We start from the raw sequence: 230686 nt of genomic DNA on the forward strand, positions 1-230686 counted from the left end.
GCGCGTACGGGGCCGGGCTGCTGCCGCTGATCGACGCCCGCAACTGGCGCTCGGACGCCGACCTCGCCGAGGTCTACGCGGTCTGGGGCGGCTACGCCTACGGCCGCGGCCTCGACGGCCGCGCCGCCCGCGGCGACATGGAGGCGGCCTTCCGCCGCATCCAGGTCGCCGCCAAGAACGTCGACACCCGCGAGCACGACATCGCCGACGCCGACGACTACTTCCAGTACCACGGCGGCATGGTGGCCATGGTCAGACACCTCACCGGCACCTCCCCCGAGGCGTACGTCGGCGACAGCGCCCTCACCGACCAGGTCAAAACCCGAACCCTGGGCGAGGAGACCCACCGCGTCTTCCGCGCCCGGGTGGTCAACCCCCGCTGGATGAGCGCGATGCGCCGCCACGGCTACAAGGGCGCGTTCGAGATGGCCGCGACCGTGGACTACTTGTTCGGCTACGACGCGACGGCGGGTGTCGTCGACGACTGGATGTACGAACGGCTGGCGTCGGCATACGTCTTCGACGCGGAGAACCAGGAGTTCATGCGGAAGTCCAACCCATGGGCGCTGCGGGGTATTTCCGAGCGGCTGCTGGAGGCGGCGGAGCGTGGCCTGTGGGCGGAGCCGTCCCCCGAGACGCTTGAGCGCTTGCGCGCGACGTATTTGGAGCTTGAGGGCGATCTGGAGGGCGAAGCATGACGACGCCCGCGGGGAGCTTGAGGACAGCAGCTCAGCCCGTCCGGCGCTTGAGGACAGCAGTCCAGCCCGTCCGGCGCTTGAGGACCGGGGTCCGGGGCGGAGCCCCGGTTTCGGGAAGGGGCGGGGCTGGGGAGAAAGCCCGCCGCAGGCGCAACCCCACCCCCACCCGCACCCACGAGGAGGCATCGTGAGCACCCCCTACCCCTTCACCGCCCTGGTCGGCCAAGACGACCTGCGGCTCGCGCTGCTCCTGAACGCCGTCAGCCCGGCAGTGGGCGGCGTACTCGTCAGAGGCGAGAAAGGCACCGCCAAATCCACCGCCGTACGCGCCCTCTCCGTACTCCTCCCCGACGTGGACGTGATCCCCGGGTGCAGGTTCTCCTGCGACCCCGCCGCCCCGGACCCGGCCTGCCCGGACGGACCCCACGAGCCGGGCGGCGGCACCGCCCGCGCCGCCCGCGTGGTGGAACTGCCGGTCGGGGCGAGCGAGGACCGGCTGGTGGGCGCCCTGGACATCGAGCGCGCCCTCGCCGAAGGTGTCAAAGCGTTCGAACCGGGCCTGCTGGCCGCCGCCCACCGCGGCATCCTCTACGTCGACGAGGTCAACCTGCTCGGCGACCACCTCGTGGACGTCCTGCTCGACGCCGCCGCGATGGGCGCGAGCTACGTCGAGCGGGAGGGAGTCTCCGTCCGGCACGCCGCCCGCTTCCTGCTGGTCGGCACGATGAACCCCGAAGAGGGCGAGCTGCGCCCGCAGTTGCTCGACCGGTTCGGGCTGACCGTCGAGGTCGCCGCGTCCCGGGAGACCGACGAGCGCGTCGAGGTGGTACGGCGGCGGCTGGCGTATGACGCCGATCCGGGCGGTTTCGCGGCCCGTTGGGCGCCGCAGGAGGACGCGCTGCGTGAACGGATCGCCGCCGCACGGCGGTTGCTGCCGGAGGTGCGGCTCGGCGACGCGGCGCTGCGGCAGATCGCCGCGACCTGCGCCGCGTTCGAGGTGGACGGCATGCGCGCCGACATCGTGATGGCCAGGACCGCGACGGTGCTGGCCGCCTGGGCGGGCCGAACGGTCGTGCTCGCCGAGGACGTACGGCAGGCCGCGCTGCTGGCGCTCCCGCACCGCCGGCGCCGCAACCCGTTCGACGCGCCCGGCCTGGACGAGGACAAGCTGGACGAGACGCTGGAGCGGGAACGCGGCGAGGAAGAGGACGGCGACGGGGGCGGCGACGGCCCGGACGATGATCCGGACCCCGGCGGCGGCCCGGACGGCGGTGGCGCGCCTCAGGACGGCCCGGACCAGGCGCCGGCCGACGGCGCCCCGGCCGACCCGCCGACCGGCTCGCCCGCCGCAGGCGAGCCCGCCCCGGACAGCCCCGCGTCCGCCCCGAGCGGCGAGCGCCCGGCCGCCCGCGCCGCGGAACCGTTCAAGGCCCGCACGCTGACCGTGCCCGGCCTCGGCGAGGGCGCGGCCGGCCGCCGCTCCCGGGCCCGTACCGCACACGGCAGGACCACCGGCGCCCGGCGCCCCCAAGGTCCGCTCGGCAAGCTGCACTTGGCGGCCACCGTACAGGCGGCGGCCCCCTACCAGCGGGCCCGCGGCCGATCGGGCCCCGGCCTTGTGGTGCGGCGCGACGACCTGCGGCAGGCGGTGCGGGAGGGCCGGGAGGGCAACCTCGTGCTCTTCCTGGTGGACGCGTCCGGTTCGATGGCGGCCAGGCAGCGGATGAGCGCGGTCAAGGGCGCGGTGCTGTCGCTGCTGCTCGACGCGTACCAGCGGCGCGACAAGGTCGGGCTGATCACCTTCCGCGGCACCGGCGCCGAACTCGCCCTGCCGCCCACCTCCTCGGTGGACACCGGCGCGGCCCGGCTGGAGACGCTGCCCACCGGCGGCCGGACCCCGCTGGCGGCAGGGCTGTTGAAGGCGCACGAGGTGCTGCGGGTGGAGCGGCTGCGGGACGCTTCCCGGCGCCCCCTGCTGATCGTGGTGACCGACGGCCGGGCCACCGGCGGCCCCGAGCCGGTGGCGCTCGCCGCCCGCGCGGGACGGCTGCTCGGCGCGGCCGGGGTCGCCTCGGTGGTCGTGGACTGCGAGTCGGGCCCGGTCAGGCTCGGCCTCGCGGGCGCGCTGGCAACGGAATTGGGCGGGATCGCCGTCACGCTGGAGGAGCTGCGGGCCGACACGGTCTCCGCGCTGGTCAAGGACGTACGGAGGGCCGCCTGATGCCGCAGGGACAGCCGGCCTCGGTGCCGGACGACGGCCTGACGACTCGTCAGCGCCGCAACCGTCCCCTGACGATCGTCCACACCGGCATCGGCAAGGGCAAGTCGACGGCGGCGTTCGGGCTGGCGCTGCGCGCCTGGAACCAGGGGTGGCCGATCGGGGTGTTCCAGTTCGTCAAGTCCGCGAAGTGGCGGGTCGGCGAGGAGCGCGCGCTGCGGGTGCTCGGCGACTCCGGCGAGGGCGGGACGGTCGCCTGGCACAAGATGGGCGAGGGCTGGTCGTGGGTGCAGCGGGACATCGCCGACAGCGCGGACGCCGCCCGCGAGGGCTGGGAGCAGGTCAAGCGGGACCTGGCCGCGCGGACCTACCAGCTGTACGTGCTCGACGAGTTCGCCTACCCGATGCACTGGGGCTGGGTCGACACCGACGAGGTGGTGGCCGTGCTGCGGGACCGGCCCGGCGTCCAGCACGTCGTCGTCACCGGCCGCAACGCGCCGCCCGCGCTGCTCGACGCGGCCGACCTCGTCACCGACATGTCCAAGGTCAAACACCCCATGGACGCGGGCCAGAAGGGTCAGCGGGGCATCGAATGGTGACCGCCGCGCGCATCCCCCGGCTGGTCGTCGCCGCGCCCGCCTCAGGCAGCGGCAAGACCACCGTGGCCACCGGCCTGATGGCCGCGTTCACCGCCCGCGGGCTGGCCGTCTCCCCGCACAAGGTCGGCCCCGACTACATCGACCCCGGCTACCACGCCCTCGCCACCGGCCGCCCCGGCCGCAACCTCGACGCGTTCCTGTGCGGTCCCGAGCGGATCGCCCCGCTCTTCCTGCACGGGGCCGCCGGTTGCGAACTCGCCGTCGTGGAGGGCGTGATGGGCCTCTACGACGGCGCGACCGGCCACGGTGAGCTCGCCTCGACGGCGCAGGTGGCGAAGTTGCTGCGGGCGCCGGTCGTGCTTGTTGTGGACGCGGGCGCGCAGGGGAGGTCGGTTTCCGCGCTTGTGCATGGGTTTGCCTCGTGGGATACGGAGGTGCGGATCGGTGGGGTGATCCTGAACAAGGTGGGTTCTGACCGCCACGAGGCCCTCTTGCGGGCGGCACTCGACGAGGCGGGGGTGCCTGTTCTCGGCGTCCTGCGCCGGGGCGGCGACCTCGCTGTTCCGGCGCGGCATCTCGGACTCGTTCCGGTCGCCGAGCGGCGGGCGGAGGCGGTGGCCTGGACCCGCGAGCTGGCGGCTCGCGTCGCGGCGACCTGCGACCTCCCCGCTCTGATGGCGCTCGCGCGCAGCGCCCCGCCCCTGGCGGGGGTGACCCCGTGGGACCCGGGCGCGGAGCTGGCGTCTGCCTGCGGCGCTCTTCCCCACCCCACCCCTTCCCGAAGTCCTCAATCGCCGGACGGGCTCAAAAACCTGTCCTCAATCGCCGGACGGGCTGAAGAACCACCCGGTCCGGCAATGGAGGACGGCAGATCAGCCCGTCCGGCGCGTAAGGACAGGAATCCAGCCCGCCCGACGCCCGCAGACACCAACCCAGCCCGTCCGGCGCCTGAGGACACCAACCCAGCCCGTCCGGCGATTGAGGACCGGGGTCCGGGGCGGAGCCCCGGTTTCGGGAAGGGGCGGGGAGGGGAGAAAGCTCGCCGCAGGCGGCCGCTTGTTGCCGTCGCCGGAGGCGAAGCCTTCACCTTTTCGTACGCCGAGCAGGCGGAACTGCTCGCCGCGGCCGGCGCGGACGTCGTCACGTTCGACCCGGTCTCCGCCACCAGCCTCCCGGAGGGAACCTCGGGGCTCATCCTCGGCGGCGGCTTCCCCGAGCTCCACGCCCAGGCCCTCTCCGCCAACGAACCCCTCCGCAAGGAGATCGCCGCCTTCCAAGGCCCCCTCACCGCCGAGTGCGCCGGCCTCCTCTACCTCTCCCGGGACCTCGGCGGCGCCCCGATGTGCGGCGTCCTGCCGACCACGGGCACGATGACCGGCCGGCTCACGCTCGGCTACCGCGAGGCCGTCGCGCTCAGCGACAGCTGTCTCGCCGCGGAGGGCACCCGGGTGCGGGGGCACGAGTTCCACCGGACCGGAGTGGAGCCGGGCGCGGGGGCCGGCCCGGCCTGGGGGTTCGTCCGGCCGGAGCGGCGGGTGGAGGGCTTCGTACAGGACAACGTGCATGCCTCGTATCTGCATGTGCACTGGGCCGCCGAGCCGTTCATGGCCCGGCGCTTCGTCGAGAGGTGTGCGCGGTGGTGACCGACAACCCGAGAGCGCCGATGCGGCTGACCGGCGTCGGGGTGGGCCCTGGCGATCCGGAGCTGGTGACCGTCAAGGGCGTGAACGCGCTCCGGGCCGCCGGAGCCGTGGTGGTGCCGGTGCTCGACACCGGGGAGCGCGGCCGGGCGGAGGCGACGGTGCTGCACTACGTGGCCCCGTCGCGGATCGTCCGGGTGGTGTTCGCGCTCAACGAGCGGGCCGACCGGGCCCGTCGGGAGGCCGCGTGGGACGCGGCCGGGGCCCGGGTGGCCCAACTACTGCGCGAGCACCGCACGGTGGCGTTCGCGACGATCGGCGATCCCAACGTGTACTCGACGTTCACGTATCTCGCCCAGACGATCAGGGAGTCGGTGCCGGACGTGGCGGTGGAGACGGTGCCGGGCATCACCGCGATGCAGGATCTGGCGGCCCGCGCCGGGGCCGTACTGGCCGAGGGGACCGAGCCGTTGACGCTGGTGCCGGTGACCGCGGGGGCCGCGGTGCTGAGGCAGGCGCTGGCCGGTCCGGGCACGGTGGTGGCGTACAAGTTCGGGCGGCTGGCCGTGGAGGTCGCGGCGGCGCTGCACGAGACCGGGCGCACCGAGGGTGCGGTGTGGGGCAGTTCGCTGGGGCTGCCGGAGGAGTCGATCCGTCCGGCGGCGGAGCTGGCGGACGGTCCGCTGCCGTATCTGTCCACGCTCATCGCGCCCGCGCGACGCGACGGCGGCCGGGGAGGGAAGCTGTGAGCGGCGACAGTGTGAACGGGCGCGGGCGGGTGACGATCGTGGGCGCCGGCCCGGGTGCGGCGGATCTGCTGACCTTCCGGGCGGCCCGGGCCATCGCCGCGGCCGATGTGGTGATCTGGGCGGCCAGCCTGGTGCAGGCCGAGGTGCTCGAGCACGCGCGCCCGGACGCGGAGATCATGGACTCGGCGGCGATGTCGCTGGAGGACGTGGTCGCCGTCTACGAGCGGGCGCGCCGCGAGGACCTGGCGGTGGCGCGGATCCACTCGGGCGATCCGGCGCTGTGGGGCGGCACGCAGGAGCAGGTGGACCGGTGTGCGGAGCTGGGCATCGAGGTGGAGATCGTGCCCGGCGTGTCCTCGTTCTCGGCGGCCGCGGCACTGGCCGGGCGGGAGTTGACGATTCCCGAGGTCGCGCAGTCGGTGGTGCTGACCCGGCTCGGCGGCGGCAAGACGCCGATGCCGCCGGGCGAGGAGGTACGGGAGTTCGCCCGGCACGGTACGACGATGGCGGTGTTCCTGTCCGCCGCGCGATCCGGCCAACTGGCGGCAGAGCTGCTTGAGGGCGGCTACCGCACGGACACGCCGGTGGTGATCGCGCACCAGGTGACCTGGCCGGAGGAGCTGCTGCTGCACTGCACGGTCGGGACGCTCGAAGCGACCGTCAAGGCGCACAAGCTGTGGAAGCACACGCTGTTCCTGGTCGGGCCCGCGCTCGCCGCGTCCGGGACGCGGTCGCACCTCTACCACCCGGGGCACTTCCACGGGTTCCGGCGGGCCGATCCGGCCGCCCGGCGTGAACTGCGGCAGTCACGTGGGTAGTTCGGTGGCGGTCGCGTCGATCACGGTGGTGGGGACGGGGACGGGCTCTGGTGGCGTGCCGCCTGAGGTGGCGGGCGCGGATCTGGTGGTGGGCGCCGCCCGGCACCTGGACGCGGCCGAACTGCCGCCCGGCGTGAGGCGATTGGTGCTCGGGCCGCTCGGACCCGCACTCGACGTGATCGAGGAGTACGCGGCCGAGCCCGGCGCCCGGATCGTGGTGCTGGCGTCCGGCGACCCCGGTTTCTTCGGGATCGTCCGGGTGCTCGCGGCGCGGTTCGGCGCGGCGGCGCTCGACGTTCGGCCGTCGGCGCCGTCGGTCGCGGTCGCCTTCGCCCGGGCCGGGCTGAGCTGGGACGACGCGGTGGTGGTGAGCGCGCACGGCCGCGAGCTGCGGACCGCGGTGAACGTCTGCCGGGCGCACCGCAAGACCGCCGTACTGACCGGGCCCGGCGCGGGACCGGCCGAGTTGGGGGCGGCCCTGGCACGTACCGGCGTCGAGCGCGACCTCGTGGTGGGCACGGCGCTCGGCACCGACGCGGAGCGCGTGGTGCGGGTCTCGCCGGAGGAGGCGGCCGGGCGGGAGTGGGGCGCCGAGGTCGCGGTGGTGCTGTGTCTGGCGCCTTCGGCGGCGGACGGAGGCGGAGGCGGGGCGGTGCGGACGATCGCCGGGCCAGCGGGCGCACCGGCCGGATGGGCGCTGCCCGAGAGCGAGTTCGCGCACCGCGACTCGATGGTCACCAAGTCCGAGGTGCGGGCGCTGGCGCTGGCCCGACTCGGACCGCGGACCGGGGAGTTGGTGTGGGACATCGGGGCCGGGTCCGGTTCCGTCGCCGTGGAATGCGCGCGGTTCGGGGCGGCGGTGGTCGCCGTCGAACGGGACGCGGACGCGGCAGATCGGGTGCGGGCGAACGCGGCGGCGCACGGGGTCGACGTCCAGGTGGCGACCGGGTCCGCGCCCGGGGCGCTGGACGAACTCCCCGACCCCGACGCGGTGTTCATCGGTGGCGGCGGCGCGGATCTGGCCGCCGTCGTGACCGCGTGCGCGCGGCGGGCGCGCCGGGTCGTGGTGGTGACGCTGGCGGCGGTGGACCGGGTGCCCGAGGTTCGGGGCGCGCTGCGCGCGGCGGGCCTGGTGGCGGACGGCGTCCTCCTCCAGTCCGCGCGGCTGGCGCCGCTGCCCGGCGAGGTGACCCGGCTGGCCGCGGTGAACCCCGTCTTCGTGCTGTGGGCCACCCGCCCGGCGACAACCCAAGGAGCAGGCTCGTGATCGGACTCATCCACGCGACGGCGGCAGGCCGCACCGGCTGCGAGCGGCTGGCCGCCGCGTGGCCGGGACGGACCCGGCGCTACGAGGGTCCCGTGCGGGACGTTCTGCCAGCCGCTTTCGCGGAGTGCGACCACCTGGTCCTCTTCCTCGCGACCGGCGCGGCGGTGCGGCTGCTGGCCCCGCTGCTGTCGTCGAAGACGACGGACCCGGGCGTGGTGACCGTGGACGAGGCGCACACCTACGCGGTGGCCCTCCTCGGCGGCCACGCGGGCGGCGCGAACGCCCTGGCGAGCGAGGTCTCCGCCCAGCTCGGCGCCGCCCCGGTGATCACCACGGCAACGGACGCGACGAACCAGACCGCCCTGGACGCGCTCCCCTACCCGGTGGAGGGCGCGGTGGCAGCGGTCTCCCGCGCCCTCCTGAACGGCACGCCGATCGATTTCCACGCGGACGCGACGTGGCCGCTCCCCCCGCTTCCGCTGACGCCGGCCGGGGGCTTTCCCGCGACACCGCCTCCGACGGAAGAGGGTCAGCCGGACACCCCCGGCAACCCACCGGCCGAGCCCGGCTCGTCACCGCCGAACACCAGCGTCTTGCTTCCCCCGCACCCGGCGGAGCAGGAGGAGCCGGGCGTCCCCGGCAACCCGACGGACACCCCCGCCTCGCCGTCCCCGACCGGCGGCCCCCGGCCGTCCGGCGGGGATCTCGCAGGCGAAACCGCCCAGCTCTGGGTTACCGATCGGGTCGTTCCCATTCACCCCTCGCGGGTGGTCGTGCGGCCTCCCTCTCTGGTTGTCGGGGTCGGGGCCAGTCGGGGGGTCGAGAGCTCCGAGGTCTTGGGACTCATCTCGGGGGCACTTGCCGGGGCCGGGCTCGCGGCGGGGAGTGTGGTCGCGGTTGCCACCGCGCAGGTCAAGGCCGACGAGGGCGGGATCGTGGAAGCGGCGCGTGCACTCGGGGTGCCGCTGCTCACGTTCGGGGCGGACGAGCTGTCCCGGGTCGCCGTGCCCAACCCCTCAGCGGCCCCGCTCGCCGCCGTCGGCACCGCTTCCGTCGCCGAGGCCGCCGCCCTGCTGGGCGCTCCCGGCGGCGAACTCGTCGTGGAGAAGCGGAAGTCAGCGATGGCCACCGTGGCCGTCGCCAGGCGCAGGCCGCGCGGGCGGCTCGCCGTGGTCGGACTCGGGCCCGGGGCAAGGGACTTGGTGACGCCGCGCGCCGTCGCGGAGCTGCGCAAAGCGTCGGTCGTGGTCGGGCTCGACCAGTACGTGGCGCAGATCCGCGATCTGCTCCGGCCCGGTACCCGGGTGCTGGAGTCCGGGCTCGGCGCGGAGGAGGAACGGGCCCGTACCGCCGTCGCGCAGGCCCGCGCCGGGCATGCGGTCGCGCTCATCGGCAGCGGCGACGCCGGGGTCTACGCCATGGCGTCGCCCGCGCTCGCCGAGGCCGCCGACGACATCGACGTGATCGGCGTGCCCGGTGTCACCGCCGCGCTGGCCGCCGCCGCGCTGCTGGGCGCCCCGCTCGGGCACGACCACGTGTCGATCAGCCTGTCCGACCTGCACACCCCGTGGGACGTGATCGAGAAGCGGGTACGGGCCGCCGCCGCGTCCGATCTGGTGGTGACCTTCTACAACCCGCGCAGCCGTGGCCGGGACTGGCAACTGCCCAAGGCGCTGTCGATCCTGGCCGAGCACCGGTCTCCCGAAACCCCGGTCGGCGTGGTGCACGCCGCGTCCCGCCCGGACGAGCGGGTCGCGGTCACCACGCTGGCCGCGCTGGACGTCGGCACCGTGGACATGGTCACGGTGGTCACGGTCGGCAACACCGCCACCCGTACGGTGGCGGGCCGGATGGTGACCCCGCGCGGCTACCGCTGGCAGGCCGCCGCCCCAACGCCGCAACCGCCACAGGGAGCCGCGAAGTGACCCGCACCGTCCACCCCATCGAGCAGGAGTCGTTCCGGATCCTGCGCTCCCGCCTGGACACCACCGGTCTGCCGCCACTGCGCCGGGCAGTCCTTGAGCGGGTGATCCACTCGAGCGCCGACCTGGCCTACGCCGACGATCTGGTCTGCGACGAGGCCGAGTTGCGGGCGGCGCACGCCGCACTGCACGCGGGCGCGCCGGTGGTCGCGGACGTCGAGATGGTCGCGGCCGGCATCACCGCCAGGCGCGCGGTGTGCCGGCTCGCCGACGCCGCCACGAGCACCGTCAACGGAACCCGGCCGGACGGGCTGACCCGCAGTGCGCGGGCGGTCCGGCTGGCCTTCGCGGAGGTCGGACCGGGCGCGGTCTGGGTGATCGGCTGCGCGCCGACCGCGCTGGAGGAACTGCTGACGCTGGACGCCGAACCCGCGCTGGTCATCGGCCTGCCCGTCGGCTTCGTCGGCGCCGCCGAGAGCAAGGCGCACCTGCGCGCGTCCGGACTGCCCGCCGTGAGCAACGTGTCGGAGAAGGGCGGCTCCGCGGTGGCCGCCGCCGCCCTCAACGCCCTGCTGTACACGCCGTATCCGCTCCCGCCGCACCCGGGAGCGCGCAGCACCGTCGCCCCGGCCGACCACTCCCTGAACGCCCCGCACCCCCCGAAGGAGAACACCCCGTGAATCCCCCCGCCCTGCTGCTCGTCGGCCACGGCACCCGCGACGAGGCCGGCGCGGAAGCCTTCCGCTCCTTCGTCGCCCGGCTCGGCGCCGCCAGCCCCGGGCTGCCGGTCGGCGGCGGGTTCATCGAGCTCTCGCCGCCGCCGCTCGCTGACTCCGTCGCCGCGATGGCCGCCGCCGGCGTGAGCCGGTTCGCCGCCGTGCCGCTGGTGCTGGTGTCCGCCGGGCACGCCAAGGGCGACATACCGGCGGCGCTGACCCGCGAGGAACGGCGGCACCCGGGCATCGCGTTCAGCTACGGCCGCCCGCTCGGCCCGCACCCGGGCCTGCTCGCGGTGCTGGAGCGCAGGATCGACGAGGTGCTGGCCCGGGACGGCGGTGACCGCGCGGCGACCACCGTCCTGCTGGTGGGCCGGGGTTCGACCGACCCGGACGCCAACGCCGAGGTGTTCAAGGCGGCCCGGCTGCTGTGGGAGGGGCGCGGATACGCGGGCGTCGAGACCGCGTTCGTGTCGCTGGCGCGGCCGTCGGTGCCCGAGGGCCTGGAGCGCTGCCGGCTGCTCGGCGCCCGCCGGGTGGTCGTCCTGCCGTACTTCCTGTTTCCCGGCGTGCTGCCCGACCGGGTACGCGACCAGGCGGCCGGCTGGTCCGCCGAGCACCCGGAGGTACCGGTGGGGTGCGCCGAAGTGATCGGCCCCGAGCCGGAGTTGGCCGACCTGGTGATGGAGCGCTACCGCGAGACCGTCGAGGGCGACCTGCGGATGAACTGCGACTCCTGCGTCTACCGGGTGAAGCTGCCCGGCTTCGAGGACCGGGTCGGCCTGCCGCAGCAGCCGCACCACCACCCCGAGGACCCCGCCCACCCGCACGGCGAGGGCCACCACCATGCGCACTCCCACTGAGCACGGCCGCGGCGACCACCGCCCCGGCCACGGCGACCAGCCGGCCGGCCATGAACCGGCCGACATCCCGGCTCCGGACGCCGAGTTCGACCTGCGGCACCACGGCGACACCGAGGTCGGCGACGGCCTGATCGACCTGGCCGTCAACGTCCGGGCGGGAACGCCCCCGGCCTGGCTGAGCGAGCGGATCGCCGCGTCGCTGACCGGACTTGCCGGCTACCCGGACGGCCGCCGGGCCCGGCACGCGGTGGCGGCCAGGCACCATCGGCCCTACGACGAGGTGCTGCTGACGGCGGGCGCCGCGGAGGCGTTCGTGCTGCTGGCCAGGGCGCTGCGCCCGCGCCACGCGGTGGTGGTGCACCCGCAGTTCACCGAGCCGGAGGCGGCGCTGCGCGACGCGGGCCATCGGGTCGAACGGGTGCTGCTGCCGCCGGAGGGCTTCCGGCTCGACCCGGCCGCCGTACCGGACGGCGCGGACCTGGTGGTGCTCGGCAACCCGACCAACCCGACCTCCGTGCTCCATCCGGCCGCGCTGGTCGCGGAGTTGGCCCGGCCGGGCCGGACCCTGGTGGTGGACGAGGCGTTCATGGACGCGGTGCCGGGCGAGGGCGAGTCGCTCGCCGACGCCCGCGAGGTGCCGGGGCTCGTCGTGCTGCGCAGCCTCACCAAGACCTGGGGCCTGGCGGGCCTGCGGATCGGATACGTGCTCGGCGACGCGGAGTTGGTCGCCGCGCTGCAACGCGCCCAGCCGCTGTGGGCGGTGTCCACCCCTGCCCTGGCGGCGGCCCGCGCCTGCATGACGGAAGAGGCGCTGGCCGAGGCGGCGCAGGCGGCCCGGCAGATCGGCGCGGACCGGGCGTATCTGCTGGAACGGCTGAAGGGCATCCCCCAAGTGCGGGTCGCGGGTAGCGCGCCCGCGGGACCGTTCCTGCTCCTGCGGCTGCCGGACGCGGCCGACGTCCGGCTCCGGCTGCGGGCGTTGGGCTACGCGGTGCGCCGCGCCGACACCTTCCCCGGTCTCGGCCCCGACTGGCTGCGGGTGGCGGTACGGGACCGCGCCACGACGGACGGCTTCTGCAACGCGCTGAGCACGGCGCTCGCCGAGCCGTGACGGCTGGCGACGACCGGAACAGGCCGCGGCGGCCCTGTTATTACCCCGAGACGCCGAGCGCCGTCAGATCGACCCCGCCGAGCACCACGTGCTCGTACACATTGGTGAGCCGGCTGCCGTGGTAGACCAGATGCCGCGGGTAGAGCAGCGGCACCAGCGTGGACTCGCCCATCTCCGTCTGGTCGATCTGCTGCCAGGTCTTGGCGGCGTCGCCGGGGTTGGACTGCCCGTCGGCCTTGTTGATCAGGTTGTCGATGCTGGTGTCGCTCAGCCCGGAGTAGTTGTTGCTGCCGTCGGTCTGCACGAGGGAGCGCAGGAAGCCGCCGCCGGTGGGCCAGTCGGCCGCCCAGCTGGTCAGGACCATGCCCCAGCCCCTCGCCTTCACCTGGTCGGGCTTGGCCAGCGTGTCGTAGAGGACCTGCGAGGTCACCGTCTCGATCTTCACGGTGATGCCGGCCTTCGCCAGCGCCGCCTGGATGCTGGTCATGGCGCCGAGCACCTTCGGTGAGCCCGAGGTGCCGACGAGGGTGGTGCTGAAGCCGTTCGGGTGGCCGCACGCGGCGGTCTGCTTCTTCGCCGCGTCGGGGAACGCCGTGCCGTCGGTCCTGCCGTACGGGGTGGCGGTGGCGGTGTAGCCGTCGGTGGTCGGCGGCAGCATCGTGGTGGCGATGTCGCCGCCGTCGTACTGCCCGCCGAACTGGGCCCGGACCGCGCTGCGGTCCACCGCGTACTGGATCGCCCGCCGGCACTGGTAGGCGTTGAACGGGGCCACGTTGGTCTGCAGGCTCAGATAGCGGGTGGCGCCGCTGAAGACCAGGTCGGTGTTCGCCTTCAGCTTCGGGTCGTTGAGCAGCTTGGTCTCCGAAGTGTCGGACAGCAGGCTGCCGTTGAGGTCGAGATCGGCCGCCCCGCTGAACAACTCGTCGTCCACCGCGTCCTGCGAGTCCAGGAACCGCACGTCGATGTCGTCGGGCAGCGCCGAGTGGATCGGGTCGGTCGACTGGTTCCAGGCGGTGTTGCGCACCAGGTGCAGCGACTTGCCCGGATCGTAGGAGGAGACCTTGTACGGGCCGCTGGCCACCGGCGACTTCTGGTAGTCCTTGCCGCCGGCGGTGTCGGATTTGCGTGGCACCGGGGCGCCGATCGACAGGGCGAGCACGTAGCGGAAGTCCGCGAAGGGCTTGGCGAGGGTGAACTTGATGGTCGAGTCGTCGGGCGTACTGACCGAGTTGAGCCCGAGGCCGTCGGGGTCGGAGTCCTTGTACGGGCCGGCGTAGTGCTGTCCCTGGTCGAGCAGGTCGAGGAAGTACGTGGGCCCGCCGGGGAACACCGTGCGGTCGAAGGTGCGGTCGATGCCGTACTTGATGTCCTCGGAGGTGATCGGCGTGCCGTCCTGGAAGGTGACGCCCGGCTTGAGGTGGAAGGTCCAGGTTCGGCCGTCGGGGCTGAGCTTGCCGGTGTCGGTGGCCAGGTCGGGCACCAGCTTGCCGCCGGCCGGACCGGGCGCCGGGGCGTAGTCCACCAGCTTGCGCAGGTAGAGGCGTTGCAGGTCCCAGGAGGACTGGTCGTAGGTGGCGGCCGGGTCGAGCATCTCGTCGGTCCAGTAGGACGACACGATGCGCAGGGTGCCGCCCTTCTTGGTGGACGGCCGCACCACGCCGTCGAGGCCGCCGCCATAGCCGCTGCCCTCCTTGCCGCCGTGCAGCGCGAGTGCTGCGTTCTGCACGACGGTGGTCGGCGGGCGGGTCGGATCGGGGCCGGGGCCGCCGCCGTGCGGTGCGAAGGCCAGCGTCACCGAGACCGCGACCGCCGCGACCACCACGCCGGAACCGGCCGCGATCCAGCGGCGGCGGTTGCGCCGCGGGTGCTCGCCGGTGCCGGCCGGGGCGGCCTGCGCGTTGATGTTCAGCGGCGGCGGGGTGCTCGGCAGGTACGGCGGCGGCAGCGGCACCTGCGGGCTGCGCGAATACGCCGGATGCTCGGGCCGGCCCGACGGCGGCGGGGTGGCGTCGCGCTGGCCGCCCCGGTCGAACGGCGGCGGGGTGCCGGGGGCGGACGGGGTGGACGGCGGCTTCGCCAGATCGGGCGTCATGGCCGGCAGCGCGGGCCCGAACCCGTAGGTGGCGCGCGGGTCCACCGACGGAGCGGGGATCGGTGCGGGCCGGCCCGGGTCGCGTACCGGGGAGGTGGCGGGGCCGGTCAGCGCGCTGGAGCTGGCGGCGGTCAGCCAGCCGCGCAGCAGGTCGCGGTAGGCGCCCGCGTCGCGCGGCCGGTCCTCGGGGTTCTTGGACAGGCCGGCCAGCACCAGCGCGTCCAGCTCCCGCGGCACCCGCGGGTTGCGGCTGGAGGGCACCGGCGGCGCGGTGTGCACGTGCCAGTACATGAGGTTGATCTGGTTGCCGTCGGTGAACGGCGGCCTGCCGGTGAGCAGTTCCATCAGCACGCAGGCGGTGGAGTACACGTCGCTGCGCGCGTCTACGTCGAGCCCGTTGATCTGCTCGGGCGACATGTAGCTCGGGGTGCCGATCGCCGAGCCGGTGGTGGTCAGCCGGGCGTCGTTGTCCAGCACCCGGGCGATGCCGAAGTCGGCGACCTTGATGGTGCCTTCGGGGGTGACCATCACGTTGGCGGGCTTGACGTCGCGGTGCACGGTGCCGTGGCTGTGCGCGTGGGCCAGCGCGTCGAGGATGTCGCAGACGATGCGGACGGCCCGCTCGGGCTCGAACGGGGCCTGCTCGCGGACGAGTTGGGCGAGGGTGCCGCCGAGCACGTACTCCATCACCAGGTACGGCACCACCGCGCCGTCGGCGCCCTGGGTCTCGTCCTGGTCGTGCACGGTGACGATGCCGGGGTGGTTCAGCGCGCCCGCGGCCCGCGCCTCGCGGGCGAACCGGCGGCGGGCGTCGGGGTCGCTGGCCAGTTCCGGGAGCAGCGTCTTGACCGCGACGGGCCGGCCCATCCTGGTGTCCTTGGCCCGGTGCACCCGGGCCATCCCACCCGATCCGAGCAGTCCGGCAAGCTCGTACCGCCCCGCGAATAGCCCGTCAGCCATGCCCGCCCGCCCTGGCGCCCCAGCGCCTGTTGTCCATGCCCAGCGCCGCGCTGAGATGGACGTACGTCACCTCAGATGAACGGTAGTTGAGTCTCCGTTCATACGGAAAGACTAGGGGGCGGTGCCGGTTCGACGGCACCGCCCCCTGTCTCGTTCCCCCCTTGTGACCTTGTCACGGCGGCGTTCCGGGGCGGTCGCGACGCGGTCGGGGAGGTTTGCGGCGGTCAGTCCCGCGTTCGGTCCTGCGGTCAGTCCCGCGGGTCGGCGGCGGCGTTCCGGCGGCGCCGGGAGGTCAGCAGGAAGGTGCCGCCGCCCGCCACGATCAGTCCGACCGCGCCGATCGCCAGGTACGGGGTGGACGAACTGGCCCCGGTCTCGGCGAGGTTGCCGTTGGTGTCGGCGACGGTCTGGGTGTGCGCGTCGGAGCCGGAGGAACCGCCGGTGCCGGCGTGGCTGCCTCCGGCCGGGGAGCCGCCCGACGTACCGGAGCTGGAACCGCCGGTGGTCGAACCGCCGGAGGAGCTGCCGCCGGATGCGCTCGAACCGCCGGACGTGGAACCGGACGTGGAACCCGACGTCGATCCGCCGGTGGTCGAACCGCCGGACGTGGAGCCGCCCGTGGTGGACCCGGACGTGGACCCGCCGGTCGTGGACCCGCCCGTCGTCGAACCACCGGTGGTCGAACCCCCGGTCGTCGAACCGCCCGTCGTGGACCCGCCCGTGGACCCTCCCGTCGAGCCGCCGCTCGTGTGCGGCGTCCGGCAGGTCGCCTTCGCGAGCGTCACCTCCCCGCTGACGTCGGCCACGCCGAGGTTCAACGGGTTGATGTGCACCTTGAGTTCGAGCGCGGTGGCGGCGGCGCTGTCGGAGGTCACGGAGGAGCTGGTCAGCGCGAGGTCGACGCTGCCGACGCCCGGAACGTTCAGGTTGGTGCTGCCGACGGCGTTCAGCGCGATCCGGCGGCCCAGCAGGGTGATGCCGGCCAACTCCGAGTGCGCGGTGGGCCGGTGGCCGACCTCGCAGGTCGCCTTGGACGTGATCGCGTCCGCCTTGACCAGCGCGAGCAGCGGCAGCCCCGGCACATGGACCTGGGCGTGGGTGATGTTCACATAGCCCTCCGCCTTGTGCCGGTCCGCGGTGGCGTCGGCGGTGGCGACGTCGGCGCGCAGGATGCTGATCGCCCGGCCGCCCTCCACCCCGCTGCCGACCTTGACGGTGAGCGCGGTCTCCTTGGCGGTGGCCGGCGCCTTCACGTCGTTCAGCGAGACGTTGACGGGCAGGTCGACGGTGCGGTTCAGCAGCGATACGTCGAGTCCGGCGCGCAGCACCGTGGCCTGGGACGAGCCCTCGTCGTAGTTGTGAGTCGGTGCCGCCTGCGCGGCCGGCGCGAGGACGGCGCCGGACGCAGCGAGAGCGACGGCGGCGCCGATAGCGGCAGCCGAACGACGCGCGGGCAGGCAGAAGTTGATGGTGCGGTACAAAGTGGAAGACCCCCACGAGTGGCATGGAGTCCCCGGCGCGGGCTGATAAGGGGACAGCCGCCGGGGACCTCGACCCGGCAATGTTTACGCACTGAGGGTGAATTGGCGGCTACGTGGAGCTAGTTCACCCATAAGGGTGGTTTCCGTGAACATCTTCGAATCTTGTGGCACGACCGTTCCCTCCCGTCACCCGCTTCACGGGATGACCGCACCGCCCCTGTTGACGTCCCGGGCGAAGCGGTCGGTGCTCAACTCCCGCGGCGGCGACGGCGTTACGGGTCGTCAACCAGCCGACGCGCACGCGGGGGCACTGGCTCAGCCGACCACCGTGCCGCGCAGCACGATCCGCCGCGGCGCGGCCAGCACCCGCACGTCCTCCCGCGGATCGGCGTCGTAGACCACCAGATCGGCGGCGGCGCCCTCGGTCAGCCCGTCCCGGCCGAGCCAGCCGCGCGCGCCCCAGGTGGCGGCCGACAGCGCGGCCTCGGCCGGCAGCCCGGCCTTGACCAGCTCCGCCACCTCCTCGCCGACCAGCCCGTGGGCGAGGCTGCCGCCCGCGTCCGTTCCCGCGTAGATCGCGATCCCGGCGTCGTAGGCGTTCCGCACCGTCTCGTAGCGGCGGGCGTGCAGCCGGCGCAGGTGGACGGCCCAGCGCGGGAACTTGGTCTCGCCGCCGACCGCGAGCGCCGGGAAGGTGGCGATGTTGACCAGCGTCGGGACGATCGCCACGCCGCGCCCGGCGAACAGCGGGATGGTCTCGTCGGTCAGTCCGGTGGCGTGCTCAATGCAGTCGATGCCCGCCTCGACCAGGTCGGCGAGCGAGTCCTCGGCGAAGCAGTGCGCGGTGACCCGGGCGCCCTCCTCGTGCGCGGCGGCGATCGCCTCGGACAGCGCGTCCTTCGGCCAGCAGGCGGTCAGGTCGCCGACCTCCCGGTCGATCCAGTCGCCGACCAGCTTGACCCAGCCGTCGCCGCGCCGGGCCTCCTGCCGGACGTAGGCGGTCAGGACGCCCGGCTCGATCTCGTGGGCGTAGTTGCGGATGTAGCGGCGGGTGCGGGCGATGTGCCGGCCGGCCCTGATGATCTTCGGCAGGTCCTCGCGGTCGTCGATCCAGCGGGTGTCGCTCGGCGACCCCGCGTCCCTGGCCAGCAGGGTGCCCGCGGCGCGCTCTTCGAGCGCCTGCTTCTCGGTGGTGGCCCGGTCCACCGCGCCGTGCGCGTCGAGCCCCACATGGCAGTGCGCGTCCACCAGCCCCGGCAGCGTCCAGCCGGTGATCGTCGCGTCCGCCTCCGCCGCGGGGCGGTCGTAGGTGATCCGGCCGCCGACGACCCACAGCTCGTCGGCCACGTCCTGGGGTCCGGCCAGCACCCGGCCCTTGATGTGCAGCACCTCGCGTTCAGCCATGGACGGCACTGTACGTTCAGGGGTGCGCCGCGTTGTAGGAGGCGCTGGGTAGTCTCGGGTCGTACGGCCCCCGTCTGCCTCCAGGAGCGCTGCACCGTGTCCCACCCCCGGCTCGACCCGTCCGACCTGCTCGATCTGCCGCCGCTGACCGCCGAGCGGTTCGCCTCGGTCGAACGCAAGGTGGCGGCGCTGCTGTCCACCGGGCATGACGTGGTGATCACCCAGGGGGAGGCGCTGCTGCCGCTCGAAGGCTGCGTCCGGAGCGCGGCCCGGCCGGGCTCGACGGCACTGAACGTGATCACCGGCCCGTACGGCGAGACGTTCGGCGGCTGGCTGCGGGACGCGGGCGCGCGGGTGGTCGACCTCGCGGTGCCGTACGACACGGCGGTCGGGGCAGAGCAGGTGGCGGCGGCGCTCGCGGAGCACCCGGAGATCGACTTCGTGTCGCTGGTGCACGCGGAGGCCGCGACCGGGAACACCAATCCGGTCGCGGAGATCGGCGCGGCGGTGCGGGCGCACGGCGCGCTGTTCATGCTGGACGCGGTCGCCTCGGTGGCGGCGGAGCCGCTGCTGCCCGAGGAGTGGGGCGTCGACCTGTGCGTGATCGGCGGCCAGAAGGCGATGGGCGGCCCCGCGGGGGTGTCCGCGGTGGCGGTCAGCGAGCGGGCCTGGCAGCGGATGGCGGACAACCCGGCGGCGCCCCGGCGGTCGTACCTGTCGCTGCTCGACTGGAAGGAGCGCTGGATCGACACCGGCCGGCGGGCGCTGCCGCACGCTCCCGCGCAGTTGGAGATGCTGGCGCTGGACGCGTGCCTGGACCGGCTGGCGGCCGAGGGGCTGCCGGCGGTCATGGACCGGCACCGGGCGGTCGCGGCGGCGGCCCGGGAGGGCGTCGGGCGGCTCGGCCTGGCGCCCTACGTCACCGAAACGCGGCACGCGGCGCCGGTCGCCACCACCGTCCGCACCCCGGAGGGCGTGCACGCGGGTGAACTCGCCGCGCGGGCACTGGAGTCGGACCCCGGACTGCCGCTGTCCGGGTCGCCGGGTCCGCTGGCCGCGTCGATGCTGCGGATCAACCACTACGGCTCGGCGGCCGACCCGTCCGTCCTGGCCCGGACGCTGTCGGCGCTGGAGCAGGCCCTGCGCGGCTGACCCGCGCGGACGACCGGCGTCAGACCGCCGCGGGCAGCCGGCTGAACGTGGCGCGGTAGTCCTTCGGCGTGAGGCCGACCCGGCGCATCAGGTGCCCGCGCAGCGAGTCGGCGGTGCCGAGGCCGGACGCGCGGGCGACCTGGTCGACCGGCAGCGTGGTGGTCTCCAGCAACTCGCGGGCCCGCTCGACGCGTTGGTGCAGCAGCCACTGCAACGGGCTGAGCCCGGTCTCGGCGTGGAACCGCCGGGTCAGGGTGCGGACGCTGACGGCGGCGTGCCTGGCCAGGTCGGTGAGGGTCAGCGGCTGGTCGAGCCGGGTCATCACCCACGCCCTGGTCTCGGCGAACGACGAGCCGCGCTCGGCCGGCAGCGGTGTCTGGGTGAACTGCGCCTGCCCGCCCGGCCGTACCGGCGCGACCAGCGCGAGCCGGGCCACCGTGTTCGCGGTGGCGGCCCCGTAGTCGGTCCTGATGATGTGCAGGCACAGGTCGATCCCGGCCGCGTACCCGCCCGCCGTCAGCACCGGGCCGTCCTGCACGAAGAGCACGTCGGGCTGGATGCGTACGGCCGGATAGCGCGCGGCCAGCTCGCTGGTGTACGTCCAGTAGGTGGTGGCCTGCCGCCCGTCGAGCAGCCCCGCCTCGGCGAGCAGGAACGCGCCGGTGCAGATCGACGCGACCCGCTTGCCTGCCCGTACGGCCTCCCGCAGCGCGTCGAGCACCCGCTGGTCGGGGCTCTCCCCCGCTCCGGTGCCGGCCACGATCACCGTGTCGGCGCGCCGCACCGCTTCGAGGCCGTGCGTGATGACGAGGTCGGCGCCCGCGCTGGTGGCGATGGGGCCGGGGTCCGGCGTGCACAGCACGACCTCGTAGCCGGGCCGGCCGTCCACCTCGACCTTGGCGAAGAGCATCTCCGACACGGCGAGGTTGAACATCGACACCGGCTCCCAGGCGATCACCGCGACCCGGTGCGGGCGGGGGCAGTCGAACGGCATGGCCAGAACCTCCGGGTGTATGGCATTCAGGCCACTACTGTACGCCGCCGGCCCCCGGCAGGCTGAGGATCATGGCAACGAAACGGGTCAGCAACGCAGTTCAGGGCCGCCTGTCCGCACCGGCGGCGGGGCTCCCGGGCCGGAGCGAGGGCCCGGGCCGCAACGGGGATCGGGGCCGGCTCCCGGCCGGGAACCGGGAGCCCGGCCGACTCCTGTCCCGGAGCCGGAAGCCCGGTCGACTCCCCTCCGAGGCCCGCGACCCGGGCCGCCGCCACTCCCCCGGCCTCACCCTGACCGCCTCCCTCCTCGGCTTCTTCCTGATCACCCTGGACGGCTCGGTGGTCAACGTGGCGCTGCCCGCCATCGGCCACGACCTGCACGGCGAACTGTCCGCCCTCCAGTGGGTGATGGACGGCTACACGCTGGCCTTCGCCGCGCTGATGCTGTCCACCGGGGCGCTGTCGGACCGGATCGGCGCCAGCCGCGCCTTCCCGGCCGGGGTCGCGGTGTTCACCGCCGCGTCCGCCGGCTGCGGGCTCGCCCCCACCCTGCCGGTGCTGATCACCGGCAGGGTGGTGCAGGGCGTGGCCGCCGCCGTCGTGCTGCCGTCGTCGCTCGCGCTGATCCGGCAGGCGTTCCCCGACGCGGGCGACCGGGCGCGGGCGATCTCGGTGTGGGCGGCCGGCGCGTCCACGGCGATCGCGCTCGGGCCGGTGGCGGGCGGCGCGCTGACCACCGCGTGGGGCTGGCGGGGCATCTTCTTCGTCAACCTGCCGGTGGGCGTCGCCACCGTGCTGCTGACCGCCCGCACCGCGCGTTCGCCGCGCCGGCCGGCGCCGCTGGACACGGCGGGGCAGCTCACGGCGGTGCTGGCGCTGGCCGCGCTGACCTTCGCGGTGATCGAGAGCGGCCGCCGCGGCCTGCTGGCGCTGGCGGTCGCGGCGGTCGCGGGGGCGGCGTTCTTCGTGATCGAGTCCCGGCACCCGCATCCGGTGGTGCCGCTCGGGCTGTTCCGCAACGCGACCGTGTCGGTGTCGATCGCGACCGGCTCGGCGTTCAGCTTCGCCTTCTACGGGATGATCTTCGCGCTCAGCCTGTACCTGCAGCAGATCCGCGGCCTGTCCCCGCTGACCACCGGCCTGATGTTCGTCCCCATGACCCTGCTGATCTCGACCGTCAACGTCGTGGCGGGCCGGGTCGCCAACCGCTACGGGCCGCGGCGGCCGATGATCGCCGGCCAACTGCTGATGATCGCCGGGCTGCTCGTACTGCTCCTGGTCGGTTCGCACACCCCGCTGCCGCTGCTGGCGGTGGCGATGGTCCCGCTGGCCCTCGGCGGCGCCCTCGTGGTGCCGCCGCTGACCACCGCGACGCTCGAAGCGGTGCCGGCCGAGCGGGCCGGACTGGCGTCCGGCGTGCTCAACTCAGGCCGCCAGGTGGCCGGCGGCCTGGGCGTCGCGGTCTTCGGCACGCTGGTCGCGGACCAGGCCCACTTCCAGTCCGGCCTGCGGATCAGCCTGCTGATCGCGACGGCGCTGCTGGCCGCGACCACGACCGCCACCGTGCTCGCCCTGCGCCCGGCCGCCGTCCGGCCCACTCGCCGGAGCCAGACGCCGGCACCACCGGCTCTGAACACCTGATCGAGCGGCGGCTGCCCGCTCTGGGCCATACAGGACCATGCCGACCCGACCGACCTACCTCCCCACCGGATCGCACGGATGCCTCCGTGCGGCCTGGTGGGGACTTGTGATCATTCCGGTGCTCGCGGTCGCCGTGTTCATCGGCGGCTGGATGATGATCGCGCGCGGGCTCGGCCACCACGCGGCGCCGGTTCACGGCCCCGGGGCCGCGCAGGTGCTGGCGGCCGGTGACGACGCGCGGGACCGGCTGGCGGCGGCCGACGCCGACGGGGTGCTCACCGATGCGGAGATCACCGCGAGCGCGGGCGGCGGCCAGGTGCTCAGGGTCCAGCGCGACCCCGGCTCGGACACCCACATCGTCATGATGTTCACCGCCCCGGCGACCACCGCCAGGGCCGGCGGGTCGCCGGTGGACCTCTGCGTGGACTACTACGTGAGCCCGGGCACCAAGCCGCGCAAGTACTGCACCGGGGGCTGCCCGACCTCGGCGCACCACACGACCCCGCCGGCCGCCGCACCGCGCTGAGCCCGCGGGGGCCGGCGGCTGCTGTTCGCGTCAGCCCGCCAGTTCGAGCACCCCGTCCACCCGGCGCGGCACGCCCGCCGGGTTGCCGTCCCGCAGCTCCGGCGGCAGCAGCGCCTCCGGGGTGTCCTGGTAGGAGACCGGGCGCAGCCAGCGTTCGATGGCGGTGCCGCCCACCGAGGTGGAGGTGGAGGTGGTCGCCGGGTAGGGGCCGCCGTGGTGCTGGGCGGGGGCGACCGCGACACCGGTCGGCCAGCCGTTGACCAGGACGCGTCCGGCCAGCGCGGTGAGCCGGGCCAGCAGCCGCGCCGCGGGCCCGTCGGACTCGGCCGCCTCGGCCGCGCCGAGGTGCGCGGTCGCGGTCAGGTTGCCGGGCAGCCGGTCGAGGACGGCGGACAGCTCGTCGGCCGACCCGTACCGTACGACCACCGTGAGCGGCCCGAAGCACTCGTCCAGCAGCAGGTCGTAGTCGTCCGCGCCGGCGAGGTCGGCGGCCGGCAGGGTGACGAAGCCGGGCCGTACGGCGTGCTCGCCGCCGTCTCCCGCCGGTACGGGGGCGCCGACGGCGGGCAGCGCGCTGCGGGCGGCGGCGCCGGCCAGGAAGTTGTCGCGCATCCGGGAGTCGAGCAGCACGCCGGGGCCGACCTCGCCGGCGGCGGCAGTCAGCGCGGTCAGCAGCCGGTCGCCGTCCTCTCCCGCCGGGGCGAGGACGAGTCCGGGCTTGGTGCAGAACTGGCCGGTGCCGAGGGTGAAGGAGCCGGCCAGGCCGGTGCCGATCTGCTCGGCGCGCTCGGCCGCGGCGGCCTCGGTGACCACCACCGGGTTGAGACTGCCCAGCTCGCCGTAGAACGGGATCGGGCGGGGGCGGGCGGCGGCGGCGTCGAACAGCGCCCGTCCGCCGCGCACCGAGCCGGTGAAGCCGGCCGCCGCGACCAGCGGGTGGCCGACCAGGTCGACGCCGGCCTGGAAGCCGTGCAGCACGATGACGGTGTCGGCGGGCAGCCCGACCGAGACTGCGGCCCGGCGCAGCGCGTCCGCGCACAGCTCGGAGGTCGCCGGGTGGTCGGGGTGCGCCTTGATCACGACCGGGCAGCCGGCCGCGAGCGCGCTCGCGGTGTCGCCGCCGGGCACCGAGAAGGCCAGCGGGAAGTTGCTGGCCGCGTAGACGGCGACCACGCCCAGCGGGATCTTGTAGCGGCGCAGGTCAGGGCGCGGGATCGGCTGCGCGGCCGGGTCGGCGTGGTCGATGATCACGTCGAGGTAGCCGCCCTCGTCCACCACGTCGGCGAAGGCGCGCAACTGGTAGGAGGTGCGGGCCAGTTCACCGGTCAGCCGGGGCACGCCGAGCGCGGTCTCGGCGTCGGCGGCGGCGATGATCTCCGGCCCCGACGCCTCCAGCGCCCCGGCGGCGGCGCGCAGCAGCCGGGAGCGTACGCTGCGGTCGGCGAGGGCGGGAAGCGAGGCGGCGGCGGCACGGACCGCCGCGTCCACCTCCTGGGCCGTGGCCTCGACCGCGACCTGCTCGCGCTGCTTCCCGGTTCGGGGGTCGACGCTCCAGACTGGGACTGCCACCGGAAGAACCTCCAGGATTCCGTACTGCCGTTTCTCCATCGTTCTATATACTGAACGATGTCTTCGCATGTGAATCTGCTGCGAGCCTACGTCCGGCCCTCCCAGCCGAACAACCCGAACAACCCGAACCAGCTGAACAAGCCGAAACAGGAGAGGTCGAGCGCGATGGCAGTTGCCGACGGAGCCGGTTCCCAGGTCAAGTCCGCGGTCCGTACGGTGGAGCTGCTGGAGTTCTTCGCGGGCCGCCCCGGCATGCACAGCCTGGCCGCCGTGCAGGAGTCGGTCGGCTACCCCAAGTCCAGCCTCTACATGCTGCTGCGCACCCTCGTGGACCTCGGCTGGATCGAGACCGACGCCACCGGCACCCGGTACGGCATCGGGGTCCGCGCGCTGCTGGTCGGCACGTCGTACATCGACGGCGACGAGGTGGTGGCCGCCGCCCGGCCGACCCTGGACCGGCTCTCCGACGACACCAGCGAGACCATCCACCTCGCCCGGCTCGACGGCACCAGCGTCGTCTACCTCGCCACCCGGCAGTCGCAGCACTACCTGCGGCCGTTCACCCGGGTCGGGCGCAGGCTGCCCGCGCACTCCACGTCGCTGGGCAAGGCGCTGCTGGCCACGTACAGCGACGAGCAGGTGCGCAAGCTGCTGCCCGAGTCGCTGGAACCGCTCACCGAGCACACCCACACCGACCGCGAGAAGCTGATCGCCGAGCTGGCGCAGATCCGCGAGCAGGGGTTCGCGGTGGACCGCGAGGAGAACACGCTCGGGCTGCGCTGCTTCGGCATCGCGGTGCCTTATCGCACTCCGGCGCGGGACGCGGTGAGCTGCTCGGTGCCGGTGGCCCGGCTGACGCCGGGGCACGAGCAGCTGATCAAGGACGCTTTGTTCGATGCGCGGGACCGGTTGCTGCTCGCGACCAGGCGGCTCTGACCGTTCACCGTCCCGCCGTTGCCGACTGCGGCACCGTTGTGGCTTGTCGCGCAGTTCCCCGCGCCCCTGGTTGTGGCCGGGCGCCGTCCGAAACGTGCAGCGCCCACGGACCTGCCCCGCATAGGGTCGGCGCATGGCTACCGAATACGACCCCGAGGTGATCGCGGAGCGGGCCTCTTCGTTTGGTGCGGCTGCTGCCGCTTATGCGCGGTACCGGCCGGACTATCCGGGCGCCGCCGTCGGTTGGGCGCTGGAGCCCGCGATCGGTGCGCGGGGCGGTGTGCTGGACGTGCTCGACCTCGGCGCGGGGACCGGGAAGCTCAGCGCCTCGCTGGTCGCGCTCGGGCACCGGGTCAGTGCCGTCGAGCCTGATCCGGAGATGCTGGCCGAACTGCGCCGCCAGGTGCCCGGGGTGACGGCCGCGGCGGCCGGGAACGCCGAGCGGATCCCGCTGCCGGACGGCTCGGTGGACGCGGTGGTGGTCGGGCAGGCGCTGCACTGGTTCGACCAGTCGCTGGCGCTGCCGGAGATCGCCCGGGTGCTGCGGCCGGGCGGCGCGCTGGCCGCGCTGTGGAACACCGACGACGACCGGGTGGACTGGGTCGCCGGGCTCGGCAAGAAGCCGGTGGCCCGGGTGTCCTTCATCGACTGGCACGCGGGGCGCGGCATCCAGCCACACCCGGCCTACGCCCCCGTGCAGTACGCCGACTTCGCGCACCGGCAGCCGCACACCATCGAGTCGCTGGTCGCCACCATCGCCACCCACTCCCATGTGCTCGTGCAGGAGCCGGCGGAGAAGGAGCGGTCGCTCGACCTCGTACGGGACTACCTCCGTTCGCGGCCGGAAACCGCCGGCGGCGAGTTCGACCTGCCGATCGTCACCCGGGTGCAGCGCGCCGTACGCCTCGCGACGAGCTGATTCCCGACCTCTGCCCACCGGCTTTCCCCGCTGCTACGCTCGCGCCGCGCCGTGCCGGGGACAACCGGGTGGGAAGAGGTGACCGTGGGCTCAGCCATCGACGACGACGCAGCGGCGTTCCACGAGTTCTTCGAGCGGCATTACGCCGAACTCGCCCGCCTCGCGCACCTGTTGACCGGTGAGGCGGACACCGCCGACGACCTCGCGGCGGACGCCCTGGTGGCCCTGTGGCGGCACTGGGACCGGGTCAGGGAGGCCGACCACCCGGTGGCGTACGCGCGGGGCGTGGTGGCCAACCTGGCCCGCTCCAGGATCCGCAGCGCGGTACGGGAACGGCGCCGGGTGGCGCTGTTCTGGTCGCAGCGGCCCGAGCGCACCGAGGGCCCGGACGTGCCGGCCGTGCTGGACCTGCGGGAGGCGCTGCAGCGGCTGCCGTTCCGCAAGCGGGCCTGCGTGGTGCTGCGGCACGCCTTCGACCTGTCGGAGCGCGACACGGCGGCGGTGCTGGGCATCTCGGTGGGCACCGTCAAGAGCCAGACCTCGCGCGGGGTCGCGGAGCTGGAGCGGCTGCTCGCACCGCAGGCGGCCGGACAGGACCCGGAATCCGCGGGCGTCCAGGACCGGAGTACGGTGCCGGGCGCGGCCAGGGGCCCGGCGGGCGCCGCCGGTCCCGCCGCACACCGGATGCTGGGCACCGCGGGTCCTGCGACGGAGACGGGACGGGGAGTGTGATGGCCGATCTGCCGGAGCGGCTGCACGAGGCGGCCGGCGCGCACCGGCCCGACCGCGAACGGATGCTGGCCAGGGTCGAGCACGCGATGGCCGAGCCCGAGGTCTCGCAGGGCGCCCGCGCCCCCGGTCACGACCGGCCCGGCTCGGCGCCCTGGGTGCGGGTGACGGCGGTGACGGCGGCGGTCGCCGGCGCGATCGGACTGGGCGGACTCGCGGTGGGCGCGGTCGGTACGGCGGGCGACGACCCGGGCTCGCCGGCCGTGGTCACCAGCGCGGGCAGCCCGGCCGGCACCCGGCCGCCGTCCGCCCCGCCGAGCGCCCCCGCGAGCACGGCCGGCCCCTCCGGCGCGTCCGGCGCCGCGGGACACCCGGTGGCGCCGCGGCACGGCAAGCCCGCGCCGGGCGGCAAGCACTCCACCGGGCACCCGCCGGCCTCGGGAAAGGCCGCCACCACGGCTCCGGCGGTCCCGTCCGGCTCCTCCGCCGGCTCCGGCGCCGACTCCGGCGCGGGCCGCGACGCCCCGGCGACCACGGCCCCCGTCCAGCCCGGATACCTGTCCTGCACCGCGTCCTTGGGGGACGGCAGCTCGGCGACCTGGACGGAGAGCCGGGTGGCGCTGACGACCACGGCGCCGGTGACCGCGCTCACCGTGGAGCTGCGGGTGGCCGGCGGCGCGAAGGTGGCGAGCACCGGTGCGTGGACCGACGCGCCCGATCTGACGGCCTCGTCGGTGACCGTGGACGGCGACGACCTGCTCTACCGGTGGACGCTGGACGACGGCCGGACGCTGCCGGCCGGTAGTTACACGTTCGCGGGGCAGTTCAGCCACCCGGACGGCGAACACGGCACGGCCGGCGACCGGTTCACGGTCAGCACACAGGGTTCGGCCGGACCGGCGACGGCCGGCGGTGGATTCTGACCCTCCGGTAAGGAAGACGGCGGGAACATCAGCGTGTAGCCTCCCGGAAATATTGCCGTCATCACGGCAACCTCTCGTGCCCCGGTGGCGACTTGCCTACACAGCACTCCCCCCGGTAATGCTCCGGGGCGCGGCGGTACCCCCATGATCGCCGCGCCCCGGTCATCCGCGCGGCCACCGGGCCGGGGACGACCGGGAACGGCCGGATCGCAGAGCGCCGGGCTACCGGCTCACAGCGCGCCCAACGCCTGCCGTACCGCGGCCAGATCGGCGTCCGAGGCCAGCCCCGCGTGGTAGAGCCGCAGTTCGGTGGCGCCGAGCGAGGCCGCGTGGGCCGCGTCCTCGGCGAGCGTGCCGGGGCTGCCGCCCATGCCGCCGACCACGGTGAAGTTCGCGGCCAGCACGGTGTGTTCGGCGCGGTGCGGCGCCAGCGGGGCGAGCATCGCCTCGCGGGCCGCCGGGCCGCCGGTGCAGGGCAGCACCAGGCCGTCGGCGTGCCGCAGGATCCTCGCCGGGTCCACACCGGCGTTGGCCCCGCAGTGGTACGGCGCCGGGTCGGCGTGCAGCAGCACCTGGAAGCCGGCCGGGGCGGCGGCCCGTACCGCGGCGATGGCCTGCTCCTGGAGCGAACCGGCCGTCTCCATCCGCCACTTGAGCGTCAGCGCGGCGAACTCAGGCCCGAGCAGCCGCCGCACGGCCGGCCAGCCGGCCTCCGCGGTGCCGTTCGCCCAGGCCGGTGCCAGCGCCTCCCGGACGGCGGCGGCGAGGGCGTCGGGGTCGGCACCGAGGCCCGCGTAGCCGTCGCGGCAGTGCGGGCAGAAGCACAGCGACATCAGGTACTGGGCGGCCTCGCCGAGCGGGATGCCGCCGATCTTGTCGTGCGCGTGCAGGTGGGCGAGCCCGTACCAGCCGAGCGATTCGAGTTCCGTGCCGCTCGCTCCCGGCCGGACGGCGGCCTCGGCGGCGAGCGCGACCAGGTAGTCGCGGACCTCTGGCTGGGCGGCGCAGGGCGCCCAGGGGTAGCGGTCGCCGTAGGCATTGACGACGTTGATCCGCGGATACGCCTTGCCCAGCGCGGAGTTGTGGGCGAGCACCACCCAGGTGTGCACGTCCAGGCCCGCGGCGGTCAGCGCCTGCGCGGCGGCGCCCCAGTCGTCCGGGCCCGCGGCCCACGCACCGGCCGGCCGGGGCCGCAACTCCCGTCCCCGCCAGTTGCGTTCGTCCACCGGGTAGAGGACGGCCGAGTGCTCGGCGGTGACGATCCGGTGGCCGGGGTGGCGCGGGGTCAGCGCCCGGGTGGAGTGGTAGGCGGCGGCCAGCGTGACCTGCCGGACGCCGAGCGCGGCGGTGCGGTCGGCGGCGGCGGGGTCGCCGGCCACGTCCCACGGGTAGAGGAAGGTGGAGGTCTTCACGCCGGCGGTCAGTTCTCGCCGAGCAGCGCGCGGCCGCGCTCGATGAGTTCGGCCAGTTCCTTGACGTGTACGGCGGACGGCTCCGACAGCGGCGGCCTGACCTCGCCGACGTCCAGGCCGCGCAGCCGCACCCCGGCCTTGACCAGCGAGACGGCGTAGCCGCGGCCCTGGTTGCGCAGGTCGACCAGCGGCCGGTAGAAGACGTCGATCAGCCGGTTGGCCGTCGCGTCGTCGCCGGTGGTGAGGGCCTTGTGGAAGGCGAGGGCGATCTCCGGCGAGAAGGCGAAGACGGCCGAGGAGTAGAGCAGCACGCCCAGGCCCCGGTAGGCGAGGCCGGTCAGTTCCGCGGTGGGCAGCCCGTTGAAGTAGAGGAAGTCGCCGTCCGGCGCGTCGGCGCGTACCGCGCTGATGATGCGCTGCATCAGGTCGAGATCGCCGACCCCGTCCTTGAGGCCGATGATGTTGGGCACCTTGGCGAGTTCGACCACGGTCTCCGGGGTGAAGACAGCGTTGTCTCGCTGGTAGACGATGACGTCGAGGCCGGTGCCCGCGGCGAGCGCCGAGTAGTGCCGCAGCAGGCCGTCCTGGTCGGCGACGACCAGGTAGGGCGGCATCGCGAGCAGCCCGTCGGCGCCCGCCCGTTCGGCGATCCCCGCGTACTGGACGGCGAGCGCGGTGCCGTAGCCTGCACCCGCGACGACCGGGACCCGGCCGGCCGCCTCCTCGACCGCGGCCGCCACGCAGCGGCCGAACTCCTCGGGAGTCAGCGCGTGGAACTCACCCGTGCCGCAGCAGGCGAAGACGGCCGCCGCTCCGGCTTCCACCCCGGCCCTGACGTGCGCACGGAAGGCGTCGAGGTCGAGGCCGCCGTCCGGGCCGAAGGCCGTGACGGGGAAGAACAGCAGGCCGTCGAGGCGCTCGGCGAGGGCGGGTGAGGGTGAGGTCATCGGGTTCCCCCTGAAAGTCTGTGCGCTCATCTGATCCACGTCTATATTCGTGAACGCTGCCACGCTAAGCGAGTAGCCCCACATGGGTCAAGCCGACCGGCAGGTCGCAGACCCCCGTACGGCCGATGGAATTCGTCCACGTACATGAATCGCAGTCATGGATATACTCGCCTGCAGCTACCGAGGCCAGTGAGACCGAGGAGACCCCGATGACCGCTCCGCGTACCGTCCTGCTCACCGGCGCCGCCGGCGGCCTGGGCACCCTGATGCGCGACCTGCTGCCGGCCCACGGCTACCGGCTGCGGCTGTTCGACGTCCGGCCGGTCGAGGGCGACACCGGCGATGCCGAGGTGATCACCGCCGACCTCGCCGACGAGCAGGCGCTGCGCGCGGCGGTGCGCGGCACGGACGCGGTGCTGCACCTGGCCGGCATCTCGCTCGAATCGACCTTCGACAAGATCCTGCGCGCCAACATCGAGGGCACCCACCGGCTGTACGAGGCCGTCCGCACCGAAGGCGTCCGCCGGGTGGTCTTCGCGTCGAGCAACCACGCGGTCGGCTTCACCCCCCGGCCGCGGGGCGACGACCCGCTGATCCCGATCGGCACCCCGCACCGCCCCGACACCTTCTACGGCCTGTCCAAGTGCTTCGGCGAGGACCTGGCCCAGCTCTACGCCGACCTGCACGGCATCGACACCGTCTCGGTACGGATCGGCTCCTGCTTCCCCGAGCCCCGCTCGGTGCGGAACCTGTCGGTGTGGATGAGCCCGGCCGACGGCGCCCGGCTCTTCCACGCCGCGCTCAGCGCGGACACCAGCGGGCACACCGTGGTCTACGGCAGCTCCGCCAACACCCGGCTGTGGTGGGACCTCTCGGGCGCGCGGGCGCTGGGCTACGAGCCGCAGGACGACTCCGAGGTGTACGCCGCCGCGCTGATCGCCCAGCAGGGCGAGCTCGACCCGGACGAGCCCGCGCACGCCAACCTGGGCGGTCCCTTCTGCACCGACCCGCCGATCTGGCCCTACTGAGCGCCTTAGTGGGCGCCTTACTGAACCCCTTCGCCGACGGGGCCGGTCACCGCGGCCGGCTCCCCCGCGGGCTCCCCGGCAGGTTCCTCGACCGCGGCCGGCTCCGGGTCCGGTTCCTGCTCAGGGTCCTGCTCAGGGATCGGCAGGGTGAACCGGATCCGGGTGCCGCCGGTGTACGCGTTGTCCACCGAGATCCGGCCGCCGTGGTGCTCCACGATCTTCCGGCACATGGCGAGCCCGATGCCGGTGCCCTCGTAGACGTCCCTGCTGTGCAGCCGCTGGAAGATCACGAAGACCTTCTCGCTGAACTCCTCGGCGATGCCGATGCCGTTGTCGGTCACCGTCAGGCTGTACTCGCCGCCGATCACCGAGGACTCCACCGTGACCACCGGCGGGCGCTCCGGGGAGCGGAACTTGACCGCGTTCGCGACCAGGTTCTGCCAGACCGCGGTCAGCAGCGTCGGGTCGCCGAGCGTCTCGGGCAGCGGGCTCGGGCGGCGGATCTCCACCTCGGACTCCTCGATCAGCCCGCCGAGGTTGCGCAGCGCCTGGTCCAGCGTGCCGTCCAGGCTCACCGGCACCGGATCCTCCTGGGTGCGGCCGACCCGCGAGAAGGCCAGCAGATCCGTGATCAGGATCTGCATCCGCTTGGCGCCGTCCACCGCGAAGTCGATGTACTGCATGCCGCGGTCGTCGAGCTTGTCCCGGTAGCGGCGCTCCAGCAGCTGGCAGAACGAGGCGACCTTGCGCAGCGGCTCCTGGAGATCGTGCGAGGCCACATAGGCGAACTGCTCGAGTTCGCTGTTGGACCGGCGCAACTCCTCGGCCTGGGCGGCCAGTTCCGCGGTCTGCTCGGCCAGCAGGGCGCGCTGGTCGTGCGCGTCGGTCAGCGCGCCGGCCAGCCGGCTGCGCATCGCCTCCACGGTCTCGGCGACCACCCGCAGGTCGGCGGGACCGCTGGAGCCGATCCGCCCCTCGAAGTCGCCGGACGCCACCAGCAGCGCGTCGTCCCGCAGCCGCCGCAGCGGGCGGCCGACGATCTGCCTGACCAGCAGCGTCAGCACCGCGGCTGCCACCAGGAAGGTGGCGAGCATGGCGACGAACACGAAGTTGCGCTGCGACTGGACGTGGTTCAGGTCGGCCTGGCTGTGCACCCGGTCGGCGAGCAGGTGCTTGTCCTCGGCGGCGTACAGGGCGCGGATCCGGTCGAAGGCGGTCTTGCTGCCGGCCAGCAGGGCGGCGTCGGAGTCGGCGGGCTGGTCCTGCCGGGCGTGCGCGATCAGCGGCTCGGCGTACTGCGTGCGCCACTCGGCCGCCGCGTCCTGGAGGGCCTTGAGGTCGGCGGTGGCGCTCTGGTTGCCGCGGATCAGCGGGTGCAGCCGGGCGCTGATCGTCTTCTCCTGGGCCAGCCCGTCGGTGTACGGGGCGAGGAACTCGGTGCTGTGGGTGATCACATAGCCGCGGACGCCGGTCTCCTGGTCGAGCAGCGCGGCCTGCAGCCGGACGCCCTCCACCCGGGCGGGCTGCACCCGGTTGCTCAACTCGTCGGACAGGTCGGTGTTGCGGGACAGCAGCTGGGCGCTGATGCCGGCGAAGACCAGGACGAGCAGCACCATGGCGCCCAGCACCAGCTGGATCCAGCCCTGCACGGTGATCCTGCTGTGCCGGCTGCCGGGCGCGGGGGCGGCCTTGGCCGGGGCCGAGGTGCCGGTCCCCGGCGTGGGGGCGGCCGTGGTCGCGGTCGAGGTGGCGGTCATCAGCGTGCCGTCCTTTCGCCCGCGGTGCCGGCGGCCGGCTGACTCGCGGGTGTCCAGCCGACGTGCACCACGGCGGCGTCGTCCTGCAGGCCGCCGTGGTCGGCGGTGGCCTCCTCGGCGGCGCTGATCAGCGCGTCCACGAAGTCGTCCGGCGAGAGCGCCCTGCTCCGCCTGGCCAGGTCGAGCAGGCCCTCCTCGCCGAGCCGGCGCGGTCCCGCGCCGAACCGCCACTCGAAGAGGCCGTCGGTGAACAGCACCAGGGCGGCGCCGTCCAGCGTCCTGGTGGTCACCGGCCAGCTCGCGCTGCCCGGCACCAGGCCGAGCGCCGGGCCGCCCTCGGGCTCCCACCACTCGATGTCGGTGCCGCGGCGCACCAGCAGCCCGGGGTGCCCGGCCCGTACCATCCGCACGGTGCCGCGGTCGGGCGGGAACTCCAGGGCGGTGAGGGTGGCGAAGACGTCGTCGCTGGCGCGTTCTGCGACCAGCATCTGCTCCAGCAGTTCGAGTGCCTCCGCGCCCCGGGTGCCGGCCAGTACGAACGACCGCCAGGCCACCCGCAGGCACACCCCGAGGGCCGCCTCGGCGGCGCCGTGCCCCGAGACGTCGCCGATCACGACGTGCACGGTGCCGTCCTTGGTCTGCACGACGTCGTAGAAGTCGCCGCCGAGCAGCGCCTGGTCGCGGCCGGGCCGGTAGCGGGCGGTGACCGTCCAGTCGTCGGTGCGCAGCAGCGGGGTCGGCAGCAGGCCCCGTTCGAGGCGGGCGTTCTCCTCGGCGCGGATCATGCTCTCGCGCAGCGCCACGGTGGCCCGCTCGATCTGCTTGCGCTGGACTGCGTAGCGGATCGCCCGGCCGAGCGACTGCGGCTCCAGGAGGCGTTTGGACAGGTACTCGTGCGCGCCGGCGGCGACCGCGGCGAGGCCGGCGTCCTCCTCGGACAGTCCGGTCAGTACGACGATGGCCGCCCAGGGGGCCTCGGCAAGCAGCCGGGTCACGGCGTCCACGCCGAAGGCGTCGGGGAGGTGCAGGTCGAGCAGGACGCAGTCGGGGACGGGTTTGGCGGCCAGCAGCTTCCTGGCCTCGGCCATGTTGCGGGCGCGCAGCAGGACGGGGCCGGGGTTCGTGCCCTGGGGTGCGCCGGGGCTCGTGCCCTGGTTCGTCCCGGGGGTCGTGCCCGGGCTCGTGGTCTCGTCGAGATACTCCTCGACCAGCAGTGCGTCCCCGTCGTCGTCCTCGACGAGAAGTACGCAGTCCGGCCCGTTTCCCGCGCGGATCGCCGCCGGGATCCGGGAGCCGCGGGGGTCGCGCGACCGCGGGATCCCCACCGGAAGTCCGGCCGGTGTCCCGGCCGGGCCAATGTGCGCCAAGTTCGTCATCCTCCAGCTACCGCCGCCCACCCACCAGACGTCCGCGCTGAGCGTACTTGCCGCACGTCCCGGGCGGTACGGGCCGGTCGGACCTCTCCTACCCGGTGCGGTGCCCAGTGCCGGGCCAGACGGCGTTCGCAGCCGTGTTCGAGACCGAACCGGTGCAATCCGGCCACCGGGAAAGGGCTGGAACACGGTTCCGGGACCGGTGCCGGAACCAGCGGGGGAACGGGCGGGGGAACCGGGCCGTCCGCGGCGCCGTTTGCTACGAATGTGCGGTGGGTGGCGAGCGCGGTGGGCGGCCTTGCCGGGCGGTTCCGCGGGCGGCGGCGAAGGGAACGGACACGGATGAGCGGCGGCGGGGACCGGGACGGCGATGCGAACCGGGACGGCGGCGGGCGGGGGGACGGCGGCGGGCGGCGACACCGGGTGCTGGTGGTGCGGCGGGACGCGGCCGGGGCCGAGGCGGCCGTGCTGCTGCTGCACGGCGGGCGGGACACCGGGATGGGCGCGCCCTCCGCGCTGAACCTGCCCTCGCGGCGGATGCGGCTGCTGCTGCCGTCGCTGGCCCGGGCGACGGCCGGCCGCAAGGTGCTGCTCGCCGAGGCCCGCTACCGGCACCGCGGCTGGAACGGCGACCGGGCGGACGCGGCCCGGGACACCGTCGAGGCGGTGGCCGAACTCTCCCGGCGGACCGGTGGCGCGCCGGTGGTACTGGTCGGCCACTCGATGGGCGGCCGGGCGGCGCTGCGGGCGGCCGGCGAGCCCGCGGTGACCGGGGTGGTGGCGCTCGCGCCGTGGTGCCCGCCGGGCGAACCGGTGGCCCAACTCGACGGCACCCGGCTGGTGTTCGCACACGCCGGGGCCGACCGGATCACCTCGCCGGCGGAGTCGCTGCGGCTGGCGGTGCGGGCGCGTACGGCGGGCGCCGAGGTGTGCAGGTTCACCCTGGAGGGCGGCGATCACGCGATGCTGCGGCAGGCCGGGCTGTGGCACGCGCTGACCGCGCGGGCGGTCGGCGGGCTGCTCGGGCTGACGCCGCTGCCGCCGGAGGTGGCCTCGGCCTTCGCGCTTCCGGGCGGGTCGGACGACGGGCTGGCGCTGCCGGCGGCGACGACGATCGGGGGCGGATGACGGGCGGCTGGCCGGCCGCCGGTCCGGCGCCGGTGCGAGCGCCGGCCTGGCGCCGGTGCAGGCGCTGAGCGGGGACTCGTTCGGCGCAGACGGGGGCCGAGTAATGGAACCGCAAAGCTCCGTAGGTCGTTACTGAGAACATGACCGCAATGACGCCTGGCTCGAATGTGCCGCTCTCCCTGCCCCGAGTGTCGGTGGACGTCTCCGCACCCGTGCGGCTGGACGTCTCGGGCCTGCTCCTGACCGCCGATGGCAAGGTGCGCTCTGACGACGACTTCGTCTTCTACAACCAGCCGCAGGGGCCGGGGGTGACCTATCGCTCGGGCGGCGGCTCCGCGCCCGACGCCATCGTGGTGGACACCGCGGCCGTGCCGGCCGGCATCGAGAAGATCGTGGTCACCGCGAGCCTGGACGGCGGCGGCGCGTTCGCCGGCACCGTCCCCACCGCCACCGTGCGCGGCGCAGACGACGGCTCGGTCATCGCCACCTTCGCGCCCACCGGGCTCGGCCCGGAGACCGCGCTCGTGGTGGTCGAGGTCTACCGGCGCGGCGGCGCGTGGAAGGTCCGCGCGGTCGGCCAGGGCTACTCCAACGGTCTCGCGGGTATCGCCACCGACTTCGGTGTCAGCGTGGAGGAGCCCGCGGCCCCGGCCGCCGCCACCACCCCGCCGCCGGCTGCGATGCCCAGCGCCCCGCCGCCGTCGGGCCCGGCCGCCGCGCACCTGCCGCCCCCGCCGGCCGCTCCCCCGGCCCCGCCCGCCGCCGCTCCCGCACCGGGCCGGATCAACCTGGACAAGGGCCGGGTGAACCTGCGCAAGAACGAGACGGTGTCGCTGGTCAAGGCGGGCAAGCCGCTGCTGACCTCGGTCCGGATGGGCCTCGGCTGGGAGCCGGCCTTCGGCGGCCGGGACATCGACCTGGACGCGTCGGTGATCGCCTACGGCCCGCAGCGCAACCAGATCGCCATCTGCTACTTCGGCAAGCTGTCGATCCTCAACGGCGCGGTCCAGCACTCGGGCGACAACCTGACCGGCGCGGGCTCCGGCGACGACGAGACGATCACCGTCCACCTCGGCGGCATCCCGCCCGAGGTCACGGCCCTGCTCTTCACCGTCAACTCCTACTCGGGCCAGAAGTTCAACAAGGTGGCCAAGGCCCACTGCCGCCTGCTGGACGCGGGCAGCGGCGAGGAACTGGTCCGCTTCGACCTGACCAACGGCGAGGCCCGCACGGGCGTGCTCATGGCCAAACTCGTCCGGCAGTACTCGGGCGAGTGGGAGATGACGGCGCTGGGCCAGTTCGTGGACGGCCGCACCGCCAAGAGCCTCTCCCGCCCGGGAGCAGCCGCTCTCTGACACCCGCTGGAGCCTGTCCGGTCGATCATGGGCTCTTACCCGGCGGTGTCGGGCCGGCATCGGCCCTGTCTGACGAGTCAGCAGTGACAGAGCAGGTTGATGACGACGGCCTCGGCGTCGAGGCCGTCGAGATAGCGGTTGGCCTGGTCCCAGTAGTCGTCGCTGTCTGCGTCCGTCCATGAGCCGTCGAGGGTGACCAGAGCGAAGCCGGGTACGGCGCACCTGACCGACCTCGATCGTGTTTCTTCGTGTTCCTGTGCGAAGTATCCGACCGGGTCGTTGAGCAGGAACGAGATGTCGAAGTGGGGGTCTCCCGCGACGGCCCGCTGGGCCACGTCCTGCACCAACGGCTGGGCGAGATGATCTCTCTTGGCGTCGGCAAGGGAGTAGCTGCCGGGCTCCGCCTTGTGGCGAGCGACGAAGTCGGTCAGCGGGCTGGCTGGTGGGTGCACCGCGGTCAGCTCCGTCCAGGCGGCGAGCAGGGCATCGTGTGTGATCCCCGCTCGTGTCCGCATGGCGTCGAAGTCGAGCAGCCCCCGCGGTCCGCCGTAGCACTCCAGCGGCCCGAGGGCGTCGAGCTCGGCCTTCCTGCGAGGCACAGTTGAGGCCGTGACGAGTCTGGGGTCGCCGTCGTGCGGAGGCAACACGAGGTAGGCGTTGCCCACGCTGGAGTGGATGGCCCACCAGTCCCAGTGGCCGACCGGACTCCAGTCCTCGGTGAGGTTGGCTTCGTAGGGCGCCATCATGGCAGCTACGACCTGGGGAACCTTTCGAGGTGAGGTCGGCGGCAGGCACACAGTGGCGAAGAACTTGGTCATGCCCGGGAGCGTAAGCCCTGGGATTTGTGGGCCCATATGGCTCTCGCCCCCTCGGATCGTTGTCTCGGCCATGGGGCGGGGCGGTCTGACAGACGCGGGGTGGTCACTCCTCGGTGTGCTGGGGGTTGGGGGCCGCCTCGATCTCGGCCCGCGGCTTCTCGGTGAGCGGCAGCGAGGCGCCGGCCCGGTGGTAGGGCGTGCTCACGAGCACATGCAGCCGCCGCCGGGCCTCGCCGGTGATCGGCCCGGTGAGCGCCTGCCGCAGCTCGGCGAGCGTCCCGGCCAGCGGCCGATCCGCGATCCGCCCGCAAGCGGCTTCCAGCGACCTGACCCGGGGCACGGGCATGGACTCGTCCAACAGCCCCCGCACCGACGGCAGCTTCCTCCTGATGACCGAGCCACCGTGCTCTCGACGAGCAGGTCCGGTTGGGATGACCGTGGTGCACACAACTGCACGCGCCTAGAGGGAGGCTGACATGCCGTCACAGTTCATCGGCATCGACCCGAACACCGGCGATGACGAAAGCCCGACGCCGAGGTGGCGGCGGAGTGTGCCGCGTTCGAGCTGCCGGGGCACGGCAAGGGTGTGCCGGACGGTGAGGCCGTGATCCGCATTCCCGCCAGGATGGTTCCCATGATCCGGGAGGCGTGCGATGCCCTCGAACGTGCCGACGTTCGCTGAGCTGATCACCTCGTGCACACGGTCGGCGGTGCACCTGGAGATGCGGGACAGCTACGCCGTGGACAACGAGAAGGGCCGGTGCGCGGACTGGAGAGCCGGGGTCCGGCATGACCCGGATGACCGCGCCTCGTGGTGGCGGCCCTGGCTCGACCTGATCGTCGAGACGGTCGGGCGCGGTGTCGTCGTGCGGCGCGCCCGGATCGTGTCGGAGCCGGTATCGGAGTACATCCGCTTCGAGCACTCCGGGACGTTCACCAACGTGGCGGCGGGCGAGGAGGTGCGGTGGCTGCCACGGCGCCGGGCCTCGGACATCGCACTCCCGGGCAACGACTTCTGGCTGTTCGACGGGCAGCTCGTGCGCTGGAACCACTTCTCCGGCCAGGGCACGTCCGGCTGTGGGGAGATCACGCGGGATCCGGCCACGGCCGAGCTGTGCGCCAACGCCTTCGAGACGGTCTGGGAGCGTGCCGTGCCGCACGACCTGTACGAGATTCGCCAGCCCTCTAGCATCGGTCGGCCCATGCCCATCTCTCCGTCATCGTCCGCGCAAGCAGTCGGGGCTGACGGTGGTCGAGCTGGCCGGCCGGTGCGGCTGGACGCACTCGAAATCGTCCCGGATCGAGAACGCGCGCACCGCGCCATCGGCCAAGGACATCCGGGCCTGGTGCCGCGCCACCGGGGCGCAGGACCAGACCGACGACCTGATCGCCCAGTCGCTGCATGCCGAATCGCTGTACACCGAGTGGCGCCACCAGATGCGCGGCGGTCTGCTCCAGACCGAGGGGTAGGCGGCGGCGATCCTGCGCACGAGTGCCAAGTTCCAGCACCTGCCCGTGGGCGACAGCGAGAAGGCCGCCCGGGCCCGGATCGAGCGCTCGCGGGTGATCCACGAGACCGCGCGGCGATTCGTCCTGGTGGTCGCTGGTGTCCGTGGAGCTGGTGACCGCCCGGGTCCGGATCAACCAGCCCGCTGAAGTCGCCCTGTACCTGGAGGCGTTCGAGCAGCTGCGGCGGATGGCCATCTACGGGGCCGATGCCCGCGCGTTGGTCGTGCGGGCCATCGACGCGCTGGGCTGAGGCGGTCTCCGGCGGAGCGGGCCGGGCATCCGACGCGAGGGCATGACATGGTCACCTAAAATTTACCGCTCCACGTCTACCCGCATAGAACCCGTGCGGGGACCCTGGGACAAGCACCACTGATACCCCACCGTCCCCCCAGTCACGGGAGCGCTCAGTCATGCCCAAAAACCGTATAGCGCGAGCGATCTGCGCCTTCGTCAGCTCCGCCCTGCTCGCGATGGTCGCGCTGCTGGCCGGCAGCGGCACCGCGCAGGCCGCGCTGCCCACGCCCATCGCCGCGTCCACCGCGCGCAGTTACCTGTCCGGGATGACGGCCACCGCCGAGACGCACGCCTCGACCTACGACCGGGATCTGTTCCCGACCTGGATCACCATCTCCGGGACCTGCAACACCCGGGAGTACGTGATCAAGCGGGACGGCACCAGTGTGGTGACCAACAGCGCCTGCACGGCCACCTCGGGGCACTGGACCAGCGCGTACGACGGCGTGACCACCACCAACGCGTCCAGCTTCGACATCGACCACCTGGTGCCGCTCGCCGAGGCGTGGGCGTCCGGCGCGTGGTCGTGGACGACCGCGCAGCGGCAGGCTTTCGCCAATGACGTGACCCGGCCGCAGCTGATCGCGGTGTCCGCGTCCTCCAACCGGTCCAAGGGCGACGACGACCCGGCCGAGTGGCTGCCGCAGACGTCGTACCAGTGCACCTACGCGCGCGCCTGGGTGCAGGTGAAGCACACCTACGGGCTGAGCGTGGACAGTGCGGAGAAGTCGACGCTGAGCTCGGTGCTCAGCGGCTGCTGAAACGTTCCGTCCAGGTCAGCCGTACCGCCGCGCGGCCAACGGGGTCGTGCAGCCGGTCGTACACCGGACCGGCTGCACGGCCGCGCGGCTCAGTCCTGACCGGGCTCCCCGGCCTGCCCGGACGACTCGGCGCTGTCCCGGGAGCGCGCCTTGAAGGCCGCCTTGCGGGCCTCCTTGGCCACCTTGCGGTCCGGGTGCAGCCGGCCCATCGCCTCCAGCACGTCGGAGGTGGCCGGGTGGGCGACCCGCCAGGCCGCGTCGAAGAAGCCGTCGTGCCGTGACACCAGGTCGCGGACCAGGTCGGCGAGCAGCTCCGGGTCGTCGTCGGCGGCGAGTTGGGCGGCGAGCGTGTCGATGGTCAGCCAGAAGATCATGTCCGCGTCCGGCTGCGGCACGTCGGACGCGCCGCTCTCGGTGAGCCAGACCCGGGCCAGGCCGCCGAGTTGGCGGTCGTCGAGCACCTCGCGCAGCGCGGGCTCGGCCTCCGGGCCGACCAGCGACAGCGTCTGCTGGCAGATCAGCCGGCGGCCCGGCGCGGCCGGGTCGTTCCCGCGGCCCGCGGCGAGCAACTCCCGTGCCGCGTCGGCCGGCTTGCGGCCCGCGAGCCACAACTCGGCCTCGGCGCGCGCCGCGTGGTCGGGGTAGTCGGCCAGCGCGTTGAGCAGGTCGGCGCCCGGGGCGTCGGTGAGGTCACCGAGCACGGGGGCCACCGCGCCCGCGTCGCCCAGCCGTTCGCGCATGCCGTGCACGCCGAGCGGGGTCAGCTTGACCAGGCCGTAGCGGGAGATCTCCTCGGGATCGATGTCGGCGGCCGAGGCCCCGGAACCGCCCTCGGACCCGGCCGGCCCCGCAGAACCGGCCGCCGGCTCCCCGTCCTCCTCCTCGATCAGCGCCTCGTCCACCGGCTGGTAGTCGAGCAGCCCGCTCGGCGCGAGCAGCCGGAAGTGGTCGTCGAGCCGCATCATCACCTCGGTGACCTCTTCGAGGACGGCGTCGCTCGGCTGCTCCATCTCGTCGGGCACCACCAGCGACGCGGCCAGCACCGGCAGCGGCACGGCGCCCGGGACCGCCTCCTCGCCCGTCGCGTCCTGCCCGTCGTCCATCGCCATCAGCGCGTAGAGGTTGACCAGCGCGGTGTCCAGGAACTCGGCCTCTTCCTCCGGGTCCCAGTCGACCTCGTCGAGCGCCACCCGGTCGCCGTCGTCCATCATCTCGCGCAGGCTCTCGTAGTCGGGCGAGGCCGCCTCGGCGAGCGCGGACTCGGCGGCGGCGAGCCAGACCTCCAGCACGTCGCGCGGGTCGCCCGCGGTCACCCGGGCGTACGCCTCGCCCTGCACGGCGTGCCCGGCCACCTCGCCGACCGGGGTGGACTCCTCGGCCTGCTCGTCGATCTCCAGCACCACCAGGCCGGTGTCCACCGCGGTGCCCCACGCCTGCGCGGCCTCGGCGAGTGCGGCCTCCTCCTCGTCCTCGGTGCCGTCACCCCCGCCGGTGAGTCCGAGCTCCACGGCGGCCAGGGACAGGTCGGCGGCCGTCAGTTCGCCCATCGCGTCGACCTGCCGCTGCGGCGCCGCCCACCGGGTCAGCCGCAGCGCGCGGTCCAGCAGCGGCACGGCCAGCGCCAGCCGGGCCAGTTCGTCCGCGGGGAGCAGCCGTACGGGCGGCAGGACGAGGGGACTTGCGGACATGGGTTCTGCTCCTATGCGGCGTGACGGGGAAGGGCGCACCGGTGCGTACCGGCACTCGCCGGTACGCGCCGTCTCAGCGTAGGCCCTGCGCGCACCCGCCCACGACGGCGCGGTGCCCCGGCGCGGCCCCGCCGCCTGACCTCGGCCGGCCCCGTCCCGGAGGCTCAGCCCGGCCCCGCGCCGGGCCTCAGCGCACCCCTTCCCACAGCGCGCGCTCCTCGGCGCGCGGGTCGCTCACGGCCCGCGGCTTCCCCGGGTCACCGGTGGCGCCGGAACCACCCGCGCCGGAACCACCGAACAGCATCGTCGTACGGTCCCGCTCCCCGTACGGCGCCCAGCCTGGATCGCCGGTCGCGGCGAACGCCACCCACGCCGAGTGCATCGCCTCGGCGAGCGGCTGCGGCGGCTCCGGGCCGATCAGCGGGGACTCCTCCTCCGCGCCGAGAGTGTCGAAGACGAACGCGATCTCGGCGGCGTGGCAGGCGCCGAGCCGCCCGTCGAAAGCGGGTGAGCGCCAGCCGAACTCGTACATCCAGGCCCGCGGCGCCGCCTCGGCGAGCCGGATCGCCGGGATCCGGAAGCACCAGTCGCCGATCACGGCGCACAACAGGTCGCCGGGGGTCTCCTCCGGGCGGCCGGCCCGGTAGACGGGCAGCGCGGTGTCCGGGTCGAGGCCGTAACGGCCCGCGGTGGTACGCAGCCGCTGCTCGTCGATGTGCTCGTGCACCCCGGCCGGCACGGTGAACAGCCGGTACTCCTCGGAGTTGGTGCCGACCAGCAGGTCGACCGGCAGGTCGGGACCGGGCAGCGTCCCGCCGCGCGCGGCGACCGGCTCGAAGGGCATCGTGTCGAGCGCCGCCTCGCCCCACTGCTCCGGGTCGGGCCGGGCGAGCAGGTCGGCACGCAACGCCCGCTGGGCGGCCAGCAGTTCGTCGAGCGGCAGCTGCGACAGGGCGGCCGCGGTGGGTTCGACGCCGAGCCGGGCCGCGAAGAGTCCGGCGATCCGGCGGGCGGTCTCCGGGGTGAGGCAGTGGTGGGTGGCGCCGCTCTGCAGGATCGCCCGCCGGAACAGCCCTTGCGCGCCGGGGGCCGTGAGCAGCAGCCCGATGCTCATCGCGCCGGCCGACTCGCCGAACACCGTCACCCGGCCGGGGTCGCCGCCGAACGCCTCGATGTTGTCGCGCACCCACCCGAGCGCGGCGATCTGGTCGAGCATCCCCCGGTTGTCGGGTGCGTCCGGCAGCGACAGGTAACCGTCTGCGCCGAGCCGGTAGTTGACCGTCACGCAGAGCACGCCGTCGCGGGCGAACGCGGCGCCGTCGTAACCGGGCAGCGAGCCGGCGCCGTTGGCGAACGCCCCGCCGTGCAGCCAGACCATCACCGGGGCCCGGCCGCTGGTGCCGGGCGTCCACACGTTGAGGTTGAGGCAGTCCTCGCCCGGTACGGAGGTCTCGTGGAGCAGCACGTCGTACGGCGGTACGTAGGGCGCCTTCGGCGCGGTCGGGCCGAACGCGGTCGCGTCCCGCACGCCGTCCCAACCGGCGTGCGGCTGCGGCGACTTGAAGCGGTTCGGTCCGAACGGCGGTGCGGCATACGGGATGCCGCGGAAGACGGCGCCGCCGTCGGGGGTGGTCTCGCCGCGCACGGCGCCCTGCCGGGTCACGCACACCGGTTCGTCCATACGGTCGGACTCCTTCGTCCTGGGCTGCCTCTTCGCCTTGAGCCGCCACTTCGTCGCGCGCGGCGCGCCTCGATCGCCGGCGGGGATGCCGGTACGATCAACATACCAAGCGGTCGGTCAGGAGGCAGCGGCCCGTACCCGCCCGGTCCGTACCGGCCGCCGATCGGCCGGAACGCGTTGCGCGAGCCCGGCGCGGGACGCCAGTCTTGGCGGATGAGCGGGACCGGGGGGACCACCGACGAGCTGACCGCGCGGTTCCTGGCCGCCACCGGCACCCGGCAGCACTGGGCCGTGCTGGTACCGGTACGGCTGCCGGCCGATCCGCCGTGGGACGCCGGGCCGCTGCCGCCGGCCGGCGCCGACGGCGTGGCCGAAGCCGCGCTGCGGCGGCGGCTGTTCACCCCGGCGGCCGGTCGGGCACTCTACGACCGGCGGTGGCACACCCGCAGCACCGTGGCGGAGGGACCGTTGCGCCTCGACGCCATGGAACTGCTGCGCACCCCGAGCGCACGCTCGCCCCGACAGGCCCTGGCGGTGCTGCACTTCACGGTGGCCGGCGCGCCGATGCTGCCGTTGCTGAGGGCGTTCAGCGGCCGGCGGCGGAACTCGGTGCCCGACCCGCTGCAAGGGGCGCTGGATCCGGCGGTGTTGCTGGCCGGCGTCGCGGATCTCGGCGGGCCGGCCGGGCCGTTCGCCCTGGCCCGCCCGTACACGGTGGCCTTCTGCACGCCGGGCGCCGGACTGCGGGAGGCGCTGCGGGACGGGACGACCGGCGAACTGCCGCTGTCCGCCGACCTGTTGCTGCGGTCACTGGCATCGCGGTCGGCGCCCGCCGACATACCGCTCGCACCGGAGTCGCTGCCCGAGATGCGGGCCGACATCAGACGCGTCTCGTCGGACTGGAGCGTGCTGGTGCAGCGGCAGGGCGCGGCCTTCCTCGGCCACCGCGCCGACACCGGCCCCGGCGACTTCTACGACTACGCGGCGCGCAACGCCCGCGGGGTCTACCTGGACGCGCTGCTGCTCGGCAGCGCCCAGCGCGACCACATCGACGAACTCACCGACGACCTGTCCGCGGTGTTCAGCGGGCCCGGGCTGGCCCGCCGGGTCGGCGCGCTGGAGCAGCGGATCGCGCTCTTCCGCAGCACCTACTGGCGGCAGCACCTCAGCGCCTACGGGCCGGCCAACGACATCCTGCTGGCCTTCCAGGCCCAGTACCGGCTGCCCGACCGCTTCGGCCAGATCCTCGCCGAGGCCGCGGACTACGCCCGGCTGGTGCAGACCCAGGAGAGCCAGCAGATCGCCGGCGCGCTGGGCGTCCTGACCGTTCTCGGGCTGCCGGTGTCCACCGCGCTGGCCGTCCTCCAGGTGCTCGGCGACGCCGATCCCGTCGACCTGGTGATCGCGCTCGCCGCCGCCCTGGCGGCCACGGCCGGGGCCCTGACCACCCGCTACGGCCGGCTGGTGCTGTCCTCGCTGCGCGGCGGGCGAGGACAGCGTTAGCGGCAGGGCGAGTACCAGGGTGAGCAGGCTCATGCGGTGGCGCGGCGCAGGAGGGCGAGCAGCGCCGGGGTGCTGTCGCGGCGGAACCAGGCGATGAACGCCAGTGGGACGAGCAGCACCAGCGGGGTCGCCGCGTTGTGGCCGTCGAACACGGTGAACTGGGTGATCGACGCGCAGACCATCAGGCCGCACAGCGCGATCGCCGAGACCTGGTAGAGGACCGGGATCACCAGGGCGATGCCGCCGGCGAGTTCGAGCGCGCCGGTGAGGTACATGAACCAGTCGCCGAAGCCGATCTTGTCGAACGAGTCGGCGGCGGCCGACGCCCCGAGCAGCTTGGGCGCGGCGCTGGCCAGGGAGTAGAACAGCGCCAGCAGGATCTGCAGCGCGAGCACGGCGGTACGGGCCCGGCGGCCCGGAGTCCGGCGCGCGGTGCGGGCGGTGGGGCGGGTGCTGCCGGGAGCGGTACGGGTGCTGTCGGGGGCGGTACGGGTGCTGCTCTCGTTGAGTACGGTGCTGTCGGCCATCACGGTCTCCTCGGTCGGTTCTCGCGTCCGCTCGGTCGCGTTCGCGTCGTCGTGAGGTAGACGGGGGCGCCCGCCGGAACTCATCGGTCCGGCGGGCGCGGGATGGCGCGGGGCGCCTACTGGGCGCGTCGTTGCGTCAGTTGTGGCTGTGCAGCGCCGCGTTCAGGCCGCCCCAGGAGCCGGTGCGCTGCAGCACCTCCACCTTGCCGGTGGTGGAGTTGCGGCGGAACAGGAGGTTGTCGGCGCCGGACAGTTCGACGGCCTTGACGATCTCGCCGTCCGGCAGCGTGACGCGGGTGCCGGCGGTGACGTAGAGGCCGGCCTCGACCACGCAGTCGTCGCCCAGCGCGATGCCGAGCCCGGACTCCGCGCCGAGCAGGCAGCGCTCGCCGACCGAGACGATCTGGGTGCCGCCGCCGGACAGCGTGCCCATGATGGACGCGCCGCCGCCGACGTCGGAGCCGTCGCCGATCACGACGCCCTGCGAGATCCGGCCCTCGATCATGGAGGTGCCGAGGGTGCCGGCGTTGAAGTTGCAGAAGCCCTCGTGCATCACGGTGGTGCCGGACGCGAGGTGGGCGCCCAGGCGCACCCGGTCGGCGTCGGCGATCCGGACGCCGGAGGGCGCCACGTAGTCGGTCATCCGGGGGAACTTGTCGACCCCGTACACCGACAGGTGCAGGCCCTCGGCGCGGGCCGCGAGGCGCGCCGCCTCCAGCGCGGGCACCGGGACCGGGCCGACGGACGTCCAGGCGACGTTCGCCAGCAGGCCGAACAGCCCTTCCAGGTTCACGGTGTTGGGCCGCACCAGGCGGTGGCTGAGCAGGTGCAGGCGCAGGTAGGCGTCGTGCGCGTCGAGCGGCTTGTCGTCGGTGGAGGCGATGACCGTACGCACGGCGACGACCCGCACTCCGCGGCGGGGGTCGGGGCCCGTCGCCTTCGGCGCGGCGGCCCCGAGGAGTTCCGCTGCGCGCTCGGCGGTGAGGAGCTCGGTGCCCGCCGGGCCGGGGGCGGGGGTGAGCTCGGGGGTCGGGTACCAGGTGTCGAGTACGGTGCCGTCGTCCGCGACGGTCGCAAGGCCGGCGCCGGTGGCGCCGGAGGCACGAGAGTCATTCATGCTTGCACGCTAGCCGCTCAGCGCCCCGGCCAGCCACTTCCCGGCTCCCGCCGGGTCGCAGGACACCCCGCCCGCCCAGCCCCTCCCGGCAGTCGCCGGACCACCCGGCCGGTGGTGGGCTGGCCGCGCAGTTCCCCGCGCCCCTGGTGATGCCGGGGTCATCGCGCCCACGCGGCGGAGCCGCACATCGACAACAGCCCCGCGCCCCTGGTGAAGCCGGGGCCATCGCGCCCCACGCGGCGGGTCAGGGCGTTGCCGGGGAAGGGACGGGAGTGCGGGTGGTGGTCAGGAGGGTTGCGGCGGCGGCCAGGGCCAGGGTGGCGCAGAGGGGCCACAGGGCTGCGGGGGCGGCCGTGTACAGGGCCGTGCCCAGGGGTGGGGCCAGGACCGTGCCTGTGGTTGACGCGCCCGCGTACAGGCTTTGGAAGCGGCCTTGCATTCCGTCCGGGGTCTGGTCGGCCACGTACGCCGTCGCCGGGGTTTTGTAGAGGATCTCGCCTGCCGTCAGCAGCACCATCAGCGCGAGCGCCGTCGCGGTCGCCGCGCCCAGGCAGAGCGCTCCGTAGCCCAGGCCCACGAGCGTCACGCCCGCCGCGATGATCCGCAGCGGCGCGGCCTTGCGCAGAGCCAGCGTCGCCGGGATCTCCAGGCACAGGATCACCCCGCCGTTGACCGCGAGCATCGCGCCGTAGAACTCCGTGCTGAAGCCGTGGTCGGCGAGGAAGACCGGGAGGGTCGAATACTGCTGCCGGTACACCGTGTCGGTCACCACGATCGCCCCGAGCAGCACCAGCACCGCGGGCCGGGCCCGCAGTTCGTGCCATACCCGGGCGGCCGGCGCGGAGCCGGATTCCGGCGCCGGGGCCGGCTTCCTCCGGTGGCCCACACCGTGCGCGGCCAGCAGCCAGGACGCGTACGCCGCGAAGCACAGCGTGCCGAGCCCGTCCGCCACGAACAGCCAGGTGTACGAGAAGGCCGCCGCGATCAGCGCGCCGAGCGGCGGCCCGACGGTGAAGCCCGCGTTGCCGGCGAACCGCAGCACCGCGTAGCCCTGCCGGCGCGCGCCGGCCGGCACGCTGAGCGCGATCAGCGCGGAGTTGGACGCGCGGACGGCGCCCGCGGCGTACTGCGCGACCGGCAGGACGACGAGCAGCGCCGCGACCGGCAGCCCCGGGAGCACGATCAGCCCGCTGCCGCTGGTGACGGCGGCGGTCACCAGAGTGCGCCGGTGCCCGTACCGGTCGCCGAACCAGCCGCCGGTGAAGTTGCCTGCCACCAGGCCCGCCCCGCCGAGCCCGGCGATCAGCCCGGCCTGCGCGACACCCAGCCCGCGCGGCCCGGTCAGGTAAAGCACCAGGTAGATGAACGTGTACGAGACCACCATGTTGACGAACGCGCCGGCGGCCAGCAGCCATACGACCTTCGGTACGTCGCGCACGAGCGCCCTCCCCCAGTCAGTTCCTTTTCGGAACTGACAATCCCAGCCCGGTCGGTTATCGTCAAGGCATTACCGAGGCAGGCAGGCTGACATGACCCGCAGAACCACGCCCACCGACCCGCACTGCGCCATCGCCTCGGCGCTCGACGTGGTGGGCGACGGCTGGACTCTGCTGATCGTCCGCGACACCGCTCGCGGGGTGCGCCGCTTCGACGCCTTGCAGCGCGAACTCGGCGTGTCCCGCAAGGTGTTGACGGAGCGGCTGAAGCTGCTGGTCGAGCAGGGCGTGCTGGCCAGGGAGCGGTATCAGGACCGCCCGCCGCGCTACGAGTACCTGCTCACCGCGCGCGGACGCGCCCTGCTGCCGGTGTTGATCGCGCTTCAGGACTGGGGAGATGGTTGGGTGCTCGGCGACGGAACGACCTCGGCGACGGCCGCGTCGGGTTCGCAGGAGGCGAGCCGGGTGCAGGAGCTCGTCGGCACGCGGGTGCCGTCCGACCTGCGGCTGGCCGGCCCCGGCGGCCCCGCCGACCCGGTGTCGGCGCGGACCCCGTTCACCGTCGTCTACTGCTTCCCCAGCGGCTACGCGCGCCCGGAGTCCTACCCGCCGGGCTGGGCCCGGATCCCGGGCGCGAAGGGCTGCACGCTGGAGTCGTGCACCTACCGCGACCGGCTGGCGGAGTTCGCCGCGGCGGGCGCGACCGTGCACGGGGTCAGCACCCAACGCACCGACGAGCAGGCCGAGTTCGCCGCCAAGGAGGGCCTGCGCTTCCCGCTGCTGTCGGACGCCGACCTCCAGTTCAGCGCGGCCCTGCGGCTGCCGACCTTCCGGGCCGGCGGCACCGTACGGCTCAAGCGGCTCACGCTGGTGGTGGACGCCGAGCGGGTGGTGCGGGCCGCGTTCTACCCGATCACCGACATCGAGCAGAGCGTCGACGCCGCGCTGGCCGCCGTACGCACCGCGACGGCCGCCGCCGCGAGCTGAGCCCGGACGACGGCTCCCGGCCGGCCGTCAGTGCGCCGGCGACGGCGGCGGCGCCTCCCAGGCGGCGGCCTGCGCGGGCCCGGCGCCGAGCACCGCACACCGCAACCAGTGCTCCCCGGGCGGCAGTTCGGCGAGCAAGACGGGCAGCGAGGTGCGCCGCGCCAGCACGTTGGTACCGGACAGCGGCTCGATCACCTGCCCGGCACGGGGTTCGGCCGGCTCCTCACCGGGGCCGTTGGGGCCGTCCGGACCGCCCAGATCGCGCAGCCCGCTGAGATCGCCGGCCTGCGACACCGCCACCGCGCTGCCCGCCGCCGCCTCGCTCACCGCGAGGCCGCCGTCCCGGTCCACCGCGAAGCCGCCCTCGGCGGTGTGCAGCGTGCGGCCGGTACGGACGCGGTGGGTGCGCAGGTGCCAGGGCGCGGCAGCGCTGAGCCAGGTGGTGATCTCGACGTCGGGCCACGGCTGCCAGCTGCTGCGTACGGTCCCGTCGGCCGCCGTCACCTCGGCGTCAGTGGGCTGCTCGCGGACCCGGAAGTGGGTCGGGCCTTCCGGCCCGGTGTCGTCGCTGACCGCGAGCACCGAGTCGTAGGCCCCGTGCACCAGGCCGAGGTCGCCGGCCGGCAGGCTGAAGCCGAACCGGGTGGAGTAGGCGAACTTCGCGTACTTCGCCGGGCCACCGCGCGCCCAGGTGTTGTGCTGCCGGCCGCTGAGCAGCGTCACATCGCCGCCGGAGCGCATCAGCACCGCGCCGGCGTGCGGCTGGGCGGACTCCGCCGGCAGGTCGCCGGGGACGGGGGTCTCGTCGGCCGTCCAGAACGGGTGCCCGTCCGGGAGCGCGAGCGGCAGGAACGCCTTCATCGCCCAGTACGGCGACCCGGGGCTGTTGTACTGCTCGGCCACAGCGGGCTGTGGGTAGCCGTAGCCGATGCTCAGCAGCCCGCCGGGCGAGGTCTGCTCGCCACGCGCCCGCCACCAGCGCAGGTGCCGCATCAGCTGGCCCTTGACCTCGCCGTACGGCAGCGCGTCCACGCCGGCGTAGGGCAGGCCGCCCCAGAAGGCGCCCTGCGCGAAGCGGTAGGTCAGGCTGCGGCCGAACGGCACCGCGGCGCCGTCGTCGGCGAACCAGTGCCGGAAGTCGGCGCCGAACTCGGCGGCCCGCTGCCGGAAGCGCTCGGCGCGGGCGCCGTCCTGCTCGCCGGCCAGTGCGGCGTAGATCAGGCCGTAGAAGTGCATGGCCCAGGGGATGTAGTAGTCGCGCTGCTCGGTGGGGCCGTCGCCGTACCAGCCCTCGCCGAGCGCGTACGTCTCCAGCCGGTCGAGCCGGGCGTGCCGGGCGTCGCGGTCGTGGGCGTAGCCGACCCGGTCCAGGCCGAGGCTGGCCATCACCGGGAAGAAGTTCCAGTTGTTCGGCGGGGTGTCGGCGGTGATGAAGCTCGCCAGCCAGGCGCCGGCCCGGTCGCGTTCGGCGCCGCTGAGCGGGTCCCACAGCCGTTCCGGAGCCAGCGCGAGGGCGAAGCCGATCGCGGCGGACTCCACGGTGCGCTGGTCGAGGCCGACGGCCTCGCCCCAGTATTCGGGGTGCCCGGGGTCGGTGCCTGCCGCCAGGCCGCGGGCCCACAGGTCCCAGTGCGCGAAGTCGCCGCCGCCGGCCGCCAGCGGGGCCAGGCCCCACAGCGGGCGGGCGTATCCCTCCAGGTCGGAGGCCGCGTCGTCGAAGAAGGCGATGCTCAGCCCGGGGCGGATCCGGGCGCCGCCCGGGCTCGCGAACGGCACCAGCGGCTGTGCCAGCTCCGTGACGTACGCCTGGAGCTCGGCGCGCGAGGCGGGCCCGCCGGTGCCACCGCCGGGGACGTTCCCCGTACCGCCGCCCGTGATTCCGCCCGCGCCAAGCCTGCCGCCGCCCGCACCGCCGGCCGTGCCGTCGGCCATGGTGCCCGCCCTTCGTCGTCCGATCGAGATTGCGACAACTTTCGCAACATCGCCCCGGTGCCGTCAATGGATCCCGGCCGCCCCCTCCCGTGCCAATCCGGCTGTACCGGGCAGCGGATTGTGCGAACGTGGAGGGGCCACGGCGCACGCAGGACCCGACCTGCGTACGGATGCTCTCCGAGACGCCCGGCGCGCGCGGTGGCCCGGAGGGGGTGGCTGGTGCGCGAGGACGTGAAGGTGCCGGACGGACGGCAGTTGACGGTGGAGATCAGCGGTGATCCGCATGGCACACCGGTCTTCCTGCTGCACGGCACACCGGGCAGCCGGCTGGGGCCCGCGCCGCGCGGGCTGATGCTCTACCACCAGGGCGTCCGGCTGATCGCCTACGACCGTCCCGGCTACGGGAGTTCGGACCGGCTGCCGCACCGCAACGTGGCCGATGTCGCCCAGGACGTGGCGGCCATCGCCGACGCGCTGGGCGCCGACCGGTTCGCCGTGCTCGGCAGGTCCGGCGGCGGGCCGCACGCGCTGGCCTGCGCGGCGCTGCTGCCCGAGCGGGTGACGCGGGCCGCCGCGCTGGTCAGCCTGGCGCCGCCGACCGCCGACGGTCTCGACTGGTTCGCCGGGATGTCGCCGTCCAACGTCGCCGAGTACACCACGGCCGCGGCCGGCCCCGAGCGGCTGGCCGCCAGCCTCGTGCCGCGCTCCGACGCGATCAGGGCCGATCCCGACCAGCTGCTCGTCCAGCTGCGGTGGGAGCTGACCGAGCCCGACCGGCGGGTGGTCTCCGACGCCGGCATCAGGTCGATGCTGGTGCGCAACTACCGTGAGGCGCTGCGCACTTCGGCCGACGGCTGGATCGACGACGCGGTCGCGTTCTGCAACCCGTGGGGCTTCGACCCGGCCGACATCAAGGTGCCGGTGCTGCTGTGGCACGGCGAGGAGGACGTCTTCTCGCCGGTCGGCCACACCCGCTGGCTGGCCGACCGGATTCCCGGCGCCACCGCGCTCCTCCAGCCCGAGGCGGCGCACTTCACCGCGCTGCGGGTGCTGCCCGACATCCTGACCTGGCTGGTCGGCGACCGCCCGTGGGCGGCGGGCTCGCTCACGGCCTGAGCGGCGGCCACGGGCCCGGGACCGGAAACCCCGGCCCCGCGGAGGACCGACAGGCCCTAGACGACCGGCGGTTCCAGGTCCCGGTAGACCCGCTTGCGGCTGCGCACGCCCACCGTGTACGGGTGATCGGTGCCGAGTAGCCGGGACAGCTCGTCCTCGGCCGCCTGCCGGGCGATCCGCGACTCCTCCAGGTGCCCCAACTGGCCAAGGGTGAAAGCGAGGTTGGCCCGGCAGATCACGCTCTCCGGGTGCCGGGGGCCGAGCCGCATCTCGAACCCGGTGATGGCCTCCCGCTCCAGTGCCTCCGCCTGGTGCGGGTCGTCCAGCTCCGCCACCACGTTGGCGTAGTTCACCATGCAGGACAGCGTGTACGGGTGGGTCTCCCCCAGCACCTCCCGCAGCAGGGTGAGGTTGTTCTCCAGCACTTCCTTGGCCTCGTCCAACTGGTCGACCCCGCGCAGGCAGATGCCGAGGTTGTTGACCGCGGCGAGCGTCATCGGATGCCGCTCGCCGGGCGCGATCCGGTAGGCGGCGATGACCTCCTGGGCCATCTCCAGCGCCTCGTCGCGCTCGTCGGTGGCGTACAGGTCGGCGGCCAGGTTGAGCGTGCAGGCCAGGAAGTCCGGGGTGACCAGCGAGTGGTACTTCTGCTGGTACCGCTGCCGGGTGTTGGTGGTCAGCCGGCGGGCGTCCTCCAGGCGTCCGGCCTTCCGCAGCGACACCGCCAGGCTCTTGGCGGTGCGCAGCGTCTCGGGGAAGTCCTTGCCGAGCACTTCCTTGTACGACTCGTACGTGGTGCTCAACAGGGTCGCCGACTCCTGGTAGTTGCCCGCCTCGCGCAGGTCCCGCGCCAGGTTGCCGGACGAGAACAGCGTGTACGGGTGCTCCGCGCCGAGCACCACCCGCCGCCGGTCCAGGGTCTCCTGGTCGATGTCGCGGGCGTCGTAGCAGTCGCCGACCATCCGCAGGCACACGCCGAGGTTGTTGGCGGCGGCCAGCGAGCGGGGGTGGTCCTGGCCCAGCAGGTCCTTGAAGCCGTTGTACGCCTCGCGGGCCATGTCCAGGGCCTCTTCGAAGCGGCCGAGGGTGCTGAGGTCCGTGGCCAGACCGCTCGCGGTCATCAGGGTGTGCGTGTCCGGCTTGCCCGGCCGGTCCAGGTGGGCGCGCTGCCAGTCCAGGATCCTGGCGTCCTTCTCGTACGCCTCGACGTACTTGCCCTGCGAGCGGAGGATGTTGGCGAGGTGGAAGTCCAGGAAGTAGTTCTGCCGCTCGAAGTAGCGGCGGCGCGCCGGGGTCTCGCCGGACATGTCCCGGCCCCGCCACTGCTCGTCGAGCTGCGCGCCCAGCGCGTAGGCGGCGTTGAGGTCGCCGCGCTTCCACAGGTACCTGACCCGGTCGATGAGCAGCTGCCGGGTGTCGGGCTCATCGCAGTCGCTGGCCTCCGAGGCGTCCAGGTGCGGCCAGATCTCGCCGAACCGCTCCCAGTTGTCGGGGTCGTCGGTGTCGCCCTGGATCGGCCGGGCCCCGACCAGGATGCGGTGCACCTCGTGCATCGCCGACTCCTGCTCGTCCTCGTTGAGTTGGGAGCGCATCACGGTCTGCACCAGCCGGTGCACCTGGATGCTGCGGGTGGCCTGGTCCACCCGGGCGAGCGCGAAGCGGCTCAGCTCCTGGATGAGCTGGCCGAGGTTGAGCCGGTCCTGCAGGCTCTCGTCGTACTGCACCAGCGCGCCGAGCATCTGGTCGCTGTAGAGCAGGTTCCCGGAGATCGGCTCGGGCGCGAAGAAGGCGCACAGCTGGAGCAGCCGGACGGCGGCCGGCGAGCGCTTCTGCAGCCGGGCGATGGAGATGTTCCAGGTGGCGGCGACCGGTTCGGGGTAGCCGGGCGGCTGGCTGAGCGAAAGCACCCTGGTGGCCTGGGCCTTGAGCTCCCTGAGGTACTCCTCGGCCGGGGTGGCGGTCTCGGCGAGCCACGCTCCGGCCTGTTCGACGGCGAGCGGCAGGTCGCCGACCGCGGCGGCGACCCGGTCGGCGTCCTCCCGGCCGAGCGAGGGGACCCGGCGCAGCACGTGCTCGATGCTCTCCCAGCGCTGGAAGACGTCCACTTCAAGGGAGTTGCCGAGCTGCGACCAGTTCTGGTTGCGCGAGGTGAGCAGCACATGGCCCTGCCCGCCCGGCAGGAACGGCCGTACCGCGGCCGGGTCGTCGGCGTTGTCGAAGACCAGCAGCCAGCGCTCGGAGGCGGCGGTGTTGCGCAGGTAGGCCAGCGCCTCCTGGGCGGCGGCGGCGATGTCGTCGCCGACGTGCAGGCCGAGCCGGCCGGCGAGTTCGGCCAGCGAGGCGGTGACCAGCTCGGTCTGCTCGGCGGAGATCCACCAGATCAGGTCGTAGTCGCCCATGAACCGGTGGACGTACTCCAGCGCGATCTGCGTCTTGCCGACGCCGCCGAGGCCGAACAGGGTCTGCGGCCTGGGCAGCACGATGGTCATGCCGCCGCCGAGCTCCTTGCGGATCTGCTCCAGTACGGTGCTGCGCCCGGTGAACGTCAGGTTGCGCGGCGGCACGTTCCACACCCGCGGCAGCGTGCCGGGAAAACGCGGGGCAGGTGTGTCGAGGTCGTCGGTGTTGTCGGGCAGCCGGGCCGGCCGGTCCAGCGCGCGCAGCAGCGTCGCCGTGACATGGCTCTCGTCGCGCCGCACCACGTCCACCGGGCCGCGCTCGGCCAGCGAGGCCGACAGCGGGATCTCGCCGACCCTGACCGGCACCAACTGCCGCCGGGTGCCGGACGGATCGGCGGCGAGGGCGCGTTCCCACACCGCGATCCCGGCGGTCGAGCGCTGGTAGGCGGGCGACAGCAGGACGACGGTACGGGCGTTGTCCGCGGGCTGCGGCCCGGTGTCGGCCGCCGCGCCGTCGGCGCCCGCCTCGGTGGACGGGCCGGCCGTGACGTCGCGGGCCAGGACGTGGAATCCGGCGCGGGTCAGCAGCGCCGCGATCCAGTCGGCCCACATCCGGTCCTCGGGCACGAAGCACAGGTTGACGTCCACCGCGGTCAGCGGCCGGTAGGGCCGGGTGAACATGTCGCGGTAGTACAGCCGTACGTCCTCCGGCATCGGCGTCAGCCTGGTGACCTCGGACTCGCTGATGACGGCCGTCAGCCGCTCGAAGGCGGACAGCAGCGAGGTGGTCAGGCCGGTCTCGTCGCCGAAGGTGGCGAGGGTCTCCTCGTAGTTGTAGTACGACCGGTAGGGGATCTCCACCGAACCCCAGTAGCCGGCGGTCTCCTCCGGGCTCATCCCGCCCGGCAGCCCGTCGAACTTGTTGCGCGCCAGCCAGCGGCCGGCGTCCACCTTCTCCTTCTCGCCCTCGTCGATCCGCATCGGGACCGGCAGGATCCGGATCCGCCGGCGGTGGAACCGGTCGCTGATGTGCCGGGCCACGGTGGCCGCGCCGTCGATGCTCTGGCCGCTGAGGGTGAAGCAGTCCACCAGCACGTCGGGCAGCAGCACCGTGCAGATGTCGGCGATGTCGCTGATGCCGGTACGGCTGTCGATCAGCACGTAGTCGTAGAACTGCTTCATGTCGTCGCGCAGCGCGTCGAAGAACTGGCCGCCGCCGAGCCGGTCGAAGAAGTTGTCCCAGTCGAAGTTGCTGACCGCGGCGGAGTAGGTGCGGTCCTGCCGGCCGGCCGAGACGAAGTCCAGGGTGCCGCCGTCGGGGAACTCCCAGTCCAGGGAGACCGCGTGGGTCCTGATCCTGGCGTAGTCGCGGTGCCAGTCGCCGGCCCGCGGGCCGGGGGTGATGGCCTCCTCGGCGAAGTCCCTGATGAGTTCGATGACGCCGGTGGTGGCGCCCATCATCGACGGGTCCAGGAAGGGCTGGAAGAACCGGTGCAGGCCGGGCGCCTCCAGGTCCCAGTCGACGGTGAGCACCCGCTTGCCCGCCGCGGCCAGGATCCACGCGGTGTTGGCCAGGGCCATCGTCCGGCCGGTGCCGCCCTTGTAGGAGTAGAAGGTGACGATGGTTCCGCCACGGGTGCCGGTCGTCATCGTCAGTCCTCCGTGTCGTCGGGGCGGTCGGTGTCGTCCGGGCCGCCGGTGCGGCGGGGGCCGTCGGTGCCGGGCCGGCCGCCGATGCTCCGCGGGCCGGGCGGCCCGGAGCCCGGCCGGTGCCTGCGGCCCGCTCCGGGCGGGGCCGGCCCGTCCGGCGGGCGGGCGCTGCCGGCGGCCTCCGGCCCGCGCAGCCGGAACCGCTCCCGGTGCGGGCCCTCCGGCGGGTACGCGCGCGGCGCGTGCTTGACGTACTGCGCGGCGGACCACTCCACCACCTCGGGCAGCAGCTCGGTCAGCGCCTCAAGGCTGTGCACCCCGTGCGCCGCGGCCCGGCAGGCCGGCGGCCCCTGCGCGGTGCCGTTGGGCATCAACTCCTCAAGCAGAGCGGTCAGTTCGCCCTCCTTGGTACGGCTCTCGGGATCCTCACGGTTCCACGGCACCACCACTCCGGTCCAGGGGCGGCGGCGCTGCGCGTCGTAGCGGCTGAGCCGTTCGCGCCACACCGGGTCCGCGACGGCCCACCGGTCGACCAGCATGATCTCCGGCCCGCCGGGCTCCGACTCGGGGTGGCCGGCCTCGGACTCCGCGTCGAAGGAGTACAGCGTGGACTCGTAGTCGAAGCTGCGGGCGAGGTCGGCGGCGACCGCGGCCAGCGGACGGGCCGAGGCCGGATGGAAGGGGTTCCAGCCGGTGGGGGTGTCGCCGTAGAACTCCGCGCTGCGCCCGGCCGGCAGCCGGTCGCGGGTGCCGGCGGCCACGGTGATCCGCAGGTTGCGCACCCCGCGCCGGTCGCCGAACGCGCTGGGGATCCGCCGGTAGTCCAGCGGCGGCCCGGGCTCGACGCCGCCGCTCTCGGCCACCTGGACGATCCGCTTGGCCAGCTCGTAGACCGCCACCTCGTAGGCGCTGCGGAACATGCTCAGCTTGATCAGCCCGTACAGGCCCTCGGTGGCGTAGGAGTCGCCGAGCGCCATGTGGTTGAACTGCAGCCGCTCCACCGCGCCGGGCAGCTTGGTGGGCGGCACCGGCACCCACAGGGCCGGCACGATCGCCTCGATCACCCGGTTGCTCCTGGCGTGCTGCTGGATGGCGCGCTGGGCGAACGCGTACCACTCCTTGCCGCACTGGGCGCTGGCGAAGTACCGGGGCGAGAACAGCGGTACGAACACCCGGCAGCCGGCCAGCGAGTCGGCGAGCCGCTCCGACCAGCCCTCACCCGAGCGGATGTCCCGGTCCATGAATCCGACGGTGGAATCCCCGCCGATGTCGGTCAATGCCAGAACGTGGTCGCAGAGGTCCTTGTAGAGCTGCCCCACCCACATATCCGGATCGGGTACGGCCGAGTCTGAACGAGGCGTGTGCGCATAGCTCAGGAAGAAATACGGTGCCCGGTCGTCGGGCCGTCCCGATATGAGCACGCGCGTCCCCCAGCTCCTCCGGTTGCAGACAGTCTAGAAACCATATGGCCCGGCCGGAACAGGAAAGCCTGGAATCGGATCGGCCGTCAGATCGCGGCGCGGGCCCCGAGACGGTTTTCGGCCAGCCAGCGCGCGGCGAAGTCCACGGCGTCACGCAGCCGCACGGCGCGCGCGCCGGCCTGCCCGACCCTGCCGTGCCGCACGCCGGGCTCGGTGCTGCCCGCGTCCGCCCGCTCGAAGGCCGCACCCAGCTCGGCGAAGTCGTCGTCGTCCAGCACGACATCGCGGTAGGTGAACCACTCGGCTCCGCCGGGCCGCCGCACCACGCAGCTGTACTCGCGGCGCGGCGGGTCGGGAATCCGGTATTCGGCAAGATGGAAGGCGGTGCACGCGTCGTAGCCGGTGCCGATCATCACGATCAGCGCGTCCTCGTCGTAGAGCCGGCCGAGCGGGGAGGCGTCGCCGAGATGGCAGTCCTCGTCATGCCGTTCGACCAGCCGGGCCGCCTTCGCACCGAGCGCGGCGAACGAGGTCTGCGGGTGGCCGCTGCGCAGGGCGCCGGGTGCGAGCCGTACCAGCTCGGCGAACCGGCCGATGCCTTCGGAAGGGCTGCGCGCGGGGTCGAACGGCGGCATCGACGAGCGGTAATCGGCCAGTTCACCGGGGTTCATCCCGGCAGTTCGTTCACGATACGTTCGAGACGTATTCGAATTACTCGCCGTGAAGGCGGGTACTACCACTGTCCCATCCGGGCCGAGCACGTCCCGCAGGGCGCCGAGCACCGCCGCGGCCACCGGGGCGGTGTCCGGCCGGCCGCCCCACGGTGAGCGGGGCGGCGCGACCGCGGCCATGGCGGAGTGCACCAGGACGGTCCGGCCGGCCGTCACGCGCAGCGCCGCGAGATCGCGGGCCAGCGCCTCCCGGCCGGGCACCGGCCGCAGGAACCGGGGGTACGGCTGGAGCCGGGCGCGCGGCGGGAGTTCGAGGTCGGGCTCCGGCCAGGTCTGCTGCCGCCGGGGGGCCCATCGGGTCCTCATCTGGGCCGCCTCAGACCCCGACCGCGCGGCCGGCCAGCGCCGCCGAGGCGAACCGCTCGCCCTCGGCGGTGAGCACACCGCTGGTCAGCAGCGTCTCCCAGGCCCGCGCGGTGTCGCCGGAGTGCTGCCCCGGTTGCGCCGCCAGGGCGGCCGTCGCGGAACGGGCGTAGGCGCGGGCCAGCAGGTCGCCGGCCGGCATCCGGTCGTCGCCGCCCGGCACCGGGAAGGAACGGGGGTCGGACTCGTCGTACAGCTCGCACTGTTCGAGCAGCGCGTCGAGTGTGGCGTACTGGAACTCGTACAGCAGCCGGCGGGCGAGGTCGGTGGGATCGTCCGGAAGGACCAGGCCGATCGCGGCCATTCCGCGGCGGCTGCCGGCCAGGCCGCCGAGGCGGCCGGCTCCGGGGGCCAGCGGGGTGACGGTGGACAGGCCGGCGGCCAGCCCGCCGGCGCGGGCCGGTTCGGCCGATCGCAGCCGGGGCCATGCCTGCGCGAACAGCCGCTGCCAGACGGCGACTTGGCTGTCCGGCAGCCGGGGCGCGACCGGGTCGAGGTAGCAGTCCCGGTACGGGTCCAGGTCGTCGAGGGCGAGGTCCACGAGCGGGCCGGCATCGTTCGGTGCGGTCAAGTGCCGTACCGGAAGCCAGCGTTCGTCGGGCTCAGCGTCCGCGGTCACCCGTACTTCCTCGTCGCCGCGGCGGATGACGAAGCCGGAATCGGCCGCCGTCACCTCGGCGGTCGGTGCGCCCTGCGGGCGCAGCCGGGCCTGGCCCAGGGCGGGGAGCCAAACGGTGCCGTCACCGCCGACCGCCACCGGCATCGGGCGGGTGAGCCCGGCGCGCAGCCCGGCGACGGCCACCAGCGCCGAAAGCCGTCCCGCCTGCGGCAGTTCACCCGAACCCGCACCGGGGACCGGCTCGCTCAGCGCGTCCCGGCAGGCCACCGCCCAGGAGCGGGTGTAGGGGTGGCCGAGCAATCCGTCGATGCCGCCCGGGTCTTGTTCAAGTTCGGTCAGCAACTGCCAGGCGGGCGACCACAGTTCGCCGCCGCGGTCTCCGATCTCGGCGTTGACGGTGTCGAGCCAGCCCCGGGTCACCTGCCGCTGGGCCGCGGCCAGTTCCCGCACCGCGCTGCCGTCGCCGGTGCCCGCGGCCAGCTCGGCGAGGCCGGCCAGCGGGGGGGCCGTGTCAGCGCCGTCCAGGCTCACGGCAACGCCGCCACTGCGCCCGAGTTCGGCCTCCGTCGGGCCGCCGATGCGTGAACTCACTTGCAGGACGAGGGACTTGAGGTCTTCGCAGAAAACCGACGGGTTGTCGAAGTCGCTGCCGTCACCCCGGTACCGGTGGGCGTACAGGCCGCCTCCGCAGCTCCTGACCACCGGGCAGGCCCGGCACTCCGCGCTGAGCCCGGCCAGCCCCTGCTGCCTGGCGACCACGCCCGGGTGCCGGGCGGCGGTGTCGAGGCTGTCGGAGAAGACGTCGTATCCGGTGGCCGGGGCGCCGTCGTAGGCGGTCTTGAGGGAGTCGGCCTGCTCCAGGGTGCCGTCGGTCTCGATGACCACCAGGTCAGCCGGGCCGAGGCCCATCGACTCCGTCAGGCTGGGGCCGCCGCCGAGGGTGCTGATCACGGAGTCGAACATCCGTACCGGCATCGGCCTGCCCTGGGTGTCCCAGCGGTCGAAGATCCGCAGCAGCCAGTCGGCGTAGCCGGCCGGCAGATCGTCGGGGCGGGCCGGCGGATCGTCCCACGTGGCGTGCGGCAGCAGGAAGTCGATCCGCGGCGGATCGAGGGCGGCGAGCGCGTCATAGACGGCGATCGGGTCGTTGGCGATGTCGATCGTGCAGAGCAGCCCGGCGAACAGGTGCCGGTAGCGCTCGCGTTGCAGCAGGGCGACCGCGCGCAGCACGCGCTGGTAACTGCTGCGGCCGTTTGCGTAGACCCGGTGACGGTCGTTGGCGGCCTGGTCCCCGTCGAGCGAGATACCCACCTTCACGTCGAACTCGGAAAAGAGGTCGAGGTGACGCTCGCTCAACTGGACGCCGTTGGTGTGGATGCGTAAATCGAGTTCGCTGATTCCGGCCAGGCTGCCGCGCAACTCCTCGCACACCCGGCGCAGTCGCGGAATACCGGCGAGCAGCGGCTCCCCTCCGTGCAGAATGACGTGCACGGAGGGCAGGCCGTGTGATTTCGCGTGTTCCGCCAGTCGGGTGGCCGTCCAGCTGATGGTCTCGTCGGAGATCACCGTGGGACGCGAACTCCAGCTCTGGTCGGCGTGCTCATACACGTAGCAGTGCTTGCACGCCAGGTCGCACCTGCTGTGGACCTTCAAGACCAGCTGGCGAAAGGGAACCAGCGAACCTGTCATCTCCCGATACTAGATGCAGGAGTTGAAGGTCGTCGGCATGTCCTGACGGCCGGTGGGAAGGATACTGGCACGCCGCAGGCTCCGGGCGAGGGTCCGGTCGCCGCGGGCGTCCGGTCGAGCGGCCGGAACACGGAGCCCCGTGGCGGGGGTGGCGGGGCGGTTGTGCATCGGAGTGTTCACGGCCGTCCTAAGGCGCGGGCGGCCGGGCGGAACCGGGCACACCGAAGTGGTGAGCCGACAGCCACCAAGCCGCAAGGGTAGGTATTTCGAGACCCTACCGTCTGCGCCCTTCGCTCGCGAGTCGGCCAGCGGTATCCTCTGCCCGCTCATTCGCGGATTCACCTGGATGAGTTATCGCCTTAACCTGGGGACCCGATATGCGAGCTCGTGACCAGGGATCGCAGCGCAGCGCGGCCTTCGGCGACGCCGACCTGCCACGCCTGTTCCACTGGGCCGACGGGGCCGCCGTCACCAGGCAGCGCCTCACGGTCGAATGGGTCAGACGGCAGTTGGTGCTGCTGGTGGCCGCGGCGGCGTTCTCCGCACTTCCCTGGCGGACGCATATCGGCCATGTCGACCTGCTGGCCCTGGTGAGTGCGGCGGCCTATGTGGGCGCGCTGTGGTTCGGCTGGCAGATGTCCCGTCACCACCACAAGGTGAACTGGCAGTTACACCGCAGCGCGGCGGAACTGCTGCGCTCGCAGTGCTGGCGCTACGCCGTACACGGCGCTCCGTTCGGCCCTGACGCGGCGGATCCTGATGCGCTTTTCGAAGTACGCGTCAATGAGGGCCTGCACCAGATGCGGGCGATCGGATGGCGGGACCCGCGTCCACCCGGGACGTCGGCGTTGGAGCGGGAACTGATCACCCCGACGATGCGCGCGCTGCGCGGGACGCCGTTCTCCGTACGGCGGGATGTGTACGTACGGGACCGGGTGATGGAACAGCGCGACTGGTACCACCGCCGGGCGCAGCAGTCGCGGCGGGCCGCGGCGATGTGGCAGGCGCTGGCGGCGCTCGGCACGGTCGGCGCGCTGCTCGCCGCCGGGGCGAAGGCGTTCCGGTGGGGGGACTCGATGGACCTGGTGGGCCTGGCCTCCGCCGCGGCCGCGGCGAGCGTGGCGTGGAGCGAACTGCGCCAGTACCAGCCGCTGGTGGCCGCGCACTCGCTGGTGGCCCAGGAGTTGAGCGCCATGGCGGTCACCTTGGAGAAGGTGGTGGCGGAGCCGCAGTGGGCCGACGAGGTGGCCGCCGCGGAGGACGCGATCTCGCCCGAGCACACCGCCTGGCTCGCCAGGCACCGCAGTTGACGGACGGCGCGGCTGAGCGGGCACCGCGGTTGTCCCAGGCACCGCGGTCAACCGGCCGGCGCGACGGCCTGCGCGGCTAGTCCCGCTCCACGCCGCTCTTCCAGATGACCGAGACCGGCTTCCCCAGCGAGCGCGTGTAGTGCACGATGTCGGCCGTGCCGCCGAGGCCGCGGGCGGGCCGGCCGTCCCAGATGGCCACCATCCGGTCGCAGTGGTCGGCGATGTAGACCCCGGCGTCGTAGTAGGCGTGGTCGCTGACCTGCTCGTAGTCCAGCACTATGTGGGTGCGGGCCTGCCCGAGCAGCCGGCGGAACCGCAGCAGCTCCGCCGGCGAGAAGGTCGTCTCGTAGTCGGCGGCGGGCGTGACGACGGTGAGCTGGGCGCCGCCCGACAGCGCGATCTCGGCGAACAGCTGGTCGGAGCCGGCCGCCAGGCTGCTCAGCACTTCGAGCGGCTGCGCGCTGCCCTGCCGCCGGCACAGCGCGTCGGTCAGCGCGGCCTGTACGTGCCCGTACGCGGCGGCCGGGATGAGCCGGTGCCCCGTGACCCCGATCCTGGTCGGAAGGGTCACGGGGTTCTCAGGCGTCACGGACGGCTCAGACGTTGAAGCCCAGGGCGCGCAGCTGCTCGCGGCCGTCGTCGGTGATCTTGTCCGGGCCCCACGGCGGCATCCAGACCCAGTTGATCTTCAGCTCGCGGACGATGCCCTCGGTCGCCGAGTTGGCCTGCTCCTCGATCACGTCGGTCAGCGGGCAGGCCGCCGAGGTGAGGGTCATGTCGAGGGTGGCGACGTTGCTGTCGTCGATGTGGATGCCGTAGATCAGGCCGAGGTTGACGACGTCGATGCCGAGTTCGGGGTCCACCACGTCGTACAGCGCCTCGCGGACCTCCTCCTCGGACGCGGGGGTGGTGCTCAGGCCGTTGGGCACGGTGTTGTTGCTCATGCGGTCTTCCCTTCGGACAGCGCCTTCGCCGTCGCGTCCTTCCACGCCATCCAGCTCAGCAGTGCGCACTTCACGCGTGCGGGGTACTTCGAGACGCCGGCGAACGCCACCGCGTCCTCCAGCACCTCCTCCATCGCCTCGTCGGGTTCGAGCTGCCCCTTGGACAGCATCAGCTCCCGGAAGGTCTCCTGGATCTTCTGGGCCTCGCCGAGGTCCTTGCCGACCAGCAGGTCGTTCAGCACCGAGGCGCTGGCCTGGCTGATCGAACAGCCCTGGCCCTCGTAGCTGACGTCGCCGATGGTGTCGCCGTCCATCCGCACCCGCAGCGTGATCTCGTCACCGCAGGTGGGATTGACGTGGTGCACCTCGGCCTGGCCTTCGCGCAGGCCGCGGCCGTGCGGGTGCTTGTAGTGGTCCAGGATCACGTCCTGGTACATCGAGTCCAGCTTCACGAGAACACCGCCATCAGCCGAAGAAGTTCCGTACCTGCTCCAGCCCGTCGACCAAGGCGTCCACCTCGCCGGGCGTGGAGTACAGATAGAACGACGCCCGCGTGGTCGCGGGAATTCCGTACCGCAGGCAGACCGGCCGCGCGCAGTGGTGGCCGACCCGGACCGCGATGCCCTGCTCGTCCAGCACCTGGCCGACGTCGTGCGGGTGGATGTCGCCGATCGTGAAGGAGATCGCCGTGCCGCGGTCCTCGGACGTGGCCGGGCCGATGATCCGCAGGTCGGGCACGTCGAGCAGCCGGCGTACGGCGTAGTCGGTGATCGCGTGCTCGTGCGCGGCGACCTTGTCCATGCCGATCGCGGACAGGTAGTCCACCGCGGCGCCGAGGCCGACGGCCTGGGCGATCGGCGGGGTGCCGGCCTCGAACTTGTGCGGCGCGGGCGCGTAGGTGGAGGAGTGCATCGAGACGGTCTCGATCATCTCGCCGCCGCCCAGGAACGGCGGCAGGTCCTCCAGCAGCTCCTGGCGGCCCCACAGCACGCCGATGCCGGTCGGGCCGAGCATCTTGTGGCCGGTGAAGGCGACGAAGTCCGCGCCAAGCGCCTGCACGTCGAGCGCCATGTGCGGGGCGGCCTGCGAGGCGTCGATCAGCACCAGGGCGCCGACGTCCTGGGCGCGGCGGACGATCGCCTCGACCGGGTTGACGGTGCCGAGGATGTTGGAGACCAGCACGAAGGAGACGATCTTGGTCTTCTCGGTGATCACCTGCTCGATGTCGGACAGGTCGAGCCGTCCGTCGTCGGTCAGCCCGAACCACTTCAGCTTGGCGCCGGTGCGCTGCGACAGCAGCTGCCACGGCACGATGTTGGAGTGGTGCTCCATCTCGGTGATGACGATCTCGGTGTCGCGGTCCACCCGGTAGGGCTCGTCGGCCCAGCCGAGCATGTTCGCCACCAGGTTCAGCGACTCCGAGGCGTTCTTGGTGAAGATCACCTCGTCGCGGCTGGGCGCGTTGATGAACGCCGCGACCTTGTCGCGGGCGCCCTCGTAGAGCGCGGTGGCCTCCTCGGCGAGCACGTGGATGCCGCGGTGGACGTTCGCGTTGTGCTGCTCGTAGTACGCGGACAGCGTGTCGAGCACCTGGCGCGGCTTCTGCGAGGTCGCCGCGTTGTCCAGGTACACCAGCTTCTTGCCGTCGTGGACCAGCCGGTCCAGGACGGGGAAGTCCTTGCGGATCGCCTCGGTGTCGAGGAGGCCGGGCAGCACCCGGCCGGTGGACGAGGGAGACGAGGGAGAAGTCACGCGACAGCGCCACCCTTCACATAGGACTCGTAGCCCTCTTCCTCCAGCTTGTCGGCCAGCTCGGCGCCACCGGACTCGGCGATCCGGCCGGCCGTGAAGACATGCACGAAGTCGGGCTTGATGTAGCGCAGGATGCGCGTGTAGTGCGTGATCAGCAGGGTGCCCACCTCGCCGGACTCCCGGACCCGGTTGACGCCCTCGGAGACGATCCGCAGCGCGTCCACGTCGAGGCCGGAGTCGGTCTCGTCCAGGATCGCGACCTTCGGCTTGAGCAGTTCGAGCTGCAGGATCTCGTGCCGCTTCTTCTCGCCGCCGGAGAAGCCCTCGTTGACGTTGCGCTCGGCGAAGGCCGGGTCCATGTGCAGCCGCTCCATGGTCTCCCTGACCTCCTTCACCCAGGTACGCAGCTTGGGGGCCTCGCCGCGGATCGCGGTGGCGGAGGTGCGCAGGAAGTTGGAGACGGAGACCCCGGGGATCTCCACCGGGTACTGCATGGCGAGGAACAGGCCGGCCCTGGCCCGCTCGTCCACGGTCATCGCCAGCACGTCCTCACCGTCGAGGGTGACGGTGCCGCCGGTGACGGTGTACTTGGGGTGGCCGGCCAGCGAGTAGGCCAGGGTGGACTTGCCGGAGCCGTTGGGGCCCATGATGGCGTGGGTCTCGCCCTGCTTCACGGTCAGGTCGACACCGCGCAGGATCTCCTTGGTGGAGTTGTCCGCTTCGACGGTGACGTGCAGGTCGTTGATTTCAAGCGTTGCCATGGGTGACTCAGGACTCCTGGGTGACGGAGACGAGCACGTCGTCCCCAACGATCTTGACGGGGTATACGGGCACGGGCCGGGTGGCGGGCAGTCCGGACGGCTTGCCGGTGCGCAGGTCGAAGCTCGAACCGTGCAGCCAGCACTCGATCTGGCAGTCCTCGACCTCGCCCTCGGACAGCGAGACGTTCGCATGCGAGCAGATGTCGTTGATCGCGAACACGTCTCCCGAGGTGCGGACCACCGACACCGGGACGCCGTCCAGCTCGACCCGGTGCGGGGTGTCCTCCTCCAGCTCGCTCAGCGCGCAGGCGCGGGCGTAGGACGCTTCTGTGGTCATCCGACGGACGCCTCCAGTTCCGCGTCGATCTGCGCCATCAGCCGCTGCTCCAGGTCGGGCAGGCCGATCTGCTGCACCAGCTCGCCGAAGAAGCCGCGCACCACCAGGCGGCGGGCCTCGTCGGCGCGGATGCCGCGGGACTGGAGGTAGAACAGCTGCTCGTCCTCGAAGCGGCCGGTCGCCGAGGCGTGTCCGGCGCCGACGATCTCGCCGGTCTCGATCTCCAGGTTCGGCACCGAGTCCACCCGGGCCCCGTCGGTGAGGACGAGGTTGCGGTTGAGCTCGTAGGTGTCGGTGCCCTCGGCGGCGGCCCGGATCAGCACGTCGCCGATCCACACCGCGTGCGCGTCCTGGCCCTGGAGCGCGCCCTTGTAGGTGACGTTGCTCCGGCAGTGCGGGGTGTCGTGGTCGATGAAGAGCCGGTGCTCCTGGTGCTGGCCCTGGTCGGTGAAGTACAGCCCGAACAGCTCGGCCTCGCCGCCGGGGGCGCCGTAGATCACCCGGGGGTGCAGCCTGACCAGGTCGCCGCCGAAGGTGACGACCACCGACTTGAAGGTGGCGTCCCGACCGATCAGCGCGGTGTGCTGGGCGACGTGCACGGCGGTGTTCGACCAGTCCTGTACGGAGACCACGGTGAGCTTGGCGCCGTCGCCGACCAGGAACTCCACGTTGGCCGCCAGGGTGGCGTCGCCGGTGTGGTCGATGACGACCACGGCCTCGGCGAACGCGCCGACCTCGACGACCTGGTGGGCGTAGGAGGTGCCGCCCTCGCCGTGCACCGCGATCCGCACCGGCTCGGTGAGCACCGAGTCCTTGGCGATGCTGACGACCGACGCCTTCTCGAACGAGCTGAACGCCTGCGCGGCCACCCGGTCCACCGGCTTGCCGGCCTTGCCGACCCGGGGGTCGTCGCGGTCCACGGTGGAGACGGTCACGCCCTCGGGCGCGGTCACCTCCACCCGCGGGCTGCCGGTGGCCTCGGCGGTGCCGTCGTGCAGGCCGCGCAGCCGTTCCAGCGGAGTGAAGCGCCACTCCTCCTCGCGGCCGCTGGGCACCGGGAAGTCGGCCACGTCATAGGACGGGGCCGCGCTGACCCGGGCATCGGCGGGATGCCCCACCGTGATGGCACCGTCCGTGGTGCTGCCCGCAGGGGTGTTGTCAGCCATGGCTTGTCGTACTGCTCTCTTTCGGGAAGAACGTCGTCGCTGGTCTGTGGAGCGGGTGCCGGGGGCCGGCCGCCGGTGCTAGCCGACCGAGCCCTCCATCTGCAGCTCGATCAGCCGGTTGAGCTCCAGGGCATACTCCATCGGGAGCTCCTTGGCGATCGGCTCGACGAAGCCGCGGACGATCATCGCCATGGCCTCGAACTCGGTCATGCCGCGGCTCATCAGGTAGAAGAGCTGGTCGTCGGAGACCTTGGAGACGGTCGCCTCGTGGCCCATCGACACGTCGTCCTCGCGGACGTCCACGTAGGGGTAGGTGTCGGAGCGGGAGACGGTGTCGATCAGCAGGGCGTCGCAGAGCACGTTGGACTTCGCCCCCGAGGATCCCTCGCCGATCTCGATCAGACCGCGGTAGGAGGTACGGCCGCCGCCGCGGGCCACCGACTTGGAGACGATGTTGGACGACGTGTTCGGCGCCATGTGCACCATCTTGGCGCCGGCGTCCTGGTGCTGGCCCTCGCCGGCGAACGCGATGGACAGCGTCTCGCCCTTGGCGTGCTCGCCCATCAGGTAGACGGCCGGGTACTTCATCGTCACCTTGGAGCCGATGTTGCCGTCCACCCACTCCATGGTGGCGCCCTCGTAGGCGACGGCGCGCTTGGTGACCAGGTTGTAGACGTTGTTCGACCAGTTCTGGATGGTCGTGTAGCGGCAGCGGCCGCCCTTCTTGACGATGATCTCGACCACCGCGGAGTGCAGCGAGTCCGACTTGTAGATCGGCGCGGTGCAGCCCTCGACGTAGTGCACGTAGGCGTCCTCGTCGACGATGATCAGGGTCCGCTCGAACTGGCCCATGTTCTCGGTGTTGATCCGGAAGTAGGCCTGCAGCGGGATCTCGACGTGTACGCCCTTGGGGACGTAGATGAAGGAGCCGCCGGACCACACGGCCGTGTTGAGCGAGGCGAACTTGTTGTCGCCGGCCGGGATCACGGTGCCGAAGTACTCCTGGAAGAGCTCCGGGTGCTCGCGCAGCGCGGTGTCGGTGTCCTGGAAGATGACGCCCTGCTCCTCCAGGTCCTCGCGGATCTGGTGGTAGACGACCTCGGACTCGTACTGCGCGGCGACACCGGCGACCAGGCGCTGCTTCTCCGCCTCGGGGATGCCGAGCTTGTCGTAGGTGTTCTTGATGTCCTCGGGCAGGTCCTCCCAGGACTCCGCCTGCTTCTCGGTGGACCTGACGAAGTACTTGATGTTGTCGAAGTCGATCCCGCTGAGGTCGGAGCCCCAGGTCGGCATGGGCTTCTTGCCGAAGAGCCGGAGCCCCTTCAGCCGCATCTTCAGCATCCACTCCGGCTCGGACTTCTTACCCGAGATGTCGCGGACGACGGCTTCGGACAGGCCGCGCTTGGCGGCGGCGCCCGCGACGTCCGAGTCGGCCCAGCCGTACTCGTACGTGCCGATGCCTTCGAGCTCCGGGTGAGTGGTCTCGGTGGGAGCAGTCATGCGGGGTTCCTCCCGGACGTGCCGGCTGATGGTGCTGACGGTTCGTGGCCTTGCGGGTCCTGCGGGTCGTGCTGGTGCTGCGGGTCTTCCAGGTCCTGCGGGTCTTTCAGGGGTGGTGCTTCCTGCTGTTTTCGCCGCGCCTGGTCTTCCTGCTCCGGCGGCGCCTGCGGCGCCGCGGCGGACAGGTGGGCCTGCGGGATGAACGTGGTGCACACCCCGTCGCCGTGCGCGATGGTGGCAAGACGCTGGACGTGCGTCCCCAGCAGGCGGGAGAAGACCTCGGCCTCCGCCTCGCACAGCTGCGGGAACTGCTCGGCGGTGTGTGCCACCGGGCAGTGGTGCTGGCAGAGCTGTTCACCGGCGGGCACCGCCGGTCCGCCCGGGTGGAGCTGCGGAGGGGCGCTGCGCGCCGTAGCAGCGTACCCGTCGGCCGACAGCGCCCTGGCCAGTGCCTGGGTGCGCTCTTCGGGGTCGGCGGCCTCGACCGCGGCGCGGTAGCGCTCGGCCTGCGCGGCGACCCGGGCACGGGCGAAGGCCGACACCGCGGCCTCGCCGCTCTCGCCACCGCCGGCGGCGCTCGCGATCCACTGCAACGCGTCGGCGGCGAGCTTGTCGTATCCCTGGTCGAAGGCGTCCCGGCCGCAGTCGGTGAGGGCGAAGACCTTGGCGGGGCGGCCTCTGCCGCGGCTGCCGTAGACCCGCTGCTCGCGGGGCTCCACGACATCCTCGGCGGCCAGCGCGTCCAGATGGCGGCGGACCGCGGCCTGGGTCAGGCCGAGCCGCTGCGCCAGGTCGGCGGCGGTGGACGGGCCGTGGTCCAGGATGGACCGGGCGACCCGGTTGCGGGTGCGCCGCTCCCCGGTCGTCTGCTCCTCCGCCGCCCCCTGGGCCGCGCCACGGATATTCACAAGGCCATTGTTGCGTAATTCGCCAGGGCCCGGCAAGCCGCTCCTCCCGCGATCACGGTGTGCTGCGTCACTTAGGGTCACCTAAGCAGCCCTGGCGCTCACCCCGCCCACACGGCTGCCTACACTCGGCAGCATGCGAAACGAGCCCGCGGTCGAGGTGACCGGTCTGGTCAAGCGGTACGGGACCAGGACCGCGGTGGACGGCCTCGATCTCACCGTGGCGCCCGGGAGTGTCATGGCGGTGGTCGGCCCGAACGGGGCCGGCAAGACCACCACGGTCGAGGTCTGCGAGGGCTACCGGCGGGCGGACAGCGGCACCGTACGGGTGCTCGGGCTCGACCCGGCCACCCAGGGCCCGGCGCTGCGGCCGAGGATCGGCGTGATGCTCCAGTCGGGGGGCGTGTACCCAGGAGCGCGCGCCGAGGAGATGCTGCGGCACACCGCCAGCCTGCACGCCCACCCGCTCGACCCGGCGCTGCTGATCGAACGGCTCGGCCTGGAGTCCTGCGGCCGCACCGCCTACCGGCGGCTGTCCGGCGGCCAGCAGCAGCGGCTCGCGCTGGCGATGGCCGTGGTCGGCCGCCCCGAGCTGGTCTTCCTGGACGAGCCGACCGCGGGCCTGGACCCGCAGGCCCGGCACGCGACCTGGGACCTGGTGCGGGAGCTGCGGGCCGACGGCGTCGGTGTGCTGCTCACCACCCACTACATGGACGAGGCCGAGCAGCTGGCCGACCAGGTGACGATCGTCGACGGCGGCCGGTCGATCGCCCGCGGCACCCCCGAGGAGCTGTGCCGCGGCGGCGCCGAGAACACCCTGCGCTTCTCCGGCCGCCCGGGCCTTGACCTGGTCTCGCTGCTCAAGGCGCTGCCGGCCGACACGGTGGCCGCCGAACTGACCCCGGGCGGCTACCGGATCGAGGGCAAGGTGGACCCCCAGCTGCTGGCCACCGTCACCTCCTGGTGCGCCCAGCACGGCGTACTGCCCGACCACCTCGCGGTGGAGCGCCGCACGCTGGAGGACGTCTTCTTGGAGCTCACGGGTAAGGAATTGCGCGGATGACGAGCACTACGTACACCGGGCCCGCCGCCACCGGCGTGTTCGCGCCCGAGCCCGGGGCCGCGCCGCTGCCGGCGATGATCCGGGCGCAGGCGGTGCTGGAGACCAAGATGCTGCTGCGCAACGGCGAGCAGCTGCTGCTCACGGTGGTGATCCCGGCGCTGCTGCTCGTGCTGTTCAGCGCGGTGGACATCGTGGACACCGGCAGCGGCAAGTCCGTGGACTTCCTCGCCCCCGGCATCCTGGCGCTCGCGGTGCTGTCCACCGCGTTCACCGGGCAGGCCATCGCGACCGGCTTCGAACGGCGCTACGGCGTGCTGAAGCGGCTCGGCGCCTCGCCGCTGCCCCGCTGGGCGCTGCTGACGGCGAAGACCTGCTCCGTCCTGGTCACCGAGATCCTCCAGGTCGCGCTGCTCACGGTGATCGCGTTCGCGCTCGGCTGGTCGCCGCACGGCAACCCGTTCGCCGTCCTGCTGCTGCTCCTGCTCGGCACCGCCGCCTTCTCCGGGCTCGGCCTGCTGATGGCCGGCACCCTCAAGGCCGAGGCGACTCTCGCCGCCGCCAACCTGGTCTTCCTGCTGCTGCTGGTCGGCGGCGGGGTGATCGTGCCGATGGACAAGTTCTCCGGCGGGGTCCAGTCGGTGCTGAAGCTGCTGCCGATCTCCGCGCTGTCCGACGGGCTGCGGGACGTGCTCCAGCACGGCGCCGCGATGCCGTGGGGCGACCTGGGCATCCTGGCGGTGTGGGCGGTGGCCGGGCTGGCCGCCGCGGCGCGCTTCTTCCGCTGGGAGTAGCCCGGATCTTCCGGCGCCCGGGATGCTCAGGCGCCCGGGATGCAGTCCACGAACTTCGCGAACTGCGCCGACCGCCCCGAGTCCAGCGCCAGGAACGACGCCTGCGGGTGCGAGGCCAGCCGGCACATGTCGTAGCGCACGCACACCGGCGGGGTGCTGCCCGCGGCCGTCCGGTACTGGTGGGCGCCCACCAGCTGGCAGGAGTCGTACCGCACCAGCGGGCCGTTGCCGGTGAGGGTGTAGCGGTGCGCGCGCATCCCGCCGGAGAAGTCCTTGAAGGCGTTCGCGGTGTCGTCGCAGTCGTTGAAGTGCACGGTGCCGCGGTTCCACGCGCAGTCGATGACCACGACCGACGGGTCGCGCAGCTCGAAGCGGATGTCCTCGGCGTGGAAGCGCTGGGCGCCGTCGAAGTGCGAGGCGCGCGGGAAGCGGAAGAAGGCGCTCTCGAAACCGTAGTCGGGGTGCGGGGTGGGGCGGCGGCCGGTGACGATGTAGCTGCCGGCCCGGCAGGTGACCGAGCCGCCGTAGGGGAACTCCAGGAAGTTGCCCCACTCGTAGGTGACGTTCATGTCGGTGAACCAGTAGTTGAGGAACTGGTCCTGCTGCTCCAGGTTCTTGGAGTTCAGCGACAGCCCGGAGTAGAGGAACGCCTTGCGGTAGGCGCCGCCGACCCGGCAGGCCTCCCAGCGCATCTCGGAGTTGGTGTTGCTGCCGTCGAGCGCGACCCCGTACTCCCACTCCCCCATCCACTCGCAGTCGCTGAAGCGGTAGTTGGCGGCGCCGCCGGTGGAGTAGGAGTAGAAGAAGGACGCGCCCGGCGTGCCCGAGGTGAAGCGCAGGCCCTCGAAGGCGATGTTCTGCCACATGTCGTTGTTGCGGCACAGGTAGGCGTCCGCCGGGTTGTCGGGCGCGAAGACGATCTCGCTGATCCGCAGGCCGGCGCCGCGGAAGCGCAGCCCGTTGACCTGGTGGTCGGGCTTGTCGGCGTTCATGAACGCACCGGGCTTGGTGACCCGGAAGACGCCCGGCGGCACATCGATGACGGTACGGCCGGTGCCGGCTCCCGCGCGGGACTCGGCGTAGGCGTACGCGGCGGCGAACGCGTCGCTGTCGTCGGTCTTTCCGTCGCCCTTGGCGCCGAAGTCGGCCACCACGTCGACGAATCCGGGGTGGCCGGCCGGTGCCGGGTCGGCCGCGGGGGCGTCCCAGGCGCCGCTGGCGATGGCGGCGATGCCGGTGCCCGTCAGCGCGGCGGCGGCACCGCCGTACAGCATCCGTCTGCGGTTCACTGTGTCGCGGTGCTCGCCGGTCATCCGGGGCCTCCTGCTCCGTCGTCCCCGTGCGGTATGACCCACGATGGTAGGGCCGTACGGCGGCCTGGGGGCCGTTTCGCCGCGGCCCGGCTCTTCCGGACGGCCGCGTTCGACCCCTCGTGAAAACGGGCACAAGGGATGCGCCTACCATGTTGCCCGTGCCGAAGCTGCCCGAGATCGCGCGGAACCCGCTCGCCTTCGTCGCCGCCCGGTGGACGCCTGACCCCCGTACGGTGCGGTGGGCGACGCTGGCCGCGCTGGTGATGTCGGTGGTCATCGTGATCACCGGCGGCCTGGTCCGGCTGACGGCCTCAGGGCTCGGCTGCCCGACCTGGCCCACCTGCAACGGGGACAGCCTGCTCGGCACCCGTGAGATGGGCATCCACCACACCATCGAGATCAGCAACCGGATGCTGACGTACGTGCTGTGCGCGGCGGTCGGCCTGGCCATCATCGCCGTACGGGCCCAGCAGCCGTACCGGCGGGGCCTGTCCCGGCTGGCCTGGACGCAGTTCTGGGTGGTGGTCGGGAACGCGGTGTGGGGCGGCGTCACCGTACTGACCAAGCTCAACCCGTATGTCGTCTCGCTGCACTTCCTGCTGTCGGCGGCGCTGATCACGGTCGCGGTGCTGACCTGGCAGCGGGCCGCCGAGGGCGACGAACCGGCCCGCCCGCTGGTCGGCAAGGCGGTACGGCAGCTCGGGCAGCTGCTCACCGCGGCCACCGCCACGCTGATCGTGGTGGGCACCCTGGTCAGCGGCGCCGGGCCGCACCCGGGCGACTCCGACGGGGTGCACAAGGTGCGGCGCATCCCGATCGACTGGCGGACCATCGCGCAGCTGCACGCGGACCTCGCGTGGGTGGTGTGCGCGCTGACCGTCGCACTGTGGTTCGTACTGCGGGCGATGGACGCGCCCGTCGGCCCGCAGCACCGGACCAGGGAGCTGTTCCTGGTACTGATGGGGCAGGGCGTCATCGGCTACGTGCAGTACTTCACCCACCTGCCGTCGGCTCTGGTGGATCTGCACATGTTCGGGGCGTGCCTGGTCTGGATCGCCACCATGCGGCTGATGATGTCGTTCCGGGAGCGCCCGTACTCCGCGCCTGGTGCGCTGGACGAACCGGCCGCCGGGTCAGTGCCGGCCGCCGGGGCCGGCGGTGCCGAGGCCGAACCGGCCGGGACGCTGCTGGGACGGCAGGACACCGGCGGCGGGCTCCGGCAGCCGGTAGACGCGGCGCGCGTTTCCCGCGCCGACTAGCGCCGCCACCCGCCGACCGTCGGCGGCCGACCACTCCCCCGCGTCCACCCGGGCCGCCACCGCCCGGTCCAGCGCCGCCCGGAAGCGGGCCGCGCCGGCCACGTACAGCTCGGGGAGCCCGGCCGCGCCGCCCGCGTAGAGCAGCTTTCCGAACGGCGTCCGGGCCAGCAGCGCGGCCGGATCGCCGCTGACGGCCACATATACATGGGGCAGCGCGGCGGCCAGCTCGGCCGCGGCGTTCTCGTGCGCGGGGCGCGGCAGCAGGACGACGTCGGTGCCCACCCCGGCCACGGCCCGCAGGAAGCCCTCGGCGGCCCGCGGGCCGGCACCGGCGGCTCCGTGGCGCAGCACCAGCGGGAGGCCGGTGGCGACGGCGTGCCAGCGCAGATGGCGCAGCAGCACCGGGTCGGCGGGGCGCTCCCGGACGGTACGTCCGCCGAGCCAGCGGGCGACGGCCCGCCGCACCTGGGCGGGGCCGGGCGGGCGGTCGTCGGGTTCCGGATCGTCGCAGTCGTCGCAGACGAAGCCGGTGACGCTCAGGGCGGCGCCGTGCACGGCCTCGGCGAGGTTGGCCAGGAAGGCGTCCACGGTGCCCGAGGTGTCGGCGACCTGCTGGGCGAGCGGGCCGAGGCGCACCAGCTCGTACGCGGGCGCGCCGGCCGCGGCGGCCAGCTCCTTGGGCGGGGTCAGGTCACCGGGCTCGCCGGTGTCCAGCAGGTAGCCGGCCAGGCCCGCGCCGCGCAGCAGCAGCCTGACCGCCTCGAACGCGCCGAGCTCGCGCCGCCTGGCCAGGTAGCGGGCCGGCGGGCAGTGCGGTTCGAGGCCGAGCAGCGGCGGGCACCAGCGGCGCAGGTCGAAGCCGGCCGGGCTGTCGAAGAGGGTGCTGCCGGGGGCGGCGGCCCCCGGCAGCATGGCCTCGAAGGCCGCGAGGCCCAGTTCGCCGGGGAAGACCCCCCGGCAGTACGCGTCCACCAGCCGTTCCCGCACCCCGTTCCGCCCTTCGGTCACGGACCCGCCGCGGCGCCGAGCGGCCCGCCCCCGGCCTAACGCGGAAGTGCGGCCTCAGGTGTTGGCGTGGGCTCAGGTGCCGGCGCGCCCGCCGAGCTGGATGCCGGCCATCCGGCGCCACTCGTAGGGCCCGGTGCGCATGCGGCCGGCGAACTCGCCGGCGAAATCCTCGTGCACGGTGATGCCGGCTTCCGCGGTGGCCGCGAGGGCGGTGGCGCTGTCCGGCGCGACGAGATCGCCCCAGGCGCCGTCCTGCCCCACCAGCACGATGCGCGCTCCGCGCTGGCCGAGGTACGCGACGTTCGCCTCCGCGCCACCATGCGCCCCGGCGAACGCCGTGATCCGCCGCGCCATCCCCCGCACGACGCGTGCCGCGCGCTTCCCGTCCCGCCCACTCTCCGTCTCACCCATACCCCCGATGCTACCCACGAGTAATCCCCCCGAACACCCGCCCACCCCCGGCTCCGCCGGTCGTTTAAGAGGCGCGGGCCTGTTGCCGATCTGCGGCTGCCGCCGCGCGGGCGCGAACACGGGCCCCGTCAGGGGCGCGAGCCTCTTGCCGATCTGCGGCTGCCGCCGCGCGGGCGCGAACACGGGCCCCGTCAGGGGCGCGAGGAACTGCGCGACAAGCCACGACGGTGGCGCGCCTTACCACCGGCCCGAAGGGGCTGGTCCTGTTGTTTCCCGACCACCGGCCGGTGGTGGGCTGGTGGCGCAGTTCCCCGCGCCCCTGGTGATGCCGGGGAAGTGGCGCCCACGCGGCGGAGCCGCACATCAGACACAGCCCCGCGCCCCTGGTGAAGCCGGGGAAAGTGGCGCCCCCGCGGCGGAGCCGCAAATCAAGCACAGCCCCGCGCCCCTGGTGAAGCCGGGGGAAGCCGCGCCCACGCGGCGGAGCCGCACATCAGACACAGCCCCGCACCCCTGGTGATGCCGGGGGAAGCCGCGCCCACGCGGCGGAGCCGCACATCAGACACAGCCCCGCGCCCCTGGTGAAGCCGGGCTAAGTCGGGGAGCAGCCGTGTGCCTCACGGGCATGTCCTGGCCGGGAGGGCGCGCGCGGCGGCAGCCGCATATCGGGGGGCAGCTCCGCGCAGCGGTCAGTGGAGGAAGGGGTCGATCGCCACCGCGACGAAAAGCAGGGTGGCGTATGTGATCGACCAGTGGAAAAGGCGCATCTCCTTGAGCTTCGGGCCGGTCACGCCCGCCTTCGCCCGGGCGTGCAACCCGTGCGCCTCCTTCAACCAGAAAGCGCCGAGGACCGCCGCCACCACGGGGTAGAACCACGACGTCTCCCCCAGCGGCCACCACAGCGTGAGCGACGTGAGCACCATCACCCAGCTGTAGATCACGATCTGCCGCGCCACCACCTGGTTCCCCGCGACCACCGGCAGCATCGGCACGCCGACCCGCTCGTAGTCGTCCTTGACCTTCATCGACAGCGGCCAGTAGTGCGGCGGCGTCCAGAAGAAGAGGACCAGGAAGAGCACGAACGGCGCCCAGCCCAGCTCGTCGCGCACGGCGGACCAGCCGATGAAGACCTGGAGGCAGCCGGCGACCCCGCCCCAGACGATGTTCTGCGCGGTGCGCCGCTTCAGCCCGAGGGTGTAGACGAACACGTAGTAGAGGATCGCCGTCAGCGACAAAGCCGCGGACAGCGGGTTGACCAGCAGCGCGAACCACACGGTGGAGACCACCGAGAGCGCGATGCCGAAGACCAGGCCCTCCCGCGGCGACACCAGCCCGGTGACCAGCGGACGCTGCTCGGTGCGGTGCATCAGCGCGTCGATGTCCCGGTCGATGTACATGTTCAGCGCGTTGGCGCCGCCGGCGGACAGGTAGCCGCCGACCACGGTGGCGATCACCAGCCACAGGTCGGGCACGCCGCCGGCCGCCAGGAACATCACCGGGACCGTCGTGATGAGCAGCAGCTCGATGATCCGCGGCTTGGTCAGCGCCACGAACCCCATGACACGGGCTCGCAGCGGCCGATGACCTGAGCCCGCCGGGCCTGAGCCCGTCCCGATGACCCCTGCGGGTCGGGATTCGACGGCCGTCACGAACACCCCAAGAGACATGAGAGACAGATCGAGCAAGTGCCGGCCTCCTGCGTAGGAGCGGGGCCGGGCGGGGCTTGCGCTTACCACGCCACTCTAGACGCAGGGAATACCCGGCCCGCTTCCGGGGGTGGATCGTGTTGCCGGGGGCGCTTCACCAGCTGTTCACCGCCGTGGGCTGCCGAAGTGCGGCGTTCGGGAGGCGAAGTACGGCGTACGGAGGCAGGATCGAAAGTGTGGGCGCCCTCGGCGGTAGGCTCGGCAGTGCCGGGGGGACACCTTGTCACCGGCGCTTTTTCAAGATCGCAGCATGTGGAGAGGAGCCCTGACCCAGGGTGAGCAAGCAGCCGACCACCACAGACCTTGAGTGGACCGAACTGGACAAGCGGGCCGTTGACACCGCCCGGGTGCTGGCCATGGATTCCGTGCAGAAGGTCGGCAACGGCCATCCCGGAACCGCGATGAGCCTGGCGCCGGCCGCGTACCTGCTGTTCCAGAAGCTGATGCGGCACGATCCGGCCGATCCCGACTGGACCGGCCGGGACCGCTTCGTGCTCTCCGCCGGGCACACCAGCCTGACCCTCTACACCCAGCTGTACATGGCGGGCTACGGCCTGGAACTGGCCGACCTGGAGTCGTTCCGCACCTGGGGCTCGCGCACCCCCGGCCACCCGGAGTACGGCCTGACGCCCGGCGTCGAGACCACCACAGGTCCGCTCGGCCAGGGCGTGGCGAACGCGGTGGGCATGGCGATGGCGTCCCGCTACGAGCGCGGCCTGTTCGACCCGGACGCGGCCCCCGGCGCCTCCCCGTTCGACCACACCATCTGGGCGATCGCCGGCGACGGCTGCCTCCAGGAGGGCATCTCCGCCGAGGCGTCCTCGATGGCCGGCCACCAGAAGCTCGGCAACCTGGTGCTGCTGTGGGACGACAACCACATCTCGATCGAGGGCGACACGGAGACCGCGGTCTCCGAGGACACCGTGGCGCGCTACGAGGCGTACGGCTGGCACGTCCAGCGGGTCGCGCCGCTGCCCAACGGCGACCTGGACCCGCACGCGCTGTACGCGGCGCTGAAGGCGGCGCAGGCCGAGACCAGCCGGCCGTCGTTCGTCGCGGTCCGCTCGATCATCGCCTGGCCGGCGCCGAACGCGCAGAACACCGGCGCCGCGCACGGCTCCGCGCTGGGCGCCGACGAGGTCGCGGCGACCAAGCGGGTGCTGGGGTTCGACCCGGAGAAGTCGTTCGACGTGGCCGAGGACGTGATCGCGCACACCCGCGCGGTGGGCGAGCGCGGCCGTGAGGCGCGCGCCGAGTGGGAGAAGTCGTTCGCCGCCTGGCGGACCGCCAACGCCGAGCGGGCCGCGACCTTCGACCGGATCGACGCGGTCGAGCTGCCGGCCGGCTGGGAGGACGTCCTGCCGGTCTTCGAGGCGGGCAAGTCCGTTGCCACCAGGGCCGCTTCCGGCAAGGTGATCGAGGCGCTGGCCTCGGTGCTGCCCGAACTGTGGGGCGGCTCCGCGGACCTGGCGGGCTCCAACAACACCACGATCGACAAGAACGACTCGTTCCTGCCGGTGGGCAACCCGCTGCCGGGCGCCGACCCGTACGGCCGCACCGTGCACTTCGGCATCCGCGAGCACTCGATGGCCGCCGAGCTGAACGGCATCACGCTGCACGGCAACACCCGTGCCTTCGGCGGCACGTTCCTGGTCTTCTCCGACTACATGCGCAACGCGGTACGGCTGTCCGCGCTGATGCACCTGCCGGTGACCTACGTGTGGACGCACGACTCGATCGGCCTCGGCGAGGACGGCCCGACGCACCAGCCGGTGGAGCACCTGGCGTCGCTGCGGGCGATCCCCGGGCTGAACGTGGTGCGGCCGGCCGACGCCAACGAGACGGTCATCGCCTGGCGCGAGGTGCAGCGGCGCTGGACCAAGGAGATCGGCAAGGGCGCCCCGCACGGCCTGGCGCTGACCCGGCAGGGCGTGCCGACCTACGAGCGCAACGAGGACGCCGCGCGCGGCGGTTACGTGCTGTTCGAGGCCGAGGGCGGCCCGGCGCAGGTGATCCTGATCGGCACCGGCTCCGAGGTGCAGCTCGCGGTGGGCGCCAGGGAGCAGCTCCAGGCCGAGGGCGTGCCGACCCGGGTGGTGTCGATGCCGTGTGTCGAGTGGTTCGAGGGGCAGGACAAGGAGTACCGGGACTCGGTGCTGCCGCCCTCGGTCAAGGCGCGGGTGGCGGTCGAGGCCGGCGTGGCGCTGACCTGGTACCGCTTCGTGGGCGACGCCGGGCGGATCATCAGCCTCGACCACTTCGGGGCCTCCGCCTCCGCCGAGGTGCTGTTCCACGAGTTCGGGTTCACCGCGGACGCGGTGGCCACTGCGGCGCGGGAATCTCTCGCTGCCGTTGATCGCTGACGCAGGCAACCGACAAATCCAGGAGATGCAAATCCCATGACAGACGCACTCAAGCGCCTCTCCGACGAAGGCGTCGCGATCTGGCTTGACGACCTTTCCCGCAAGCGCATCACCTCGGGCAACCTGGCCGAGCTGATGGACCAGCAGCACGTGGTCGGCGTCACCACCAACCCGTCGATCTTCCAGAAGGCGATCTCCCAGGGCGACGGTTACGACGGCCAGCTGACCGACCTCGCGGCGCGCAGGCTCACCGTCGAGGAGGCGCTGCGGATGATCACCACCGCGGACGTCCGCGACGCGGCGGACATCCTGCGGCCGGTCTTCGACGCCACCGACGGCCAGGACGGCCGGGTCTCGATCGAGGTCGACCCGCGGCTGGCGCACGACACCACGGCCACCGTCGCCGAGGCCAAGCAGCTGGCCTGGCTGGTGGACCGGCCGAACACGCTGATCAAGATCCCGGCGACCCGGGCGGGCCTGCCGGCGATCACCGAGGTCACCGGCAGGGGCATCAGCGTCAACGTCACGCTGATCTTCTCGCTGGAGCGCTACCGCGGGGTGATGGACGCCTACCTGTCCGGTCTGGAGAAGGCCAAGGCCGCCGGGCTCGACCTGTCGAAGATCCACTCCGTCGCCTCGTTCTTCGTGTCCCGGGTGGACACCGAGATCGACAAGCGGCTGGAGAAGGTGGGCTCCGACGAGGCCAAGGCGCTCAAGGGCAAGGCCGCCGTCGCCAACGCGCGGCTGGCCTACCAGGCGTACGAGGAGGTCTTCGGCTCCGACCGCTGGGCGGCCCTGGAGCGGGCCGGCGCCAACAAGCAGCGTCCGCTGTGGGCCTCGACCGGCGTCAAGGACCCGGCCTACCCCGACACGCTGTACGTCACCGAGCTGGTCGCGCCGAACACGGTGAACACCATGCCCGAGGCGACCCTCGACGCGACCGCCGACCACGGCGAGATCACCGGCGACACCGTACGCGGCAACTACGCGCAGGCGCAGGCCGACATCGACGCCCTCGCCGGCGTCGGCGTCAGCTACGACGACGTGGTGCAGGTGCTGGAGGACGAGGGCGTGGAGAAGTTCGCGGCGGCGTGGAACGAGCTGCTGGACTCCACGAAGGCAGAACTCGAACGGCTCGCCCCCTCGGAGGCCTGAGTTGTCCACGAACAGCGATTCCACCACCGAGTCCACGGACTCCACGGACGACGACAACGCCCTCGCCGAGGCGCGCCGCGCCAACCCGCTGCGCGACCCGCTCGACCGGCGGCTGCCGAGGATCGCCGGGCCCTCCGGCCTGGTGATCTTCGGGGTGACCGGCGACCTGTCCCGCAAGAAGCTGATGCCGGCGGTCTACGACCTGGCCAACCGGGGGCTGCTGCCGCCGGGCTTCGCGCTGGTCGGCTTCGCCCGCCGCAGCTGGGAGAACGAGGACTTCGCGCAGGAGGTGCACGACGCCGTCAAGGAGCACGCGCGCACCCCGTTCCGCGAGGAGGTGTGGCAGCAGCTCGCCGAGGGCATCCGCTTCGTGCAGGGCGACTTCGACGACGACACGGCGTTCGAGACGCTGAAGTCGACCATCGAGGAGCTGGACAAGGCCCGCGGCACCGGCGGCAACTTCGCCTTCTACCTCTCGGTGCCGCCGAAGTTCTTCCCCGACGTGGTGCAGCAGCTGAAGAAGCACAAGCTGTCGCAGGGCACCGGGGACTCCTGGCGGCGCGCGGTGATCGAGAAGCCGTTCGGCCACGACCTGGCGAGCGCGCAGGACCTGAACCGGATCGTGCACGACGTCTTCCCGCCCAACGAGGTCTTCAGGATCGACCACTACCTGGGCAAGGAGACGGTGCAGAACATCCTGGCACTGCGCTTCGCCAACACGATGTACGAGCCGATCTGGAACCGGTCGTTCGTCGACCACGTGCAGATCACCATGGCCGAGGACATCGGCATCGGCGGCCGCGCCGGGTACTACGACGGCATCGGCGCCGCCCGTGACGTGATCCAGAACCACCTGCTGCAACTGCTGGCGCTGACCGCGATGGAGGAGCCCGGCTCCTTCCACCCCAAGGCGCTGACCGCGGAGAAGCTGAAGGTGCTCGGCGCGGTGCAGCTGCCCGACGACCTCGGCAAGCACACCGTGCGCGGGCAGTACGCGCACGCCTGGCAGGGCGGCGAGGAGGTGCTCGGTTATCTGGAGGAGGACGGGATCAACCCCAAGTCCAAGACCGACACCTACGCGGCCGTGAAGCTGGAGATCAACAACAGGCGCTGGGCCGGTGTGCCGTTCTACCTGCGGACCGGCAAGCGGCTCGGCCGCCGGGTCACCGAGATCGCGGTGGTCTTCAAGCGGGCGCCGTACCTGCCGTTCGAGTCCGGGGCCACCGAGGAGCTCGGCGAGAACGCGCTGGTCATCCGGGTGCAGCCGGACGAGGGCGTGACGGTCAGGTTCGGTTCGAAGGTGCCCGGCACCTCCACCGAGGTCCGTGACGTCACGATGGACTTCGCCTACGGCGAGTCCTTCACCGAATCCAGCCCGGAGGCCTACGAGCGGCTCATCCTGGACGTACTGCTCGGTGACGCCAACCTTTTCCCGCGCCACCAGGAGGTCGAGCTCTCGTGGACGATCCTCGATCCGGTCGAGGAGTACTGGGACAAGCACGGCAAGCCCGCCCAGTACGAGTCCGGAACGTGGGGCCCGGCAGAGGCGGACGAGATGCTCGCACGAGACGGCAGGAGCTGGCGCCGGCCATGAAGATCGATCTGACGGACACCACGTCCGCACGCATCAACGCCGGGCTGATCCAGGCCCGGCGGGCCATCGGCACCCCGGCGGTCGGGATGGTGCTGACCCTGGTCATCGTCACCGACGAGGGCAGCGCCTACGATGCGCTGCGGGCCGCCCACGAGGCGTCCAGGGAGCACCCGTCGCGGATCCTGGCCGTCATCAAGCGGCCGGGGCGCTCGCCGCGGGACCGGGCCAGCGCCCGGCTGGACGCGGAGGTGGTGGTCGGCCAGGAGGCCGGCACCGGTGAGACCGTCGTGCTGCGCATGCACGGCGAGCTGGCCAACCACGCCGAGTCCGTGGTGCTGCCGCTGCTGCTGCCGGACGCCCCGGTCGTCTGCTGGTGGCCGGACCAGGCACCGGAGGAGGCCGCGGCCGACCCGCTGGGCCGGCTGGCGCAGCGCCGGATCACCGACGCGTCCTCCGCGGAGGACCCGGTCGGCTCGCTGGCGGTACGCGCGGCCGGCTACGCGCCGGGCGACACCGACCTGGCCTGGACGCGGATCACCCCGTGGCGCTCGATGCTCGCGGCGGCCCTGGACCAGAAGCACTCGGTCATCACCGCGGCGGCCGTCGAGGGCGAGGCGTACAACGCGAGCAGCGAGCTGCTGGCGCTGTGGCTCGCCGACCGGCTCGGCGTCGAGGTGGAGCGCAAGGTCTCCGACGGCCCCGGCATCACCGCGGTACGGCTCTACACCGCCGACGGCGACATCTGCCTGGACCGGGCGGACGGGGCGCTGGCGGAGCTGGCCGTGCCCGGTCAGCCCGACCGGCATGTGGCGCTGCACCGGCGCAACACCGCGGAGCTGATCGCCGAGGAGCTGCGCAGGCTCGACCCCGACGACATATACCGCTCGACGGTGGAGTTCGGGGTCAAGCACCTGGTCGGACCGGCCGGCGCGGCCGATTCCGGGCCGGCTCCCGCCAAGAAGGCCACCCCGGCGAAGAAGGCCGCGGCGGCCAAGGCGGGGTCGGGGTCCGGGTCGGGGTCAGGCTCGGGGTCCGGCAAGTGAGCACCCCTCAGGTGGTCGTCCACCGCGACACGCAGCTCATGGCGTGCGCGGTGGCGGCCCGGCTGATCACCAAGGTGGTGGACGCCCAGGCCGCCAGGGGCGCCGCCTCCGTGGTGCTCACCGGCGGCCGCAACGGGAACGCGCTGCTGGCCGCGCTCGCCGAGTCCCCCGCACGCGACGCGGTGGACTGGGCGCGGCTGGACGTGTGGTGGGGCGACGAGCGCTTTCTGCCTGACGGCGATCCGGAGCGCAATGTCACCCAGGCGAGGGAGGCGCTGCTCGACGCGGTGCCGCTGGATCCGCGCCGGGTGCACGCCATGCCGCCGTCCGACGGCGGGTACGGCTCCGACGTGGAGGCCGCCGCGGCGGCCTACGCGACGGATCTGGCCGCCGCGGCCGGTCCTGAGGACCACGCGCGGGTGCCGGCGTTCGACGTGCTGATGCTCGGCGTCGGGCCCGACACGCATGTGGCGTCGCTCTTCCCGGAGCACCCGGGGGTCCGGGAGACCAAGCGTACGGTGATCGGCGTGCACGGCTCGCCGAAGCCGCCGCCGGTCCGGATCTCGCTGACCCTGCCGGCGATTCGCGCGGCCCGCGAGGTATGGCTCCTCGCGGCCGGCGAGGACAAGGCCGGCGCGGTCGCCCTCGCGCTGTCCTCCCCCGGCGAGGTCCAGGCCCCGGCGTCGGGAGCTTTTGGACGCTCCCGCACCTTGTGGCTCCTGGACCGCGCGGCCGCGGCGAAGCTCCCCCCGGAGATGTACCCGCCGTCCATCTCATAACCCCGGCATCACACAAGGGGCGCGGGGATCTGTTCCCCGCGCCCCTTGAAGCGCTCCCCCAGCGGGAGGCGAGGGATCAGCGGCCGCGCAGCTCGCGGTACTTGGCGACCAGGGCCGTGGTGGAGGCGTCGAGGCCCGGCACCGTCGTGCCTTCGGAGAGAGCCGGCTCGACCCGCTTCGCGAGGACCTTGCCGAGCTCCACGCCCCACTGGTCGAACGAGTCGATGTTCCAGATCGCGCCCTGCACGAACACCTTGTGCTCGTAGAGCGCGATCAACTGGCCCAGCACCGAAGGCGTGAGCTCGGTCGCCAGGATCGTGCTCGTCGGGTGGTTGCCGCGGAACGTCTTGTGCGGGACCAGCTCGTCCGGCACGCCCTCCGCCTTGACCTCCTCCGCGGTCTTGCCGAAGGCCAGCGCCTGGGTCTGGGCGAAGAAGTTGGCCATCAGCAGGTCGTGCTGCCCGGCCAGCGGGCCGAGTTCGGCGATCGGCCGGGCGAAGCCGATGAAGTCCGCCGGGATGAGCTTGGTGCCCTGGTGCACCAACTGGTAGTAGGCGTGCTGCCCGTTGGTGCCGGGCGTGCCCCACACCACGGGGCCGGTCTGCCAGGTGACCGGGTTGCCGTCCCGGTCGACCGACTTTCCGTTGGACTCCATGTCGAGCTGCTGGAGGTACGCGGTGAACCGGCTGAGGTAGTGGCTGTACGGCAGCACGGCGTGCGACTGCGCGTCGTGGAAGTTGCCGTACCAGACGCCGAGCAGCCCGAGCAGCAGCGGCACGTTCCGCTCCGCCGGCGCCGTCCTGAAGTGCTCGTCCACCAGGTGGAAGCCGGCCAGCATCTCGCGGAACCGGTCCGGGCCGATGGCGATCATCAGGGACAGCCCGATGGCCGAGTCGTAGGAGTACCGGCCGCCGACCCAGTCCCAGAACTCGAACATGTTCTGGGTGTCGATGCCGAAGTCGGAGACCTTCTCCGCGTTGGTGGACAGCGCCACGAAGTGCTTGGCGACCGCGCTCTCGTCGGCCCGCAGCTCGGTCAGCAGCCAGTTGCGGGCGGCGGTGGCGTTGGTGATGGTCTCGATGGTGGTGAAGGTCTTGGACGCGATGATGAACAGCGTCTCGGCCGCGTCCAGGTCGCGGACGGCCTCGTGCAGGTCGGAGCCGTCGACGTTGGACACGAAACGGACCGTCAGGTCACGCCTGGTGTAGGTGCGCAGCACCTCGTGGGCCATGGCGGGGCCGAGGTCGGAGCCGCCGATGCCGATGTTGACGATGTTCTTGATCGGCCGGCCGGTGTGGCCGGTCCACTCGCCTGAGCGGATCCGGTCGGTGAACACCGCCATCTTGGTGAGCACGGCGTGCACCGCGGGGACGACGTCCTGCCCGTCGCTCTCGATCACCGCGGAGCGCGGCGCGCGCAGCGCGGTGTGCAGCACCGACCGGTCCTCGGTGACATTGATCCGGTCGCCGCGGAACATCGCGTCCCGCAGCTCGAACACGCCGGTGGCGACGGCCAGTTCGCGCAGCAGCCGGAGCGTGTCGTCGGTCACCAGATGCTTGGAGTAGTCCAGGTGGAGGTCGCCGACCTCCAGGGTGTAACGGGTGGCCCTGGCCGGGTCGTCCGCGAACAGCTCGCGCAGCCCGGTCCCCGCCAGCTCCTCCCGGTGCTTGCCGAGCGCGTGCCATTCGGGACGCTGATCAAGCCGTTGGGCGCCCTGCGCATTGGTTTCGGACATCAGTCCACTTCTCCTCGTCAATCGCGACAGGACCAAACTAATTGATGGCGCGCGGGAAACGAGATGCGGCACCCCTGCGCCGCCGTCAGAAGCCGCCCCGGTGCAGCCGGCCCGCGTAGTGCTCCTCCAGGAGGGCGTTGCGCTCGTAGCCGCCGGGCAGGTTCGCGGAGATGTAGACCGGCGCCTGCCTGCCCTCGGCGGTGAGCAGGCCGACGGCCTCGGCGACGACCATCTGCACCAGCAGCGCGGAGGTGATCGTGGACACCCCGCAGAGCGCGCCGCCGTCGGGCAGCGGCAGCAGCGCGTCGCCGGCCGGCGCGCAGTTGTCCAGGACGGCGTCGGCGAGGTCGGCCAGGTGCTCGCCGCTGGGGTGCAGCGCGGGCACCGCCCGGGTGTGGGTCAGCGAGGTCAGCGCGATCAGCGGGTGGCCGGCCTCCTTGACCAGCAGCGCCATGTCGATCACCGAGTTGTTCACCCCGGAGTTGGAGACGATCACGAACAGGTCCTGCGGGTGCGGCGCGGCCAGCTCGTAGAGCCGCCTGGCCAGGCCCGGGGAGCGTTCCAGCAGCGGGTCGGCGAGCACCGACCGGTCCTCGCCGCCGCGCAGTACCAGGTCGGCCAGGCCGATCCGGTTGGTGGGGATCAGGCCGCCGGCCCGGCCGACGATCTCCAGGACGGTGGCCTGGGAGTGGCCGGTGCCGAAGCCGTGGACGACGCCGTCGGCGGCGACGCAGTCGGCGAAGAGCCGGGCGGCGGCGGCCACCGTGGCCTTGTTGGCCTCGATCGCGCGGTCCGCGGCGGCGCGGCTCTCGTCGGCGAACCGAGCGGCGCTGAGCTGTGGTTCGGCCATGGCCGAGCCCCCTTGCTGGAGTGGGCGGTACGGGCTCAGTCAACCACCGAGCCGACGGTTCGATGAAACAATGAACCACCGGTCAGGTCAATACGCTCCCCTATACCGGCTCGCGGACGACCGTTCCCGTACGCCGGGGCTCCCGCACGGGCATCAGTCGCGGCCTCACTCCAGCAGCAGCCTGGCCAGCGCCGCCGCTCCCGCAGCGCCGTCAGGCACCGGGAAGAGCCGCAGACCCAGCCCGTCCAGCCGGTCCGCCACCCGGCCCAGCAGCGGCCCGCCCGGGCCGAGCAGCCCGCCGGTCACCACCAGCGGCTCCCCCGGCCGCGGCCCCAGCGCCCGTACCGAGCCGGCCAGCAGGTCGGCGGCCCGGTCGAGCAGCCGCCCGGCCACCGCGTCACCGGTGTCCGCCGCCGCGAAGGCCACCGGGCTGAGCAGCGCGAGCAGCACCGGGGCCCGGTCGTACGCGGCGGAGACGATCGACTCGGCGAGCAGGTGCCGCTGCACGGGACCGAGTCGGTCGGCCGGCGCCTGGTACTCCGGCGCGCTCAGGTAGTGCGCGGCGACCGCGTCCACCAGCGCGGTCCACGGCCCGCGGCCGTCCAGCGCTTCGAGCGCGGCCCGCACCGCCCGGTCGCCCAGCCAGAAGCCGCTGCCCTCGTCGCCGAGCAGCCAGCCGTGGCCGTCCACCACCAGTTCGCGCCGCCGGCCGGACAGCCGGGCGGCGATGGCGCCGGTGCCCGCGACCAGCACCAGGCCGTCGGCGGGCGCGCCCGGCGCCGCGGCCAGCGCGATGTCGGTGTCGCCGCCGATGGCGACCGCGGCCGGGCGAAACCCGCCCGCGGCCAGCGCGTCCTTCAGGCAGGACAGCGCCAGCTCCTCGCCGCGCTCGGGGCCGAGCCCGGGCGCCGCGCCGGCGAAGCCGCCGTGCACCGCGGCCACCGCGGCGCGCTGCCCGGGCGGCACGGCACCGGCCAGCGCGGCGCCCAGGTGCCGGGTCAGGTCGGCGCGGCCGACGCTCAGCGGGTTGCCGGGGCCGCCGGTGCCGTGGCCGAGCGGGGCGCCGCCGGGCGCGGCCGGCGCGAGGCAGGCCCGGATGCGGGTGCCGCCCGCATCGATGCCGACCACCAGCGATTGGCTGTAAGTTTCAGTCATCGCCCTGCATGGTGGTTGATGGATTCACCGGGCACAAGACCCGGGCCGCCCCCGCTGCCGGCCGAGACCGGCTCCACCGGCGCCGGCACCGTACGAGAGGAGCCCGCCGTGATCACCGCCCTGATCCGCTCCGAACTCCCCCGGATGTCCGGATCGCTGCGCAAGGTGGGCGAGCTGGTGCTCGCCGACCCGGTGGCCGCCACCCACGGCTCGGCGGCCGAGCTGGGCCGCCGTACCGGCACCTCGCAGGCCACCGTGACCCGGTTCTGCCGGGCGATCGGCCTCGACTCGTACCAGCAGCTGCTGATCGAGCTGGCGCAGGAGCAGGGCCGCAGCGAGGTGGTGCCGAGCCCGGCCGCGCTCGGGCCGCGGATCGGCCCGGGGGACGACCTGGAGCAGGTGATCGCGGTGGTGGCGGACGCCGATCTGCGGGCGCTGCGGCACACCGCCGACCTGCTCGACCGGGAGGCACTCGAAAGGGCCGCACAGGCGCTCGCCGGGGCCCGCAGGATCGATGTCTACGGGGTCGGCGGCTCCGGCATCGTGGCCCGCGAGACGCAGGCCCGGCTGTTCGGCATCGGCTGCGCGGCACACGCCTGGACAGAGGTGCACGCGGCCGAGACCTCCGCCGCGCTGCTGACACCCTCGGACGCGGTGGTCGCCGTCTCGCACTCGGGGGCCACCCGGGAGGTGCTCGACCCGCTGCGGCTGGCCGCGGAGCGCGGGGCCGCCACCGTCGCCGTCACCGGTGACCCGCGGTCGCCGATCGCGCAGGCCGCCGATGTGCGGCTGACCTCGTTCTCGGGGGAGACCAGCTTCCGGCGCGGCAACTTCGGAACCCGGCACTCGGTGCTGCTGATCGTGGACTGCCTCTACGCGCGGGTCGCCCAGCTGACCTACGAGCGGGCGACCGCGGCCATCGCGCTCACGGCGCACATCGCGGACCGGCACGCCGCCCGCCCGCGCCGCCGCTGAGCCCTATGGCGAGGTGTACAGGGCAGGGGTGCGCGGGGCGCGGGGCGTCAGATCTCGCCGCGCAGCTTCGCCAGCGCCTCGGCGAGGATCGCCTCGCCGTCGGCGGCCGAGCGCCGCTCCCGTACGTAGGCGAGGTGGGTCTTGTAGGGCTCGGTCCGCGGCGGGGCCGGCGGATTCTCCTCGTCCTGGCCGGCCGGGAAGCCGCAGCGGGGACAGTCCCAGGTCTCCGGGATCTGCGCGTCGCTGGCGAAACTCGGCTGGGTCTCATGCCCGTTGGAGCACCAGAAGGAGATCCGCAGACGAGGCGCGGACTCGCCGCGCTCGGCCTCTCCCATCGGCCCCGCCCCGACCCTGCTGCCACGGATCGCGTTGCCACTTGCCACGGTCGTAACTCCCTGCGTGATGGTGCTGCGAGGTCGCCCAGTGTACGGAGACCGGTCCAGCCCCGCGTCGGCGGGAAAGGGCACCGTATCCCAAGGCGCCGTTCCATGATAAGTCGCGTTGGCGACGGGGCGTCAGCTCTGCCTGGATACGCGGGAGTAGGACGCCGCTGTCAGTTCTGGTACTTCATCACCAGACCGAGCGTGACGATGCAGGCGAACCAGGCGAGGCCGACCACGACGGTGATCCGGTCGAGGTTGCGCTCGGCCACCGAGGAACCGCCGACGGAGGACTGCATGCCGCCGCCGAACATGTCGGACAGGCCGCCGCCCTTGCCCTTGTGCATCAGCACCAGCATCAGGAGCAGAAGGCTGAAAACGATGAGGGCGATGGAGAACCCGATGACCACGGCTGGACCAACTCTCTCGACTACATGACTACAGGCACGGGGCCGGACGGCAGGCTGACGCCGACCCGGCCCCGACAGGGTACTTCCTCAGGGCCTTGTCAGCCCACTGTCCGGTATCGACCGGTCCGCAGGGCTACTGGTCGCGGAACCGGACGATCTTGACGAACTCCTCCGCGTCCAGCGCGGCACCGCCCACCAGGGCGCCGTCCACGTCGGGCTGCTTCATGATCGCCGCGACGTTGCCGGCCTTGACCGAGCCGCCGTACTGGATCCGGACGGCGTCGGCCAGCTCCTGGTCGTACAGCTCCGCCAGCCGGCCGCGGATCGCCCCGCAGACCTCCTGGGCGTCCTCCGGGGTGGCCACCTCGCCGGTGCCGATCGCCCAGACCGGCTCATAGGCGACCACGATGGTGGCGGCCTGCTCGGCCGGCACGTCCTTGAGGGCGCCGTCGAGCTGGGCCAGGGTGTGCGGGACCTGCTGCCCGGCCTTGCGGACGTCCAGGCCCTCGCCGACGCACAGGATCGGGGTGATGCCGTTCCGGAACGCGGCCTTGACCTTGGCGTTGACGATCGGCTCGTCCTCGCCGTGGTACTGCCGGCGCTCGGAGTGCCCGATGGCCACGTAGGTGCACTTCAGCTTGGACAGCATCGGACCGGAGATCTCCCCGGTGTATGCGCCGGAGTCGTGCGCGGAGATGTCCTGGGCGCCGTACCTGATCTTCAGCCGGTCGCCGTCGGTCAGGGTCTGCACCGAGCGCAGGTCGGTGAACGGCACCAGGACGGCGGTCTCGACGACCGCGTAGTCCTTGTCGGTGAGGGCGAAGGACAGCTTCTGCACGTGGGCGATGGCCTCGAGGTGGTTGAGGTTCATCTTCCAGTTCCCCGCCATCAGCGGGGTGCGGGTCTGCTCAGTCATGGCGGGGTCACTTCTCCAGTGCGGCGAGACCGGGCAGGGTCTTGCCTTCGAGGTATTCCAGGCTGGCGCCGCCGCCGGTGGAAATATGGCCGAAAGCGTTCTCGTCGAAGCCCAGGATGCGGACCGCGGCGGCCGAGTCGCCGCCGCCGACCACGCTGAACGCGTCGGAGTCCACCAGCGCCTGCGCCACGGCACGGGTGCCGTCGGCGAAGTCCGGGTGCTCGAAGACGCCCATCGGGCCGTTCCAGAAGATGGTGGCGGCGTCCGCGAGCTTGGCGGCGAACAGCTTGCGGGACTCCGGGCCGATGTCCAGGCCGATCACGTCGGCCGGGATGGCGTCCACCGCGGCGGTGACCGGCGAGGCCGGGGCCTTGGTCTTCAGGTCGGGGAACTCGGTGGCGCCGATCACGTCGACCGGCAGCACGAACTCCACGCCCTTGGCCTTCGCGCGCTCCAGGTACTCGCGCACCACCGGGAGCTGGTCCTCCTGGAGCAGGCTCTTGCCGACCTCGTGGCCCTGGGCCTTGAGGAAGGTGAAGACCATGCCGCCGCCGACCAGGATCCGGTCGGCCTTCTCCAGCAGGTGGTCGATCACGCCGAGCTTGTCGGAGACCTTGGAGCCGCCGAGCACCACCGCGTACGGGCGCGAGACGTCCTCGGTGAGCTTCTTCAGCACCCCGACCTCGGTGGCGATCAGCCCTCCGGCCGCGTGCGGCAGCCGGGCGGGCAGGTCGTAGACCGAGGCGTGCTTGCGGTGCACCGCACCGAAGCCGTCGCCGACGTAGACGTCGGCGAGCTCGGCGAGCCGGTCGGCGAAGGCGCCGCGCTCGGCGTCGTCCTTGGCGGTCTCGCCGGCGTTGAAGCGCAGGTTCTCCAGCAGCGCCACCCCGCCCTCGGCCAGCCCTGCCACGGTGGCGCGCGCGCCGTCACCGACGGTGTCGGCGGCGAAAGCCACGTCCGTGCCGAGCAGCTCGCCCAGCCGCCGGGCGACCGGGGCGAGCGAGAACTGCGGGTCGGGCTCGCCCTTGGGGCGGCCCAGGTGCGAGGCGACGATCACCTTGGCGCCGGCCGCGGCCAGCGCCTTGATCGTCGGTACGGCGGCGCGGATCCGGCCGTCGTCGGTGATGGTCTCGCCGGACAGCGGGACGTTCAGGTCGGCGCGGACGAACACCCGCTTGCCGGCGATCTGCCCCTGGCTGATCAGGTCGTCGATCGTCTTCATCGTTGCGGTCTTCTCCTACGTGCTGGTGACTGCTGGCTGGCCGCCGGCCGGTGGCCGGCTACGCACGGAAAACAGGGCCCGGACCGGCGCGTCATCGCACCCGTCCGGGCCCTGTCACTCACATCGCTGCGGTTCGGCTGAGTCGAGGCGTCAGAGCCGCTCGCCGACGAAGACCGCGAGGTCCACCAGGCGGTTGGAGTAGCCCCACTCGTTGTCGTACCAGCCGATGACCTTGACCGTCTTGCCCTGGACCAGGGTCAGCGAGGAGTCGAAGGTGCAGGAGGCCGGCCAGTTCACGATGTCGGAGGACACGATCGGGTCCTCGGTGTACTCGAGGATGCCCTTGAGCTGGCCCTCGGCCGCCTTCTGGAAGGCCGCGTTGACCTCGTCCTTGGTGACCTCGCGCTCCAGGTCGACCACCAGGTCGGTGACCGAGCCGGTGGGCACCGGGACGCGCATCGCGATGCCGTCGAGCTTGCCCGCGAGCTCCGGGATGACCAGCGCGGTGGCCTTGGCGGCACCCGTGGTGGTCGGGATGATGTTCTCCGCGGCGGCGCGGGCGCGGCGCAGGTCCTTGTGCGGGAAGTCCAGGATGCGCTGGTCGTTGGTGTACGCGTGCACCGTCGTCATCAGGCCCTTGACGACACCGAAGTTCTCCAGCAGCACCTTCGCCATCGGCGCCACGCAGTTGGTGGTGCAGGAGGCGTTGGAGATGATGTGGTGGCTGGCGGCGTCGTACTTCTCGTGGTTGACGCCCATCACGATCGTGATGTCCTCGTCCTTGGCGGGCGCCGAGATGATGACCTTCTTGGCACCGCCGGCGATGTGCTTGCCGGCGTCGGCCGCCTTGGTGAAGATGCCGGTGGACTCGACCACGATGTCGACACCCAGCTCGCCCCACTTGATGGCGGCGGGGTCGCGCTCGGCGAGCACCTTGATCGTCTTGCCGTCCACGGTGATGGAGTCCGCGGTGTGGGTGACCTCGGCCTTGAGGCGTCCCAGGATGGTGTCGTACTTCAGCAGGTGTGCCGTCGTCGCGGTGTCACCAAGGTCGTTGACAGCCACGATCTCGATGTCCGCGCCCTGCTCCAGGGCGGCGCGGAAGAAGTTACGACCGATGCGGCCAAAGCCGTTGATGCCTACCCGGATCGTCACGAACCGATCTCCTCGTTCAGTCGCCGGAGTCCCACTCCGGCTGCGAAATTTGGGATGTCCCCGACCACCCCTGAGCCTACCCGGCCGGGCTGTGGGAAGTGACACCGCCCAGCCACCGCCCGCGACGCGCGGGCGGCCCCGGCCGCGCCCGGGCTGCCGAGGGGGTGCGGGTCAGCCGACCATCTCGTCGGTCAGGTTGGCCTCGGTGCCCGGCAGGCCCAGATCCGAGGCGCGCTTGTCGGCCATCGCCAGCAGGCGGCGGATCCGGCCCGCCACCGCGTCCTTGGTCAGCGGCGGCTCCGCCAGCGAGCCCAGCTCCTCCAGGGACGCCTGCTTGTGGTCCATCCGCAGCCGGCCGGCCGCCGCCAGGTGCTCGGGCACGTCGTCGGCCAGGATCTCCAGCGCGCGCTGGACGCGGGCGCCCGCCGCCACCGCGGCCCGCGCGGAGCGGCGCAGGTTCGCGTCGTCGAAGTTGGCCAGCCGGTTGGCGGTGGCGCGCACCTCGCGCCGCATCCGCCGCTCCTCCCAGGCCAGCACCGAGTCATGCGCGCCGAGCCGGGTGAGCAGCGCGCCGATCGCGTCGCCATCGCGGACCACGACCCGGTCCACGTTGCGCACCTCGCGGGCCTTCGCCGGGATCTGCAGCCTGCGGGCCGCGCCGACCAGCGCGAGCGCGGCCTCCGGGCCCGGGCAGGTGACCTCCAGGGAGGACGAGCGGCCGGGCTCGGTCAGCGAGCCGTGCGCCAGGAAGGCGCCGCGCCAGGCCGCCTCCGCGTCACAGGTCGCGCCGGAGACCACCTGCGGCGGCAGCCCGCGGATCGGCCGGCCGCGGCCGTCCACCAGGCCGGTCTGCCGGGCCAGCTGGTCGCCGCCGGCCACCACCCGCACCACGTACCTGCTGCCGCGGCGCAGCCCGCCGGGCGCCATCACCACCAGGTCGGAGGAGTGGCCGAAGATCTCCAGGATGTCCTTGCGGAGCCGCCGCGCGGCGATTCCGGTGTCCAGCTCCGCCTCGATCACGATCCGCCCGCTCACCAGGTGCAGACCGCCCGCGAACCGGAGGATCGACGAGACCTCCGCCTTGCGGCAGCAGGTCCGGGTGACGGGTAGCCGGGAGATCTCGTCCTTCACCGCTGCCGTCATCGCCATGGGCCGATCCTTCCACGCATACGAAAAATCCGGTCATACGCGGCGGCCAACAGCTCCGGGTCGTGCCGCGGCCCGTCGGGGGCGGCGACCGGGGCCAGCTCGACCGTACCTCCCAACCGCTCCGCCGCCTCGTCGAGGCTTGCGCGGTCGGGTACGGCGGCCTCGTCGGCGAGAACCACGTCGATGGTGAGTTTAGGGGCGTGTCGCCCCAAAACCTCCAAGTGACGCTGCGGAGAAAATCCGTCGGTCTCCCCCGGCTGCGGGGCCAGGTTCAGCGTCAGTACCCGGCGCGCCCTGGTCGTCATCAGGGCCTGCGCCAGTTCCGGTACCAGTAGATGCGGAATCACCGAGGAGAACCAGGACCCCGGGCCAAGGACCACCCAGTCGGCGTCAAGAACAGCCTGTACGGCCTCCGGAACGGCCGGCGGATCGGAGGGCAGCACGCTCACCTGCTGCACCTCTCCGGGGGTCAGCGCGACGGTGGCCTGGCCCCGTACGGTCGAGATCTCGTCCGGCGCGTCGGGGTCGTGGCCGCGGACGGTGGCATGCAGGTCGAGCGGCACCGCGGACATCGGCAGCACCCTGCCGTGCGCGCCCAGCAGCCTGCCGACCCACTCCAGGGCGGCCACCTCGTCGTTCAGCTGCTCCCACAGGGCGACGATCAGCAGGTTGCCGACCGCGTGGCCGTGCAGGTCGCCCTTGCTGACGAAGCGGTGCTGGAGCACCCGGGACCAGGTCTGCCCCCACTCGTCGTCCCCGCACAGCGCGGCCAGCGCCATCCGCAGGTCGCCGGGCGGCAGCACGCCCATCTCGGTGCGCAGCCGGCCGCTGGAGCCGCCGTCGTCGGCGACGGTGACCACCGCGGTCAGGTCGCCGGTGATCCGGCGCAGCGCGGCGAGGGAGGCGGCCAGGCCGTGCCCGCCGCCCAGGGCGACCACCTTCGGCTGCGCCCCGGAGCGGCGCCCCACCGGGCGGCGCCGCCGACCCGTGTTGATCACTCGCGCCCCATGTCCCTGTGTACCGTCACCGTCTCCACGCCGTCGGCGGCCAGCCGGGCCGCGAGCCGTTCCGACATCGCCACGCTGCGGTGCTTGCCGCCGGTGCAGCCGACCGCGATCGTCACATAGCGCTTGCCCTCGCGGCGGTAACCGGCCGCGATGATGTGCAGCAGCTCGGCGTACCGGTCGAGGAACTCCTTGGCGCCGGGCTGGTTGAAGACGTAGGTGGCGACCTCGTCGTTGAGCCCGGTGAACGGGCGCAGCTCGGGCACCCAGTGCGGGTTGGGCAGGAAGCGGCAGTCGACCACCAGGTCCGCGTCCACCGGCAGGCCGTACTTGAAGCCGAACGACATGACGGTGGCGCGCAGCTCCTGCTCCTCCTCGCCGGCGAACTGCGCGTCGAGCTTGGCGCGCAGCTCGTGCACGTTGAGGCTGGAGGTGTCGATCACCAGGTCGGCGTCGCCGCGCAGCTCGCGCAGCAGGTCCCGCTCGGCCGCGATGCCGTCCACGATCCGGCCGGAGCCCTGCAACGGGTGCGGGCGGCGTACCGACTCGAAGCGGCGGACCAGCGCGTCGTCGGACGCCTCCAGGAAGATCACCCGGCGCTTGACGCTCTTGTTCTCCAGGTCGGCGAGCGACTCGCGCAGGTTGTCGAAGAACCGCCGGCCGCGGACGTCCACGACCACGGCGATCCTGGCCACGTTGCCCTGCGAGCGGGCGCCCAGGTCCACCATGGTGGGGATCAGCGCGGGCGGCAGGTTGTCCACCACGAACCAGCCGAGGTCCTCCAGGCACTTCGCCGCGGTGCTGCGGCCCGCGCCCGACATGCCGGAGATGATCACCAGCTCGGGGATGGCCTCCGCGGCCTCTCCCGCTCCGCCACCGGTCATGTGGCCACCGTCCTGTCCGTCCCGCGGTTCCTGCTGCCCGTCGAGCCGGCTGTCCTGCCGCTCGTCGTGCCGCTCCTCGTGCCGCTGATCGTGTTCGTCCTGCTCGCTCATCCGCTGCTCCCCCGTTGGTCGTGGTCGTTTTCGATGATCTCCCCGGTCGCGGTGTTCACCGCGGGGGCGGCCGGCGCCGCGGACGCCAGGGCCGCGGCGACCGTCTCCGCGGTGTGCCGGCCGATGCCCGGGACCTCGCAGATCTCGTCGATGGTGGCCGCCCGCAGCCGCTTCAGCGAACCGAAGTGCTTCAGCAACGCCTGCCTGCGGGTCTCGCCGAGGCCGGGCACGGCGTCGAGCGCGCCGGCCTTCATCGACTTGGAACGCTTGCTGCGCTGGTAGGCGATGGCGAAGCGGTGTGCCTCGTCCCGCACCCGTTGCAGCAGATACAGGCCCTCGCTGGTCCGCGGCAGGATCACCGGGTCGTCCTGGCCGGGCAGCCAGACCTCCTCCAGCCGCTTGGCCAGGCCGCAGACCGCCACATCGGCTATCCCCAGCTCGTCCAGCGCCCGGCGGGCGGCGGCGACCTGCGGCTGGCCGCCGTCCACCACCACCAGCTGCGGGGGGTAGGCGAACTTGCGCGGCCGGCCGGTGTCGGGGTCGATCGGGCCGGACACCGGGGCCGGTCCTGACTCGGCGGCGGCAGGGGCGGGACCGGCGGGCTCGCCGGTCTGATCGGGCCCGGTGGTCTGGCCCTGCTCGGTGGTCTGGCCGGGCCCGGTGGTCTGGCCGGGCTCGGCGGACTCCTCCTGCCACTCCCCCGTCTTCTGCTTCTCCGCCAGGTAGCGGCGGAACCTGCGCGAGATCACCTCGTGCATCGAGCGGACGTCGTCCTGGCCCTCGAAGGACTTGATCTGGAAGCGGCGGTACTCGCTCTTGCGCACCAGGCCGTCCTCGAAGACCACCATCGACGCCACGACGTCGTCACCTTGCAGATGGCTGATGTCGTAGCACTCGATGCGCAGCGGCGCGGTGTCCAGGTCGAGTGCCTCGGCGATCTCCTCCAGCGCGCGCGACCGGGTGGTCAGATCCGACGCGCGCCTGGTCTTGTGCAGGGCCAGCGCCTGCTGCGCGTTGCGCTGCACGGTGGCCATCAGGTCCTTCTTGTCGCCGCGCTGCGGGATCCGCAGGCTGACCTGCGAGCCGCGCCGCTCGGCGAGCCACTGGGCGACCGGTTCGTACGGCGCGGGCAGCGCCGGGACCAGCACCTCCTTGGGTACGCCGCCGCTGCCGCCGGACTGCTCGGCGTCCCCCTGCTCGTCCCCGTACAGCTGCTGGATGGCGTGCTCGACCAGGCCCGCGGTGTCGACCGCCTCGACCTTGTCGGTGACCCAGCCGCGCTGGCCGCGCACCCGGCCGCCGCGGACGTGGAAGATCTGTACGGCGGCCTCCAACTCGTCCTCGGCCACCGCGATCAGGTCGGCGTCGGTGGCGTCGGCGAGCACCACCGCGTTCTTCTCCATGGCGCGGCGCAGCGCCTCCAGGTCGTCCCGCAGCCGGGCCGCCTGCTCGTACTCCATCTCGGCGGCGGCCTCCTTCATCTGCTGCTCCAGGCGGCGCAGATAGGGGCCGGCGTGGCCGGCCATGAAGTCGCTGAACTCCTCGGCCAGTTCGCGGTGGTCGGCGGCGCTGATCCGGCCGACGCAGGGCGCCGAGCACTTGCCGATGTAGCCGAGCAGGCAGGGCCGGCCGATCTGCGCGGAGCGCTTGAACACCCCGGGCGAGCAGGTGCGGACCGGGAAGACCCGCAGCAGCAGGTCGACGGTCTCGCGGATCGCCCACGCGTGCGCGTACGGGCCGAAGTAGCGCACGCCCTTGCGCTTGGGGCCGCGCATCACCTGGACCCGGGGGAACTCCTCGTTCATCGTGACGGCGAGCGACGGATAGCTCTTGTCGTCGCGGTACTTGACGTTGAACCGGGGGTCGAACTCCTTGATCCAGGAGTATTCGAGCTGCAGCGCCTCGACCTCGGTGGCGACCACGGTCCACTCCACGGAGGCGGCCGTGGTGACCATGGTGGCGGTGCGCTGGTGCAGGTTGGTGAGGTCCTGGAAGTACGACGACAGCCGCTGCCGCAGGCTCTTGGCCTTGCCGACGTAGATCACCCGGCGGTGCTCGTCCCGGAACTTGTAGACCCCGGGAGAGTCCGGGATCTGGCCCGGCTTCGGTCGGTAGCTGCTGGGGTCTGCCATGTCTCCCACCCTACTGGCGAGATGTGACAAATCAGGTGCGGGTCCGGGACCTCGGGTCAGCTTGCCGGGCCCGCGGTGAGCTTGCCGCCGGCGGCCTTCACCGGGACCGCGGGCAGCGGCTTGGACGCCGGGCCCTGGACGACGGCGCCGGTGGCCGCGTCGAACTGGCTGCCGTGGCACGGGCAGGTGACGGTGGTGCCCTGGAGCTGGTCCACCACGCAGCCCTGGTGGGTGCAGACCGCGCTGAACGCCTTGAACGCGCCCTTGGTCGGCTGGGCCACGATCACCTTGTCCTCGCGGTAGAGCTTGGCGCCGCCGACCGGCACCGCGCTCGACGCGCCGAGGTCCACCGGTTTGGTGGGCCCGTCGGCGCCTTTCTTGCCGCCGCAGGCGGTCAGGCCGACCCCGGCGGCCCCGGCCAGCGCGGCACCCTGCAGAACGGTACGGCGGCGGGCGGGCGTTGCGCTGGTCATACGTACTCCTGGGCTGGTCTTACGTGCTCCCGGCCGGTCATACGCACTCCTGCGCCGGGGACGCGGGTGGGTCACTCTCGCGACCGAACCCTACGTCCCCGTCCTGTATGTCTGCCGGGCGCCCCGCCGTGCCGCCGCGGGGCGCCCCGCGCTATGCCTTGGCCGCCCGCTTCCGGGGCGCCGCCTTCTTGGCCGGGGCCTTGGCCGCCGTCTTGGTGGCGGCCTTCGCGGTCGTCTTGGCGGTCGTCTTCGCGGCGACCGTCTTGGCGGCGGTCTTCTTGGCCGCGACGGACTTGGCAGCGGTCTTCGCCGGGGCCTTCGTCGCGGACTTCGCCGGAGACTTCGCCGGGGTGCGCTTCTTCTGCGGGGGTACGGCGGCGGCCTCGCTGACCGCGTCCGCGCTCAGCACGTCCTGCAGGAACTTGCCGGTGTGGCTGGCCGGGATGCCGGCGATCTGCTCCGGGGTGCCCTCGGCGACCACCAGACCGCCGCCGTTGCCGCCCTCGGGGCCCATGTCGATCACCCAGTCGGCGGTCTTGATGACATCGAGGTTGTGCTCGATGACCACCACCGTGTTGCCCTTCTCCACCAGCCCGGACAGGACGTTGATCAGCTTGCTGATGTCCTCGAAGTGCAGACCGGTGGTCGGCTCGTCCAGGACGTAGACGGTCCGGCCGGTGGAGCGCTTCTGCAGCTCGGCGGAGAGCTTGACGCGCTGCGCCTCGCCGCCGGACAGCGTCGGCGCGGACTGCCCGAGCCGTACGTAGCCGAGGCCGACCTCGTTGAGGGTGCGCAGGTGGCGGGCGATGGCCGGCACCGCCTCGAAGAACTCCAGCGCCTCCTCGATCGGCATGTCCAGCACCTCGGCGATGGACTTGCCCTTGTAGTGCACCTCCAGGGTCTCCCGGTTGTACCGCGCGCCGTGGCAGACCTCGCACGGCACGTAGACGTCCGGCAGGAAGTTCATCTCGATCTTGATGGTGCCGTCACCGGAGCAGTTCTCGCAGCGGCCGCCCTTGACGTTGAAGGAGAAGCGGCCGGGCAGGTAGCCGCGGACCTTCGCCTCCATCGTCTCCGCGAAGAGCCGCCGCACATGGTCGAACACACCGGTGTACGTGGCCGGGTTGGACCGCGGGGTGCGGCCGATCGGCGACTGGTCGACGTGCACGACCTTGTCCACCAGGTCGTCGCCCTCCACCCGGGTGTGCCGGCCGGGGACGCTGCGGGCGCCGTTCAGCTCGCGGGCCAGGTGGGTGTACAGGATGTCGTTGACCAGCGTGGACTTGCCGGACCCCGAGACACCGGTGATCGCGGTGAGCACCCCGAGCGGGAAGGACACGTCGATGTCCTGCAGGTTGTGCTCGCGGGCGCCGTGCACGGTCAGCAGCCGGTCGCGGTCGATCGGCCGGCGGGTGGCGGGGGTCGCGATGAAGCGCTTGCCCGACAGGTACTGGCCGGTCAGCGACTCGTCGTTGACCAGCAGCTCCTTCAGCGAGCCCGAGTGCACCACATGGCCGCCGTGCTCGCCGGCGCCGGGGCCGATGTCGACCACCCAGTCGGCGGTCTTGATGGTGTCCTCGTCGTGCTCGACCACGATCAGGGTGTTGCCCAGGTCGCGCAGCCGCACCAGGGTCTCGATCAGCCGGTGGTTGTCGCGTTGGTGCAGGCCGATGGACGGCTCGTCCAGTACGTACAGCACGCCGACCAGGCCGGAGCCGATCTGGGTGGCCAGCCGGATGCGCTGTGCCTCGCCGCCGGACAGGGTGCCCGCGGCGCGGTTCAGCGAGAGGTAGTCCAGGCCGACGTCGACCAGGAACTTCAGCCGCTCGTTGACCTCCTTGAGCACCCGCTCGGCGATCTTCCGGTCCCGGGCGTCCAGCTTCATCCCGCCGAGGAACTCCGCGCAGTCGCTGATCGACATCGCCGAGATCTCGGCGATGGACCGGTCCTGGACGGTGACGGCGAGCACGATCGGCTTGAGCCGGCTGCCCCGGCAGGTCGGGCAGGGCACCTCGCGCATGTAGCCCTCGAAGCGCTCCCGGCTGGAGTCGCTCTCGGAGTCCTGGTGGCGGCGCTTGACGAACGGGATCGCGCCCTCGAACTGCGCGTTGTACACCCGCTCGCGGCCGTACCGGTTCTTGTACGCGACCCTGACCTGCGACTTGTGGCCGTACAGCAGCGCCTTCTTGGCGCGCACCGGCAGCCCGGCCCAGGGGATGTCGGTCCGGAAGCCGAGCTCCTGGGCGAGGCCGTCCACCAGGCGCTCGAAGTAGCCCTTGGACATGCCGCCGTTCCACGGCGCGACCGCGCCCTCGTCGAGCGACTTCTCCTCGTCGGGCACGATCAGCTCGGGGTCGACCTCCATCCGGGAGCCGATGCCGGTGCAGTCGGGGCAGGCGCCGAAGGGCGAGTTGAAGGAGAAGGAGCGCGGCTCCAGCTCCTCGAAGGACAGGTCGTCGTACGGGCAGTACAGGTGCTCGGAGAACATCCGCTCGCGCTGCGGGTCGTCCTCCGGCAGGTCCACGAAGTCCAGGATCACCATGCCGCCGGACAGCCCGAGCGCGGTCTCCACCGAGTCGGTGAGGCGGCGCTTGGCGCCCTCCTTGACGGTGAGGCGGTCGATGACCACCTCGACGGTGTGCTTCTCCTGCTTCTTCAGCTTGGGCGGGTCGCTGAGCTGGATCGTGGCGCCGTCCACCCGGGCCCGGCTGTAGCCCTTGGTCTGGAGGTCGGCGAACAGGTCGACGAACTCGCCCTTGCGCTCGCGCACCAGCGGCGACAGCACCTGGAAGCGGCTGCCCTCCTCCAGCTCCAGCACCCGGTCGACGATGGCCTGCGGGGACTGCCGGGAGATCGGCCGGCCGCACTCGGGGCAGTGCGGCTTGCCGATCCGGGCGAAGAGCAGCCGCAGGTAGTCGTAGACCTCGGTGATGGTGCCGACGGTGGAGCGGGGGTTGCGCGAGGTGGACTTCTGGTCGATCGAGACGGCCGGCGACAGCCCCTCGATGAAGTCCACGTCCGGCTTGTCCATCTGGCCGAGGAACTGCCGGGCGTAGGACGAGAGCGACTCGACGTACCGGCGCTGGCCCTCGGCGAAGATCGTGTCGAACGCGAGGGAGGACTTGCCCGAGCCGGACAGGCCCGTGAACACGATGAGCGAGTCACGGGGCAGGTCAAGCGACACGTTCTTCAGGTTGTGCTCGCGAGCGCCACGAACGGTGAGTCGATCGGCCACGCCAGTGCGCACCTTTCATAGAAGCGGTTTCATGGAAGCGGAGAGGGGGGAATGGGGACGCCCCCACAGTCAGCGTAAACGGGGAGCCCCCGGGATTTCTTCCGACGGCGACATCCCGACCTTATAGCACGCACATTCGATTTCCGGCCACGCGCCGCCAACCTCACCCGATCGTGTGACGCGCGGCTAGGCTTGGCGTCATGGCGTACAGCGGACAAGTGACGGTCGGCGGCACCCCCGACGTGCACGAACTCGAAGACCTGATCATCACCAAGGCCGCGGTCGGCCCGATGAACAACAACGCGTACCTGCTGCGCTGCCGCGCCACCGGCGAGCAGCTGCTGATCGACGCGGCGGCCGAGCCGGAGACGCTGCTTGAGGTGGTGGGCGCGGACGGCCTGGCCTCCGTCGTCACCACCCACCGGCACGGCGACCACTGGCAGGCGCTGAGCGCGGTGGTGGCCGCGACCGGCGCACGCACCTACGCGGGACGTCACGACGCCGAGGGCATCCCGGTGCGCACCGACGTGCCGGTGGAGGACGGCGACACCATCCAGGTGGGCCGGGTGGCCCTCACCGCCCGCCACCTGGTCGGCCACACCCCCGGCAGCATCGTGCTGACCTACGACGACCCGCACGGCCACCCCCACACGTTCACCGGAGACTGCCTCTTCCCCGGTGGCGTGGGAAACACCTTCAAGGACCCGGCGGCCTTCGACTCGCTGCTGCACGACGTCACCACGAAACTCTTCGACGCCCTCCCGGACGAGACGTGGATCTACCCCGGCCACGGCAACGACACCACCCTCGGCACGGAGCGCCCCCACCTCGCGGAGTGGCGCGCCCGCGGCTGGTAGCCTCCGGGCCCGGTGGCACGGCGGCTCAGGCCCGGCGGGTCAGGTCCATGACCCAGTTGGTCAGCCAGGTGCTGCCGCCGTCCACCGAGAACGCCTGCTCCCAGCGGGCCGCGCCGGCGGTGATGCCCGACCAGACGAAGCGCACACCGACCGGCTTGCCCTCGTAGCTGTCCTCGCCGGAGAACTCGCCACGGCCGCCGGCGAACCGGCCGGTGACCGGCGGGAAGAGCGTGCCGGTGGTCTTGCTGGCCCAGTACAGCGACCACAGCTCGCGCTCCGGGTCGTAGAGCCGGATCGTCAGCCCGGCCGTGCCCTTGGTGGGAAAGTCGATCTCGTCGAAGTTCGCCGCACCCCCGAAGTGCCGCGAAGCCCGGCTGGTCCCGGGAAACTCCTCCCACCCGCTGTCCCCGTCGAGAAAGTCGAGCAGGCGGCGGTTGGCGACGTCCCAGTCACCGGTGAGGAAGTCGAAGTCGTTCACGCGCGGTCTCCAGTCGTGCCGTCGGGAAGGGTGTCGGCCAGGTAGGCGGGGAGGTCGGGGGTGGTGGGGGTCAGGATGTGGCGGGTCCAGGCGTCGCGTTCGTGGAGGATCGGGGGGAGCTCGTACACGCAGCCGATCAGCGGCGAGTCCAGCCGGACGAAGTTGGTCGGGTCCTGGTCGGGGCAGCCGAGGAAGGGCTGGCCGGCTGCCGCGCCGGCGAACGAGAGCGCGTTGTCCCAGGCCCAGATGTACGCGTTGAGGTAGGCCCCGTCGTCCGCTCCCCTGTGGAGGACGACGAAACCGGCCGGCGGCGTGCCGTCGGGCTCCGGGAGCAGTACCGGCAGCATCTCGTACGCCGCCTTCTCGACCGCGGGTTCGATGCCGGACGGGTCGGCGGTCACGTGGTAACGCTTGACGCTCCGGCCTGCCACTTCGAGTGGCGGCAGGGCGAACAGAAGCTTCTCGGCAAAGGGCATGGGTGGACCGTACGGCCGGTTCGCTGACACCCTGTGTCAGTGAAGTCCAGCCGACTGCTGTCCATCCTGCTGCTGCTCCAGACCCGGGGCCGGATGACCGCCGCCCAGCTCGCCGCCGAGCTGGAGGTGTCCGCGCGGACCGTCTACCGGGACGTGGAGTCGCTGCACACCGCCGGCATCCCGCTCTACGGCGACGCCGGCCACCGCGGCGGGTACCAGTTGCTCGACGGGTACCGCACCCGCCTCACCGGGCTGAACGCGGGCGAGGCGGAGGCGCTGTTCCTGGCCGGGGTGCCGGGGCCGGCCGCCGAGCTGGGGCTCGGCGGGGCGCTGGCCACCGCGCAGCTGAAGCTGAGCGCGGCGCTGCCGGCCGAGCTGCGGGCGCAGGCCGACCGGATGCGGTCCCGGTTCCACCTGGACGCGCCCGGCTGGTTCGCGGCCGACGACGAGGTGCCGCTGCTGCCGCAGGTCGCGGACGCGGTCTGGCACAGCCGGGTGCTCGACGTGCGGTACCGGCGCTGGAAGGCGCCGACCGACGTGGACCGCCGCCTGGAGCCGTACGGCCTGGTGCTGAAAGCCGGCCGCTGGTACGCCGTCGCCCGGCCGGTGCCCGCGGACGCGGCCCCGGCGGATCAGGACCCGCTGTCGGAGGTCAGGACCTACCGGGTGGACCAGATCCTCGAACTCAGCGTCAGCGGCGAGCTGTTCGAGCCGGCCGCCGGCTTCGACCTGGCCGGCTACTGGCAGGCCCACCAGGCCGACTTCCACCGCCGGCTGCACCGGCACCAGGCCGAGATCCGGCTCGCCCCGGAAGCCCTGCACCGGCTGACCGGCGTCGCCGCCCGCGCGCTGGCCGAGACCGGCACCACCGGCCCCGACGGCCGGCTGCACGGCGTCGTCCCCGTCGAGTCCGCCGACCAGGCGCTGGGCATGTTCCTGGGGCTGGGTACGGACGTCGAGGTCGTCGGACCGCCCGAGCTGCGCGCCCGGCTCGCCGAGACCGCCCGCGCGGTGGCCGCGACCCACACCCCGTGACGCGTAGCGCCGTAGCGCCGTACTGCCGCCGTCAGTGCGCGAAGACCGTACTGGCCAGCGCCACATGCACGGCGGTGCCGCCGAGGATCGACAGCAGGACGTTCCGCCGCCACAGGTGCAGCCCCACCGTGCAGGCCAGCGCCAGGCCGGTCGGCCAGGCCGCGTCCGGCACCCGCGGGCTGAAGCCGCGCAGCGTGTAGACGGTGAGAATCACCATCACCCCCACCGGCATCGCCGCGTTCAGATAGGCGGTCAGCGGGCTGGAGCGCAGCGGCGCCAGCACGGCGAAGGGCAGCGCGCGCAGGCCCCAGGTGACGGCGACGGCGACGCCGACCGCGGCGATCAGGTAACCGGTGTCAGGCATCGGCGGCCTTCTTCCTGGCGAGGGTGTGCCGGGCCGTCAGCCCGGCGGTGAACAGCAGGAACGCGACCGGCAGCATCTCCCCCGGCACCGCGAACCTGGCGAGCAGCGCGCAGCCGAGCGCCATCACGGGCGTCGGCAGGTCGCGGCGGGCCCGGAACGCGTCGATGGCCAGCACGGTGAACAGCGCGGTGACCGCGAAGTCCAGGCCGGTGACGGCGGCGGGGATGACCGAGCCGAGCAGCGCCCCGGTCGTCGCGCCGCCCGCCCAGTACAGGTGGACGAACACTTGCAGCCACAGGATCCGACCACGGGAGTACGACTGCGCGTCGGCGCCGGCGGTGACGGCGTACGCCTCGTCGGTGAGGGCGAAGGTGCTGTACGCCTTCGCCAGCCGGCCGTGCACCCGGTGCAGCGGAAAAGACAGGGCGTAGAAGACGTGCCTGAAGTTGACGAGGAAGGCGGTCAGCGCGATCGAGGCGAGCGGCGCACCCGCGAGTACCAGGCCGAGGAAGAGGAACTCCAGCGAGCCGGCGTAGATGAAGCCGGAGAAGACACTCGCCCACCACCAGGCGAGGCCGGAGTGCACGACCAGCACGCCGAACGCCACGCCCATCGGGTACGCCCCGAGCCCGACCGACCCGGTGTCCTTCAGCGCGAGCGCGGGCCCCGACCACCGTCCGGCCGGCGGCGCGGGGTCCACGGAGGCCACGGGGGCGGTGGGGGCGGTGGGGGCGGCAGAGGCGACGGGCGGAGGGCCGGTGCGGTGCTCGGCCTGCGGGGTGACCATGTGAGTAATTCTAGGAAGAATTCCGGCTTATATGGTTTCGAAATATGACCCTAGAATTGACCTATGGGCAATGAACGCGCACTCGATCAGATCGACCGCGACATTTTGTTTCAGCTTCAGCAGGACGGCCGGCTGACCAACGTCGAACTGGCCAAGCGGGTCGGTCTGACCCCGCCGCCCTGCCTGCGCCGGGTCAAGCGGCTGGAGGAGGCCGGGATCATCACCGGCTACCGGGCCAGGATCAACCCGGAGGCGGCCGGCCGGGGCCTGGAGGTGATCGTCTCCATCGAGGTCTCGGTCAGCGACCTGAAGACACTGGAGGGCCTGGAGCGGGCCATCGCCGGCTACGAGGAGGTGGTCGAGTTCCGCCGGATGTTCGGCGCGCCCGACTACTACCTGCGGGTGCTGGTCGCCGACTACACGGCCTACGAGGCGTTCCAGACCGGGAAGATCATCGGCATCCCCGGTGTCGCCCGGGTGATCTCGCAGCCGACGATGAAGAAGCTCAAGGTCACCGACTGAACGGGGACGCCGGTCAACGGGGGCGCCGGCGCGGCTGGGTGCGGCTAGGTGCGGCGCCGCATCCGTTCGCCGACCTCGCCCTGGTCGGTCTCCCACCAGGGCCGGGTCATCTCGGGCACGGCGGCGGCCGCCGGAGCCGCCTCGGCCGCAGCGGGGACAGCCACGGGGCTCACCGCCGGAGCCGCCGGCACCGGGATCGCGGCGGGCTCGGCGAGGGCCGCCTCACGGTCCAGCCGGGCGTCCAGCTCAACGGTCTTCTCGCGCTCCGAGCGCCACCACTCGACGAACACCAGGATCAGGAACGGCAGCCCGACCAGCTCGGCCAGCACCACCATCAGGCCGCCGCCGAGCATCTGGTCCCGCCGCACGCTCGGCCCCCAGGCGCGCGGGTGGCCGGTGTACCAGTGGCCGGCCACCAGAGTGCCGCTGGTCATCACCACGATGCCGGGCACGGAGTCGAAGAGGCCGTCGAAGAAGACCAGCGCCGCCCGGATCGGGTAGCTGCACCAGCGCGGCAGCAGCTCCTGGCGGCTGAGCATGGGCAGCACGAACAGGCAGCCGGTGAGCAGCAGTTGCAGGTGCATGAGCTGCCGCACGGCGTCGTTGCCGAGCGCGGTGCTGAAGTACGGCGTGAAGTAGATCGTCAGCTCCGAGACCAGCACCAGCACCGAACTGACCAGCGGATACGTCAGCAGCCTGACCGGCCGGGAGAGGAACGCGCGGCGCAGCCTGCTGTCGGGGGCGGCGAGCGCGAGCGGGTCGCCGAGGGCCAGGCCGAGCGGGGCGAACAGGTCGAGCAGGATGTTCTGCACGGCGGCCGGCCAGAACAGCACCCGGTCGTAGACGGCCAGCGAGGACATGGTGGCGATCACCAGCGTGCCCAGGCCCATCCCGTAGAACGCGGCCGCCCGCCACAGCGGCCAGCCCTCCCCCGCGCGCCGCCTGCGCCGTACGCCGGCCGCGTAGCAGACGCCCAGCAGGACGACGAAGGCGAGCGCCACCGTGTCGAGCTGCCAGGCGTCCAGGAACCGGGAGCCGGTGAGTTCTGGCAGTGATGTCACTGCCGGGGCCGCCGCCGGGGTGCTGGCCACATCCGCGCCTTTCCGCATGACCGTCCGTTACGTGGCCACGGTAGACCTCGGCGGGACGCGCTCCGCGCGCAGGTGCCCGGCGGGCCTGCCGCGGGCCCGCCGGGCGTGGTGTGACGTGCTGCGGCCTGGGGTGCCGCGGTCAGACGTCGGCGGTGGCCTTGGCCTCCTCGCGCGCCTCCTGCTCGGCCTGCCGCCGCGAGGCGATCAGACTGGTGACGGTGGTGACGGCCAGCACCGCCACGATGACGCCGAGCGAGACCGGGATCGAGATCTCGGGTACGTGCACCCCCGCCTCGTGCAGCGCGTGCAGCACCAGCTTCACGCCGATGAAGCCGAGGATCACCGACAGGCCGTACGACAGGTGCACCAGCTTCTTCAGCAGGCCGCCGATCAGGAAGTACAGCTGGCGCAGGCCCATCAGCGCGAAGGCGTTGGCGGTGAAGACGATGTACGGGTCCTGGGTGAGGCCGAAGATCGCCGGGATGGAGTCGAGCGCGAAGAGCACGTCGGTGGTGCCGATGGCGAGCATCACCACGAGCATCGGCGTCATCAGCCGCTTGCCGTTCTCGGTGATGAACAGCGCGGTGCCGTGGTACTGGTCGGTGGACGGCACCCGCTTCTCGACCATCTTCAGTACCCGGTTCTCCTCGAACTCCTCCTCGTCGCCGTCGTCCGCGCGGGCCTCCTTGATCAGCTTCCAGGCGGTCCAGATCAGGAACGCGCCGAAGATGAAGAAGACCCAGGAGAAGCTGGCGATGATGGTGGCGCCGGCGGCGATGAACACCGCGCGCAGGACCAGCGCTATCAACACGCCCACCAGCAGGACGCGCTGCTGGTACTGGGACGGCACCGCGAACTTCGCCATGATCAGCACGAAGACGAAGAGGTTGTCCACGCTGAGCGACTTCTCGGTGATGTACCCGGCGAAGAACTCGCCCGCCGGCTCACCGCCGGCGAAGAACAGCAGGCCGAGGCCGAAGAGTCCGGCCAGTACCACCCAGACCACGGTCCAGATCCCGGCCTCGCGGATCGTGACGTCGTGCGGATTGCGGCCGATCAGGAAGTCGGCACCGATCAGGGCGCCCAGACCGGCGATGGTGAGCGCCCAGAGGGCGAGAGACACGTCCACTGCTGCTCCTCCGGCAGATCATCTGTACGGATGTCCGGAAATGACCCTCCGGACAAAGAACGGTACAGGAATAACCAAGGAAGAGTAAAGCTAAACCCAAGAATGCAGGTCAGAGGCTTGGTCGAGGCTTTACGTTCCGAACGCGGGACGGGCCGCGGCCACCTGGCGCAGTACCTGGGTGAGCACCTGGCTGCCGACCGGCACCATCGACGGTTCATACGTCCAGGCGTGGCCCACCCAGGGGTCGGCGAGGTGGTCGCTGGGCAGCGGGGTCAGCCGCAGCAGCGAGCGCCACAGGGGGTCGAGCACCGGGCCGTACGCGGACGCGTCCTCCCGGTCGGCCACCAGCAGCAGGTGGACGCCCGCGGCCGGCCCCTCGTCGGCGAGGTAGCGCAGCTGGGTGACGGCACGGTCGTCGAAGCCGTACGGGAACTCGTTGACGATCAGCAACTGCTCGGCGGTGTCGAAGCCGGGCGGCAGCGCGTCGGGGGCGCCCCCGCGGTGGGCCATGTGCAGCAGGTCGACCCGCTCGGTGAGCCGGGTCAGCACCTCGCCGACCTTGCCCCTGCCGCCCTCGGCGAGCACCCCGCCCGCCGCGGCGAGCGGCGCGAGCGCGGTGGCGCCGGAACCGGCCGGATCCAGCGCGTGCACGGCGAAGCCGCCCACCGGGAAGGAGGCGAGCAGCCGGGCGGCGATGGCCACGGCGGTGTCCATCGCCGGGCCGCGGTCCTCGGCGGAGTCGATCCACAGACCGCGTTCGAGCGGCATCCTGACCAGCAGCGGGATCCGGATCTCGGGCACCTCGGGCAGCGAGAGGCTGCCGAGCCGGACGGCGAGCGGCGGCTTGTCCGGCACCCGGTAGCCGTGCCACACCGGGTTCTCCCAGCCCGCGAACGGGGCCGGCAGCGCCGGCTCCACCACCTCGGACTCGGCGGCCAGCTGGGCGAGGTCGCGCTCCAGCACCGCGCGGGCCTGGTCGACCAGCTCGATCTGCCGGTACTCGGCCTGCTCGCGGGCGGCGTCGGCGGCGGGGCCGCCGCGGGTGCGGGGGTCGGCGAGCAGCCGGTCGAGCTCCTGGTCGAGCCGGGACTCGGCGAAGTCGACGGCGCTGCGGTAGGCGGCGACGGAACGGGTCAGGTCCTCGAACATCCCCCAGACCTGGTTGTACAGCCGCTCCTCCATCGACCAGCCGGCCGCGTCGCCGGCCACCGGGACCGGGGGCCGGTCCGGCGCGGGGCCCTGCGCGGGCGGCGGTCCGGCAGGCGGCGAGGCCGCCGGTCCGCCGGCCCCGGCGGGCGCGGCCGCGCCACGGCGCCGCGGATGCCGGTAGTCCACCGGCCCGCTGCCGCCGCCGGCGGCCGCTCCGGACGCCGAGTCCGTGCCGCGGGCGGCGGGCTCCGCATCGGGAGTGCCCGGCCGGGCGGACGGGACGGGGCCGGGCCGGTCGTACGGGGCGGAGGCCGACTGAGGAACCGCCGCCGCGGCTCCCGGTCCGTCGGGCCGGGGGGACGGGGCGGGGCCGGAGCCGTCGGAGGGGGCGGGAGGTGGGGGGCGCATGGCGGTGTCGGGCAGTGCGGAGTGGCGGGTGGCGGTGGTCGGCGGGGCGACTGTGCGGGCCAGCTCGCGGTCGGCGGCGGCGTGGATCTCGGCGGCGACCCGCTCGGGCGACGGGACGCCCTGGTCGAGCAGCAGCGCGGGCAGCCCGCCCTGGTAGCCCTGGCCGACCGCGCGGACCTTCCAGGAGCCCTGCCGCCGGTACAGCTCGACGGCCAGCAGCGCGGTCTCCGCGCCGAGGCCGGTGATGGTGAAGCCCGCTATCGCCGTGCCGTCGGTGGTGGTCACCGCGAGGTGCGGGGCGGGGGCGGCGCCGAAGTCCGCGGGCGCGCCGGGGCGGCCCGCGGCGCCGGGCAGCGCCAGCAGCACGTGCACCCGGTGTGCCTCCGGCGGCATCGCGCCGAGGTCCACCGCGAGCCGGTGCTCGGCCGCGGCCTGCCGTGGCAGTTCGATCCCGGCGAGGTTCGGCGCGCCGGGGTGGGCGAGCCAGCCCGGCTCACCCACCCGTCCCTGCTCGTCCCCCAGGGTGACCGCGGCCACCACCGGAGTGCCCGCCGACACCCGGATCTCCAGCCGGTTGCCGGGCAGCGGATGATTCTGCCCCCGGACCAGTTCGGCTGTCATGTCCGCCGCCCCCTGTTCCCGTCTTCTTGTGTCAGTGCTGCCCCGGCCCGCGGCCGGGGCTGGTGCTCAGAGTGCGGGCAGGATCGCCGGGATCAGGTCCTGGAACGTCCGGCCGTTGGCGGGCGTGCCGATCGCCGTCATCGACCAGCCGCCCTGGCCGCGCTGCACCTTGCACATGATCTGCGCGGTGTACGCGCCGCCGCCGGTCAGCGTGTAGCGGGCCAGCTCCTGTCCGTTGGTCTCGTCCACCAGGCGGCAGAACGCGTTCTGCACCTCGGCGAAGGTCTGGCCGGTGAAGGAGTTCACCGTGAAGACGATCTGGTCGACGTGCACCGGGACGCGCTGCAGGTCCACCAGGATGGACTCGTCGTCGCCGCCCTGCCCCGCGCCGCCGACAAGGTTGTCGCCGGTGTGCCGCACCGAGCCGTCATCGCTGGTGAGGTGGCGGAAGAACACCACGTCAACGGGCTGCTTGTCGGCGAAGAGCACCGCCGACGCATCCAGGTCGATCTCCCGGGTGCGGCTGCCGAACAGCCCGCGGCGCGGTGCCGCCTGCCAGCCAAGTCCCATCCTGACCGCTGACAGAGATCCCCCGTCGGCCTTGCTCAGGCTGATCTTCTGGCCTTTGGTCATGTTGACCGTCACGCGCTGTCCCCTCTCACCCGTCACCATGTGTGCGGTTGTCTCGCACCCTAACAAGACGCCGCGACAAGGTATCCCGGTTCGTCACCGTGTGATTTTCCGGCCGGATCAGGCCACGCCCCCCTCCCGCATCTGCCGCAACTCCTTCTTGAGGTCCTTCAGTTCGTCCCGCAGCCGGGCGGCGACCTCGAACTGGAGCTCGGCGGCGGCGGCGTGCATCTGATCGGTGAGCTGGGCGATCAGATCGGCCAGCTCCTCGGCGGGCACCGTGGCCTCGCCGCGCTTGCCCGCGCCCTTGGCCGACAGGCCCGGCACCGGCGCCTTGCCGCGCGAGCGCTGCCGGCCGGAGCCGAGCAGCTCCTCGGTGTCGGCGTCCTCCCGGGCGAAGGAGTCGAGGATGCCGGCGATCTTCTTGCGCAACGGCTGCGGGTCGATGCCGCGCTCGGTGTTGTAGGCGATCTGCTTCTCGCGGCGGCGGTTGGTCTCGTCGATCGCCTTCTCCATCGCCGGGGTGATCCGGTCCGCGTACATGTGGACCTGGCCCGACACGTTACGGGCGGCACGGCCGATGGTCTGGATCAGCGAGGTGCCCGAGCGCAGGAAGCCCTCCTTGTCCGCGTCCAGGATCGCCACCAGCGACACCTCGGGCAGGTCGAGGCCCTCACGCAGCAGGTTGATGCCGACCAGCACGTCGTACTCGCCGGCCCGCAGCTCCCGCAGCAGCTCGACCCGGCGCAGGGTGTCGATGTCGCTGTGCAGGTAGCGGACCTGGATGCCCAGCTCCAGCAGGTAGTCGGTGAGGTCCTCCGACATCTTCTTGGTCAGGGTGGTGACCAGCACCCGTTCGTTCTTCTCGGTGCGCAGCCGGATCTCGTGCACCAGGTCGTCGATCTGGCCCTCGGTGGGCTTGACCACCACCTCGGGGTCGATCAGGCCGGTCGGGCGGATGATCTGCTCCACCACGCCGTTGCCGCGGGACAGCTCGTAGTTGCCGGGGGTCGCGGACAGGTAGACCGTCTGCCCGACCCGCTTCAGGAACTCCTCCCACTTCAGCGGGCGGTTGTCCAGCGCGGACGGCAGCCGGAAGCCGTGGTCGACCAGGGTGCGCTTGCGGGACGCGTCGCCCTCGTACATCGCGCCGATCTGCGGCACGGTGACATGCGACTCGTCGATGACCAGCAGGAAGTCCTCGGGGAAGTAGTCGATCAGGGTGTCGGGCGCGGTGCCGCTGCTGCGGCCGTCGATGTGCATCGAGTAGTTCTCGATGCCGGAGCAGGTGCCGATCTGCCGCATCATCTCGACGTCGTAGGTGGTGCGCATCCGCAGCCGCTGGGCCTCCAGCAGCTTGCCCTGCTTGTCCAGCTGGGCGAGCCGGGTCTCCAGCTCCTCCTCGATCCCGGCGATGGCCCGTTCCATCCGCTCGGGGCCCGCCACGTAGTGGCTGGCGGGGAAGACGTAGATCTGCCGGTCCTCGGTGATCACCTCGCCGGTCAGCGGGTGCAGGGTGTACAGCGCCTCGATCTCGTCGCCGAACATCTCCACCCGGACGGCCAGCTGCTCGTAGACCGGGAAGATCTCGATGGTGTCGCCGCGCACCCGGAAGGTGCCGCGGGTGAACGCCACGTCGTTGCGGGTGTACTGGATGTCCACGAACTTGCGCAGCAGGGCGTCGCGGTCGATGACGTCGCCCACGTTGAGCCGCACCATGCGGTCGATGTACTCCTGCGGGGTGCCGAGGCCGTAGATGCACGACACCGAGGCGACCACGATGACATCGCGCCTGGTCAGCAGCGAGTTGGTGGCGGAGTGCCGGAGCCGCTCCACCTCCTCGTTGATGGAGGAGTCCTTCTCGATGAAGGTGTCGGTCTGCGGGACGTACGCCTCGGGCTGGTAGTAGTCGTAGTACGAGACGAAGTACTCGACCGCGTTGTTCGGCAGCAGCTCGCGGAACTCGTTGGCGAGCTGCGCCGCGAGCGTCTTGTTCGGCGCCATCACCAGGGTCGGACGCTGCAGCCGCTCGATCATCCAGGCGGTGGTGGCGGACTTGCCCGTACCGGTGGCACCGAGCAGGACGACGTCCTGCTCGCCGGCCTGGATCCGGCGCTCCAGGTCGTCGATGGCAGTGGGCTGGTCTCCGCTGGGCTGGTAGGGGCTGACGACCTCGAAGGGCGCCACGGTGCGTTCGATGTCTGATACGGGCCGCATGGAACCACCGTACGACCCGGCACTGACAATCGTCCGGCGCCGGCCTCGCGGGGCCCGGCCGGAGCCCTGAGAACAGGTCACGGCGGCCGGGCAGACCAACCGGAAGACAGCCCAGCAGGGCGTCAGTCAGACCCCGAGCCACGACCACCGCGACCTGAGTACCAGCATCAATGTCAGACCCCCCGATTACGCTCGCCCACGTGACGAACGCTTACTGGACTGTCCTGGACACCCCGATCGGTCCGCTGCTGGTGGCGGGCACCGACCAGGGGCTGGTTCTCGTCGGCTTCCGCGCCGAGGAGGCGGTGGCCGCCCGCGCCCTGGAGTCGATGGGCCGGCGGCTCGGCTGCATACCGGAACGGGACCCGGCCGCACTGGCCCCGGTCACCGAGCAGCTGGAGGCGTACTTCGCGGGGACGCTGAAGGAGTTCACCCTCGACCTGGACTGGTCGCTGACCACCGGTTTCAACCGGCGGGTGCTGCGCGAGCTGGCGGCGGGCGTGCGGTACGGAGCGGTGGTCGGCTACCAGGACCTCGCGGACCGGGTGGGCGAGCCGGACGCGGCGCGGGCGGTCGGCTCCGCGATGGGCTCCAATCCGCTGCCGGTGGTGGTGCCCTGCCACCGGGTGATCGAGAGCGACGGCGGGATAGGCGGCTTCGGCGGCGGCCTGGAGATCAAGCGGCAGCTGCTGGCGCTTGAGGGAGTGCTGCCGGCCCCGCTGTTCTGAGACAAGCCCCGCAGGCGTGCCTGTCACGGGGGCAGACAAGCCTGCCGGGCTCCCTACGTTCCGGGCGCGCCGTCGCGGTGGCTACCGCGGCTACGGCGTCTCGAAGCGGGCGGCGGCCAGGTAGTCCGGGCGCGGTTCGAGCGCGGCGGCCAGCCGGAAGTGGCGCTGCGCCTCGTCGGCGCGGTTGGACCGCTCCAGCGTGCGGGCCAGCGCGAAGTGGGCGAACGCGTTGTCCGGCTCGCGCTCCAGCACGATCTGGAACTCCAGCTCGGCGGGGCGCAGTTGGGCCGCGGCGAAGAACGCGCGGGCGCGCAGCAGCCGGGCCGCGGTGTTCTCCGGGTGGGCCGCCACCACCGGGTCGAGCAGCTTCACCGCGCCGCGCGGGTCGCGCGCGGCAAGGAGCTGCTCTGCGGCGCGGTAGTCGATGACTAGAGTCTCGGGGCTCCGCTCGGGCACGTCCGCCTCCCTGACCTCGGGCACGGTGACGAGTGATCGTCTGGACAGACATACCCAACGCGGTGGGCGGCAACCGCATTCCCGGCACGTTCGGCGGGAACGGGCGGCACGGCGGCGTGCGCCCCGGTTCAGAGCCGGGCCCGCAGCCGCTCCCACACGGCCCGCACCTGCGGCTCCAGCGCGGCCAGCGGCCCGTCGTTGTCGATCACCAGGTCGGCGACGGCCAGCCGCTCGGCACGGGTGGCCTGGGCGGCCATCCGGGACCTGGCCTCGTCCTCGGCCATGCCGCGCTGCCGGACCAGGCGGTCCAGCTGGGTGGCGGGGTCGGCGTCTACGACGATCACCAGGTCGTAGAGGGGGGCGAGGCCGTTCTCGGTGAGGAGGGGTACGTCGTGGGCGACGATGTCGCCGGGGCCGGCCTGCTTCTGCAGCTCGGCGGACCTGGCGCCCACCAGGGGGTGGACGATCGCGTTGAGCGCCTTGCGCCGGTCTTCGTCGGCGAACACGATGCGGCCGAGCTTCGGGCGGTCGAGCGTGCCGTCCGCGGCGAGTACGTCGGGTCCGAACTCCGCGACGATCGCGGCGAGGCCGGCGGTGCCGGGTTCGACCACTTCCCGGGAGATCCGGTCGGAGTCCACGAGGATCGCCCCGTACGAGGCGAGCAGCCGGGCGACTTCGCTCTTCCCGGCGCCGATTCCGCCGGTGAGGCCGATCTTTAGCATGCTGCTCAGCTTACGGACTGCCGTCCGCCGAGCCACCGCCCCCAGCCCCCGGACCTCGCCCCCGGTGGGGGGCTTGTCGCGCAGTTCCCCGCGCCCCTGAAAAACCCCGGTCAGCCGGGAGCGCCCACGCGGCGGAGCCGCGCGGGCGCGGAAAGCGCAACCCCCGCGGCGGGGGCCGAGGGGCGCGGGGCCGGTCCCGCACGTCGTGCTGGCTCGGCCCGCACGGCGAGTGCCTAGCGGCCGTCGTCGTCGCGGTCAGCGAGGAAGCGTTCGAACTCGGCCGCCAGGTCGTCCGCCGACGGGAGGTCCATCGGCTCGGCGATCAGGCTTTCGCGGGTCTGGGCGCCGGCTACCGCGTCGTACTGGGTTTCCAGGCCGCGGACCACCGAGATGAGTTCGCCGTCGCCCTCGGCCACCTGCCGGTCGATCTCGACCCGAACGGTGTGCGCCTCGGCGCGCAGCGAGTGGGCCACGTCGGGGAGCACCAGGCCGGTCGCGGCGGTGACGGTCTCCAGGACGGCGAGTGCGGCGTCCGGGTACGGGGAGCGGGCCAGGTAGTGCGGCACGTGGGCGGCGACGCCCAGCACGTCACGGCCGGCCTCGGCGAGCCGCAGCTCGATCAGCGAGGCGGCGCTGCCGGGCACCTGCGCCTCGTCGAACCAGGCGCGGTGACCGGGCATCAGGTCCACCCGGTTGCCGTGCGGGGTGACGCCGACCGGGCGGGTGTGCGGGACGCCCATCGGGATGCCGTGGAAGTTGATGGCCAGCCGGACCCCGAGGCGCTCGATCACCTGGAGTACGGCCGTGCTGAAGCGTTCCCACTCCACGTCCGGCTCCGAGCCGGTGAGCAGCAGGAACGGGGTTCCGGTCGCGTCACGGACCAGGTAGAGGTCGATCTCCGGGGCGTCGTAGGACGTCCAGTGGTCGCGCTCGAAGGTCATCAGCGGGCGGCGGGCCCGGTAGTCGACCAGCCGGTCGGCGTCGAAGCGGGCGATCAGCTGGTTGTCGAGGCGGTCCAGCAGCTGCTGGCTGATCTGCTCGCCGACCTCGCCGGCGTCCATGAAGCCCTCGAAGTGGTACAGCAGTACGGGACCGGCGTCGCCGACCGCCTCGTCCACGGCCTCGGCCCCGCCCGGCACGTACTCGTACAGCCCTTGCGGATCCAGCACGATGATCGTCCTCCTCGCTCTCAGTGACATCAACGACCGTCCCGGTCCGACCATTCCCACCGCCTACGTTTTCCCCTCCGGGAGGCAGGGGGAATCGGGGCTCCGCCCCGGCAGGGGGTCCGGGGGCAAGCCCCGAGGGGGGTCCGGGGGCTTGCCCCCGGTAGCAACCAAAAGACCGCGGGCCCGGCGGCCTCCGTGAGGAGGGCGCCGGGCCCGCGGTACGTGGGGCTTGGCCTAGCGGCGAGCGTCTAGCTCTGGCCGCCCGCGAGCTTCTCGCGGAGCGCCGCCAGCGCCTCGTCCGAGGCCAGCGCGCCGGAGGTGTCGTCCGACTCCGAGGAGTAGGAGCCGCCGCCACCGGTGCTCGCACCGGGGGCGCCGCCGGCCGCGGGAGCCGCGGTGGCACCCTCGGCCGCCGCCTGCTCGTCGGCCTCGCGGGACTTGATGACCTGCGCCTGGTGCTGCTCGAAGCGGGTCTGGGCCGTGGCGTACTGGCCCTCCCACTCCTCGCGCTGCTTGTCGTACCCCTCGAGCCAGTCGTTGGTCTCGGGGTCGAAGCCCTCGGGGTAGATGTAGTTGCCCTGGTCGTCGTACGACGCGGCCATGCCGTACAGCGTCGGGTCGAACTCGACCGAGGCCGGGTCGGAGCCGAAGGACTCGTTCGCCTGCTTGAGCGACAGCGAGATCCGGCGGCGCTCCAGGTCGATGTCGATGACCTTGACGAAGATCTCGTCGTTGACCTGGACGACCTGCTCCGGGATCTCCACGTGGCGCTCGGCCAGCTCGGAGATGTGCACCAGGCCCTCGATGCCCTCGTCCACCCGGACGAACGCGCCGAACGGAACCAGCTTGGTGACCTTGCCGGGAACGACCTGCCCGATCTGGTGGGTGCGGGCGAACTGCTGCCACGGGTCTTCCTGGGTGGCCTTCAGCGACAGCGAGACGCGCTCGCGGTCCATGTCCACGTCCAGCACCTCGACCGTGACCTCCTGGCCGACCTCGACGACCTCGGAGGGGTGGTCGATGTGCTTCCAGGACAGCTCCGAGACGTGCACCAGACCGTCGACGCCGCCGAGGTCCACGAACGCACCGAAGTTGACGATGGAGGAGACGACGCCGGAGCGCACCTGGCCCTTCTGCAGGGTGGTGAGGAAGGTCTGGCGGACCTCGCTCTGGGTCTGCTCCAGCCAGGCACGGCGGGACAGCACCACGTTGTTGCGGTTCTTGTCCAGCTCGATGATCTTCGCCTCGAGCTCCTTGCCCACGTAGGGCTGGAGGTCGCGCACCCGGCGCATCTCGACGAGCGAGGCCGGCAGGAAGCCGCGGAGGCCGATGTCGAGGATGAGGCCGCCCTTGACGACCTCGATGACGGTACCGGTGACGATCCCGTCCTCTTCCTTGATCTTCTCGATCGTGCCCCAGGCGCGCTCGTACTGCGCCCGCTTCTTCGAGAGGATCAGCCGGCCTTCCTTGTCCTCCTTCTGGAGGACGAGGGCCTCGATCTCATCGCCCACGGCGACGACCTCGTTGGGGTCGACGTCGTGCTTGATGGACAGCTCGCGGGAGGGGATGACACCTTCGGTCTTGTAACCGATGTCGAGCAGGACCTCGTCCCGGTCGACCTTCACGATGACGCCATCCACGATGTCGCCGTCGTTGAAGTACTTGATCGTCTCATCGATCGCGGCGAGGAAGGCTTCCTCGTTGCCGATGTCGTTGACCGCCACCTGCGGTGTGGTGCGAGGGGCCTCGGTGCTGCTCGTCATTAGGGAAAGGACTCCGGTACGGACAGTAAGTCGTAGGTACTGCTACGCCGTGGGCCCTTTTCGCTCCTGCCGGGTTCCGGACAGCCGTTGGGCCGAGGGGTCTTCAACAAGTGGAGCGCAGCCTGCTATGTCTGAGGCGCGCAGGCTCGCAGCGCAACTTGTAGCATACGGGGGCAGCCGGGCACGGTCAATGCACGAAGAGCACACCAGGCGCGTAACGGACCGTACCGGCACAAGTCACCCGACCGCTGGTCACTTCAGAGAGTACGACGACTGCCGCGATGATCCAAGGACCAGAACCTGAAGCCACCCGGCGTAGTGCCGGGGTCACCGAGAGCAGCCGGGCCAATCGGGGCTGGTGGGACCGCAACGCGGACGACTACCAGGTCGAGCACGGCGAGTTCCTCGGCGACGACCGGTTCGTCTGGGGCCCGGAGGGCCTGGACGAGGCCGAGGCCGAACTGCTCGGCCCCGCCGCCGGGCTGAAGGACCTGTCGGTGCTGGAGATCGGCGCCGGGGCGGCGCAGTGCTCGCGCTGGCTGGCCGCGCGGGGCGCGCACCCGGTGGCGCTGGACCTGTCCCACCGGCAGCTCCAGCACGCGCGGCGGATCGCCGAGGAGATCGCCGACGAGCAGCGGGACTCCGAGAACGGGGACGGGCACGCGGCCGGCTCGGTGCCGCTGGTGCAGGCCGACGCGGGGTCGCTGCCGTTCGCCGACGGCTCGTTCGACCTGGTCTGCTCGGCGTACGGGGCGCTGCCGTTCATCGCCGACACCGCGCGGGTGCAGCGCGAGGTGCGCCGGGTGCTGCGGCCCGGCGGGCGGTGGGTCTTCTCGGTGACGCACCCGGTGCGCTGGGCCTTTCCCGACGAGCCGGGCCCCGAGGGGCTGACGGCGGTGTCCTCGTACTTCGACCGCACCCCGTACGTCGAGCAGGACGACCGGGGCCTGGCCGTCTACGTCGAGCACCACCGCACGCTGGGCGACCGGGTGCGGGAGATCGCCGCGGCCGGCCTGCGGCTGGTCGACCTCGTCGAGCCGGAGTGGCCGCGGTGGAACGACCAGGAGTGGGGCGGCTGGTCGCCGCTGCGCGGCCGGCTGCTGCCCGGCACGGCGATCTTCGTCTGCGCGGCGGAGTAGGTGCCGGCGGCGAAGGACCGGGGCAGGCCGGGCGAGCTGGTGATCCGCCCCGAGGGGCTGGCGCTGCCCGTCGCGGGCGTGGTGCCCGCGCTGCTCGACGCGCTCGGCGGCGACGGGTGCGCGGTGCTGGCCGCGCCGCCGGGCACGGGCAAGACCACGCTGGTGCCGCTGCTGCTGGCCGCCGCGTTCGACGGCCGGGTGCTGGTCGCCGAGCCGCGCCGGATGGCGGCGCGGGCGGCGGCCCGCCGGATGGCCTGGCTGCTCGGGGAGCCGGTCGGCGAGAGCGTCGGCTTCACCGTGCGCGGCGAGCGGAAGGTGTCGGCCCGCACCCGGGTGGAGGTGGTGACCACCGGGGTCCTGCTCCAGCGGTTGCAGCGCGACCCGGAACTGGCCGGGGTGGGCACCGTCCTGCTCGACGAGTGCCACGAGCGGCACCTGGACGCCGACACCGCGATGGCCTTCCTGCTGGACGTACGGGCCCTCCTGCGGCCGGAGTTGCGGCTGCTCGCGGCGTCCGCGACCACCGACACCGCCGCGTGGGCCCGGCTGCTCGGCGGCGGCCCGGACCGGCCGCCGGCGCCGGTGGTGGAGGCCGCGGGCGTCCTGCACCCGGTGGCCGTGGAGTGGGCGCCGCCGACCGTGCCGGTCAGGCCGCCGCACGGCATGCGGGTCGATCCGGCGCTGCTCGCGCATGTGGCGGCGGTGGTGCGGCGGGCCCTGCGGGAGCGGGAGGGCGACGTGCTGTGCTTCCTGCCGGGCACCGGGGAGATCGCCAGGGTGGCCGGGCTGCTGACCGGACTCGGCGTGGACGTCGTCCAGTTGCACGGTCGCGCGCCGGCCGCCGTGCAGGACGCGGCGCTCGCACCGGGCGAGCGGCGCCGGGTGCTGCTGGCCACCTCGGTCGCCGAGTCGAGCCTGACGGTGCCCGGGGTGCGGGTCGTGGTCGACTGCGGCCTGGCCCGCGAGCCGCGGATGGACCACGCGCGCGGGCTCGGGGCGCTGACGACGGTCCGGGTGTCCCGGGCCGCCGCCGAGCAGCGGGCCGGCCGGGCCGGGCGGGAGGCCCCCGGCACGGTCTACCGCTGCTGGACGCAGGCCGAGCACGGCCGCCTCGCGCGGCAGCCGGCCCCGGAGATCGCGCTCGCCGACCTCACCGCGTTCGCCTTGCAGGCGTCCTGCTGGGGCGAGCCGGAGGCCGCCGGGCTGGCGCTGCTCGACGCCCCGCCGCCGGGGGCGCTGGCCGCGGCCCGGGCGACGCTGCACGGCCTGGGCGCGGTCGATCAGGCGGGCCGCGCCACCGGCAGGGGCCGCCGGCTGTCGCTGATCGGCCTGCATCCGCGGCTGGCCCGCGCCCTGCTGGACGCGGCCCCGGCGCTGGGCGCCCGCCGCGCCGCCGAGATCACCGCCCTGCTGTCGGAGGAACTGCCGCACTCCTACGGCCCCGACCTCACCGCCGCCTGGCACACCGCGCGCCGTGCCGCCGACGGCTACGCGTCCCGCTGGCGCGCCGAGGCGTCCCGTCTGCGCGCGGCCCTGGACGCCGACGACACCGCCGCACGGCCCAGCCGGACGGGGGACGACACCGCCGCACGGCCCGGCCGAACAGGCGACGGCACCCCCGCACGGCCCAGCCGGACGGGCGACGACACCCCCGGACGGGCCGGCCGGGCGGGGGACGACGACGGACGGCCCAGCCGGACGGGCGACGACACCGCCGCACGGCCCGGCCGAACAGGGGACGACGCCGCCGCCGGGCTGGTCGCGGCGCTGGCGTTTCCCGAGCGGATCGGGCGGCGGCGCGGGGCCGGGGTGTATCTGATGGTCGGCGGGACGGCGGCCGAGGTCGGCGGCGGGATCGGTGAGGCGGAGTGGCTGGCGGTCGCCGTGGCCGACCGCGGAGTGGGCAAGGCGTCGGCGCGGGTACGGGTGGCCGCGGTGATCGACGAGGACATCGCCCGGCAGGCGGCCGGCGGAGTGCTGGAGCGCTACGAGGAGGTGCGCTGGCGGGACGGCGACGTGGTGGCCCGGCGGGTGGAGCGGCTGGGCGCCGTGGAGTTGACGGCGGCGCCGCTGCGCACCCCGGACCGCGCACTGCTGCGAGCGGCCCTGCTCGACGGCCTGCGGGCCGAGGGCACCGGGCTGCTGCGCTGGTCGCGGGAGGCCCGCGAGACCCGGGCGCGGATGGCGTTCGTGCACCGGGCGGTCGGCGAGCCGTGGCCCGACGTGTCGGAGGAGGCGCTGCTCGACCGCGCCGAGGAGTGGCTGGGCCCCGAACTCGCCACCGCCCGCCGCCGGTCGGACCTGGAGCGGATCGAGGCGGGCGGCGCGCTGCCCCGGCTGCTGCCGTGGTCCACCGGCCGGGCGGGCCGGTTCGGCGAGCTGGCCCCGGAGCGGATCGAGGTGCCCAGCGGCTCCCGGGTCCGGGTGGACTACAGCGGCGAGCAGCCCGTACTGGCGGTGAAACTCCAGGAGTTGTTCGGGCTGCGGGACACCCCGCTGATCGCCGGGGTGCCGGTGCTCTTCCATCTGCTGTCGCCGGCCGGGCGGCCCGCGGCGGTGACTGCGGACCTGGCCTCGTTCTGGCGCGAGGGCTACCGGGCGGTGCGCGCGGAGTTGCGCGGCCGGTACCCCAGGCACCCCTGGCCGGAGGACCCGACGACGGCCGCGCCGACCCGGCGCACCAACAACCCCCGGCGCCCTTAGCCGGGACGGCGCGCCGGGCGCCTCGTCAGGAGGTGGGCGCCGCGCTCGGTGAGACGACGGGGCCGGTGGCGGCGCCGCCGGTGTCCGTGGGTGACGGCGTGGGCGTCGGGGTGTCCGTGGCGCACGGGTCGGGCGTCGGCGAGTCGGTGGGCGTGCCCGTCGGGGTGGCGGTCGGCGTCGGCGTCGGCGAGGCGGTGCCGCTGTCGGTCGGCGTCGGCGTGGGCGTGTCCGTCGGGCAGCCCGGGTCGGTCGGCGTGCCGGTCGGCCCGGTGGTGGGTCCCGTCGTCGGGCCCGTGGTGGGCCCGGTGGTCGGCCCCGTGGTGGGGGGTCCGGTGGTCGGGCCGGAGGTCGGTCCGGTGGTGGGGCCGCCGGTCGGAGTGCCGGTCGGGCCGGTGGTGGGCGTACCGGGCGGGCTCGTCGGCGAGCCGGAGGGGCTGCCCGACGGGGTGGGGCGGCCGTTGCCGTACTGCGACGGGGCCAGCGGCGGGAGCGGCCCGGAGCCGTGCGGGGCCGGCGACTTGACCGGCGCGTACGGGGCGACGCCGTGGTCGGGCACCGCGACGGTGGTTCCCGACATGAAGTGCTCGTACCAGGCCCGCACCAGGTTCAGGTAGTCCTGCGAGTGGTTGTAGCCGAGGATCGCCTGGTCCATGTCGTGCGGGACGGCCAGGTCGCGGCCGTCGGCGCACAGGTAGTGGGCGGCGGCCAGCGCGGCGTCGTACACGTTGTTGGGGTTGCGTATCCCGTCACCGTTGCCGTCCGCGCCCCAGGTCGCCCAGGTGGACGGGATGAACTGCATCGGCCCCACCGCCCGGTCGTGCACCGGGTCGCCGTCGTAGGCGCCGCCGTCGGTGTCGCTGATGTTCGCGAAGCCCTGGCCGTTGAGCACCGGGCCGAGGATCGGCGAGTACGTCGTACCGTCGGCGGCCACCTCGCCGCCGCGGGCCTGGCCCGACTCGACCTGGCCGATGGCGGCGAGCAGCTGCCACGGCAGGTGGCAGCCGGGGTCGCTGGCCGCGACGGCCTCCTGGGCGCGCTGGTACGCGTCGAGCACGGTGGCCGGCAGGCTCGGGCCGCCGCCGGGGACGGTCACGCTGGGGCTGCCGGGGCCGCTGGTGACCGGCGGGGTGGGGCCGGTGGGGGTGTTGAGCGGCGGCAGGTCGGTGAAGTACGGGGAGCCGCCGTCGATCGGCTGGCCGGCCGGCGGAGCGGCCGGCTGGTCCTGGCCGTGGTCCTGCGCGGCGGCCGACGTGGTGGACGCGTGGGCCACCGGGAGGAACCCCGGTGCCTGCGAGGCACCCAGCGCGGCCATCGCCGCCGCCGCCACCGCCGTGCCTGCCGCTCCCCTGCGTAGCCTTCGCCCGTACCGCCGCGCTGCCATTCCGCAGTCCCCTCCGCTGTGCGAGATGTACGCCGTACCGGCGCCACAACTCGGTTGACCCTACGGCAACTTCAGCCCCCGGACCACAGTTCCGGAGGTACCCGAACGGTAGGAAACACCGCAATTCGGTACGCGTTCTGGACTGTTGGAGGAGCCTTCACCGACGGGACGCAGCACGTACACACAGGTCTCGCACAGGGTCGGCTCCCGGCCTCAGTGCGCGGCCGACTCCCAGTCCGCGCCGTCACCCACCGACACGTCGAGCGGCGCCCGCAGCGGATACGCCCCGGCCATCTCGCGGCGGACGATCTCCTCGGCCTTCTCCCGCTCGCCGGGGGCGACTTCGAGCACGATCTCGTCATGCACCTGGAGCAGCAGCCGGGAGGTCAGCCGCTCGGCGGCCAGCGCCGCGTCCACCCGCAGCATCGCGATCTTCACGATGTCGGCCGCCGAACCCTGGATCGGCGCGTTCAGCGCCATCCGCTCGGCCATCTCCCGGCGCTGCCGGTTGTCGCTGTTGAGGTCCGGCAGATAGCGGCGGCGGCCCAGCAGCGTGGAGGTGTAGCCGGTGCCCCTGGCCTCCTCCACCACCCGGTGCAGGTAGTCCCGCACCCCGCCGAACCGCTCGAAGTACGTCTCGATCAGCGCCCGCGCCTCGGCCGCCTCGATGCCCAGCTGCCCGGACAGGCCGAACGCGGACAGCCCGTACGCCAGGCCGTACGACATCGCCTTGATCTTGCGGCGCATCTCGGAGTCCACCGCGTCCCGCGGCACGCCGAAGACCTGCGAGCCGACGGTGCTGTGCAGGTCCTCGCCCGAGGTGAAGGCCGCGATCAGGCCCTCGTCCTCCGACAGGTGGGCCATCACCCGCAGTTCGATCTGGCTGTAGTCGGCCGTCAGCAGCGACTCGAAGCCCCGGCCGACCACGAAGCCGCGGCGGATCGCCCGGCCCTCGTCGGTGCGGATCGGCACGTTCTGCAGGTTCGGGTCGGTGGACGACAGCCGGCCGGTGGCCGCCACCGTCTGGCTGAACGAGGTGTGGATCCGCCCGTCCGGCGCGATCGTCTTGACCAGGCCCTCCACAGTGACCCGCAGCTTGGCCTGCTCGCGGTGCCGCAGCATGATCACCGGCAGCTCGTGGTCGGTCTGCGCGGCCAGCCACGCCAGCGCGTCCGCGTCGGTGGTGTAACCGGTCTTGGTCTTCTTCGTCTTGGGCAGGCCCAGCTCGCCGAACAGCACCTCCTGGAGCTGCTTGGGCGAGCCGAGGTTGAACTCGTGCCCCACCGAACCGTGCGCCTCGACCACCGCGTGCTGCACCGCGGCGGCGAACTGCTGCTCCAGGCCCTCCAGATGGTCCCGGTCGGCGGCGATCCCGGCCCGCTCCATCCGGGCCAGCAGCGCCGACGTCGGCAGCTCCACATCGTGCAGCAGCTCCATCGCGCCCACCTCGGGCAGCCGCTCGGTGAACACCTCGCCGAGGTCGAGCACCGTGCGGGCCTGCACCATCAGCGCCTCGGCCGCCGCGCTCTCCTCGTCCTCGTCCTCCTCGCCGAAGGCCAGCTGCCCGCTGCCGGTGTCGGCCGGCGCCAGCTCGCGGCCCAGGTACTCCACCGACAGCACGTCCAGGGCGAACGAGCGGCGGCCCGGCTTGATCAGATACGCCGCCAGCGCGGTGCACATGGTGATGCCGTCGATCTGCCAGCCGTGCTCGGCGAACACCCGCTCCACGTTCTTCGCGTTGTGCAGCACCTTCGGGCGGGCCGGGTCGGCCAGCCAGGCCGCGAACGCCTTCTCGTCGGCCTCGTCGAGCTGCGCCGGGTCGAACCAGGCCGCCGCGGCGGAGTCCGCCAGCGCGACCTGGGTGACCGTGCCGCTGCCCAGCGCCCAGGTGTCCACACTGGCCAGGCCGAGCGGCCCCTCGGTGTGCTCGGCCAGCCACTGCGGCAGATCGCCGGCCGTCAGCAGCGTGCCGTCCACCGCCACGCCCGGCTCGACGGCCGGCTCGTCCAGCTCGGTGCCCGGGTCGGCGGCGAACAGCCGCTCGCGGAAGTTGGCGTTGCGGAACTCCAGCGCGTCCAGCACCGTGCCCAGCGCGGTGCGGTCGTACGGCGGCCGGGCCAGGCCCTCGGGGCCCAGCGGCAGCGGCACGTCCCGCACCATCTCCGTCAGCCGGCGGTTGAGCTTCACCGCGTCCAGATGCGCCCGCAGGTTCTCGCCGGCCTTGCCCTTGACCTCGTCCACCCGCTCGACCAGGTCGGTGAACGACCCGAACTGGGTGATCCACTTCGCCGCGGTCTTCTCCCCCACGCCGGGGATGCCGGGCAGGTTGTCCGACGGGTCGCCGCGCAGCGCCGCGAAGTCCGGGTACTGGCGCGGGGTCAGCCCGTAGCGCTCCTCGACCTTCGCCGGGGTGTAGCGAGTCAGCTCGGAGACGCCCTTGGTCGGGTACAGCACCGTCACATGGTCCGACACCAGCTGGAACGCGTCCCGGTCGCCGGTCACGATCAGCACGTCGTAGCCGAGCTCCTCGGCCTGGCTGGCGAGGGTGGCAAGCACGTCGTCCGCCTCGAAGCCCTCGACGGCGAACCGGCTGACCGACATCGCGTCGAGCAGCTCGCCGATCAGCTCCACCTGGCTGCGGAACTCGTCCGGCGTCTTGGAGCGGGTCGCCTTGTACTCGGGGAACTCGTCGAACCGCCAGGTCTTGCGCGACACGTCGAACGCGACCGCGAGGTGCGTGGGCTGCTCGTCACGCAACGTGTTCGCGAGCATGGACGTGAACCCGTAGACCGCGTTCGTCGGCTGCCCCGTGGCGGTGCTGAAGTTCTCCACGGGCAGCGCGTAAAACGCCCGATACGCCAGCGAGTGCCCGTCCAGCAACATCAGCCGGGGCCGGTCGTTCTTCGTCTTCGATGCTTTCTCTGCCACGTCCCCGATCCTCCCACGCCGCACTGACAGTGCCGCCGCGTACGAGTTCGCGCCGCACCGCGCCGCTCCGACGTCACACGTGCGTGGCAGTATCGGTTGCATGGCAAAGAAGCCGCCTCAGGGTGACCCCGTTCAGGACGCGCCGCAGGTGCGCGCGCCGAAGCACGCCGCGGCGGGGCTGCCCGCCATCGGGCAGACGATGAAGATCGCCGGGGCCCAGATGGGAGCGCGGCGGGCCACCGGCACGCTGCTCAAGGTCAACCAGAAGGACGGCTTCGACTGCCCCGGCTGCGCCTGGCCGGAGGGCGACCACCGGCACATTTTCGAGTTCTGCGAGAACGGCGCCAAGGCCGTGGCCGAAGAGGCCACCCTGCGCCAGGTCACCCCCGACTTCTTCGCGGAGCACCCCGTCGCCGACCTCGCCCGGCGCAGCGGCTACTGGCTCGGCCAGCAGGGCCGCATCACCCAGCCGATGTACCTCGCGGAAGGCGCCGAACGCTACGAGGCCATCCCCTGGGAGCGCGCCTTCGACCTCGTCGCCGAGGAGCTGCGCGCCCTGGACTCCCCCGACGAGGCCGTCTTCTACACCTCGGGCCGCACCAGCAACGAAGCCGCGTTCCTCTTCCAGCTGTTCGCCCGCGAGTACGGCACCAACAACCTGCCCGACTGCTCCAACATGTGCCACGAGTCGTCCGGCTCCGCCCTCACCGAGACCCTCGGCGTCGGCAAGGGCAGCGTGCTGCTCGAAGACCTCCACCAGGCCGAACTGATCATCGTGGCCGGGCAGAACCCCGGCACCAACCACCCGCGGATGCTCTCCTCGCTGGAGAAGGCCAAGCGCAACGGGGCGCGGATCGTCACCGTCAACCCGCTGCAGGAAGCGGGCATGGAGCGGTTCAAGAACCCACAGACCGCCACCGGGCTCGCCGGGCACGGCACCGTACTCACCGACCTGTTCCTGCCGATCAGGCTCGGCGGCGACCAGGCGCTGTTCCGCGCGCTCGGCCGGCTGCTCATCGAAGCGGACGCCCTCGACCGGGACTTCATCGACGAGCACACCCACGGCTACCAGGAGTACCGGGCCGCGGCGCTCGCCGCCGACTGGGACGAGGTGGAGCGCGCCACCGGCCTCAGCCGCGCGGAGATCGGCGAACTCCACACCCTGGTCACCGGCGCCAAGAGCATCGTCGTGTGCTGGGCGATGGGCCTCACCCAGCACAAGCACGCCGTGCCGACCATCCGCGAGGTCGTCAACTTCCTGCTGCTGCGCGGCAACGTCGGCCGGCCGGGCGCCGGGGTCTGCCCGGTGCGCGGGCACAGCAACGTGCAGGGCGACCGCACCATGGGCATCTTCGAACGGCCGCCCGCCGCCTTCCTGGACGCGCTGCGCGACGAGTTCGGCTTCGAACCGCCCCGGCACCACGGGCTCGACGTGGTCCGCGCCATCGGCGCCCTGCGCGACGGCGAGGCCAAGGTGTTCTTCGCGATGGGCGGCAACTTCGTCGCCGCGTCCCCCGACACGAACGTCACCGAGGCCGCCATGCGGCGCGCCCGGCTCACCGTGCACGTCTCCACCAAGCTCAACCGGTCGCACGCCGTCACCGGGGCCCGCGCGCTGATCCTGCCCACGCTCGGCCGCAGCGACAAGGACGTCCAGGCCGGCGGCGCCCAGTTCGTCACCGTCGAGGACTCCATGGGGATGGTGCACGCCTCCCGGGGCCGGCTCACCCCCGCCTCCCCGCACCTGCTGTCCGAGCCCGCCATCGTCACCCGGCTCGCCCAGGCCGTGCTCGGCCACCACAGCGTCATCCCCTGGGCGGACTTCGAAGCCGACTACGACCTCGTCCGGGACCGGATCGCCAACGTCGTCCCCGGCTTCGCCGACTTCAACACCCGGGTACGGCACCCCGGCGGCTTCACCCTGCCGCACGCGCCGCGCGACACCCGCACCTTCCCCACCGCCACCGGCAAGGCCAACTTCACCGCGGCGCAGATCGAGTACCCGCAGGTGCCCGAGGGGCGGCTGCTGCTCCAGACGCTGCGCTCGCACGACCAGTACAACACCACGATCTACGGGCTCGACGACCGCTACCGCGGCATCAAGGCCGGCCGCCGGGTCGTCCTCGTGCACCCCGACGACGCCGCCGCCCGCGGCCTGGCCGACGGCGACTACACCGACCTCGTCAGCGAGTGGACCGACGGCACCGAGCGGCGCGCGGAAGGCTTCCGCGTCGTCCACTACCGCACCCCGCGGGGCTGCGCCGCCGCGTACTACCCCGAGACCAACGTCCTCATCCCGCTGGACCACACCGCCGACACCAGCAACACCCCGGCCGCCAAGTCACTGGTCATCAGGCTGGAGCCGCCGGTCAACGGGTAGAAAGCTGTGTGCTACACAGAGGCAGCGAGCAACACGGAACCACCGCTGACGCACACAGCACGGACGATCGGAGCCGACCCCATGGGCGAGCACGCCGCCACCACCTTCCCGCCCGGCACCCTGGAGCAGTACGCCGACCTCGGCGTGGACCTCCAGAAGCTCTTCTCCGCCGGACACCTCGGCGAGCGGATGGGCATCCACGTCATCGAGGCCGCCCCGGAGAAGGTCGTCGGCACCATGCCCGTCGAGGGCAACACCCAGCCCTACGGCCTCCTGCACGGCGGCGCCTCCGCCGTACTCGCCGAGACCCTCGGCTCGCTGGGCGCGATGCTGCACGGCGGCCCCGGCAAGATCGCCGTCGGCGTGGACCTCAACGCCACCCACCACCGCGGCCTGCGCACCGGCACGGTCACCGGCACCGCCACCCCCGTCCACCGCGGCCGCTCCTCGGCCACCTACGAGATCGTGATCACCGACGACGCCACCGCCAAACGCGTCTGCACCGCCCGCCTCACCTGCCTCCTCCGCCCCGCCGCCCCGGCAGCCACCACCGCCCCGGAGTAGGCCACTTCGACGTCAGTGCTTGGGCCCGACGTGCCGATCCATCAGCGCGACGGACGCGCGGCGGGCGACAGAGACGTTGTACGCGCGGGCGCCGCTGCGAGCGACCCGCCACTCGACCCCGACCGCGTCGAGGGTGGCGCAGTACAGCCGAAGGATGTCCTCGGACATGTTCGTGAAGAAGTACCGCGGATACTCATAGCGCTTCCGCACCCCGCCCACGACCCGCTCGGTCCAGTTGGTGACCCGACACCCGTCGGAATGGATCAGCCCCCGGACGAACTCCCACGGGTGAGCGTCGACTATCTCCTGCTGCCACGACTCCAGAACGATGGCCCGCTCGTGCTTCTTGCCTGGCCCGTGCTGGGGGAACACCTCAGGCCACTGCTTGCTGGTCGAGGTGACCTGAACGCACCCCTGTTGCTGCACCCTGCAGACCGCACCGCCAGGCCGCACCGCGCGAATAGCCTGCTCGCAGGCGTCTGCCACGCCCGGCCACGCGTCGGCACAGGCGATCCGCAGCGCGTACACGTCCCTATGGGTACGGCTGAGGCAGCCGTCGCCCAGATACAGGCCGAGGAGGTACGGGTACTCCGGGATATCCGTACGTAGCGGGGCGCGTCCGATGCTGACAGGATCCAGACCGCTGGCCAGCCAATCGCGAATCGACGCGCGCGATATGCCGGTGAGGTGGCTGACGGAGTTGAGGCTGCGGCCCTCGGCCACCATCTGCAGGGCCCTGCTGCGCGTTGCGATGTCGTACATACGACCGAGGCTGCGGCACTCTCAGCGTGAACGCGACGGATCGACGTGAGATTCACCATGTGCAGTGATCTTGCTAAAGAGACGCTTACCTTGGAATCGAAGGAGAGTGCCCCGGGTCGGACTCGAACCGACACTGTATGGGTTTTGAATCCATTGCCTGCTGCCAATTGGGCTACCGGGGCCCCTTCGAAACAGAGGATAGCCTACTCCCTCGGTGCCCCAATGTTATCGGAGCTGGGTAGGCTCGGGGTGCAGCACCCCGCCCTGAGAACGAGGAGCACCGTGAGCGCCCCCGAAGAGTTCCCCACGCCGCAGGATGAGCAGGCTCAGGACGAGCAGTCGCATGTGCCGCCGCTGACCACGCGGGTTGTCATCGCTGAGGATGAGGCTCTGATCCGGCTGGATCTCAAGGAGATGCTGGAGGAGGAGGGCTACTCCGTCGTCGGTGAGGCCGGGGACGGGGAGCGGGCGGTGGAGTTGGCGCAGGAGCAGCGGCCGGATCTGGTGATCCTGGATGTGAAGATGCCGGTGCTGGACGGGATCTCGGCGGCGGAGCGGATCGCCTCGGAGAAGCTGGCGCCGGTGTTGATGCTGACGGCGTTCTCGCAGCGGGAGCTGGTGGAGCGGGCCCGGGACGCGGGGGCGATGGCGTATCTGGTGAAGCCGTTCAGCAAGTCGGATCTGGTGCCGGCGATCGAGATGGCGGTGAGCCGGTTCCAGGAGCTGCGGGCGCTGGAGGCGGAGATCGCGGATCTTTCGCTGCGGCTGGAGACCCGCAAGCTGGTGGACCGGGCGAAGAGCGTGTTGCAGACGAAGTACGGGCTGAGCGAGCCGGCGGCGTTCCGCTGGATCCAGAAGACGTCGATGGACCGGCGGATGTCGATGCAGGCGGTCGCGCAGGCCGTCATCGACGAGGTCACCGAGAAGTAGCCCCCCGCCGGCGAGAACGGCGAAAGGGCCCGTACCCCTCCGGGGGGGTGCGGGCCCTTCGCGTGCGTGCGCGGTGCGTGCTCAGTCCTCGCCGAGGTACGCCTTGCGGACCTTCTCGTCGTTGAGCAGGTCGCGCCCGCTGCCGGAGAGCACGATGTTGCCGATCTCCATCACATGGCCCTGGTCGGCGAGGGAGAGCGCGGCCTGCGCGTTCTGCTCGACGAGCAGGATCGTGGTGCCCTGCGACTTGAGCTCCACGATCGTGGACATGATCTTCTGCATCATGATCGGCGACAGGCCCATGGAGGGCTCGTCGAGCATGAGCAGTTTGGGCTGGGACATCAGTGCCCGGCCCATGGCGAGCATCTGCTGCTCGCCGCCCGACAGCGTGCCGGCCGCCTGCTTCCTGCGTTCGCCGAGGATCGGGAAGAGGTCGCAGGCGCGCTGGATGTCCTTGGCGATGGCCACGGTGTCCTTGCGCAGGAAGGCGCCCAGTTGCAGGTTCTGCTCGATGGTCAGCCGCGGGAAGATGTGCCGCCCTTCGGGCGAGTGCGCCAGCCCGAGCGAGACGATCTTGTGGGCGGGGACCCGGGCGAGCGGTTTGCCGTTGAAGACGATGCGTCCCGAGACGGGGTTGAGCAGCCCGCTGAGGGTGCGCAGCGTCGTGGTCTTGCCGGCCCCGTTGGTGCCGATGAGGGTGACGACCTGGCCGGCCTCGACGGAGAACGAGATGCCTTTGACGGCTTCGATCTTGCCGTAGGCGACGCGGAGGTCCTCGACTTCGAGCATTGCGGTCATCGGTCGTTCTCCTGGCTGCTGGGCTCCGACGCGTCGCCGGCTTCCTTGCCCGGTCCGTCCTCCTCGTAGGGTTCGCCGAGGTACGCGGCGATGACGCGCTCGTCGCGCTGGACGACCTCGGAGCTGCCCTCCACGAGCAGTTCGCCCTGGACGAGGACGGCGACGCGGTCGCAGAGGTTGAAGATGAAGCGCATGTCGTGCTCGATGACGAGGACGGCGATGCCCTGGTCCCTTACCGCGAAGACGAGTTCCTCGGTGGCCCGGGTCTCCTGCGGGTTCATGCCCGCGGTGGGCTCGTCGAGCAGCAGCAGGCCGGGTTCGCTGGCGAGTGCCCGGGCGATCTCCAGCTTGCGCTGCTCGCCGTAGGGCAGGTTGCGGGCGAGGTGCTCGGCCTTGTCGGCGAGGCCGGTGAACTCCAGGAGTTCCATGGCCTTGACCCGGGATTTCGCCTCGGCCTTGTGGTAGCCGGGGCCGCGCACGAGGGCGGACAGCAGCCCTTCGCGGGTCCGGGTGTGCCGTCCGACCAGGACGTTCTCCAGCACCGTCATGTTGGCGAACAGCCGGATGTTCTGGAAGGTGCGGGCGACGCCGGCCTTGGTGACGAGGTGCGGCTTGGGCGGCAGGACGTTGCCCTGGTAGGTGACGGTGCCCTCGGTCGGGACGTACAGCCCGGTGAGGCAGTTGAAGAAGGTGGTCTTGCCGGCGCCGTTGGGGCCGATGAGGCCGACGATCTCGCCGGCGTTGACGGCCAGGTCGACGTCCCGGACGGCGGTGAGGCCGCCGAACCGCATGATGACGCCGCGCGCCTGGAGCAGTGGTGTCCCGTCGGGTGTCTGCGCGGGGACGGGTGCGTGGGTGCTCGTGGTGGTCATGGTGTGGTCACGCCCCTGCCTTGCCGACGGGCACGGTGTCGTCGCCGAGTGGGCGCTGCGCGGGGATCAGGGCGTCTTCCTCGTGGAATTCGAGCTGCCTGCGCCGGTTGGGGATGATGCCCTCGGGGCGGAACCGCATGATGAGGATCAGCACGATGCCGAAGGCGAACAGTTCGTACCGGGCCAGGAAGCCGAGTTTCTCCGGGATCAGGTAGAGCAGCGCGGCACCGAGGATGGGGCCGCTGACCGTTCCCATGCCGCCGAGGACGACGGCGGCGAGCAGGAACGCGGAGTTGGGCGGTGCGGCGCCGGAGAACTGGTACGGGTTGGGCACCACGTTGTAGGTGACGTGGGCGCTGACCGTACCGGCCAGGCCGGCGAGGCTGGCGCCGAGCGCGAACGCGATGAGCTTGACGCGGAAGCCGTTGACGCCCATGGCGGTGGCGGCGGTCTCGTCCTCGCGGATGGCGATCCAGGAGCGGCCGATCCGGGAGTCGGCGGCGCGGGTGAAGATCATCACGACGATGACGGTGATCACCAGCATCAGCAGGTAGTAGTTGGCGAACCTGCCGAGCGTGAACGAGCCGATGTCGTGGGTGCCGCCGAAGTTGTAGCCGAAGATCGACAGTTCGGGGATCTGCGAGATGCCGTTGGGGCCGCCGGTGAGCTTGGGGCCGGAGACGCCGTCGAGGTTGTTCACGGCGATCCGGAAGATCTCACCGAAGCCGAGCGTGACGATGGCCAGGTAGTCGCCGCGCAGCCGCAGGGTGGGCGCGCCGATCAGCACGCCGAAGACGAGGGCGGCCGCCATGCCGGTGAGGGCCGCGGCCCAGAACGGGAACTGGACGCCGGACCAGACGGAGAACTGGGAGCCGGAGACCAGCGCCGCGGCGTAGGCGCCGACACCGAGGAAGGCGACGTAGCCGAGGTCGAGCAGGCCGGTGAGGCCGACGACGATGTTCAGGCCGAGGGCGACCGTGCCGAAGATCAGGATGTTGACGCCGAGGTTGGCCCAGTGCTCGTTGTTCTGGGCGAACGGGTAGGCGACGGCGGCCAGGAAGCCCATGGTGGACGCGAACCGCCGGTGCTCGGCGGTGATCCGGGAGAACTGCCGGGTGAGTCCGGCGGCGCTCAGCGCCCACAGGGTGAAGGCGACCAGGATGAGGTAGCCGACGAAGATCTCGGTGTAGCCGGTGGCGAGCCCGTAGGTGAGGACCTTCAGGCCGATGGCGGCGACGATGACGATGATCAGCCACTGCAGCCAGACGTTGAGCTTGGCGGGGTCGGACACCGGCAGGTCGGTGTGGTCGAGCCGGGCTTCGCGCATCCGGCGGTAGCCGCCGCGGACGGCTGTGTTGTCGGCGAACCGGCCGAGCTCGTAGTAGCCGGCCTCCGGGTCCTCGGCGGGCTGCCGGTGCAGCGGCAGCGACAGGGTGCCGATCAGCAGGATGGCGGTGCCGGCGGCGGCGACGAAGCCGCCGGGGTCGAGGTTGGCCAGGCCGCCGAGTTTCTGCGCGATGGCGATGACGGTGTACCAGGTGGTGCCGAAGGTGCCGGCGGCGATGAGCAGCACCGCGTTGTTGGAGCGGCTGGGCACCAGGACGCGCAGCAGTGGCACGCCGAACGCGGCGAGCGCGAACAGCACGGCGAGGATGCCGCCGATGAGGGTGAGCACCTGGAGGCCGCCGGGGTAGCCGGAGACGGTGAGGTCGCCGGGGAACTCGGTGGTGTAGGTCCAGGACATGAAGGTCGCGGCGATGGTCGCGACGGCGCCGACCAGGGTGGTGGCCCTGGCGACGTTGGCGGGCAGCCGCAGGTACGGCTCGACGCGCCGGCCGCCGTCGTTGGCGGTGCCGAGGCCGGGGCCGAGCGCGGCGGTGGTGATGTCAGTCATGGGTGATCACGCCCTGTCCGCTACGCGCTCGCCGAGCAGGCCCTGCGGGCGGACCAGCAGGACGACGATCAGCAGGACGAAGGCCCACACGTTGGCCCAGCTGCCGCCGCCGAGCTGCTGCATGCCGGGGATGTTGGAGATGTAGGCGGAGGCGCAGGACTCGGCGATGCCGAGGACGAGCCCGCCGAGCATGGCGCCGTAGATGTTGCCGATGCCGCCGAGCACGGCGGCGGTGAACGCCTTGAGGCCGGCCTGGAAGCCCATGTCGTAGCGGACCTGGCCGTACTTCAGACCGGAGGCGAGGCCGGCGACGGCGGCGAACAGGCCGCCGATGGCGAAGGCGATCACGATGATCCGGTTGGTGTCGATGCCCATGAGCTTCGCGGTGTCCGGGTCCTGCGCGGTGGCCTGCATGGCGCGGCCGGTGCGGCTGGTGCGGACGAACGCGGCGAGGCCGATCATGCAGATCGCGGCGGCCACCACGAGGAAGATGTCGCCGCGCTGGATGTCGATGTCGCCGACGTGGTACGGGTGCGTGCCCAGTTGCGGGAACGTCTTGGCGTTGTCGGCACCGGGGTACCACAGGAAGATCGCCTGCTGGAGGGCGAGGGAGAGGCCGATTGCGGTGATCAGCGGTGCCAGGCGTGGCGCGGTGCGCAGTGGCCGGTAGGCGAATCGTTCGGCGCCGATGGCGATCAGGACCGAGACGATGGCGCCGCCGAGCAGCATCAGCGGTAGCGCGAGCCAGATGGACGTGCCGCTGGGGAGGTTGGTCCAGACCGCTAGCGCGCCGAAGCCGCCGGTCATGAAGATCTCACCGTGGGCGAAGTTGATGAGCTGGACGATGCCGTACACCATCGTGTAGCCGATGGCGATGAGCCCGTACATCGAGCCGATGAACAGCCCGTTGGCCAGCTGTTGCGGCAGGGTGTGCACCGCATGGCCTCCATGTCGCTGGGGAGCAGGGTGAGTGCTGGGGACGGAGAGCGGGGGGTGTGCAGGGGGGTGCGTGCGGGTTGGCGGGGGGTATAGACGGCGGGCCGCGCGATCGGGGTGACCGGCCGCGCGGCCCTGGGTGCTGCGGGGGTGCGGTCAGCCGTTGTAGGTGCCGCTCTTCACGGCCACCCACGCACCCTTCTTGACCTGGTAGACGGTGAGCTGCTTGTTGGTGGTGTCACCGTACTGGTCGAACGAGACGTGGCCGGCGATGCCGTCGAAGTCGCTCTTCTGCACGGCGTCGACGAGCTTGGCACGGGCGTCCGCCATGGCCGGCAGCTTGCCGCCGTTGGCGTCCATGACGGCCTTCACGCCGTTGATGATCGCGGTGGCGGCGTCGTAGGAGTAGCCGCCGTAGGTGCCGTAGTCACCGGGGTAGCCCTTGGCCTTGTAGGTGGCGATGAAGTCCTTGGCGCCGGCCAGGGTGGTGACGGGGACGCCGACGGAGGTGGCGAGGTCGCCTTCCGAGGCGGTGCCCGCGGTCTTGATGTAGGTGTCGGAGAACATGCCGTCGCCGCCCATCAGCGGGATGTTGACGTTCGCCGCCTTGAGCTGCTTGGTGAGCAGCTCGGACTCGTCGTACTGGCCGCCGTAGTAGAGCATGTCGGCGTGGCTGTTCTTGACCTTGGTGACCAGGGTGGAGAAGTCGGTGTCACCGGTGTTGACGTGGTCGGCGCCGGCGATCTTGCCGCCGAGCTGGCCGAACTTGCCCTTGAAGATCCCCGCGAGACCCGCGCCGTAGGTCTGCTTGTCGTCCACGATGAAGGCGTTCTTCTTCTTCAGCGTGTTGTACGCGTAGTCCGCCGCGAAGCCGCCCTGCAGGGCGTCGGTGGTGGCGGTACGGAAGTACGTCTTGAACGGGCGGACCTTCTTGCCGCTGTTCCAGTCCTTGCCCTGCGTCAGGGTGGGGTTGGTGTTGGCGGGCGAGATCTCGACCATGTTGGCGGTGGCGAAGACCTGCTGCATGGACTGGGCGACGCCGGAGTTCAGCGGGCCGACGGCGGCGATCACGGTCTTGTCGGCGACCAGCGCGGTGGCGTTCTGCTGGCCGGAGGCGGGCAGCGCCTTGTCGTCCAGGGCCTTGAGCTTGAAGGTGACTCCGGGGACGAGGTTGTTCTTGTTGGCGTCGTCGACCGCGATCTGCACGCCGAACTGAAGACCGAGGCCGGTGGCCGAGTTCTGCCCGGTGAGCGGAGCGTCGACGCCGATGACAACGGTGGTCTTCGCGGCGCTGCTGCTGTCCCCGCCGCCCTTCTTGTCGTCGTTCCGCGAGCCGCAGGCGGTGAGCGTGAGGGCTCCAGTGGTGAGTACGGCGGTCAGTACAAGCAAGGAACGGTGTCGCACGATCAGTCCTTTCCCCTGGCACGGCCGTCTCTGATGAGAGGCCGAGTCACGCACTGGAAGCCGAACTGACAAATCCGGTGGCGCGGTGACTGGCCGTGACTCTAGGCGCGTCATGCCCGGTCAGGCAGAGGTGTGGGGAAGAGTGTGACTGTCTTGTTATGCCGCGTGGAAACTCTTGAGGTTTTATTGAGGTTCCGCGAGGGATTTGGGTACTTTGCGCTGGCGTCCGGATGCTGAGAACGCGCACTTCCGGTGCCGCTCGGCGGGCTGGTGGGCGGTCTTGCGGCCCCACCGCCGAGGTCCGTCCGGCCAAGAATACGGGCAGCGATGCGGACCGGGGCCCGCGGGGCGCGCAACCAGGCGAAGAGCACAATCCGTATTGCGTGCGCGTTACCCAGCGTTAATTGCGTTCGTTTGCCATTCGCGAATCACACACCCCCGACGGCGGTTGCCGATCGGGGGCGCGTGTCGTGGTGCGGGCGGTGCGAGTTGTGTCAGTACCAAAAAAGCGCAGATGCATTACCGCTTCGGTGAATCGTCCTCACCGATGTGGTGCACCCTGACCATGTTGGTGGTGCCGGGCACGCCGGGCGGCGAGCCGGCGGTGATCACCACGACGTCGCCCTTCTTGCAGCGGCCGATCCGCAGCAGGTGCTCGTCCACCTGCTGCACCATCTCGTCGGTGGTCTGCACCATCGGGCCGAGGAACGCCTCGACGCCCCAGGTCAGGTTGAGCTGGGAGCGGGTGGCCGGCTCCGGGGTGAAGGCCAGCAGCGGGATCGGCGAGCGGTAGCGGGACAGCCGGCGGACGGTGTCGCCGGACTGGGTGAAGGCGACCAGGAAGCGGGCGCCGAGGAAGTCGCCCATCTCGGCGGCGGCCCGGGCCACGGCGCCGCCCTGGGTGCGCGGCTTGTTGCCGTCGTCCAGCGGCGGCAGGCCGGTGGCCAGCACCGCGTCCTCGGCGGCCCTGACGATCCTGGCCATCGTCTTGACCGTCTCGATCGGGTACTTGCCGACGCTGGTCTCGCCGGACAGCATCACCGCGTCGGTGCCGTCCAGGACGGCGTTGGCCACGTCGCTGGCCTCGGCGCGGGTGGGGCGGGAGTTGTCGATCATCGAGTCGAGCATCTGGGTGGCGACGATGACCGGTTTGGCGTTGCGCTTGGCGAGTTTGACGGCGCGCTTCTGCACCAGCGGCACGGCTTCGAGCGGCATCTCCACGCCCAGGTCGCCGCGGGCCACCATGATGCCGTCGAAGGCGTCCACGATGTCGGCGAGGTTGTCCACCGCCTGCGGCTTCTCGACCTTGGCGATCACCGGGACCCGGCGGCCCTCCTCGCCCATGATCCGCAGCACGTCCTCCATGTCCCGGCCGCTGCGGACGAAGGACAGCGCGATGACGTCGGCGCCGATCCGCAGGCCCCAGCGCAGGTCGCGGATGTCCTTGTCGGACAGCGCGGGCACCGAGACGGCCACGCCGGGCAGGTTGAGCCCCTTGTGGTCGGAGATCATGCCGCCCTCGATGACCATGGTGTGCACCCGCGGCCCCTCGACGTCGGTGACCTCCAGGGTGACCCGGCCGTCGTCGACCAGGATGCGCTCGCCGCGGGCGACGTCGGCGGCCAGACCCTTGTACGTCGTGCCGCAGATCTGCTGGTCGCCCTGGATGTCGTCCACCGTGATCGTGAACTCGTCGCCGCGTTCAAGCAGTACGGGACCCTCGGCGAAACGCCCGAGCCTGATCTTCGGGCCCTGAAGGTCCACAAGGATGCCCACGCTGCGGCCGGTCTCGTCGGCCGCCTTGCGCACCCGGCGGTAGCGGTCCTCGTGCTCGGCGTATGTTCCATGGCTCAGGTTCAGACGTGCCACGTCCATTCCGGCCTCGACCAGTGCTTTGATCTGGTCGTAAGAGTCGGTGGCGGGGCCCAGGGTGCAGACAATTTTCGCTCGGCGCATGTATCGAGCGTATGACTTACTCGTTGGTAGGGAACGCGCTGACGGCAACTGCCCAACGACGTCTGGATTAACGCTTGTTGACAAGTATCGAAGTGTGCAGCCGCGCGCTCTGATGAGCACATCGGTCACACCCGTATCGGCAGAGCGTGACTTACGGTGGCTGGCTCACGGCGCCGACACCCGGGGGACATCTGGCGGTTACGTGGTGGGGGTGTTGCGCGAGGGGGTGGCTGGGACAGAATCTACGCGCGTTGTGCCGTCCAGTCAGGGAGACCGAAATGCCGCTCAATCGCAGGGACTTCATCAACCGCACCGCCGCCACCGGCGCGGGGGTGGCGATCGCCGGGGCGGCGGGCGCCGGGTCCGCGCAGGCGGCCGACCACCGGCACGGGCACCAGCCGCATCCGCCGCACCGGCCCACCACGTTCAGCCTGCGGGTGCTCGGCACCACCGACCTGCACGGCCACGCGCTGAACTGGGACTACTTCACCGACGCCGAGTACGACGACGCCACCCACAACGACGTCGGCCTGGCCAAGATCGCCACGCTGGTCGAGCAGGCCAGGGCCGAGAAGGGCCACGACCGCACGCTGCTGATCGACGCGGGCGACATCATCCAGGGCACCCAGCTGTCGTACTACTACGCCCGGGTGGAGCCGATCACCGGCGCCCGCAGGGGCCCGCAGCACCCGATGGCGCTGGCCATGAACCACATGAAGTACGACGCGGCGGCGCTCGGCAACCACGAGTTCAACTACGGCATCCCGCTGCTGCGCGCCTTCCAGGACCAGTGCGACTTCCCGCTGCTCGCGGCGAACGCGGTGGACGCCAAGACCCTCAAGCCGGCCTTCCCGCCGTACCTGGTCAAGGAGCTCAAGGTGCACGGCGCCCCGCCGGTCAGGATCGGCATCCTGGGCCTGACCAACCCCGGCATCGCGGTCTGGGACAAGGCCAACGTGCAGGGTCAGCTGGCCTTCCCGGGCCTGGTGGAGCAGGCGAAGAAGTACGTGCCGAAGCTGCGCGCGCTGGGCTGCGACGTGGTCTTCTGCACCGACCACTCCGGCCTCGACGGCACCACCTCCTACGGCGACGCGGTGCCCTACCCGGAGAACGCCTCCTCGCTGGTGGCCGCGCAGGTGCCCGGCATCGACGCGATCCTGGTCGGCCACACCCACGTGGAGCGCCCGCAGACCCTGGTGGTCAACGAGCAGACCGGCAAGACCGTGGTGCTCTCCGAGCCGCTGTACTGGGGCATGCGGCTGTCGGTCTTCGACATCGACCTGACCTTCGAGCACGGCCGCTGGCAGGTCTCCTCGGTCACCGCCGAGGTGCGCAACGCCAACACCGTCGCCGAGGACCCGCAGATCGCCCGGCTGGTGCGGGACGAGCACCAGAAGGTCGTCGCGTACGTCAACCAGATCGTCGGCACCTGCACGGTCGCGATGTCGGCGGCGGAGTCCACGTACAAGGACACCCCGATCATCGACTTCCTGAACCTGGTGCAGTCAGACACCGTCAAGGCCGCGCTGGCCGGCACCGCATACGCCTCGCTGCCGGTGCTGTCGGAGGCCTCGCCCTTCTCGCGGACCGCCGCGATCCCCGGCGGCCAGGTCTCGCTGCGCGACGTGGCCGGGCTCTACGTCTACGAGAACACCCTTGAGGCCAAGATCCTCACCGGCGCCCAGGTCAAGGACTACCTGGAGTGGTCGGCGGCCTACTTCGTGCAGACCGCGCCCGACGCGCCCGTCGACGTCACGAAGATCACCAACGCCAACAACACCCCGGACTTCAGCTACGACGTGCTCAGCGGCGTCTCGTACGACATCGACATCGCCCAGCCGGCCGGCTCGCGGATCGTGAACCTCACCGCGGGCGGCGCCCCGATCGACCCCGCCGCGCAGTTCGTGCTCGCGGTGAACAACTACCGCTCCAGCGGCGGCAGCAACTACCCGCACGTGGCCACCGCCCAGCAGGTGTGGTCCAGTTCGGACGAGATCCGCAACACGATCATCGCCTGGGTCCAGGCGCACGGCACCATCGACCCGTCGACCTTCGGCGGCGACGAGTGGCGGCTCACCCGCGCCGGAGTGCCGCTGTTCTCGTAGTGGCCCCGCCGGCCTGCGGGACACCGTCGAGGCCGAAGGTGGTGAACGCGGTCCTGACCGGCAGGGGGTAGTGCTCCCTGCCGGTCAGCAGCCCGGTCAGGTCGTTGAGGACGACCGCGGAGCGCCAGGCGGCGAGCCCGAGGTCGGGGGCGCCGACGCCGTGGCTGTGGCGCTCGGCGTTCTGTACGTAGATCCGGCCGGTGACCGACCGGTCCAGCTCCATCCGGTGCCGGGCGTCGATCCGCGGCCGGCCGGCGGAATCCCGCCGGATGTACGGGTCGAGCGAGCCGAGCAGCCGGTCGAGCGGGCGCTCCCGGTAGCCGGTGGCCAGGACGACGGCCCCGGTGATCAGCCGGCTGCGGGTGCCCTGCTCGGTGTGCTCCAGGTGCAGTTCGATGCTCTGGGTGCCGAGCCGGCCCGCGGTGCGTACGGTCACGCCGGGCGTCATGGTGGCGTCCGGCCAGCCGCCCTCCAGGCTGCGCCGGTACAGCTCGTCGTGGATCTCGGTGATCGTCGCGGTGTCGATGCCTTTGTGCAACTGCCACTGCCGGGGCAGCAGTTCGTCCCGCACCGGCTCGTCGAGGCCGTGGAAGTAGCGGGTGTAGTCCGGGGTGAAGTGCTCGAGTCCCAGCCGGCTGTACTCCATCGGCGCGAAGGCCGGGGTACGGGCCAGCCAGGTCAGCCGCTCCCGGCCGGCCGGGCGGGCCCGCAGCAGGTCGAGGAAGACCTCGGCGCCGGACTGCCCGGAGCCGACGACGGTGATGTGGTCGGCGCCCAGCAGCCGGCTCCGCTGCTTGACGTAGTCGGCGGAGTGCACCACCGGCACGGTGGGGGCGTCCGCCAGCGGGCGCAGCGGCTCCGGCACGTACGGCTGGGTGCCGATGCCGAACACCAGGTGCCGGGCGTAGGTGCGGCCCAGCGCCTCGGCCTCGCCGTGCTCGTCGAGGTGGGTGTGGTCGATCTCGAAGTGGCCGCGCGCCGGGTTCCACCGCACCGAGTCCACCTGCTGCCCGAAGTGCGTGGTGGGCAGCGCCTCGGCGACCCACCGGCAGTAGGCGTCGTATTCGGCGCGGTGCACGTGGAAGCGCTCGGCGAAGTAGAACGGGAACAGCCGCTCGCGGGACCTGAGGTAGTTCAGGAACGACCACCGGCTGGTCGGGTCGGCGAGGGTCACCAGATCGGCCAGGAACGGGACTTGGAGGGTGGCGCCGTCGATGAGCAGGCCGGGGTGCCACTGGAACGAGGACCGCTGGTCGTAGAAGGCGGCGGTCAGGTCGGGTACGGCGTCGGCGAGGGCGGCGAGGGAGAGGTTGAAGGGGCCGATGCCGATGCCGAGGAGGTCGAAGGCGGCGTCGGAGGGGGCGGCGTCGGGGGCTTCGGACACGGCGGCGGTCTCGGGCGCGGCGGCGGTCTCGGCTGCCGGGGCGGGCTGGGCAGGCTGAGCGGGCTGGGCGGCTTGGACGGGTTGGCCGGTGTCCGCTGCGGGCGCCGGTCCCGTCGGGCCCGGTACGGCGGCCGGGCCGGGTGCCGCGACCGGCTCCGGTGCCGCGGCCTGGTCCGGTGCCGCGGTCGGCGGGAGCGGGCCGGTGGCGTCGGGCGCGGGCGCCGGCTGCGTTGTGCCGGCCGGGTCCGTGGGGGCGTTCATCGGTCGGTGCCGCCTTCCGTGGTGAGGTGCAGGAGCGCGTCGAGATCCTGGGGGCGCAACAGCGGGTTGAGCAGCGTGGCCTTCAGCCACAGCCGGCCGCCGGCCCGGGCCCGGCCGAGCACCGCCCGGCCGTCGTACATCAGCCGCCTGCGCAACTGCGCGACCTGCTCGTCGCTCGCGCCGGTCGGCCGGAACAGCACGGTGCTGATCACCGGCGGTGCGTACAGCGTCAGTTCGGGGTGCCGGTCGACCCGCGCGGCGAGTTCGGCGGCGTGCTCGCACACCGCGTCCACCAGCGCGGCCAGCCCGTCGCGGCCCAACGCCCGCAGCGTGACGGCGACTTTGAGGATGTCGGGGCGGCGGGTGGTGCGAAGCGAGCGGCCGAGCAGGTCGGGCAGCCCTGCCTCGGTGTCGTCGGCCGGGTTGAGGTACTCCGCGCGGTGGTCGAGCGGGCGCAGCGCGGCGGTGTCGGGCACCGCGAGCAGGCCGGCCGCGACCGGTTGCCAGCCGAGTTTGTGCAGGTCGAGGGTGACCGAGACGGCCGACTGCAACCCTTCGAGCTTGGCCGCGTGATGCCTGCTGAACAGCAGCGGGCCGCCGTAGGCCGCGTCCACGTGCAGTTCGGCGCCGCGCCTGACGGCGGTCTGGGCCAGCTCCGCCAGCGGGTCGATCGCGCCGGTGTCGGTGGTGCCGGCGGTGGCCACCAGCAGGGGCCGGCCCGGCAGTTCGTCGAGGACGGTGTCCACGGCCGCCGGGTCCAGGACGCCGGCCGGGGTGTCGATCAGCACCGGTTCGGGCAGCCCGAGCAGCCAGGCCGCGCGCGGCACGCTGTGGTGGGCGTTGGCCCCGCACACCACCTGCACCCGGGGGCCGCCGGCCGCCCGTTCCCTGGCGAGCAGCAGGGCCAGCTGGTTGGACTCGGTGCCGCCGGTGGTCACCAGCACGTCGGGGGCCGGCAGGTCGGGGAAGACCGCGGCGGCCAGCGCGGCGGCAGTCCTGGCCTCGATCTCGGTGCCGGCCGGGGCCTGGTCCCAGGAGTCCAGCGACGGGTTGAGGGCGGCGACGGCCAGTTCGGCCGCGGCGGCGACGGCCAGCGGCGGGCAGTGCAGATGCGCGGCGCAGGCGGGCTCCGCCGGGTCCGCGGCGCCCTCCGCGAGCAGCTTGACCAGGGTGTAGACGGCCTCCCGCTCCCCCGTGCCGCTCACCGGCAGCGCCGGGCCGAGCGCGGCCCCGATCCGGTCCGCGGTCGCCGCCGGGCCGCCGGGCGCCAGCGGGCCGCCGCGGGCGGTGGCGCCGTCGGTGAGTGCGGCGAGCACCGTCTCCAGCAACGGCCGCAGTTGTGTCGGTCCTTGGCGTCCGCCTGCCAGACCGGGCATCTCCATGGGCTGTCCTCCCCGCCGCCGGTGCGCTCCCCCTGCACAACGACCTGTGGACCACATGGGTACGTGATCCCCGGCGGCGGCTGTTTCGGCGCGGCGCGCGCGGGGCCCCCGGGTGGCCGCGGGACGGGTTCGCCCGGTGCGGAGTTCGCGGGTCCGTCGCGAGGCGGTCGCCGGCCGTTCCCCGGCCGGTACGGGTCGGTACGCTTCCCCCTGCTGAAGTCCAGTGCGACGCAAGTGAGTTACCGCGACCTACGGGGGACAAGTGACGCGAAACAGCGGACGGATATGGGCGGCGGCGCTGGCCGTGCTCGGGGCGCTGGCCGGCAGCGTGGCCGGCGCCTCGGCGGCCACGGCGCAGGGCGGATTCCCGTACGACAGCACGCAGCGGATCGCTTCCGGCGTGGAGTACCGGGAGTTCACGGTGGCCGCGTCGCAAGGCACCGTGCACGGTGATCTGCTGGCGGTGGACCTGCGCGATCCGCGGGTACGGCTGGACCTGTTGACGCCCGGCGCGGTGGCGGACCGGGCCGCGGTGTCCCAACTCGCCGACGCGCGGCGGGCGGTGGGCGCGGTCAACGGGGACTTCTTCAACATCACCGAGGACCAGCACCCCGGGGTGGCGCCGACCGGCTCGTCGGTCGGCCCGGAGGTCGGCTCCGGGCGCGCGCTCAAGGCGGCGGTGCCGGACGCCCAGCGGTTCGGCCCGGCGATGCCGCCCGGCGAGAACACCGAGGACGTGCTCGGCCTGGGCGTCGACCGCAAGCTGCGGCTCGACCGGCTCGACCTGCGCGGGTCGGTACGGACCGGGCACGGGACGTACCCGCTCGGCGGCTACAACCAGTACGCGCTGCCGGTCGGCGGGATCGGGGCGTACACCTCCGACTGGGGTGTGACGTCGAGGGAGCGCGCGGTGTGCGGGTCCGACACCTCGCGGGCGGCGGGGTGCAGCACCGACACGTACGAGGTGGCCGTGCGGCACGGGCGGGTGGTCTCGGTGGCGGACGCCCCCGGGCAGGGCGCGATCCCGGCGGGCAGCACGGTGCTTCTGGGGCGGGACGCGGGCGCGGACACGCTGCGGACGCTGCGGGTCGGCGAGCGTGTGTCGGTGAGTGCCCGGCTGGCTCCGGAGGCTTCGCGGGTGCCTTTCGTCTTCGCGGTGGGCGGGTTCCCGGTGCTCCGGGACGGGGCGCCGCTGGCGGGACTTGACGCGAAGACCGCGGCGACGCGGACGGCGGCGGGTTTCGGCGACCACGGCCGGACGCTTTATCTGCTGGCGCTTGACGGTTCGGCGGAGACGGGGGCGGGGCTGACGGTGGCGGAACTCGCCACGGTGATGCGCGAGATCGGCGCGGACGCCGCCGTCAACCTGGACGGCGGAGGCTCCACCACCCTGGTGATCCGCACCCCCGGCGCCCCCGCGTCCACCGTCCGCAACCACCCCACCGGCGGGGCGGAACGCCCCGTGGCGAACGCGATCGGCGTCTTCGCGAGCTGACGCCCTCCGGGCCGCAGGCAGCCGACCGCCCAGCCACTTCCGGCAGTCGCCGGACCCCCGCCCGGTGGCGGGCTGGCAGCGCAGTTCCCCGCGCCCCTGTTGATGCCGGGGCACACCGCGCCCACGCGGCGGAGCCGCAAATCAACAACAGCCCCGCGCCCCAGGTGAAGCCGCGGTTGGTCGCGCCCACGCGGCGCCAGCCGCAAATCAACAACAGCCCCGCGCCCCTGTTGATGCCGGGGCAACCGCCCGCCCGGTTCGACCCCGCGCATGCGATGCGCCTCGGTTCGAGCCCCAAAGGGGCGCGGGGAACTGCGCGACCAGCCCCCACCGGGGGGAGGGGCGGGGACGGCGGGAAGGGGCTGGGTGGGCCGGGGCGCGGTCAGGCCGGGTGGGCGGCGCGGATCTTCAGGGTGCGGGACAGGTCGTCCGTGTGGTCGAGGAGGGGGCGGTGGAGGGAGGGGATCGCCTTCGTCTCGGGGGCGTTCAGGGCCTCCTCCGCCTTCGTCAGGAACGATCGCGTGATCGCCGTCGAGGGGAAGGCGTAGCGGCCGGCCGCCTCGGCCATCGCGGCGCCGCGGCGGGCGGCGAGGGCGGTCGCGTCCGGGACGTAACGCGCCGCGAAACCGTCGAGCAGCGCGGCCTGTTCGGGTTGCCAGAAACCCTCCGCCGTCGCCATGAAGAGGTACTTCGACAGCCCGTCGTCGTGGAACATCGACTCCCACGCCGCCGCCTTCGCCGCCGCGTCGGGCAGCGCCGCCCGGCAGCGCGCCGCGCCCTCCTGGCCGGTGGCGCTGGCGTCGCGGGCCAGCTCCGCGTCGATCTCGGCCGGCCCCGCCGCACCCAGCACCGTCAACCGCAGAAGCACCTTCCACCGCAGCTCCGGATCGAACGCCGGCTCCCCCGGCATCGCCCCCGCCTCGTACCACTGCCGCAGCACCGCCGCGTCGCCCGCCCCGGCCGCGGAGTCGATCACCACGCGGGTGGCGGCCAGCCGGGTGCCGTCCCGGCCGGCGGCCAGCAGTTCGCGGCCGGTCGCGGCCAGCGCCGCCAGTGCCTCGGGGCGCGCCCCCGGCGCCAGGTAGTGGTCGGTGAGCCGACCGCGGGCGAAGGCCAGGACGGCCTGGACGATCGCCGGGTCGGTCTCGGCCGGCAGGTGCGCGCGGACCAGCGCGAGGTAGTCGCGGGGCGCGATCCGCCCGTCCCGTACGAGATCGCGCGCCGCGTTCCAGGCCACCGCCCGGCTGATCGGGTCGGGCAGCCCGCTGAGCGTGAGGCTGAGCGCCTCCCAGGAGCGTTCGTCGAACCGGACCTTGGCGAACGTCAGATCGCCGTCGTTGAGCAGGATCACGTCGGGCCGCGGGCCGTCCAGCTCGACGGTCCCGGGCGCGGCCCCGGCCGGCACGTCCAGCGTCAGCCGCTCCCGGAGCACCAGCATGGCCGGGTCGGCGACGGCCCGGTCGTACAGCCCGGCGGCGATCCGGTGCGGCCGGGTGCCGGAGTGGTCGACGTCGAGCCGCCAGCCGCCGTCGGCGCCGGGCGTCACCACGGGGGTGAGGGTGTCGACGCCGCTGGTGCGCAGCCAGGCCGCCGCCCAGCCGGGCAGGTCGCGCTCGGTGGCCGAGGACAGCGAGTCGACGAAGTCGGCCAGGCTCGCGTTGCCGAACCGGTGCCGGGCGAAGTGCTCGTTGATCCCGGCGAGGAAGTCCTTGCGGCCCAGCCACACCACGAGTTGGCGCAGCGCGGAGGCGCCCTTGGCGTAGGAGATGCCGTCGAAGTTGGTGAGCGCGGAGGCGGTGTCGGACGGCGCCTGCGGGTCGGGCGCCACCGGGTGGGTGCTGGGGCGCTGGTCGGCGTCCGTGCCCCACGCCTTGCGGGCCACCGCGAAGTCCGTCCAGGTGCCGGTGAACTCCGTTGCCTCGGACAGCACTTGGAAGCCCATGTACTCGGCGAAGGACTCGTTCAGCCACACGTCGTCCCACCAGCGCAGCGTGACCAGGTCGCCGAACCACATGTGGGCCATCTCGTGCGCGACGACCACCGCCCTGAACTGCGACTCGGTGGGCGTGACCGCCGACCGGTGCACGAAGTCGTCGCGGAAGGTGACCATCCCGGGGTTCTCCATCGCCGCGGCGTTGAGCTCAGGGACGAACGCCTGGTCGTAGGAGTCGAACGGGTAGGGCTCGGCGAACAGCTCGTGGTAGCGGTCGAAGCAGCGCCGGGTGATGCCGAGCAGCTCCTCGGCGTCCCGGTCCAGGTGCGGGGCCAGCGAGCGGCGGCAGTGCAGGCCGAACGGCAGCCCGGCGTGCTCGGCGCGCACCGAGTGCCAGGGGCCGGCGGCGACGGCCAGCAGGTACGTGGGCAGCGGCGGGGTGGTCGCGAGCTGCCAGCGGCCGGGCGCGGTGCGGGTGGCGACGCCGTTGCCGAGCACCGTCCAGGTCTCCGGCGCGGTGACGCTCACGTCGAAGACGGCCTTCAGGTCCGGCTGGTCGAAGGCGGCGGTGACCCGCTGCACGTCCTCGAGGAACAGCTGGGTGTAGAGGTAGACCTCGCCGTCGGACGGGTCAGTGAAGCGGTGCATGCCCTCGCCGGTGTGCGAGTACGCCATGTCGGCCTCGACCCGCAGCTCGTGCTCGCCGGCTGCCAGCCCGGTCAGCGGCAGCCGGTTGCCGTCGAGCAGGCCGGGGTCGAGCTCGGTGCCGTCCAGGACGACGCGCAGCAGGGCGGCCGGCTTGACCTCGGCGAAGGTGTCGCAGTCGCGCTCGGCCCTGAACCGGATCACAGTCCTGGCGCCGAACACCTCGTCGCCCCTGGTCAGGTCGAGATCGACGGCGTACGTGGCAACGGTCAGATCGCGGGCGCGGGTCTCGGCCTCGGCGCGGGTCAGTGCGGGCATGCGGGTCATGCTGCCGTACGCCGCCGGCTCCGCGCACCGGGGGCGCCCGGCCGGGCGGTGCGGGTTCCGGCCCGGCGGGGGGCGGTGGCGCGCAGTTCGCCGTCGGCAGTCCCGGTGGGGCCGGTGGCCGCGTAGGCTCGTCGGCACGGGGAGGTGTTCATGGTCGGACACACTGAGCCGGGCGCGACGACCGCCGGGGGCGGCGCCATCGTGCACGGCTTTCCGCACCTCGACACGGTGCGGGTCGCGCTGACCGCGCTGTACCGGCGGCTGTCCGGGGACGGGGTGGCGCGGTTCGCGACGAGCGTGCATCCGGAGCTGGTGGATTTCCCGGACTCCGAGGACCTGTACCTGGGGGCGCAGCGGGTGGCCCGGGTGATGGTGCAGCACTTCCGGCTGCCGGACGCGCGGATGGTGGTCGGGTTCCGCGACATGGTGCACGCGGGGAACGTGGAGCTGGCGGCGGGCCCGGAGTACTTCATCGAGCTGCACTCGCGGTTCAAGACCGACCGGCGGGACGTCGGGGCGGCGCTCGCGCACGAGGTCATGCACGTGTACCTGCACCGGCTCGGCCTGGAGCTGCCCGGCACCCGGGACAACGAGATCCTCACCGACACGGCGGCGACGTACCTGGGCGCGGGGTGGCTGCTGCTCGACGCCTACCGGGAGGAGGCGGCGATCCGGGGCGAACGGCTGATGATGTCGGCGTACAAGCTCGGGTATCTCACGCCCGAGGAGTTCGGGTACGTGCTGGCGAAGCGGGCGGCGGCGTTCGGGGAGGACGTCGAGCCGTGGTTCCGCAGCGCGCAGGCGCGGGACGCCTACCGCGAGGGCCTGGCCCGCGCGCAGCAGGATCTGCGCCGCGCCCCGCTCGCCGGCGCCGGCTGGGCGGCCCGCCGCCGCTACGCCCGCGATCGCCGCGCGCTGGCCTCCGGCCCTGACTACACGTTCGAGGCCGGCGCCTCGGGCCCCCGGGTCTCCTTCGCCTGCCCCACCTGCTGGCAGCGCGTCCGCCTCCCCTGCCGCGGCCGCCTCCGCGCGCGCTGCACCCTGTGCAAGTCCCTCCTCGACGTCGAGACCTAGCCCCCGGCATCACCAGGGGCGCGGGGAACTGCGCGACAAGCCCACCACCAGCCGGGGGTCCGGCAACTACCGCAAGTGGCTGGGCGGTCGGCCCGCCTGCGGGCGCGCTCCGGCTGATGGCGCAGCCCCGCGCCCCTGACGGGGCGCAACCTCGCCGGGCACTTCGCGGGTCCCGGTGCGCCGGGGAAGAGGGTGCGTACCGGGGCGGGTCGGAGACGAAAAAAGTGCAGCGCTCGCCTCCTTGGTCGGGGAGTGGCGAGCGCTGCGGGTGTTGCGGCGTTCCGCACGCCTTTGTGCGGGAACAATCGGGGGGGTGGGTTACACCGTGAGGGGGCGGTCGGTCGGGCGGATCGGGGCGTGCAGTTCGGACGGGATCCCGGTCAGGTACGCGTCCACCGCCTGTGCGGCGGAGCGGCCCTCCGCGATGGCCCAGACGATCAGCGACTGGCCGCGGCCCGCGTCGCCGGCGACGAAGACGCCGTCGACGTTCGTGGCGTACGAGCCGTCCCGCGCGATGTTGCCGCGGGCGTCGAGCGCCAGGCCCAGCTGCTCGACCAGGCCGTTGGCCTGGTCGGTGCCGGTGAAGCCCATCGCGAGCGTCACCAGCTCCGCCGGGATGACCCGCTCCGAGCCCTCCTGGGGGACGAACTTCCCGTCCTGGAAGGCCACCTCCACCAGGTGCAGCTCGCGCACGTTGCCCTGCTCGTCGCCGGTGAACTTCACCGTGTTGACGGCGTAGACCCGCTCGCCGCCCTCCTCGTGCGCCGAGGTCACCTTGTACACCGCCGGCATCGTCGGCCACGGCTGGTGGTCGGGGCGGTCGTCGGCCGGCCGCGGCATGATCTCCAGCTGGGTGACCGACCGCGCGCCCTGCCGGTGCGCGGTGCCGACGCAGTCGGCGCCGGTGTCGCCGCCGCCGATGACCACCACGTGCTTGCCCTCCGCGGTGATCGGCGGGGCCACGAAGTCGCCCTCCTGCACCTTGTTGGACAGCGGCAGGTACTCCATCGCGAAGTGGATGCCGTTCAGGTCCCGGCCGGGCGCGGGCAGGTCGCGGGAGACGGTGGCGCCGGCGGCGATGACCACCGCGTCGTACCGCTTGGCGAGCGACCCGGCGTCCAGGTCGGTGCCGATCTGCACGCCGGTGCGGAACTTCGTCCCCTCCGCCCGCATCTGCTCGATCCGCCGGTTGATGTGCCGCTTCTCCATCTTGAACTCGGGGATGCCGTACCGCAGCAGCCCGCCGATCCGGTCGGCCCGCTCGTAGACGGCGACGGTGTGCCCGGCCCTGGTGAGCTGCTGGGCGGCGGCCAGTCCGGCCGGGCCCGAGCCGATCACGGCGACGGTCTTGCCGGAAAGCCGCTCCGGCGGCTGCGGGGTCACGTCGCCGTTGTCCCACGCCTTGTCGATGATGGTGACTTCGACGTTCTTGATGGTGACCGGCTGCTGGTTGATGCCGAGCACGCAGGCCGACTCGCACGGCGCCGGGCACAGCCGCCCGGTGAACTCCGGGAAGTTGTTGGTGGCGTGCAGCCGCTCGATCGCGGCGGTCCAGTCCTCGCGGTAGGCGTAGTCGTTCCACTCGGGGATCAGGTTCCCCAGCGGACAGCCGCTGTGGCAGAACGGGATGCCGCAGTCCATGCAGCGTCCGGCCTGCTTGCTGATGATCGGCAGCAGGCCGCCGGGTACGTAGACCTCGTTCCAGTCCTGCCTGCGCTCCTCCACCGGGCGGGACGGCGCTGCGACCCGCTGGGTGGTGAGGAAGCCCTTGGGGTCAGCCATTTGCCGCCTCCATCATCTTCGCGGTGGTCTCGGACTCGGAGAGTCCGGCCTGCTCGGCGGCGTTCTTGGCGGCGAGCACTGCCTTGTAGTCCCTCGGCATGACCTTGCCGAAGCGGGTGAGGGCGGCGCCCCAGTCGGCGAGCAGCCGCTCGGCGACGGTGGAGCCGGTCTCCTCGAAGTGGCGGCGCACGACGTCGTGCAGCCACGAGATGTCACCGGCGTCGAGCGTCTCGACCTCGACCATGCCGGGGTTGACGTGCTCGGCGGCCAGGTCGAGCACGTAGGCGATGCCGCCCGACATGCCGGCCGCGAAGTTCCGCCCGGTGGCGCCGAGCACCACGGCCCGGCCGCCGGTCATGTACTCGCAGCCGTGGTCGCCGACGCCCTCGGAGACGACGGTGGCGCCGGAGTTGCGGACGCAGAAGCGCTCGCCGCTGCGGCCCCGCAGGAACAGCTCGCCGCCGGTGGCGCCGTAGGCGATGGTGTTGCCGGCGATGGTGGAGAACTCCGCGAGGTGGTCGGCGCCGCGGTCCGGGCGGACGATGATCCGGCCGCCGGACAGGCCCTTGCCGACGTAGTCGTTGGCGTCGCCTTCGAGCCGCAGGGTGATGCCGCGGGGCAGGAACGCGCCGAAGGACTGGCCGGCCGACCCGGTGAAGGTGATGTCCACGGTGTCGTCGGGCAGGCCCGCGCCGCCGTACTTCTTGGTCACCGCGTGGCCGAGCATGGTGCCGACCGTGCGGTTGACGTTGCGGATCCGCACCTGGGCGCGAACCGGGGCGCCGCTCTCCAGCGCCTCGGCGGCGAGCTGGATCAGCTCGTTGTCCAGGGCCTTGTCCAGGCCGTGGTCCTGGCCGGTGGTGCGGTGCAGCGCCGCGCCCTCGGGCAGCTCGGGCACGTAGAGCAGCGGGGCCAGGTCCAGGCCCTGCGCCTTCCAGTGGTCCACCGCGCGGCCGGCGTCGATCAGCTCGGCGTGGCCGACGGCCTCCTCGATGCTGCGGAAGCCCAGCTCGGCCAGGATCTCCCTGATCTCCTCGGCGATGAACTCGAAGAAGTTGACCACGAACTCGGGCTTGCCGGTGAAGCGGTCGCGCAGCACCGGGTTCTGGGTGGCGACGCCGACCGGGCAGGTGTCCAGGTGGCAGACCCGCATCATGACGCAGCCGGACACCACCAGCGGGGCGGTGGCGAAGCCGAACTCCTCGGCGCCGAGCAGCGCGGCGATCACCACGTCGCGGCCGGTCTTGAGCTGGCCGTCGGTCTGCACCACGATCCGGTCCCGCAGGCCGTTGAGCAGCAGGGTCTGCTGGGTCTCGGCGAGCCCCAGCTCCCACGGGCCGCCGGCGTGCTTGAGCGAGGTCAGCGGCGAGGCGCCGGTGCCGCCGTCGTGGCCGGAGATCAGCACCACGTCGGCATGCGCCTTGGACACGCCCGCGGCGACCGTGCCGACGCCGACCTCGGAGACCAGCTTGACGTGCACCCGCGCCTTGGGGTTGGCGTTCTTCAGGTCGTGGATGAGCTGGGCGAGGTCCTCGATGGAGTAGATGTCGTGGTGCGGCGGCGGCGAGATCAGGCCGACGCCGGCGGTGGAGTGCCGGGTGCCGGCGATCCACGGGTAGACCTTGTGGCCGGGCAGCTGGCCGCCCTCGCCGGGCTTGGCGCCCTGCGCCATCTTGATCTGGATGTCGTCGGCGTTGACCAGGTACTCGCTGGTCACCCCGAACCGGCCGGAGGCGACCTGCTTGATGGCGCTGCGCCTGGCCGGGTCGTACAGCCGGTCCGGGTCCTCGCCGCCCTCACCGGTGTTGGACTTGCCGCCGAGCTGGTTCATGGCGATGGCCAGCGTCTCGTGCGCCTCGCGGGAGATCGAGCCGTACGACATGGCGCCGGTGGAGAACCGCCGGACGATCTCGGCGACCGGCTCCACCTCGTCGATCGGGATCGGCTGCCGGTCGTTCTTCAGGCCGAACAGGCCGCGCAGCGTCATCAGCCGCTCGGACTGCTCGTTCACCCGGGAGGTGTACTGCTTGAAGATGTCGTAGCGCCGGGTGCGGGTGGCGTGCTGCAGCCGGAAGACGGTGTCGGGGTCGAACAGGTGCGGCTCGCCCTCGCGGCGCCACTGGTACTCGCCGCCGATGTCCAGCGTGCGGTGCGCCGCGGCGATGCCGGAGGCGGGGTACGCCTTGGCGTGCCGGGCGGCGACCTCCCGGGCGATGACGTCCAGGCCGGCGCCGCCGATCTTGGTGTCGGTGCCGTGGAAGTAGCTGTCGACGAACTCGTCGTCCAGGCCGACGGCCTCGAAGACCTGGGCGCCGCGGTAGGAGGCGACGGTGGAGATGCCCATCTTGGACATCACCTTCAGCACGCCCTTGCCGAGCGCCTTGATCAGGTTCTTGAGCGCCGTCTCCTCGTCGGTCCCGCTGAGGAAGGTGCCGGCCCTGACCAGGTCCTCGACGGACTCCATGGCCAGGTACGGGTTGACGGCGGCGGCGCCGTAGCCGATCAGCAGCGCCACATGGTGCACCTCGCGCACGTCGCCGGCCTCGACGAGCAGGCCGACCTGGGTGCGCTGCTTGGTGCGGATCAGGTGGTGGTGCACGGCCGAGGTGAGCAGCAGCGACGGGATCGGGGCGTGCTCGGCGTCGGAGTGCCGGTCGGACAGCACGATCAGCCGGGCGCCGTCCTCTATGGCGGCGTCGGCCTCGGCGCAGACCTCGGCGAGCCGGGCGGCCAGCGCCTGGCCGCCGCCGGTGACCCGGTACAGGCCGGACAGGGTGGCGCCCTTCAGGCCCGGCAGGTCGCCGTCGGCGTTGACGTGGATGAGCTTGGCCAGCTCGTCGTTGTCGATCACCGGGAACGGCAGGGTGATGTTGCGGCAGGACGCGGGGCTCGGCTCCAGCAGGTTGCCCGACGGGCCGATGGTGGAGATCAGCGAGGTGATGAGCTCCTCGCGGATGGCGTCCAGCGGCGGGTTGGTGACCTGCGCGAAGAGCTGGGTGAAGTAGTCGAACAGCAGCCGGGGCCGGTCGGAGAGCGCGGCGATCGGCGAGTCGGTGCCCATCGAGCCGAGCGGTTCGCCGCCGGTCCTGGCCATCGGGGCGAGGATGACCCGCAGCTCCTCCTCGGTGTAGCCGAAGGTCTGCTGCCTGCGGGAGACCGAGGCGTGGGTGTGCACGATGTGCTCCCGCTCGGGCAGGTCCCCCAGGTCGATCAGGCCGGCTTCCAGCCAGTCCGCGTAGGGGTTCTCGGCGGCGATGGCGGCCTTGATCTCGTCGTCCTCGACGATCCGGTGCGAGACGGTGTCCACCAGGAACATCCGGCCGGGCTGCAGGCGGCCCTTGCGGACCACCTTCTCCGGGGCGATGTCCAGCACGCCGGACTCCGAGGCCAGCACCACCAGGCCGTCGTCGGTGACCCAGTAGCGGCCGGGGCGCAGCCCGTTGCGGTCGAGCACCGCGCCGGCCACCGAGCCGTCGGTGAAGGTGACGCAGGCCGGGCCGTCCCAGGGCTCCATCAGCGTGGAGTGGTACTGGTAGAAGGCGCGCCTGGCCGGGTCCATGGAGGCGTGGTTCTCCCATGCCTCCGGGATCATCATCAGCACGCTGTGCGGCAGCGACCGGCCGCCGAGGTGCAGCAGCTCCAGCACCTCGTCGAAGGACGCGGTGTCGGAGGCGTCGGGGGTGCAGATCGGGAAGATCCGCTCCAGGTCGCCGCCGCCGGTGCCGGTGCCGCGGTCCTCACCCGTCCGGCCGAACAGGTCGCTGGCCAGCTGCGACTCGCGGGCCCGCATCCAGTTGCGGTTGCCCTTGACCGTGTTGATCTCGCCGTTGTGTGCGACGAAGCGGTACGGGTGGGCCAGCGGCCAGCTCGGGAAGGTGTTGGTGGAGAACCGGGAGTGCACCAGCGCGATGGCGGTGGCGAACAGCGGGTCGGACAGGTCGGGGAAGAACGGCTCCAGCTGCCCGGTGGTGAGCATCCCCTTGTACACGATCGTGCGCGCGGACAGCGAGGGGAAGTAGACGTCGGCCTCGCGCTCGGCGCGCTTGCGCAGCACGAACGCGGGGCGGTCGAGGTCGAGCCCGGCCCGCTGCTCGTCACCCTCGGTGACGGCGTCCGCGACGAAGAGCTGCGAGAAGTACGGCATCGTGGAGCGGGAGGTGGCGCCCAGCAGCTCGGGGGCGATCGGCACCTCGCGCCAGCCGAGCACCGTCAGGCCCTCTTCGGCGGCGATCCGCTCGATGGCGTCCACGGCCTTGGTGCGGTCGTCCTGCTCCTGCGGCAGGAAGGCCAGGCCGACGGCGTAGCGGCCGGCCGCGGGCAGCTCGAAGCCGGCGGCGGCACGCAGGAAGGCGTCCGGGATCTGGAGCAGTACGCCGGCCCCGTCGCCCGAGTCGGGCTCGGCGCCGGTGGCGCCGCGGTGCTCCAGGTTGCGCAGGACGGTGAGCGCCTGCTCCACCAGCTCATGGCTCGGCTCGCCGGTGAGGGTGGCCACAAAGCCGACACCGCAGGCGTCGTGCTCGTTGCGGGGGTCGTACATCCCCTGCGGGGCGGGGCGCCCGTCCATGAACGCGGAACGCGAACGCATGGCTCTCCCGTCGTCGTCATTGGCTTGTATGCATCGCCTGCGATAGGCATGCGCAACAGGGACGACGTTGGCCCTCTGCGATTTCGTGCAGGTTACATGATGGATGAGTGTTCGAGAAGCGGATACTCAGTTCCAGCATGTGGACATTCTGCGGGGTGCGGCGAACACTTCGGGCCAGCATCGATCCGGGGGGTTTCCGGACGTGTCCGGCGTACGCAGTCCGGCGGATCCGCCGGTGCGCCACCGAGTGATGCCCGGTGCGACGGGTACTGAAACGAAGGGGAAACACCCGACTTGTGGCCACTGGTTTCCCGGGCGTTTCCTGGGCGGCCGGATGGTGCCGGCCGCGGTGCCGGTCAAGGCACCCACTACGAAGGTAACCCCGCCGGCCGCCGCGCCCAAGGCGAGACGCGTCAGCCCGTCGTACCACCGGGATCCGGCGGTGCGGCGGGCTGACGCCGAGGTCAGGAGGGGGTCAGGACGTCTTGGACGCCTTCTGCCCGCTCTTGGCGGTGTCGTCGGACCCGGCGGGCTCGCCGCTCTCGTCCGGCTCCGCCGCATCCGTGCCGGTCGTGCCGGCCGCCTCGTCGGCGTCCGGCTCGTCCGCGTCCGCCTTGTCCAGGGGGACGGCGCCGTCGGCCGGGCCGTCCGCGGTGGCCGGTTCCACGATCTCCTCGCGGCCCGGGAACCGCTTGGCCGAGATCACGAAGTACGCGACCGCGCCGGCGAAGACGACGATCGCCGTCCAGTCGTTGAGCCGCAGGCCAAGGAAGTGGTGGGCGTCGTCCACCCGCATGTACTCGATCCAGAACCGGCCCACCGTGTACGAGGCCACGTACAGGGCGAAGGCCCGGCCGTGGCCGAGCTTGAACCGGCGGTCAGCCCACAGCACCAGCAGGGCCACGCCCACGCACCACAGCGACTCGTACAGGAACGTCGGGTGGTAGGTGGCGATGTCCGGGGTGTTCTCCGGCCGGTGCGCGGGGTCGATCTTCAGCGCCCACGGCACGTCGGTCGGCTTGCCGTACAGCTCCTGGTTGAACCAGTTGCCCCAGCGGCCGACGGCCTGCGCCAGCGCGATGCCGGGCGCGAGGGCGTCCGCCCAGGCGGGCAGCGCGATGCCGCGGCGGCGGCAGCCGATCCAGGCGCCGAGCGCGCCGAGCGCGATCGCACCCCAGATCCCCAGGCCGCCCTGCCAGACCTTGAACGCGTCGACCCAGTCCTTGCCCTTGGTGAAGTAGAGCTCGGGGTCGGTGATCAGGTGGTACAGCCGGCCGCCGACCAGACCGAAGGGCACCGCCCACACGGCGATGTCGGCGACCGTCCCGACCTGGCCGCCGCGGGCGACCCAGCGCCGGTTGCCGAGCCAGACGGCGACGAAGACGCCGATGATGATGCAGAACGCGTAGCCGCGCAGCGGGATGGGTCCGAGGTGGACGACTCCGTGCGACGGGCTGGGGATGAATGCGAGTTCCATGGCAATCACCGACGCTACCCTGCCGGGCGGGCGGAACGGCAACCCGCCCGGCTACGTATGGATAACAGACCGCATTCACAGCAAGCGGTCAGGAGGACTGCGGGGTGGCGGTCACCGTCCCCGGCTGCTTGCCCTTGTTCGCGGTGGCGACCATCTGCTTGAGGCTGTCGGGGGTGAGCGTGGCGGTGCTGCTGCCGTAGACCGTCTTGCCGTTCAGCAGGATGGTCGGGGTGGAGTTGAAGCCGGAGTCGCCGAAGGCGGTGTTGGACTTCTTCACCCAGCCCTGGTGGGTGCCGTTGTTCACACAGGCGGTGAAGGTCGGGGTCTTCAGGCCGCTGACCTTGCCGGCCAGCGTGAGCAGGTTGTTGTTGTCGCCGAAGGAGTCGGTCTGCTCGTCGGGCTGGTTGGTGTAGAGCACGTCGTGGAAGGCGCGGAACTTCCCCGCGTCCTGGGCACAGGCCGCCGCGTTGGCGGCCTTCAGCGAGCCGGAGCCGCCCAGGTTGCCGTCGATCAGGGTCACCAGGTGGTATTCGGTGCGCATCTGCCCGCTGTCCTCCAGCGAGTGGATGGTCGGGGTGAACTGCTTCTCGAACTGGTCACAGGCCGGGCAGCGGAAGTCCTCGTAGATGGTCAGCACGGAGGGCGCGTTCGCGGCGCCGACCGGGATCACGAGGTTGTCCTTGCCGGTGGCGCCGGCCGGTGCGGCGACGGCGCCCGACGGGCTGCTGTCGTTGCTGTCCTGGTGGTCGGCGACCAGCACGCCGACCACCGCCGCGATCGCCAGCACGGCGACCACCCCGCCGGCGACCACGAAGGTCCGCTTCCGCTTGGCGCGGGCCTTCTCTTTCGCCCGCTGTTCCTGGAGCGCCTCTCGGGCGCTGCGCTTTGCCTCTCGGTTCTTCTCGCTCACGCTGGTGGACAACGGAACGGGGAGGCGGCCCGCGCCTCCCCGTACCGCTATTTCGTCCCTGCGGGTGAAAGAAACCCGCCTTCCGGGTGACCCGTCAGCCGCGCTTGCGCACGCCCGCGGCCAGTTCGGCGGCCAGCGCGCGGACCGCGGCCAGGCCGGCCGCCTGGTCGCCGTCCGCGTCCAGCAGCCGCTTGACGAAGGCGGAGCCGACGATTACCCCGTCGGCGAACGCGGCCACCTCGGCGGCCTGGGCCGCGTTCGAGACCCCGAGGCCGACGCAGACCGGCAGGTCGGTGGCCGCCCGGGTGCGGCGGACCAGGTCCGCGGCCTGCTCGCCGACGCTGGCCCGGGTGCCGGTGACACCCATCAGCGAGGCCGCGTAGACGAAGCCGGAGCCGGCCGCGGTGATCTTCACCAGCCGCTCGTCCCGGCTGGACGGCGCCACCACGAAGACGGTGGCCAGGCCGTGCGCCTGGGCGGCCTTGCGCCACCCCTCGGACTCCTCGACCGGCAGGTCGGGCAGGATGCAGCCGGCCCCGCCGGCCTCGGCGAGCTCGGCGGCGAACCGCTCGACACCGTACCGGTCGACCGGGTTCCAGTAGGTCATCACCAGCACCGGCTTGCCGGCCGCCCGGTGCGCCTCCCGTACGGTCCGCAGCACGTCGGCGATCCGCACCCCGCCGCGCAGCGCGATGTCGTCGGCGGTCTGGATGACCGGGCCGTCGAGCACCGGGTCGCTGTGCGGCAGCCCGATCTCGACGATGTCGGCGCCGCCCTCGAAGACGGCCTTGGCCGCCTCGATGCCGCCGTCCACGGTCGGGAAGCCGGCCGGCAGGTAGGCGATCAGTGCGGCCCGGTTCTCGGCGCGGGCGCCGGCGAGCGTCTGCTCCAGTACGTTGATCTGCCCGCTCACTGGACCGCTCCCTCGTGGTTCTCGTCTACCTCGCCGTTGGCCTCGTACAGCCCGAAGTACCGGGCGGCGGTGTCCATGTCCTTGTCGCCGCGGCCGGAGAGGTTGACCAGCAGCAGGGCATCGGGGCCCAGCTCGCGGCCGACCTCCAGCGCGCCGGCCAGCGCGTGCGCGCTCTCGATCGCCGGGATGATGCCCTCGGTGCGGGACAGCAGCCGCAGCGCCTGCATGGCCGCGTCGTCGGTGATCGCCCGGTACTCGGCCCGGCCGGAGTCCTTGAGGTAGGAGTGCTCGGGGCCGACGCCGGGGTAGTCGAGCCCGGCGGAGATGGAGTAGGGCTCGGTGATCTGGCCCTCGTCGTCCTGCAGGACGTAGGAGCGGGAGCCGTGCAGGATGCCCGGCTCGCCGGCGGTCAGGGTGGCGGCGTGCTCGCCGGTCTGCACGCCGTGCCCTGCGGGCTCGCAGCCGACCAGCCGGACGGAGGTGTCGGGCAGGAAGGTGTGGAACAGGCCCATGGCGTTGGAGCCGCCGCCGACGCAGGCGATCGCCGCGTCGGGCAGCCGCCCGGTGCGCTCCGCCAGCTGGGCGCGGGCCTCGATGCCGATCACCCGGTGGAAGTCGCGGACCATCGCGGGGAACGGGTGCGGTCCCGCGACGGTGCCGAACAGGTAGTGGGTGCGGTCGACGTTGGCGACCCAGTCGCGGAACGCCTCGTTGATGGCGTCCTTCAGGGTACGGCTGCCGGACTTCACCGAGATGACCTCGGCGCCCAGGATCCGCATCCGGGCGACGTTCAGCGCCTGCCGCTGGGTGTCGATCTCGCCCATGTAGATGGTGCACTCCAGGCCGAAGAGCGCGCAGGCGGTGGCGGTGGCGACGCCGTGCTGGCCGGCGCCGGTCTCGGCGATGACCCGGGTCTTGCCCATCCGCTTGGTGAGCAGGGCCTGGCCGAGCACGTTGTTGATCTTGTGCGAGCCGGTGTGGTTGAGGTCCTCGCGCTTGAGGAAGATCCGGGCGCCGCCGGCCTGCTCGGCGAAGCGCGGCACCTCGGTGAGGGCGCTGGGGCGGCCGGTGTAGTGCGACAGGAGGTCGTTGAGCTCGGCGGCGAAGGCCGGATCGGCCTTGGCCTTCTCGTACGCGGCGGCGACCTCGTCCACGGCGGCGACCAGCGCCTCCGGGATGAACTTGCCGCCGAAGGCGCCGAAATAGCCCTCGGCGGTGGGGATGGCGCCTTCCGGATCAGGAAGGAAGAACTCGGGTGCTGCTGGCATGGGTGTCCCCTGGCAGGAGTGGCCGGGCGGGTTGCTGAGGAGCCGGCCGATGGACGGCCGGCTGCTGACGGAGATGCTGATGACGGGCGCGGCTCAGCCGCGTCGCCATCGCCTGCCGTTCACCTGGCCGGGCTCGCAGCCGATCACATACCGCACCCGCCGCCCGAGGACCCGCCGCGCGGGCGCGCGGCAGCCGCGCGGGCGGCAGCCGGGGGCGAGGCGGGCGCTAGTCACGGCCGGGGCGCAGGGCCGGGTGGGCGCCGGCGGCGACCAGGTCGGCGACCGCGCCCTTCGGGTTCTTGCCGGTGACCAGGGACTCGCCGACCAGTACGGCGTCGGCGCCGTCGTTGGCGTACGCGATCAGGTCGTGCGGGCCGCGCACGCCGGACTCGGCGATCTTCACGATGTGGTCGGGGATCTCCGGGGCCACCCGGGCGAAGTTGCCCCGGTCGACCTCGAGGGTCTTCAGGTTGCGCGCGTTGACCCCGATGATCTTCGCGCCGGCGTCCACCGCGCGGGCCACCTCTTCCTCGTCGTGCACCTCCACGATCGGGGTGAGCCCGATGGAGTGCGCCCGCTCGACCAGCGAGACCAGCGCCGGCTGTTCGAGGGCGGAGACGATCAGCAGCGCGAGGTCGGCGCCGTGGGCCCTGGCCTCCCAGAGCTGGTAGGCGGTGACGATGAAGTCCTTGCGCAGCACCGGGATGTCCACCTTGGCGCGGACCGCGTCGAGGTCGGCGAGCGAGCCGCCGAACCTGCGCTGCTCGGTGAGGACGCTGATCACGGCGGCGCCGCCGGCCTCGTAGTCGGCGGCGAGGCCGGCCGGGTCGGCGATCGCGGCGAGCGCGCCCTTGGACGGGCTGGACCGCTTGACCTCGCAGATCACCTTCACCGCCTCGCCGCGCAGCGCGGCGACGCCGTCCTTCGCGTCGCGGACCTTGGTGGCGCGCTCCTTGAGCTCGTCGATCGACACCAGTGCCTGCCGCTCGGCGAGGTCAGCACGGACTCCGTCGATGATCTCGTCGAGCACACTCACGCCAGAGGTCCCCTTCCGGGCCGGTCCTGCTGTCGAAACGTTCGAGCCAATGGTGGGAACCATCGCTACTGCGATGGTATCGGCCGGGGGGCGCACTCCCCGCATCCGATGGCCGCTGGTCCCACCACCTGGACCAAAGTTGCCCCGCCGGGCGGGCGCCGCGCGCTGCTCAGGGCGCGAGCGCGGCCCCGAACGGCAGGTTCCGGACAACAGTGAAGACCAGCACCAGACCGTAGACCGCCCACCGGTGGCCGGGGCGCAGCGCCGGTTCGAAACGCCTGCCGCGCATCGCCCGGCCGGCCCAGACCGCCCAGACCATGGCAAATATCACATATCCGGCGACGGCCAGCGCGTTGCAGCCGACGGAGGCGCAGAGCCGGCCGTGCGCGAGGGCGTAGGCCCCGCGCAGTCCGCCGCAGCCGGGGCAGTACAGACCGGTGTAGTAGAGCAGCGGGCAGGCCGGATAGTGCCCGGGGGCGTTGGGATCGACGGTGGCCACGTAGCCGAAACCGGCCGCCACGCCGCCGAGGACGGCCAGCGGGAGGGCGGCCCTGCGCAGGGCGGCGACGGGGCCGGCGGCGGGGGCGGCAGTAGGTGCGGGGGCCGGCGCGGCGGCAGGTGCGGCGGGGTCGGCCTCCGGCGCCGGTCGTGCGGCTTGCTGGGAAATGCCCGGATTGCGGCTCACAGGCCGATTCTGCCCCGGGACGCACGAAGGCGCAGCGCGCGGACCGGCTGGGGTCCTCGGCTGCGCCCGGGTGAGGGTACGGCGTACGGGGTGGCGCGGGCGGCTCGGGTGCTACCGGCCGCCCGTGGGCGGGACGGTCAGGCGCCGGCCGCCGCGTGCGCCTCTTCCTGGCTCTCCTGGCCGCCGGAGGTCTGCTGGGCGGCCGCGTGCTGCCGGGCGTTGTGCGCCGCCGGCTGCTCCTTGGTGCCGAGACCCATCAGCTTCATGACGCCGCCGACCAGCGGGCCGAGCAGGATCACGCCCATGGACACCCAGAAGGGCACCGGCTGCGCGGCGACCATGAAGACGGCCCCGGCGCAGAAGCCGACGAAGGCGATGATCGAGCCGGTCCAGGCGGCAGGGGTGTGTCCGTGGTCGTGGTGTACCGCCATGAGTGCTCCCTGAATGTTCTCGCGCGGAGGCGATTTCTTCGGTCGGAGGCGTCCGTCGCCGCCCACTTCGCCCTCCATTGTTGCGCGTGCGGACGCATTGCCGCGCATGGGGGTGCCCGTCGGCGAGCCCGACGTGACGAGACTCACCCGGAGGGCGACTACGTCGGATCCTCGCCGCGGTCCAGTGCCTTCCATACGTCTTCCGAGCGGTCCAGGTCGACGGGGGCGGGGCCCGTCGTGCGGGCGCGGGGGGTGGAGCGGTCGCTGCCGCGCTCGTAGCGGCCGGACATCGCGGGCCAGGACTGGCCGTAGCGGAGGGCGATCAGGCCGGCGATCAGGAGGAGGACGCTGCCGGCCGCGGCGACCAGTGGCCAGGCGGTGGTCGTGACGTGGCCGGCGGTGGCGTGGGTCAGCCCGGTGGCGTCGGCGGCCGCGCTGTTGAGCGCGCCGTGGTCGGCGCGGCCGGTGATCACACCGGTCAGCGCGCCCGCGCCGCTGAGCGCGAGCAGTCCGGCCACCGCGTAGCGGCCGGCCCGCCGGACGGCGAAGACCGCGACCAGGGCGGCCAGTCCGACCAGCGCGAGCGCGCCGGGCAGTGCGGTCATCTGGCTGCCGGTGGCGTGCACCGGCAGCGGGTTCTGCCCGGAGGCGGCGGTGCCGCGGGTCCAGGTGGCGCGGACGCCGAACAGCACCAGGCAGGAGCCGAGCGCGCCGAGCGGCAGCGCGAGGGCCAGCGTGCGCGTCGCGGTCCTGCGCCGGCCGGCCGCGGCCGGATCGGCGGTGCGCACGACGGGCTCGGTGGCGCTTTCCGCGCTGGTCTGAGGGAGGGGGCTCACCCCTCCACTATCGCCTGTCCCCACAAGTCCGCCACGACCGGGGGGCCGCAGACCGGACACACCGGGGTACCCCGGACACCAAACCGCTCATCAGTGTGAATCTCGCACGGACTTCGCCGACCCGGCCTGCACATATGTAAAGCGGACGTGAGGGTTCCCCTCCAACTGGTTGTTGACGTGGGCCGGTCAGACTAACTTTCCCGCCATCCCACTGCTCACAACAAGAGCACAGGTCACACGCATCACGCCCGCCCCTCCAAGCCCCCCACAGGAGGCAGCAGTTGCGCATCACCCTCACGCCGGCGGTCCGGAACACCGGACTCGCCATCACGGCGGCCACGGGTCTGGCCCTGTCCGGATTCGCCCTCGCACCGACCGCCGGCGCCTCGCCGGTCTCGCACGGTGTGTCCACCTCTCAATCCTGCGCGGTCGCCAAGAAGGCCGATGTGATGGCCTGTAAGGCGCTCAAGGTCACCAGCAGCCTGAAGACGATGGCGAAGTCGTCGGGTTCGGTGAACCCGGCCGCGGCCCCCTCCGGCTTCGGCCCCGCCGACATCCAGGCCGCCTACGGCCTGCCGGCCTCCGGCGGCGACGGCGCCACCGTGGCGATCGTGGACGCCTTCGACGACCCCAACGCCGAAGCCGACCTCGCCACGTACCGCTCGACCTACGGCCTGCCGGAGTGCAGCACCGACAACGGCTGCTTCTCCAAGGTCGGCCAGAGCGGCACCTCCGCGCTGCCCACGCCCGACAAGGGCTGGGCCGAGGAGATATCGCTCGACCTGGACATGGTCAGCGCCGCCTGCCCCGGCTGCCACATCCTGCTGGTCGAGGCGGACGACTCCTCGATGACCAACCTGGGTGAGTCCGTCAACACCGCGGTCTCGCTGGGCGCGAAGTACGTCTCCAACAGCTACGGCGGCGGGGAGTCCTCCGCGGACACCTCGTACGACAGCACGTACTTCGACCACCCGGGCGTGGCGATCACCGTCAGCGCAGGCGACAGCGGCTACGGCACCGAGTACCCGGCCGCGTCCCGCTTCGTCACCTCGGTCGGCGGCACCTCGCTGCGCGCCGACTCCAGCTCCCGCGGCTGGTCGGAGTCGGCCTGGAGCGGCACCGGTTCCGGCTGCTCGTCGGTCGACGCCAAGCCGGACTGGCAGACCGACAGCGAGTGCGACGGACGCACCATCTCCGACGTCTCCGCGGTCGCCGACCCGGCCACCGGTGTCGCGGTGAACGACACCTACGGCGGTGACACCGGCTGGGAGGTCTTCGGCGGCACCAGCGCCTCGTCGCCGATCATCGCCTCGGTCTACGCGCTGGCCGGCACCCCGTCCTCCGGCTCGTACCCGGCGTCGTTCCCGTACGCCCACACCGACGGCCTCAACGACGTGGCGAGCGGCTCCAACGGCTCCTGCTCGGGCTCGTACCTGTGCACCGGCGCCGAGGGCTACGACGGTCCGACCGGGCTCGGCACGCCCAACGGCGTGAGCGCCTTCACCGGCTGACACCGGGCACCACTGCGACAGCACTGAGCGGGGCGGTCCCTCCGGGCCGCCCCGCTCCGCTGTCTGCTCTGCAACTCCTTCAGCGGCCCAGCCGGTTCGCGGTGTCCACCGCCCGCAGCACCGCCGCCGCCTTGTTGCGGCACTCGGTGTCCTCCGCGACCGGGTCGGAGTCGGCCACCACCCCGGCGCCGGCCTGCACATACGCGGTGCCGTCGCGCAGCAGCGCGGTGCGGATCGCGATGGCGGTGTCGGAGTCGCCGGCGAAGTCCAGATAGCCGACGCAGCCGCCGTACAGGCCGCGCCTGGTCGGCTCCAGCTCCTCGATGATCTGCATCGCGCGCGGCTTGGGCGCCCCCGACAGGGTGCCGGCCGGGAAGCACGCGGTGAGCACGTCGAAGGCGCTGTGGCCGTCGGCGACCCGGCCGGTGACGGTGGAGACGATGTGCATCACGTGCGAGTAGCGCTCCACCGACATGAAGTCCACCACCTCGACGCTGCCGGGCTCGCAGACCCGGCCCAGGTCGTTGCGCCCGAGGTCGACCAGCATCAGGTGCTCGGCGCGCTCCTTGGGGTCGGCGAGCAGCTCCTCGGCGAGGTCGGCGTCGGCCTGCGGGGTGCCGCCGCGCGGCCGGGTGCCGGCGATCGGGTGCACCATCGCCTGCCCGTCCTCGACCTTGACCAGCGCCTCGGGGCTGGAGCCGACGATGTCGAAGCCGTCGAAGCGCAGCAGGTACATGTACGGGCTCGGGTTGGTCGCCCGCAGCACCCGGTAGACGTCCAGCGCGCTCGCGGTGCACGGCGTCCGGAACCGCTGCGAGGGCACCACCTGGAACGCCTCGCCCGCCCTGATCCGCTCCTTCACGTCCTCGACCGCGGCCTGGTACTCGGGGCCGCCCCAGCGGGTGGTGTACTCCGGCAGCCGGGACTGCGGCAGCGCGACCGGCGGCTGCCCGGACGGCTTGCCGAGGTCGGCCTCCATCGCGTCGAGCCGGGCGACGGCGTCGGCGTACGACTCGTCCACGCCGGTGGACTTGTCGTTGTGGTTGATCGCGTTGGCGATCAGCAGCACCGAGCCGTCCCAGTGGTCGAGCACCGCGAGGTCGGAGGTGAGCAGCATGGTGAGCTCGGGCAGGCCGAGTTCGTCCTCGGTGCTGTCGCCGATCCGCTCGAGGCGGCGGACGATGTCGTAGCCGAGGTAGCCGACCATGCCGCCGGTGAACGGCGGCATCCCGGCGGCCAGGTCGCGCGGGGTGTGCAGGGCCTCCACGGTGGCGCGCAGCGCGGCCAGCGGATCGCCGTCGGTGGGGACGCCGACCGGCGGGGTGCCGAGCCAGTGCGCCTGCCCGTCCCGCACGGTCAGCGCGGCGGCCGACCGCACCCCGACGAAGGAGTAGCGGGACCAGGTGCCGCCGCCGCTGTGCGAGGTGCCGATGTCGGCGGACTCCAGCAGGAAGGTGCCGACCCGCTCGCCGGCGAGCTTGCGGTAGAGCCCGACGGGGGTGTCGCCGTCCGCCAGCAGCCGCCGGCTGACCGGGATCACGCGGCGGTCGGCCGCCAGTTTGCGGAAGGTATCGAGGTCCATGGCCGCAGACCCTACTGGGCCGTGGCCCTGCCGCTGCGGCCGTCCTCCGCCGACGGCATGCTCCTGCCGCCGGCTGCGGGCGGCAGGAGGGTGTCGGCGTCGAAGCAGGTGCGGTCGCCGGTGTGGCAGGCGGCGCCGACCTGGTCCACCCGGACCAGCACGGTGTCGCCGTCGCAGTCGAGCGCGACCGACTTCACGTGCTGGACGTGGCCCGAGGTGTCGCCCTTGACCCAGTACTCCTGCCGGCTGCGGCTCCAGTAGGTGCAGCGGCCGGTGGTGAGGGTGCGGTGCAGCGCCTCGTCGTCCATCCAGCCGAGCATCAGCACCTCTCCGGTGTCGTACTGCTGGGCAATGGCCGGAATCAGACCGTCGGCGGTGCGCTTGAGGCGGGCGGCTACCGCGGGGTCGAGCGAGGTGGCGGACATGGCTCTATTCTGCCGTCGTACATCTCGAATTCCGAACGCGATAAACGTCAATAACCCGCAAAGAGGACAATCGGCTTGTCTTTACTGCGGTACTTGCTCGCTGATGTCACCCGTATGGGGCATCCTGCCTGCATGGGTTTTCCTCCACCACCGCCGAACGGACCTCCGCCGCCTCCTGACCAGGGTGGCGGATTCGGTCCGCCCCAGGGCTTCGGCCCGCCGCCCCCGCCGCCACCAGGTGACGGCAGCTACGGCTATCCCCAGCAGGGCGGCGGTGAGGGGTACGGCTATCCGCAGCAGGGCGGGGGCTACGGCCCGGCCGGACCGCCCGGACCGCCGATGCCCCCGCAGGGCGGAGGCTACGGCTATCCGCCGCCCGGCGGACCCGGCGGATTCCCGCCGCCGCCGAACAACAAGAAGCGCAACGTCTGGATAGCGGTCGGCGCCGTCGTGGTGATCGGCGCGATCATCGGCGGAGTCGTCGCGGCGAGCGGCGGCGGTGACGACAAGCCGGCGGCCAAGAAGGTCACCGAGTCGCCGCTGACCAAGATCCCGACCGATCTGCCCTCGGACCTGCCCACCGACTTCCCGTCGGACCTGCCGAGCGAGGACCCGACCGGCCTGCCGACCGACGACCTGCCGACGGACACGCCGACCCTGGACCTGCCGACCGACTTCCCGAGCTTCACCCTCGACCCGACGACGCCCGGCGAGAAGATCGTGCCCTACGTCGTTCTCAAGCCGGGCCAGTGCTTCGACGCGCCGACGCTGACGCACACCGTGGACGAGGTGACCAAGCGGACGTGCACCAGCCCGCATGACGGCCAGGTGGTCGCCAACGAGACGCTGACCGGCACGTTCAGCAGCGACATGGACATCCAGACCAAGGCGCTGGACCTGTGCACCTCCGACGCCGAGAAGCACCTGCCGCACGACGGGCGGTCGTACTACCCCTACGCGCTGTTCCCCAAGCTGACCACGTACGAGTTCCAGAAGCGCAACACGGTCACCTGCTCGCTCACCCTGAACAACGGCACCAACGGCAAGAAGCTCTACAGCAAGCTCGGATGACAGCGGGTCCGGACGACCGCGCCGACGCGGCGGGGAGCTGACGTACAGACGGGGGCGGTCGCCGGGTCGTAACCTGGCGGCATGTCCACACATGCCCAGCGTGAACGTCTGCTCCTCGCCGATCTGCTGGAGCGCTCGGGGCCCGAGGCCCCCACTCTCTGCGAAGGCTGGACCGCCCGGGACCTGGCCGCGCATGTCGTGGTGCGCGAGCGCCGCGGCGACGCCGCGGCCGGACTGGTCATCCCGCGGCTGGCCGACCGCCTGGAACGGGTCAGGCAGGAGTACGCCCGCAAGCCCTACGAGGAGCTGATCCAGCTCATCAGGACCGGGCCGCCCCGGCTGTCGCCGTTCAACCTCAAGCAGCTCGACGAGGCGGCCAACACCGTCGAGTTCTACGTCCACACCGAGGACCTGCGGCGCGCCGCGCCGGACTGGACCCCGCGCGCGGTGGACCAGGTCTTCTCCGACGCCCTGTGGGGCCGCCTCGAGCGCACCGCCCGGCTGACCGGCCGCAAGTCGCCGGTCGGGCTGGTGCTGCGCCGCCCGAACGGCCAGACCGTCGTCGCGCACAAGGGCTCCCCGGTCGTCACGGTGACCGGGGAGCCGACCGAGCTCACCGTCTTCGCCTTCGGCCGGCAGTCCGCCGCGAAGGTGGAGGCCGAGGGCGAGGAGTCGGCGGTGGCCAAGCTGTACGAGGCGAAGCTCGGGATGTGACGGGGGCGGGCGGCGCGGGCCGGGCGGCCTGATTCGCCCGGCTCGGGTCAGGCGCTCTCGGTCCGCGCTGCCGGCGTCCTGCGCTCGGCCCGCGGGAGTTCGGCCCGCCGGATCGCCGGGGTCAGCAGCCCGATGACCCCGCCGAGTGCCCCGAAGCCGGCGCTGGCCAGGAAGACCGGGGTCGGCCCCCAGGCACCGACCGCGGCACCGAACAGCGGGTAGGCGAGCGGCGCGAGGCCGAAGCTCGTCAGGCTCATCACCGAGGTGACCCGGCCCAGGTAGCCGGGCGCGGCGGCGGTCTGCACCAGCGAGGCGGACAGGCCGCCGCAGACACCGCAGAACAGCCCGGTGAGCACCGCCATCGCGATCGAGAAGCCCAGCGAGTGGCCGACCCCGATCAGGCCGAGCGTGAGCGAGCTGACGAAGAGCGTGCCGATCTGCACCGCGCCGGCCCGCGGCAGCCGCCCCTTCACGGTCAGCAGCAGCCCGCTGGCTACCGCGCCGACGCCGAACGCGCCGATGATCCAGCCGTATCCGGCCGAACCCCAGCCGCGGTCCTGGCTGAGCAGCACCATGCCGACGTTCAGCGGCCCGACCAGGCCGAGTTCGCAGATCGCGCCGGACAGCACCAGCGGACCGACCAGCGGGTGCCGCCGGATGTAGCGCAGCCCGTCGAGCAGGTCGTGCCAGGCGCCCGACCCCCCGGCGTCCGCCCCGGGATCGTCGGCCGTGCCGGGGTCGGCGGCCGCCGCGGCCTTCGCCGGCAGCGGGGACATCACCGTGGCCACCAGCAGCGGCACCGAGACCGCGAACAGCCCGCCGGCCACCGCGAAGGCCACCTTGGGGCCGCCGGTGCCCATCGCCAGGCCGCCGATCGGCGGCCCGAGGATGGTGCTCGCCCGGATGGCCAGGGCGCGCATCCCCTGCAGCCTGACCATCTGGTCCGGTGCCACGATCCGCGGCGGCAGCGCGCCCACCGCGGGCATGAACAGCGCGTCCACCGTTCCGAAGACCACTTCGAGCGCCACCAGCAGCCACAGGCCGGGCGAGGTGACCGCGAAGGCCGCCGCCGCGCACAGGATCAGCACGCAGCGCACCGCGTCGCTGCCGATCACCACCCGGCGCGGCCCGAAGCGGTCGGCGACCACTCCCCCGCCGAGCATCAGCAGGGCGCGCGGCGCGGCGCCGACCGCCATCACCACGCCCACCTGCGTCGGCCCGGCGACCTGGGCGGCGGCGAAGCCGAGGGTCAGGAAGTAGACCGAGTCGCCGAGCATGGACGCGGTGTACGCGGCGAGCCAGCGCAGGACGTTGCCGTCCCGGTGAGCGGGCCCGCGGTCGGCGGGCCGGGTGGTGGCGGGTATCGCGGTCGCCGTCATCGGGCGGCCCTCCTCGGGTTCACGGATCTCGCGGACGGAAGGCAGGAGCTGGGGGGAATCAGGGGCGGAACGGGAAGCCGTACATCTGGACGGCCACGTGCTCGCGGCCCTCGGTGTCGCCGGCGGCCTCGGCGGCCTTGCCGACGTCCGACCAGCGGGCCATCAGCGCGCCGATCTCGTCGGCCATCTGCTGGAGCTGGGCCGAGGTGAGCAGCGGCATGTACTCGGAGCTGAACGAGGCGTTGGTCCACTCCGCCGGCCAGGCGGCCTGCTCACCGAGGTAGCGCTCGTAGCGCTCCAGCCGGGTCACCAGCAGCTGCCTGGTGACCTCGGCGATCACGGCCACGCCCTCGGGGCGGTCGGCGAAGTCCGAGGTGCGGAAGCTGAATCCGCGCTCGGAGGACACCTTCCACCAGCGCTCCCGGCCGTCGGTGCTGTGCTCGGGGGCCTCCTCGATGAAGCCGTGCGCGGCCATCTTGCGCAGGTGGTAGCTGACCAGCGAGACGGCCTCGTCGACCTGGTCGGACAGGTGCGAGGCGGTGGCGGCCCTGGTCGCGGTCAGCGCCCGGTAGAGCCGGATGCGCAGCGGGTGGGTGAAGACCTTCAGCGCGTCCAGCTCGGTGATGCGCCGCATGCCGCTGTGGTCTGTCTCGGGTACGTCGTTGTCGGTCACGTGTCCCACGGTAGATGTGCAAAATTATTTTCGCAACATATTTGCGCAGTTTCTCTTTCCTATCTGAACACGCCCGTCCGCCGCGCGGGCCCCGGCAGGATGACGGCCATGTCACTCAACGGAACGCGCGCCCATCTGCTCGGCGCCGGCGACGTACCACCGCTGGTCGAGGCGGCCGCGCACACCGCCGACCGGCTCGGCTTCCCGTACTCCTGCCGGCCCGAGCAGGGCCGGCTGCTGCGCACGCTCGCCGCCGGGGCACGGCGGATCGGCGAGACCGGAACGGGGTGCGGGGTGGGCCTGGCCTGGCTGGCCGCCGGGATGCCCGCCGGGGCCACCGCGATCAGCGTCGAGCGGGACCCGGCGCGGGCCGCGGCGGCGGCCGGGCTCTTCGCGGAGCAGGCGCGGGTGACCGTGGAGTGCGCCGACTGGACGGCGCTCGCCGGGCACGGCCCGTTCGACCTGCTGGTGCTCGACGGCGGCGGTCAGGGCAAGGGCGGCGAGGCCGCCGACCCGGTGCGGCTGCTGCGGCCCGGCGGCGTGGTGGTGATCGACGACTTCACCCCGGCGGAGGGCTGGCCGCCGCTGCACGACGGGCAGCCCGACGAGGCCAGGCTGCACTGGCTGGAGCACCCGGCGCTGCGCTGCGTCGAACTGCCGCTCGCGCCGGACCTCGCGGTGCTGGTGTGCACCCGCCGGGCGGACGGCGACGACAAGGGCTGATCCGCGGCGACCGGCCCCTGAGAGAACCGGCCCAGAGAGACCGGCCCGACAGGACCGGCCCTAGCGGACCGGGTGGCCGGCCTCCCGCAGCACCGACTTGACCTCGCCGATCCGCAGGTCGCCGAAGTGGAAGACCGACGCGGCCAGTACGGCGTCGGCGCCGGCCGCCACCGCGGGCGGGAAGTCGGCGAGCCGGCCCGCGCCGCCGGAGGCGATCACCGGCACCGTGACGGCCGCCCGCACCGCGGCGATCATCTCGGTGTCGTAGCCGTCCTTCGTGCCGTCGGCGTCCATCGAGTTGAGCAGGATCTCGCCGGCGCCGAGCTCGGCCGCCCGGTGCGCCCACTCCACCGCGTCGATCCCGGTGCCGTTCCTGCCGCCGTGCGTGGTGACCTCGAACGAGCCCGAGGCGGTGCGCCGGGCGTCCACCGAGAGCACCAGCACCTGCCGGCCGAACCGCTCGGCGATCTCCCTGATCAGCTCGGGCCGGCCGATGGCCGCGGTGTTGACGCCGACCTTGTCGGCGCCGGCCCGCAGCAGCCGGTCCACGTCCTGCGCGCTGCGCACCCCGCCGCCGACGGTGAGCGGGATGAAGACCTGCTCGGCGGTGCGGCGTACGACGTCGTAGGTGGTCTCCCGGTCGCCGGAGGACGCGGTGATGTCCAGGAAGGTCAGCTCGTCGGCGCCCTCGGCGTCATACAGCTTCGCCATCTCGACCGGGTCGCCGGCGTCCCGCAGGTTCTGGAAGTTGACGCCCTTGACCACCCGGCCGGCGTCCACGTCGAGGCAGGGGATGACACGGACGGCCAGGGTCATTCGGGGGCTCCCGCGTACGCTTCGAGTTCGACTTCCACGGTGGCCCGGCCGTCCACGAAGCCGGCCACCACGACCATGGTGGCGGCGGGCCGCACCTCGCCGAACAGCTCCTTGTGGGCCCGGCCGACCTCCTCCGCGTCCCTGGCGTGGCTGAGGTACATCCGGGTCCTGATCACGTCCTGGGCGCCGAGCCCGAAGGGCTCCAGGGCCGACAGCGCGCTGCGGAAGGCGTTCAGGGTCTGCGCGTAGGGCTCGCCCGCGCCGGGCTCCTCGCCCTCGTCGGCGGCCGGCAGGATCCCGGCGACGATCACCCGGTCCCCCGCGGCGACCGCGCGGGCGGAACCGATCGCCTCTTCCCACTGGCTGTCGGAGCGGACACGCCGTACGGCGGGGGAATCGGTCATCGTGACACAGCCTCCAGGGCCTCTTCGAGCGTGAACGCCTTCGCGTAGAGCGCCTTTCCGACGATGGCACCCTCCACACCCTGCGGCACCAGCCCGGCGATGGCCCGCAGGTCGTCGAGCCGGGCGACACCGCCGGAGGCGACCACCGGCTTGTCGGTGGCCGCGCAGACCCCGGCGAGCAGGTCCAGGTTGGGGCCCTGCAAAGTGCCGTCCTTGGCGATGTCGGTGACGACGTACCGGGCGCAGCCCTCGCTGTCGAGCCTGGCCAGCGTCTCGTACAGGTCGCCGCCGTCCCTGGTCCAGCCGCGGCCGCGCAGCGTGGTGCCGCGCACGTCGAGGCCCACCGCGATCCGGTCGCCGTGCTCGGCGATCACCTTGGCCACCCACTCCGGGGTCTCCAGCGCCGCGGTGCCCAGGTTGACCCGGGTGCAGCCGGTGGCGAGGGCGGCGGCCAGCGTGTCGTCGTCGCGGATGCCGCCGGACAGCTCGACCTTGATGTCCATGCTGCCGGCCACCTCGCCGATCAGCGCCCGGTTGTCACCGGTGCCGAAGGCCGCGTCGAGGTCCACCAGATGCAGCCACTCCGCGCCCGCGCTCTGCCAGGCCAGCGCGGCCGACAGCGGGTCGCCGTAGGACGTCTCCGAGCCGGACTCGCCGTGCACGAGGCGTACGGCCAGACCGTCGCGTACGTCGACGGCGGGGAGGAGTTCGAGCCTGTTCATCGCGATGCGTCCTGTGTCTAGGGCGGTCAGGGGGAGACGGGCTGAAATGGGCTGTGCTTGCGGGGGCGCTAGAGGGTGCCGAGCCAGTTGGTGAGCACCTGGGCGCCCGCGTCGCCGGACTTCTCCGGGTGGAACTGGGTGGCCCACAGCGGGCCGTTCTCCACCGCGGCGACGAACGGCTCGCCGTGCGTGGACCAGGTGACCCTGGGGGCGGCGATGGCCGGGTGCCGCACCTCCAGCTCCCACTGCCGGACGGCGTAGGAGTGCACGAAGTAGAACCGGCTGTCCTCGTCGAGGCCGGCGAACGCCTGCGATCCCGCCGCGGCCTTCACCGTGTTCCAGCCCATGTGCGGGACGACCGGGGCGCGCAGCGGCTCCACGGTGCCCGGCCACTCGTCCAGGCCGTCGCTCTCCACGCCGTGCTCGATGCCGCGGGCGAACAGGATCTGCATGCCGACGCAGATGCCGAGCACCGGCCGGCCGCCGGCCAGCCGGCGTCCGGTGATCCAGTCGCCGCGGACCGACCGCAGCCCGGCCATGCAGGCGGCGAACGCGCCGACACCGGGGACCAGCAGCCCGTCGGCGGCCATCGCCCGGTCGTAGTCGGCGGTGATCTCCACCTCGGCGCCGGCCCTGGCCAGCGCCCGCTCCGCCGACCTGACGTTGCCGAAGCCGTAGTCCAGGACGACCACACTCTTGCTCATGACGGCTCCCTCGCCCTAGAGCTGGAGCAGGCCGGCGGCCAGCGCCATCACCGAGCCGACGGCCAGCACCGCGATGATGCTCTTGGACTGCTTCTGCTTCCAGAAGGAGATCACTCCGCCGAGCAGGAACAGCCCCATGAGGATGAAGAGGGTCGAGTAGGTGTTCACAGCGCGCCTTTCGTGGACGGCAGGATTCCCGCGGCGCGCGGGTCGCGCTCGCTCGCGTAACGCAGCGCCCTGGCCAGCGCCTTGAACTGGCACTCCACGATGTGGTGCGCGTTGCGCCCGTACGGCACGTGCACATGCAGCGCGATCTGTGCCTGCGCCACGAACGACTCCAGGATGTGCCGGGTCATCGTGGTGTCGTACGAGCCGATCATCGGAGCCATGGTCTCCGGCTCGGTGTGCACCAGGTAGGGGCGGCCGGACAGGTCGACGGTCACCTGCGCGAGCGACTCGTCCAGCGGCACCGTGCAGTTGCCGAACCGGTAGATGCCCACCTTGTCGCCGAGCGCCTGCTTGAAGGCGCCGCCGAGCGCGAGGGCGGTGTCCTCGATGGTGTGGTGGGTGTCGATGTGCAGGTCGCCCTCGGTCTTCACCGACAGGTCGAACAGGCCGTGCCTGCCGAGCTGGTCGAGCATGTGGTCGTAGAAGCCGACACCGGTGGAGACCGAGACCTGCCCGGTGCCGTCGAGGTCGATCTCGACGACGGTGGACGTCTCCTTGGTGGTGCGCTCCACGCGGCCGACGCGGGTCATGCGGACTCCTCCGTAGTGCTCTGTTCCGTGCTGTGTTCCGTGCTGTGTTCCGGGTGGACGCCGTGGTCCTTGTGGACGTGCTTGGCCGCGTCCAGGAAGGCGTCGTTCTCCGCCGGGGTGCCCGCGGTGACCCGCAGCCAGCCGGGCACGCCGTTGTCGCGGATCAGCACGCCGCGGTCGAGGATCGCCTGCCAGGCGAGGTGGCTGTCGGCGAACCGTCCGAACTGCACGAAGTTCGCGTCCGACGCGGTCACCCGGTAGCCGATCGCCCGCAGCTCGCCGACCAGCCGGTCGCGCTCGGCCTTGAGCTGCTCGACGTAGCCGAGCAGGGTGTCGGTGTGTTCGAGGGCGGCCAGCGCGGTCGCCTGGGTGACCGAGGACAGGTGGTACGGCAGCCGGACCAGCTGGACGGCGTCCACCACCGCCGGGTCGGCGGCCAGGTAGCCGAGCCGCAGCCCGGCGGCGCCGAACGCCTTGGACATGGTCCGGGTCAGCACCATGTGCGGGCGGCCCTCGATCAGCGGCAGCAGCGACGGCTGGTGCGAGAACTCGCCGTACGCCTCGTCCACCACCACCATCGTCGGGCCGGCCGCCTGCGCGGCCTCGTACAGCGCGATCACGGTATCGGCGGCCACCGCGGTACCGGTCGGGTTGTTCGGCGAGCAGATGAACACCACGTGCGGGCGGCGCTCGGCGATCTCCGCGCGGGCCGCGGACACGTCGATGGTGAAGTCGGCCTTGCGCGGGCCGGACAGCCAGCGGGTGCCGGTGCCGCGGGAGATCAGCGCGTGCATCGAGTACGACGGCTCGAAGCCGAGGGCGCTGCGGCCCGGGCCGCCGAAGGTCTGCAGCAGCTGCTGGATGACCTCGTTGGAGCCGTTGGCCGCCCACACCTGCTCGGTTCCGACCCGGTGCCCGGCGGTACGGCTCAGATAGCCGGCCAGCGCGGTGCGCAGCTCCACGGCCTCCCGGTCGGGGTAGCGGTTCAGCTCCCTGGCGGCCTCGGTGACCCGCTCGGCGATCCGGGCGACCAGCGCCTCGGGCAGCGGGTACGGGTTCTCGTTGGTGTTCAGCCGCACCGGTACGTCGAGCTGCGGCGCGCCGTACGGGGACTGGCCGCGCAGCTCGTCGCGGATGGGCAGGTCGTCGATCCCGGTCACCGCGGCGGCACCTGCCCATCGAACCGGGAGGTGACCGCGGAGCCGTGCGCGGGCAGGTCCTCGGCCTCGGCGAGGGTCACCACGTGGTGGGCGACCTCGGCGAGGGCTTCGCGGGTGTAGTCCACCACGTGGATGCCGCGCAGGAAGGACTGCACGGACAGGCCCGAGGAGTGGCAGGCGCAGCCGCCGGTGGGCAGGACGTGGTTGGAGCCGGCGCAGTAGTCGCCGAGCGAGACGGGGGCGTGCGGGCCGACGAAGACCGCGCCCGCGTTGCGCACCCGGGCGGCGACGGCCGCGGCGTCCCTGGTCTGGATCTCCAGGTGCTCGGCGGCGTAGGAGTCCACCACGGCCAGGCCCTGGTCGACGGTGTCCACCAGGACGGTGGCCGACTGCCGGCCGGCCAGCGCGGTGGCGATCCGCTCGCGGTGCCGGGCGGCGGCGACCTGGACGTCGAGCTCCTTGTCCACGGCGTCGGCCAGCTCGGCGGAGGTGGTGACCAGGACGGCGGCGGCCAGCGGGTCGTGCTCGGCCTGGCTGATCAGGTCGGCGGCGACGTAGCCGGGGTCGGCGGAGTCGTCGGCGAGGACCGCGATCTCGGTGGGGCCCGCCTCGGCGTCGATGCCGATCCGGCCCTTGAGGAGGCGCTTGGCGGCGGCCACGTAGATGTTGCCGGGACCGGTCACCAGGTTGACGGGGCGGCACTCGTCGGTGCCGTACGCGAACATGGCGATGGCCTGGGCGCCGCCGGCCGCGTAGACCTCGGTGACGCCGAGCAGGGCGCAGGCGGCCAGCACGGTGGGGTTCGGCGCGCCGGCGAACTCCTTCTGCGGGGGCGAGGAGACGGCGACGCCCTCGACGCCGGCCTCTTGGGCGGGCACGACGTTCATCACGACGGAGGAGGCGTAGGCGGCCAGGCCGCCGGGCACGTACAGCCCGACGCGCTCCACCGGCACCCAGCGCTCGGTGACGGTGCCGCCGGGCACGACCTGGGTGGTGACATCGGTACGGCGCTGCGCCCGGTGCACGAGCCGGGCCCGGTCGATGGACTCCTCCAGGGCGGCCCTGATCGCCGGGTCGAGCCCCTCCAGCGCCTCGGTGAGCGCGGCTTCCGGAACCCGCAGCCTGTCGAGCCTCACCCCGTCGAACCGCTCGCCGTACTCGATCACCGCCGCGGTGCCGCGATGGCGCACGTCCTCACAGATCGGCCGGACGGCCGCGAGGGCGGCCTCGACGTCGAACTCGGCACGGGGCAGGAGGTCGCGGTCGATCCCGCCTTCGGGGAAGGCGGCACCGCGCAGATCGATTCGGGAGATCACGCTCCCAAGTGTAGAGACCCCCACACCCCCGAGGCCGCACGGTCCCACCCTCTGATACGCCCCTCCCGGGGGTTCCCCGCACCCGGCTCCCCCGCGCCCGGCCGGGGACACCTGCGGAAGGGGGTGAGGCGGGGGGCCGGGGGCCGTACGCTGGGCCATTGTGACCGAACGACTTCCGCTGTTCCCGCTCAACACGGCACTGTTCCCCGGCCTCGTGCTCCCGCTCCACGTCTTCGAGGAGCGCTACCGCGCGCTCGTGGGCGATCTGCTGGCGCTGCCGGAGGACGGATCCCGGCGGTTCGGGGTGGTCGCCATCAAGAACGGCCGGGATGTCGCGCCCACCGGGCAGGACGGCCGGGACACAGGCGCCGCCGCCGGGTTCGGGGACGATCCGATGTCCGCCCTGTTCGGCTACGGCTGCGTCGCCGACGCCGCCGGCATCGCGGCCCGCGACGAGGGCGAGGGCGGCGGCTACGACCTGGTCGCCACCGGCACCGTCCGGTTCAAGCTGCTGTCGGTGAGCGCGGACGGCCCCTACCTGACCGGCGAGGTCGAGGAGGTCCCCGAGGTGACGGGGGCCGCCGCCAACACGCTCGCCGGCGACGTCTCGCGGGCCTTCAGCGCGTACCAGAAGCGTCTGGCCGGCTCCCGGGAGCGCACCCTGACCGCCGGGCAGGAGCTGCCCGACGATCCGACCGTGCTGTCGTACCTCGTCGCCGCCGCGATGGTCGCCGACACCCCGGTCAAGCAGCTGCTGCTCGAATCCCCCGACTCCGCGGCCCGGCTGGCCACCGAGGTGCGGCTGCTGCGACGGGAGACCGCGATCATCGAGAAGCTGCCGTCGGTCCCGGCGTTCGAGCTGACCCACCAGCCGATCTGCGCGAACTGAGCCTGCGGCCCGCACCCCGACGAGATTGCGCCCCGGCGAGGTTGCGCCCCGTAAGGGGCGCGGGGAACTGCGCCACCAGCCACAGCGCGCCCGCAGACGGGCCGACCGCCCAGCCACTTGCGGTAGTCGCCGGACCCCCGGCCATCTGTGGCTGGTCGCGCAGTTCCCCGCGCCCCTGGTGATGCCGGGGCACATCAGATAGAGCCCCGCGCCGCCCGGGGGGACCGGGGCAGCCAGGGAAGCGCTGGCCGCCCTGACGGCCGTGAGGATCGCCCGCGGCCCCGGGGGCTGACCGCCGGGCGCTACTGCTGTTGCTGCTGCTCCACCTGCGGCGGAGGAGGCGGCGGGGGTGCCTGCCACTCCACCGGCGGCGGTTCGTCCCGCTCGCCGAATCCCGAGGTCAGCACGAGGTGCGTGAGCATCGCCGCCACCGAGAAGGCGACCAGCGCGCTCTTCGCCCGCAGTTCGAGCGGGCCGTCGAACACGACCTTCGGCCCGACCGCCTTCGCGTGCGCGATGATGTCGCTCGTCGGGCCGAGCCAGACGCCGATCCGCCAGCCCACCACCGACGCGAGCATGCCGCCCGCGGCCAGCCCGAGCACCACGCCGATGCCGCCGCGCCGCCAGCGCAGGAAGACCCCGACGGCGGCCAGGATGCCGAGCCCGAGTGCGATGAAGACGTACGTGCCGTCGCCGCCGATCGCCTCCTCGCCCTCGGTGTCCTTGAGGTAGATCGCCTTGCCGTCGGACACCATCGGGATCCGCGGCGACAGCCACACCCACAGCAGTCCGAGCGCCACGCCGAGCACCGTGACCAGAACCGTCACCAGCAGGCCGCGGCGGACGTCGGCGAGCACCGCGGCCCGCCTGTCCCCCGGCTTCTCCGGCACGGTGTCCCAGTCGGGGAACTGCGGATACTGCGGGGGCTGGCCTTGGGGAGGAGGCAGAGGTGCGGTCACCTGCCCATCGTGCCAGGTCCGCTCACCGGCCGCCCATCGCGGCCGGTCCCGCTCGGCCGGCCTGGCCTCGTCGTCCTCGGCTGTGGTCACCGGCAGGCCGCCCTGCGGTAGGCCCAGGTCGCCACGGCCAGCGAGACCACGCCGACCGCGGCGCAGACCGACAGGTCGCCGGCCACCGCGGCCCAGTCGGTGTCCGCGGTGCCGCTGAAGGTGCGGGCGAACGCCTCCACGCCGTACGTGGAGGGCAGCAGGTCCCTGACCCAGCCGATCGGCGCGGGCATGTGGGAGGCGGGCAGCACGCCGAGCAGCAGCGCGGCCGACATGCCGAGCTGCCCCAGCAGGGTGGCGATCTCCTGGCGGGCGGCGAGCAGCCCGAGGGCGGCGCCGAGCCCGGACAGGGCGGCCCCGGCCAGCGGGATGACCACCGCGAGCACCCACAGGTTGGTCAGCGGCAGGTGGAACAGCACGCAGCCGGTGACCGCGGTGACCAGGGTGCCGGGCACGGTGAAGGACGCGTAGGCGCCGGCCGCGCCGAGCACCACGGCGGCCGGCGGCACCGGCAGCGTCGCGTAGTGGTCGAGGCCGCCGGAGGCGCGCAGCCGGCCGAAGTACTGGGCGAGCAGGTTGAGCGCCACGAAGGCGACCACCAGGACGCTGGACCCGGCGACGACCGCGCGGGCCGCCTCGCCGTCACCTGAGTGCACCACCCCGCGCATCATGACCATGATGCCGACGGACTGGAAGGTCGCCACGAACAGCAGCGGTATCCGCGCCACCCGGGCCCTGGACAGCTGCGCCCGGTAGACGGCCGCGAAGGCCGGCCACAGCCGGGCACGGGGCGCGAGCGGCGCCGCGCCGGCGGCGGTGGTCTGGTCGGCGAGGCGCGCGGCGCGGCCGGGGCCGGCCTGCGCGATGACGGTCATCGACTGCCTCCACGGTGGGTTTCCCGGCGGCGGGCCGCGGCGCGGGGGCGCCCGGCGAAGGACGTCATGCCTTCACCAGTCCCTCGCCGCGGCCGCCGAGCGCCAGGTACACGTCCTCCAGGCTGGGGGTGGCCAGCGTGAAGTCGTCAAGGGCGGCGAACGCCGGGCCGCCGGTGACCTCGGCGACGGCCGCGCGGGCCCGCTCCTGGGTCAGCCGCAGCGTCCAGCGCCGGCCGTGCACGTCGGCCAGCGGGCGCAGCGCGGCGATGGCCGGCAGGTGCGCCGGCGGCTCGTCCCGCCAGACGAGGTCGAGCCGCACCTCGTCGGCGACCAGCGAGCGCAGCCCGGCCGGGCTGTCGCAGGCGATCACCCGGCCGCGGTCGAGCACCGCGACCCGGTCCAGGACGTTCTCCGCCTCGATCACGTTGTGGGTGACGAGCAGCACGGTGGCGCCGTGCTCGGACCTGCGGCGGTCGACCGCGGCCCAGACGGCGCGGCGGGCGACCGGGTCCATGCCGGTGGTGGGCTCGTCCAGCACCAGCACCGGGCGCTCGCCGACCAGCGTGGCGGCGAAGCAGGCCAGCCTGCGCTGGCCGCCGGACAGCCGGCTGACCGGGCGGCCGGCCAGCGGTCCCAGTTCGAGTTCGTCCAGTACGGCGTCCCGGGCGGCGCGGGCCGCGGCGGCGGTCATGCCGCGCAGCCGTCCGGTGGTCTCGGCGGCCAGCGCCACCGTCAGCTCGTCCAGCGCGGTGGACTCCTGGCCGAGGTAGCCGACCAGCCGGGCGGCCCGGTCGGGGTGCCGTACGAGGTCGTGGCCGAGCAGGTCGATGCTGCCGGAGTCCGGCCGCAGCAGGCCGGTGAGCTGCCTGACCAGGGTGGTCTTGCCGGCCCCGTTGGGCCCGAGGATGCCGAACAGCTCGCCGCGCCCGACGTCGAGGTCGATGCCGTCGTTGGCCCGGACCGGTGGCGCGGGCGGCTCACCCTTGCGCCGCCGCGGCCCGCGGCGGCCGCCGCCGGACCCGGCCGGGTACGTCCTGACCAGACCGCGCACGGTGCACACCGCGTCGCGGCCTGTGGCCACCATCGGGGGCGCTGTCTCGTCCGTGCCCGTACTCACGAGGATCGAGCCTACGCGCCGCGGGCCGGCTCCCGTTGATCGGGGCCCGGCTGATGTGGCCGGGATCACGGCGGCCACCCGCGCGGCCGGCACCCCCGGTCACCCCTCCGGGCCCGGGATCGCCCCGCTTCCCCAGGGGCGCGGGGAACTGCGCGCTCAGCCACGCACCGGCCGGTGGCCGGGGAACTACAGCAACTGCCCCTCTGGGACCGGTGGTAGGGCGCGCCACCGTCTCGGCTTGTCGCGCAGTTCCCCGCGCCCCTGGTGATGCCGGGGCCGCCCGCAGGGCTAATCGCCCGCCGGGGCGTGTTCGGAGACCGTGCGGGCGTCGACCTCGCGCCAGAAGCCGGCCCTGATCGCGTACCTGTCGTGCTCGTCGATCTGGTCGTCCTTGTGGGCCAGCAGGCCGAACCTGGCGGCGTAGCGCAGCAGTTCGCCGTCGATGCGGTGCGGCACCCGGGGGTAGTGGGTGGAGAGCTGCTGGAGCTGGCCGGTGTCGGGCAGGCGGGCGATCCAGCGGCGGGCGAAGACCTGGCCGACCTCGTACGGGTCGCCGCTGACCGCGGTGATGTCCGCCTCGCGGTCGGCCCAGCGCTGCTCGGCGCTGGTGAGCTGGGCGAGTGTCGGCAGGCCGCTGGTGTCCGGCAGGTCGGAGCCGGGGCGGTCGGTCCAGCCCTTGTCGGAGGACCAGCGCAGGGTGGCGCTGGGCGCCGGGTGCGCGGGGTGGCTCGGCGCGGCGGCGTGGATCCGGCCGAGGTCGGCCAGGTCCTTCGGGGTGGGCCGGGCGCCCTTGCCGCCGGGCGCGGCCGGCTCCTCGGGCTCCGGCTCCCGCTCGGGGGCGGCACCGTTCTTGGCCGGGCGGGAGGTCTCCTGCGGGGCGCCCGCGTCGGACTCGGGCAGCGGCGCGGACAGGATCGCGGCGATCTCCGGGCGGATCTCGGTACGGGGACCGCTCGGCGCGCAGTTCACCCCGAAGTCGCGGGCCCTGATCGCGGCGGTGATCCACTGCCGGTCGAGCACCCGCCGCTCGTCGGCCTCGGCGACCAGGTCCTCCGACTGGTTGTAGTCGCCGTCGGCGGCCTGCACGGCCCACAGGTGGACGGCCACGCCGTGCTCCTTGGCCGACATCATCCCGGGCAGCAGGTCGCCGTCGCCGGTGACCAGCACGATGTCGGAGCAGGCCCGGTTGCGGGCCAGCTCGGACAGCTCGGCGTGCATGGCCGCGTCCACGCCCTTCTGCGCCCAGCGGCCGTCCGTCCGGGTGAGCGCGCCCAGCCGTACCGTCACCCGGGGCATGACCCGCAGCCGCCGGTGCTCCGGTTGCGGAACCCGGTCGGGTGCGCCGTCGAACCAGTAGATCCGCAGCAGTGGCTGGCCGGTCTCCAGCTCGGCACGTTCGCGCAGGCCAGAGACGACGGCGGCATGATCGACAAGAATCCGGGACCGGGAGGGTTCACCCGCCAGAAGGCTGGCCGCTGCCCCGAGTAGGTATCCGGCGTCCACCAGGACGACGCAGCGGTCCATGTTGCACCTCTTCCGGTCGCCCCCCGGCACGGATATCCCCCGAGTCTGCCCGAATACGCAGGGGTTATGACCCCGGAACGCGATCTTCGGCGTGGCGGTAGGGGTTTTGTACCCACCGGGTCCCGCCAACTGCCCGAAATGCGCGGTTCGTACCGCCGTGCAACTCTGAACCCGGCCCCCATCGGCCGACATCCCCTCACTAGGAGAGACGATCGTGGCTAAGAACAAGAACCAGAACCGCCAGCAGCAGGAGCGCCAGGACCAGCAGCGGGCCGACCAGGCCCGCCGCCAGGACGGCGCCTCCGCCCCGATGTCCGACGAGGCGGCGTCGCCGTCCCCGCAGGACATCGCGCGCAACAAGCAGAAGCAGCGGTTCGGCCACAACTGACCCGCGGTCCCTGCGGATCACCGGCGCGGGGTCTCCCCTTTCCCAGGGGCGGCCCCGCGTTCTCCGCGGCGACGGCGGCCGTTCGCACCGGTGACGCCCGCCCGCCGCGAGCCGTGATTCCCCGCGGTCAGGGGGCCGAAATTCTCATGCACCTCTGAGACAACGGGCCGGTCCCCCATGCCAGACTGTGTGCCCTATGGAACGGGCGGAACGGGCCGGAACCGGTGTGCGGACAGTGCGGGCAGTGGTGTTCACCGCGCTGTGCGTCACCATGTCCGCGACCACCCACATCCTGGTGTCCGGTGCCCCGCTGCCGCTGCCGGTACTGGCCGGCGTGATCGGCACCGTCTTCTGCGTCGCCTTCGCACTGGGCGGCCGGGCCCGCAGCTTCGGCACCATCGCCGCCGTCCTGACCCCGCTCGAACTGGCCGCCGACACCCTCTTCAACGCGGGCCAGCGCACCTGTTACGGCCCCTCCGGCGGCCCGGTCTCCGGCTCCTGGCGGTCGCTGCACCACGCGATCGTCTGCAACGGCGGCGAGGCCGGCGGCTCGCTGGCCCAGCGCACCCCGGTCGACACCGCGCACGGCCTCGGGGTCAGCCCGTGGCTGCTGCTCGCCGCCCATGTCACCGTCGGCATGATCGCCGCGTGGTGGCTGCGGCGCGGTGAGGCGACCGTGCAGCGGGTGCTGCTCGCGGTGGCCGTCGCCGCCTTCCGGCCGCTGCTGATCGCGTTCGCCGCCGCCCGCGGCGCGCTCCCCGTGCCGGCGCCCCGGCCGCGCCGCGCGGCCCGCCGCGAGCCCGGCCCGCCCTCGCTGCGCCCGCTGCTGCACTCCGTCGTACGCCGTGGTCCGCCCGTCCCGGTCGCCCTCTGACCGCAGGACCGGCACGTCCCCACCACTCATCACGCGTACTCACGGAGATCCCCCATGAGCAACAGGAACAGCAAGGCAAGCAAGGAAGCCGCCCGCATACGGCTGCGCGAGCAGCGCGAGAAGGAGGCCAAGCGCGCCAAGGTCCGCCGCCAACTGCTGGTCGGCGGCGGCGTCGTGGCCCTGATCGTGGTGGCCGGCGGTGTCGCCGTGGCCGTCAGCCAGATGAACAAGTCCAGCTCCAGCGAGTGGGACGCCGCCAAGGGCAAGACGCTGGTGCAGCCGGCCAACAGCGACGGCACCACGATCGTCGTGGGCGACAAGAACAACAAGAACAACCTGGACCTGTACGAGGACCTGCGCTGCCCGGCCTGCGCGCAGTTCGAGCAGACCGAGGGGGCGGACGTCCTGAAGGGCGCCAAGGACGGCAAGTACAAGATCACGTACCACTTCGGCACGTTCCTCGACGGCAACCTGGGCGGCACCGGTTCCAAGAACGCGCTCGCGGCGGTCGGCGCCGCCGTCAACGTCAGCCTCGACGCGTTCGAGCAGTACCACACGCTGCTCTACTCCACGGCGCACCACCCGGCCGAGGACGGCCCGGACGTGTTCGCCAAGGACGCCAACATGATCAAGCTGGCGCAGGGCGTCCCGGCGCTGAAGAACAACGCGGCCTTCAACAAGGCCGTCAACGCCGGCACCTACGACAAGTGGGCGATGAACTCCTCCGACGCGTTCGACGCGGCGAAGATCACCTCGACGCCCACCGCCAAGCTCAACGGTGTCGCCTTCAAGGACACCACCGGGATCATGGCGCAGATCGAGGCGAAGCTCATCAAGTAGCGCCGCCGTCCTCATCCGCTCCGGGCCGGGCACGAGTCCCGGGCCCGGAGCGGAAAAGGACGATCGTCACAGTCTGGCCTCCCACGTCGTCGGGTACGCGACCATGGTTCGTGCAAACCCGACGGGCCCTCGCGCCCTGTCGTTGAACCTGACGGAGGACGGAGGCTCGGATGGACAGCGCGCTGCGCCCGGTCCTGGTGCTGTGCATAGCCGTGGGGATCTCGCTGGCCGCGGGTTACGCCCTCGACCGCTCACTGCGGCGGGTGGACGCCCGGCACCCGGAGACCCCGCTGTGGCACCTGCTGCGGCGCTGCGGCATCCCGCTGCAAGTGGTGCTGTGCACCGCGATCCTGCGCGGCGGCTACCGCACCGCGCACTTCTCCGACCGGCACGAGGACGCCGTCGGCCAGTTCCTGGTGCTGGTGCTGATCGCCGCGTCGGGCTGGCTGGTGGTCCGGTCGGCGGCGGCGATCACCGACTCCTCGTACGCCCGCTACACGGCGGTCTCCCGCGACATCGGCAAGATCCGCCGGCTGCGGACCCAGGTCACGCTGATCCAGCGGGTGTTCAGCGCGATCGTCGGGGTGATCGCGGTGGCCTCGATGCTGTTCACCTTCCCCGCGATGCGTACCGTCGGCGCCTCGGTGCTGGCCTCGGCCGGCATCATCGGCATCGTGGCCGGTGTGGCCGCGCAGGCCACCCTCGGCAACCTCTTCGCGGGCCTTCAGATCGCCTTCGGCGACATGGTGCGGATCGGCGACACCGTGGTGGTGGACGGCGAGTGGGGGGTGGTGGAGGAGATCACCCTGACCTTCCTCAGCGTCCGCACCTGGGACGAGCGGCGGATCACGATGCCGGTGTCGTACTTCACCAGCAAGCCGTTCGAGAACTGGTCGCGCGGCGACCCGCGGATGACCGGCACGGTCTTCTTCTACCTGGACCACTCGGCGCCGATCGACCTGATGCGCAAGCGGATGCTGGAGATCCTGGAGCAGGCCGCCGAGTGGGACCGCCGGGCCTGGGGCCTGGTGGTGATCGACACCACACCGAGCGCCATCCAGGTCAGGGCGCTGGCCACCGCCAAGGACGCCGACGACATCTTCACGCTGCGCTGCATCGTGCGCGAGCAGCTGATCGACTGGCTGCGCTGCGAGCACCCGTACGCGCTGCCGCGGATCGCCACCGCGCCGGCGCCCGGCCAGGACGAGGAACGGCTGCGGGAGGCGGCGCCGATGCCGGACTCCAAGGACCTGGGGCCGGGACCGGGTGCCCGCTGAGCCCTCCGCCGGGGAACCGGGTCAGACTCCGCGCACCGAGCGCAGGTCCAGGTGCCGCAGCACCCGGTCCACCACCTCGGGGTCGTAGCCGGGCTCGCTGCGGGCGGCCAGCACCTCGTGCCGGGCCGCCGACATCATCTCCTCCTGGATCCGGCGCACCGACTTCAGCCGCATCACCCGCCGGCTGTGGCTCTCCCGCCGCTCGTCGTCCACGATGTCGGGGCAGATCCGGGCGCCGAGGTCGAACGCCCTGCGGTGCAGCTGCTCCGACAGCTCGTCGGGGAGCGGCTCGGCCGCCTCGATGTCCCGCAGCCGCTGCTTGGCGGCGGTCATGGCGCGCAGCGCGAGCATCTTCTCCAGGTCGTGCTCGGCGTCGATGTCGCTGCGCACGCCGAGCCGCCGCACCAGCCAGGGCAGCGTCAGCCCTTGCAGCACCAGCGTGGTGAGCACCACGGTGAAGGCGATGAAGAGCAGTTCGGCGCGGGCCGGGAAGCCGTCGCCGCTGTCGGTGGTCAGCGGGATCGCCAGCACCAGGGCGATGGACGCCACCCCGCGCATCCCGGCCCACCACATGATGACGGTCTCCCGCCAGGTCATCGGGATGTCCTCGTCCAGGTCCCGGGTCCGGTGCATCCGGCGGGCGATCCAGGCGGCGGGCAGCAGGTAGAGCAGCCGCACCCCGACCACCACCGCGGTCACCAGGGCCGCGTGCCGCACCATCGGCCCCCAGTTGCCCGCGCCGACGCTGAACACGTTGTGCATCTCCAGGCCGATCAGCCCGAACGCGATGCCGGTGACCAGGGTGTCCACGATCTCCCAGAAGGTGTTGCCGGCCAGCCGGGCGGTCACGTCGTCGGCCTCGAAGGCGTACTCGGCCAGGAACAGCGCCGTGGTGAGCACCGCGAGCACCCCCGAGCCGTGGAACTCCTCGGCCAGCGCGTAGGAGGCGAACGGCACCAGCAGCGACAGGCCGATCTGCAACGTGGGGTCGCCGACCGTGCCCATCAGCTTGTTGGCGGCCCAGCCGAGCGCGAAGCCGACCGCGACGGCGACCACCGCGGACAGGACGAGCTCCAGGGCCGCGTGCGGCAGCGAGAACTCGCCGGAGACCGCGGCGGCGATGGCCACGTGGTAGAGCACGATGGCCGTGACGTCGTTGAACAGCCCCTCGCCCTCCAGGGTGGAGATCATCCGCCGGGGCAGGCCGAGGCTGCCGGCCACCGCGGTCGCCGCCACCGGGTCGGGCGGCGCCACCAGCGCGCCCAGCGTGAAGGCGGAGGCCGCGGTGATGCCGGGCACCACCGCGCCGGCCACCGCGGCGACCGCGGCCATGGTGACGAAGACCAGCGCCACCGCGAGCAGGAAGATCGCCCGCCGGTTGGCGGCGAACTGCCGCCAGGAGGTGCGCTGTACGGAGGCGTAGAGCAGCGGCGGCAGCACCAGCGGCAGGATCAGGTCGGGGTCGATCCGCACGTTGGGCACCTGCGGAACGGCCGCGAGCACCGCGCCGACCAGGGTCATCAGTACCGGGGACGGCAGCTTCAGCCGGTCGCCGAGCGGCACCATCACGATCGCGGCGAGCATGAGCGAGAAGAAGAGGGCGAGCTGGTCCACTGCGTCAGCCTGCCATGGCGGCCGTGCCGAGCGGCCCGTCAGCGCCGGTCAGCGGCGAGAAACCTGTCAGCCGGCGGTGGCCTCGCGGCCGGCCGCGGCTCGGGCGGTCACTCGCTGTCGGACCTGATCACGTCCAGTGCGTGCTGGAGGTCGGCCGGGTAGCCGCTCTCGAACTGCACCCACTCGCCGTCCGCCGGGTGCTCGAAGCCCAGCCGCACCGCGTGCAGCCACTGCCGGGTCAGGCCGAGCCGCTTGGCCATGGTCGGGTCGGCGCCGTAGGTGAGGTCGCCGACGCAGGGGTGCCGGTGGGCGGCCATGTGCACCCGGATCTGGTGGGTGCGGCCGGTCTCCAGCTTGATGTCCAGCAGGCTCGCCGAGCGGAACGCCTCGACCAGGTCGTAGTGCGTCACGGACGGCTTGCCCTCGGCGGTCACGGCCCACTTGTAGTCGTGGGTGGGGTGCCGGCCGATCGGCGCGTCGATGGTGCCGCTGAGCGGGTCGGGGTGGCCCTGCACCATGGCGTGGTAGCGCTTGTCCACCACCCGCTCCTTGAACTGCGCCTTCAGCTTGGTGTACGCGCGCTCGGACTTGGCGACCACCATCAGCCCCGAGGTGCCGACGTCGAGCCGGTGCACGATGCCCTGCCGCTCGGCGGCGCCCGAGGTGGAGATCCGGTAGCCGGCCGCGGCCAGGCCGCCGATCACGGTGGTGCCGGTCCAGCCGGGGCTGGGGTGGGCCGCGACCCCGACGGGCTTGGCGATGACGACGATGTCCTCGTCGTCGTACACGATCTCCATGCCCTCGACCGGCTCGGCGACGAGCTGGACCGGCGCGGGCGCCGCGGGCATCTCGACCTCGAGCCACGCCCCGCCGTGCACCCGCTCGGACTTGCCGGCGGCCGAGCCGTCGATGCAGACCTTGCCCGCGGCGGCCAGTTCCGCGGCCTTGGTGCGCGAGAAGCCGAACATACGAGCGATGGCGGCGTCGACGCGCTCGCCCTCCAGGCCGTCGGGCACGGGCAGCGAACGAACTTCGGGAAGCGTACTCACCTGTCGAGTATGCCGGACCGGGCGGCGGCCTCAGTCCCGCGCTTCCCCGTCCCGCTCCTTGGCGGCCTGCGCCCCGGGCTCCGGTGCCTCCCGGCTCGCTTCCCGGTTCCTGGTGCCGTCCGGCTCCACGCCGAGGAAGGAGAGCAGCACGATCAGCACGCCGCCGCAGGTGATCGCGGAGTCGGCGAGGTTGAAGACGGCGAAATGCGCCGGGTCGATGAAGTCCACCACCCGGCCCTTGAAGCTGCCGGGCGACCGGAAGACCCGGTCGGTGAGGTTGCCGAAGGCGCCGCCGAGCAGCAGGCCGAGCGCGATCGCCCACGGCACGCTGTAGAGCTTGCGGGACAGCCGGGCGATCACCACGATCACGCCGACCGCGATCACCGTGAACACGATCGTCATGCCCTGGCCGATGCTGAAGGCCGCGCCGGCGTTCCTGATCACGTCGAGCTGCAGGTAGTGGCCGATCAGGTGCACCGAGTCGTGGTGCTCCAGGCTGTGCACCACCCAGATCTTGGACCCCAGGTCCAGCAGGTACGCCAGCACCGCCACGCCTATCAGCACCGGCACGCGGCGGCCGCGCCGGGGCGCCTCCTGCGCGGAGTCGCCGGCCGCCGCGGATTCGCCGGTGACCGCGGTGTCGCCGGTGGCCGCGGTGACGCCGGTCGCCCCGGTCTCGCCGGGGCCGGCGTCCGCGTCCGGTGTCTCCTCCGGCGTGGTGATGGTGCGCTCCGCTTCCGTCACGTGAGTCCCTCAGCCTTTGTGCTCCGTGCCCGTCAGGCCGAATCCTGACTGATGACGAGGGTACGGCACACCCGCGCGGGGATCAGCTCAGCGGCGCTCCTGCCGCTGCTTGTCGTCCAGGCACAGGGTGGCCCGCGGGAACGCCTGCATCCTGGCCTTGCCGATCGGGTTGCCGCAGACCTCGCACAGGCCGTAAGTGCCCTCGTCGAGCCGGTGCAGCGCGTGCTCGGCCTGCACCAGCGTCTCGCGGGTGTTGGCGGCGAGCGCGAGCTCGGACTCGCGGGTGATGTTCTTCGAGCCGGTGTCCGCCTCGTCGCCGGTGGCGTCGCCGCCGTCGCGCATCAGGCCGGCCACCGCGGCCTCGGACGAGGCGATCTCGGTCCGCATCCGCTCCACCTCGCCGAGCAGCTCGGTGCGGGCCTCCGCGACCTCCTCCGCCGTCCACGGGTCCTCACCCGGGAGCACGGCGAGCACGCCGGGCTCCGCCGCGGTCCGCGCCGCGGGCACCGCGGATCCCGACGCCGTACCCGCGGCCGTACCGACCGCGCTCTTCTTGGCTGCCACCTTGCCGGCTCCTGTCTTCTTCGCACCCGTCCCGGCGCTCTTCGCCGGTCCGGCCCTGCCCGTCGTCTTCTTGGCGGGGGCCGCCTTGTCGGCGGCCCTCTTCGCCGTGCTCTTCTTCGCCGTGCTCTTCTTGGCTGCCGCCTTCTTCGCGGCGGCCTTCTTGGTGGTCGCCTTCTTCGCGGCCGTCTTCTTCGCGGTCGTCTTCTCGGCCGGGCTCCTGACCGTCTCGTCGGCGGGTGCGTCGGCCAGCCGCTGGGTGACCGTGGTCCTCCTGGCCGCCTGGGCGGCGACCGTCCTCCTCCCGGACCCGTCCGGCGCCGGCGCCTGGGTCCTCTTCCCGCCACCTGTCGTGGACGCGCCTTCGCCGGGCGCCTGGCTGTTCGGCGACCGCCCGGCGGCAGCCGGCTTCTTCACGACCATGGCCGCGACCCCTTCACATTCGTGAGCTTCGTCCGCGAATCGTGCCGGAAACGGTAAATCGGCTCCGGACCCGCGGCAACGGGGCACGCGGCCTGCGCCGGTCCTTCCACCGGGGCGGCGGGACCAGACAGGTCTGCATCGGTTGTGCCCAGCTCACCGCCAGGTATTCCGGCACCTTGCGGTAACGATCCGGGAGGGCGGGCGTCCGGGCGCGCGGAGCGGGCCCATTCGGGTCAGCCCCGCACCCGTGCGGCGGCGGCCGTTCCCGTCGGAGGCACCGGCGCCCGCGGCGGAAAAGCGTTCTCCGGGGCCGTCCCCGCCCCCGTACACTGGCCGCAGCGAAAGGCGTGGATGGGACGAGTAGCGCCGCACGCAGCCAGCAGCGACCCGGGGACGGTGGGAGCCCGGGGGTGTGCGCGGTGCGAAGATCAGCCCGGAGCCGCCGGAGGAAAACCCGCGGGCCCAGCCGGCCGCGGGCTAGTAGAACCGGCGTCGCTGCCCCAATGAGGGGGCGGTGCGGTCCGTGAGGACCGGGCAGACCTGGTCCGCGAGGACCGGGAGCCTCCGGTCCGACAGGGCCGGTCCACCGCCAAGGAGGGTGGTACCGCGGGAGCCGCAGCGCTCTCGTCCCTTCGACGGAGCACGACCACGTCCGCCGGAGGAAGGCCCGATGAGCCCGAACAGCCAGCCCCAAGAGAGCCGGCCGCAGTACCGCCAGGTGCCGGCCCAGGTCGATCTGCCCGCCCTCGAACACGAGGTGCTCGGCCTCTGGGACCAGCAGAAGACCTTCGCCCGCTCGGTCGAGCAGTCCCGCGGCCGCCCCGACTGGATCTTCTACGAGGGGCCGCCGACCGCCAACGGCAGGCCGGGCGCCCACCACATCGAGGCCCGGGTCTTCAAGGACGTCTTCCCCCGCTACAAGACGATGATCGGCCACCATGTGACCCGCAAGGCCGGCTGGGACTGCCACGGCCTGCCGGTGGAGCTGGCGGTGGAGAAGGAGCTGGGCTTCACCAGCAAGCAGGACATCGAGGAGTTCGGCATCGCGGAGTTCAACGCGAAGTGCCGCGAGTCGGTGACCCGGCACACCGACGCCTTCGCCGAGCTGACCACCCGCATGGGCTACTGGGTGGACCTGGAGAACGCGTACCGGACCATGGACCCGGAGTACGTGCAGTCCGTCTGGTGGTCGCTGAAGCAGATCTTCGACAAGGGCCTGCTGGTCCAGGACTACCGGGTGGCCCCGTGGTGCCCGCGGGACCAGACCGGCCTGTCCGACCACGAGCTGGCGCAGGGCTACGAGACGATCGTCGATCCGTCGGTCTACGTCCGCTTCCCGCTGACCGGCGGCCCGCTGGCCGGCCAGGCCGCGCTGCTGGTCTGGACGACCACGCCGTGGACCCTGGTGTCCAACACCGCCGTCGCCGTGCACCCCGACGTCCGGTACGTGGTCGCCACCGACGGCAGCGAGCAACTGGTCGTCGCCGAACCGCTGCTGGGCAAGGCGCTGGGTGTGGGGGCACCTCCCGGGCCGCTAGGCCCAGGGGGCGGCTGGACGGCGACCGGGCAGTCGTTCACCGGCGCGGAGATGGAACGCTGGACCTACCAGCGGCCGTTCGAGCTGGTCGACATCCCGGACGCGCACTATGTGGTCAATGCCCGTTATGTCACCACCGAGGACGGCACCGGCCTCGTCCACCAGTCCCCCGCCTTCGGTGAGGACGACCTCAAGACCTGCCAGGCGTACGGCCTGCCGGTGGTCAACCCGGTCCGCAAGGACGGCACCTTCGAGCCCGGTGTGCCGCTGGTCGGCGGGGTCTTCTTCAAGAAGGCCGACGAGACGCTGGTCGCCGAGTTGCAGTCCGCCGGACGGCTGTTCCGGCACCTGCCGTACGAGCACAGCTATCCGCACTGCTGGCGCTGCCACACCGCGCTGCTCTACTACGCGCAGCCGTCCTGGTACATCCGCACCACCGCCGTCAAGGACGCGCTGCTGCGGGAGAACGAGCGGACCAACTGGTACCCGGACTCGGTCAAGCACGGCCGCTTCGGCGACTGGCTGAACAACAACGTGGACTGGGCGCTGTCCCGCAACCGCTACTGGGGCACCCCGCTGCCCATCTGGCGCTGCGCGGACGGCCATCTGACCTGCGTCGGCTCGCTCGACGAGCTGACCGGGCTGACCGGCACCGACCAGTCGGGCCTGGACCCGCACCGCCCCTACATCGACGCGGTCACCTTCGACTGCCCGGAGTGCGGGGCGACGGCCGGCCGGGTGCCCGAGGTGATCGACGCCTGGTACGACTCGGGTTCGATGCCGTTCGCGCAGTGGGGCTACCCGCTGCACAACAAGGAGGTCTTCGAGCGGACCTACCCGGCGCAGTTCATCTCCGAGGCCATCGACCAGACCCGGGGTTGGTTCTACACGCTGATGGCGATCGGCACGCTGGTCTTCGACCGGTCCAGTTACGAGAACGTGGTGTGCCTGGGCCACATCCTCGCCGAGGACGGCCGCAAGATGTCCAAGCACCTGGGCAACATCCTGGAGCCGATCCCGCTGATGGAGCAGCACGGGGCGGACGCGGTGCGCTGGTTCATGGCGGCCGGCGGCTCGCCGTGGGCGGCCCGCCGGGTCGGCCACGGGACGATCCAGGAGGTGGTCCGCAAGACGCTGCTCACGTACTGGAACACGGTCGCCTTCCAGGCGCTCTACGCCCGCACCTCGCTGTGGGCGCCCAGCGCGGCCGACCCGGCGGTGGCCGACCGGCCGCTGCTCGACCGCTGGCTGGTCGGCGAGCTGAACGTGCTGGTGCGGGACACCACCGAGGCGATGGAGTCGTTCGACACCCAGCGGGCCGGGAAGCTGCTCTCCGGCTTCGTGGACGACCTGTCCAACTGGTACGTGCGCCGGTCCCGGCGGCGGTTCTGGCAGGGCGACCCGGCCGCGCTGCGCACCCTGCACGACGTGGTCGAGACCGTCACCCGGCTGATGGCGCCGCTGGTGCCGTTCATCACCGAACGGGTCTGGCAGGACCTGGTGCTGCCGGTCACGCCCGGCGCGCCCGACTCCGTCCACCTCACCTCGTGGCCGGTCGCCGACGCCTCCCGGATCGACCTGGTGCTGTCGGAGCAGATGCGGCTGGTACGGCGGCTGGTCGAACTCGGCCGGGCCACCCGCGCGGAGTCCGGCGTCAAGACCAGGCAGCCGCTGTCCCGGGCGCTGGTCGGCGCGGTGGGCTTCGAGCGGCTCTCCGAGGAGCTGCGGGCGCAGATCGCCGAGGAGCTGAACGTGTCCTCGCTGGCCTCGCTCGCCGATGTCGGCGGGTCGCTGGTGGACACCACGGCGAAGGCGAACTTCCGGGCGCTCGGCAAGCGGTTCGGCAAGGGCGTCCAGGCGGTGGCCGCGGCGGTCGCGGCGGCCGACGCGGCGGCCCTGTCGGCGGACTTGAGGGAGCACGGGCAGGCGACGGTGGTCGTGGACGGCGCGGAGGTCGCGCTGAGCCCCGACGAGGTGATCGTCACCGAGACGCCCCGCGAGGGCTGGTCGGTGGCCTCGGACTCGGGGGCGACGGTGGCACTGGACCTGGAGATCAGCCCGGAGTTGCGGCTCGCGGGCCTGGCCCGTGACGTGATCCGGCTGATCCAGGAGGCCCGCAAGAACAGCGGGCTCGACGTGGCCGACCGGATCGACGTCCGCTACCAGGCCGACGACGAGGAGGTCGCGCTCGCGCTGAGCACCCACGCCGCCCTGATCGCCGAGGAGGTCCTGGCCCGTACGTTCGAGCAGTCCGCCCCGACCGAGGGCTTCGGCTCCCCCTTCACGGAGGAGCCGCTGACCCTGACCTTCCATCTCCGCAAGGTCTGATCCGGCCGGGAGCGCGAAAAGGGCCGGGCCCCGCGGGGGGTTAACCCCGGGGGCCCGGCCCTTGGTGGTGCTGGTGCCTGGTGGCAGACGGCTAGTTGTCGTCCTCGTCGATCAGGAATCCGCGCATCGGCGTCGGCGCCTGCTGCATCGGGGACGGGGCCTGCGGGCGGACCGGAGCCATCGGCTGGGTCATCGCAGGGGACATCTGCTGCTGGCCGCCGTAGGTCGGGCCGGGGGTGTGGCCTCCCATGCCGGGACCGGCTCCGTTGCCGTAGGACGGGGCGTGGCCCATCGCGCCGGCGCCGGCCGGGGCCATCCCGCCCATGGCGCCGCTCATCGAGCCGTTGCCCATCGAACCGTTGCCCATCGAGCCGCCCATGGTGGACGCGGCGGGCAGCGACGGCGCGGCCGGCGGTGCGGTGCGCGGCGGGGCGAGCGAGTCGTCGGCCTGGTTCTCCAGCTGGCGCAGCTGCGACTCCAGGTAGGACTTCAGCCGCGTGCGGTACTCGCGTTCGAAGCCGCGCAGGTCCTCGACCTTGCGCTCCAGCGTGGCGCGCGCGGACTCCAGGGAGCCCATCGCCACGCGGTGCTTCTCCTGCGCGTCCCGCTCCAGCGCGTCCGCCTTGGCGCGGGCGTCCCGCTCAAGGCCCTCGGCGCGGCTGCGCGCCTCGCCGACGATCTTGTTGGCCTCGGAGCGCGCCTCGGCGATCGCCTGGTCCGCGGTCTGCTGCGCGAGCGAGAGCACGCGGGCGGCGCTGTCGCCACCGGGGCCCTGCTGCTGCATCGGGTGGTGCTGTTGCTGCTGTTGCTGCTGCATCGGGTGCTGGCCCATCGGGCCGGGACCCTGCTGCTGCATGGGGTGCTGCTGCATCGGACCGGGGCCCTGCTGCTGCATCGGGTGCTGCTGCATCGGACCGGGACCGTGCTGCTGCGCGCTGGGGCCGGGCGGCAGCTGCGGCATGCCGCCCTGCTGCTGCGGCGGGCCCATCTGCTGCTGCGGCACCGGCTGCGGTCCGGATATGGCGGCGGGTACCGGCCGGTCCTGCGGCTCGGGCTTGCGCATGCCCTGCTGCTGGTTCTGCGCGGCGGCACGAGTGGCGGCGGCCAGCTTGGCCCGCAGATCCTCGTTCTCGCGGAGCAGACGGGTCAGCTCCGCCTCCACCTCGTCGAGGAAGGCATCGACCTCGTCCTCGTCATAGCCTTCTCTGAGGCGAACGGTCGTGAACTGCTTGTTCCGAACGTCCTCGGGGGTCAACGGCATCTCTTCACCTCAACGTGATCGCGACATATCGGGAGCCCGCACCGTTCACATCAACCGTCCAACGACGTAGACCAAGATGTACACGATGATCATCAATACGAAGAAGGACAGGTCGAGCGCCACGCCCCCGAGACGCAGCGGCGGGATGAACCGCCGCAGAAGCTTGAGTGGCGGATCAGTGACAGTGTAGGTGCCCTCCAGGACCACCACCATCGCCTTCCCAGGGTGCCATGAACGCGCGAACTGGAAGACGTAATCCATCACCAATCGGAAGATCAGCACGAACAGGAAGCAGTACAACGCGATGTACAGCACCTGGAGTGCGACACTCATCGCGCTTCCCTCTCCCCTGCTCGTTCGTCGGCCGGTGGCCGGTTCCTGCGGTTACGTCTCGTTCAGCTCTGGTTGAAGAACCCGCCCTCGGCGATACGGGCCTTGTCCTCCGCCGTGACATCGACGTTAGCAGGCGACAGCAGGAAGACCTTCTGCGTCACCCGCTCGATGCTGCCGTGAAGCCCGAAGACCAGACCCGCGGCAAAGTCGACAAGTCGCTTCGCGTCCGTGTCGTCCATCTCCGTCAAGTTCATGATCACCGGGGTGCCCTCACGGAAGTGTTCCCCGATGGTACGGGCTTCGTTGTAGGTCCGGGGGTGGAGCGTGGTGATTCGGTACGGCTCCCGCTCTGACACGACCTTGGGCATGATCACCGGTGCGTTCTTCTCCAGGCTGTGGCGTTCGGGTGTGATGGATGCCACGGGAGCGATCCGCGGTTCGCGGGGCGCCGGGGCGTGTACGAGGCGCGCCGGCTCGCTCGGCGGCGGCTGCTGCTGGTGCGGGCTCGGCGGAACGTGCTGGGGACGGCGAACGGCCGCCCGCTCGGGTTCCGCTGCCGCCCTGGCACTCGGCGGCGTGGCCATCTCGGGCTCGAACTCGTCGTCCGGGTCGAAGCCCGGCCCGTCGTATCCGTCGTCCTCCACGAGGCCGAGGTAGACCGCCATCTTGCGCATCGCGCCGGCCATGCTCTGCGTCCTCTCAGCGGGGTTGCGCGGTCCTCGACCGCCCGGGGACGGCCGCCACACCATATTTATGCTGTGGTCCGACTTGTTTGGTGACGTTACCGGAGCCCGGGACGGACTCCGAGTACCGCCGTACCGACGCGAAGATGTGTCGCCCCGGCAGCCACGGCCTCGTCGAGGTCCTGACTCATCCCTGCCGAGACCATGTTCGCAGCCGGATGCGTCTCGCGCAGGCGGGATGAGATTTCCGTCAACCGATCGAAGGCGGCGCGGGGTTGTCCCGCGTACGCTCCGGCCAGCGGTGCGACCGTCATCACCCCGTCGAGCCGCAGTCCCGGCGCCACCGCGATGGCGTCGGCGACGGCCGCGACGCCGTCAGGCGCCACACCGCCGCGCTCGCCCCGTTCGCCGGACCCGGCGTCCAGGGCGACCTGGACCAGGCAGCCGAGCTGCCGGCCCGCGGCGGTGGCCGCGGTGGACAGCGCGCCGACCAGCCGGAGCCGGTCGACCGAATGCACGTGGTCAGCGTAACGGACCACGGAGCGTGCCTTGTTGGTCTGCAACTGGCCCACGAAGTGCCAGTTCAGCGACAGATCAGCACATTCGGCGGCTTTCCGGGCGGCGTCCTGGTCGCGGTTCTCGGCGACCTCGCGGACGCCGAGCCCGGCGAGCAGCCTGATGTCGCTCTCCGGGTAGGTCTTGGTGACCACGATCAGGGTCACGTCCTTGCGGTCCCGCCCGGCGGCCTCGCAGGCGGCGGCGATCCGCTGCTCGACCCGGGCCAGGTTCGCGGCGATCTCGGCGCCCCGGTGCTCGGCGCCCTCCTCTGCCGGGATGCTCACGGGCGGCCGTCCAGCCATACGTAGCCCGCCAGCCGGCCGGTGGTCCGGTCGCGGCGGTAGGAGAAGTGGTCGGCGGACTCCAGGGTGCAGATCCCCGGCCCGCCGGCGGCCGGCACCCCGGCGCGGGCGAGCTGTGCGCGCACCCCGGCGGCGATGTCGACCGCCGGAGTGCCCCAACTGGTCTCGGCGTACGCCTCGGGCACCACCGCGGCGACCTCGGCGCGCAGCGCCTCCGGCACCTCGTAGCACTTTCCGCAGACCGCGGGTCCGAACACCGCGCTGATCCGGGCCGGTTCCGCGCCCAGGCCGGTCATCGCGGCCACGGCGGCCGGCACCACGCCGGCCACCAGTCCGGGGCGTCCGGCGTGCGCGGCGGCGGCGACCCCGGCGACCGGGTCGGCCAGCAGCACCGGCAGGCAGTCGGCGGTGAGCACCGCGAGGGTCAGCTCGGCGCGGTCGGTGACCAGGGCGTCGACCGCGGGCACCGGCCCGTCGCCCCACGGCCGGTCGACCACCGCGACCTCGCTGCCGTGCACCTGGTTCATCCACACCACTCGCGCCGGGTCGCGGCCCAGCGATCCGGCGGCGCGCTCGCGGTTGGCGGCGACCGCGGCCGGCTCGTCGCCGACCGCCCCGCCGAGGTTGAGGCTGTCATACGGAACGGCGCTCACCCCGCCCCACCTGTCGGTGAATGCGAAGTGCGCGCCGTCCGCGGTTATACGGTGTGCGGTCAACTGCCTGACATCACTTCAGGAAGTCGGGGACGTCGAGCTCTTCGGCCGCGCTGTCCTGGTAGGGGCGGGCCGGCGGCACGACCGGCGGCGCCGCCGGGGCCGAGGGGGCCTCCGCGGCCGGCTCCGGCTCGCGGTCCCGCTCGGTGGAGGACGGGCCCGCCGACGGGACGCTGCCCAGGCCGCCGAAGGACGGCGCGGGCCGCTGCGGCTCGCTCTGGCCGCCGATCCGCGGCGGCGAGGCCGGTGTCGGGTCGAAGCTGGAGCCGCCGGTGGAGGTGCTCGCCCCCATGTCCCGGGTGCTCTTGGTCGGCGGCTGGCCGCCGTCGAAGCCGGCCGCGATGACGGTGACCCGCACCTCGTCGCCGAGCGCGTCGTCGATGACCGCGCCGAAGATGATGTTGGCCTCCGGGTGGGCGGCCTCGCTGACCAGTTGGGCGGCCTCGTTGATCTCGAACAGGCCGAGGTCGGAGCCGCCGGAGATGGACAGCAGCACCCCGCGGGCGCCGTCGATGGACGCCTCCAGCAGCGGCGAGGAGATCGCCATCTCCGCGGCGGCCACCGCCCGGTCGTCGCCGCGCGCCGAGCCGATGCCCATCAGCGCGGAACCGGCCTCGGACATCACCGACTTGACGTCGGCGAAGTCCAGGTTGATCAGGCCGGGGGTGGTGATCAGGTCGGTGATGCCCTGGACGCCGGACAGCAGCACCTGGTCCGCCGAGCGGAACGCGTCGAGCACGCTCACCTGGCGGTCCGAGATCGACAGCAGCCGGTCGTTGGGGATGACGATCAGGGTGTCGACGTTCTCGCGCAGCCCGGCGATGCCGTCCTCGGCCTGGTTCGCGCGGCGGCGGCCCTCGAACGTGAAGGGGCGGGTGACCACCCCGATCGTGAGGGCGCCCAGCGAACGGGCGATGTTGGCGACCACGGGGGCGCCGCCGGTGCCGGTGCCGCCGCCCTCACCCGCGGTGACGAAGACCATGTCGGCGCCCTTGAGCACCTCTTCGATCTCCTCGCGGTGGTCCTCGGCGGCCTTGCGGCCGACATCGGGGTTGGCGCCGGCGCCGAGGCCCCGGGTCAGTTCCCGGCCGACGTCGAGCTTGACGTCGGCGTCGCTCATCAGGAGGGCCTGCGCATCGGTGTTGATCGCGATGAACTCGACGCCCTTGAGACCGACCTCGATCATCCGGTTGATGGCGTTGACGCCACCGCCGCCGATACCGACGACCTTGATGACTGCGAGGTAGTTCTGCGGTGCTGCCACGTCGAAGGCCTCTCGCCTCGAGTTACGAATCGTGTGGGACGGTCGGTACGCTCGCCGGGGCCGTTCCGAACCCTGACCGTGAGGTTTAGGGTTACCAGTATGCCTGTCCCATGTGTTCCTTTGGGACGAGACACTAAGTCGACAAGCGGTAGAGGTTCAACGAACACGCCGAACCTACCGTTTTTCTTTTCACCCTATGTGATCACGCAGGTCCATGTACGGCCAGGGGGCGAACTGGTCGGTACTGGACGTCGCGCACACATCAACTCCCGGACGCGGCAGGGGCGGTGGGGGCACTGACGTCGTAGTGGGTGGCGTGTGGCCTGGCCGTCATCAGCGCGCTGAGCACGGCGGCCTTGCGTGCGCCCTGCTCCGCGCTCCCCCACAGCACGTCGCGCCCCCCGGTGAGTTCGACGGTGATGCCGTCGTAGGACCGCACCCGGATCGCGGTCGCCTTGCCGTGCACGGATTGCGGAAGATCCGCCGAGACCGCAATCGCGGCCTGCAGCAGTCTCTTTGTTCCGAAGTGCTGAACCCCGGCCGACTGGTCGGGGGTCAATTGTACGAGTGGTACTCCGCGCGGCGCCCGGTCCACGGTGGCGAATCGCACGCCGTCGCGGTCGACTTCGGTGAACCGGCTGCCGGTCCTCAGCACCGCGGAGGCGGTCCGCTCGGTCACTTTCACGGTGATGGTGTGCGGCCAGGAGCGCGCCACCTCGGCGTCCTTGATCCGCGGCAGCGCGGCCAGCAGCCGCTTGCGCGCCTTGCCGGTGTCCACCGAGACCAGCGCGCCGCCCAGCGGTACCCCGGCGGCGCGCTCGACCTGAGCGGGGGTCAGCTGCACGGTGCCGCCGACGGTGACCCGCTCCGCGCGGAACCAGGAGGAGCCGTAGACAGCCCAGCTGCCGCCGCCGACCAGCACCGCGAGCGCGGTCACCGCGATCAGCACCGCCCGCAGCGGCAGCCGCTCCGGCAGCGTGATCCGCAGCCGGGGCAGGCCGCCGCGGGGCGGCGGACCGGGCGGGCGCCCGCCGGGGCGCCGCGGCTGCGGCGGCCTGGGGCCGCCCGCCTGCGGCGACTTGGCTCCCGCTGCCGGTCCGGACACGTCGGCCTCCCGTGGTGTTGACGCTGGCTGGGCTTGTCCGCCCTATCGTGCCCGGCCGGCGGCCACCGCCTCGTACACCATGCCGAGCAGCAGCTCGTCCGCGTCACGGCGGCCGAACTCGGCGGCGGCGCGGGACATGTCGTAGAGCCGGTGGGGGTCGGTGAGCACCGGCAGCACGTTGGCCAGCACCCAGTCGGGCGTCAGCTCCGCGTCGTCGACCAGCAGTCCGCCGCCGGCCTTGACCACCGGCTGGGCGTTCAGCCGCTGTTCGCCGTTGCCGATCGGCAGCGGCACGTAGGCGGCGGGCAGTCCGACCGCGGACAGCTCGGCGACGGTCATGGCGCCGGCCCGGCAGAGCATCATGTCGGCGGCGGCGTAGGCGAGATCCATCCGGTCCACGTACGGCACCGGGCGGTACGGCGGCATGCCGGGCATGTTGTCGGACCGCGGCAGCTCGTTCTTCGGGCCGACCGCGTGCAGGATCTGCACGCCGGACTGCTGGAGCCGGGGCGCGACCGAGGCGATCACCTCGTTGAGCCTGCGGGCGCCCTGCGAGCCGCCGGAGACCAGCAGGGTCGGCAGGTTCTGGTCGAGGCCGAACGCGTGCCGGCCCTCGGGGCGGACCGCGGCCCGGTCCAGGACGGAGATCGAGCGGCGCAGCGGGATGCCGATGTAACGGGCGTCGCGCAGCTTGCTGTCGGGGGTGGAGACGGCCACCGCGTGGGCGTAGCGGGAGCCGATCTTGTTGGCCAGGCCCGGGCGGGCGTTGGCCTCGTGCACCACGATCGGCACGCCGAGCCGCTTGGCGGCCAGGTAGCCGGGCAGTGCCACATAGCCGCCGAAGCCCACCACGCAGTCGGCCTTGGTGCGTTCCAGTACCTGCTCGGCCGCCTTGATGGTGCCGCGCAGCCGGCCAGGCACGGTGATCAGCTCGGGGGTCGGCCTGCGGGGCAGCGGTACGGCCGGGATCAGCGCGAGTTCATAGCCGCGCTCGGGCACCAGCCTGGTCTCCAGGCCCTTCTCGGTGCCCAGCGCCGTGATCCCCACGGTCGGGTCCTGCCTGCGCAGGGCATCGGCGAGCGCGAGCGCAGGCTCGATGTGGCCGGCGGTCCCCCCACCGGCGAGTACGACATGCACCGAAATTCACCGCTCTCCGGACGGCCGTCGGGAGACGTACCGCCGCATCGTCCTTGTCATTGCCCCGGTGAGGGGCTTCCGCCCCCGCAGGGCCAGAGCCGCTCGCGCGGCGGGCTCGTTCCTGGCGAAGGAGATCAGCAGCCCGATCGCGAACATGGTCGGCAGGAGGGCGGAACCTCCGTAGGAGAACAGCGGGAGCGGGACGCCGGCGATCGGCAGCAGGCCGAGCACCGCACCGATGTTGATCACGGCCTGGGCCGTGATCCAGGTGGTCACGCCACCCGCTGCGAACCTGACGAAGGGGTCCTCCGTACGACCGGCCACGCGGATACCCGCGTAGCCTAGTGCCGCGAACAGGGCGAGTACCGACAGTGTCCCCGCAAGACCCAGTTCCTCCCCGGTCACGGCGAAGATGAAGTCGGTGTGCGGTTCGGGGAGTTCACCCCATTTCTCCACACTCGCCCCGAGCCCGGAGCCGAACCAGCCGCCGGACGCGAGCGCGTAGATGCCGTGCACCGCCTGCCAGCAGCCGGCGCCGGGGTCGGTGGCCCCGATGCAGTGCAGCCGGCCCATCCGGTTGGGGCTGGTGGCGATGGCCAGCGCGGCCAGCGCGCCGGCGCCGCCGAGCACCCCGGCGAACAGCCGGGTGGGGGCGCCGGCCAGCCACAGCATGCCGAACAGGATCGCGCCGAGGATCATCGTGGTGCCCATGTCGCCGCCGAGCATGATGAGTCCGAGCAGCAGCAGGGTGACCGGCACCAGCGGCACGAGCAGGTGCTTCCACTGCACGAGCAGGTTCTTGTCGTTCTTGCGGGCCAGCAGGTCCGCGCCCCACAGCACCAGGGCGAGCTTGCCGAACTCGCTGGGCTGCAACTGGAACGGGCCGCCGATGGAGATCCAGTTGGTGTTGCCGTTGATCGTCTCCCCTATTCCCGGCACCTGTACCAGGCACATCAGGAACACCGCGCCCAGCAGCAGCGGGTACGCCAGCGCGCGGTGCAGCCGGATCGGCGTCCGGGCGGCGGCGACGAGCAGGACGGAGCCGATGGCGACCGCGACCAGCTGCTTGCGGAAGTAGTAGGTGGAGGGCAGCCCGTAGCTCAGCGCCTGGATCATGGAGGCGGAGTAGACCATGACCAGGCCGAGCACGGTGATCAGCAGGCTGCCGCCGAGGATGACGTAATAGGCCGTCAGCGGCCGGTCCCAGGCCTCCCGCAGCCGGGCGGGGAGCTTGGCGGCTCCGCGCACCGCGCTTCCCCGCGGGGCGCTGCCGCGCGGGCGAACGGGGTAGACGCTCACGCCGCGACCTCCCCCGGCTTCACCAGGGGCGCGGGGAACTGCGCGCTCAGCCCACCACCTGCCGGTGGTCGGTAAACAACAGGACCAGCCCCTTCGGGCCGGTGGCCACCCGCGCCACCGTCGTGGCTTGTCGCGCAGTTCCCCGCGCCCCTAAAAGGTGCTCCGCTCGCGCGCAGCGCAATCGCGGCCGGGGCACCCGGGTGGCTCGCGCGTGGCGCGGGGGAGGTTGGGCGCGGGGGTGAGGCGGGGTGGATCACGTGACCTCCATCGTGCGCCGCGCGGCGCTGCGCTCAGTGGGCGCCGGGGCCCGCGCCGGACTCCGGGGCCGACGCCAACGCCAAGACCGCGTCAGCGAAAAGATCGCCGCGTTCGTTGTAGTTGGCGAACATGTCCATCGACGCGCACGCCGGCGCGAGCAGCACCGTATCGCCCGGGCGGGCCAGGCCGCTCGCCGCGGCGACGGCCGCGGCCATCGCCCCAGTGTCGGTCCGTTCCAGCTCCACGACGGGCACCTGCGGGGCGTGTCGCGTGAGGGCTTCACGGATCAGCGCCCGGTCGGCGCCGAGCAGTACCACCGCGCGCAGCCGGCCGGCCGCGCCGGCCACCAGGTCGTCGAAGACCGCGCCCTTGGCCAGGCCGCCGGCGATCCACACGATCGGGTCGTAGGTGGCCAGCGACGCCTGGGTGGCGTGGGTGTTGGTGGCCTTGGAGTCGTCCACGTAGGCGACGCCGGCCACGGTGGCGACCTCGGCGATCCGGTGCGCGTCCGGCCGGAAGGCCCGCAGGCCGTCCCGGACGGCGGCCGGCGGCACCCCGAAGGCACGGGCCAGCGCCGCCGCGGCCAGCGCGTTGGCGATGTTGTGCGGGGCCGGCGGCCGCACGTCGGAGGTCTCGGCGAGTTCCTGCGCGCTGTGCTGCCGGTCGTCGGCGAAGGCGCGGTCCACCAGGATGCCGTCCACCAGGCCGAGTTCTGACGGGCGCGGCGCGTCCAGCGTGAAGCCGATCGCCCGGCAGCCCTCCTGCACGTCGGCCTCGCGCACCAGCCGCTCGGTCTCCGGGTCGGCCGCGTTGTAGACGCAGGCGACCTGGTTGCCGTGGTAGATCCGGCCCTTGTCGGCCGCGTAGGCCTCCATCGAGCCGTGCCAGTCCAGGTGGTCGGGCGCGAGGTTGAGCACCGCCGCGGAGTGCGGCCGGATGCCCGGCGCCCAGTGCAGCTGGTAGCTGGACAGCTCGACGGCGAGTACGTCGTACTCCTGCTCGCCGAGCACCACGTCGAGCAGCGACACCCCGATGTTGCCGACGGCCGCGGTGCGCAGGCCCGCCGCGCCGAGGATCGCGGCGAGCATCCGGGTGGTGCTGGTCTTGCCGTTGGTGCCGGTGACGGCGAGCCAGGGGGCGGCGCCGGGGCCGCGCAGCCGCCAGGCGAGTTCGACGTCGCCCCAGATCTCGACGCCGGCCCCGGCGGCGGCGGTGAACAGCGGGCTGTCCGGCCGCCAGCCGGGTGTGGTGACGACCAACTCGGTGCCCTCGGGCAGGGTGTCCCCGTCGCCGAGCCGCACCTGAATGCCGAGCGCCTCCAGTTCGGCGGCCTCGGCCCGCTGCTTGTCGCCCGCCGTGCCGTTGACCACGGTGACCCGGGCGCCCAGGTCGTGCAGCACCTTGGCGGCCGGCACACCGGACACGCCGAGCCCGGCGACGACGACCCGGCGGTCCTTGAGCCGGTCCGCCTCGGTCATGACTTGGCCACCCAGCCGGCGTAGAAGATGCCGAGCCCGACGGCCATGCACATGCCCTGGATGATCCAGAATCTGACCACCACCAGGACCTCGCTCCACCCCTTGAGTTCGAAGTGGTGCTGGAGCGGTGCCATCCGGAAGACCCGCTTGCCGGTCAGCCGGAAGGAGCCGACCTGGATGATCACCGACATCGTGATCAGCACGAACAGGCCGCCGAGGATCGCGAGCAGCATCTCGGTGCGGGAGCAGATCGCCAGGCCGGCCAGCGCGCCGCCCAGGGCCAGCGAGCCGGTGTCGCCCATGAAGATCTTGGCCGGCGAGGTGTTCCACCACAGGAAGCCGAAGCAGGCGCCCATCAGCGCGGCGGCCACCACGGCCAGGTCGAGCGGGTTGCGCACCTCGTAGCAGGCGCCGTTGGCGCTGACCGGGGCGCCGCACCACTGGCCGTACTGCCAGACCCCGATCACGGTGTAGGCGGCGAAGACCATCACCGAGGCGCCGGTGGCCAGGCCGTCCAGGCCGTCGGTGAGGTTCACGCCGTTGGACATCGCCAGGATCATGAACAGCGCCCAGACCACGAAGATCACTGGGCCGATGGACCAGCCGAAGTCCGAGGTGAAGGACAGCTTGGTGGAGGCCGGGGTGTCGCCGCGGGCGTCGTGGAAGTTCAGCGCGAGCACCGCGAAGGTGATGCCGACGATGAGCTGGCCCGCCATCTTGGCCTTGGCCCGCAGGCCCAGGCTGCGCTGCTTGACGATCTTGATGTAGTCGTCGAGGAAGCCGACCAGGCCCATGCCGACGGTCAGGAACAGCACCAGCACGCCGGACATGGTGGGCTTGTCGCCGGTGATCAGCTTGGTCGCCCCGTAGGCGATCAGGGTGGCCAGGATGAAGGCGATGCCGCCCATGGTGGGCGTGCCGCGCTTGCTGTGGTGGGCCTGCGGGCCGTCGTCCCGGATCATCTGCCCGTAGCCCTTGCGGGCCAGCAGCCGGATCAGCAGCGGGGTGCCGATCAGCGAGAGGAACAGGCCGAGTACGCCGGAGACCAGGATCTGCTTCATCGGGCGGCACCTTCGCGGATCGCGCGCCCGGCGCCGTCCGGGGCCTCAAGCAGCGCCAGGGCGACGGACTCCAGTCCCACCGACCTCGACGCCTTCACCAGCACGACATCACCTGGCCGCACTTCGCCGCTCAACAGGTCGACCGCCGCCTCCGCGTCGGACACGTGCACCGACTCCTCACCCCACGAACCCTCGTTATAGGCGCCCATTCGCAGCCAGGCGGCTTCGACCCCGCCCACGGCCACGAGCTTGCTGACGTTGAGCCGGACGGCCAGCCGCCCCACCGCGTCGTGCTCGGCGAGGGCTTCCCCGCCGAGTTCGGCCATCTTTCCCAGCACCGCCCAGGTACGGCCCCCCCGTGCCCGTGCCGGCCTGCCCATCGCGGCGAGTGCGCGCAGGGCGGCCCGCATGGATTCGGGGTTCGCGTTGTAGGCGTCGTTGACGACCGTCACGCCGTCGGGGCGCTCGGTGACCTCCATCCGCCAGCGCGACAGCGGTACGGCCGCGGAGAGCGCGGTGGCGATCTCCCCGGCGGACATGCCGAGTTCACTGGCGACGGCGGCTGCGGCGAGCGCGTTCGACACGTGGTGCTCACCGTACAGGCGCAAGGTCACCTCGGCGCACCCGGAGGGTGTCCGCAGGTCGAACACCGGTCTGCTCAGATCGTCCAGCCGGACGTTCTCGGCTCTGATCGCGGCCCGCTCGCTCTCGCCGAACCACACCACCTTGGCGCGCGTGCGTTCCGCCATCGCGGTCACCAGCGGGTCGTCGGCGTTCAGTACGGCCACGCCGCCGTCCGCCGCGGCCGGCAGCGCCTCCACGAGTTCGCCCTTGGCCAGCGCGATCTGCTCGCGGCTGCCGAACTCGCCGATGTGCGCGCTGCCGACGTTGAGCACCAGGCCGATCCGGGGCGGCGTCAGCCCGGTCAGGTAGCGGATGTGGCCGATGCCGCGGGCGCCCATCTCCAGCACCAGGTGCCGGGTGCGGGCGTCGGCCCGCAGCGCGGTCAGCGGCAGCCCGATCTCGTTGTTGTAGGAGCCCTGCGTCCACACGGTGGGCGCGAGACCGTCGAGCACCTGCGCGATCAGGTCCTTGGTGCCGGTCTTGCCCGCGGAGCCGGTGAGCGCGATCACGGTGGCGCCCAGCTGCCCGATGGCATGCCGGGCTAGCGTGCCGAGCGCGGCCGGCACGTCGGGCACCACGATCGCGGGCACGCCGACCGGCCGGGCGGCCAGCACCGCGGCGGCGCCGTCCTCGACGGCCCGCGCGGCGAAGTCGTGGCCGTCGGCCCGCTCGCCGGCCAGCGCGACGAACAGCGCGCCCGGCACGACCTCGCGGGAGTCCCTGACCACGGGACCCGTGACCCGTACAGCCGGGTCAGGTATGTCGTGCATGCTCCCGCCGACCGCGTGTGCGACCTCGGCGAGGGTAAGGGGGATCACGGTTGTCTCTGGTCCTTCTCGATCGCGGCGCGCAGCACCTCTCGGTCGTCGAAGGGGCGTACCTCTCCGGCGATGTACTGGCCCTGCTCGTGGCCCTTGCCCGCCACCAGCACGATGTCGCCCGGCCGCGCGCGGGACACGGCGACGGCCACGGCGGCGGCCCTGTCGGGTTCGACGATGACGTGTCCGCGCTGGTCCTGCGGGACTTCCACGGCCCCGGTCAGCATCGCGGCGAGAATGGTCAGCGGGTCCTCCGAGCGGGGGTTGTCCGAGGTCAGTACGGCGGTGTCGGCGAGCCGGGCGAGCGCGGCGCCCATCGGGCCGCGCTTGGTGACGTCCCGGTCGCCGCCGCAGCCGAGCACGGCGTGGATCGAGCCCTGGGTGGTCTGCCGCAGCGCCCGCAGGACGGACTCCACGGCGTCGGTCTTGTGCGCGTAGTCCACCACGGCCAGATACGGCTGGCCGGCGTCCACCCGCTCCAGCCGGCCCGGCACGCCGGGAACGGCGGCGACGCCCTCGGCGGCGGCCTGCGGGTCGAGCCCGGCGGCGGCCAGCGCGGTGATCGCGGCCAGCGTGTTGGCGACGTTGAAGGGGCCGGGCAGCGGCGCGGTGGCCCGCACCCGCTCGCCCTTGGGGCCGAGCACCGTGAAGGTGCTCTCCAGCAGCCCGGCCTCGATGTCCTCGGCCCGCCAGTCCGCGTCGAGCCGGCCCTCGGCGGAGAAGGTCACCAGCGGCACGGTGGCCTCGGCGACCAGCCGGCGGCCGTAGGAGTCGTCCAGGTTGACCACGCCGAGCCTGCTGCGGCGCGGGGTGAACAGCTGCGCCTTGGCCTGGAAGTAGTCCTCCATGCCGTGGTGGAACTCCATGTGCTCCGGGCTGAGGTTGTTGAAGACGGCCACGTCGAAGACCGCGCCGTCGACCCGGCCGAGCACCAGGGCGTGGCTGGAGACCTCCATCACCACCGACTCGACACCGCGTTCGCGCATCACCGCGAACAGCGCCTGGAGGTCGGTGGCCTCCGGCGTGGTGCGCTCGCTGGGGACGTGCTGGTCGCCGATCCGAGTCTCCACCGTGCCGATCAGGCCGGTGTCACCGGTGTGCCGCGCGGCCCGCAGGCCGCCCTCGACGAGGTAGGCGGTGGTGGTCTTGCCGGAGGTGCCGGTGATGCCGATCCGCAGCATCCCCTCCCCCGGCTCGTCGTAGACCGCGGCGGCCAGCTCGCCCATCTGGGATCTGGGGTCGGCCACGGTCAGCACCGGCAGGCCGGTGGCGGCGGCGCGCTCGGCGCCGTCGGGGTCGGTCAGCACCGCGACGGCGCCGGCGTCGGCGGCCTGGCCGGCGAAGTCCGCGCCGTGCGCGTGCGCGCCGGGCAGAGCGGCGTACAGGTCGCCGGGGCGGACCGCCCGCGAGTCATGGGTGATGCCGGTGACCTGGGTCGCACTGCCCGGGTCGGCCGCGTCGTGCGGCAGGGGCGTACCGAGCCGCCGGGCGAGTTCCGCCAGCGGTTTGGGGCGGATACGCGTCGGGCGCGGCGCGCCCGGCGGAGTGAGGGAGGGTTGATCAGCTTTGGGCACGGCGGTGAGGTTACCGGGCTGGCCGGGCTCCGGGCCAAAAGGGGCCGGGCGCCGTGCACGCGGGTCGCGGCGGCCGGCCGCCCGCCGGGCACCGCCCTTCCCGCTGCCGTCGCTGGTCATGATCACCGCGCCTTGGGGGTGACGGAGGTGCCGGGGGCGGCGGGCTCCGACGGGTCGAAGGTGATCGGCAGGTTCGGCGCGGGGTTGCCCGACGGCGGCACGCGCAGCGACTTCAGGGAGAACTCCATCACCTGCTTGAAGACCGGGCCGCAGATCGAGCCGCCGAAGTAGCTGCCCTTGGTGGGGTTCTGGATCACGCAGGAGACCGTGATCCGCGGGTTGTCGGCGGGCGCGAAGCCCAGGAAGGACGAGGTGTAGCCCTTGTAGCGGCCGGTCACCGGGTCCACCCGGTTGGCCGTACCGGTCTTGCCGGCGACCCGGTAGCCGGGGATCCGGGCGTTGATGCCGGTGCCCTGCTCGTCGCCGACCACCGACTCCAGCATGGTGGACAGCGTCTTGGCGGTCTGCTCGCTGACCACCCGGGTCTTCTTGGGCGGGTCGGCCGGCACATAGCGGCCGTCAGGGCCTGTGGTGCCGCGGATCAGCGTCGGCGCCACCCGGACACCGCCGTTGGCGATGGTGGAGTAGACCGAGGTGGCCTGCAGCGCGTTGACCGAGAGGCCCTGGCCGAACGGGATCGTGTACTGCTGCGAGGCGTTCCAGTCCTGCGGCTTGGCCAGGATGCCGGGGGTCTCGCCGGGGAAGCCGATGCCGGTCGGGTCGCCGATGCCGAACTTCTTCAGGTACGAGTACAGCACCTTGTTGGCCTGCGGCTGGGTCTTGCCGAGCTGGCCGCTGGCCAGAATGGTGCCGATGTTGCTGGACTTGGCCAGCACCCCGTTCAGCGTCAGGTACCAGGTGCCGTGGTCCACGTCGTCGTGGAAGATCCGGTCGGCGCGCGGCAGCGTGCCGGGGACGGTGACCCGGGTGGTCGGGGTGGCGGTGCCGGTGTCCAGGATGGCGGACATCGACATCAGCTTGCTGACGCTGCCGGGCTCGTAGGCGTCCTGCATCGCCGCGTTGCCCAGCGCGCGCGGGTCGGCGTGCGCGAGGTCGCCGGGGTCGTAGCCGGGGGCGTCGGCCATCGCCAGCACCTCGCCGGTCCTGGAGTCCTGGACGATCACATAGCCGCGGTCGGCCGCGGACTTCTTCACCTGCTCGGTGATGGCGGTCTGCGCGGCCCACTGGATGTCCCGGTCGAGGGTGAGCTGCACGTCGGAGCCCGGCACCGCGGGGTGCTCCTGGCCGCCGGCGGTGGGCACCTGGCGGCCGTTGGACTGGGCGTAGCGGATCTTGCCGTCGGTACCGGCCAGCTCCTTGTTCAGCATCGACTCCAGGCCGCCGCCGCCCGCGCCGGAGCTGTTCACGAAGCCGATGACGCCGGCGGCGAGGTCGCCGGCCGGGTAGACCCGCTTGGTGTGCGGCACGTCGAAGACGCCGGCCAGCACGTCGGCGCCCTGGTGCTTCTCCGCCTTGTCGGCGAACGCCTGCTTGAGGTCCTTGATCTGGTTCCACGCCTGCGGCGACTGCTGGTGGGCGATGATCTGGTAGCGCGAGCCGGGCGTGGCCAGCTGCTTGGCGATCACCGTCGGGTCGCCGCCGACGATCGGCGCGAGCAGCTCGGCGGCCTGCTGCGGGGCGTCCTTGACCTTGGTCTGGGCCGGGGTGAAGAGGTACGGGTCGGCGGTGATGTCGTACGCGTCGACGGTGGCGGCCAGGTCCACGCCCGAGCGGTCGGTGATGGTGCCGCGGTCGGCGGTGACGTCATGGGTGACCCAGCGGTTGACGGCGGCCTTGCCCGCGTAGGCGGACGCGTCCACCGCCTGCACCTGGAGCAGCCGCACGACGAAGACCGACATCACGAGGGTGAGTGCTACCCCCACCAGCCGCAGCCGGGGCCGCGGCCGGCCGAGCCGTACGAGTCTGGGGCCGGGGCGGCGGGGCCGTACGGGAGCGGGCCGCCCGGCCCGCCGGGGATCGCGCCCGGCGTCGCGGCGCTGGTCACGGCCGCCGTCCCGGCCGGACTGCCCGCCGGCCCGCCCGGAGCGCCGCTCGGCCGCCTGCCGGGAGAGCTCCGACCGCCGGGGGGCGGCCGGAGCCCGGCCCTCACCCGACTGGCGGGGCGCACGCGGGCGTTCACCTTCCCGGATCCGCCCGCCGGCCGGCGCGCGGCGCGGTTCGGGGTCCCGGGCACGGCCGTCGGCCGACTCGCGCCGGACCCGGCGGCGCTCGGCGTCCGCGCCCTCGCGGGAACGGCCCTCCTCCGATGCGCGCGGCACCCGGCGGCGCTCGGCGTCCGTGCCCTCGCGGGAACGGCCCTCTCCCGATGCGCGCGGCACCCGGCGGCGCTCGGCGTCGGGCCCCTCGCCGGAACGGCCCTCGGCGGACCGGCGGGGCGGCCGGGGGCGTTCGCCTTCGCGGATGCGGCCGTCTCCCGGCTCGCGGCGGACGCGGCGGCGCTCGGCGTCCGCGCCCTCGCCGCGCCGCTCGTCGCCGGGTTCGCCGGGCGGGCGGGGGCGGCGGCGCGGGTCGCGCGGGGCGTCGTCGCGGCGAGGGGTCACCTGGGGGTCCTCCGGGTCTGGGGTGCGGGGTGGAGGGTCAACGGGTCACCTGGCGGGCGTCGTGGCCGGCGGGGTGGCGGGCGTCGTGGCCGGCGCGGTGGCCGGCTGACCGGTCCCGGCGGCCGGGGCATGGGCGGCGGTGTTCGTGTTCGGAGCGGTGCCGGCGGGGGGCTTGCCCGCGGTGGTGTTCGTGGCCGGGGCATCGGCCGGCTTCGCCGGCGGGGTCCCCGTGCCGGTCGGGGTGGCCGGCGGCGGCGTCGTCGGTGGTGGGGTGGTCGGCGGGGGCGGCGGGGCCGTGGCGGCCTCCGGGCTGCCGTGGACCTTGCCGTCGGGGCCGAGGAAGGCCGGGTTGCCGCCGGGCACCATGCCCAGCTCGCGGGCCCGCTGCTCCAGCGAGCCGGGCGCCCCGTACTGGTCCACCTCCTGCTGGAGCGCCTGCTGCTCGTCCGTGTACCCCGTCGTCTCCTTGTCGAGCTTGTCCAGCTTGAAGGAGTCGCTGTTGACCGCGGCGTTCAGCAGCAGCAGCGAGATCAGGCCACCCGCGAGGAGTGTCACGATCAGGAGGACGAACGGCATCCGGGCCGCGGTTGCGGACCGCGGCCGGCGGGCGGCGGTCACCTGAGGTCCTCCCTGATCCGCTCCGCGCCCCGCAGCCGGGCCGGCGCCGCCCGCCGGTTCCCGGAGATCTCGTCCTCGCCGGGCAGCTCCGCGCCGCGGGTCAGCAGCTTCAGCCGCGGCTGGTACTGCTCGGGCACCACCGGCAGACCGGGCGGCGCGGTGTTCGACGCGCCGGCCGCGAAGGACTGCTTGACCAGCCGGTCCTCCAGCGACTGGTAGGCCAGGACGGCGATCCGGCCGCCGACGGCCAGCGCCGCCACCGCCGCCGGGATGGCCCGCTCCAGCACCGCCAGCTCCCCGTTGACCTCGATCCGCAGCGCCTGGAAGGTGCGTTTGGCCGGATTGCCGCCGGTTCGCTTGGCGGCCTGCGGCAGCGCGTTCCTGATCAGCTCGACCAGCCGGGCGCTGTCGGTGAACGGCTCCCGCTCCCGTTCCCGCACCACCGCGTCCACGATCTTGCGGGCGAACTTCTCCTCGCCGTAGGCGCGCAGGATCCGCACCAGGTCGCCCGGCGGGTAGGTGTTCAGCACCTCGGCCGCGCTGATCCCGGTGCTCTGGTCCATCCGCATGTCCAGCGGGGCGTCCTGCGCGTAGGCGAAGCCGCGCCCGGCCTCGTCGAGCTGCATGGAGGACACGCCGAGGTCGAACAGCACGCCCTGCACCCGGGCGATGCCCAGCTGCTCCAGGGCGTCGGGCAGCTCGTCGTAGACCGCGTGCACCAGGGTGGCCCGGTCGCCGAACGGCGCCAGCCGCTCCGCGGAGAGCTTCAGCGCCTGCGGGTCGCGGTCGATGCCGATGAGCCGGGCCGAGGGGAACGTGCTGAGCAGCGCCTCGCTGTGGCCGCCGAGTCCGAGGGTGGCGTCCACCACCACCGCGCCGGGCGCGGCCAGGGCGGGCGCCAGCAGGTCGAGGCAGCGCCGCAGCATCACCGGGACGTGCCGCGGTCCCGGCGGCTCCGGCTGTGCTTGCGCTGAGGTGTCGCTCATGTCGCCCTTCTCGGATGGTGCCGCTGGTACCACTGGCTCCGCCGGTGGCGGCGCGGCCGGCCGCCGGCGCCGGACGCAGGACCGGGTCCCCGCCCGCTCGGAGAATGATGTCCCCCTGGCACCGGGGAAGTGGTGCCAGCGGAACGGGGAGCGGGAGGAGGCCGAGCCATACGTCCACCCGGCGGACGCGCGCCTGGTGCGCGCGGGACACGTGGGTGGAGGCGCGGTGCCGCTGACGTGCTGTCGCGGGGCCGCGCTCACAGTAATCCGGGCGGAACCTCCTCGGACAGGGCCGAAAAGGTGTCTTCCTGCGCCGCGAGATAGCGTTCCCAGGCCGTCGCCGACCAGATCTCCACCCGGGTGTTGGCGCCGATCACCGCGCAGTCTCTGACCAGGCCGGCGTACTCGCGCAGCGGCTGCGGCACGGTGACCCGGCCCTGCTTGTCCGGCACCTCGTCATGGGCGCCGGCGAAGAGCACCCGCAGGTAGTCCCTGGCGGGCTTGGAGGTCAGCGGGGCGGCGGACAGCTGCTCGGTGGCGGCCTTGAAGCCCGCGGCCGACCAGACGCACAGGCAGCGCTCCTGCCCGCGGGTGATCACCAGGCCGTCGGCCAGCGGTTCACGGAACCTGGCCGGCAGCACCAGCCGGTTCTTGTCGTCCAGCCGCGGGGTGTACGTCCCGAGGAATCCCAGGAACACGGCACACCTCCCGCAGACGGCACCACTTCGCGCCACTTTACTCCACTAAGCCCCACCGTCAACGACGGTCTGCGCGGGCGCGTCCCCCGCGCACCCCGCGGGTCGCGGGGCTCTGAACCCGTCGAACCCGTGTGGTTTACGTCACACATCCTGAGATCGACGGGTTTTTTTACTTGTTTCGTCGGATCTCACAACAGGTGTCCGCACCCCGGGGGCCTTAACGTCAGACACATGTCGATACCAGCCAGCGGTTCCGCCAAGCCGTCCTTGACCTCCGCCGCGTCCGTTACCGACCGCCTTGTCGAGGCCAACCGCAAGTACGCCACCGAGTTCGTCGCCCCGAAGCTGGGCGCCGCCCCCGCGCTGAAGGTCGCGGTCGTCGCCTGCATGGACGCCCGCATCGACCTGCACAGGGCCCTTGGCCTGGAGTTGGGCGACTGCCACACGATCCGCAACGCAGGCGGCGTGGTCACCGACGACACCATCAGGTCGCTGACCATCAGCCAGCGCGCCCTGGGTACGCGATCGGTCGTACTGATCCACCACACCAACTGCGGCATGCAGACCGTCACCGAGGACTTCCGCACCGAACTGGAGCAGGAAGTGGGCCAGCGGCCCACCTGGGCGGTGGAGGCTTTCACCGATATCGACCAGGATGTCCGGCAGTCGATCAACCGGGTCCGCACCTCCCCCTTCCTCCCCCACACCGACGATGTGCGTGGTTTCGTCTTCAATGTGCACAGCGGCCTGCTGCGGGAAATCACGAACAAGTAACGGCAGCCGAGTGACGTGACGTGCCGCGGCGGGACACAATGCAACGTGCGGCACGTCTTCGTCCTGACGAGCGTGGCGCGTTGAGGGGAGGGCCGGTCCAGGGATGACCGCGTCCCTAAGAACAGGCCGAGGAGTACCGGGTGACGACCTTTGACGCAGGCACACATCTGAGCGATCTGACCTCGGTCGCGGAACGGGTGCGCCGCAGTGTGGAGAGCGTGATCGAGGGGAAGCCCGAGGTCGTGCGGATGGCACTGACCGTTCTGCTGGCCGAGGGGCACCTGCTGATCGAGGACGTTCCCGGGGTCGGCAAGACGATGCTGTCCAAGGCGCTCGCCCGGTCGATCGACTGCTCGGTGCGCCGGATCCAGTTCACGCCCGACCTGCTGCCCTCCGACATCACCGGTGTGAGCGTCTACGACCAGCAGCGGCGGGACTTCGAGTTCAAGCCGGGCGCGATCTTCGCGCAGATCGTGGTGGGCGACGAGATCAACCGCGCCTCGCCCAAGACCCAGTCCGCGCTGCTGGAGTCGATGGAGGAGCGCCAGGTCACCATCGACGGCACCACCTACGAGCTGCCCAGCCCGTTCATGGTGATCGCAACCCAGAACCCGGTGGAGATGGAGGGCACCTACCCGCTGCCCGAGGCGCAGCGCGACCGCTTCACCGCCCGGGTGTCGATCGGCTACCCGAGCGCGGAGTCCGAGCTCCAGATGCTCGACGTGCACAGCGGCGCCTCGCCGCTCGACGACCTCCAGCCGGTGGCGCACGCGCACGAGATCATCAAGCTGATCGAGGCCGTCCGCCAGGTCCACGTGGCCGACCCGGTACGCCGGTACGCGGTGGCGCTGGTCGCCGCCACCCGGGCGCACCCCGACCTGCGGCTCGGCGCCTCGCCCCGGGCCACCCTGCACCTGGTGCGGGCGGCCAGGGCCTCGGCGGCGCTCGACGGGCGCGACTACGTGCTGCCCGACGACGTGCAGACGCTGGCCGCCGGGGTGCTCGCCCACCGGCTGCTGCCCACCGCGCAGGCGCAGCTGAACCGGCGCACCCCCGAGCAGGTGGTCGCCGAGATCGTGCAGCGGGTGCCGGTGCCGGATCCGTCCGCGGGCGGCGGCGCCACTCCCGGCGGGGGCTGGCCGCAGCAGCCGCCCCGCCCGCAGGGCACGCCGGTAGCACGGGAGCTGTGATGGCGCCCGCCGCAGCGGCGGGCCCTCCCCCGCCCCCTTCACAACCGCCGCACCGGCCGCCGCCGCACCATCAGCAGCACCGGCCGCAGGCGCAGCCGTACCAGCAGCAGCCCGCGCCGCCCAGGACCGGGCAGCCGGCGGCCGGCCCAGGACCGTCCTCCTCGGCCGGCCCCGGCGAGTCCGGCGGCCGGCAGCAGGGCGGCGGCAACGGCTTCCGTGCCGCGCTCGGCGGGCTCACCACCCGCGGCCGGTCCTTCGTGGCGGCCGGCGTGGCCGCCGCCATATGCGCCTACGTACTCGGCCAGTCCGACCTGCTGCGGGTCGGGCTGCTGCTCGCCGTGCTGCCGGTGGTCTGCGTCGCGGTGCTCTACCGCACCCGCTACCGGGTGGCCGGCAGCCGCCGGCTGGCGCCGTCCCGGGTGCCGGCGATGTCCGAGGCCCGGGTCCACCTGCGGGTGGACAACGTCTCGCGGATGCCCACCGGGCTGCTGATGCTCCAGGACCGGGTGCCGTACGTACTGGGCCCGCGCCCGCGGTTCGTCCTGGACCGGGTGGAGCCCGGCGGGCACCGCGAGGTGTCCTACCGGGTGCGCTCCGACCTGCGGGGACGCTACCCGCTGGGGCCGCTGCAACTGCGGCTGACCGACCCGTTCGGGATGTGCGAGCTGACCCGCTCGTTCAGCTCCTTCGACACCCTCACCGTGGTACCGCGGGTCGAGGCGCTGCCCGCGGTGCGGCTGGCCGGCGAGGCCAACGGGTACGGCGAGAGCCGTACCCGCGCGCTGGCCTTCGCCGGTGAGGACGACGTGATCCCGCGCGGCTACCGGCACGGCGACGACCTGCGCCGGGTGCACTGGCGGTCCACCGCCAAGTACGGCGAGCTGATGGTGCGCCGCGAGGAGCAGCCGCACCGGGCCCGCTGCACCGTGCTGCTCGACACCCGTGGCATCGGGTACTTCGGCGCCGGGCCCGACTCGGCCTTCGAGTGGGCGGTGTCGGCCGCCGCGTCGATCTCCACCCACATGCTGGAACGCGGTTACGCCGTACGGCTGCTGACCGACACCGGCAGCAGCGTGCCCGGCCCCGAGGGCACCGCCGGCTTCGGCGGCGACTCCTCGGACATGGCGGGCGTACTGCTCGACACCCTCGCGGTGGTCGAGCACTCCGACGGCGAGTCGCTGTCCGCCGCCTACGACGTGCTGCGCTCGGCCACCGAAGGGCTGCTGGTGGCGCTGCTCGGCGACCTGGACGAGGAGCAGGCGCTGAGCGTCGGCCGGATGCGGCAACGGGCCGGCAGCGCCATCGCGTTCGTCCTCGACAGCGACGACTGGCTGGCCCGCGAGGCCGTCGACCCCGACGCGCCGGACGAGCCGCCGCAGGCCGAGGAGCCCGAGGAGGACGGCACCCAGCGCGGTGTGCGGATGCTGCGCGAGGCGGGCTGGACCGTGGTCGAGGTACGGGCCGGCGACGCGCTGCCGGAACTGTGGCGGATGGCCGACCGTTATCGCGTGCGGGAAGAGTCTCCGGAAGGGCAGTACGAAGCGGGGGCGAAGTCATGAGCGGACGAGCGCGGCTGACGGTGTGTGCGGCGGCGGCGTCGCTGATGGCCGCCTGCTCGCTGCTGCCGCTCGCCACCCCCAGCGGCTGGATGTTCCGGGCGCTGCTGTGCGTGATCCTGCAGTCCTGCGTGGGCGCCGCGGCCCGCCGGGTGCCGCTGGCCAGGCCGCTGACGGTACTGGCGCAGGCCCTGGTCTCGCTGCTGGTGCTCACCGTCATGTTCGCCTCCCACCAGGCGCTGGGCGGCATCATTCCCGGGCCGAGCGCCTTCGTGCGGCTCAGCGACCTGGTGCACGACGGCCTCAACGACGTCAGCAACTTCGCGATCCCGGCCCCGGTGACCCCCGGGATCAGGATCCTGCTGGTCGGCGGCGTGCTGGTGATCGCCCTCGCGGTGGACGCGATAGCCGTGACGTACAACAGCGCGGCGCCGGCCGGACTGCCGCTGCTCGCGCTGTACTCGGTCGCGGCCGGCCTGGCCACCGGCGGCACCCAGTGGCTGTACTTCCTGATCGCCGCCTGCGGCTACCTGCTGCTGCTCCTCGCCGAGGGCCGGGACCGGCTCTCCCGCTGGGGCCGGGTGTTCGGCGGCAGCCCGGCGCCTTCCGGCTGGGGCGGCCTGGCCGGGTCCTCCTCCGACGGCTCCCCGCTGGCGCCGGTGCGCACCGGCCGCCGGATCGGGGTGATGGCCCTGGGCATCGCGCTGATCCTGCCCGCCGTGCTGCCCTCGCTCAGCGGCGGCCTGCTCGACACCGGCAAGAACGGCACGGGCTCCGGCACCGGCATCGGCGGCGGCAGCACGGCGGTACGGCCGGACGTGGCGCTCCAGGACTACCTGAACCAGCCCGACGACAGTGAGGTGCTGACCTACCGCACCGACGCCAAGTCCACCTCCGACATGTACCTGCGGATCGTGGCACTCGACCAGTTCGACGGCACCGAGTGGAAGGTCGCCAAGGACGAGAAGCAGGACGTCCCCGCCGAGCTGCCGCCTCCCCAGGGGCAGGCGGCCGGCGTGAACTACACCAAGGTCAACACCTCGGTGCGGGTCGACAGCAACTACGGGCAGGGCTGGCTGCCGATGCCCTACCCCGCGCTGAAGGTCAACGTGGACGGCGACTGGCGGTACCAGCCGAACGACCGCATGATCGTCGGTGAGCACGGCCAGACCACGTCCGGGATCAACTACCAGGTGACCAGCATGGACGTGCAGCCGACGGCCGCCCAGCTGGCCGCGGCACCGAAGCCCACCGGCCAGATCGCCGAGCAGGACACCAAGGTCCCCGACTCGCTGCCCAAGATCGTGCACGACACCGCGCTCCAGGTCACCCGCGGCGCCACCAACGACTACCAGCGGGCCGTGGACCTCCAGTCGTACTTCGCCACGTCGGGCATCTTCCAGTACAACACCCAGGCGCAGTCCGGCACCGGTGTGAACGCCATCGCCCGGTTCCTGCAGACCAAGCAGGGCTTCTGCGTGCACTTCGCCTTCACCATGGCGGCGATGGCCCGCACGCTGGGCATCCCGGCCCGGGTGGCGGTCGGCTTCACCCCGGGCTCGGAGTCGCAGAACGGCATGATGTCGGTCGGCTTCAAGGACGCGCACGCCTGGCCGGAGCTGTACTTCGAGGGGATCGGCTGGACCCGGTTCGAGCCCACGCCCTACCGCGGTTCGCCTCCCTCGTACACCCAGTCCACCGCCCCCTCGGGCACCGACTCACCGCGGGACACCGGCCCGCAGGGCAACGGCGCCACCGTGGCGCCCAAGCCCACGCCCAGCTCCACCTGCCCGGCCCAGGCCCACGACCCGAGCGTGTGCAGCAGCAACGCGGCGGTGGCCTCGGGCGGCTCGGGCGGCGGCGGCTTCGGCAGCGGCCGGGTGGCGCTGATCGTGCTGCTCGCCGCGCTGATCCTGCTGGTGCCGCTGCTGCCGCTGCTGTGGCGGACCCGGGTACGGGCCGCCAGACTCGGCGGCGGCCGGAGCAGGCTGGGCGGCCCACCGCCGGCCATCTCCGCCTGGCACGAGGTGCTCGACACCGGCTGGGACTACGGCATCCCGCCGGACGGCTCGGAGACCCCGCGCCGGGCGATGGCCCGGCTGGTCCAGGACGGCGGCCTCAGCGGCCCGGCGGCCTCGTCGGCCACCGCGCTGGCCACCGCCGTGGAGCAGACGCTCTACGCCCCCAGACCGCAGCCGGTCCAGGGCCTGGCGGCGGAGGTCCGCCAGGTACGCACGGGGCTGCACGACTCGGCGAACCGCCGCGGGCGGCTGCGCGCCACGCTGCTGCCGCGTTCGTCCGCCCGGGTGATGTGGCAGCTCTCCGCCCGCTGGTCGGCCCTGGCCACCCGGCTGACCGCCGTCACCCAGCGCCTCACGCCCGACTCCCTGCGGCGCAGGTGGTCCCGCCAGGGCTCCTGAGGGAGCCGGGCCCGGCGGGCGGGGCTGCGCCCGGCGGGCATGGTCGCCGCGGGCAACGTTTCCGGCGGGGCCCAGCGGGGCTCTCGCGGAGCGCACGCCGAAGGGGCGGGAATCCCTGGTGGGATTCCCGCCCCTTCGGCGTGTGTGGCTGCGGTTACCGGCCGGCTACTGGCCCTGCTCGTCGCGGCGGCGCTGCCACCGCTCCTCGATCCGGTCCATGACCTTGCCCCGGCGGGGCTGGTGCTGATGGCGGCGGCCGATGCGGCGGCCCGCGACCGCCGGTGGCTGCTCACCCGGCTTGCCGGCCTTGCGCCAGCCCGTCACGGCGACCACCGCGCAGGCGAGCATGACGAGGAAGCCCACTACGCCGATCCAGATCTGGTCCGCGATCACGCCACCCATGAGCAGCGCGACACCCACCAGGAAGCCCGCTACCGACTGGTAGACGCGCCGCCGGGTGAACGTGCGCAGCCCGCTTCCCTCGAGTGCCGACGCGAACTTGGGATCTTCGGCGTACAGCGCTCGCTCCATCTGCTCGAGCATGCGCTGCTCATGCTCCGAGAGCGGCACGGCGACCTCCTACTCGTCGGTCGCACGAGGCGACCTGTCCGACCCCTTACAAGGATAGGCAGGGAATCGCCCCTGTGAAACCCGCCCCACTGCGCCAATCCGACGGGGCACTCATTCCCCGTCCACCCTTACGTCATGCCAGCATACGGTCAGGAATGACGCTTCGGGCGGCGCTGTGACCGACTCCGCTGCGGCCGTCGCGGGCCCGCGGGCCCGGGCCCGCGGGGCGCCGGGGATCAGCCGCGCTCGCCCAGCACGTGCAGCTGGGTGGCGACGGAGTGCAGGCCGGGTTCCTCGGCCGCGGCCAGTTCCAGCCGCAGCAGCGCCTCCAGGGCGCCGGGCTCGGTGTCCACCAGGACGCCGGGCACCAGATCGGCGAAGACCCGGACCCCGTGCACCGAGGCGGCCCGCAGACCGGCCTCCTCGACCAGCAGGCTCAGCTCCTGGGAGGTGAAGCGGCGGGGCAGCGGGTCGCCGTCGCCCCATCGGCCGTCCGGGTCACCCAGGGCGTGCTGGGCCTCCGCGAAGTGCCCGGCGAGGGCGCGGGCCAGTACGGCGCCGCCGCGGCCGGCGGCGAGCAGGCTGAGCGAGCCGGCCGGCCGCAGCGCGCCCACCACGTTCCGCACGCCCTCCGCCGGGTCGTCCACGTATTCGAGCACGCCGTGGCACAGCACCATGTCGTAGCCGGCCGGGGTGACGACGTCGAGCAGGCCGTGTATGTCGCCCTGCACGCCGGTGACCCGGTCGGTGACGCCGGCCTCCGCGGCCCGGCGCTCCAGGCCGAAGAGGGCGTCCGGGCTGGGGTCCACGACGGTGACGCGGTGGCCGAGGCGGGCGACCGGTACGGCGAAGTTGCCGGTGCCGCCGCCGGTGTCGAGCACGTCGAGCACGGGCCGGTCCGCGGTTTTGGCGCGCCCTTCGAGTGCGCCGCGGAGGATCTCCCACACCACGGCGGTACGCAAGCTGGCACGGGGGCGGAGCGGATCCACCCCTCCTTGACGGGCCATGACGACCGGCTCCTACCGCGCGACAACACTTTCCAAGGCCACTCTAGGCCCCCGGCCGCCCCCGCCCGGGCACGCTCCCCGGCCGGGGCGCGGCCTCGCCGGGGTCCGGCCGCTATGCGAGGGGGAGGCGGGAGGACGGGACCGGGTGGAGGCGCAGGAGGCGTTCCACGAGGCGGAGGAACATGCTCGCGTCGCGGAGCAGGTCGTCCGCCTCGCGTGCTCCGGCCGCGGCGGGGATTCCCGCCTCGGCCCGGGCCCGGCGCTCCGCGCCGGAGGCGAAGAGCGCGGCCCACTCCGCGAGTTCGGGAGCGATCTCCGGCAGCACCTCCCACACGCTGCGTATCCTGGCCCGCCGCCGGGGCGTGTCCTCGGGCCTGCCGCGCACGGCGAGCACCGCCGCGGCGGCCCGCAACGCGGCAAGGTGCGCGGTCGCGAACCGCTCGTGCGGAGTCTCCAGCGCGGCAGCCTCGTCGATTCCGAGGTGGGCCTGGGTGAGCAGGTCGAGTGCCGCGGGCGACGCGGTGGCGCGGCGCAGCACAGGATGGATGTCATTGGCGGGAGCAGCCATGTCGAGCCTCCTTTCTCCGTACGTCCCATGGTGCCGGGCACCACTGACAATCGGCCCCGGGCCCGGCCCGCCCCGTCCGCCCGCTGAGACGCCGTCACTCGTTGGCTGAGACCGGTCCACTTCGGCAACATCGGTGAAACATGCCCGCCGGCGCGAGGCAGAATCGTCGCCATGACCACCGCACGACGTCAGGCCACCCGCCGCAAGCTCTACGAGGCCGCTGTCACCCTCATCGCAGAACAGGGCTTCTCCGCCACCACGGTGGACCAGATCGCCGAACGGGCCGGCGTCGCCAAAGGCACCGTCTACTACAACTTCGCCAGCAAGAACGACCTCTTCGAGGAGCTGCTGCGGCACGGCGTCGGCCTCCTCACCGGCTCGCTGCGGGAGGCCGCGGACCGGGTGGCGGCCCGCGGCGGCAGCCGGGTGGACGCGCTGGACGCGATGATCCGCGCCGGGCTGCTGTTCATCGTCCGGTACCCGTCGTTCACCCAGCTGTACGTGGCCGAGCTGTGGCGCACCAACCGCACCTGGCAGGACACCCTGGCCAAGGTCCGGCAGCAGGCGGTCGCGGTGGTCGAGCAGGTGCTGGGCGAGGCGGTGGCGGCCGGTGAGCTGAGCGACGAGCTCGACGTGCCGCTGACGGCGTCCGCGCTGTTCGGCATGGTGCTGGTGGCGGCGCTCGACTGGCAGGCGTTCCAGCCGGAACGCAGCATCGACGAGGTGCACGCCGCGCTCTCCCGGCTGCTCCAGGGGCGGGTCAGCGGGGCCGTGGCCAGGCCCTGAACTCCGGGCGCGCGGGCCGCGGTTCAAACCCAGGCCCCGGTTCAAGCCCGAGCGCGGGCCCAGGCCCATGCGCGGATTCCGGGAGCGCTGTTCTGGTCCGGCTCGCTCCCCCGCGGACCTGACCAGAACAGCGCATCCCCCCGTGCGAACCCCCGTTCACTTCCGGGACACGGCCAACTCCGCCGCCCCGTGCCGGCGGTTCCGGCAGCATCCCTTCCGCAGGCTCCACTCTGCCGTTTCCGCGCGGCACGGCCATCCGCGCGGATACTCAACCAGGCGCCTAGGTATCCGTACTCATATCCGAGTGGTTTCACACGGCGAAGAGGTCACAGGTTCGCGCCGACAGGCAGCGATCTTCCCGCGCCGCGGCGGCCGTTCGCTAGGGTGCGGTGCCATGTCCGTACTCCCGCTGGTCTTCACCAGCGGCTGGGCGAGCGGGATCAACGCCTACGCCGTGCTGCTGGTGCTGGGTCTCGCGGGCCGCACCGGGATGACCGACGCGGTGCCCGCGTCGCTCCAGCGCGGCGACGTACTGGCCGCCGCCGCGCTGCTGTTCCTGTGCGAGGCCGTCGCCGACAAGATCCCCTACGTGGACACCGCGTGGGACACCGTGCACACGGTGGTCAGGCCGGTCTCCGGCGCGGTGGTGGCCGCACTGCTCGCCGGGCACGACGGTTCGCTGCCCGACCTGGCGGCCGGCGCGATCGGCGGCTCGTCGGCGCTGACCAGCCATCTGGTCAAGGCCGGCACCAGGATGGCGGTCAACACCTCGCCGGAGCCGTTCAGCAACATCCTGCTCAGCCTCACGGAGGATCTGGGCGTCACCGGGATCGTCGTCTTCGCGCTGTACCACCCGTTGCCGGCCGCGATCATCGCGGGAACGCTGCTGGTGCTCGGCCTGGTCACGCTGACCTTCCTGGTCTCCCGGATCAGGCGCTTCCTGCGCCGCCGCCGCGAGCGCAGGGCCGCCCGGCGCGGCACCCCGGCGCCCACCTGAGCGGGGCCGCGCCGATAAGGTCCGTGGCATGGCACGGATTGCGGTGATCGGCGCGGGTATGGCGGCGCTGGCGGCGGCGGCCCGGCTCGCGACCGGCGGCCACCGGGTGGTCGTCCATGAGCGGGCGGCGGGCTACGGCGGCGGCGTCGGACGGCTGGCCAGGGACGGCTTCGGGTTCGACACGGGGCCCGGCCTTCTGCTGCTGCCCGCCGTCTACCGGGACCTGTTCGTCAAGACCGGCCGGGAGACCCTGGAGCACAGCGTCTCGCTCACCCAGACCGATCCGGCCAGCCGCCATGTCTTCGCCGACGGCACGGCGGTCGCGCTGCCCAACGCCTCCCGCTCCGGGGTCATCGAGGCGCTGGACGGGGCCCTGGGGGCCGGCAGCGGCGAGCGGTGGAGCGAGGTGATGGTCAGGGCCCGCGAGGTCTGGGAGGCCACCCGCAGGCCGCTCCTGGAGGACGCGCTGTCCGACGACACGGGGCCGCTGGGCCGCGACCCGTATCCGCTGCCCGCCCGGCGCGGACTGCTGCGCCGCACCGCGCCCCCGGCGACGCTCGCCGGGGTGGCGCAGCGCGAGCTGCGCGATCCGCGGCTGGCGGCGCTGCTGGAGAGCTACCCGCTGGGGTACGGCTTCGACCCGCGGACGGTACCGGCCGCGGCGGCCGTACTGCCGTACGTGGAGCAGACGTTCGGGGTCTGGTACGTGGCCGGCGGCATCCGGGCACTGGCCGACGCGGTCTACGAGCGGTGCCTCGCCCGCAAGGTGGAGTTCCGCTTCGGCGCGGAGGTGACCGGCGTGCTGGACAAGGACGGCCGCGCGGCCGGCGTCGAACTCGCCGACGGCAGCGTCTTCGAGGCCGATTTCGTGGTCGCGGGCGCACCGCTCCCCCCTGCCGTCCCGTCCCCGGACGCTTCTTCCGCCGCCCCGCCGCCGGGCCGCTTCACCGTCCACCTGGCGCTGCGCGGCCCCCGGCCCGCGAACACCGTCCACCGCACCGTCGTCCACGCCGCCGACCGCACGGCCGACCTGGCGTGGACGTTCCAGGACGGGCCGGCGGCGAACGGCGCGCCGGGCGGCGGCCGCCGGACCGGCCGGACGGCGAACGGTGGCTCCCGCACAGGGCAGTCCGCGATCAGTGGCAGCCCCGCCGCGCGGTCCGCGGACTCCGGCCGGTCCACCGGCCGGCCGGCGAACGACCGCGCCCGCGGCGGCCGTTCGGCCGCGGAGCCGGGAACCGGCCTCGGTCCGGCGAACGGCGGCTCCCGCAGCGGGCGTTCGGCTGATGGGGCCGCGCCCGCAACCGGGCTCGGGCCCGCGGTCGGCGGGCCCACCGTCACCGTGCTGCGGCCGGACGATCCGGCGCTGCGGCCCGACGACGCCCATGAGGCCGTCACCCTGCAAGCGGTCGTGCCGCCGCACGCGGCCGGCGGCGGGGCCGGGGCGGTGGACTGGGAGGCGGCCGGGGTGGCCGGCGGCTTCGCCGACCGGGTGGTCGCCGCCGCGCTGGCGGCCGTACCGGACCTGGCGGAACGGGAGTTGTGGCGCGAGGTGCGCACCCCCGCCGACACCGAGCGGGAGACCGGCGCCCCCGGCGGCTCGGTGCCGGGGCCGGCCCTGGCCGGCGCGGCCGGCGCGCTGCTGCGCCCCGCCAACCGCGCGCCGTTGCGCGGGCTCTACCTCGTCGGCGGCTGGGCGCACCCGGGCGGCGGGCTGCCGCACGCGGGGATGTCCGGGGCGATCGTCGCCGACCTGATCGCGGGCGGCCCCGGCGGCAGCCGCTGAGCGCACCGGACTCGAACCCCGGGGCGCAGCCGGCGCGAGCCGCTGAGCGCACCCGGCGAGGGCCCCGGGGCGCACCCGGCGCGAACCCCGGGCCCCGGGCGCACCCGCCACGAGCCGCTGAGCGCGCCTAGCGCGAGCCCCGGGCGCAGCCGGCGCGAGCCCCGCGCAGGGGCCCGCCTTGCCCCCGAACCCGCTCCCAAGATCGTTAATCTACCGCCCGCCCGAATTCAACTGATCGGGCGGAAAAGCCCGTTGCGCCCTGTCGGCACCGAACCGCCGCCACCTAGCGTGAAAGGTGGTGATCGCCGAGCGGAAGGCCGTACCCAGATGCCGCAACCCTTCGAACTCCCCCGGTTCTACGTGCCGTACCCGGCACGGCTGAACCCGCATCTTGAGCGGGCCAGGGCCCATACCAAGGCCTGGGCCCGCGATATGGACATGCTCGAAGGCTCCGGCATCTGGGTCGAGTCCGATCTCGACTCGCATGACTACGCACTGCTGTGCGCCTACACCCATCCCGATGCCTCAGGACCCGAACTCGACCTGGTCACCGACTGGTACGTGTGGGTGTTCTTCTTCGACGACCACTTCCTCGACATCTTCAAGCGCGACCCCGACATGCCCGGCGCCAAGGCGTACCTGGACCGGCTGCCCGCCTTCATGCCGGTCGACCCGGCGCAGGAGGTGCCCGAGCCGACCAACCAGGTGGAGGCCGGGCTGAAGGACCTGTGGGCCAGGACGGTGCCGCGGATGTCGGACGGCTTCCGGCGCCGCTTCCACGAGAGCACCCGCGACCTGCTGAACGAGTCGTTGTGGGAGCTGTCCAACATCAGCGCCGGCCGGGTCGCCAACCCGATCGAGTACATCGAGATGCGCCGCAAGGTCGGCGGCGCGCCCTGGTCGGCCAACCTCATCGAGCACGCGGCCGGCGCCGAGGTGCCGGGCGTGATCGCCGGCAGCCGACCGATGCGGGTGCTGCGCGACTGCTTCGCCGACAGCGTGCACCTGCGCAACGACCTGTTCTCGTACCAGCGCGAGATCGAGGACGAGGGCGAGCTGTCCAACGCCGTCCTGGTGCTCGAACGCTTCCTGGGGCTGAGCCCGCAGCAGGCCGCCGACCGGGTCAACGACCTGCTGACCTCCCGGCTGCAGCAGTTCGAGCACACCGCGTTCACCGAGGTGGAGCCGCTGTTCGAGCAGTTCGCGATCACCCCGCAGGAGCGGCTCGCGGTCTTCGGCTACGTCAAGGGCCTGCAGGACTGGCAGTCCGGCGGACATGAGTGGCACATGCGTTCAAGCCGTTACATGAACGGCGCGGTGGACGGCGCGCGTTCGGTCACCGGCACCCTCGGCGGCCCCACCGGCCTGGGCAGTTCGGCGGCCACCGTCCTCACCTCGCTGGCGGACACCATGCCGCAGCGGGCCCGCAGCTTCAGCAACGTCCCGCACCAGCAGGTCGGCTGGGTGGAGCGGGCGCCGATCACCATGCCGTTCCCCACCACGCTCAGCCCGCACCTGGAGGGCGCCCGGCAGCACAACCTGGAGTGGGGCCGGCGGATGGGCCTGCTCGGCCCCGAGCCCGGCTTCCCGGTGCCCGGCGGGCTGTGGAACGAGGAGAAGCTCGTCGCCTACGACTTCGCGCTGTGCGCGGCCGGCATCCACCCGGACGCCGAGCAGGACCAGTTGGACCTGACCACCGACTGGCTGACCTGGGGCACCTACGGCGACGACTACTACCCGATCGTCTTCGGCCGGGGGTCGGACATGTCGGCGGCCCGGGTCACCACCGACCGGTTCAAGCTGTTCATGCCGCTGGACGGGGAGCCGAGCCCGCCGCCGCTGACCGCGCTGGAACGCTCGCTGGCCGACCTGTGGCAGCGCACCGCGGGCCCGATGGACGCCGGGTCGCGGCGCCGGTTCCGCACCTCGATCGAGGACATGTGCGAGAGCTGGCTGTGGGAGGTGGCCAACCAGAAGCAGAACCGCATCCCGGACCCGGTGGACTACATCGAGATGCGGCGGCAGACCTTCGGCTCCGACCTGACCATGAGCCTGTCGCGGATCGGCCACGCCGGCGCGCTGTCCGACGAGGTCTACCGGTCCAGCCCGGTGCGCGCGATGGAGCTGGCCGCCATGGACTTCGCCTGCCTGACCAACGACGTCTTCTCGTACCAGAAGGAGATCGAGTTCGAGGGCGAGATCCACAACGCGGTGCTGGTGGTGCAGAACTTCCTGGACTGCGGGCCGCAGGAGGCGATGAACATCGTCGGCGACCTGATGGCGGCCAGGATGGCGGAGTTCCAGTACATCACCGACACTCAACTGCCCACGCTCTTCGAGGAGTTCGACCTCGACGAGGGCGCCAGGACGGCGCTCGGCGGCTACGCGCAGGAGCTGCGGAACTGGCTGTCGGGCATCCTCACCTGGCACGAGGGCTGCCACCGCTACGAGGAGGCCGCGCTGCTGAAGCACTTCCCGTCGGCCCGCACCGTGCTGCCCGCGCCCTGGGGCACCCCGGCGGGCCTCGGCACGTACGCGGCCCGGCTGCCGTCACTGCTGGGCATGGCCGGGAGGGGCTGACCGGGCCGCCGGCGGCCCGGTCGGGCCGTCAGTAGCGGTATCAGTAGCGGTAGGGGTCGTACGGGTCGGCGTACTGCGGTTGCTGCCCGTACGGCTCCTCCTGCTGTTCCTCGGCGTGCTGCGGCTCGTAAGGCCCCTGTGCGTACGGCTGCTGGCCGTAGGGCTGCTGCTCGTACGGCGACTGGTTCTGCTGGTGCGGGATGTACGGCTGGTAGGGCTGGTCCTGGTGCTCGGGCTGGTAGGGGTAGGCGTAGCCGTACGGGTCGTCGTCCCTGGCCGGCTGCTGGGCCTGCTGGGACTGCTGCGACTGCTCGTACGGCTGGCCCTGCGGCTGCTCGTACTGCTGCTGGCCCTGCCAGCCGTCGCCGCCGCCCTGGGTCTCGTAGCCGTAGCCGTAGGAGGTGGGCTGCGGCTGCCCGCCGTAGGACGGGTCCTGCTGCTGCTCGTGGCCCTGCCCGGACCCCTGCCCCGTGCCCTGCTCGTAGCCGTAGGCCGGCTGCTGGCCGGTCCCCCAGCCGGACTGGTCGTACCCCGGTTCGTACGGGTACGAGGCCGCGGCCGGCTGCTGCTGCTCGCCGCCCCAGCCCGCGTAGCCGTGGGCGCCGTAGCCCTCGTAGCCGCCGCTGGTGTACGGGTCGGGGGTGTACGTGGACTGGCCGTCGTAGACCGGGTACTCGCCGCTGTCGTCCCGCATCGGGACGGGCTGGAAGACGTCGTCGTCCGCGTCCAGCAGCTCCTGGGAGCCGGCCCGGGCGCGGGCGGCCAGCACGTCGGCGTCGGAGTCGATGTCGGGCGAGACGGCCGGGAAGCCGTCCTCCTCGACCGGGGTGACCTCGAGCGCGGGCTGCTCGGCCCGCGGCCCGCCGGCCCTGCGGCGGCGGCTGGAGCCGGGCCGGCCGCCGAGCGCCCAGCCGGTGGAGAAGCCGCGCTTGTAGGACAGCGTCACCAGGGCCTGCCCGGTGCCGAAGCAGATCGCGCCGAGCGAGATGATGACCACGTTCCGCTGGTAGACGCCGACGACCACCCCCATGAAGCCGGCGAAGGCGAGCAGCCGCCAGCGCAGCCGCGCCTTGAACTGCAGCAGTACCTCACCGAGCAGCCACAGCGCGACAATGCCGAACGCGATGTAGAGCACCGAGAAGCCCATGTGCCCACTTCCTCACCTAGAGCCCGTCACAACCGCTGGTGCAGCCCGAGGTTCTCGTAGATCTCCAGCGATGCGGTGGAGTGGTTAAGAGTAATGAAGTGCAGCCCCGGAATGTCCTCGGCCAGCAGCCTTCGGCACATCTCGGTGGTGAACTCGATGCCGATCGCCCGGACGGCGGCCGGATCGTCCTGTACCGCGAGGATGCGTGCGGCCAGGTCAGGGGGGAAGGGGGCGTTGCCGAGCTGGGAGAAGCGCTCGATCTGCCGGACGTTGGTGACCGGCATCACCTCGGGGATGATCGGGGTGCTGCACCCGGCCGCGTCCACCCGGTCGCGCAGCCGCAGGTAGTCGTCCGCGTCGAAGAACATCTGGGTGATGGCGAAGTCGGCGCCGGCCCGGCACTTGTCGAGGAAGTGCCGGGTGTCCTGCGCCGGGTCGGTGGAGCGCGGGTGCATCTCGGTGAACGCGGCCACGCCCACGCAGAAGTCGCCGGACTCCTTGATCAGCCGCACCAGGTCGGCCGCGTACGTCACGCCCTCCGGGTGCGGCACCCACTCGCCGAGCGGGTCGCCGGGCGGGTCGCCGCGCACGGCGAGGATGTTGCGGATGCCGGCGTCCGCGTATTGCCCGATGACGTTGCGCAGCTCGGCGACCGAGTGGTTGACCGCGGTGAGGTGCGCGCAGGCGGTGAGGGTGGTGTCCGACACGATCCGGTCGGTGGCCCGCAGCGTGCCGTCCCGGGAGGACCCGCCGGCACCGTACGTGACCGACACGAAGGTGGGCCGGACCGCCTCGATCCGGCGGATCGCGTTCCACAGCGTCCGCTCGCCCTTCTCGGTCCTCGGCGCGCCGAATTCGAAGGAGTACGAACGCTGCCCGGACGCGAGGAGGTCACGGATGGTGACCGATCGGTCCGTGCGCGTGGATGAAGTCCCCATGGCCATGTATGCAGGCTAGCCCGGTGCGGCGACCGAGCGTCACCACCCGCATAAATATGCCCGGTTTCATCCCTTCCTCC

General features: G+C 72.6%; 190 protein-coding genes, 1 tRNA gene and 4 pseudogenes (1 of these 195 running past the window's edge). 68 read left to right on the top strand and 127 right to left on the bottom strand.

Annotated elements, in window-relative coordinates; all coding sequences use genetic code 11:
- The 11 genes from cobN to cobC form a co-directional block, all read left to right on the top strand.
- Positions 1-698 carry the final stretch of a cobaltochelatase subunit CobN gene (gene cobN / locus ACQPW6_RS07105; RefSeq protein ID WP_433888682.1) on the top strand. Its footprint begins 2980 nt before the window's first position, so the window shows 698 of its 3678 coding nt (coding positions 2981-3678); its start codon lies beyond the left edge, outside the window; the stop codon is at positions 696-698.
- A 187-nt stretch (positions 699-885) separates the two neighbouring features.
- Positions 886-2919 (top strand): putative cobaltochelatase, encoded by a 2034-nt coding sequence (locus tag ACQPW6_RS07110; RefSeq protein WP_433888683.1) that lies wholly within the window; start codon positions 886-888, stop codon positions 2917-2919.
- Entirely contained in the window at positions 2919-3515 is a 597-nt protein-coding gene (gene cobO, locus ACQPW6_RS07115) for a cob(I)yrinic acid a,c-diamide adenosyltransferase (RefSeq protein WP_433888684.1), read from the top strand. The genes ACQPW6_RS07110 and cobO overlap by 1 nt, the downstream gene beginning before the upstream one ends.
- Positions 3509-5158 (top strand): cobyrinate a,c-diamide synthase, encoded by a 1650-nt coding sequence (locus tag ACQPW6_RS07120; RefSeq protein ID WP_433888685.1) that lies wholly within the window; start codon positions 3509-3511, stop codon positions 5156-5158. The genes cobO and ACQPW6_RS07120 overlap by 7 nt, the downstream gene beginning before the upstream one ends.
- A gap of 20 nt (positions 5159-5178) precedes the next feature.
- Positions 5179-5904: a precorrin-2 C(20)-methyltransferase gene (gene cobI / locus ACQPW6_RS07125; RefSeq protein WP_433894450.1), complete on the top strand. Its 726-nt coding sequence runs from the start codon at positions 5179-5181 to the stop codon at positions 5902-5904.
- Entirely contained in the window at positions 5901-6722 is an 822-nt protein-coding gene (cobM, locus tag ACQPW6_RS07130) for a precorrin-4 C(11)-methyltransferase (RefSeq protein WP_433888686.1), read from the top strand. Before cobI ends, cobM begins: the two co-directional genes overlap by 4 nt.
- A gap of 55 nt (positions 6723-6777) precedes the next feature.
- Complete coding sequence (gene cbiE / locus ACQPW6_RS07135; RefSeq protein ID WP_433888687.1) at positions 6778-7989, top strand: precorrin-6y C5,15-methyltransferase (decarboxylating) subunit CbiE; 1212 nt, start codon at positions 6778-6780, stop codon at positions 7987-7989.
- Positions 7986-9914, top strand: a complete 1929-nt coding sequence (gene cobJ, locus ACQPW6_RS07140) for a precorrin-3B C(17)-methyltransferase (protein WP_433888688.1) — start codon at positions 7986-7988, stop codon at positions 9912-9914. The genes cbiE and cobJ overlap by 4 nt, the downstream gene beginning before the upstream one ends.
- Positions 9911-10591: a precorrin-8X methylmutase gene (locus ACQPW6_RS07145; RefSeq protein ID WP_433888689.1), complete on the top strand. Its 681-nt coding sequence runs from the start codon at positions 9911-9913 to the stop codon at positions 10589-10591. The genes cobJ and ACQPW6_RS07145 overlap by 4 nt, the downstream gene beginning before the upstream one ends.
- On the top strand, positions 10588-11490 hold the full coding sequence (locus ACQPW6_RS07150) for a sirohydrochlorin chelatase (RefSeq protein WP_433888690.1): 903 nt from the start codon (positions 10588-10590) through the stop codon (positions 11488-11490). The genes ACQPW6_RS07145 and ACQPW6_RS07150 overlap by 4 nt, the downstream gene beginning before the upstream one ends.
- Positions 11474-12601, top strand: coding sequence for an Rv2231c family pyridoxal phosphate-dependent protein CobC (cobC, locus tag ACQPW6_RS07155; protein WP_433888691.1), 1128 nt, complete (start codon positions 11474-11476; stop codon positions 12599-12601). The genes ACQPW6_RS07150 and cobC overlap by 17 nt, the downstream gene beginning before the upstream one ends.
- Positions 12602-12641: 40 nt before the next feature.
- Here cobC and ACQPW6_RS07160 read toward each other — a convergent pair whose 3' ends face one another.
- The 3 genes from ACQPW6_RS07160 to ACQPW6_RS07170 all read right to left on the bottom strand — a co-directional run bounded on the left by ACQPW6_RS07160 (position 12642) and on the right by ACQPW6_RS07170 (position 18538).
- Positions 12642-15653 (bottom strand): ABC transporter substrate-binding protein, encoded by a 3012-nt coding sequence (locus ACQPW6_RS07160; RefSeq protein WP_433888692.1) that lies wholly within the window; start codon positions 15651-15653, stop codon positions 12642-12644.
- A 248-nt stretch (positions 15654-15901) separates the two neighbouring features.
- Positions 15902-17134: an SCO1860 family LAETG-anchored protein gene (locus ACQPW6_RS07165; protein ID WP_433888693.1), complete on the bottom strand. Its 1233-nt coding sequence runs from the start codon at positions 17132-17134 to the stop codon at positions 15902-15904.
- 315 nt (positions 17135-17449) lie between these two features.
- Positions 17450-18538: an amidohydrolase family protein gene (locus ACQPW6_RS07170; protein WP_433888694.1), complete on the bottom strand. Its 1089-nt coding sequence runs from the start codon at positions 18536-18538 to the stop codon at positions 17450-17452.
- Between the two features lie 96 nt (positions 18539-18634).
- Between ACQPW6_RS07170 and ACQPW6_RS07175 the strand changes: the two genes are divergently transcribed.
- Positions 18635-19690, top strand: a complete 1056-nt coding sequence (locus ACQPW6_RS07175) for a pyridoxal-phosphate-dependent aminotransferase family protein (RefSeq protein ID WP_433888695.1) — start codon at positions 18635-18637, stop codon at positions 19688-19690.
- Between the two features lie 19 nt (positions 19691-19709).
- Here the strand turns inward: ACQPW6_RS07175 and ACQPW6_RS07180 are convergent, their stop codons facing one another.
- Positions 19710-20684, bottom strand: coding sequence for a GlxA family transcriptional regulator (locus ACQPW6_RS07180; protein ID WP_433888696.1), 975 nt, complete (start codon positions 20682-20684; stop codon positions 19710-19712).
- 71 nt (positions 20685-20755) lie between these two features.
- Between ACQPW6_RS07180 and ACQPW6_RS07185 the strand changes: the two genes are divergently transcribed.
- Positions 20756-22324 carry an MFS transporter gene (locus ACQPW6_RS07185; protein ID WP_433888697.1) on the top strand — a complete coding sequence of 523 codons (1569 nt, stop codon included), beginning with the start codon at positions 20756-20758 and terminating at the stop codon, positions 22322-22324.
- 106 nt (positions 22325-22430) lie between these two features.
- On the top strand, positions 22431-22850 hold the full coding sequence (locus tag ACQPW6_RS07190) for a hypothetical protein (RefSeq protein WP_433888698.1): 420 nt from the start codon (positions 22431-22433) through the stop codon (positions 22848-22850).
- Positions 22851-22880: 30 nt separating this feature from the next.
- Here the strand turns inward: ACQPW6_RS07190 and ACQPW6_RS07195 are convergent, their stop codons facing one another.
- Complete coding sequence (locus ACQPW6_RS07195) at positions 22881-24419, bottom strand: aldehyde dehydrogenase (NADP(+)) (protein ID WP_433888699.1); 1539 nt, start codon at positions 24417-24419, stop codon at positions 22881-22883.
- 165 nt (positions 24420-24584) lie between these two features.
- On the opposite strand from ACQPW6_RS07195, the gene ACQPW6_RS07200 reads away from it, so the two are divergent.
- The 4 genes from ACQPW6_RS07200 to ACQPW6_RS07215 all read left to right on the top strand — a co-directional run bounded on the left by ACQPW6_RS07200 (position 24585) and on the right by ACQPW6_RS07215 (position 27926).
- Positions 24585-25355 carry an IclR family transcriptional regulator gene (locus tag ACQPW6_RS07200; RefSeq protein ID WP_433894451.1) on the top strand — a complete coding sequence of 257 codons (771 nt, stop codon included), beginning with the start codon at positions 24585-24587 and terminating at the stop codon, positions 25353-25355.
- Positions 25356-25488: 133 nt separating this feature from the next.
- Positions 25489-26274 carry a class I SAM-dependent methyltransferase gene (locus ACQPW6_RS07205; RefSeq protein ID WP_433888700.1) on the top strand — a complete coding sequence of 262 codons (786 nt, stop codon included), beginning with the start codon at positions 25489-25491 and terminating at the stop codon, positions 26272-26274.
- A gap of 84 nt (positions 26275-26358) precedes the next feature.
- Complete coding sequence (locus ACQPW6_RS07210; RefSeq protein ID WP_433888701.1) at positions 26359-27006, top strand: SigE family RNA polymerase sigma factor; 648 nt, start codon at positions 26359-26361, stop codon at positions 27004-27006.
- On the top strand, positions 27006-27926 hold the full coding sequence (locus ACQPW6_RS07215; protein WP_433888702.1) for a hypothetical protein: 921 nt from the start codon (positions 27006-27008) through the stop codon (positions 27924-27926). Before ACQPW6_RS07210 ends, ACQPW6_RS07215 begins: the two co-directional genes overlap by 1 nt.
- Positions 27927-28156: 230 nt before the next feature.
- Here the strand turns inward: ACQPW6_RS07215 and ACQPW6_RS07220 are convergent, their stop codons facing one another.
- Positions 28157-29338, bottom strand: a complete 1182-nt coding sequence (locus tag ACQPW6_RS07220) for a hypothetical protein (protein WP_433888703.1) — start codon at positions 29336-29338, stop codon at positions 28157-28159.
- An 8-nt stretch (positions 29339-29346) separates the two neighbouring features.
- Positions 29347-30285, bottom strand: a complete 939-nt coding sequence (locus tag ACQPW6_RS07225; protein ID WP_433888704.1) for a 5-dehydro-4-deoxyglucarate dehydratase — start codon at positions 30283-30285, stop codon at positions 29347-29349.
- Between the two features lie 209 nt (positions 30286-30494).
- Here ACQPW6_RS07225 and ACQPW6_RS07230 point away from each other — a divergent pair, with 209 nt between their 5' ends.
- Positions 30495-31313, top strand: a complete 819-nt coding sequence (locus ACQPW6_RS07230; RefSeq protein ID WP_433888705.1) for an NAD-dependent epimerase/dehydratase family protein — start codon at positions 30495-30497, stop codon at positions 31311-31313.
- A 17-nt stretch (positions 31314-31330) separates the two neighbouring features.
- Here the strand turns inward: ACQPW6_RS07230 and ACQPW6_RS07235 are convergent, their stop codons facing one another.
- Positions 31331-33070: a sensor histidine kinase gene (locus ACQPW6_RS07235; protein ID WP_433888706.1), complete on the bottom strand. Its 1740-nt coding sequence runs from the start codon at positions 33068-33070 to the stop codon at positions 31331-31333.
- Positions 33070-34446, bottom strand: a complete 1377-nt coding sequence (locus ACQPW6_RS07240) for a PP2C family protein-serine/threonine phosphatase (protein ID WP_433888707.1) — start codon at positions 34444-34446, stop codon at positions 33070-33072. The genes ACQPW6_RS07235 and ACQPW6_RS07240 overlap by 1 nt, the downstream gene beginning before the upstream one ends.
- A gap of 339 nt (positions 34447-34785) precedes the next feature.
- Here ACQPW6_RS07240 and ACQPW6_RS07245 point away from each other — a divergent pair, with 339 nt between their 5' ends.
- Positions 34786-35571 (top strand): alpha/beta hydrolase, encoded by a 786-nt coding sequence (locus ACQPW6_RS07245; protein ID WP_433888708.1) that lies wholly within the window; start codon positions 34786-34788, stop codon positions 35569-35571.
- Positions 35572-35720: 149 nt separating this feature from the next.
- Positions 35721-36926 carry a TerD family protein gene (locus ACQPW6_RS07250; protein ID WP_433888709.1) on the top strand — a complete coding sequence of 402 codons (1206 nt, stop codon included), beginning with the start codon at positions 35721-35723 and terminating at the stop codon, positions 36924-36926.
- A 77-nt stretch (positions 36927-37003) separates the two neighbouring features.
- On the opposite strand, the gene ACQPW6_RS07255 is transcribed toward ACQPW6_RS07250, so the two are convergent.
- Positions 37004-37744 carry a hypothetical protein gene (locus ACQPW6_RS07255; protein ID WP_433888710.1) on the bottom strand — a complete coding sequence of 247 codons (741 nt, stop codon included), beginning with the start codon at positions 37742-37744 and terminating at the stop codon, positions 37004-37006.
- 103 nt (positions 37745-37847) lie between these two features.
- Positions 37848-38090 (bottom strand): hypothetical protein, encoded by a 243-nt coding sequence (locus ACQPW6_RS07260; RefSeq protein ID WP_433888711.1) that lies wholly within the window; start codon positions 38088-38090, stop codon positions 37848-37850.
- 130 nt (positions 38091-38220) lie between these two features.
- Here ACQPW6_RS07260 and ACQPW6_RS07265 point away from each other — a divergent pair.
- The 4 genes and pseudogenes from ACQPW6_RS07265 (at position 38221) to ACQPW6_RS07280 (ending at position 40308) form a co-directional block, all read left to right on the top strand.
- A pseudogene (locus ACQPW6_RS07265) lies at positions 38221-38426 on the top strand (hypothetical protein).
- Positions 38398-38922 (top strand): annotated as a pseudogene (locus ACQPW6_RS07270) (DUF6879 family protein); the annotation flags it as partial. The pseudogenes ACQPW6_RS07265 and ACQPW6_RS07270, both read left to right, overlap by 29 nt.
- Positions 38923-38986: 64 nt before the next feature.
- Positions 38987-39503: pseudogene (locus ACQPW6_RS07275) on the top strand (helix-turn-helix domain-containing protein).
- Between the two features lie 160 nt (positions 39504-39663).
- Positions 39664-40308: an HNH endonuclease family protein gene (locus ACQPW6_RS07280; RefSeq protein ID WP_433888712.1), complete on the top strand. Its 645-nt coding sequence runs from the start codon at positions 39664-39666 to the stop codon at positions 40306-40308.
- Positions 40309-40397: 89 nt separating this feature from the next.
- Here ACQPW6_RS07280 and ACQPW6_RS07285 read toward each other — a convergent pair whose 3' ends face one another.
- Both ACQPW6_RS07285 and ACQPW6_RS07290 read right to left on the bottom strand, forming a co-directional pair.
- The gene (locus ACQPW6_RS07285; protein ID WP_433888713.1) at positions 40398-41996 is read right to left on the bottom strand and encodes a hypothetical protein; all 1599 of its coding nucleotides are present in this window, start codon (positions 41994-41996) and stop codon (positions 40398-40400) included.
- A 187-nt stretch (positions 41997-42183) separates the two neighbouring features.
- Positions 42184-43677, bottom strand: a complete 1494-nt coding sequence (locus ACQPW6_RS07290; protein WP_433888714.1) for a carboxylesterase/lipase family protein — start codon at positions 43675-43677, stop codon at positions 42184-42186.
- A gap of 213 nt (positions 43678-43890) precedes the next feature.
- Between ACQPW6_RS07290 and ACQPW6_RS07295 the strand changes: the two genes are divergently transcribed.
- Positions 43891-45180, top strand: coding sequence for a hypothetical protein (locus ACQPW6_RS07295; protein WP_433888715.1), 1290 nt, complete (start codon positions 43891-43893; stop codon positions 45178-45180).
- A 29-nt stretch (positions 45181-45209) separates the two neighbouring features.
- Here ACQPW6_RS07295 and ACQPW6_RS07300 read toward each other — a convergent pair whose 3' ends face one another.
- The 3 genes from ACQPW6_RS07300 to ACQPW6_RS07310 all read right to left on the bottom strand — a co-directional run bounded on the left by ACQPW6_RS07300 (position 45210) and on the right by ACQPW6_RS07310 (position 48262).
- The gene (locus tag ACQPW6_RS07300) at positions 45210-45707 is read right to left on the bottom strand and encodes a DoxX family protein (RefSeq protein WP_433888716.1); all 498 of its coding nucleotides are present in this window, start codon (positions 45705-45707) and stop codon (positions 45210-45212) included.
- Between the two features lie 136 nt (positions 45708-45843).
- Positions 45844-46824, bottom strand: coding sequence for a 2,3,4,5-tetrahydropyridine-2,6-dicarboxylate N-succinyltransferase (gene dapD, locus ACQPW6_RS07305; RefSeq protein ID WP_433888717.1), 981 nt, complete (start codon positions 46822-46824; stop codon positions 45844-45846).
- Between the two features lie 244 nt (positions 46825-47068).
- On the bottom strand, positions 47069-48262 hold the full coding sequence (locus ACQPW6_RS07310) for an MFS transporter (RefSeq protein ID WP_433888718.1): 1194 nt from the start codon (positions 48260-48262) through the stop codon (positions 47069-47071).
- Between the two features lie 91 nt (positions 48263-48353).
- Between ACQPW6_RS07310 and ACQPW6_RS07315 the strand changes: the two genes are divergently transcribed.
- The gene (locus ACQPW6_RS07315) at positions 48354-49247 is read left to right on the top strand and encodes a winged helix-turn-helix transcriptional regulator (RefSeq protein ID WP_433888719.1); all 894 of its coding nucleotides are present in this window, start codon (positions 48354-48356) and stop codon (positions 49245-49247) included.
- A 27-nt stretch (positions 49248-49274) separates the two neighbouring features.
- Here the strand turns inward: ACQPW6_RS07315 and ACQPW6_RS07320 are convergent, their stop codons facing one another.
- Positions 49275-51179, bottom strand: coding sequence for a DUF2264 domain-containing protein (locus ACQPW6_RS07320; protein WP_433888720.1), 1905 nt, complete (start codon positions 51177-51179; stop codon positions 49275-49277).
- A gap of 219 nt (positions 51180-51398) precedes the next feature.
- Between ACQPW6_RS07320 and ACQPW6_RS07325 the strand changes: the two genes are divergently transcribed.
- Positions 51399-52295: an alpha/beta fold hydrolase gene (locus ACQPW6_RS07325; RefSeq protein ID WP_433888721.1), complete on the top strand. Its 897-nt coding sequence runs from the start codon at positions 51399-51401 to the stop codon at positions 52293-52295.
- 56 nt (positions 52296-52351) lie between these two features.
- On the opposite strand, the gene fxsT is transcribed toward ACQPW6_RS07325, so the two are convergent.
- The 4 genes from fxsT to fxsBH all read right to left on the bottom strand — a co-directional run bounded on the left by fxsT (position 52352) and on the right by fxsBH (position 61167).
- The gene (fxsT, locus tag ACQPW6_RS07330; RefSeq protein ID WP_433888722.1) at positions 52352-56344 is read right to left on the bottom strand and encodes an FxSxx-COOH system tetratricopeptide repeat protein; all 3993 of its coding nucleotides are present in this window, start codon (positions 56342-56344) and stop codon (positions 52352-52354) included.
- A gap of 2 nt (positions 56345-56346) precedes the next feature.
- Positions 56347-57765 (bottom strand): TIR-like protein FxsC, encoded by a 1419-nt coding sequence (locus ACQPW6_RS07335; RefSeq protein ID WP_433888723.1) that lies wholly within the window; start codon positions 57763-57765, stop codon positions 56347-56349.
- An 86-nt stretch (positions 57766-57851) separates the two neighbouring features.
- Entirely contained in the window at positions 57852-58802 is a 951-nt protein-coding gene (locus ACQPW6_RS07340; protein ID WP_433888724.1) for an aminoglycoside N(3)-acetyltransferase, read from the bottom strand.
- A 10-nt stretch (positions 58803-58812) separates the two neighbouring features.
- Positions 58813-61167 carry a radical SAM/SPASM protein FxsBH, inactivated beta-hydroxylase extension form gene (gene fxsBH, locus ACQPW6_RS07345; RefSeq protein WP_433888725.1) on the bottom strand — a complete coding sequence of 785 codons (2355 nt, stop codon included), beginning with the start codon at positions 61165-61167 and terminating at the stop codon, positions 58813-58815.
- Between the two features lie 377 nt (positions 61168-61544).
- On the opposite strand from fxsBH, the gene ACQPW6_RS07350 reads away from it, so the two are divergent.
- Positions 61545-62477, top strand: coding sequence for a DUF4231 domain-containing protein (locus ACQPW6_RS07350; protein WP_433888726.1), 933 nt, complete (start codon positions 61545-61547; stop codon positions 62475-62477).
- A 76-nt stretch (positions 62478-62553) separates the two neighbouring features.
- Here ACQPW6_RS07350 and ACQPW6_RS07355 read toward each other — a convergent pair whose 3' ends face one another.
- The 9 genes from ACQPW6_RS07355 to ACQPW6_RS07395 all read right to left on the bottom strand — a co-directional run bounded on the left by ACQPW6_RS07355 (position 62554) and on the right by ACQPW6_RS07395 (position 69839).
- Positions 62554-63048 carry a hypothetical protein gene (locus ACQPW6_RS07355; protein WP_433888727.1) on the bottom strand — a complete coding sequence of 165 codons (495 nt, stop codon included), beginning with the start codon at positions 63046-63048 and terminating at the stop codon, positions 62554-62556.
- Positions 63049-63073: 25 nt separating this feature from the next.
- Entirely contained in the window at positions 63074-63421 is a 348-nt protein-coding gene (locus ACQPW6_RS07360; protein ID WP_433888728.1) for a metal-sulfur cluster assembly factor, read from the bottom strand.
- Entirely contained in the window at positions 63418-63873 is a 456-nt protein-coding gene (gene sufU, locus ACQPW6_RS07365; protein ID WP_433888729.1) for a Fe-S cluster assembly sulfur transfer protein SufU, read from the bottom strand. The genes ACQPW6_RS07360 and sufU overlap by 4 nt, the downstream gene beginning before the upstream one ends.
- A 13-nt stretch (positions 63874-63886) precedes the next feature.
- Entirely contained in the window at positions 63887-65134 is a 1248-nt protein-coding gene (locus tag ACQPW6_RS07370; RefSeq protein WP_433894452.1) for a cysteine desulfurase, read from the bottom strand.
- Between the two features lie 35 nt (positions 65135-65169).
- Positions 65170-65934 carry a Fe-S cluster assembly ATPase SufC gene (gene sufC, locus ACQPW6_RS07375; protein ID WP_433888730.1) on the bottom strand — a complete coding sequence of 255 codons (765 nt, stop codon included), beginning with the start codon at positions 65932-65934 and terminating at the stop codon, positions 65170-65172.
- Between the two features lie 7 nt (positions 65935-65941).
- On the bottom strand, positions 65942-66271 hold the full coding sequence (locus ACQPW6_RS07380; protein WP_433888731.1) for a non-heme iron oxygenase ferredoxin subunit: 330 nt from the start codon (positions 66269-66271) through the stop codon (positions 65942-65944).
- Positions 66268-67437 carry a Fe-S cluster assembly protein SufD gene (sufD, locus tag ACQPW6_RS07385; RefSeq protein WP_433888732.1) on the bottom strand — a complete coding sequence of 390 codons (1170 nt, stop codon included), beginning with the start codon at positions 67435-67437 and terminating at the stop codon, positions 66268-66270. The genes ACQPW6_RS07380 and sufD overlap by 4 nt, the downstream gene beginning before the upstream one ends.
- Positions 67438-67515: 78 nt before the next feature.
- Positions 67516-68937 carry a Fe-S cluster assembly protein SufB gene (sufB, locus tag ACQPW6_RS07390; protein WP_433888733.1) on the bottom strand — a complete coding sequence of 474 codons (1422 nt, stop codon included), beginning with the start codon at positions 68935-68937 and terminating at the stop codon, positions 67516-67518.
- Positions 68934-69839 carry a helix-turn-helix transcriptional regulator gene (locus ACQPW6_RS07395; protein WP_433894453.1) on the bottom strand — a complete coding sequence of 302 codons (906 nt, stop codon included), beginning with the start codon at positions 69837-69839 and terminating at the stop codon, positions 68934-68936. Before ACQPW6_RS07395 ends, sufB begins: the two co-directional genes overlap by 4 nt.
- Positions 69840-69978: 139 nt before the next feature.
- Between ACQPW6_RS07395 and ACQPW6_RS07400 the strand changes: the two genes are divergently transcribed.
- Entirely contained in the window at positions 69979-70905 is a 927-nt protein-coding gene (locus ACQPW6_RS07400) for an ABC transporter ATP-binding protein (RefSeq protein ID WP_433888734.1), read from the top strand.
- Positions 70902-71696, top strand: coding sequence for an ABC transporter permease (locus ACQPW6_RS07405; RefSeq protein WP_433888735.1), 795 nt, complete (start codon positions 70902-70904; stop codon positions 71694-71696). The genes ACQPW6_RS07400 and ACQPW6_RS07405 overlap by 4 nt, the downstream gene beginning before the upstream one ends.
- 26 nt (positions 71697-71722) lie before the next feature.
- On the opposite strand, the gene ACQPW6_RS07410 is transcribed toward ACQPW6_RS07405, so the two are convergent.
- On the bottom strand, positions 71723-73009 hold the full coding sequence (locus tag ACQPW6_RS07410) for a glycosyl hydrolase family 28-related protein (protein ID WP_433888736.1): 1287 nt from the start codon (positions 73007-73009) through the stop codon (positions 71723-71725).
- 149 nt (positions 73010-73158) lie between these two features.
- On the opposite strand from ACQPW6_RS07410, the gene ACQPW6_RS07415 reads away from it, so the two are divergent.
- Positions 73159-74268, top strand: coding sequence for a COX15/CtaA family protein (locus ACQPW6_RS07415; RefSeq protein WP_433888737.1), 1110 nt, complete (start codon positions 73159-73161; stop codon positions 74266-74268).
- Here ACQPW6_RS07415 and ACQPW6_RS07420 read toward each other — a convergent pair.
- The 3 genes and pseudogenes from ACQPW6_RS07420 to ACQPW6_RS07430 all read right to left on the bottom strand — a co-directional run.
- Positions 74227-75276: pseudogene (locus ACQPW6_RS07420) on the bottom strand (amidohydrolase); the annotation flags it as partial. The gene ACQPW6_RS07415 and the pseudogene ACQPW6_RS07420 overlap by 42 nt on opposite strands.
- Positions 75277-75348: 72 nt before the next feature.
- Positions 75349-75687, bottom strand: a complete 339-nt coding sequence (locus tag ACQPW6_RS07425) for a hypothetical protein (RefSeq protein WP_433888738.1) — start codon at positions 75685-75687, stop codon at positions 75349-75351.
- A 689-nt stretch (positions 75688-76376) separates the two neighbouring features.
- The gene (locus tag ACQPW6_RS07430) at positions 76377-77336 is read right to left on the bottom strand and encodes a heme o synthase (protein WP_433894454.1); all 960 of its coding nucleotides are present in this window, start codon (positions 77334-77336) and stop codon (positions 76377-76379) included.
- Between the two features lie 332 nt (positions 77337-77668).
- On the opposite strand from ACQPW6_RS07430, the gene tkt reads away from it, so the two are divergent.
- The 5 genes from tkt (at position 77669) to pgl (ending at position 84327) form a co-directional block, all read left to right on the top strand.
- A complete protein-coding gene (tkt, locus tag ACQPW6_RS07435; protein WP_433888739.1) occupies positions 77669-79756 on the top strand; it encodes a transketolase in 2088 nt (695 codons plus the stop codon).
- Positions 79757-79792: 36 nt separating this feature from the next.
- Positions 79793-80911, top strand: coding sequence for a transaldolase (gene tal, locus ACQPW6_RS07440; protein ID WP_433888740.1), 1119 nt, complete (start codon positions 79793-79795; stop codon positions 80909-80911).
- An 88-nt stretch (positions 80912-80999) separates the two neighbouring features.
- Positions 81000-82505, top strand: a complete 1506-nt coding sequence (gene zwf, locus ACQPW6_RS07445) for a glucose-6-phosphate dehydrogenase (RefSeq protein WP_433894455.1) — start codon at positions 81000-81002, stop codon at positions 82503-82505.
- Entirely contained in the window at positions 82502-83548 is a 1047-nt protein-coding gene (gene opcA / locus ACQPW6_RS07450) for a glucose-6-phosphate dehydrogenase assembly protein OpcA (RefSeq protein WP_433888741.1), read from the top strand. Before zwf ends, opcA begins: the two co-directional genes overlap by 4 nt.
- Before the next feature lie 38 nt (positions 83549-83586).
- The gene (pgl, locus tag ACQPW6_RS07455) at positions 83587-84327 is read left to right on the top strand and encodes a 6-phosphogluconolactonase (protein WP_433894456.1); all 741 of its coding nucleotides are present in this window, start codon (positions 83587-83589) and stop codon (positions 84325-84327) included.
- A 76-nt stretch (positions 84328-84403) separates the two neighbouring features.
- On the opposite strand, the gene pgi is transcribed toward pgl, so the two are convergent.
- From pgi to ACQPW6_RS07470, 3 genes are all read right to left on the bottom strand, one after another.
- The gene (pgi, locus tag ACQPW6_RS07460; RefSeq protein ID WP_433888742.1) at positions 84404-86062 is read right to left on the bottom strand and encodes a glucose-6-phosphate isomerase; all 1659 of its coding nucleotides are present in this window, start codon (positions 86060-86062) and stop codon (positions 84404-84406) included.
- An 85-nt stretch (positions 86063-86147) separates the two neighbouring features.
- Positions 86148-86912 (bottom strand): sugar isomerase domain-containing protein, encoded by a 765-nt coding sequence (locus tag ACQPW6_RS07465; protein ID WP_433888743.1) that lies wholly within the window; start codon positions 86910-86912, stop codon positions 86148-86150.
- A gap of 165 nt (positions 86913-87077) precedes the next feature.
- Positions 87078-88067, bottom strand: a complete 990-nt coding sequence (locus ACQPW6_RS07470) for an N-acetylglucosamine kinase (protein ID WP_433888744.1) — start codon at positions 88065-88067, stop codon at positions 87078-87080.
- Between the two features lie 108 nt (positions 88068-88175).
- Here ACQPW6_RS07470 and ACQPW6_RS07475 point away from each other — a divergent pair, with 108 nt between their 5' ends.
- The gene (locus tag ACQPW6_RS07475; RefSeq protein ID WP_433888745.1) at positions 88176-89042 is read left to right on the top strand and encodes a MurR/RpiR family transcriptional regulator; all 867 of its coding nucleotides are present in this window, start codon (positions 88176-88178) and stop codon (positions 89040-89042) included.
- Positions 89043-89089: 47 nt separating this feature from the next.
- On the opposite strand, the gene ACQPW6_RS07480 is transcribed toward ACQPW6_RS07475, so the two are convergent.
- The 11 genes from ACQPW6_RS07480 to uvrA form a co-directional block, all read right to left on the bottom strand.
- Complete coding sequence (locus ACQPW6_RS07480; RefSeq protein WP_073497103.1) at positions 89090-89425, bottom strand: RNA polymerase-binding protein RbpA; 336 nt, start codon at positions 89423-89425, stop codon at positions 89090-89092.
- A gap of 170 nt (positions 89426-89595) precedes the next feature.
- Positions 89596-89832, bottom strand: coding sequence for a preprotein translocase subunit SecG (gene secG, locus ACQPW6_RS07485; protein WP_433888746.1), 237 nt, complete (start codon positions 89830-89832; stop codon positions 89596-89598).
- A gap of 133 nt (positions 89833-89965) precedes the next feature.
- Complete coding sequence (gene tpiA / locus ACQPW6_RS07490; RefSeq protein ID WP_433888747.1) at positions 89966-90748, bottom strand: triose-phosphate isomerase; 783 nt, start codon at positions 90746-90748, stop codon at positions 89966-89968.
- Between the two features lie 7 nt (positions 90749-90755).
- Positions 90756-91970, bottom strand: a complete 1215-nt coding sequence (locus ACQPW6_RS07495; protein WP_433888748.1) for a phosphoglycerate kinase — start codon at positions 91968-91970, stop codon at positions 90756-90758.
- Between the two features lie 150 nt (positions 91971-92120).
- Positions 92121-93125, bottom strand: coding sequence for a type I glyceraldehyde-3-phosphate dehydrogenase (gene gap, locus ACQPW6_RS07500; protein ID WP_433888749.1), 1005 nt, complete (start codon positions 93123-93125; stop codon positions 92121-92123).
- Positions 93126-93296: 171 nt separating this feature from the next.
- Positions 93297-94274 (bottom strand): DNA-binding protein WhiA, encoded by a 978-nt coding sequence (gene whiA, locus ACQPW6_RS07505; protein WP_433888750.1) that lies wholly within the window; start codon positions 94272-94274, stop codon positions 93297-93299.
- The gene (locus ACQPW6_RS07510) at positions 94265-95272 is read right to left on the bottom strand and encodes a gluconeogenesis factor YvcK family protein (RefSeq protein WP_433888751.1); all 1008 of its coding nucleotides are present in this window, start codon (positions 95270-95272) and stop codon (positions 94265-94267) included. Before ACQPW6_RS07510 ends, whiA begins: the two co-directional genes overlap by 10 nt.
- Positions 95269-96273, bottom strand: a complete 1005-nt coding sequence (gene rapZ, locus ACQPW6_RS07515) for an RNase adapter RapZ (protein WP_433888752.1) — start codon at positions 96271-96273, stop codon at positions 95269-95271. Before rapZ ends, ACQPW6_RS07510 begins: the two co-directional genes overlap by 4 nt.
- Entirely contained in the window at positions 96270-98405 is a 2136-nt protein-coding gene (uvrC, locus tag ACQPW6_RS07520) for an excinuclease ABC subunit UvrC (RefSeq protein ID WP_433888753.1), read from the bottom strand. Before uvrC ends, rapZ begins: the two co-directional genes overlap by 4 nt.
- 56 nt (positions 98406-98461) lie before the next feature.
- Positions 98462-98878: a Rieske (2Fe-2S) protein gene (locus ACQPW6_RS07525; protein WP_433888754.1), complete on the bottom strand. Its 417-nt coding sequence runs from the start codon at positions 98876-98878 to the stop codon at positions 98462-98464.
- A 151-nt stretch (positions 98879-99029) separates the two neighbouring features.
- Entirely contained in the window at positions 99030-102113 is a 3084-nt protein-coding gene (uvrA, locus tag ACQPW6_RS07530; RefSeq protein WP_433888755.1) for an excinuclease ABC subunit UvrA, read from the bottom strand.
- 200 nt (positions 102114-102313) lie between these two features.
- On the opposite strand from uvrA, the gene ACQPW6_RS07535 reads away from it, so the two are divergent.
- Positions 102314-102970, top strand: coding sequence for an MBL fold metallo-hydrolase (locus ACQPW6_RS07535; protein WP_433888756.1), 657 nt, complete (start codon positions 102314-102316; stop codon positions 102968-102970).
- Between the two features lie 25 nt (positions 102971-102995).
- Here ACQPW6_RS07535 and ACQPW6_RS07540 read toward each other — a convergent pair whose 3' ends face one another.
- Together ACQPW6_RS07540 and ACQPW6_RS07545 are read right to left on the bottom strand one after the other, a co-directional pair.
- Positions 102996-103448, bottom strand: coding sequence for a hypothetical protein (locus ACQPW6_RS07540; protein WP_433888757.1), 453 nt, complete (start codon positions 103446-103448; stop codon positions 102996-102998).
- Positions 103445-103924, bottom strand: coding sequence for a hypothetical protein (locus ACQPW6_RS07545; RefSeq protein ID WP_433888758.1), 480 nt, complete (start codon positions 103922-103924; stop codon positions 103445-103447). The genes ACQPW6_RS07540 and ACQPW6_RS07545 overlap by 4 nt, the downstream gene beginning before the upstream one ends.
- Before the next feature lie 39 nt (positions 103925-103963).
- On the opposite strand from ACQPW6_RS07545, the gene ACQPW6_RS07550 reads away from it, so the two are divergent.
- Complete coding sequence (locus tag ACQPW6_RS07550) at positions 103964-104959, top strand: helix-turn-helix transcriptional regulator (protein ID WP_433888759.1); 996 nt, start codon at positions 103964-103966, stop codon at positions 104957-104959.
- Between the two features lie 31 nt (positions 104960-104990).
- Here the strand turns inward: ACQPW6_RS07550 and ACQPW6_RS07555 are convergent, their stop codons facing one another.
- The gene (locus ACQPW6_RS07555) at positions 104991-105323 is read right to left on the bottom strand and encodes a branched-chain amino acid transporter permease (RefSeq protein ID WP_433888760.1); all 333 of its coding nucleotides are present in this window, start codon (positions 105321-105323) and stop codon (positions 104991-104993) included.
- On the bottom strand, positions 105316-106110 hold the full coding sequence (locus ACQPW6_RS07560; RefSeq protein ID WP_433888761.1) for an AzlC family ABC transporter permease: 795 nt from the start codon (positions 106108-106110) through the stop codon (positions 105316-105318). Before ACQPW6_RS07560 ends, ACQPW6_RS07555 begins: the two co-directional genes overlap by 8 nt.
- A 63-nt stretch (positions 106111-106173) precedes the next feature.
- On the opposite strand from ACQPW6_RS07560, the gene ACQPW6_RS07565 reads away from it, so the two are divergent.
- A complete protein-coding gene (locus ACQPW6_RS07565) occupies positions 106174-106632 on the top strand; it encodes an Lrp/AsnC family transcriptional regulator (RefSeq protein WP_433888762.1) in 459 nt (152 codons plus the stop codon).
- Between the two features lie 44 nt (positions 106633-106676).
- Here ACQPW6_RS07565 and ACQPW6_RS07570 read toward each other — a convergent pair whose 3' ends face one another.
- The 5 genes from ACQPW6_RS07570 to uvrB form a co-directional block, all read right to left on the bottom strand.
- Positions 106677-107741, bottom strand: coding sequence for a cytochrome c oxidase assembly protein (locus tag ACQPW6_RS07570; protein ID WP_433888763.1), 1065 nt, complete (start codon positions 107739-107741; stop codon positions 106677-106679).
- Positions 107742-107862: 121 nt separating this feature from the next.
- The gene (locus ACQPW6_RS07575) at positions 107863-108852 is read right to left on the bottom strand and encodes a TerC family protein (protein WP_433888764.1); all 990 of its coding nucleotides are present in this window, start codon (positions 108850-108852) and stop codon (positions 107863-107865) included.
- A 129-nt stretch (positions 108853-108981) separates the two neighbouring features.
- Complete coding sequence (locus tag ACQPW6_RS07580; RefSeq protein ID WP_433888765.1) at positions 108982-111030, bottom strand: TerD family protein; 2049 nt, start codon at positions 111028-111030, stop codon at positions 108982-108984.
- 66 nt (positions 111031-111096) lie between these two features.
- On the bottom strand, positions 111097-111675 hold the full coding sequence (locus ACQPW6_RS07585) for a TerD family protein (protein WP_433888766.1): 579 nt from the start codon (positions 111673-111675) through the stop codon (positions 111097-111099).
- 105 nt (positions 111676-111780) lie between these two features.
- Positions 111781-113877, bottom strand: coding sequence for an excinuclease ABC subunit UvrB (gene uvrB, locus ACQPW6_RS07590; RefSeq protein WP_433888767.1), 2097 nt, complete (start codon positions 113875-113877; stop codon positions 111781-111783).
- 170 nt (positions 113878-114047) lie between these two features.
- Here uvrB and ACQPW6_RS07595 point away from each other — a divergent pair, with 170 nt between their 5' ends.
- Positions 114048-114605, top strand: a complete 558-nt coding sequence (locus ACQPW6_RS07595; RefSeq protein ID WP_433888768.1) for a methylated-DNA--[protein]-cysteine S-methyltransferase — start codon at positions 114048-114050, stop codon at positions 114603-114605.
- 90 nt (positions 114606-114695) lie between these two features.
- Here ACQPW6_RS07595 and ACQPW6_RS07600 read toward each other — a convergent pair whose 3' ends face one another.
- The 4 genes from ACQPW6_RS07600 to rpsA all read right to left on the bottom strand — a co-directional run bounded on the left by ACQPW6_RS07600 (position 114696) and on the right by rpsA (position 118715).
- Complete coding sequence (locus ACQPW6_RS07600) at positions 114696-115061, bottom strand: tetratricopeptide repeat protein (RefSeq protein ID WP_433888769.1); 366 nt, start codon at positions 115059-115061, stop codon at positions 114696-114698.
- Between the two features lie 128 nt (positions 115062-115189).
- Positions 115190-115783 (bottom strand): dephospho-CoA kinase, encoded by a 594-nt coding sequence (coaE, locus tag ACQPW6_RS07605; RefSeq protein WP_433888770.1) that lies wholly within the window; start codon positions 115781-115783, stop codon positions 115190-115192.
- Positions 115784-116016: 233 nt separating this feature from the next.
- Positions 116017-116952, bottom strand: coding sequence for a PAC2 family protein (locus tag ACQPW6_RS07610; protein ID WP_433888771.1), 936 nt, complete (start codon positions 116950-116952; stop codon positions 116017-116019).
- A gap of 248 nt (positions 116953-117200) precedes the next feature.
- Positions 117201-118715: a 30S ribosomal protein S1 gene (gene rpsA, locus ACQPW6_RS07615; RefSeq protein ID WP_433888772.1), complete on the bottom strand. Its 1515-nt coding sequence runs from the start codon at positions 118713-118715 to the stop codon at positions 117201-117203.
- A gap of 281 nt (positions 118716-118996) precedes the next feature.
- Here rpsA and ACQPW6_RS07620 point away from each other — a divergent pair, with 281 nt between their 5' ends.
- Both ACQPW6_RS07620 and ACQPW6_RS07625 read left to right on the top strand, forming a co-directional pair.
- Positions 118997-119854, top strand: coding sequence for a class I SAM-dependent methyltransferase (locus tag ACQPW6_RS07620; protein WP_433888773.1), 858 nt, complete (start codon positions 118997-118999; stop codon positions 119852-119854).
- 39 nt (positions 119855-119893) lie between these two features.
- Positions 119894-122557, top strand: coding sequence for an ATP-dependent RNA helicase (locus ACQPW6_RS07625; RefSeq protein WP_433894457.1), 2664 nt, complete (start codon positions 119894-119896; stop codon positions 122555-122557).
- A 25-nt stretch (positions 122558-122582) separates the two neighbouring features.
- On the opposite strand, the gene ACQPW6_RS07630 is transcribed toward ACQPW6_RS07625, so the two are convergent.
- Positions 122583-123938: a lytic transglycosylase domain-containing protein gene (locus ACQPW6_RS07630; protein ID WP_433888774.1), complete on the bottom strand. Its 1356-nt coding sequence runs from the start codon at positions 123936-123938 to the stop codon at positions 122583-122585.
- Positions 123939-124151: 213 nt separating this feature from the next.
- Positions 124152-126866 carry a DNA polymerase I gene (gene polA, locus ACQPW6_RS07635; protein WP_433888775.1) on the bottom strand — a complete coding sequence of 905 codons (2715 nt, stop codon included), beginning with the start codon at positions 126864-126866 and terminating at the stop codon, positions 124152-124154.
- A 100-nt stretch (positions 126867-126966) separates the two neighbouring features.
- Here polA and ACQPW6_RS07640 point away from each other — a divergent pair, with 100 nt between their 5' ends.
- Together ACQPW6_RS07640 and ACQPW6_RS07645 are read left to right on the top strand one after the other, a co-directional pair.
- Positions 126967-129246 carry an FdhF/YdeP family oxidoreductase gene (locus tag ACQPW6_RS07640; RefSeq protein WP_433888776.1) on the top strand — a complete coding sequence of 760 codons (2280 nt, stop codon included), beginning with the start codon at positions 126967-126969 and terminating at the stop codon, positions 129244-129246.
- An 81-nt stretch (positions 129247-129327) separates the two neighbouring features.
- The gene (locus tag ACQPW6_RS07645) at positions 129328-129810 is read left to right on the top strand and encodes a PaaI family thioesterase (protein WP_433888777.1); all 483 of its coding nucleotides are present in this window, start codon (positions 129328-129330) and stop codon (positions 129808-129810) included.
- 12 nt (positions 129811-129822) lie between these two features.
- On the opposite strand, the gene ACQPW6_RS07650 is transcribed toward ACQPW6_RS07645, so the two are convergent.
- Both ACQPW6_RS07650 and ACQPW6_RS07655 read right to left on the bottom strand, forming a co-directional pair.
- Entirely contained in the window at positions 129823-130572 is a 750-nt protein-coding gene (locus ACQPW6_RS07650; protein WP_433888778.1) for a transcriptional regulator, read from the bottom strand.
- A gap of 107 nt (positions 130573-130679) precedes the next feature.
- A tRNA-Leu gene (locus ACQPW6_RS07655) sits at positions 130680-130754 on the bottom strand.
- A gap of 100 nt (positions 130755-130854) precedes the next feature.
- Between ACQPW6_RS07655 and ACQPW6_RS07660 the strand changes: the two genes are divergently transcribed.
- Positions 130855-131502: an ANTAR domain-containing response regulator gene (locus ACQPW6_RS07660; RefSeq protein ID WP_433888779.1), complete on the top strand. Its 648-nt coding sequence runs from the start codon at positions 130855-130857 to the stop codon at positions 131500-131502.
- An 81-nt stretch (positions 131503-131583) separates the two neighbouring features.
- Here ACQPW6_RS07660 and ACQPW6_RS07665 read toward each other — a convergent pair whose 3' ends face one another.
- From ACQPW6_RS07665 to pyk, 6 genes are all read right to left on the bottom strand, one after another.
- The gene (locus ACQPW6_RS07665; protein WP_433888780.1) at positions 131584-132300 is read right to left on the bottom strand and encodes an ABC transporter ATP-binding protein; all 717 of its coding nucleotides are present in this window, start codon (positions 132298-132300) and stop codon (positions 131584-131586) included.
- A complete protein-coding gene (locus ACQPW6_RS07670) occupies positions 132297-133172 on the bottom strand; it encodes an ABC transporter ATP-binding protein (protein ID WP_433888781.1) in 876 nt (291 codons plus the stop codon). The genes ACQPW6_RS07665 and ACQPW6_RS07670 overlap by 4 nt, the downstream gene beginning before the upstream one ends.
- 7 nt (positions 133173-133179) lie before the next feature.
- The gene (locus tag ACQPW6_RS07675; protein WP_433888782.1) at positions 133180-135066 is read right to left on the bottom strand and encodes a branched-chain amino acid ABC transporter permease; all 1887 of its coding nucleotides are present in this window, start codon (positions 135064-135066) and stop codon (positions 133180-133182) included.
- Positions 135067-135072: 6 nt separating this feature from the next.
- On the bottom strand, positions 135073-136002 hold the full coding sequence (locus ACQPW6_RS07680) for a branched-chain amino acid ABC transporter permease (RefSeq protein WP_433888783.1): 930 nt from the start codon (positions 136000-136002) through the stop codon (positions 135073-135075).
- A gap of 156 nt (positions 136003-136158) precedes the next feature.
- Entirely contained in the window at positions 136159-137406 is a 1248-nt protein-coding gene (locus tag ACQPW6_RS07685) for a branched-chain amino acid ABC transporter substrate-binding protein (protein WP_433888784.1), read from the bottom strand.
- Positions 137407-137925: 519 nt separating this feature from the next.
- Positions 137926-139362, bottom strand: coding sequence for a pyruvate kinase (pyk, locus tag ACQPW6_RS07690; RefSeq protein ID WP_433888785.1), 1437 nt, complete (start codon positions 139360-139362; stop codon positions 137926-137928).
- Positions 139363-139640: 278 nt separating this feature from the next.
- Here pyk and ACQPW6_RS07695 point away from each other — a divergent pair, with 278 nt between their 5' ends.
- The gene (locus ACQPW6_RS07695; RefSeq protein ID WP_433888786.1) at positions 139641-141467 is read left to right on the top strand and encodes a bifunctional metallophosphatase/5'-nucleotidase; all 1827 of its coding nucleotides are present in this window, start codon (positions 139641-139643) and stop codon (positions 141465-141467) included.
- Here ACQPW6_RS07695 and ACQPW6_RS07700 read toward each other — a convergent pair.
- Both ACQPW6_RS07700 and ACQPW6_RS07705 read right to left on the bottom strand, forming a co-directional pair.
- Positions 141436-143112: a lysine N(6)-hydroxylase/L-ornithine N(5)-oxygenase family protein gene (locus ACQPW6_RS07700; RefSeq protein ID WP_433888787.1), complete on the bottom strand. Its 1677-nt coding sequence runs from the start codon at positions 143110-143112 to the stop codon at positions 141436-141438. The genes ACQPW6_RS07695 and ACQPW6_RS07700 overlap by 32 nt on opposite strands.
- Positions 143109-144494, bottom strand: coding sequence for a pyridoxal phosphate-dependent decarboxylase family protein (locus ACQPW6_RS07705; protein WP_433888788.1), 1386 nt, complete (start codon positions 144492-144494; stop codon positions 143109-143111). Before ACQPW6_RS07705 ends, ACQPW6_RS07700 begins: the two co-directional genes overlap by 4 nt.
- 262 nt (positions 144495-144756) lie before the next feature.
- On the opposite strand from ACQPW6_RS07705, the gene ACQPW6_RS07710 reads away from it, so the two are divergent.
- Positions 144757-145989 carry a phosphodiester glycosidase family protein gene (locus ACQPW6_RS07710; protein WP_433888789.1) on the top strand — a complete coding sequence of 411 codons (1233 nt, stop codon included), beginning with the start codon at positions 144757-144759 and terminating at the stop codon, positions 145987-145989.
- Between the two features lie 382 nt (positions 145990-146371).
- On the opposite strand, the gene pepN is transcribed toward ACQPW6_RS07710, so the two are convergent.
- The gene (gene pepN, locus ACQPW6_RS07715; protein WP_433888790.1) at positions 146372-148885 is read right to left on the bottom strand and encodes an aminopeptidase N; all 2514 of its coding nucleotides are present in this window, start codon (positions 148883-148885) and stop codon (positions 146372-146374) included.
- Positions 148886-149044: 159 nt separating this feature from the next.
- Between pepN and ACQPW6_RS07720 the strand changes: the two genes are divergently transcribed.
- Complete coding sequence (locus ACQPW6_RS07720; RefSeq protein WP_433888791.1) at positions 149045-149968, top strand: hypothetical protein; 924 nt, start codon at positions 149045-149047, stop codon at positions 149966-149968.
- Between the two features lie 318 nt (positions 149969-150286).
- On the opposite strand, the gene ACQPW6_RS07725 is transcribed toward ACQPW6_RS07720, so the two are convergent.
- The 11 genes from ACQPW6_RS07725 to ACQPW6_RS07775 all read right to left on the bottom strand — a co-directional run bounded on the left by ACQPW6_RS07725 (position 150287) and on the right by ACQPW6_RS07775 (position 163891).
- Positions 150287-151750, bottom strand: coding sequence for a glutamate synthase subunit beta (locus ACQPW6_RS07725; protein ID WP_433888792.1), 1464 nt, complete (start codon positions 151748-151750; stop codon positions 150287-150289).
- The gene (gltB, locus tag ACQPW6_RS07730) at positions 151743-156335 is read right to left on the bottom strand and encodes a glutamate synthase large subunit (protein WP_433888793.1); all 4593 of its coding nucleotides are present in this window, start codon (positions 156333-156335) and stop codon (positions 151743-151745) included. The genes ACQPW6_RS07725 and gltB overlap by 8 nt, the downstream gene beginning before the upstream one ends.
- A gap of 475 nt (positions 156336-156810) precedes the next feature.
- A complete protein-coding gene (lgt, locus tag ACQPW6_RS07735; RefSeq protein WP_433888794.1) occupies positions 156811-157812 on the bottom strand; it encodes a prolipoprotein diacylglyceryl transferase in 1002 nt (333 codons plus the stop codon).
- Positions 157813-157900: 88 nt separating this feature from the next.
- Positions 157901-158722: a DsbA family protein gene (locus tag ACQPW6_RS07740; protein ID WP_433888795.1), complete on the bottom strand. Its 822-nt coding sequence runs from the start codon at positions 158720-158722 to the stop codon at positions 157901-157903.
- A gap of 94 nt (positions 158723-158816) precedes the next feature.
- Entirely contained in the window at positions 158817-159635 is an 819-nt protein-coding gene (gene trpA / locus ACQPW6_RS07745) for a tryptophan synthase subunit alpha (protein ID WP_433888796.1), read from the bottom strand.
- Positions 159632-160903 (bottom strand): tryptophan synthase subunit beta, encoded by a 1272-nt coding sequence (trpB, locus tag ACQPW6_RS07750; RefSeq protein WP_433888797.1) that lies wholly within the window; start codon positions 160901-160903, stop codon positions 159632-159634. Before trpB ends, trpA begins: the two co-directional genes overlap by 4 nt.
- 93 nt (positions 160904-160996) lie before the next feature.
- Positions 160997-161137 (bottom strand): tryptophan biosynthesis modulator TrpM, encoded by a 141-nt coding sequence (trpM, locus tag ACQPW6_RS07755; protein WP_433888798.1) that lies wholly within the window; start codon positions 161135-161137, stop codon positions 160997-160999.
- On the bottom strand, positions 161130-161939 hold the full coding sequence (trpC, locus tag ACQPW6_RS07760; protein ID WP_433888799.1) for an indole-3-glycerol phosphate synthase TrpC: 810 nt from the start codon (positions 161937-161939) through the stop codon (positions 161130-161132). Before trpC ends, trpM begins: the two co-directional genes overlap by 8 nt.
- A gap of 169 nt (positions 161940-162108) precedes the next feature.
- Positions 162109-162624, bottom strand: a complete 516-nt coding sequence (locus ACQPW6_RS07765) for a DUF2752 domain-containing protein (protein WP_433888800.1) — start codon at positions 162622-162624, stop codon at positions 162109-162111.
- A 137-nt stretch (positions 162625-162761) separates the two neighbouring features.
- Complete coding sequence (locus ACQPW6_RS07770; protein ID WP_433888801.1) at positions 162762-163055, bottom strand: HGxxPAAW family protein; 294 nt, start codon at positions 163053-163055, stop codon at positions 162762-162764.
- Between the two features lie 158 nt (positions 163056-163213).
- Entirely contained in the window at positions 163214-163891 is a 678-nt protein-coding gene (locus tag ACQPW6_RS07775; protein WP_433888802.1) for a TIGR02234 family membrane protein, read from the bottom strand.
- 281 nt (positions 163892-164172) lie between these two features.
- Between ACQPW6_RS07775 and ACQPW6_RS07780 the strand changes: the two genes are divergently transcribed.
- On the top strand, positions 164173-165402 hold the full coding sequence (locus ACQPW6_RS07780; protein ID WP_433888803.1) for a S53 family peptidase: 1230 nt from the start codon (positions 164173-164175) through the stop codon (positions 165400-165402).
- Positions 165403-165481: 79 nt separating this feature from the next.
- Here the strand turns inward: ACQPW6_RS07780 and ACQPW6_RS07785 are convergent, their stop codons facing one another.
- Together ACQPW6_RS07785 and hisI are read right to left on the bottom strand one after the other, a co-directional pair.
- The gene (locus tag ACQPW6_RS07785; protein ID WP_433888804.1) at positions 165482-166984 is read right to left on the bottom strand and encodes an anthranilate synthase component I; all 1503 of its coding nucleotides are present in this window, start codon (positions 166982-166984) and stop codon (positions 165482-165484) included.
- A gap of 11 nt (positions 166985-166995) precedes the next feature.
- A complete protein-coding gene (gene hisI / locus ACQPW6_RS07790; RefSeq protein ID WP_433888805.1) occupies positions 166996-167409 on the bottom strand; it encodes a phosphoribosyl-AMP cyclohydrolase in 414 nt (137 codons plus the stop codon).
- 132 nt (positions 167410-167541) lie between these two features.
- On the opposite strand from hisI, the gene ACQPW6_RS07795 reads away from it, so the two are divergent.
- Both ACQPW6_RS07795 and ACQPW6_RS07800 read left to right on the top strand, forming a co-directional pair.
- Complete coding sequence (locus ACQPW6_RS07795) at positions 167542-168480, top strand: hypothetical protein (protein WP_433888806.1); 939 nt, start codon at positions 167542-167544, stop codon at positions 168478-168480.
- Positions 168481-168561: 81 nt separating this feature from the next.
- The gene (locus ACQPW6_RS07800; RefSeq protein ID WP_433888807.1) at positions 168562-169194 is read left to right on the top strand and encodes a TIGR03085 family metal-binding protein; all 633 of its coding nucleotides are present in this window, start codon (positions 168562-168564) and stop codon (positions 169192-169194) included.
- A 47-nt stretch (positions 169195-169241) separates the two neighbouring features.
- Here the strand turns inward: ACQPW6_RS07800 and ACQPW6_RS07805 are convergent, their stop codons facing one another.
- Both ACQPW6_RS07805 and ACQPW6_RS07810 read right to left on the bottom strand, forming a co-directional pair.
- The gene (locus tag ACQPW6_RS07805; protein ID WP_433888808.1) at positions 169242-170573 is read right to left on the bottom strand and encodes an MFS transporter; all 1332 of its coding nucleotides are present in this window, start codon (positions 170571-170573) and stop codon (positions 169242-169244) included.
- Positions 170574-170631: 58 nt separating this feature from the next.
- A complete protein-coding gene (locus ACQPW6_RS07810) occupies positions 170632-171207 on the bottom strand; it encodes a helix-turn-helix domain-containing protein (protein WP_433894458.1) in 576 nt (191 codons plus the stop codon).
- A gap of 147 nt (positions 171208-171354) precedes the next feature.
- Between ACQPW6_RS07810 and ACQPW6_RS07815 the strand changes: the two genes are divergently transcribed.
- Positions 171355-171969: an O-methyltransferase gene (locus tag ACQPW6_RS07815; protein WP_433888809.1), complete on the top strand. Its 615-nt coding sequence runs from the start codon at positions 171355-171357 to the stop codon at positions 171967-171969.
- A gap of 60 nt (positions 171970-172029) precedes the next feature.
- On the opposite strand, the gene hisF is transcribed toward ACQPW6_RS07815, so the two are convergent.
- The 8 genes from hisF to hisD form a co-directional block, all read right to left on the bottom strand.
- Complete coding sequence (gene hisF, locus ACQPW6_RS07820; protein WP_433888810.1) at positions 172030-172785, bottom strand: imidazole glycerol phosphate synthase subunit HisF; 756 nt, start codon at positions 172783-172785, stop codon at positions 172030-172032.
- The gene (locus ACQPW6_RS07825) at positions 172782-173189 is read right to left on the bottom strand and encodes a Rid family hydrolase (protein WP_433888811.1); all 408 of its coding nucleotides are present in this window, start codon (positions 173187-173189) and stop codon (positions 172782-172784) included. Before ACQPW6_RS07825 ends, hisF begins: the two co-directional genes overlap by 4 nt.
- Positions 173186-173911: a bifunctional 1-(5-phosphoribosyl)-5-((5-phosphoribosylamino)methylideneamino)imidazole-4-carboxamide isomerase/phosphoribosylanthranilate isomerase PriA gene (gene priA / locus ACQPW6_RS07830; protein WP_433888812.1), complete on the bottom strand. Its 726-nt coding sequence runs from the start codon at positions 173909-173911 to the stop codon at positions 173186-173188. Before priA ends, ACQPW6_RS07825 begins: the two co-directional genes overlap by 4 nt.
- Positions 173912-173979: 68 nt before the next feature.
- Positions 173980-174615, bottom strand: a complete 636-nt coding sequence (gene hisH, locus ACQPW6_RS07835) for an imidazole glycerol phosphate synthase subunit HisH (protein WP_433888813.1) — start codon at positions 174613-174615, stop codon at positions 173980-173982.
- A 15-nt stretch (positions 174616-174630) separates the two neighbouring features.
- Positions 174631-174783, bottom strand: a complete 153-nt coding sequence (locus ACQPW6_RS07840; RefSeq protein WP_433888814.1) for a hypothetical protein — start codon at positions 174781-174783, stop codon at positions 174631-174633.
- Positions 174780-175373, bottom strand: coding sequence for an imidazoleglycerol-phosphate dehydratase HisB (hisB, locus tag ACQPW6_RS07845; protein WP_433888815.1), 594 nt, complete (start codon positions 175371-175373; stop codon positions 174780-174782). The genes ACQPW6_RS07840 and hisB overlap by 4 nt, the downstream gene beginning before the upstream one ends.
- Positions 175370-176533 carry a histidinol-phosphate transaminase gene (locus ACQPW6_RS07850; protein WP_433888816.1) on the bottom strand — a complete coding sequence of 388 codons (1164 nt, stop codon included), beginning with the start codon at positions 176531-176533 and terminating at the stop codon, positions 175370-175372. Before ACQPW6_RS07850 ends, hisB begins: the two co-directional genes overlap by 4 nt.
- Positions 176530-177849, bottom strand: coding sequence for a histidinol dehydrogenase (gene hisD, locus ACQPW6_RS07855; protein WP_433888817.1), 1320 nt, complete (start codon positions 177847-177849; stop codon positions 176530-176532). Before hisD ends, ACQPW6_RS07850 begins: the two co-directional genes overlap by 4 nt.
- A 157-nt stretch (positions 177850-178006) precedes the next feature.
- Here hisD and ACQPW6_RS07860 point away from each other — a divergent pair, with 157 nt between their 5' ends.
- Positions 178007-178738, top strand: a complete 732-nt coding sequence (locus tag ACQPW6_RS07860) for an LON peptidase substrate-binding domain-containing protein (RefSeq protein ID WP_433894459.1) — start codon at positions 178007-178009, stop codon at positions 178736-178738.
- 302 nt (positions 178739-179040) lie between these two features.
- Here ACQPW6_RS07860 and ACQPW6_RS07865 read toward each other — a convergent pair whose 3' ends face one another.
- From ACQPW6_RS07865 to ACQPW6_RS07880, 4 genes are all read right to left on the bottom strand, one after another.
- Positions 179041-179787, bottom strand: a complete 747-nt coding sequence (locus ACQPW6_RS07865; RefSeq protein WP_433888818.1) for a hypothetical protein — start codon at positions 179785-179787, stop codon at positions 179041-179043.
- Positions 179784-180620: an ABC transporter permease gene (locus tag ACQPW6_RS07870; RefSeq protein WP_433888819.1), complete on the bottom strand. Its 837-nt coding sequence runs from the start codon at positions 180618-180620 to the stop codon at positions 179784-179786. The genes ACQPW6_RS07865 and ACQPW6_RS07870 overlap by 4 nt, the downstream gene beginning before the upstream one ends.
- A gap of 64 nt (positions 180621-180684) precedes the next feature.
- Positions 180685-181704 carry an ABC transporter ATP-binding protein gene (locus ACQPW6_RS07875; RefSeq protein WP_433894460.1) on the bottom strand — a complete coding sequence of 340 codons (1020 nt, stop codon included), beginning with the start codon at positions 181702-181704 and terminating at the stop codon, positions 180685-180687.
- A gap of 321 nt (positions 181705-182025) precedes the next feature.
- Positions 182026-183261 (bottom strand): NYN domain-containing protein, encoded by a 1236-nt coding sequence (locus ACQPW6_RS07880; RefSeq protein ID WP_433888820.1) that lies wholly within the window; start codon positions 183259-183261, stop codon positions 182026-182028.
- A 214-nt stretch (positions 183262-183475) separates the two neighbouring features.
- Here ACQPW6_RS07880 and ACQPW6_RS07885 point away from each other — a divergent pair, with 214 nt between their 5' ends.
- The 4 genes from ACQPW6_RS07885 to ACQPW6_RS07900 all read left to right on the top strand — a co-directional run bounded on the left by ACQPW6_RS07885 (position 183476) and on the right by ACQPW6_RS07900 (position 186640).
- Entirely contained in the window at positions 183476-183649 is a 174-nt protein-coding gene (locus tag ACQPW6_RS07885; protein WP_433888821.1) for a hypothetical protein, read from the top strand.
- 244 nt (positions 183650-183893) lie between these two features.
- Entirely contained in the window at positions 183894-184523 is a 630-nt protein-coding gene (locus tag ACQPW6_RS07890; protein ID WP_433888822.1) for a hypothetical protein, read from the top strand.
- Between the two features lie 54 nt (positions 184524-184577).
- Positions 184578-185363, top strand: a complete 786-nt coding sequence (locus ACQPW6_RS07895; protein ID WP_433888823.1) for a thioredoxin domain-containing protein — start codon at positions 184578-184580, stop codon at positions 185361-185363.
- Positions 185364-185533: 170 nt separating this feature from the next.
- Positions 185534-186640, top strand: coding sequence for a mechanosensitive ion channel family protein (locus tag ACQPW6_RS07900; RefSeq protein ID WP_433888824.1), 1107 nt, complete (start codon positions 185534-185536; stop codon positions 186638-186640).
- Between the two features lie 21 nt (positions 186641-186661).
- On the opposite strand, the gene ACQPW6_RS07905 is transcribed toward ACQPW6_RS07900, so the two are convergent.
- The 4 genes from ACQPW6_RS07905 to ACQPW6_RS07920 form a co-directional block, all read right to left on the bottom strand.
- Positions 186662-188254 (bottom strand): Na+/H+ antiporter, encoded by a 1593-nt coding sequence (locus ACQPW6_RS07905; RefSeq protein ID WP_433888825.1) that lies wholly within the window; start codon positions 188252-188254, stop codon positions 186662-186664.
- 107 nt (positions 188255-188361) lie between these two features.
- A complete protein-coding gene (locus ACQPW6_RS07910) occupies positions 188362-189303 on the bottom strand; it encodes an RluA family pseudouridine synthase (RefSeq protein ID WP_433888826.1) in 942 nt (313 codons plus the stop codon).
- Positions 189304-189333: 30 nt separating this feature from the next.
- Positions 189334-190047 carry a signal peptidase II gene (gene lspA / locus ACQPW6_RS07915; protein WP_433888827.1) on the bottom strand — a complete coding sequence of 238 codons (714 nt, stop codon included), beginning with the start codon at positions 190045-190047 and terminating at the stop codon, positions 189334-189336.
- Positions 190048-190134: 87 nt separating this feature from the next.
- The gene (locus ACQPW6_RS07920; RefSeq protein ID WP_433888828.1) at positions 190135-191031 is read right to left on the bottom strand and encodes a TraR/DksA family transcriptional regulator; all 897 of its coding nucleotides are present in this window, start codon (positions 191029-191031) and stop codon (positions 190135-190137) included.
- Between the two features lie 670 nt (positions 191032-191701).
- On the opposite strand from ACQPW6_RS07920, the gene ileS reads away from it, so the two are divergent.
- Positions 191702-194896, top strand: coding sequence for an isoleucine--tRNA ligase (ileS, locus tag ACQPW6_RS07925; protein ID WP_433888829.1), 3195 nt, complete (start codon positions 191702-191704; stop codon positions 194894-194896).
- Positions 194897-194987: 91 nt separating this feature from the next.
- Here ileS and ACQPW6_RS07930 read toward each other — a convergent pair whose 3' ends face one another.
- The 17 genes from ACQPW6_RS07930 to mraZ all read right to left on the bottom strand — a co-directional run bounded on the left by ACQPW6_RS07930 (position 194988) and on the right by mraZ (position 214287).
- On the bottom strand, positions 194988-196157 hold the full coding sequence (locus tag ACQPW6_RS07930; protein ID WP_433888830.1) for a DivIVA domain-containing protein: 1170 nt from the start codon (positions 196155-196157) through the stop codon (positions 194988-194990).
- A gap of 45 nt (positions 196158-196202) precedes the next feature.
- Positions 196203-196490 carry a YggT family protein gene (locus ACQPW6_RS07935; protein WP_433888831.1) on the bottom strand — a complete coding sequence of 96 codons (288 nt, stop codon included), beginning with the start codon at positions 196488-196490 and terminating at the stop codon, positions 196203-196205.
- Positions 196491-196552: 62 nt separating this feature from the next.
- Complete coding sequence (locus ACQPW6_RS07940) at positions 196553-197176, bottom strand: cell division protein SepF (protein ID WP_433888832.1); 624 nt, start codon at positions 197174-197176, stop codon at positions 196553-196555.
- A 95-nt stretch (positions 197177-197271) separates the two neighbouring features.
- A complete protein-coding gene (locus ACQPW6_RS07945) occupies positions 197272-198009 on the bottom strand; it encodes a YggS family pyridoxal phosphate-dependent enzyme (protein ID WP_433894461.1) in 738 nt (245 codons plus the stop codon).
- 2 nt (positions 198010-198011) lie between these two features.
- Positions 198012-198749, bottom strand: coding sequence for a peptidoglycan editing factor PgeF (gene pgeF / locus ACQPW6_RS07950; protein ID WP_433888833.1), 738 nt, complete (start codon positions 198747-198749; stop codon positions 198012-198014).
- Between the two features lie 10 nt (positions 198750-198759).
- Positions 198760-200010 carry a cell division protein FtsZ gene (gene ftsZ, locus ACQPW6_RS07955; protein WP_433888834.1) on the bottom strand — a complete coding sequence of 417 codons (1251 nt, stop codon included), beginning with the start codon at positions 200008-200010 and terminating at the stop codon, positions 198760-198762.
- A gap of 262 nt (positions 200011-200272) precedes the next feature.
- Positions 200273-201115 carry a cell division protein FtsQ/DivIB gene (locus ACQPW6_RS07960; protein ID WP_433888835.1) on the bottom strand — a complete coding sequence of 281 codons (843 nt, stop codon included), beginning with the start codon at positions 201113-201115 and terminating at the stop codon, positions 200273-200275.
- Positions 201116-201157: 42 nt separating this feature from the next.
- The gene (gene murG / locus ACQPW6_RS07965; protein WP_433888836.1) at positions 201158-202252 is read right to left on the bottom strand and encodes an undecaprenyldiphospho-muramoylpentapeptide beta-N-acetylglucosaminyltransferase; all 1095 of its coding nucleotides are present in this window, start codon (positions 202250-202252) and stop codon (positions 201158-201160) included.
- Positions 202253-202258: 6 nt separating this feature from the next.
- Positions 202259-203551 (bottom strand): putative lipid II flippase FtsW, encoded by a 1293-nt coding sequence (gene ftsW, locus ACQPW6_RS07970; protein WP_433888837.1) that lies wholly within the window; start codon positions 203549-203551, stop codon positions 202259-202261.
- 290 nt (positions 203552-203841) lie between these two features.
- Positions 203842-205287, bottom strand: coding sequence for a UDP-N-acetylmuramoyl-L-alanine--D-glutamate ligase (gene murD, locus ACQPW6_RS07975; protein WP_433888838.1), 1446 nt, complete (start codon positions 205285-205287; stop codon positions 203842-203844).
- Complete coding sequence (gene mraY, locus ACQPW6_RS07980) at positions 205284-206348, bottom strand: phospho-N-acetylmuramoyl-pentapeptide-transferase (protein ID WP_433888839.1); 1065 nt, start codon at positions 206346-206348, stop codon at positions 205284-205286. Before mraY ends, murD begins: the two co-directional genes overlap by 4 nt.
- Positions 206345-207790, bottom strand: coding sequence for a UDP-N-acetylmuramoyl-tripeptide--D-alanyl-D-alanine ligase (locus ACQPW6_RS07985; protein ID WP_433888840.1), 1446 nt, complete (start codon positions 207788-207790; stop codon positions 206345-206347). The genes mraY and ACQPW6_RS07985 overlap by 4 nt, the downstream gene beginning before the upstream one ends.
- A complete protein-coding gene (locus ACQPW6_RS07990; RefSeq protein WP_433888841.1) occupies positions 207787-209484 on the bottom strand; it encodes a UDP-N-acetylmuramoyl-L-alanyl-D-glutamate--2,6-diaminopimelate ligase in 1698 nt (565 codons plus the stop codon). Before ACQPW6_RS07990 ends, ACQPW6_RS07985 begins: the two co-directional genes overlap by 4 nt.
- Before the next feature lie 2 nt (positions 209485-209486).
- Positions 209487-211574, bottom strand: coding sequence for a peptidoglycan D,D-transpeptidase FtsI family protein (locus ACQPW6_RS07995; protein ID WP_433894462.1), 2088 nt, complete (start codon positions 211572-211574; stop codon positions 209487-209489).
- A gap of 456 nt (positions 211575-212030) precedes the next feature.
- Positions 212031-212603, bottom strand: coding sequence for a septum formation initiator (locus ACQPW6_RS08000; RefSeq protein WP_433888842.1), 573 nt, complete (start codon positions 212601-212603; stop codon positions 212031-212033).
- Positions 212600-213589: a 16S rRNA (cytosine(1402)-N(4))-methyltransferase RsmH gene (gene rsmH, locus ACQPW6_RS08005; RefSeq protein ID WP_433888843.1), complete on the bottom strand. Its 990-nt coding sequence runs from the start codon at positions 213587-213589 to the stop codon at positions 212600-212602. The genes ACQPW6_RS08000 and rsmH overlap by 4 nt, the downstream gene beginning before the upstream one ends.
- A 257-nt stretch (positions 213590-213846) precedes the next feature.
- Positions 213847-214287 (bottom strand): division/cell wall cluster transcriptional repressor MraZ, encoded by a 441-nt coding sequence (gene mraZ / locus ACQPW6_RS08010; protein ID WP_433888844.1) that lies wholly within the window; start codon positions 214285-214287, stop codon positions 213847-213849.
- A 231-nt stretch (positions 214288-214518) separates the two neighbouring features.
- Between mraZ and ACQPW6_RS08015 the strand changes: the two genes are divergently transcribed.
- The 4 genes from ACQPW6_RS08015 (at position 214519) to ACQPW6_RS08030 (ending at position 220227) form a co-directional block, all read left to right on the top strand.
- Positions 214519-215061 carry a beta-class carbonic anhydrase gene (locus ACQPW6_RS08015; RefSeq protein WP_433888845.1) on the top strand — a complete coding sequence of 181 codons (543 nt, stop codon included), beginning with the start codon at positions 214519-214521 and terminating at the stop codon, positions 215059-215061.
- Between the two features lie 140 nt (positions 215062-215201).
- A complete protein-coding gene (locus ACQPW6_RS08020; protein WP_433888846.1) occupies positions 215202-216251 on the top strand; it encodes an AAA family ATPase in 1050 nt (349 codons plus the stop codon).
- Positions 216251-217810, top strand: coding sequence for a DUF58 domain-containing protein (locus tag ACQPW6_RS08025; RefSeq protein WP_433888847.1), 1560 nt, complete (start codon positions 216251-216253; stop codon positions 217808-217810). Before ACQPW6_RS08020 ends, ACQPW6_RS08025 begins: the two co-directional genes overlap by 1 nt.
- On the top strand, positions 217807-220227 hold the full coding sequence (locus ACQPW6_RS08030) for a transglutaminaseTgpA domain-containing protein (RefSeq protein WP_433888848.1): 2421 nt from the start codon (positions 217807-217809) through the stop codon (positions 220225-220227). The genes ACQPW6_RS08025 and ACQPW6_RS08030 overlap by 4 nt, the downstream gene beginning before the upstream one ends.
- Positions 220228-220392: 165 nt before the next feature.
- On the opposite strand, the gene ACQPW6_RS08035 is transcribed toward ACQPW6_RS08030, so the two are convergent.
- The 3 genes from ACQPW6_RS08035 to ACQPW6_RS08045 all read right to left on the bottom strand — a co-directional run bounded on the left by ACQPW6_RS08035 (position 220393) and on the right by ACQPW6_RS08045 (position 222372).
- Positions 220393-220797: a DUF3040 domain-containing protein gene (locus ACQPW6_RS08035; RefSeq protein ID WP_433888849.1), complete on the bottom strand. Its 405-nt coding sequence runs from the start codon at positions 220795-220797 to the stop codon at positions 220393-220395.
- 236 nt (positions 220798-221033) lie between these two features.
- Entirely contained in the window at positions 221034-221804 is a 771-nt protein-coding gene (locus tag ACQPW6_RS08040; RefSeq protein ID WP_433888850.1) for a methyltransferase, read from the bottom strand.
- A gap of 112 nt (positions 221805-221916) precedes the next feature.
- Positions 221917-222372, bottom strand: a complete 456-nt coding sequence (locus ACQPW6_RS08045; RefSeq protein ID WP_433888851.1) for an SAV_6107 family HEPN domain-containing protein — start codon at positions 222370-222372, stop codon at positions 221917-221919.
- Between the two features lie 171 nt (positions 222373-222543).
- On the opposite strand from ACQPW6_RS08045, the gene ACQPW6_RS08050 reads away from it, so the two are divergent.
- From ACQPW6_RS08050 to ACQPW6_RS08065, 4 genes are all read left to right on the top strand, one after another.
- Positions 222544-223158, top strand: a complete 615-nt coding sequence (locus tag ACQPW6_RS08050) for a TetR/AcrR family transcriptional regulator (RefSeq protein WP_433888852.1) — start codon at positions 222544-222546, stop codon at positions 223156-223158.
- A gap of 394 nt (positions 223159-223552) precedes the next feature.
- Entirely contained in the window at positions 223553-224155 is a 603-nt protein-coding gene (locus ACQPW6_RS08055) for a DUF4126 domain-containing protein (protein ID WP_433888853.1), read from the top strand.
- A gap of 28 nt (positions 224156-224183) precedes the next feature.
- A complete protein-coding gene (locus ACQPW6_RS08060) occupies positions 224184-225941 on the top strand; it encodes a phytoene desaturase family protein (protein ID WP_433888854.1) in 1758 nt (585 codons plus the stop codon).
- A gap of 327 nt (positions 225942-226268) precedes the next feature.
- Complete coding sequence (locus ACQPW6_RS08065) at positions 226269-228521, top strand: terpene synthase family protein (protein ID WP_433888855.1); 2253 nt, start codon at positions 226269-226271, stop codon at positions 228519-228521.
- 40 nt (positions 228522-228561) lie between these two features.
- On the opposite strand, the gene ACQPW6_RS08070 is transcribed toward ACQPW6_RS08065, so the two are convergent.
- Both ACQPW6_RS08070 and metF read right to left on the bottom strand, forming a co-directional pair.
- Positions 228562-229668 (bottom strand): hypothetical protein, encoded by a 1107-nt coding sequence (locus tag ACQPW6_RS08070; RefSeq protein WP_433888856.1) that lies wholly within the window; start codon positions 229666-229668, stop codon positions 228562-228564.
- A 26-nt stretch (positions 229669-229694) separates the two neighbouring features.
- Positions 229695-230612, bottom strand: a complete 918-nt coding sequence (metF, locus tag ACQPW6_RS08075) for a methylenetetrahydrofolate reductase [NAD(P)H] (RefSeq protein WP_433888857.1) — start codon at positions 230610-230612, stop codon at positions 229695-229697.
- Positions 230613-230686: the final 74 nt, after the last annotated feature.

Origin of the sequence: Streptomyces sp. CA-111067 (genome assembly GCF_050956065.1) — a bacterium.
GTDB lineage: Bacteria > Actinomycetota > Actinomycetes > Streptomycetales > Streptomycetaceae > Actinacidiphila.

Bases quoted from the DNA above. Each gene is read 5' to 3' on its own strand.
- ACQPW6_RS07545 (WP_433888758.1), bottom strand. From the start codon at position 103,924: ATGCCCTTTGCCGAGAAGCTTCTGTTCGCCCTGCCGCCACTCGAAGTG.
- ACQPW6_RS07320 (WP_433888720.1), bottom strand. From the start codon at position 51,179: ATGGCCGACGGCACGGCCGGCGGTGCGGGCGGCGGCAGGCTTGGCGCG.
- gltB (WP_433888793.1), bottom strand. From the start codon at position 156,335: ATGCGTTCGCGTTCCGCGTTCATGGACGGGCGCCCCGCCCCGCAGGGG.
- tpiA (WP_433888747.1), bottom strand. From the start codon at position 90,748: ATGACTGAGCAGACCCGCACCCCGCTGATGGCGGGGAACTGGAAGATG.
- ACQPW6_RS07290 (WP_433888714.1), bottom strand. From the start codon at position 43,677: ATGGACGAACCGGTGTGCGTGACCCGGCAGGGCGCCGTGCGCGGCGAG.
- ACQPW6_RS07640 (WP_433888776.1), top strand. From the start codon at position 126,967: ATGGCAAAGAAGCCGCCTCAGGGTGACCCCGTTCAGGACGCGCCGCAG.
- ACQPW6_RS07400 (WP_433888734.1), top strand. From the start codon at position 69,979: ATGCGAAACGAGCCCGCGGTCGAGGTGACCGGTCTGGTCAAGCGGTAC.
- ACQPW6_RS08060 (WP_433888854.1), top strand. From the start codon at position 224,184: ATGGCACGGATTGCGGTGATCGGCGCGGGTATGGCGGCGCTGGCGGCG.
- ACQPW6_RS07935 (WP_433888831.1), bottom strand. From the start codon at position 196,490: ATGAGTGTCGCACTCCAGGTGCTGTACATCGCGTTGTACTGCTTCCTG.
- ACQPW6_RS07695 (WP_433888786.1), top strand. From the start codon at position 139,641: ATGCCGCTCAATCGCAGGGACTTCATCAACCGCACCGCCGCCACCGGC.
- metF (WP_433888857.1), bottom strand. From the start codon at position 230,612: ATGGCCATGGGGACTTCATCCACGCGCACGGACCGATCGGTCACCATC.
- ACQPW6_RS07565 (WP_433888762.1), top strand. From the start codon at position 106,174: ATGGGCAATGAACGCGCACTCGATCAGATCGACCGCGACATTTTGTTT.
- ileS (WP_433888829.1), top strand. From the start codon at position 191,702: ATGAGCCCGAACAGCCAGCCCCAAGAGAGCCGGCCGCAGTACCGCCAG.
- ACQPW6_RS07280 (WP_433888712.1), top strand. From the start codon at position 39,664: ATGCCCAAAAACCGTATAGCGCGAGCGATCTGCGCCTTCGTCAGCTCC.
- ACQPW6_RS07785 (WP_433888804.1), bottom strand. From the start codon at position 166,984: ATGGACCTCGATACCTTCCGCAAACTGGCGGCCGACCGCCGCGTGATC.
- pgl (WP_433894456.1), top strand. From the start codon at position 83,587: ATGGCGTGCGCGGTGGCGGCCCGGCTGATCACCAAGGTGGTGGACGCC.
- ACQPW6_RS08055 (WP_433888853.1), top strand. From the start codon at position 223,553: ATGTCCGTACTCCCGCTGGTCTTCACCAGCGGCTGGGCGAGCGGGATC.
- ACQPW6_RS07200 (WP_433894451.1), top strand. From the start codon at position 24,585: ATGGCAGTTGCCGACGGAGCCGGTTCCCAGGTCAAGTCCGCGGTCCGT.
- ACQPW6_RS07380 (WP_433888731.1), bottom strand. From the start codon at position 66,271: ATGACCACAGAAGCGTCCTACGCCCGCGCCTGCGCGCTGAGCGAGCTG.
- ACQPW6_RS07990 (WP_433888841.1), bottom strand. From the start codon at position 209,484: ATGACCAGCGACGGCAGCGGGAAGGGCGGTGCCCGGCGGGCGGCCGGC.
- rpsA (WP_433888772.1), bottom strand. From the start codon at position 118,715: ATGACGAGCAGCACCGAGGCCCCTCGCACCACACCGCAGGTGGCGGTC.
- ACQPW6_RS07285 (WP_433888713.1), bottom strand. From the start codon at position 41,996: ATGTCCGCAAGTCCCCTCGTCCTGCCGCCCGTACGGCTGCTCCCCGCG.
- ACQPW6_RS07295 (WP_433888715.1), top strand. From the start codon at position 43,891: ATGAGCGGGACCGGGGGGACCACCGACGAGCTGACCGCGCGGTTCCTG.
- ACQPW6_RS07225 (WP_433888704.1), bottom strand. From the start codon at position 30,285: ATGACCTCACCCTCACCCGCCCTCGCCGAGCGCCTCGACGGCCTGCTG.
- ACQPW6_RS08045 (WP_433888851.1), bottom strand. From the start codon at position 222,372: ATGGCTGCTCCCGCCAATGACATCCATCCTGTGCTGCGCCGCGCCACC.
- ACQPW6_RS08070 (WP_433888856.1), bottom strand. From the start codon at position 229,668: ATGGGCTTCTCGGTGCTCTACATCGCGTTCGGCATTGTCGCGCTGTGG.
- uvrC (WP_433888753.1), bottom strand. From the start codon at position 98,405: ATGGCAGACCCCAGCAGCTACCGACCGAAGCCGGGCCAGATCCCGGAC.
- ACQPW6_RS07895 (WP_433888823.1), top strand. From the start codon at position 184,578: ATGAGCAACAGGAACAGCAAGGCAAGCAAGGAAGCCGCCCGCATACGG.
- ACQPW6_RS08040 (WP_433888850.1), bottom strand. From the start codon at position 221,804: ATGGCCCGTCAAGGAGGGGTGGATCCGCTCCGCCCCCGTGCCAGCTTG.
- ACQPW6_RS07665 (WP_433888780.1), bottom strand. From the start codon at position 132,300: ATGACCGCAATGCTCGAAGTCGAGGACCTCCGCGTCGCCTACGGCAAG.
- sufD (WP_433888732.1), bottom strand. From the start codon at position 67,437: ATGGCTGACAACACCCCTGCGGGCAGCACCACGGACGGTGCCATCACG.
- ACQPW6_RS07315 (WP_433888719.1), top strand. From the start codon at position 48,354: ATGACCCGCAGAACCACGCCCACCGACCCGCACTGCGCCATCGCCTCG.
- ACQPW6_RS07875 (WP_433894460.1), bottom strand. From the start codon at position 181,704: ATGGTGGCCACAGGCCGCGACGCGGTGTGCACCGTGCGCGGTCTGGTC.
- ACQPW6_RS07920 (WP_433888828.1), bottom strand. From the start codon at position 191,031: ATGGTCGTGAAGAAGCCGGCTGCCGCCGGGCGGTCGCCGAACAGCCAG.
- ACQPW6_RS07470 (WP_433888744.1), bottom strand. From the start codon at position 88,067: ATGACTGAAACTTACAGCCAATCGCTGGTGGTCGGCATCGATGCGGGC.
- trpB (WP_433888797.1), bottom strand. From the start codon at position 160,903: ATGCCAGCAGCACCCGAGTTCTTCCTTCCTGATCCGGAAGGCGCCATC.
- ACQPW6_RS07815 (WP_433888809.1), top strand. From the start codon at position 171,355: ATGTCACTCAACGGAACGCGCGCCCATCTGCTCGGCGCCGGCGACGTA.
- ACQPW6_RS07185 (WP_433888697.1), top strand. From the start codon at position 20,756: ATGGCAACGAAACGGGTCAGCAACGCAGTTCAGGGCCGCCTGTCCGCA.
- ACQPW6_RS07405 (WP_433888735.1), top strand. From the start codon at position 70,902: ATGACGAGCACTACGTACACCGGGCCCGCCGCCACCGGCGTGTTCGCG.
- ACQPW6_RS07560 (WP_433888761.1), bottom strand. From the start codon at position 106,110: ATGGTCACCCCGCAGGCCGAGCACCGCACCGGCCCTCCGCCCGTCGCC.
- ACQPW6_RS07410 (WP_433888736.1), bottom strand. From the start codon at position 73,009: ATGACCGGCGAGCACCGCGACACAGTGAACCGCAGACGGATGCTGTAC.
- cobI (WP_433894450.1), top strand. From the start codon at position 5,179: ATGCGGCTGACCGGCGTCGGGGTGGGCCCTGGCGATCCGGAGCTGGTG.
- coaE (WP_433888770.1), bottom strand. From the start codon at position 115,783: ATGCTAAAGATCGGCCTCACCGGCGGAATCGGCGCCGGGAAGAGCGAA.
- hisH (WP_433888813.1), bottom strand. From the start codon at position 174,615: ATGAGCAAGAGTGTGGTCGTCCTGGACTACGGCTTCGGCAACGTCAGG.
- murD (WP_433888838.1), bottom strand. From the start codon at position 205,287: ATGACCGAGGCGGACCGGCTCAAGGACCGCCGGGTCGTCGTCGCCGGG.
- ACQPW6_RS07705 (WP_433888788.1), bottom strand. From the start codon at position 144,494: ATGGAGATGCCCGGTCTGGCAGGCGGACGCCAAGGACCGACACAACTG.
- cobO (WP_433888684.1), top strand. From the start codon at position 2,919: ATGCCGCAGGGACAGCCGGCCTCGGTGCCGGACGACGGCCTGACGACT.
- ACQPW6_RS07215 (WP_433888702.1), top strand. From the start codon at position 27,006: ATGGCCGATCTGCCGGAGCGGCTGCACGAGGCGGCCGGCGCGCACCGG.
- ACQPW6_RS07180 (WP_433888696.1), bottom strand. From the start codon at position 20,684: ATGCCGTTCGACTGCCCCCGCCCGCACCGGGTCGCGGTGATCGCCTGG.
- ACQPW6_RS07800 (WP_433888807.1), top strand. From the start codon at position 168,562: ATGTCCACACATGCCCAGCGTGAACGTCTGCTCCTCGCCGATCTGCTG.
- ACQPW6_RS07260 (WP_433888711.1), bottom strand. From the start codon at position 38,090: ATGCCCGTGCCCCGGGTCAGGTCGCTGGAAGCCGCTTGCGGGCGGATC.
- priA (WP_433888812.1), bottom strand. From the start codon at position 173,911: ATGAACAGGCTCGAACTCCTCCCCGCCGTCGACGTACGCGACGGTCTG.
- ACQPW6_RS07170 (WP_433888694.1), bottom strand. From the start codon at position 18,538: ATGGCTGAACGCGAGGTGCTGCACATCAAGGGCCGGGTGCTGGCCGGA.
- ACQPW6_RS07595 (WP_433888768.1), top strand. From the start codon at position 114,048: ATGTCAGACCCCCCGATTACGCTCGCCCACGTGACGAACGCTTACTGG.
- pyk (WP_433888785.1), bottom strand. From the start codon at position 139,362: ATGCGCCGAGCGAAAATTGTCTGCACCCTGGGCCCCGCCACCGACTCT.
- ACQPW6_RS07725 (WP_433888792.1), bottom strand. From the start codon at position 151,750: ATGGCTGACCCCAAGGGCTTCCTCACCACCCAGCGGGTCGCAGCGCCG.
- sufB (WP_433888733.1), bottom strand. From the start codon at position 68,937: ATGACTGCTCCCACCGAGACCACTCACCCGGAGCTCGAAGGCATCGGC.
- ACQPW6_RS07675 (WP_433888782.1), bottom strand. From the start codon at position 135,066: ATGACTGACATCACCACCGCCGCGCTCGGCCCCGGCCTCGGCACCGCC.
- pgi (WP_433888742.1), bottom strand. From the start codon at position 86,062: ATGTCCGAAACCAATGCGCAGGGCGCCCAACGGCTTGATCAGCGTCCC.
- ACQPW6_RS07465 (WP_433888743.1), bottom strand. From the start codon at position 86,912: ATGGCCGAACCACAGCTCAGCGCCGCTCGGTTCGCCGACGAGAGCCGC.
- ACQPW6_RS07700 (WP_433888787.1), bottom strand. From the start codon at position 143,112: ATGAACGCCCCCACGGACCCGGCCGGCACAACGCAGCCGGCGCCCGCG.
- ACQPW6_RS07425 (WP_433888738.1), bottom strand. From the start codon at position 75,687: ATGGGTGAGACGGAGAGTGGGCGGGACGGGAAGCGCGCGGCACGCGTC.
- ACQPW6_RS07495 (WP_433888748.1), bottom strand. From the start codon at position 91,970: ATGAAGACGATCGACGACCTGATCAGCCAGGGGCAGATCGCCGGCAAG.
- ACQPW6_RS07160 (WP_433888692.1), bottom strand. From the start codon at position 15,653: ATGGCTGACGGGCTATTCGCGGGGCGGTACGAGCTTGCCGGACTGCTC.
- ACQPW6_RS07205 (WP_433888700.1), top strand. From the start codon at position 25,489: ATGGCTACCGAATACGACCCCGAGGTGATCGCGGAGCGGGCCTCTTCG.
- ACQPW6_RS07535 (WP_433888756.1), top strand. From the start codon at position 102,314: ATGGCGTACAGCGGACAAGTGACGGTCGGCGGCACCCCCGACGTGCAC.
- uvrB (WP_433888767.1), bottom strand. From the start codon at position 113,877: ATGCGGCCCGTATCAGACATCGAACGCACCGTGGCGCCCTTCGAGGTC.
- ACQPW6_RS07795 (WP_433888806.1), top strand. From the start codon at position 167,542: ATGGGTTTTCCTCCACCACCGCCGAACGGACCTCCGCCGCCTCCTGAC.
- sufC (WP_433888730.1), bottom strand. From the start codon at position 65,934: ATGGCAACGCTTGAAATCAACGACCTGCACGTCACCGTCGAAGCGGAC.
- ACQPW6_RS07250 (WP_433888709.1), top strand. From the start codon at position 35,721: ATGACGCCTGGCTCGAATGTGCCGCTCTCCCTGCCCCGAGTGTCGGTG.
- ACQPW6_RS07645 (WP_433888777.1), top strand. From the start codon at position 129,328: ATGGGCGAGCACGCCGCCACCACCTTCCCGCCCGGCACCCTGGAGCAG.
- lgt (WP_433888794.1), bottom strand. From the start codon at position 157,812: ATGGAACTCGCATTCATCCCCAGCCCGTCGCACGGAGTCGTCCACCTC.
- ACQPW6_RS08050 (WP_433888852.1), top strand. From the start codon at position 222,544: ATGACCACCGCACGACGTCAGGCCACCCGCCGCAAGCTCTACGAGGCC.
- ACQPW6_RS07415 (WP_433888737.1), top strand. From the start codon at position 73,159: ATGTTGCCCGTGCCGAAGCTGCCCGAGATCGCGCGGAACCCGCTCGCC.
- hisI (WP_433888805.1), bottom strand. From the start codon at position 167,409: ATGTCCGCCACCTCGCTCGACCCCGCGGTAGCCGCCCGCCTCAAGCGC.
- hisF (WP_433888810.1), bottom strand. From the start codon at position 172,785: ATGACCCTGGCCGTCCGTGTCATCCCCTGCCTCGACGTGGACGCCGGC.
- ACQPW6_RS07670 (WP_433888781.1), bottom strand. From the start codon at position 133,172: ATGACCACCACGAGCACCCACGCACCCGTCCCCGCGCAGACACCCGAC.
- ACQPW6_RS07120 (WP_433888685.1), top strand. From the start codon at position 3,509: ATGGTGACCGCCGCGCGCATCCCCCGGCTGGTCGTCGCCGCGCCCGCC.
- ACQPW6_RS07880 (WP_433888820.1), bottom strand. From the start codon at position 183,261: ATGGACCGCTGCGTCGTCCTGGTGGACGCCGGATACCTACTCGGGGCA.
- ACQPW6_RS07570 (WP_433888763.1), bottom strand. From the start codon at position 107,741: ATGCGGAAAGGCGCGGATGTGGCCAGCACCCCGGCGGCGGCCCCGGCA.
- ACQPW6_RS07300 (WP_433888716.1), bottom strand. From the start codon at position 45,707: ATGGCCGACAGCACCGTACTCAACGAGAGCAGCACCCGTACCGCCCCC.
- ACQPW6_RS07810 (WP_433894458.1), bottom strand. From the start codon at position 171,207: ATGCGGCGCATCACCGAGCTGGACGCGCTGAAGGTCTTCACCCACCCG.
- ACQPW6_RS07340 (WP_433888724.1), bottom strand. From the start codon at position 58,802: ATGAGGACCCGATGGGCCCCCCGGCGGCAGCAGACCTGGCCGGAGCCC.
- ACQPW6_RS07525 (WP_433888754.1), bottom strand. From the start codon at position 98,878: ATGACCAGCGCAACGCCCGCCCGCCGCCGTACCGTTCTGCAGGGTGCC.
- pepN (WP_433888790.1), bottom strand. From the start codon at position 148,885: ATGCCCGCACTGACCCGCGCCGAGGCCGAGACCCGCGCCCGCGATCTG.
- ACQPW6_RS07360 (WP_433888728.1), bottom strand. From the start codon at position 63,421: ATGAGCAACAACACCGTGCCCAACGGCCTGAGCACCACCCCCGCGTCC.
- ACQPW6_RS07235 (WP_433888706.1), bottom strand. From the start codon at position 33,070: ATGACCGCCACCTCGACCGCGACCACGGCCGCCCCCACGCCGGGGACC.
- ACQPW6_RS07940 (WP_433888832.1), bottom strand. From the start codon at position 197,176: ATGGCCGGCGCGATGCGCAAGATGGCGGTCTACCTCGGCCTCGTGGAG.
- ACQPW6_RS07255 (WP_433888710.1), bottom strand. From the start codon at position 37,744: ATGACCAAGTTCTTCGCCACTGTGTGCCTGCCGCCGACCTCACCTCGA.
- ACQPW6_RS07870 (WP_433888819.1), bottom strand. From the start codon at position 180,620: ATGACCGTCATCGCGCAGGCCGGCCCCGGCCGCGCCGCGCGCCTCGCC.
- ACQPW6_RS07350 (WP_433888726.1), top strand. From the start codon at position 61,545: ATGCGAGCTCGTGACCAGGGATCGCAGCGCAGCGCGGCCTTCGGCGAC.
- ACQPW6_RS07650 (WP_433888778.1), bottom strand. From the start codon at position 130,572: ATGTACGACATCGCAACGCGCAGCAGGGCCCTGCAGATGGTGGCCGAG.
- ACQPW6_RS07900 (WP_433888824.1), top strand. From the start codon at position 185,534: ATGGACAGCGCGCTGCGCCCGGTCCTGGTGCTGTGCATAGCCGTGGGG.
- hisB (WP_433888815.1), bottom strand. From the start codon at position 175,373: ATGACCCGCGTCGGCCGCGTGGAGCGCACCACCAAGGAGACGTCCACC.
- ACQPW6_RS07930 (WP_433888830.1), bottom strand. From the start codon at position 196,157: ATGCCGTTGACCCCCGAGGACGTTCGGAACAAGCAGTTCACGACCGTT.
- ACQPW6_RS07770 (WP_433888801.1), bottom strand. From the start codon at position 163,055: ATGGCGGTACACCACGACCACGGACACACCCCTGCCGCCTGGACCGGC.
- cobC (WP_433888691.1), top strand. From the start codon at position 11,474: ATGCGCACTCCCACTGAGCACGGCCGCGGCGACCACCGCCCCGGCCAC.
- ACQPW6_RS07240 (WP_433888707.1), bottom strand. From the start codon at position 34,446: ATGACGAACTTGGCGCACATTGGCCCGGCCGGGACACCGGCCGGACTT.
- mraY (WP_433888839.1), bottom strand. From the start codon at position 206,348: ATGAAGCAGATCCTGGTCTCCGGCGTACTCGGCCTGTTCCTCTCGCTG.
- ACQPW6_RS07720 (WP_433888791.1), top strand. From the start codon at position 149,045: ATGGTCGGACACACTGAGCCGGGCGCGACGACCGCCGGGGGCGGCGCC.
- whiA (WP_433888750.1), bottom strand. From the start codon at position 94,274: ATGGCGATGACGGCAGCGGTGAAGGACGAGATCTCCCGGCTACCCGTC.
- ACQPW6_RS07555 (WP_433888760.1), bottom strand. From the start codon at position 105,323: ATGCCTGACACCGGTTACCTGATCGCCGCGGTCGGCGTCGCCGTCGCC.
- ACQPW6_RS08015 (WP_433888845.1), top strand. From the start codon at position 214,519: ATGTCGATACCAGCCAGCGGTTCCGCCAAGCCGTCCTTGACCTCCGCC.
- ACQPW6_RS07230 (WP_433888705.1), top strand. From the start codon at position 30,495: ATGACCGCTCCGCGTACCGTCCTGCTCACCGGCGCCGCCGGCGGCCTG.
- rapZ (WP_433888752.1), bottom strand. From the start codon at position 96,273: ATGAGCGAGCAGGACGAACACGATCAGCGGCACGAGGAGCGGCACGAC.
- ACQPW6_RS07825 (WP_433888811.1), bottom strand. From the start codon at position 173,189: ATGACCGATTCCCCCGCCGTACGGCGTGTCCGCTCCGACAGCCAGTGG.
- rsmH (WP_433888843.1), bottom strand. From the start codon at position 213,589: ATGAGCGACACCTCAGCGCAAGCACAGCCGGAGCCGCCGGGACCGCGG.
- opcA (WP_433888741.1), top strand. From the start codon at position 82,502: ATGAAGATCGATCTGACGGACACCACGTCCGCACGCATCAACGCCGGG.
- fxsT (WP_433888722.1), bottom strand. From the start codon at position 56,344: ATGACGACCGGCACCCGTGGCGGAACCATCGTCACCTTCTACTCCTAC.
- ACQPW6_RS08025 (WP_433888847.1), top strand. From the start codon at position 216,251: ATGGCGCCCGCCGCAGCGGCGGGCCCTCCCCCGCCCCCTTCACAACCG.
- ACQPW6_RS08065 (WP_433888855.1), top strand. From the start codon at position 226,269: ATGCCGCAACCCTTCGAACTCCCCCGGTTCTACGTGCCGTACCCGGCA.
- ACQPW6_RS07580 (WP_433888765.1), bottom strand. From the start codon at position 111,030: ATGACAGCCGAACTGGTCCGGGGGCAGAATCATCCGCTGCCCGGCAAC.
- dapD (WP_433888717.1), bottom strand. From the start codon at position 46,824: ATGAATGACTCTCGTGCCTCCGGCGCCACCGGCGCCGGCCTTGCGACC.
- ACQPW6_RS07630 (WP_433888774.1), bottom strand. From the start codon at position 123,938: ATGGCAGCGCGGCGGTACGGGCGAAGGCTACGCAGGGGAGCGGCAGGC.
- ACQPW6_RS07620 (WP_433888773.1), top strand. From the start codon at position 118,997: ATGATCCAAGGACCAGAACCTGAAGCCACCCGGCGTAGTGCCGGGGTC.
- tal (WP_433888740.1), top strand. From the start codon at position 79,793: ATGACAGACGCACTCAAGCGCCTCTCCGACGAAGGCGTCGCGATCTGG.
- ACQPW6_RS08030 (WP_433888848.1), top strand. From the start codon at position 217,807: ATGAGCGGACGAGCGCGGCTGACGGTGTGTGCGGCGGCGGCGTCGCTG.
- ACQPW6_RS07245 (WP_433888708.1), top strand. From the start codon at position 34,786: ATGAGCGGCGGCGGGGACCGGGACGGCGATGCGAACCGGGACGGCGGC.
- ACQPW6_RS07805 (WP_433888808.1), bottom strand. From the start codon at position 170,573: ATGACGGCGACCGCGATACCCGCCACCACCCGGCCCGCCGACCGCGGG.
- fxsBH (WP_433888725.1), bottom strand. From the start codon at position 61,167: ATGACAGGTTCGCTGGTTCCCTTTCGCCAGCTGGTCTTGAAGGTCCAC.